The following is a 224,292-nucleotide window of genomic DNA, read 5'->3' as shown; positions in this document are numbered from 1 at the left end:
ACGATCGCCCCGTCTGCCTCGGCTGTCTCGGCTGTGGTCACCTCGATCACTCTCCCATCATCCTGAGCGAGCTGGTCAGCTCCCTGCGCGCGGATCCTTCGGCGGCGAGGAGCGCCCCGGCGACGGTGACGAGCAGAGCGCCCACCGCGACGAGGGCCAACCAGAGCACCGGGAACGTCGTCGGCGGCCGCGCGTCGCCGCCGGTGAAAGGGTGCAGGTCGATGGCGCCCAGGAGGAGCAGCGGCAGCACGACGCCCACTACCGCACCGACCGCTCCTGCGACGACGACGAGCAGACCGACCTCCCACAGGGGAAGCACCCGGGCGCGTCGCGCGGCGAGGCCGAGCGCGCGCACCACCGCGAGGTCACGCGTGCGGGAGGCGGCACCGGCCACCAGGGCCATGACGACCGTCACGCCCACGAGCAGGGCTGCCATCGCGGCAGCTACCCCGGCGACCACGTCGACACCAGCGACGACCGGGTTCTCCGCGAGGACCGTCTCCTCCCTGGCGGGCGTCGTGACCGTGGCGTCGGGGAACAGCCTCGCGGCCCGACGCGCGAGCGCGGGCGGTGGCGCGCCGGTCGTCGAGGAGAGAACGGAGAGGACCGGATCGTACTCGGGGCGCTCGTCGCCCAGGGCATCACGGTCGGCGAGGACCCAGAGCTGGTCGGGGACACCGGCCAGGCGCGCGGGCCCGACGGCCACGACGCGGGACGGGACACGGTCGACGGTGACGTCTCGCTCTCCCTCGAGGCTGTCGGCGAGCGCCTGGGACACGACGACCGGCACGCGACCGTCGATCGGAGCCGCCAGTCGATCGACACCCGGGACGGCCCCGGGCACGTCGCGCTGGACGTCCTCGAGCGCGAGGGCGTCGGTGAGAACGCGCGTCGCGTAGGCAGTCGTGCTGCCCGACCGCACGCTCACATCCGACCCGCCCGTCAAGGTCACCGAGGCCCGCACGTCGGCGAGACGCGAGAGCTCTGCCACCCTCTCGGGGTCGAGCGAGGATCCGGAGACCCGGAGGTCTGCACCGGTAGCCTCGGCTGCGGTCGCCGAGCGTCCAGCGTCGAGGGTGGCGACGGCGCACCCGGCGAAGGTCGCCGCACCGAGCGCGGCGACGAGGCAGACAACTGCAGCCGGCGAGACCCGGTCGTCTCGGGTGCGCGCGGCACCGAGGAGCCCGACCAGTCCCGTACGCCGCCGCTGCACCGCGGCGACCCGCCGCGCGAGCATCGGGAGCAGGCGCCGCGCCAGCACCGCGCCGGCCAGGCAGACGAGGACTGGCGCGGCGATCAGGAGGGGGTCGACACCACCCGTCTGCGTCCCGAGTCCTCGCTGCGAGACGGCGACCAGGGAGGCCACGGCGAGGAGGATCACGACCAGCTCGACTGCTACCCGCGGCACTCGAGGACCGCGCTCGCCGGCCGGGGTCGCGGCCAGCGCAGCGGTGACTGCGGGGAGCAGACTGCAGAGGACAGCCGGCCACCAGGGGACGGCACCATGTACCGCAGCAGCGACGGCTGCGCCGAGCGCCGCCGCCGGCAGGCCGACGATCAGCCCAACGACGGCGCCTGCGGCGGCCAGCTGGGTCGCGGAGGCGCCGCGGGCCCGGGCGAGGGCGAGCAGTGTGCCGCTGCGTGAGCGGACCAGACCTGTCGAGAGCACCAGCACGCACAGCGCCGCAGCAACAGGGGCTGACGCGAGGAGTGCGGTCAACGAGGTCAACGACACCGCAGTGTCGTCGGCCTCACGGAGCACACCGGTGGTGTTCGTCGAGAACGCGGCCATTCCGGCCGGGACCCGCACGAACCCCTCGCCCGGAACCTCGACCTCGCTCTCCGGGACGAGCTCGACCGCCGTCCGGGTGAAGGCGGAGAGCTCGTCGACCAGCGCCGCGCCCTCGGCGGCGGTGAGGCGCTCTGGGGTCGCGGGGTACCAGAGCTTCAGTCGCGTCGGACTGCGCTCCGCAGAGGCGGGCCCGGTGCCGTCGAGGCTCTCCGCCGAGACCCACCCGGTGGCCGTCACCGTCCAACGGTCGCCAGTGGTGGTGACCACCGGGGCGATCCCACCGGAGGTCTGGCGCCAGAACGGACCCTGTGGCGCGACCGCTTCGTAGGTGCCGCTGAGCCGGTAGCGCCGGTCCGGAAGGCCACCGCCGGTCAGCACCCGTACGTCGCCGACCGTCCAGCGCGCCTCCTCGGCGGCCGCACGCGTGAGGACGAGGTCGGCCGTGGCCCGTTCACCGGCCGGCGGTCGAGGCAAGGTTCCCTCGACGATCGTCACGTGCCTCGGCAGATCGGGCGAGAGAGACAAGTTGACGTAGCAGTCCGGCAGCAGCGGACCGCCTGGCTTCGCTGCCACCGCCTGCCGCGTCGCCGCCGTCAGGGTGAATGCCGCGGGCTCGGTGACCGACCGCAGGAGCGGCGGCAGCTCGCCTCGGATCTTTTCCAAGCGATCGCGCAGAACACGCCAGTCGTCGGCGACCAGCTCCGGCGGTGGCGTGAACTGCTTCTGGTCGTCGCCAACGCTCAGGCCGTCCTCGCCGACAGCGAACCCTACAAGGTCGCGCGAGGCCGGCGGCACCTCCACGAGCGCGTGGCGCTGGGCGTCGGTCAGGAGGTTCGCGAGCGCCACCGGCGCCGCGGACGCGAAGAACGCGAGCACCACGACCACGGTCGCGGTCAGGGCGAGCACTCCGCGGAGAGCGACCACGTAGCGGAGGAGGAGCCGCGCGACACCCGATCGTCTGTTCACACGTCCTCCTTGCGCAGGAGGTCGTCGGCGTCACCGCGCGCCACGACCACGCCCGCGAGGGTGATGACGATCGCCGCGGCGGCGAGCAGCACGAGCGACGCTGCCAGGACGGGCCCGTCAAGCGCGACGACACGCCCGAGGTCCGGCGCCGTCTCCGGGACGAGGGCGCGGGAGAGGACGGGCACCAGGACGGCCACCAGGAGCACCGCGCCGGCCACGCCCGCGACCAGGCCCGCTGCCATCGCCACCGCGCTCTCACCGAGCCGTGCGCGGCCCCGCACGGCTCGGGTCGCCCCGAGCGCACCGAGGACGGCCGACTCGGCGCGACTCCCACGCACACTGCCGAGCACGACCGCCGCGAGCCCGATCGCCCCCAGGAGCGCGACCCCCACAGCAGCCCAGCGCCATGCCGTCTGCGCCGCTCCGGGCGACAGCTCGCCCTGGCCGGAGCGAGCCCGCACCACGGTCACCGGGCGGTCGGCCACCGACGGCACGGCCCGGGCGGTCGCCAGCGGATCGCCGCTCGACAGGAGCAGGGTGTTGACGGTGAGGAGGGCCTCGGGCTTCGACAACGACGTCTGGACCGCCGTCCTGCTGGCCACCATCCCCTCCCCGGTGGGAAGACCGGACAAGGACCGCGCGATCCGGCGTACGACCGCTGGGAACGTCGCGGCCACGTCCGGGACGAGCACCTCCAGGCGGTCACCGACCACGACGTCGAGATCCGACGCGAGCCCGCCGGTGATCGCGATCGGGACGGCGCCGGCCACGACGCCGTCACCATCCTCACCACCGTCGACCGCCAACAGCGTGGTCTTGAGATCGGCCACCCCCACTGGCGTCTCGACGGCGCCGCGGACGCGGTCGACGGCGGGCAGCCCGGCGTACGGACCAAGGTCGACCTGAGGACTCTGCCGGCCATCGACGACCCGCTCGGCTCCGACGGAGACCCGGACGTCGTCACCGGTCTGCATCTCACGAGTCCGATCCACGACGGCACCTGCCGACGCGGAGGCGACCGCGGACGCGGCCGCCGTACCGACGACCAGAGCCACGAGCGTCAAGGTCGCGGCAGTCGCGCGCGACCGACCTCCGGCCCTACGGAGCGCGAGCACGAGCGCCAGACCGTTGCTCGCGCGGGCAGCGACCCGTGCGGCGGCTCCGAGGAGCGGCCGGGTCAGCAGGACGGTGACGACGGCTGCGGCAACCAGCACCAGTGCCGGCGCGAGAACCGTCAGCCCGTCGACACGAACGGCGCCCGACGACGACTCGAGCACGACGTCCCCGAGCCAGGCGGCGCGCGCCGTCAGGAGGATGCCGGCACCGGCGAGGAGGATCGCGACGACCAGAGCCACCGGGGCGGTGCCCGAGCGCCCGACGACTGCCGGAGGCCAGGCGCGTGCGATGGCGAGTGCCGTCGGGACGACGACCGCGACCGCCACGACGTACGGCGATGGTGGGCCGAGCGCCGCCGAGCACGCCACGAGCCCGAGCGCCGAGCCCAACGCCCCGATGATCGCGACGTCACCGCCGTGCCACGCGATCACCTGGCCCGGGGACGCGCCCCTGGCCATGACCAGCATGGCCTCCGTGCTCCGAGCCGCGCGCACCGCGCCGGCGACGTGCCACATCACGAGGGTCCCGACGACGCCGACGAGCACCAGCGCGACCCGTCTCACCGCGTTGACGGAGGACTCGGCGCGCGCGATCTCGCGGACCCGGTCGGCGAGGCTGCCGTCGAGGGCCGCCCCAGCATCGTCGGCCTCCTCCACGAAGGCACGCAGTGCTGACGTCAACCGGTCGAGGTCGCTGCCCCCGACCGACGACGGGACCGTGAGCGTCCACGTGGACGTACGGTAGTCAGGGAGCCGCACCAGCGTCGCCGCCGAGAGGACGACCGGCCCGACCGCCCCGGCGTCGGAGCCGGAGGCGACTCCCGGATCGCCGAACCACCGCGGATCCGTCGGGTCGTCGGCCGCCCAGGTCCCCACGACGAGGACGCTCACGGGCCCGAGGTCCAGCGTGTCACCGGGCGAGACGCGCAGTCGCTCGGCGGCGGCCGTCGTCAGCGTCGCCTCGCTGTCCGACACCGCCCAGCGCCCGGAGGTCAACGACGCGAGGCCGGCCAGCTCGCGACGTTCTTCGACCAGGAACGACCGTGGGCCGACGACGATGTCGTCGGCGCGGGTGCTCGCTGTGACGACGAGCCCGGACGCCTCCGCGCGGCGGGCGAGGCGCTCGGCGGCACGGACCTCCTCGTCCATCCGCGTCGTGGCGGTGACCCGCAGGGCAGCGCTCCGAGGAGGGAGGTCTGCGAGGGCACGCGCGACGTCGTGGTCGAGCTGGTCTGCCGTGCTGGTCGCCAGTCCTGCCACGAGGGCGGCGAACACGGCGCTGGTCACGGCGAAGGCAACGAGAATCCCGGCATGGGCGCGAGAACGGCGCCACGTCAGGCCAGGATTCACCACGACTTCCCTCCGGTCGGGCGACAGCGTAGGGCACGGCGGGGTCTTCGATGTCGGCCTCGGCGATCACATCCCGGCCATCCGCAGGTCGTGCTCGATCTGCCGCGTCGCCTCCAGGAGCTCCGGCAGGAGCCTCTCCACGTCGTCCTCGGCGTCGCGCTGACCGGCGCTCACCGAGACGTTCGCCGCCGCGATGGTGCGTCCGCGGGGGTCGCGCACGGGCGCCGCCATGGAGCGGAGCCCGAGCTCGAGCTCCTGGTCGACCAGTGCCCAGCCCTGCTCGCGAACGACGTCGAGCTCGGCGCGCAGCTGTGCCGCCGAGGAAACGGTGCGCGGCGTGAGCCGTTCGAACGTCATCTCGGCGAGCACCCCGTCAAGCTCGCTGGGCTCGAGACCGGCGAGGAGCACCCGCCCCATCGAGGTCGCGTACGCCGGGAAACGGGTGCCGACGCTGATGGCGACGGCCATGATCCGGCGGGTAGGGACGCGGCCGACGTAGACGATGTCAGCCCCGTCCAGGACCGACACCGACGACGACTCGTGGACGCGGTCGGTGAACGCCTTGAGGTGAGGCGTGGCGATGTCGGGCAGCGTGCTGCTGGAGAGGTAGGCGTAGCCGAGATCGAGGACGCGCGGACGCAGCCAGAACTCGCGTCCGTCGGTGGCGGTGTATCCGAGCGAGACCAGCGTGTGCAGGAACCTGCGGGCCGTCGCGCGGGTCAGGCCGGTCTGTCGGGCCACCTCGGCGAGGGTCATGCGCGGGTGGTCGGCGTCGAAGGCCCGGATGACCGCGAGCCCTCGTTGCAAGGACTGGACCGACTCCACCGGTCGGCCGTCGTCAGTCGTCACGGTTGGCACCCTATTCCGTCGTCGAGACCCCCACACGCGCTGCGGCGGTCGGCGACCTCTTCCGTTGACCTGTGATGAGCGTCATAGTAGGTTCGTATGCTGGACAAGCGTTCGCTTAGCGAACGCGCCGGACAGCGACTGACCTTAGCACCGAGAGGACGAGGCTTTGCTGGACACATCGGTCTGGAGCGGACGGATCTCCCTCGGGGGAGACTGGGTGGAGGCATCGGGGGGCGCGACCTACACGTTGGTCGAGCCCGCGACGGGCGAGAGTCTCGGTCAGGTCGGCAAGGCGAGCCCCGACGACGTACGCCGGGCTGCACAGCACGCCACCGAGGCGCAGCGCAGCTGGGCGGCGACCCCTCACTCCGAGCGGGCCGCCGTGCTCCGCAGGGCGGGCGACCTGTGGCACGCCCACGCCGAGGAGGTGATGGGCTGGAACGTCCGCGAGGTCGGCGCCGTCCCCGGCATGGCCGGGTTCTCCCTCGACGTGGCAGCAGCGGAGTGCTTCGAGGCGGCCGCGCTCCCGTCGTACGCCGCCGGCAAGGTACTCGCCACCGACCAGCCGCGTCTCTCGATCTCCCAGCGGGTCCCGGCGGGCGTCGTCGGCGTGATCTCCCCGTTCAACGTCCCCCTCATCCTCAGCATCCGGGCCGTCGCCCCGGCGCTCGCGCTCGGCAACGCCGTCATCCTCAAGCCCGACCCGCGCTCGGCGGTGACCGGCGGTGTGACGATCGTGCGGATCTTCGAGGAGGCTGGCCTCCCCGCCGGTGTCCTCCAGCTGCTGCCCGGCGGCGCCGAGGTGGGCGAGGCGCTCACCACCGACCCCGACGTCCGGGTCATCGCGTTCACCGGGTCGACACCCGCCGGCCGCAAGGTGGGCGAGGCCGCGGGGCGTCACCTCAAGCGCGCCCACCTCGAGCTCGGTGGCAACTCCGCCTTCCTGGTCCTCGAAGACGCCGACGTCGACCAGGCGGTGAACCTCGCCGCCTGGGGAGCCTTCTTCCACCAGGGCCAGATCTGCATGACGGTCGGGCGGCACCTCGTCCACGACAGCCTGTACGACACGTACGTCGAGAAGCTCGCCGCGAAGGCCGACCAGCTGCCCGTCGGCAACCCGGCCACCGACGACGTGGCGCTCGGGCCGATCATCGACGAGGCGCAGCGCGACAAGATCCACGCCCTCGTCACAGGGAGCCAGCAGGCGGGAGCACGCCTGGTCGCCGGCGGGACGTACGACGGGCTGTTCTACCGCCCCACCGTGCTCGCCGACTCGCCGGTCGACGCGCCTGCGTACGCCGAGGAGGTCTTCGGGCCCGTCGCGTCGGTGGTCAGGTTCTCCGACCTCGACGAAGCGGTGAAGCTGGCCACGGCCGGCGACTACGGGCTCTCGCTCGGGATCGTCACCCGCGACGCCATGCGCGGTCTGGAGCTCGCGGCCCGCATCCCGTCGGGCATCGTCCACGTCAACGACCAGACGGTGAACGACGAGGCCAACGCACCGTTCGGCGGACTGGGGGTCTCCGGCACCGGCTCGAGGCACGGCGGCGCCGAGGCCAACATCGACGCGTTTACCGAGACCCGCTGGATCACGCTCCGCAGCGAACCCCCGACGTTCCCCTTCTGACCTTCAGCCCCACCCCCGAGAGGAATCACATGCGCCCCACGACCAAGGCCGCCGCGGTCTTAGCGTCGCTCGTCCTGCTGACCGCCTGCGGAGGCGACGACGACGCCGGTGCCGACGGCCCGGACGAGGTCACGGTCGGGGTCATCCCGATCGTCGACACCGCGCCGATCTGGCTCGGCAAGGAGAAGGGCTTCTTCGAGGACGAGGGCATCGACCTCGAGATCGAGACCACGACCGGCGGCGCCGCGGCCGTGCCCGGGGTCGTCAGCGGTGACTTCGACTTCGCCTTCGGCAACGTGGTGTCGCTGATGGTGGGAGCCGACCAGGGACTCCCGCTGACCTTCGTCACCAACGGCACGTCGTCGGCCGGCGTGGAGCCCGACTTCGGCGCGGTGCTGGTGCCCGGCGACTCGCCGGTCAAGACGCCGAAGGACCTCGCGGGCAAGACCGTCTCGGTCAACAACCTCAAGAACATCGGCGACACCACCATCCGTGCCGCGATCGAGACCGACGGCGGCGACCCCGAGGACGTCAAGTTCGTCGAAGTGCCCTTCCCCGAAGCCCCTGCAGCGCTCGCCAACGATCAGGTCGACGCGATCTGGGTGCTCGAGCCGTTCATGTCCGCCGCGCTGGCCGACGGGGCGCGGGCGGTCACCTACAACTACCTCGACATGTCGCCCGAGCTCGACATCGCCGGCTACTTCACCACCACCGAGTACGCCGGAAAGAACAAGGATCTGGTCGAGCGCTTCAGCCGCGCCATGAACAAGTCGCTGGACTACGCCGGCGACAACGACCAGGAGGTGCGCGACATCGTCGGCACCTACACCGAGATCGACGAGCCGACTCGCGCCAAGATGGTCCTGCCTGTCTTCCGCTCGGAGTTCGACGAGGCGTCGATGGAGAAGCTCGGCACCGCCGCCGTGAAGTACGGGACTCTCAAGAACGAGCCTGACCTGGACGCCCTGCTTCCATGACGTCGGTCACCGCGTCCCCGTCCGCCGACACGTCCGCGCCCCCGCGTCGCGCCGGCGGACGGGGCGCCCCACTCTCCTCGGCAGCGCTCGGGCTGCTCGGCATTGTCGGGTTCCTCGTGACCTGGGAGCTCGTGGTGCGCTCCGGGCTGGTCGAGGAGCGCTTCCTCCCGACCGCGTCGACCGTCCTCGGCGAGCTGCGCAGCCTCGCGGGCACCAGCGACTTCTGGGCGTCGGTCCGAGAGACCGTGACGACCTGGGCGATCGGTCTGGCCATCTCGGCGGCCGCCGGCGTGGCGCTCGGCCTGGTCATCGGCCAGAGCCGGTTCCTACGCCGCGCCACGAACTCGACGATCGAGTTCCTGCGTCCCATCCCGTCGGTGGCGCTGATCCCGCTCGCCTCTCTTCTGTACGGCACCTCGATGCAGTCCACCCTGCTGCTGGTCCTCTACGCGTCCTTCTGGCAGGTGCTCATCCAGGTCCTCTACGGCGTCGGCGACGTGGATCCCGTGGCCTCGGACACCGCACGCAGCTACGGCCTCGGATGGGCCGCGCGCGTCCGCTACCTCGTCTGGCCGTCGGCTCTGCCGTACGTGATGACGGGCCTGCGTCTCGGTGCGGCCGTCGCCCTCATCCTCACGATCACCGGTGAGCTCATCATCGGAGGGGGTGGGCTCGGCACCGCGATCGCGCTCGCGAACTCCGGCGGCGCCACGGCCCAGATGTACGCCCTCATCCTCATGACCGGGTTCATCGGTGTCGCCATCAACCTCGTCGCACGCCTCGTCGAGCGGCGCGCCCTTCGCTGGCACGTCTCGGTCCGACGGGAGGAGGTCGCATGAGGATCCTCACCCGCGTCGCCTACGTGCTCGGGCTCCCGGTCGTGCTCGTCCTGCTGTGGTGGGTGCTGACCATCGACTCAACCAACTTCTTCGTCCCCGAGCCGGGCGAGCTGGCCGCCACGTTCGTCGACACCTGGATCGGCCCTCGGTTCCGCGAGGACGTCCTCCCGAGCGTGGCCCGCTTCACCGTCGGGACGCTGCTCGCGATCGTGCTCGGCGTCGCCGCGGGCCTGCTGATCGGCTCGGTGCGGTGGTTGCGGTCGCTGCTCGAGCCGATGCTCGAGTTCTTCCGCGCCCTCCCGCCGCCGGTCCTCGTTCCGGTCCTGATGCTGCTCATCGGCGTCGACAACCGTATGAAGGTGCTGGTCATCGTCTTCGGCGCGATCTGGCCCGTCCTGCTCAACACTGTCGAAGGCGTACGCGCCGTCGACCCGGTCCTCGTCGACACCGCCCGGACGTACGGGCTCACCCGGCTCACGCGCCTGCGGACGCTCGTGCTCCCCAGCGCTGCGCCGCAGATCGCGGCCGGGGTGCGGCAGGCGCTCTCTATCGGCCTGATCCTCATGGTGATCTCCGAGATGTTCGCCTCGTCGTCAGGGCTCGGCTTCACGATCGTGGTGTTCCAGCGGTCGTTCGCGGTCGTCGAGATGTGGAGCGGCATCGTTCTGCTCGGCCTGATCGGGGTGGCGGTCTCGATCGTCTTCCAGGCGTGCGAGCGCCGGGTCCTCCATTGGTACTACGGCCAGAAAGAGGTGCAGCATGGAAGGTGACAGCGTCACGGTCCAGAACGCGTCGCGCGACGGTGTCGACGCCCCCGTCGTGCTGTCGGTCCAGGGTCTCCAGAAGATCTACACGGCCGACTCCGGCGACGTGGAGGCGGTGCGCGACCTGACCTTCGAGCTGCGACAGGGCGAGCTGGTCTGCCTGGTCGGACCGTCCGGATGCGGCAAGACGACGCTCCTGCGCTGCATCGCGGGGCTGCTGGAGCCGACCGCGGGCACGGTGCTCCTCGACGGCGCGGTCGTCACCGCCCCTCCGAAGAAGATGGCGGTCGTGTTCCAGGAGTACGGGCGCAGCCTGTTCGCCTGGATGACGGTCCGCCAGAACGTCGAGCTGCCGCTGAAGAACGCGGGCATGCCCAAGGCCGAGCGGCGGAAGGTCGTCTCGACGGCCCTGCACGCGGTCGGCCTGGAGCACGCCGAGACGTCCTACCCGTGGCAGCTCTCGGGCGGGATGCAGCAGCGGGTGGCGATCGCGCGGGCGGTCGCGTACGAGCCTGAGGTCCTGCTGATGGACGAGCCGTTCGCCGCGGTCGACGCCCAGACACGCGCGGACCTGGAGGACCTGATCCGTCGCGTCTGGAAGGACCTCGGCATCACCGTCCTCTTCGTCACCCACGACATCGACGAGTCGGTCTATCTCGGTGAGCGGGTGCTGATCCTCTCCAACTCGCCGACCGTGGTGCAGGAGGACCTGACCATCGACCTCCCGGCCGAGCGTGACCAGCTCGCCACCCGGTCTATGCCGAGGTTCACCGAGCTCCGCACGCACGTCTATGCCGAGATCCAGAAGGCGAAACGGGGCTCGGGAGCGGACGCATGACGGCGGACGTCCGCACCGCCACGTTCGACGTCCTGCGGCGTCATGCCATGACGACCATCTTCTCCAACCCGGGGTCGACGGAGGTCCCGTTCCTCGTCGACCTGCCCGACGACCTCCGGTTCGTGCTCGCACTCCACGAGGGGTCGGTCGTCGGGATCGCGTCGGGGTGGGCGATCGCCACGCGCGAACCGGCCCTCGTGCTGCTGCACACCACGGCCGGGCTGGGCAACAGTGTCGGGGCGATCGCCACCGCGAGGGTGAACCACGCGCCGCTCGTGGTCGTCGTCGGACAGCAGGACCGGCGCCACCTGGCACTCGAACCGTTCCTGGCCGGGAGGCTGGACAGCCTCGCCGGCGACTACCCGCTCGACATGCTGAATCCGGTGCGTCCGCAGGACGTCCCGTCGGCGATCGACCGTGCGGCACACCGTGCACGCCGTGACCAGGGACCGGTCGTGGTGGTTGTGCCGATGGACGACTGGAGCACCCCGTACGACCCTCAGGACCTGTCCGCTGCGCGGGTGGTCCGTACGCCCGCGCCGGAGGGCGTCGACGTCGGTGACCTGGCGCGGCTGGTCGGCCGTGCCGAGCGACCGGCGGTGGTCGCCGGGTCCGGCAACGACAGCCGGACCGGCTGGGACGCGTTGACGGCGCTCGCGGAGCGGCTCGAGGCACCGGTCTGGCAGGAGCCGTTCGGGGCACGGGCCGGGTTCCCGCAGGACCACCGTCTCTTCGCCGGTCACCTTCCCGCCGACCGGCCCCGGGTCCGCGCGGCCCTCGGCAACGCCGACGTGGTGCTGATCGTGGGCTGCGCTGCGCTCCGCCAGTACCCGTGGGCGGAGGGCCCGCTCGTCCCTCCGGGCGCCACGGTCGTGGTCGTGACAGCCGATCCCGAAGAGGCATACCGGTCACCGGTCGAGCTCGCCGTGGTTGCCGACCCCACCGTGGTCGTCCGCGCGCTCCTCGAGGCACTCGGCCCTCGTCCTGCCGAGCTCTCCGAGCGGTCGTGTCGTCCTGACCCGCCGAAGCCCGAGCGGCCGACGGGCCTGGTCGAGAGCGGACGGCTCCGGTCCGCGGACGTCTTCGAGGTCCTCGCCGACGTTCTCCCGCGCGACACGGTCCTCCTCGAGGAGTCACCGTCGTCGCGTCCGTTGCTGCAGGCGATGGTCCCCGCTCGGGAGCCGCTCGGGTTCGTGTCGGCGGCGATGGGTGGGCTCGGGTTCGCCATGCCGGCCGCCATCGGCGTCAAGATGGCGGTTCCGCAGCGGCCGGTCGTGGCGGTGGTGGGTGACGGGTCAGCGATGTACGCGGTGCAGTCGCTGTGGACGGCTTCGCACCTCGACGTCGGCGTGCTGTGGATCGTGATGGCCAACGGCGGCTACGCGGTGATGGACCGGCTCGCCGAGCGCGCTTCCGGCAAGCCGCCGTGGCCGTCGTTCCTCGAGGTGTCGGTCGGTCGGATCGCCGAGGCGCTGGGCTGCGACGTCGTCCATGTCGACGACATCGAGACGCTCACGCACATCCTGACCGATGCCGCCTCGCGCCTCACCGAGCCCGGACGGCCCCTTCTCGTGGAGGTCGCCGTCGCCCCCGACACGAGCTTCGCGCCCTAGCCGCGCGACACCGACCGAGCGTGCCCGCTTCGCGCCCGTCCCCCGGGGAGGCGAGCGGGCACGCTCGCCCCGTGCGTTCCCAGAGGTCCCGGTGTCAGTCCTCCAGCCGGCGGATCGTCACCGGCAGCCTGTCGCGGAGACCGTCGACGGAGATCCCGTAGGTCGCCCGCACGGTGACGCCGTCGGGTCCCACGTCGACGATGCCGTACTCGGTGTAGACGCGGCTGACGCACGCGAGGCCGGTGACCGGATAGGTCAAGGACTCGACGAGCTTGCTCGACCCGTCCTTGGCGAAGAGCGTCATCATCACGAACACCCGCTTGGCTCCGACGGCCAGGTCCATCGCGCCGCCCACCGCGGGGATCGCGTCCTCCACGCCGGTGTGCCAGTTGGCGAGGTCGCCGCGCTGCGACACCTGGAACGCCCCGAGGACGCACACGTCGAGGTGCCCGCCCCGCATCATCGCGAACGAGTCGGCGTGGTGGAAGTAGGAGGCGCCGGGAAGCTCTGTCACCGGCACCTTGCCCGCGTTGACGAGGTCGGGATCGACGTCCTCGTCCTGCGCCACCGGGCCCATCCCGAGCATCCCGTTCTCCGTGTGGAGGACGATGCCGGAGTCGGGCGTGAGGTGGTCGGCGACATGGGTGGGCCGACCGATGCCGAGGTTGACGTACGACCCGGGAGGGATGTCACCGGCCACCACCCGCGCCAGCTCGTCGCGCGACAGAGGTGCCCGGTCGGGGTGCTCGACGGTCACGTCGGTGCGCTCGCCGACGTCGGGCGCTCTCATGCCACGGCGCCTTCGCGTGCGGCGATCCGCTGCTCGGCGCCGACCGCGACCACCCGGTCGACGAAGATTCCCGGCGTCACCACCGCCTCGGGGTCGATCTCACCGGCCTCGACCACCTCGTCCACCTCGGCCACGGTCGTGGTCGCGGCGGTCGCCATCACCGGGCCGAAGTTGCGGGCCGTCCTGTGGAACACGAGGTTGCCCGCCGTGTCGGCCCGCCGTGCGGAGATGAGGGCGACGTCGCCGCCCAACGGGTACTCGAGGACGTAGTCGCGTCCGCCGATCGAGCGCGTCTCCTTGCCCTCGGCCAGCACCGTGCCGTACGCCGTGGGCGTGAAGAACGCGCCGATCCCGGCGCCCGCGGCGCGCATCCGCTCGGCGAGGTTGCCCTGCGGGACGACCTCGAGCTCGATCCTGCCGGTGCGGTAGAGAGCGTCGAAGACGTGCGAGTCGGGCTGGCGCGGGTAGGAGCAGATCATCTTGCGGACCCGCCCGGTGGCGAGCAGCGCCGCAAGTCCCGTCTCGCCGTTGCCGGCGTTGTTGCTCACCACCGTGAGGTCACCCGCGGCCTGGCGGACCAGGGCGTCGATCAGCGAGAACGGCATCCCCGCCGTGCCGAAGCCTCCGATCAGGACCGTCGCGCCGTCCTGGACGTCGGCGACCGCGGCGTCCGCGTCCAGCACCTCCATCAGGAGGCTGCCTGCTCGTTCTCGAGGACGACGGCGAGGCCCTGCCCGACGCCGATGCAGATCGCGGCCACGCCCCAGCGGCGTCCGTTCTCGCGCAGGACGGCGGCGAGCGTGCCGAGGATCCGGCCGCCGGAGGCGCCGAGCGGGTGGCCCAGCGCGACGGCGCCGCCCCACTGGTTGACGAGGTCGGGATCGAGCCCCCACGCGTCGACGCAGGCGAGGCTCTGGACCGCGAAGGCCTCGTTGAGCTCGACGGCGCCGACCTGGTCCCACCCGATGCCGGCGCGGGCGAGAGCGCGGTTGGCCGCCTCCACAGGGGCGTACCCGAAGGCCTGCGGCTCCAGCGCCATCGCCCCGCGGCCCGCGATCCGGGCGAGCGGCTCACGGCCGGTCAGCTCCGCACCACGCTCGGAGCCGAGGAGGACCGCCGAGGCGCCGTCGCTGAGGGGTGAGGCGTTGCCGGCCGTGATCGTGCCGTCGGGGCGGAAGGACGGCTTGAGCCGCGCCAGCGCCTCGACCGACGAGTCGGGACGTACGCCCTCGTCGCGGGCCAGGTCGGCACCGTCGACGCCGACCACCAGGTCGTCGTAGCGGCCCGCCTCCCACGCGGCGTGCGCGCGCTGGTGCGAGGCTGCGGCGAAGGCGTCCTGACGCTCGCGGGAGATGCCGAACCGCTCCTGCAGCTGCTCGTTGGACTCGCCGAGCGAGACGGTCCACTCCTGGGGCATGCGCGGGTTCACCAGCCGCCAGCCGAGGGTGGTCGAGACCATCTCGGCACTGCCGGCAGGGAATCCGCGGGTCGGCTTGGGCACCACCCAGGGCGCTCTGCTCATCGACTCCACGCCGCCGGTGAGGATCACGTCGGCGTCGCCGCACTCGATCGCGCGCGATGCCGAGATGGCGGCGTCCAGGCTGGAGCCGCACAGCCGGTTGACCGTGACACCTGGGACGCTGACCGGCAGGCCGGCGAGCAGGGCCGCCATCCGGCCGACGTTGCGGTTGTCCTCGCCGGCGCCGTTGGCGTTGCCCCACACGACGTCCTCGATGCGCTCGGGGTCGAGGGCGGGCGACCGCTTCAGCGTCGCCGCCACGACCGTGGCCGCGAGGTCGTCGGGGCGTACGCCGGACAACCCGCCGCCGTAGCGGCCGAACGGCGTCCGGACGGCATCCAGCACGTACGCAGGCATCGCACTCCTCAGCAGGACAGGCGTTGTTGTTCGCTTTGCGAACGGAGGTACGTCAGGTGAACAGTTTATCACGCCTCGTCGTCATCGATCTCCGCGAAGACCTGCTGCATCACGCCGAGCGCGGCGTTCGTGACCGGGACACCGGAATAGACACCGGTGTGCAGCAGCACCTCGGCGATCTCCTCGCGCGACAACCCGTTGCGCAGGCCCGCACGCACGTGCATCGCCAGCTCCTCGCGATGCCCCAGCGTCGCCAGCAGTGCGAGCGTGATCATCGAGCGGCTGCGGCGGTCGATGACGTCGCGACCCCACACCTCGCCCCACGCGTAGCGGGTGATGAGCTCTTGGAAGGGACGCGTGAGCGCGTCGGTCTTCGCGGTCGCGCGGTCGACGTGCGCGTCGCCCAGCACCGCCCGCCGTACCTCCATGCCGCGGGTCGCCACCTCGTCCCCGATGTGTGCAGGTGATCCAGGAAATGACCCGGTGATTCGGTGGCCAAGTGCACGAATCGCGGACGAGACCTCCGCTGGCGCCTCCGCGGGGGCCAGGTGGGCCACGCCCTCAAGAACGATCAGCTCGCCGTCGCGCACCCCGTCGGCGATCTCCCTGAGCTTGTCGGGGGGCGTCGCGACGTCGTGCTCGCCCGCGAGCGCGACCACCGGAGAATCGATCTGGTCGAGCCGGTCGCGCACGTCGAACGCCGCGAGCGCCTCGCAGACCTGCGCGTAGCCCTCGGCGTCGGTCGCCTGCAGCACGTGCAGCAGCGCGGAGCCGACACCTGGCTCGCGCTCGAGGAAGCCGGGCGCGAACCACCGGTCCGCCGACGTGGTCACCATCACCGGCGTCCCGGAGGCGCGTACGGTCGCAGCGCGGTCGTGCCACATCTGGGCGTCACCGATCTGCGCACCCGTGCAGATCAGCACCGCGCCGGTCACCGCCTCCGGCGCGTCGAGCAGGAGCTGCAGCCCGACCGCACCGCCCACGGAGTCGCCGGCGTAGAGGAACCGCACCGCCTCGTCACCCCGGGCCTCGGCCGCACCGGCGGCGAATCCGAGCACTCCCTCGGCCAGCTCGGCGATCGTGAACGGCGACCGCACCGGCCCGTCGACGTGACCGGGGAGGTTCCACCCGACCACGTGGAAGTCGCTCCCGAGCTCCTTGGCCGCCGCCGACCACAACGCCGAGGCGGAGGTGCCGAGCGACGGGCCGACGACGAGGAGGGGGAGCGCGCCGTGACCGGCCAGCTCCTCTCCGGTGATCCGAGGAACCGTCATGCGGAGGCCTCCAGGAACGTACGGGTGCGGTCGAGGGTGGCGTCGACGAACAGCTCGGTGGCACCGAGGTAGGAGGATGCACGCGTCCCCACCGGTTCTGTCCCGGTGGCATCCGGGCCTGATCCCGCGCCGGCGCCGGTCGACCGCCGGACGCCGTCACGCTCGGCGAAGATCCCCTCGCCGGCCGCCTCGAGGGTGGCGCGCATCCGGGCCGCATCGACCCGCAGCCCGGCAAGGAGCTCGCTGGCCTGCTCCGACGCGACCACGGCGCGGCGCGCGAGCGTACGGAGCGTCTCCCACTCGGCGTGCCAGGAACCGTCCGGTCGCTGGTCGCCGGCGAGCGCCGCCGCGGTGTGCAGCGTCGAGGCGAGCGGGGGCGCGGCGAGCGCCGCACGACGCAGCAGGACCGAGAGCACCGGATTCTGCTTGTGGGGCATCGTCGAGGAGCCGCCGCGGCCGTCCTTCGTCGGCTCGGCGAGCTCGGCGATCTCCGGGCGGGCGAGCGTCAGCACGTCGGTCGCGACGTGTCCCCACGCGTCGGTCGCCGTGACGAGGGCATCGCCGGCACGAACGACAGGGGTACGGCGGACGTGCCAAGGCGTCGTCCACACCAGCCCGAGCGTCGTCGCGGCGGAGCGCGCGAGCGACACGGCCACGGCGGCCGGGTCCGGACGCCCGCGCAGCCGGGCGAGCTCGGTGGTGGCCGCCAGCGTGCCCACCGCCCCGCCGAGCTGCGCCGGTAGGCCGCCCCGCACCCGGTCGATGTCGTGCGCGGCGTCGAGCAACCCCTCGAGCCACCCCGCCGCGACCAGCCCGAACGTCGTCGGGACGGCGTGCTGGGTCAGCGTCCGGCCGACCATCACCGTCCTCCGGTGCGCCTCGACGTGCCCGACGAGTGCGATCGCCTGCTCTCGGAGCTGCGCGGCGATGTGGTCCAGGGCATCGCGGAGCACCAGGACGACCGCCGTGTCCACGACGTCCTGGCTGGTCAGACCCTGGTGGATCCAGGTGGCGTCCGACTCCGCGGCGCCGGGGGGCGCCGCGCGCCGGCGCAGCAGCGAGACCAGACCGATGACGGGGGTGCCGCCGTCCTCGGCACCCGCCGCGAGCTCCGGCAGGTCGTCGGGGCCCACCAGCCCGACGAGGTCCAGGGCCTTCGGAGCGAGGCCGGCGTCGACGAGCGCGTCGAGCCACGCCTGCTCTATCTGCACCGTCGCCGCGAGGACGTGGGCGTCGCCGAGCAGGTCCCCGGCCCGCTCGTCACCGGGCCAGAGCAGATCCGTCATGGGTCTCAGTGTCCCGGAAACTGGAGGAACACGGTCTCATCGTCACCCTGGAGCCGGATGTCGAAGCGAAGCCCCTGCTCGTCCTCGACCGCCAGCAGCGTGGCGCGCCGGTCGTCCTCGACCGACGCCAGCAGCCGGTCGGCGGCGAGGACGGAGGTGTCACCGGGGACGTAGGCCCGCGTGAAGAGCCGGTTCGTGAGTCCGCGCGCGAGGACGGTCACCGCGAAGAAGGCTGCGGCGCCCTCCTCGGTAGGCCCGGGCACGAGGGTCCAGAAGCTGTAGGTCCCGTCGCGCCGCGTGGGTGCCCGACCGAACCCGGTGAACGTGGCCCCGTCCCGGCACAACGAGCCCGCCCTCGCCACCACGGCACCGTCCGGCGCGGCCTGCCAGATCTCGACCAGCGCGTCCGAGATCGGCGCGCCCGCACCGTCGTACACGGTCCCGTGCAGCTGCACCGCCCCCGGCGTGCCCGGCGAGACGAGCTCGCGGTCACCGGCGTACGGGAGGGCGAAGTGGAAGAACGGCCCGACGGTCTGTCCGGGGGTGGGCGTCAGGGTGCTCATGCGTCACCTCGATCGCTCGCGTCGTCCTCGGGCTCCATGTAGGTGCGGCTGCTGCCGGTGAGCACGATGTCCCAGCGGTAGCCGAGCGCCCACTCGTGACTCGTCAGGCCGTGGTCGTACGTGGCGACGAGCCGCTCGCGCGCTTTGGCGTCGGTGACGCTCTGGTAGATCGGGTCGAGCGCGAACAGCGGGTCGCCCGGGAAGTACATCTGCGTCACCATCCGCTGGGTGAAGTCGGTGCCGAAGAGCGAGAAGTGGATGTGCGCCGGCCGCCACGCGTTGTGGTGGTTGCGCCACGGGTACGGGCCCGGCTTGATCGTCTGGAAGCGGTAGACGCCGTCGCTGTCGGTCAGGCACCGCCCGACACCGGTGAAGTTGGGGTCCAGGGGCGCCGGGTGCTGGTCGCGCTTGTGGATGTAGCGACCGCCGGCGTTCGCCTGCCAGATCTCCACGAGCTGGTGCCGGACCGGCCGTCCTTCGCCGTCGACCACACGACCGGTGACGACCGTACGCTCGCCGATCGGCTCGCCGGTGCTCTGGATCGTCAGGTCGGCCTCGAGCGGGTCGACGTCGCGGGTGCCGAAGCAGGGCGCCCACCGCTCGATCGTCTCGGGGTCGGCGTGGTGCAGGTCCTTGGTGGGGTGGCGCAGCGCGGTGCTGCGGTAGGGCGGGTAGTCGCGGCGAGGCTGCGTCTCCTCGACCCCGGAGCGCTGGTAGGCGGCCTCGATCTCCTCGATCTCGGCCGTGATGTCGGCCTGCGTGGTGGACGTGCGGTCGTCGGAGGGCACGGCTGAGGTCATCCCCGCACGCTAGGTGACCGCGGTCACACGATGAAGACTACGATTCCGTCCAGCGGAAGGAGCGGGCATGGCCGGCAACACCTCGGCACCCGGCGTGACGGTGGCTGCGCGAGTCATGGCGCTGCTCGCCGCGTTCGACGCCGGCCACCGCCGCCTGACGTTGAGCGAGCTGGCGCGGCGCTCCGGCCTGCCCCTGGCGACCGCGCACCGCCTGGTGGGCGAGCTGGTCTCCGCCGGGGCGCTGTCGCGGCGTCCGGACGGCCGGTACGTCGTGGGCCGGCTGATCTGGGACATCGGGCTGCTCGCGCCGGTGGAGGCCGGACTGCGTCAGGTGGCCGAGCCGTTCCTCCACGACATCTACGCCGCCACGCTGGCGACGGTCCACCTCGCGGTGCGCGACGGCGACGAGGCGCTCTACCTCGAGCGGATGCGCGGGCGTACGTCCGTCCCGGTCGTGAGCAGCATCGGCTCGACGCTGCCCCTGCACGCGACCGGGGTGGGCAAGGTCCTGCTGGCGCACGCTCCGGACGACGTCCGCCGCCGGGTCCTCGGCTCGCTCACCCGCGTGACGCCCTACACCGTCACCCAGCCGGGCATCCTCGAGGACGAGCTCGTGCGGGTCCGGCGCGACGGCTACGCGACGACGTACGAGGAGATGTCGCTGGGCGCCTGCTCGGTCGCGGTCCCCGTCCGTCGCAGCGGGTCGGTCGTCGCCGCGATCGGCGTGGTGGTGCCGCACCTCAAGCGCGACCGGTCGCGACTGGTGGCCGCGCTGCAGGTCGCCGCCCAGGGGATCGAGCGGCAGCTCGGGGCCGACCCCGCAGGCATTCCGCCCAGCAGAAGCGGCACATCGACCGACGACCCGCGGCACGCTCCAATGTCCCCATGAGCCCCGTCACCTCGCGGACCCAGGTCGCCATCGTCGGCGCCGGGCCCGCCGGTCTCCTCCTCGCCCACCTGCTCGCGGCGGAGGGTGTCGAGTCGGTCGTGCTGGAGACCCGCAGTCAGGAGTACGTGGCGGCACGGATCCGTGCGGGGATCCTCGAGCAGAGCAGCGTCGACCTCCTGAGCGAGGCCGGTCTGGGCGCGCGGCTCGCGCACGAGGGTGACCGGCACCGCGGGATCTATCTCCAGTTTCCCCACGAGCGCCACCACCTCGACTTCGTCGAGCTGGTGGGCCGCAGCGTCTACGTCTACGGGCAGACGGAGGTGCAGAAGGACCTCGTCGACGCCCGTGCCGCCGGTGGTCAGGAGTGGGTGTACGAGATCACGGACACCGCGCTGCACGAGGTCGACAGCGACCGGCCGTCGGTCACCTACCGCGCCGCCGACGGCACGGAGCACCGCCTCGAGGCTGACGCGATCGCCGGCTGCGACGGGTCGTTCGGGCCGAGCCGATCCGCGATCCCCGGCGGCACGACGTGGGAGCGCACCTATCCGTACGCGTGGTTCGGCATCCTCGCCGACGTCGCTCCGTCGACCGACGAGCTCGTCTACGCCTGGCACCCCCACGGTTTTGCGCTGCACTCGATGCGGTCGGACACGGTGAGCCGGCTCTACCTGCAGGTCGAGCCCGGCACCGACCCCGACTCCTGGTCCGACGACCGGATCTGGGACGAGCTGGCGACCCGGCTGGGCCACGGCCAGGACGGGTGGGAGCTGAAGCCGGGCCCGATCACCGACAAGAGCGTGCTGCCGATGCGGTCCTACGTCCACGCCCCGATGAGTCACGGGCGCCTCTTCCTCGCCGGCGACGCGGCGCACATCGTGCCGCCGACCGGGGCCAAGGGACTCAACCTCGCGATCGCCGACGTGGCCCTCCTGGCACCGGCCCTGGCAGCGCTGGTCCGGTCGGGAGACCGCCGCCTCGCCGACGCGTACTCGCAGAGCGCGCTGCGGCGGGTCTGGCGCTGCACGCACTTCTCGTGGTGGATGACGACGATGCTCCATCAGGACGGCGACCCGTTCAGCGCGCAGCTCCAGCTCTCGCAGCTGCGCTGGGTCACGTCCTCGCAGGCGGGCGCGACCGGTCTGGCGGAGAACTACGCGGGGCTCCCGTTCGAGGTGTGAGCCTCACGCCTGCATGGCGTCGGCGGGCTTGTCACCCTCGAGGTAGCGGGGCCCGGGCCCGAGCCGTGCGGCTCGGTCGCCGGGGTTGTTGAGCGCGCACGTCTTGAGCGACAGGCACCCGCACCCGATGCAGGAGTCGAGGCTGTCGCGCAGTCTCTCCAGCTCGGCGATGCGGGCATCGAGGCGCGGTCGCCAGGACCGTGAGAGCCGGGTCCAGTCCTTCTTGGTCGGCGTGCGCCCCTCGGGGAGGGTGGCGAGGGCGTCGCGGATCTCGTCCAGCGACAGGCCGATCCGCGACGCAGTCCGGATGAAGGCGACGCGGCGCAGCGCGCTGCGCCCGTAGCGACGCTGGTTGCCGGCCGTCCGCTCGGACTCGATCAGCCCCAGCGACTCGTAGTAGCGCAGGCCTGACGGCGCCACCCCGCTGCGCTCCGAGACCTCGCCGATCGTCAGGTCGGGCTCGCTGATCACCGTGGCTCCTTGCACGCTTGACCTCATGTCGACTTGAAGTCGCACGATACCCGCATGGCCACGACGACCGTCCCTCCACCGATCCACGACCTCCTCGCTCGCATCACCGGTGACGAGAAGCACGACCCGAGCGCGCACTCGACGCTCGACGTCGTCTGGGTGCTCTACGACCAGGTCCTGGACGTCGCCCCAGACCGTCTGGACGACCCGACGCGCGACCGGTTCCTCCTGTCGAAGGGGCACGGGCCCGCCTCGACCTACGCCGTCCTCGCTGCCAAGGGATTCATCCCCGTGTCGTGGCTCGACGACGTCGCCTCGTGGGAGTCGCGGTTGGGGCACCACCCGGACCGCACGCTCGTTCCCGGCGTCGAGATCGGCAGCGGCTCGCTCGGTCACGGGCTCCCTCTCGCCGTCGGTCTGGCGCTCGGTCTGCGCGCCCAGCGCAACCCCGCCCGGGTCGTGGTGCTCGTGGGAGACGGCGAGCTGGACGAGGGTTCCAACGCGGAGGCGATCGCGGTCGCGGGGCGCCTGCGGCTCGGTGGACTGACCTGCGTCGTCCTCGACAACCACAGCGACAAGTTCGGCTGGCCGGGCGGGATCGCCGCGCGCTTCGCGCTGGAGGAGTGGGAGACGGCCGACGTGGACGGGCGCGACCACGCCGCTCTTCGTACGGCGCTGCGACACATCGACCCCGGACGTCCCACCGCAATCGTGGCCCGCACGACCGACGAGTTCTTGGCCCCGGACCGGTCAGAAAACCAGCAAGGCATGGACACCAGGACGAAGGACAGCGCCGCATGACCACCCGTACGCCGATGCGCGAACGCTTCTACTCCGAGCTCGGGCCCCTCCTCGACAGCGATCCACGGGTCGCTGTCGTCCTCGCCGTGATCGGCTCCAGCGGCCTCACCGACGTGAGCGCGCGCCATCCGGACCGCGTGATCGACGTCGGGATCCGGGAGCAGACGATGGTCGGGGTCGCCGGCGGCCTCGCGCTCGCAGGGCTGCGGCCGATCGTCCACACCTACGCCCCGTTCCTGGTGGAACGCGCCTACGAGCAGCTCAAGCTCGACCTGGGACACCAGGACGTCGGAGCGCTCCTGGTCAGCACCGGCGCCTCGTACGACGCCAGCACCGCCGGCCGTACCCACCAGGCGCCCGCCGACGTCGCGCTGATCTCGGCGTTGCCGGGGTGGACCGTGCACGTGCCGGGTCACGCCGAGGAGCTCGCCCGCATGGTCCGCCGTGAGTCGGCCACCGATCAGCGGGTCTACGTGCGGATGTCGTCCGCGCAGAACGCCCGTCCCCACCCGGTCGACGGTCGGCTCCACGTCGTGCGCGGGGGCCGGCACACCCTTCCGCTGGTGGTCGTGGTCGGCCCGCTGCTCGACACCGTCCTCGAGTCCACCCAAGATCTTGCCGTCCGTGTCGCCTACACGTCGACGCCGCATCCCCTCGACGCCCACGGCCTCCGGACGCTCGCCGGGCCGACGCCGGTCGTCGCCATGGTCGAGCCGTACCTCGAGGGCACGAGCGCTGCCGCCGTCGCGGCCGCGCTGGTGGATCGTCCGAGCCGGGTGCTCCACGTCGGTGTCCCGCGCGACTCCGAGCTACGGCGGTACGGGTCACCGAAGGATCACGCTGCCGCGCACGGTCTCGACGCGCCCGGGATCCGTGCCCAGATCAAGGAGCTGGTCGGATGAGCGCCGTCGCCAGGGCCGCCCTCGATGCGCCTGACGTCCCCTGCCGAGTGGCCGGCGCCGACCTCTGGTTCGCCGAGCACGCCGACGAGATCGAGCGCGCCAAGGCGCTCTGTCGCGCGTGTCCGATCCGCGACGCCTGTCTCGCCGCCGCCCTCACCCGCCGGGAGCCGTGGGGCGTCTGGGGCGGCGAGGTCTTCGTCAAGGGCCAGCCGGTCGCGCACAAGCGGGGTCGCGGCCGACCGCCCGCACGGTGCGGACCGAGAGCGGAGCGGAGCCCCCGGCGCCACGACATCCTCTAGTTGTCGCTGCGCTCGGCCTCGGTGCGCTCAGCGTCGGTGGCGAAGTCGTCGCTGCGCTCGCGCTCCGACCTCGCCAGCAGCTCCTCGAAGATCGTGATCTGGAGGCCTGCGGGAGCCTCCAGCCGCGCGTTCAGCGAGCGCCACGGCGTCTCCCGGGGTGAGGCGATCAGCTCGGCTCCCGCCTCGACGAGCCGGGCCGTACGCTCCTCGCCGTCGGCCACCTCGAACGCGACCCGCAGCCGAGGGGTCGTGGGGTGGCCGACCTCGACGTCGTCGATCATGCGTCGTTGGGCAGGGTTCGCGATCTCGAGCGTCGCCCGGCCTGCCTCGAGGATCGTGACCCGGGCGTCCCCGTCACCCTCGTACGCGACCTGCTCGGGGAGGTCGAGAACGTCACGGTAGAACCGGACGGCCTCGTCGTAGTCGTCGGCCTCGACGACGAGCCGCAGCTGCTTCACCGGGTTGTCGGTAGGACGTGCCTCCATGCTGACACCGTAGGCGTTGACACTGATGTGAAGGTCAAGACGCTGCCGGCGCGAACCCTGCCTCGGTCATCGCACGGTTCATCGCGTCTCGCAGCGCGTGCAGGGCCGACTGCGGCCGCACCATCACGGTGAGCTCGGCGACCTTGCCGTCCTCGTCGAGCTGGAGCATGTCGATCCCGTGCAGCGCCTTCCCGTCTACGCTCGCCCGGAAGACGAGGATCTCGGACGGCACTGGCGCGCCCTCGTCGGCGCGCGACCCGGCGCCCTGGAGCTCCCCGACGTATCGGAAGTCCTCGAAGACCGCCATCACCAGGGCGAGCACCTGCTTGACGACCTCCCTGCCCTCGAACGGCGCGAACTTCACAGGGCTGTGGAAGGTGACGTCGGCGGCGAAGACGTCGTCGAACGCGTCCAGGTCGCGAGCCTCGACGGCGGTACGGAAGCGTTGTGCGGCATCGGTCACGGGGGGACTCCTCAGTCCTCGGTGTTGAAGAACGAACGGTGGGTCCCGAGCAGGTCGACCTCAGGACGGCTAGCGACGAACCGCTCGAGCTTGTCGAGCACGGCGATCACGTGCGAGTTGTCGCCGGCGACGACCGCGACCCCGATCGAGGCACGACGATAGAGGTCCTGGTCGTCGGTCTCGGCGACCGACACGTCGAAGGTACGGCGCAGGTCCGAGACCAGCGGGCGCACGAACGCGCGCTTCTCCTTGAGCGTATGGACGTCACCGAGGAGAAGGGAGAACTCGATCGTGCCGACCCACATCTCTCAGGCGTCGTCGGAGAAGCTCGAGTCGAGGACGTTGCGGGCGTCCGGCGACTCGTCACCACCCGAGGGGTTGATGACGACCACGGTGGCCTTCGCGTGACGGACCACCTGCTCGCTCACCGACCCGAGCAGGAGTCCCTTGAAGCCGCCGAGCCCGCGACGCCCGACGACGACCGTCGAGGCCTTTTCCGAGGCCTCGATGATGCGCGTCGCGGGCTTGCCGTGGACGGCGCACGTGCGCACGTCGACCTCAGGGTATTTGGCGCGGAGTGGCGCGAGGTCGTCGTCGAGCACCTCGACGACCGCCGCGGCGAAGTCCTCCAGGGGCGGCATGTAGCCGGGCTCCCACGTCTTGGGGCGGGGTGCCGTGGTGAGCACCCAGGCACGGGTCACTGTCACCGGCTGACCGGTGAGCCTGCCGTACTCCAGAGCCCACTCGACCGCCTGGTCGGAGAAGTCGGAGCCGTCGTGGCCGACGAGGATCCCACCGTCGAAGTCGATCTCCTTCGTGGTCATGCCTCACGGTATCGCGAGGCGCTCCAGGTCGGTGAGGCGAACTCCCGGGGCGACCTCGCGCTCGGCGACGGGGACGAAGCCGTGGCGGGCGTAGAAGGCCAGGCCTGGAGCGTTCCGACTGCCGGTCGAGACGATCGTGCGGTGGGTCGGTTCGAGCGCGGACAGCACCTCCAGCAGCGACGACGCGACGCCGCGACGATGGGCCGGCGGGTCGACGACGAGCCGGAAGATGTCGATCGTGCCGTCGTCGAGGCGTTCCCACGAGACGGCTCCCACCAGCACGCCCTCGGCGTACGCGCCGAGGAACAGCTCGGAGCTCTCCTGCAGCTCCTCGAGCGTCTCGTGCAGCATCGGCAGCTCCGGGAAGTCGATCAGCGCGGCCTCCACCTCGTACGCCCGTCGTTGGACGGCCAGCAGCTCTGCGGCCGTCTCGGCGTCGGTGACGTCGAGCGGCGCGATGTCGAGGCTCTCCACCTGCCACACCGTAGGGGCTAGGGGTTCACCTCTCGGCGCGTGCCTGGGCGGCCGCCGCCAGCTCCATGAGGACGCGGCGGTCGTGGACGCTGCCTGCCAGTCGCGCGGCCGCCTCGAACTCCACCGCCGCCTCCCCGTCGCGGCCCAGCCGCACCAGGAGGTCGCCCCGCACGCTCGGGAGAAGATGGTAGGACGCCATCCGAGGATCGCGCCGGAGCGGCTCCAAGGCGCGCAGGGCATCGGCCGGGCCGAACGCCCGGCTCACCGCGACGGCACGGTTCAGCGCGATCACCGGCGACGGGTTGAGCGCCGCCAGCCCGTCGTAGAGCGCGACGATCCGCTCCCAGTCGGTGTCCTCAGGGCGCGCGGCCCGGGCGTGACAGGCGGCGATGGCGGCCTGCAGTGTGTACGGCCCGAGCGGGCGTCGCAGCGAGACGGAGCGGTCGATCGCGTCCAGGCCGTGGCGGATCAGCGTACGGTCCCACCTCGAGCGGTCCTGGTCGTCGAGGAGCACCGGGGCGCCGTGCCGGTCGGTCCGGGCGGCGAAGCGTGACGCCTGGAGCTCCATCAGCGCGACCAGTCCGTAGGGTTCGGGCTCCTGCGGCAGGAGCGCAGCGAGCACGCGCCCGAGCCGCATGGCCTCGCGGCACAGGTCCTCTCGGACGACCCGGTCGCCCGAGCTCGCCGAGTAGCCCTCGTTGAAGATCAGGTAGACGACCTCGAGGACCGCCGCCAGTCGACCGGGAAGCTCCTCGGCGGAAGGGATCTCGAAGGGGACCTGCGCCTCGGAGAGGGTGCGCTTGGCGCGCGAGATGCGCTGTCCGACCGTCGCCGCCGGGGTCAGGAAGGCGTGGGCGATCTCGTCCGTCGACAGCCCGCCGAGCATCCGCAGGGTGAGGGCGACCTGGGCGTCGCGGGTCAGCACAGGGTGGCAGGCCACGAAGACGAGCCGCAGGACGTCGTCACCGACCGGGTCGCCGACGACGTCCTCGGGCATCGGAAGCGCGGCGCGCCGCTGTTCCTCGAGGTCTGGCGCCAGCACCGCGTACTTGCGGGTGAGGTTCTGGTCGCGGCGGACCCGGTCGACCGCGAGGTTGCGGGCGACCTTGGTCAGCCACGCCCCGGGGTTGTCGGGGACGCCGTCGCGCGGCCACTTCTCGAGCGCGACCACGAGCGCGTCCTGCGCGAGGTCCTCGGCGTAGCCGACGTCGTTGACGATGCGGACCAGCCCGGCGACCACGCGCGCCGACTCGATCCTCCAGATCGCGTCGATCGTCCGACCGACGTCGCCGGGCATCCGCTGCGCTCCTACCGCTCCGCGCTCCTGCCGCTCGTCCTCAGGAGCCGTGCTGGTGCTGGACCTGCTCGCGGAGCTTCTCTTCCTGCTGCCTGAGCTCGGGGGTGTACTCCGCGCCGAAGTCCTCGGCCTCGAAGATCGGCCGGAGCTCGACCTGGCCGGGCTCGCTGGGATCGTTCGGGATCCGCTTCGCCCACTCGACGGCCTCCTCGAAGGACTTGACCTCCCAGATCCAGTAGCCGGCGAGCAGCTCCTTGCTCTCGGTGAACGGCCCGTCGACGACCCGCGTCTCCCCGTCGCCGAAGACGACCCGAGCGCCCTCGGCGCTGTTCTTCAGGCCGTCGCCGTCCAGCATGATGCCGGCGTTGACGAGCTCCTCGTTGTAGGCACCCATCGCCGCCAGCATCTCGGTGGAGGGCATCTGACCCTGCGCTTCCCACGCCGGCGTGGACTGCACCATGACCATGACTCGCATGTCGTTCTCCTTGTCGATCGAGTCCGTTCCGACCCTAGTGCCGGAGCGGTGCCTCACCCCTACGCCGAACCAGCCGCCGGGTTTTCGACACGGGTCACGAACTTTTTCGTACGGCTCGTCCGAGCGGGTCGGGACGACGAGCGCCTCGAGCTGGTCGACGAGCTCCTCGGGACGGCTGAGCGCGACCAGGTGGCCCCCGGGCACCTCGTACGGGGTGAGTCCGAGCCGCTCCTGCGACACACGCCGCTGGAACGCGATGGGGAAGATCCGGTCGTCCGTCCCGGCAACGACGGCGGTCGGCACGTCGGGCCACGCTCGCGCCGGCCACGGCTCGGCGAACGACCGCTCGGAGGGCTCCCGGTCGCCGACCACCACTCGCCCTGCGGTCTCGCCGGGCGCAGGGATCATCGGGTTGAGGAGCACGAGCTGGGAGACGGGGATGCGCTCGCACACCAGAGGGCCGATGAACGCCCCCATGGACTGTGCGACCACGACCGGCGGGTCGTCGTGCGGCGCCACGCGCTCCGCGCTCCGCGACCGCCGCGAGCACGATCTCGACATGGTCCTCGATGCCCGTCGACTCGTCGTGCTGAGGCACGTCGACGGGGACCGCGGTGTGTCCGCGGCGTTCGAGGGCGGGGACGAGACGGGACCAGTAGCCGGGGTGGCCGCCGGCTCCGGGGATGAGGACGAAGGTGCTCATGCAGCCTCGACTCGGCGCGCCTGCCGAACTCATCGGACGAGTCAGGGTCTCGACGTCACCGGATCGAGAGCTCTGCCTGGTTGCCCCCGCGACCGCACTTCCTGCCGTTGGGATAGGTCGCCTGGGGGGTCACCCGCGCCACGTCACGACGGAGCTCGGTGCCGTCGCGCCGTTGCACGACGGTCGTCACCTCGACCCGCTCGAGAGGCAGCTCGGGGACCTCGACGAAGCTCACCATCGTCCCGTCCGATCTCATGACGGCGCCGCAGGAGGAGTCGGGACCGTCACCGTCACAGCCCTGGTCGACGGCCACCCGGCCCGGCGTCAGCGCTGACTGGTCGTCCACGCAGACGCCGTCCCAGCAGACGCTGGTCCGGACCGTCACCGCCTGTGTCGCCAGCGGCGGCTCGACCGAGACCCCGATCCCGGCGGACGAGCCGATCATCGTGCACACCCGAGAAGGGTCGTCCGCACCGCCACCGCACGCCATCAGCAGGGCGAGCGGCGCCGCCGCCCAGGCCGTACGGAGTCGGTGCATGGCGGCACAGTAACGGTCGGGCGGCACGGGTACGGGGTCGGCGGGTGTGCCGCCGACCCCGTCCGATGTCAGCGCAGCAGCTCGACGATGCCGCGGCCGTCGATGCCCTCGGCGACGCGTCCGAGGTGGTAGGCCTCCGTGCCGAGCGTGCGCTCGAGCACGGTCAGCCGTGCGGCGTAGTGGCCGATCGAGTACTCCGCCGTCACGCCGATGCCGCCGTGGAGCTGGATCGACTCCTGGCTGACGTGCCGGGCGGTGCGACCGATCTCGGCCTGCAGGCGCGAGGCGACCAGGGGGTCGGGCCCGTGCTCGGCCAGCGACATCGTCGCCCACAGCGAGACCGAGCGGGCCAGCTCGAGCGACGTGTACATGTCGGCCGCCCGGAACGTCAGCGCCTGGAACTTCGACAGCGTGACCCCGAACTGCTTGCGCGTCTTGAGATAGCCGACGGTCGTCTCGACCGAGATCTCCATCGCGCCGATCGCCTCGGCGCCGTACGCCGTCTGCAGGCGGGCGAACGCCCGTGCGAGAGCATCCTCGCCGGCCTCACCGAGCGGGGTCGCGACGGCCCCGGTCAGGACGACGCGGGCGGCGTAGGAGTCGTCGGGCGTCGCGTACGTCGTGCGGGTGACACCGTCGGCGTGGGCGTCGACGACGAACAGCCGTGTCGTCTCACCGTCCTTCGCGCTCACGACGAGGACGTCGGCGACGCCGCCGTGACGGACCGGCTCCTTGACGCCGTCGAGCGTCCAGCCGTCCGCCGACGGGGTGGCGGTCACGCCGTAGGCGACCGTCCCGTGCGGCGCACGCGGCTCCTGGTGGGCGATCACGGCGACCAGGTCGCCGGCAGCGATCTTGGGAAGGAGCTCCTGCTTCTGCTCCTCGGTGCCCGCGTCGGCGATCAGCTCACCGGCACCGACGACCACGTCGATGAACGGCTCCGGCGCGAGCACGCGCCCGATCTCCTGGGCGACGATCCCGACCTCGACGGCCCCGGCGCCGGCGCCGTCGTACGCCTCGTCGAAGGGCAGCCCCAGCAGCCCCATCTCGGCGAGACGGCCCCAGACGTCACGGTCCCAGCCGGGCTCGGTGGCGACGACCTTCTCCCGGTTGGCGGCGGATCCGCCGAGGATGCCGCGGACGGCGTCCCGAAGAGCAACCTGCTCGGTGTCCAGCGTGAAATCCATGTCAGTCCCTCACAGTCCCAGGATCGTGCCGGCGATGATCGTGCGCTGGACCTCGTTGGAGCCACCGTAGATCGACACCTTGCGGAGGTTCAGATACGTCGGTACGGAGCGGCCCGCCCATGCCGGCACGTCCGAGTCGTCTCCGGCTCCGGCGGCCAGCACGTCGCTCCCGGCGACGTCGACGGCCAGCTCGGAGACGTCCTGCTGCAGCTGCGAGCCACGGAGCTTGAGGATCGACGAGACCGGGTTGGGCTTGCCGTCCTTCGAGCCGCCGGCGACCCGGAGCGCGGTGAGCTCGAGCGCGAGCAGCTGGTTCTCCAGAGACGCGAAGCGGGCGGCGATCGCCGGCTGGTCGATGAGTCGGCTGCCGTCGGCCAGCGGGACCGAGGCGTGCTCCTTGACGATCTGGAGACGCAGCTTGGTGCTGCCGGTGGCGCCGATGCCGTCGCGCTCGTTGCCGAGCAGGAACTTCGCGTAGTCCCAGCCGTGGTTCTCCTCGCCGACGAGCTGGTCGGCGGGGACGCGCACGTTGTCGAAGAAGACCTCGTTGACCTCGTACGACCCGTCGATCAGCTTGATCGGTCGCACCGTGACGCCGGGGGTCGACATCTCGAAGAGGACGAACGAGATGCCCTGCTGCTTCTTGGGCGCGTCGGGGTTGGTGCGTACGAGGCAGAAGATCCAGTCGGCGTACTGCCCGAGCGTCGTCCAGGTCTTCTGGCCGTTGACGACCCACTCGTCACCGTCGCGGACGGCGGTGGTGCGCAGCGAGGCCAGGTCCGACCCGGCGTCGGGCTCGGAGAAGCCCTGGCACCACCAGATGTCGAGGTTCGCCGTGGCCGGCAGGAACCGCGCCTTCTGCTCCTCGGAGCCGAACGTGGCGATCACGGGACCGACCATGCTCGTGTTGAACGGGAGCGGCGAGGGCACGCCGGCGGTCTGCATCTCGTCGAGCCAGATGTGGCGCTGCAGCGGCGTCCATCCCTTGCCGCCCCACTCCACGGGCCAGTTCGGGACGGCATAGCCGCCTGCGTTGAGGGCGCGCTGCGCCTCGACGATCTGCTCCTTGGAGAGCTCTCCACCGCTGCGGACGGTGTCGCGGATCTCCTGCGGGACCTTGGTGGTGAAGAACTCGCGGAGCTCCTGCTGGAGCTGCGCGTCCTCCGGTGTCAGCGCGAGCCTCATGTTCGCTCTCCTGTGGGGCCGTACGACGTGGTCTGGGGCACACCCTAAGTAAGCGGGCGCTTAGCCGGCTACCCGGGGGTAGGTGTTCAGCCTAGGCCCCGGATGCTGCCCGCCGCGTCGCCGAGGCGCGCGCGAGCTCCTCGAGCAGGTCGGCGGTGACGTCCCAGCCGATGCAGGCGTCGGTCACGCTCTGCCCGTACGTCAGGTCTGCCGGCGCGGGCGCCTGCTTGCCGGGGACCAGGAAGCTCTCGAGCATCACGCCGCCGATCCCGCGGTCCCCACCGGCGACGTCACCGGCCAGCTCGCGGACGACGGCAGCCTGGCGGACGTGGTCCTTGCCGGAGTTGCCGTGGCTGGCGTCTACGACGAGGCGCGCCGGCATCCCGGCGCGCTCGAGCAGCCCGAGCGCGGACCGCCGAGACTCCACGCCGTAGTTGGGGCCGGCGTGCCCGCCGCGCAGGATCACGTGGCAGTCGGGGTTGCCGCTCGTGGAGACGGCGCACGCCCGACCGTCCGCGTCGATCCCGAAGAACGTCTGCTCCGCGCCCGCCGCCCGGCAGCCGTCGATCGCCGCCTGGACCGAGCCGTCCGTGGCGTTCTTGAAGCCGACAGGCATGGACAGGCCCGACACGAGCTGCCGGTGCACCTGGCTCTCCGGCGTGCGGGCGCCGATGGCACCCCAGGAGACGGCGTCGGCGAGGTACTGCGGGCTGGTCGGCTCGAGCAGCTCGGTGCCCGCAGGCAGGCCGGTCGCGAGCACGTCGAGCAGCACCGAGCGGGCGAGCCGCAGGCCACGGCGGACGTCGTACGACTCGTCCATCCCCGGATCGTTGATGAGGCCCTTCCACCCCACGGTCGTGCGGGGCTTCTCGAAGTAGACCCGCATGACGATCTCCAGGTCGCCGGCGTAGGCCTCCCGCAGGGGTGCGAGCCGGTGGGCGTAGTCGAGCGCCGCGCTCGGGTCGTGGATGGAGCACGGCCCGACGACGACGAGGAGACGGTCGTCCTCGCCGGACATGATGGCGGCCGCCGCGTCGCGCGACCGCGCGACCAGGTCGGCGGCGGCATCACCGAGCGGGCGGGCCGCGACGACGTCGCGGGGGCGCTCGAGAGGCTCGAGGGCACGCACGCGGAGGTCGCTCGTCGGCGTGCGGCCGGGGGTGGGGGTCGTACGGGCCGGGGCTGAGCTGGACATCGGCACTTCCTCTCGGCGGCACCGGTCCTGCGCCGGCACCGCCACGAATGACGAAAGGCACGGACCGTGTGGTCCGTGCCTGTGCTGGCTTGCTGAGCGGGTCGGTGGGTCAGGCGCCGACCGCTGGCTGCACCAGCACGTCGCGCCCATAAAATCGCCCGCTCAACATGGGGCCGAGAGTAGCACCTGGGGTGGTGCTGGCATGGGAAGACCCCAGCCGCTGCTGACGGGGGATACAGTAGCGACCGGGGTCTAAGGAAGACTGTAGGGCATCCTGAACGGGCGTTCAAGTCCTCCGTCCGATGACCTGGATCACCTGCTCGGAGAGCCTTCTCGACCGGGCATCAACGCACCGTGATCTGACGGTTCGCGAGCCCGTTGCGCGCCCCGCGCTGCTCGCTCGTCAGCGGCGAGGAGTCGGCCAGCGCCTCCTCGAGCCGCGACTCGAACGCTGCTGCAGGGCCCTCCAGGGCGACGGCCGGCGTGGGCTCGAGCATCTCCCACACAGGGACGAGCAGCCCGTGCGCGCGGAACGACCCGATGAGACGCACGTCGTCGGCGAGACGGTCGTCTCCGCTGACGTGCAGCCGCGCGAGAGCGGTCAGGAGCTTGTCCTCGTCGTGGGGCATCACCCAGCGGAGGAACTGTCGCTCGCCGAGCTGCGTCCAGTAGGCGGCGTCGACCTCCTCGAGCCGCTCGGTCGGCGTCACGACCTCGTTGGCCTGCTCGATCGCACCCGCCACGGCACCCGTGGGGTCGTCGACGCCGGCGGTCCAGAAGTCGAAGCCGTCCTGCACGTCGACGGGGAAGTCGGACTCCGGGTCGACGAGGTCCTGCAACCGCCGTCCCGCCCCCGGGTCGGCGATGACGATCTCGGTGCCCGGCTCGGTCTCGAGGCCCTGCTCCACCACGGCGGCCAGATCACGGCTGACGTCACCGAAGTTGTGCGTCACCTGGAGGCCGAGCCACAGCTCGCCGTCGGGGCGGACGAGACCGGCGGACGCGCCGGGCAGCAAGGTGCACACCCGTACGGTCGTGCTCTCCGCGACGTCGGGCCGCAGGGCGACCGTCGCCGTGGCGGACGGCACGAACTCGCGCAGCGCGACCCAGTCACACTCTCCCGGAAGCCCTTCGAAGGTCCTGGCGCGGAACGGAACCCGCTCGGCCTTCTCCGGCTTGACGCGGCGGCGCGATCGCTTGCCCATGGCGGCTTCTCCTGAGTGTCGGTGGGGTACGGCGTACGGCGTCGGCGTCGGGGTCCGGCGCGGCTCACTGGCCGCCGGTCGGCCCCTGCGGCGGGTACGGCGGCTGCTGGGGACCCTGCCCCGGCTGACCTGGCTGTCCGTACGGCGGCTGCTGCGGCTGACCGTACGGCGGTCGCTGGGGCTGGCCACCCGGCTGGCCGTACGGGGGTTGCTGGTGCTGACCATACGGCGGTCGCTGCGGCTGGCCGTACGGCGCCTGCTGCGGCTGACCACCACCCGGCTGGCCGTAAGGAGACTGCTGCTGCGGTGCCGCGTAGGGCGAGCCAGAGGAGCCGTCGCCGGTCGACGCGTCCCGCGACGACAGCAGCGCCAGGATCCCGAGCGCGAGCCCGATCGCCAGCACCGCCATGCCGGCACCCACGAGAAGATATCCGGTGACGGCGTCGTCGACCTCGCTCGCCGACTCCACGCCACTGGTCATCGCCCCACCACCGGCCGCGACGAGCCCACCGATCGCCGCGACGCCGAGTCCGATCCAGCCGAGCAGCGTGCGCCCGCGTCCGGCGGCGAGAGCCACGATCCACAGGAGCACCGCGAGCACCACGACGAGCACGGTCGCGGAGACGAGCAACGCGTTGAGCGAGTCGCTGTCCTCGGCGACGCTGCGGCTGACCGAGGACGGGTCGTCGGAGAGGTCGGCAAAGATGCCGCGGCGGGCGGTCAGCGCGAACGCGGCGTAACCGAGGGCGACGAGCGTCCCGAGGCCGAGGGCGACGACGGCGACCATGCCCCAAGGGGACGACTTCTCGACGTCACGGCCGCGGGCCGTCGGCGGGGCGTGCGGCGCGGACCACGACTGCCCCTGCGGGGCACCCGGCTGGGACGGCCCGGGCTGACCACCCCAGGACGAGCCCGAGGATTGACCGGGGCCGGAGCCGTACGGCCGTCCGTAGGGGTCCTGCGGGCCTTGCGACATGGCTCTCCTCCTCGCGCACGGGCGAGCACGCACGCGCCCGGCGGGCTCAGCCTAGCCAACCCAGCGGTCGCCGCGAGAGCACCGCCTTCACCGAGGGCGCGACTCGTGGAGCGTGTGGAGGCGGCTGAGAGGATGGAGACATGGACGAGAACACCATCCCGACCGTGGACGTCGCCGGCGTGCCCGATCCCCTTCCCGCAGGGCTGGTCGTCGTCGACGTCCGCGAGGACGACGAGTGGGCCAGCGGGCACGTCGACGGTGCGCTCCACATCCCGCTCAGTGATCTCGCTGCCCGGATCGACGAGGTGCCCGCGGAGGGTCAGGTGCTGGTCTACTGCCGTTCAGGCGGACGGTCGGCTCGCGCGACCGCCTTCCTCCAGCAGCGCGGTGTCGACGCCGTGAACCTCGCCGGGGGCGTCATCGCCTGGCACCAGGCGGGCCGACGGCTCGTCTGAGCGCTACCGCAGGAGCTTCGACATCCGCCGGTCCGCCAGCGGCTTGCCGCCGGTCTGACAGGTGGGGCAGTACTGCAGGGACGAGTCGGCGAATGACACCTCGCGGATCGTGTCGCCGCAGACCTCGCACGTCTCGCCGGTACGGCCGTGGACCCGCAGTCCTGACTTCTTCTCCTTCTTGAGCTCCGACGCCGCCAGCCCGTCCGCGCGCGCGATCGCCTCGCGGAGCGTGGTGCCGATCGCGGCGTACAACGTCGTCAGGTCCTCCTCGGACGCCACGATCGCGCTCGCCGACCTGAAGGGCGACATCTTGGCGACGTGGAGGATCTCGTCGGAGTAGGCGTTGCCGATCCCGGCGATCTGCCCCTGGTCGCGCAGCACGCCCTTGATCTGGGAGCGGCCGGCGGACTCGAGGATCTGGCGGAAGACGTCGATCGTGAACGTGCCGTCGAGCGGGTCCGGCCCGAGTCGGGCGACGCCGGGGACCTCGGCGGGGTCGCGGACGAGATAGACCGCGAGTCCCTTCTTGGTCCCCGCCTCGGTGAGATCGAACCCCGACCCGTCGTCGAGCACGATGCGGAACGCCAACGGGTTCTTGCCGCCACCGGGTCGCGGCGGGGTCGTGGGCTGCTCGTCCTTCCAGCGCAACCAGCCGGCACGGGCGAGGTGGATGATCAGGTGCAGTCCGCCGACGGAGATGTCGAGGAACTTCCCCCGTCGCGTCACGCCGTCGACGACGAGACCGGTCAGAGCGCTGACGGGCGGGTCGTAGGTCTTGAGCGCGCTGATCGCGGCCGGGTAGGCAGCGACGATCGCACGGGGCTCACCCTCGGTGACCCCCAGACGGCGGGACAGGTCGTCGACCAGCGCGTCGACCTCGGGCAGCTCGGGCACGTGACCAGTGTGCCGTCCCGGGGCCACGAACGCGAGGGACCCCGGGACGCTCACGCGTGCCCGGGGTCCCTTCGTGGAACGTCTTACTTGACGGCGGCCTTCAGCTTGCTGCCGGCGGTGACCTTCACGCCGTGGCCGGCGGGGATCTCGAGGGTCTCGCCCGTCGCGGGGTTGCGGCCGGTGCGCGCTGCGCGCTCGACACGCTCGACCGTGAGCAGGCCCGGGATCTGGACCTTCTCGCCCTTGCCGACGGCGTTGATCAGCGTGTCGCCGAAAGCGCTGAGGACCGCGTCGGCGTCGGCCTTGGTGGTGCCGGCCGTCTCGGCGACTGCGGCTACGAGTTCAGTACGGTTCACGGGTTCCTCCGACGTGGTGGGACTGGGTTGTCTCGGACGCACACCAGCATAGGGAGAAATGCCGAACTTCCCCGGATTTCCGGGGCCCCACGCCGGTGTGGTGCGCCTTGACACTAGCCCACGACGCCGGTGGTTTCAGCGCCACGGGGGCGGGAGCGGTGTGTCGACGACCCTTCGGAGGGTGTCCAGGTAGGTGTCGCGGGGCCATGCCTCGGCCCCGAGCGACGCCAGGTGCGGCGTGAGCCACTGGACGTCCACGAGCCGCTGGGCGGCGTACTCGTCGGACAGCAGCTCCACCAGACTCAGCAGGGCGACCTTGGACGCGTCGCGCTCGCGGTGAAACATGCTCTCACCTGCGAAGAGGCCGCCGACCGCAACGCCGTACAGCCCCCCGACCAAGGCGCCGTCCGTACCTCTCACCTCGACCGAGTGCGCCCATCCGAGATCATGCAGCCGCGAGTACGCCGCGGCGATCTGGCCGTCGATCCAGGCACCCTCCCGCGACGGGTCGGCACAGGCCTCCACGACGGCGTGAAAATCTGTGTCGACCGTCACGGTGAAGTGCTTGGCCGACTTGCGCAGCGAGCGGGTGACACGCAGCCGGTCGAGCTGCAGCACGCCGCGCTGCACGGGGGACCACCAGCCGATCGGGCCCTCCGGCTCGACGGGCATCGGGAACATCCCGGCCGCGTATGCCGCCACGAGGGTGCCGGGCTCGAGATCGGCGCCGATGCCGACGAAGTCGTCGTCCGGCCAGTGGGTACGGCCGAACTCCCAGTGGTTCGGCGGCAGCGGCTGCGGCGTCACAGGCCTGACTGTATCCAGGGGCCGCCGGCTACCTGCTGGCTCAGTGGGTACCTCCTACGATGGAGCGCAGACTACTCAGGAGGACGTGTGGGCATCGCCAGGACGACCGCGAAGATGGTGGGACCGCGCGTGGCCATGTCGGCCGGACCGAAGGTCACGTCCGGATACGTGCGTGTGCTGCTCGACCGGGCGATCGACGGCGTGGGTCCCTTCAAGCCGGTCCGGGTCGCGGCCGACGCCCGGCTCGCGCTCGCCGGCGGGAGGGTCGAGGACGCCATCGACGACACCGTCGCGATCCACGTCCGCTACGCCGGGGCCCAGGGCTTCCTGACCAACGTCGGTGGCATCGCGTCGATGATCGTGACGGTCCCCGCCAACGTGACCGGGCTGGCCGTCCTCCAGTGCCACATGGTGGCCGCCATCGCCTACCTCCGTGGCTACGACCTCGACGACCCGCGGGTCCGCAACGCCGTGATGGCGTGCCTCCTCGGCAAGGACGAGATCAAGAAGGCCGTCAAGGAGCGACGCATCCCGACGACGCCGATGGGCCTGGCGACCTCGCCGGTCCACGACCCGAGCCTCGACGACCGCGTCGCCCAAGAGGTGACCACCGCGCTCTTCGGCCGGGTCAGCGGCAAGCAGGGCGCCTCGATGATCGTCCGCAAGGTGCCGTTGCTCGGCGGAGGGGTCGGCCTGGTCGCCGACGCGAGGCACACCGCCAAGATCGCCTCGTACGCGCGCCAGGAGCTGCGCGACCGGCGGCTCGCACTGCCACGCTGACGGCCCGCACCCGCGGCCGTACGCACCAGCGCCCCGGCCTGACGGGCTGCACACCGGATCCGCGAGGAATCCGGTGGCGAACCCGTCAGGCCGGGGCGCGTGCTGGTGCTGGGCGGAGCGTCAGACCAGGTCGAACCGGTCGGCGTTCATGACCTTGACCCACGCCGCGGTGAAGTCACGGACGAACTTCTCCTTGGCGTCGTCGCTCGCATAGACCTCGGCGAGCGCACGGAGCTCCGAGTTGGACCCGAAGAGCAGGTCCACACGGCTGCCCGTCCAGGTGTGACCCGTCGCCGTCGTGCCGGTGAAGGTCTGCGCCGAGTCGTCGTTCGGCGTCCAGGTGGTGCCGAGCTCGAGCAGGTTGACGAAGAAGTCGTTCGTCAGCGTGCCCGGGGTGGCCGTAAGGACACCCAGCGACGAACCGTCGTAGTTCGCGCCGAGGGCGCGCATGCCACCGACGAGGACCGTCATCTCCGGCGCGCTGACGCCGAGGAGGTTGGCCTTGTCGACGAGGAGGTACTCGGCGGGCAGACGGGTGGCCTTGCCCACGTAGTTGCGGAATCCGTCGGCCTTCGGCTCCATGTAGGCGAAGGACTCCACATCGGTCTGCTCCTGCGACGCGTCGACGCGACCCGGCGCGAACGGCACCTCCAGGTCGTAGCCGGCCGCCTGCGCGGCCTGCTCGACGCCGACGTTGCCGGCGAGCACGATGACGTCGGCGAGCGAGACCTGCTTGCCGCCGGTCTGCGACGCGTTGAACGCCGCCTGGACACCCTCGAGCGCACGGAGCACGCCTGCGAGCTCGTCGGGGTTGTTGACCTCCCAGCCGGCCTGCGGCTGGAGGCGGATGCGCGCACCGTTGGCGCCACCGCGCTTGTCGCTGGACCGGAACGACGAGGCCGCGGCCCAGGCCGTGGTGACCAGCTGCGAGACCGTCAGGCCGGTGGCCTTGATCTGATCCTTGAGCGCGGCGACGTCAGCTGCGTCGATCGTCTCGTACGAGGCCTCGGGGAGCGGGTCCTGCCAGAGGAGCTGCTCGCTGGGGACCTCGGGGCCGAGGTAGCGCGCCAGCGGTCCCATGTCGCGGTGGGTGAGCTTGAACCACGCGCGGGCGAACGCGTCGGCGAACGCGGCCTGGTCGTCCTTGAAGCGACGCGAGATCTGCTCGTAGACGGGGTCGAAGCGCAGCGCGAGGTCGGACGTCAGCATCCGCGGCTCGCGGTGTTGCGAGGGATCGTGCGCGAGCGGGACCAGGTCCGAGCCGGCACCGTGCTTCGGACGCCACTGCTTCGCACCGGCGGGCGACTCCATGAGCTCCCAGTCGTACGCGAACAGGATGTGGAAGAACTCGTTGTCCCACCGGACCGGGTGGTAGGTCCAGGTGACCTCGAGGCCGGAGCTGATGACGTCGTCACCCTTGCCCGTCCCGTGGCCCTGCTTCCAACCGAAGCCCTGCCCCTCGAGCGGGGCAGCCTCGGGCTCGGGGCCGACGAGGTCGGCGGAGGCCGCACCGTGGGTCTTGCCGAACGTGTGGCCGCCGGCGATGAGCGCGACGGTCTCCTCGTCGTTCATCGCCATGCGGGCGAACGTCTCGCGGATGTCGCGGGCCGAGGCCAGCGGGTCCGGGTTGCCCTCGGGACCCTCGGGGTTGACGTAGATGAGACCCATCTGGACCGCCGCGAGGGGATCCTCGAGGTCACGGTCGCCGGTGTAGCGCTCGGCGCCGCCGGCGTCGCCGCCCAGCCACTCGGTCTCGGGGCCCCAGTAGACGTCCTCGTCCGGCTCCCACACGTCCTCGCGCCCACCGGCGAAGCCGAAGGTCTCGAAGCCCATGGTCTCCAGCGCGACGTTGCCGGCGAGGATCATCAGGTCGGCCCACGACAGGCTCTGGCCGTACTTCTTCTTGACCGGCCACAGCAGACGGCGGGCCTTGTCGAGGTTGACGTTGTCCGGCCAGCTGTTGAGCGGCGCGAAGCGCTGCTGGCCCGCACCGGCACCGCCGCGACCGTCGCTGACGCGGTAGGTGCCCGCGCTGTGCCACGCCATCCGGATGATGAACGGCCCGTAGTGGCCGAAGTCGGCCGGCCACCAGTCCTGCGACGTCGTCAGGACCTGAGAGATGTCCTGCTTCACGGCGTCGAGATCGAGCGCACCGAACGCCGCGGCGTAGTCGAAGTCCTCGCCGAGCGGGTTGGCGACCGCAGGGTTCTTGGCGAGGATCTTGAGGTTGAGCTGGTTGGGCCACCAGGCACGGTTGCCGCTGCCACCCTGCGTCGGGTGCGCGGTCTTGCCGTGCGCCACGGGGCATCCGCCCGCGGGCTGATCCTCGTTGACCTCGCCGATCACGGCGTCGTGGTTCTCGGACATGTGTTCCTTTCCAGGGCTTGCTGAACTACGGGGTACTGCTGGGGGTGAAGGCGGGAGGGACGAGACGGATCACACGTCCTGAGCAGTGGTTGCGCACGAGGCGCACGTGCCCCAGAAGACGACCTCGGCCTCGTCGATCACGAAGCCGCGGTCGTCGGAGGCGTGCAGGCAGGGAGCCTCGCCGACGGCGCAGTCCACGTCGGCGATCGCTCCGCACGAGCGGCAGACGACGTGGTGGTGGTTGTCTCCGACCCGCGCCTCGTACCGGGCGACCGAGCCGGAGGGCTGGATGCGCCGGACGAGGCCGTGATCGGCCAGCGTGCGGAGCGAGTCGTACACCGCCTGGTGCGACACCGTCGGCAGACGGCGGCGTACGGCGGCGATGATCGTCTCGGTGTCGGCGTGGGGCGCCTCGTGCACGGCGGTCAGCACCGCGACCCGGGGCCGAGTCACGCGCAGCGTCGCCGCGCGGATCAGCAGCTCGATCTCGGGTGCGGGGGGCATGGGCTCAGTGTGGCTGCTTTTCTTGAATGAGTCAAAAAAAGGGTCCCGCAGCACAGCACGGCGGGGCTGACCCTCCCTCGTGCTGCCATGGACGGACGTCAGCAACCGACATGACGAACGCGGAGGTTCACTCATGACGAGACGATGGATGCGCATCGGCGTAGCAGCGGCGGGCTCCGTCCTGGCCGTCGGCCTGATCCCAGGGACGGCGCACGCGGCGACGACCGACGTGAAGGACCCGCGCGGCGATGCCCCGCGAGTCGCCGACATCACCAAGCTCCGGGTCAAGAACGGCGAACACCGGGTCACGGGTGTGCTCACCGTGCCTCACCACAAGAAGCGGAAGTACGCCGGGATCGACCTCATGATCCGGACGAAGGACAGCGGCCGTTGGGCCTACATCGTCTCGATCGCCCCTGCCGGCAACGGCCAGGCCGCCAAGAAGGGGCTCTTCTATCAGCGCGGCGACGATCCGGCCACGTCCCGGCGGCTGCGGTGCACCGGCATCAAGACCGCGTGGAAGAGCAAGAAGATCACGATCTCGGTCCCCGTCCGCTGCCTGACGGAGACCAGTGCCCGTCGAGTGCGGGCGCGCGCCGGGATCATCACCCGGCTCGAGCCGGGACACGACTGGTACGACGACCTCACCCGCTTCAGCCGCTTCGTCCGACGCGGCTGACGACACGGGTTGGACAAGGAAAACGAACGAGGAGGTTCACTCATGACGAGACGATGGATGCGCATCGGCGCAGTAGCGGCAGGTTCCGTCCTGGCCGTCGGCATGGTGCCGACCGCAGCACAGGCGGCGACCACCGACGTGAAGGACCCGCGCGGCGATGCCCCGCGGGTCGCCGACATCACCAAGCTGCGGGTCAAGAACGGCGACCACCGCGTCAGCGGTGTGCTGACGATCCCGAACCGCAACAAGAAGAAGCTCGCGATCACCGAGCTCAACATCAAGACCCGTGACAGCGGCCGCTGGGCCTACATCGTCTCGGTCAAGCGCAACCGCCAGGGCGCGGTGACCGACAAGTCCCTCGGCTGGCAGCGCGGTGACGATCCGAGCAGTTACACACCGCTTCCCTGCAGCGGGATCAAGACGTCCTGGAACGGCAAGAAGACGACCATCTCGGTGCCCGTCCGCTGCCTGACCAAGACGACCCGCCCGCGCGTCAAGGTGCGTGCCGCGATCATCGCCCGCGTCGGCGAGGGTCACGACTGGTACGACGAGCGCACCCGCTACAGCCGCTACGTCAAGCGCGGCTGACCTCTCCTCCCCGATGTGTGCAGAACATCCAGGATCTCGGGCGTAAGACCTGGATGAACTGCACACATCGGGGACGGAACGGCCGGGCGGAAGACGGACGAGGAGGTTTCTCATGACGAGACGATGGATGCGGATCGGTGCGGTGATCGCAGGAACCGTGCTGGCCGTCGGCCTGGTGCCCGGTGCGGCTCAGGCGGCGACCAGCGACGTGAAGGACCGGCGTGGCGACGCTCCCAGAGCGGCCGACATCACGAAGCTGCGGGTCAAGAACGGCGCGACCAGGGTCACGGGCATCATCACGTTGCGCCGAGGCAACAAGAGGAAGATGAACGTGGCGGAGCTGAGGATCAAGACCCGCGACAGCGGCCGCTGGGCCTACCTCGTGAGCATCGTGCGCAACCGCCAGGGCAAGGTCACAGCGAGGCGCCTCGGATGGCGGCGCGGCAACGACCCGACCACGTACAGGTCGCTGCGCTGTGCCGGGATCACGACGGCGTGGAAGGGCAGGAGGACCTCCATCTCAGTCCCCGTCCGCTGCCTGTCGAGGACCAGCCGCACCCGCGTGAAGGTGAAGGCAGGAACGCTCGTCTACACCGGCTGGGACCACATCATCTTCGACGACCTCAGCCGCTACAGCCGCGACGTCAGGCGCGGTTGAGCGATCGCCTCAGGTCGGCGACCGCCTCCTCGATCTCGGGGGTGAGGGGGTGGTCGCCAAGCTCGTCCAGGGTGCGGGCCGCAGCCTCGGGGTCGTCGGCGCGGACCCAGAGCTCGGCGAGGTAGGCCAGCGCCTGCACCCGGTCCTCGATGGGACTCGCCTCGTCCTCACGACGGATCGCGCCGGCGAGCAAGGTCGCCGCCTCCGCCGGGTCACCGTTCGAGTCGGCGAGCACCACCGCGTACGCGTACGCCGTCGCGAGCCGGCTCTCCTCCATGACGGGCTCCGCGATGCCGCGCGTGAAGCGGACCGCGTTGCCGCCCGGGTCGATCAGGCTGAATCCCGAGAGGCCGCGGGCGTTCTCGCGCAGGCGCGGTCGCGTGATCCGGGGGACACCGGACATCGGGAGCGTGTCGTAGCGCTCAAGCAACCCGGCCGCGATCGCCTCGAACCACGGCTCGGTGTCGTCGACCAGGACGACGCACGTCCCGTACGAGCCGTCGGGATCGAACCCCTCCACGCCGAAGTAGTGGAGCTCCAGGCCGTCGCGCTCGACGGCGACGTACGGGTTGGGGCTGGACTGGCGAAAGGTCGTGGTGAACCCGAGGGCTTCGTAGAAGTCGGTGATGTCGTCGGTCGAAGGGCAGGGCAGCAGCGGGATCGCGCGGACAGACATACCAGCAGCGTAGAACCCCGGCCCGTCTGGCCGCTCAGCCGGCCGTCAGCGCACGCACCACCGCGGACGGGGACGGGCGCCCCAGCTGCTCTGCCATCCAGGCACTCGTCTGCGCCAGCGCGGACAGGTCGACCCCGTGCGCCACACCGAGCCCGTCGAGCATCCAGACCAGATCCTCGGTGGCGAGGTTGCCGGTCGCAGACTTCGCGTATGGACACCCGCCGAGCCCACCGGCGGAGGCGTCGAAGGTCGTGACGCCGCGGCGGAGTGCCGCGGACGTGTTGGCGAGCGCCTGCCCGTAGGTGTCGTGGAAGTGCAGGGCGATCCGGTCGAGTCCGACGCCCGCCTCCGCGAACGCGTCGAGCAGCACCTCGACGTGGTGTGCGGTGCCGACGCCGATGGTGTCGCCGAGCGACAGCTCGTACACGCCCATGTCGAGCAGCCGCCGACCGGCGGCGACGACGCGGTCGACCGCGACCTCGCCCTCCCACGGGTCGCCGAAGCACATCGAGAGGTACGCCCGCACCTTCACGCCGGCGTCGAGGGCACGCCGCACCACCGGCTCGAACATCGCGAACTGGGACTCGTACGTGCTGTTGAGGTTCTTCGCGGCGAACGTCTCCGTGGCGCTGGCGAAGACCGCGACGTGGGTGACGCCGGACTCGAGCGCGCGGTCGAGGCCGCGCTCGTTGGGGACGAGGACGGGGTACGGCACGGGGCCGTGCAGGTCGAGCCGCGCGACCAGGTCGGCGGCGTCAGCGAGCTGCGGGACCCATCGCGGGCGGACGAAGCTCGTCGCCTCGACGACCGGGAGTCCGGCGGCGGTCAGCCGCTCGACGAACGCGAGCTTGGTGTCGAGAGGGATCACGCCCGACTCGTTCTGCAGACCGTCGCGAGCACCGACCTCGTAGATCGTCACCCTCTCGGGCAGTGCCGGATCGCGGTGGACGGAGGGGAGACTCACGCCTGGTCCTCCACCCTGAACAGCAGCGCACCGAGCGCGACCTGGTCACCGGACGCGACCCCGACCCGGGTCACCACACCCGCGTACGGAGCCTTCAGCGCGATCTCCATCTTCATCGCCTCCACGACGCCGAGGACCTGGCCTTCGTCCACCGTCTCACCCTCGGCCGCCGAGACGGAGAGGACCGTGCCCGGCATCGGGGACACGATGTCGGCGTCGCCGGTCGCAGCGCCTGCGCGGTCACGCGCCGGGTCCGGGTGACGGAACGTCCAGGACTGGCCCTGGTGGGCGACGGTCACGCTGCGGGGATCGACGACCGACGGCGCGTCGACGGCCGTGACTGCTTCGTACGACCCGGGCGTCAGGCTGACCTCCACCGGGTTGGCGTCGGCGTCGACCAGCGACACCAGGACCGGAGCCGGGCTCGCCGCGGAGCGCCACCCGTCGGCGGCGCCGAACGGGTCGTCGGCCGGAGACACGTTCGCCCGGGCCCACGCGCGTGTCGCGGACTCACACGCCTGCGGCGGGACGTCGGGACGTGTCGTCAGGTCTGCCGCCTCGACCGAGTCGAGCCACGACGTGTGGACCGCCGCGGACCCGAAGGCATCGGACGCCACCAGCCGTCGAAGGAAGCCGGTGTTGGTGGTGACGCCCAGCACGGCCGTCCGGTCGAGCGCATCGACGAGCGCGGCGCGAGCGGTCTCGCGGTCCGGTCCGTGCGCGATCACCTTGCCCAGCATCGGGTCGTACGCGGTGGTGACCTCGGCGCCCGACTCGAGCGCCGCGTCGACGCGCACGTGCTCGGGCCAGACGACGCGGTCGGCACGGCCCGCCTGCGGGAGGAAGCCCGCGTAGGCGTCCTCGGCGTAGACCCGCGCCTCGATCGCGTGCCCGGTCGCGGCTACGTCGGCCTGGGCGATGCCGAGGGGGAGACCCTGCGCGACCCGCAGCTGGAGATCGACGAGGTCGAGCCGGGTGATCGCCTCGGTCACCGGGTGCTCGACCTGGAGGCGCGTGTTCATCTCGAGGAAGGCGATCCGCTCCGCGTCGCCCTGGCCGTGCACGAGGAACTCGACCGTGCCGGCGTTCACGTAGCCGACCTCCTGCGACAGCGCGACCGCGGCCTCCGTCAGCCGGGCGCGCGTGGCGTCGGAGATCGTCGGGGCCGGGGCCTCCTCGAGCACCTTCTGGTGGCGGCGCTGGGCCGAGCAGTCGCGCTCGAAGAGGTGGAGGACGGTGCCGTGCTCGTCGCCGATCACCTGCACCTCGACGTGGCGGCCACGCTCGACGTACTCCTCGACGATGAGCGTGTCGTCGCCGAAGGCCGACGCGGCCTCACGGCGGGCGGCCGCGATCGCCTCGGCGAGGTCGGCGGGGTCCCGCACGACACGCATGCCCTTGCCGCCTCCACCGGCCGCGGCCTTGACCAGGACGGGATAGGCGTCGGCGGGGACCACCGCCGGGTCATAGCGCTGGGTCACGGGCACACCTGCCCGCTCGGCCACGTCACGCGCCCGGTCCTTGCGCCCCATCAGGTCGATGACCTCGGCGCTCGGTCCGATCCACACCAGGCCGGCGTCGGTGACCGACCGAGCCGCGTCGGCCCGCTCGGACAGGAACCCGTAGCCAGGGTGCACGGCCTGCGCACCACTGCGTCGAGCGGCGTCCAGGATCGCGTCGACGGAGAGGTAGGAGTCGACCCGCTCGACATGGTCGGCGAGGCGGACGTGGGGCGCCAGGGCATCGGCGTCGGAGTGGACGGCGACCGCCCGCAGCCCGGCCGCCTGGAGGGCGCGGACGACGCGGACGGCGATCTCGCCGCGGTTGGCGACGAGCACGCTGGTGAATCGTGGGGTCATGGCACTCACATCCGGAAGACGCCGTAGTGGGGTTCGGGGATCGGCGCGTTGGACGACGCCTGGAGCGCCATGCCGAGGACGCGCCGGGTGTCGGCGGGGTCGATGATGCCGTCGTCCCAGAGCCGTGCGGTCGAGTAGTACGCAGAGCCCTGCGCCTCGTACTGGGCGCGGATCGGGGCCTTGAAGGCCTCCTCGTCGTCGGCCGACCACTCCTCGCCACGCGCCTCCACGCCGTCTCGCCGGACGGTCGCCAGCACCGAGGCGGCCTGCTCGCCGCCCATCACGGAGATCTTGGCGTTGGGCCACATCCAGAGGAAGCGAGGGTCGTACGCGCGTCCCGACATGCCGTAGTTGCCGGCGCCGTACGACCCGCCGATGACGACGGTGAACCGCGGAACGACCGAGGACGCGACGGCGGTCACGAGCTTGGCGCCGTCCTTGGCGATGCCGCCGTTCTCGTACTCGCGGCCGACCATGAAGCCGGTGATGTTCTGGAGGAACACCAACGGGACGCCGCGCTGGTTGGCGAGCTCGATGAAGTGCGCGCCCTTGAGGGACGACTCGGAGAACAAGATGCCGTTGTTGGCGACGATGGCGACCGGGTAGCCCCAGATGCGGGCGAACGCGCAGACCAGCGTCTCGCCGTACAGCGGCTTGAACTCGTGGAACGTCGAGCCGTCGACGAGGCGACGGATCACCTCGCGCACGTCGTACGGGGTGCGCGAGTCGGTCGGCACCACGTCGTACAGGGTCTCGGGGTCCTCGAGGGGCTCGACGACCTCCGTGCGCTCGAGGCTGGGAGGTGTCCGGCGCTCGAACGTCGCGACGATGCTGCGGACGATCGCCAAGGCGTGCGCGTCGTCGTCGGCGAGGTGGTCGACGACACCGGAGCGCCGGGCGTGGACCTCGCCGCCGCCCAGCTCCTCGGCAGTGACGACCTCTCCGGTCGCGGCCTTCACCAGCGGCGGGCCTCCCAGGAAGATCGTGCCCTGGTCCTTGACGATGACGGTCTCGTCGCTCATCGCCGGGACGTACGCGCCTCCCGCAGTGCACGAGCCCATCACCGCGGCGACCTGCGGGATGCCCTGCGCCGACATCTGCGCCTGGTTGTAGAAGATGCGCCCGAAGTGCTCCCGGTCCGGGAAGACCTCGTCCTGCATCGGCAGGAACGCGCCACCGGAGTCCACGAGATAGAGGCAGGGGAGCCGGTTCTCGGCAGCCACGGTCTGGGCGCGGAGGTGCTTCTTGACCGTGAGCGGGTAGTAGGTGCCGCCCTTGACGGTGGCGTCGTTGGCGACGATCACACACTCGCGGCCCGACACCCGGCCGATGCCGGCGACCACACCTGCGCTGGGCACCGCGTGCGCGTCCCCGTCGGCGCCGTACATCCCGTACGCGGCCAGCGGCGCGATCTCGAGGAACGGCGAGCCGGGGTCGAGGAGGCGGTCGACGCGGTCGCGGACGAAGAGCTTGCCGCGCTTCTCGTGCTTGTCGCGGGCGCGCTCCGATCCGCCGGTGCGCACGACGGCGAGGCGTTCGCGCAGCTCGGCGACGAGGTCGCGCATGCCGGTGGGGTGCATGCCGTCGATGTTAACGGTTGTTAACCTGAGAAACCACCGCCCCCGTGGGACTACGCACCCGCCTCGCCGGTCCGTACGCCTCAGCCGTCAGTGCGCGTCGAACTGCACGGACACCCAGTGGTCGGACGACGGCCAGGCCGGGACGACGAGGGTGTGCGGACGTGTCGTCCCGCGCGGCACCGCCCGCAGCCGGATCCCGGCGTGCCGGCGGGGCGCCCGGAGGTACTGGTCGACGCCGGTGATGAACGGGACCGACGCGAACTCGGCGATGGGCTGACCCAGGACGCTCACCTCGTCGGCGTGCTGGTCGCCCACCGCGATGCCGATCGCGCGCTTGGCTCGAGGAGCGATCCCGTCGAGAACCGAGACGCCGTCGATCGTCAGGGTGTCGTTGCGGCCGTCCTGGTCGCTCCACCACTCCTTGTTGCGGCTGATCGTGAGGTTGGCGTGCCGCGGCGACGCGGTCATCACGCTGCGCACGACCCCGCCGGGCTGGTCGGTCATCAGGCGGACGAACCGGTCGGAGCGCGTGAACGGCTCGGTGTAGAAGTGGTGCGTGATCTCGCCGCGGGTGAGCACGAACTCGTACCGGGCGTGCCGCGAGGCGCGGAACGGGCCGAACGCTCCGTCGGTCACGTCGAAGGTGGCGACCGGTCGTCCGAGGCGTGCCCCAGTGAGCCGACCGACGCGATAGACCCGCAGCGTGCCGTCGACCACCGGCAGGTTGCTCACGAAGAAGTTCACCCGCCCGGATACCGTCGGACGCCCACGCTCCGCACGGACCTCGGTCGTGGCGGGCCGGCGCCCGTTGAAGAAGCGGAACATCTCGCGGAAGCTCTTTTCCGAGGTGACCGCCTCGGTGTGCCCCTGCTCGCCGAGGTCGACGTTGGTGGCACCGACGACCGTGCGGGTGACGCCTGGATAGCGCCACGGCTCCGCCCACAGCGCCAGGGTCGGGACGCCGCCGGGGAGCGCCGTCGCCGTCAGACCGTCGATGTTGACGTAGTGGGCGACACGGCCGGCGCGCGCCGGGGAGCTGTTCAAGTACTGCTGGGAGACATACGTGCCGAGGGAGTGGCCGACGAGGTCGACCTTGTCGGCTCCTGTACGTCGGAGCACCGCCGCGACCGCGGCGTCGATCCGCTCGTGCACCTGAGCGAGCGTGTTGGTCTGGAACTGCGTGTCGTACTCGACCGCCTCGATGTCCTCCGCGCGGTAGCCGTTGCTCGCGAACCGCAGCGCGGGTGTCTGGAACTGGCTCGCCGAGCCCGCCGAGCCGTGCACGAACACGATGGGTCGCGGCTTGACGTGTCCCGGACCCGTCCCGCTCGCCGGAGCAGGCGCTGCCAGGGCGAACGAGGCGAGAACGAGCGAGAGAGTGGCGACGATCGAGCCGAGCACACGCTTCACGGGACCTCCTGGGCCGAGATGTGATCTCCGACACTAAGCAGGCGCTTAGCGGGGGTCAACAGCAGGACGTGAGACCGCGTCTCAGGCGCGCAACAGGGTCTTGCCGATCGCGCTGCGGTCCTCCAGCCCACGGTGGGCGTCGGCGGCCCGTTCCAACGGATAGCGCTGCTTGATGACCGGCGCCCACTCGCCAGCGCGTCGCCGCTGCACCGCCTCTGCCGTCAGGCGCCGGATGCCGTCCGGTGCGAGCTGTGCCCCCGTGATGCCCTGCACCTCCAGGCGACGCCTGCGCACCTCCTCCGGGTCCGGTTCGAGGAAGCCTCCGGCCGCGCCGTACGCAACGAGCCTGCCCCCGTCGCCGAGCACCGCGAACGCCTCCTGCCCGGGCGTGCCGCCGGCGCCGTCGAGCAGCACGGTCGGAGCCAACCCTCCGAGCGCGGCTACTGCCTTGTCGGTCCAGCCGGGCACGCTGTAGTCGACCGCCTCGGCACCGAGCTCGCGCACGAGCGCCAGCTTGCGCTCGCCGCGGGCGGCCCCGACCACGGCCGCACCCCGAGCGAGGAGCAGCTGCACGATCAGCGCCCCCGCGCCTCCGGTCGCGGCGTTGACGATCACCCGGTCGCCCCGCTCGACACGCGTCACCTCGACGAGGCGCAGCGCCGTCACCCCGTCACGCGAGAGCGCGGCGGCATCCTCGTCGGCGACGTCGTCGGGGAGGGCGTACGCGGTCTCGACCGGAACGGCGACCCGCTCGGCGTACCCGCCCTGCGTCCCCGATCGCGCCACCACCCGCCGCCCGATCCAGGAGCCGTCGACGCCGGGTCCCACGCTGCGCACCGTGCCGGCGACCGCGCCGCCCGCGACGTACGGCAGAGACATCCCCCACTCCACGGCCCCGCCCTGACGGAGCATCGTGTCGAGGTAGATCACGTCGGCGACGGAGACGTCGACCAGGAGCTGGTCCGGCTCTGGTTCGGGATCGGGGAGCTCCTCGACCTCCAGCACGTCCGGTCCGCCGTACTCCCGCACCACCACTGCACGCATCGGGTCCTCCTCGTCGGTCGACTGGAATCCCGAGTGTTCATGCTCAAGTCGACATGAGGTCAAGAGCCAACCGCGCTGGCTTCGCCGCTAGAGCCAACCGCGCTGCTTCGCCGCGACCCCGAGCTGGAGCCGCGTCTCCACCTCAGCCCGCTCCATCAGCCGACTCATGCGGCGCTGCACCGTCCGGGCCGAGAGGCTGAGCTGGTTCGCCACCTTGTGGTCGGTGAGGCCGGCGTTGAGGAGGCGGAGGATCCGTGCGTCGGTGTCGTCGAGCCCGGCGGCCCTCGCGTCACCGGACTGGCTCTCGAGCAGCGGCGAAGCGCCGGCCCACATCCCTTCGAACAAAGCGATCAGGCTGTCGAGAAGTCCGCTCCGGTGCACGATCAGCGCTCCGCCGGACAGGTCGTCCGGCGAGGCCATCACCGGCACCATCGCGATCTCGGAGTCGACCACCAGCAGCCGCGACGGGAGCGCAGACGCGAGCCGGACGTCCATGCCCTCGCCGTCGTGGAAGTCCGAGAGCGAGTTGGGACGGTCGAGGACCGCACGCTCGGCGAGGATCCGGAACCGTACGCCGCGCTCGACGGCGCGCCGCTCCTCGACGAAGCCGTACTCCGACGACGTCAGCTTCGTCGTACGCACCGACAGGCGGACTTCTCGCCGTGCGGCGCGGACGAGCTGCTTCACGCGCTGCAACCCCGCGTCCCGGCCCGGCACCAGGTCGACCAGGTCGGAGGCGGTGCGATCGTCGGCGGCCTTTCGATAGAGGTCGTTGAGGCGCTCGAGCTCGATCTCGGCACGGCGCAGCCACCGCTGGCGCTCGACGATCAACGAGCCGAGGGCGACCGTCGGCGGAGACGCGGTGAAGTGCTCCTCGCTGCCGTCCACGTGACGGCCGACCAGCCCGCGCTGCTCGAGGGACGAGAGGTAGGCGCTCACGTCGGCGACCGGCATCCCCACCACGTCGCCGAGGTCGCCCGGAGTCGCGCTCGCGACCTCCACCAGCGTGCGATAGAGGTCGTACTCGTCGGGGCTCAGCCCTAGGACTTCCAGCACGCGACCTCCCTCACTGCGGTTCGATGCGTGATCGTCCCACGTGATCTTGCCGATATCCGGCGGATTTGTGGGAAAACTGGTGCCGGTTCACACGATCTCGACCTTGCGAGCCCTCGTTCGGAACGAGATCCGTGTCGTTTTCATGCCACGGCTTGATTATGCCATTCCCATGCCGGTGAATTCGTGGCAGATTTCTTCCTGTAGCACCCCGACTCCTCCGCGCGGCCCCCGTGACGCGGAGGGGACATGTTCGTGAGCGGACCCGAGACCGCTCACGGACAACGGCGGCCGGCGGATCTCCGCCGGCCGCTTTCTTTTCCCCTGCGAACCGGTGGAGACCTAGCATGACGGCGTGGTCACCACGCGCCAGGAGCAAATCCTCACCACCGCCGCCACCCTCTTCGCCGAGCGGGGCTTCCATGGCGTCTCCGTGCACGACATCGGCGCGGCCTGCGGGATCTCCGGCCCCGCCCTCTACCGCCACTTCGCCGGCAAGGACGCGGTCCTCTCCGAGATGCTCGTCGGGATCAGCCGGACGCTTCGCAGCGGCGGCCGCACCCGTGTCGCGGAAGCGAGCGACCCCAAGGACGCGCTCGACGCGCTGGTGGCCTTCCACATCGACTTCGCACTCACCAACCCTGCGCTGATCGTCGTGCAGGAGCGCGAGTGGACCAACCTCGACGACGCCAGCAGGGCAGAGGTGCGCGCGCTCCAGCTCGACTACGTCGACACCTGGGTCGAGGTGCTCCGGACGCTGCGACCCGAGCTCGACCAGCGGACAGCGCGCGCCGCCGTGCAGGCGACGTTCGGCCTGCTCAACTCGACGCCGCACAGCGCCCGGATCTCGGCGGACGCGATGGCGGAGCTGCTGACCCAGATGGCCCGCCGCGCCCTCCTCGGCTGAGGCCGTACCCGACCCTCGCCCGGGCGCGGCACCACCCGTGGCACGATCGGCACCATGACCGACGCACCCCTGCTCCGCACCATCGCCGGCACCAGCCCCAGCCTCGATCCCACCTCGTACGTCGCGCCCACCGCGGTCCTGACCGGCAGCGTGACGCTCGGCCCGCAGGCCAGCGTCTGGTACGGCGCCGTGCTGCGGGGCGACAACGCGCCGATCACGATCGGCGAGCGCAGCAACGTCCAGGACGGGTGCGTCTTCCACGTCGACACGGACAAGCCTGTCACCCTCGGCGCCGGCGTCTCGGTCGGGCACCGCGCCGTGCTGCACGGCTGCACGGTGGAGGACGACTCGCTGATCGGGATGGGTGCCGTGGTGCTCAACGGGGCACGGATCGGGGCGGGCTCCATGGTCGCCGCCGGCGCCGTCGTCCTCCAGGACACCGACGTCCCGCCGGGGTCGCTCGTCGCCGGGGTCCCCGGCAAGGTGCGCCGCCCGCTGAGCGACGAGGAGCGCGAAGGCCTCAAGGTCAACGCCAGCAACTACCTCGCACTGACCGAGCTCCACCGCGACGCGGGCCCGTCCCCGTTGTGAAGGGTTGCGGTCGGTTTCTGCTGCTGAAACCGACCTGAAGTCTTCACAACGGGGACGGGGCGGAGCGACGCGCTACTGCAGGAGGCGACCGCTGGAGGAGAAGGCCGGCTGCAGCTTGCGCAGCTGGGTCTTGTTCACCTCCGCAGCGGGGCCGCCGTACACCGCGTTGTAGAGCAGGTTGAACGACGAGCGCGGGAGCGACCGGAAGGTGATCTCGCTGCCGTACGTCACGACCTTGCCCTTGCCGACGTCGAACGACACGACGTTCGCCGCGCCCTCGATGTAGTCCTCACCCTTGAGATATCCGCTCGCAAGGACGTCGGACTGCGGGTAGGTCGACACGACGTCGGCCTTCTTGCCCGTCGGCTTCCACGCCTGCGTGTTGTAGAGCCACACCGGCCACTTCTCCGGCATCCCCCACGCGACCATGTCGGACGTGTCGAACTCGTGGTTGAGGAGGCTGCCGCCGGTGGCGAAGACGTCCTGGTCGGTCGGCAGAGCCGGCTCGATCGGCAGGTCCAGCAGCTCCTTCGCCGTCGCGACCGAGCTGCCGATCGCGAGCAGCGTGCCGCCCTGGCGGACGAACTGCCGCAGCTTCTTCCAGCCCGCCTCACCGACGCCGTACGCCCACGCGAACTCCTCGTCGTAGCGCTCCTGGTCGAGCCCGTCGACGATGCGCGCCTTGGAGATGCCCTGCGGCAGGACGATCGTGTCGTAGACGTCGATCAGCCGACCGGTCTGGAAGTCCTGGGCGCCCACGACCTCGTAGTTGATCTTGTACTGGTCCATGAGCCACATGTCCCAGCCGCCCGGCATGTTGTTCGCCCCACGCAGCAGGCCGACCCGCGTGCGCGGCTTGAGCTGGATGCCCTTGACGTTCGGCGCGGTCGCGACCGCCGTCACCGGGACACCGACCTTCTTGGTCGACGTCGCGAGGACCGAGCGCGCCTGCGGCGTCGCCGGGACCACGTACGTGCCCGCCGGGTACGTCGTGCCGGCGGCGGCGAACTCCTTGCCGGCCCGGAAGGTCGTGATGTTCGCCTTCTGCAGCGCCGACACGACCTGGATCGTGCCGTACGACTCCGGTCGTACGAGGTACGCGCCCGAGGCGCCCGGCGCTGCCGGCATCGTCACGGTCGGGACCTCGACGGACGTCACGCGCTCGAGCTGCGCGTCGACGGCACCCTTGACCTCGTCCACCGCGACGCCCAGCTGCAGCGGCAGGCTCGTCGTCGCCTCGGCGTACGGAAGGTCGTCGGTCGGATAGGTGTCCTTGCCGAGCACCTGGTCGACCCAGTTGCCGCGCGGCTGCCTGGTCTTGATCACGTACGACCCGGCGGCGTACTCCTTGCCGCCCGCAGTGAACGGGGCGGTCGCCCGATGGATCTCGACCTGCGTCCAGTCGAGGCGCTCGAGCATCTCGTACGTCGCGAACGGGTCGCGCTGCTCGGCATCGACGACGTAGGCCTCGACACCGGACTTCACGCCGTTCTCCATGTACTCCTGCGGGACGGCGAAGAGGTTGTCGTAGAGCAGCTTCTCGCCGTTCTGCGCGACGTACTCCATGCCCGCGTAGGTGGCGGTGCTGGCGTACTCGACGATGTCCTTGAGCGTCCAGGTGTCCTTCTCGTACGGCTCGATCAGCGCCTGCGTCGGCACCTGCGGGCCCAACGGCTTGCCGTCGTTCGACTTCTGCGGGTAGGCGAGGTCGGTGGCGGACGCGATCTCGGTGAGGTATGCGCCGGTCCCGGTGAACGGGAAGAACCCGACGGGCTGCTCCAGGGTCCAGAAGATGTGGTAGTCGAGCGACCCGACACCGGACTTGCCCTCGGCGGCGAGCTGGCGAGCCGCGTGCTGCCCGACGACCGCGCTCGAGGCGTTCATGTTGGGCGGCACGTTGGCGCTCGTCACGCCCCCGTACGGCGGGACGAAGATGCGCTCCCCACCGTTGCCCTGCTGGTGCATGATGTGCGTCATCACCGGGCGGTACTTCTTCTCCAGCTCGAGCCGGTACTGCGCCTCGACCTGGGTGAACATCGTCCAGTCACGGTTGTCGTCGTGCCCGGTGTACTTGTGGTAAAGATCCGGGTACGTCCGCGCGAGGTCGGTGCCTGCGGTCCGGTTGAAGTGGTCGACCACCAGGTGCTGGCCGTCAGGGTTCTGCGACGGGACCAGCATGATCACCGAGTTGTTGAGCACCTCCTCGGTGAAGTCGGAGTCCTCGGTCGCGAGCCGGTGCACGATGTCGTTGATCGCCTGGCCGTTGCCGACCTCGGTCGAGTGGATCGTCGCCTCGAGGTGATAGATCGGGACGCTCTCCCGGGCCAGCGCCTTGGCCTCGGCCTCCGAGGTGGAGCGCGGGTCGGAGAGCTTCTGGCTGGCCGCGACGATCTCGTCGAGCCGCTCGAGGTTCTTGGGTGCGCTGATGAAGACGGTGGCGTACTCGTTGCCCATCGTCGTCTCGCCGACCGTCTCGTAGTCGACCCGGTCGGACTGCTTGGCGATGGTCTTCATGTAGTCGAGGACGTCGGGGTACGCCGCGAGCTTCCCCTCCGTCCCCATCTCGAACCCGAAGAACTCCTCGGGCGTCTCGATGCCGTCCGCGGCGGCCGGCAGGGTGATCCGGTACGGCGCCTCCGCGGTGGCGGAGGACGCGACCAGGCTGGTTCCGAGCAAGGAGACCGACGCCGTCACGACGGCGGCGGAGAGCAATCGTCTGTGTCTCATGTGCTGCCCTTCCCACGTAACCCGCCGCGGGTCCGCGGCGAGGGTGGCCCCACGTTAAGGAGCATTCACGTCGGCGAGCGCCGCTCGATTGTTCGGGATTGTGCCGACTTAGCAACAACACGCGGTCCGCGTGCGGACACCGGTGGCGCGCGGCTGCCACGCACGCTAAGAATTCGTCATGGGAGGAAGGCATCGTCGACCGGTCACCTCGATGCCTGCCGCGGAGATCGCCGCAGGCGTCACCGAACCGTCCGCCCGCGGCATCGCCGACCACGTCGCCGGACTCATCCGGCAGGGCGTGATCGCCGACGGCTCACGGCTGCCCACCGTCCGTGCAACGGCTGCCGCGCTGCAGGTCGGTGCGACCACGGTCGCCACCGCCTGGACCCTCCTGCGCCACGAGCGCCTCGTACGCTCCGACGGGCGCAACGGCACCTTCGTCCGTGACCTCAGCCTTCCGGTCCCCGAGCCCGGGCTCCCTCCCGAGCTCCCGGTGAGGATCGACCTCGTCGCCTCGGCGTACGACGTGGACCTCCTCCCGGATCCCGCGCCTCACCTCCTCGCGGCCGCCGAAGGTCTTGCCTGGCACCAGTTCGAGAGGAGCGAGGTCGACGGCGACCTCGCTCGGATGGCGGTCGGCAGCTGGCCGTTCGTGCCCGACGGCCTCGCGGTCGCCTGGGGATTCGCCGACGCACTCGCCCAGCTCGCGGCTCTCGTCGTCCGTCCGGGCGACCGGGTCGTCGTGGAGTCGGCGTGCTCGCCGGAGACCCAGGCGGTCCTGACGGCGGTCCGCGCGCAGATCGTCCGTGTGCCGTGCGACGCCGCGGGCATGCTGCCCGACGCGCTCGCACGTGCTCTCGCGACGCGCCCGAGCATGGTGGTCACCCAGCCGCGGATGGCCGACCCCCTCGCGCACCACGTCACCGACGAACGCGCTCGTGACCTTGCCGCGGTCCTTGCCGAGCGGGAGGTGCTGGTCGTCGAGGAGGACACCGCGGCGTGTCTCGCCGCCGGGCCTGCGGGGTCGGTCGGCAGCTGGTTGCCGGACCAGACCGTGCTCGTCCGGGGCTACCAGCGCTCGCACGGGCCGACCGTACGGATGGCGGTCGTCGGGGGAGCCTCCGCCGTCGTCGACCGGCTCCGCGCACGCCAGGACATCACCGGGTCGTTCCCACCGCTGGTCGCCCAACGGACCCTGGCGCTGATGCTCGGTGACCTGGGCGTCCAGGAGATGGTCGCGCGGGCGCGCTGGCGGTACGCGCGACGGTGGCACGCCCTGGCGCGGGCGCTGCGGCACCGGGGTCTCGCGGTGCCCGGCGTCGACGGTCTCGCCCTGTGGGTACGGGTGCCGGACGGCCCGGCGGCCCTGCGGCGCCTGGCGCGGTCGGGGATCCGCGCTCGGCTGGGAACCGAGGCCGCCGGCCCTGCTGAAGGGTCGCGCCACCTCCGCCTGGCGACGGTCGGCCTGCGCTTCGAGCACGACGCCGTCGCCGAGCTGGTCGCGTCCTGCGGGCGTGATCACCGCAGCGCGAGCTGACTCTCGCTCCCGTCCCCGTTGTGAAGGGTTGCGGTCGGTTTCTGCTGCTGAAACCGACCTGAAGTCTTCACCACGGGGACGGGGCGGACGGGGCGCGGCCGGTGAGCGCCCGCACCTCCTCGGACACCGCCTCCCAGCGCCGCTGGCGGATCGAGGCGAACAGCGACGCGTACGCGTAGGTCCACCACGGGTCCTCCCCGCTCGCGGCGAGCTCGGCACCGAACGTCGTCGGGGGGACGTCGACGTACGAGACCGGCGTGCCCCAGGCCCGCTCCGCAACCTCGGCCACCTCCGCCATGCCGAGCGCCACCGGCCCGGTCACGTCGTGGGAGCGCCCCGTCGGCGTCGTCGCCAACGCGGCCAGGCAACGCGCCACGTCCTCTCGCGAGACCAGGGACACCTGCGCGTCGCCAGCGGGAAGCCGCAGCTCGCCGGACGGTCTCGCTCGCGCGACGAGACCGGCGAAGAACTCGGTGAAGATCGACGCACGCACGACCGACAGCCCACAGCCCGTACGGGCGAGCAGCTCCTCCGTCGTGCCGTTGGTGTAGGCGTAGCAGAACGGCGAGGAGAGGTCGACGTCCAGACCGGAGAGATACACGACGTGCGCGACGTCCGACGCCACGATCGCCTCGACCACGTTGCGGTGGTGCGTCATCATCCGCGCCGCCTCGCCGTCGCTCGAGACGAAGACGAGCGTGTCGACGCCGACCAGCGCCGTCCGCAGGGAGTCGGGATCGTCGTAGTCAGTGTGGACGGACTGGACCTTCCCACCCCCGTCGTACGCCGGGGTGCGGGCGAGGGCGACCACCTCGTGCTCGGCGCTGCCCGCCAAGGCGCGCACCACCTGCCCACCGAGACGGCCGGTGGAACCCGTCACCGCGATCCGCGAGCGGGTCGCGGTGACGGGCGGCGACATCAGCGCCGCGCCTCCTGACGAGCGACCTGACCGCGCCCGGTGAGGAGGTAGCCCACGAAGCCGATCGCCAGCGCGGCGACGACACCGAGGTTCGCGAGCGCCCACTCGCCCTTCTTGCCGCCGAGCTGCAGCGGCTCCAGCAGGTAGCCCTGCCAGCCCAGCCAGTCGGCGTAGGTGTTCGTGACCATGCCCCAGCCGACGACGACCGCGAGCAGGAACCACGCCACGGTCGGCACGTTCCACGCGCCGTACCGTCCGCGCGGGTCGTAGAGGTCGCGGTCGGCGTAGTCGCGGCGGCGCAGCACGATGTCGGCGACGAAGATGCCTGCCCAGGCAGCGATCGGCACGGCGAGCGTGATGAGGAAGCCCTGGAACGGGCCGAAGAAGTCGTCGGCGATCCACAGGAAGTAGATCGTCCCGACCACCATGATCGCGCCGTCGATCGCCGCCGCGACCCATCGCGGCGTCTTCAGGCCGAGCGTGAGCAGCGCGAGGCCCGAGGAGTAGATGTCGAGCACCGCACCGCCGACCAGCCCGGCCAGCGCGACGAGGAAGAACGGCACGAGGTACCAGGTCGGCAGCAGCGTCACGAGCGTGCCGATCGGGTCGGCGCCGAGCGCCGCGAACAGCGCGGGATCGGACCCGGCGAGCAGCAGGCCGTAGAGGACCAGGAAGACCGGCGCGATCGCCCCGCCGAGGGTCGTCCAGAGGACCACGCCGCCGGCCGAGGCCGTACGGGGCAGGTAGCGGGAGTAGTCGGCGCCGGAGTTCACCCAGCTGATCCCGAAGCCCGCGGTCGCGAAGATCGCCAGTCCGATCACCGCGGCGGCACCGCCCGACGGCAGCGAGGTCACGGCATCCCAGTCGATGTCGCCGAACGTGAGTGCGACGTAGCCGACGGTCAGCACCGCGGTCGCGATGGTGATCCACACCTGCAGCTTCATGATCGTGTCGAACCCGAGGATGCCCGCGCCGATGACCACGGCGGCGGTGAGGACGAAGCCGAGGATCCGGGCTCCGTCGCCGCCGCCCCACCCGAGCTCCTCGATGACCGAGGCGCTCGCCAACGCTGCGAGCGACACCAGCACCGTCTCCCAGCCGACGAGCAGCACGTACGAGACGGCGCTCGGCAGCGTGTTGCCGCGCACGCCGAACGCAGCGCGTGACAGCACCATCGTCGGGGCCGATCCGCGCTTGCCCGCGATCGAGACGACCCCGACCAGCAGGAACGAGAGCACCGTCCCGATCAGCCCGGCGAAGAGCGCCTGCCAGAACGAGACCCCGAAATCGAGGAAGTAGGCGCCGTACGCAACACCGAAGACCGAGATGTTGGCCGCGCACCACGGCCAGAACAGGGACCGTGGCGTGCCCTTGCGCTCGGACTCGTCGATGACGTTGATCCCGTTGGCCTCGATTGCGCTGGTCGGCGCACTGACCGGGGCGGCGGCCGGGAGGGGCTCGTGGCTTCTCGAGGGGGGTTCCATGGACATCAGTGCTCCTTCAGGAGTGTTGCGGCGAGGACTCGGCGGATCGTGGTGCCCAGACCGGTCGCCGCCTGCGCGGCGGCAGCCACCACGGCGTCGGGATCGGTGAGGACAGGGTGGTCACCGTGCTCGTCGAGCTCGGTGGTGGTGACGACGGAGATCCCGAGCAGCTCCATCCCGGCGGCGCGTGCGGCGATCGCCTCGAGGACGGTCGACATCCCGACGACGTCGGCGCCGACCGTGCGCAGGCCACGGAGCTCGGCGACGGTCTGGAACTCCGGGCCGCGGAGCATCGCGTACGTTCCCTCGACCAGGCGAGGGTCGACGTCACGGGCGACCGCACGCAGCTGCGGCGACCAGCAGTCGGTGAGGTCGACGAAGTCGGCGCCGACGAGCGGCGAGACTGCGGCCAGATCGAGGTGGTCCGCGATCAGCACACCCGTCCCGGTCGGCCACTCGGGCCGGAGGGAGCCGTTGGCATTGGTGAGGACGCAGACCCGGGCACCGCAGGCCGCCGCCGTCCGTACGCCGTGCGCGACCGCCGCGGGCCCATGGCCCTCGTAGAGGTGGGTGCGCCCGCTCAGGACGAGCACGTGCGCGACGTCCCCGGACCCGGCGGTCAACGGGATCGAGGCGACCTGACCCGCGTGCCCGGGTGCCGCCGGCGGGAAGAATCCTGGGAGGTCGGCTGCCGGCACCTGCCAGCTCGGGGTGCCGATGACGTCGACCGCACCGGTCCATCCCGACCCGAGGACGACGGCGGCGTCGTGCCGCTCCACCCCGCTCGCCGAGATGATCCGGCTCGCCGCCGACAGAGCGGCCTCGTCACGCATGGACGAATCTTGGCACGCGCGCGCCTCGCGCGGGGAACAGCGGGCGACGACGCAGGTGCCCCATAAATCCTCGCCTAAACGCACGAAAAATAGGAGCACTTCCGGTCTAGACGTGCGTGCCCGCCAATGCCTAAGTTGGGCCGCGGTGCGTCTCGTTCCCCCCCACAACCATCTGTGGGACAGGGCGACGCGTTCACCCCGGGCCAGTCCGGCCCGTCCCACCGTTGCATGAAGGGGAGAAGTCTTTGAGACGTCTCAGCACTGCACTCGTCACCCTCGGCGTCGCGGCCTCGTTCGGCGCCGTCTACGCCGCACCAGGATCCGCCGAACCCGCTCCGCCGGTCACCGCTGCGGACCGCACCGGCAAGGCCCACGAGCTGCCCAACCCGCTCGAGGACAAGCGACGGGCTCTCCGCGAGGAGGCCATCACGTCGGTCGTCAACGGCGAGGCGAAGCCCGTCACCAAGAACGGCTCCAAGGTCGTCAAGGTCGGCAAGTCGTACGCGCCCGCCGACGCCGCCGCCCAGAAGACCAAGAAGGGCCGCAAGGCCCTCGCAGCGGCCAAGGGCCCCAAGGCCCAGAAGCAGGACCAGTACGTCGAGCTCTCCCAGGAGCGGGCCGACAAGGTCTTCGTCATCCTCGCCGAGTTCGGCGACCAGCGTCACCCGGACTACCCCGACGACGGCTGGGACGACTTCGACCCCGACGTCGCCGAGCCGCAGCGCTTCGACGGCCCGCTGGTCAACCAGATCCCCGAGCCCGACCGGACCAAGGACAACTCCACGGTCTGGCAGCCGAACTACGACCGCCAGCACTACCAGGACATCTACTTCGGCGACGGCAAGGGCGACGAGTCGGTGAAGACGTACTACGAGGCGCAGTCCTCGGGTCGCTACACCGTCGACGGCACCGTGTCGGACTGGGTGAAGGTCCCGTACAACGAGGCGCGCTACGGCCGTACGACCGCTGACGAGAACGGCGATCCCGACGAGTCCAACGCGTGGGAGCTGATCCGCGACGCCGTCACGGCGTGGGTCGCGGACCAGGAGGCCCAGGGCCGCACGGACGCCCAGATCAAGGCCGACCTGGCGTCGTACGACGAGTACGACCGCTACGACTTCGACGGCGACGGCAACTTCAACGAGCCCGACGGCTACATCGACCACTTCCAGATCGTGCACGCCGGTGGCGACGAGGCGGACGGCGACCCGATCTACGGCGGGGACGCCCTGTGGTCGCACCGCTGGTACGCCTTCGGCACCGATGCCGGACTCACCGGACCCGAGCAGAACCCGCTCGGCGGCGCCGAGATCGGCGACACCGGCTTCTGGGTCGGTGACTACACGCTCCAGCCGGAGAACGGCGGACTGTCGGTCTTCGTCCACGAGTACGGCCACGACCTCGGTCTTCCGGATGCGTACGACACCTCCGGCAAGGGCGACAACTCCAACGAGTACTGGACGCTGATGGCGCAGAGCCGCCTCAACGACGCCGGCGAGCCGCTCGGCACGCGCCCGGGCGACCTCGGCGCGTGGGAGAAGCTCCAGCTCGGCTGGCTCGACTACGAGGCGGTCGGCTACAAGCAGTCCAAGAAGCTCGACCTCGGCCCGCAGGAGTGGAACTCCGACAAGGCCCAGGGTGCGGTCGTCGTGCTGCCCAAGAAGCGGGTCGAGCTCAACAACGGCGCTCCGGCGTCGGGTCAGAACCAGTTCTTCTCCGGCTCCGGTGACGACCTGGCGAACTCGATGACGACGGAGATCGACCTCACCGGCAAGGCGTCGGCCGCCTTCACGGCCAAGGCCCGGTTCTCGATCGAGGCAGGCTACGACTACGCGTACTTCCAGGCGTCCACCGACGGCGGGAAGACGTGGAAGGCGCTCGCCGGCACGATCGACGGGGCTGCGTACGGAACCGACTCGTCGGGCACCCCGGCGCTGTCGGGCGAGCACCCCGCCTGGGGCAACGTCTCCGTCCCGCTCGACGCCTACGCCGGCCAGAAGATCCTCTTCCGGTCGTACTACAAGACCGACGGCGGTCTCGCCAAGGCCGGTCTGTTCCTCGACGACATCGTGGTGACTGCCGACGGAGCCACGATCCTCTCCGACGGCGCCGAGAGCGGTGCCGGCCCGTGGACGTTCGTGGGCTACAGCATCGTCGCCGCGACGACGTCGCGGGACTACGACAACTACTACGTGATGGGCCACCGGTCCTACGTCGGGTACGACACGTACCTGCAGACCGGCCCGTACAACTTCGGCTTCATGAACACGAAGCCGGACTGGGTCGAGCACTACCGCTACGGCCAGGGCCTCCTCATCTCGTACTGGGACACGTCGGTGCGTGACAACAACACGACCGACCACCCCGGCCAGGGTCGCAACCTGCCGATCGACGCCCACCCGGAGCCGATCATCAACATCGCGACCGGCGCTCCTTGGCGTGCGCGCATCCAGGTCTACGACGCCCCGTTCGGGCTCAAGAAGGCCGACTCGATGACGCTGCACACCAACGGCAAGCCCAGCTACATCCGGGCACAGCCGGCGCAGCCGACCTTCAACGACACCAAGAAGTACTGGTACGCCGAGCTCCCGAGCCACGGCGTCAAGCTGCCTGCGGTGGGCGTGAAGATCAAGGTGCAGAAGCAGGAAGGCACCTCGATGAGGATCAAGATCAACTGATCTCCTCGTCATGAGCACGGAGAGGGCCCCGGGGGTGATCCCCCGGGGCCCTCTCCGTCCCCTCTCCGTCCCCGCTCCGAGCCTTGTCCCGTGTGGCCGGAGCACGTGATCGCTCCTAGGTTGGGTGGCAGAGCGGGCGTCGTCTCCCCGGGTGATCACCCATCACGTCGCGGGGACCGCGCGGGCTCGCCGGACCGATCGGTCCGGCTCCGTTGCACGAAGGGGAGAGAAGTCTTGAGACGTCTCAGCACGGCACTCATCACCCTCGGCATGGCGGCCTCTTTCGGGGCCGCCTTCGCGTCACCGGGAACGGCGTCCTCGGCGCCCCCGGTCAACGCGGCCGCCACGACCAGCAAGGACCACGAGCTCCCCAACCCGCTCGAGGACAAGCGACGGGCTCTCCGCGAGGAGGCGATCACCTCGGTCGTCAACGGCGAGGCGAAGCCCGTCACCAAGAACGGCTCCGAGGTCGTCAAGGTCGGGACGTCGTTGTCGCCGGCCGACGCCGCCGCCCAGACCACCGTGCGTGGTCGTGAGGCACTCGCCGACGACGGGGACCACGACCAGTACGTCGAGCTGTCGCAGGAGCGGGCCGACAAGGTCTTCGTGATCCTCGCCGAGTTCGGCGACCAGCGTCACCCGGACTTCCCCGACGACGACTGGTCGCGCTACGGCACGGTCAAGCCGCAACGGTTCGACGGGCCGCAGGTCAACCAGATCCCCGAGCCGGACCGCACCCAGGACAACTCCACGAACTGGCAGCCGGACTACGACCGTCAGCACTACCAGGACATCTACTTCGGTGAGGACCAGGAGTCGGTGAAGACGTACTACGAGGCGCAGTCCTCGGGTCGCTACACCGTCGACGGCACCGTGTCGGACTGGGTGAAGGTCCCCTACAACCAGGCCCGCTACGGTCGCGTCACCGCCAACACGTGGGACCTCATCCGTGACGCGCTCACCGCCTGGGTCGCCGACCAGCAGGCCAAGGGGCGCACCGACGCGCAGATCAAGGCCGACCTGGCGTCGTACGACGTCTACGACCGCTACGACTTCGACGGCGACGGCGACTTCAACGAGCCCGACGGCTACATCGACCACTTCCAGATCGTGCACGCCGGTGGCGACGAGGCCGACGGCGACCCGCTCTATGCGGGAGACGCGATCTGGTCGCACCGCTGGTACGCGTTCCGGACCGACGTCGGCAGCACCGGCCCTCCGCAGAACCGGCTCGGGGGCACCCAGATCGGCTCGACCGGCATCTGGGTCGGCGACTACACGATCCAGCCCGAGAACGGTGGTCTGTCGGTCTTCGTCCACGAGTACGGCCACGACCTGGGTCTGCCCGACGCCTACGACACGACCAGCAAGGGCGACAACTCCAACGAGTACTGGACGTTGATGGCGCAGAGCCGACTCAACGGCGCCGGCGAGCCGCTCGGCACCCGTCCGGGCGACCTCGGCGCGTGGGAGAAGCTCCAGCTCGGCTGGCTCGACTACGAAGCCGTCGCCTCCACGCAGACCAAGCGGCTCGACCTCGGCCCGCAGGAGTGGAACTCCGACAAGGCCCAGGGTGCGGTCGTCGTCCTGCCCAAGAAGCCCGTCGAGGAGAGCAACGGTCCGGCGCCCACCGGCACCAAGCAGTTCTGGTCCGGGTCGGGCAACAACCTGGAGAACGCGATGACCACCGCGATCGACCTGACCGGCAAGACGTCGGCGAGGTTCGATGCGAGGGTGCGCTTCTCCATCGAGAAGGGCTACGACTTCGCGCACTTCCAGGCGTCCACCGACGGCGGGAAGACCTGGACGTCGCTGCCTGGCACGCTCGACGCCAAGCCGTACGGGACGGACACCGACGGCAACCCGGCGCTCGACGGCAACCACCCTGCGTGGGGGCCGGTCACGGTGCCGCTCGATGCGTACGCGGGCCAGAAGATCCTCTTCCGGTCCTCCTACACGACCGACGCCGCGACCGTGGGCTCCGGTCTGTTCCTCGACGAGATCGCGGTGACCGCGGACGGGGCGACCGTCCTGTCCGACGGGGCCGAGAACGGTGCCGGGCCGTGGACGTTCAGGGGCTACAGCATCGTCGGCGCGACCACGACGAGGGAGTACGACAACTACTACGTGATGGGCCACCGGTCCTACGTCGGCTATGACACGTACCTGCAGACCGGCCCGTACAACTTCGGCTTCATGAACACCAAGCCGGACTGGGTCGAGCACTACCGCTACGGCCAGGGGCTGCTCATCTCGTACTGGGACACGTCGATCGCCAACAACAACACGACCGACCACCCCGGCCAGGGCCGCAACCTGCCGATCGACGCCCACCCGGAGCCGATCATCAACATCACCACCGGGGCTCCGTGGCGGGCTCGCATCCAGGTCTACGACGCACCGTTCGGTCTGATCAAGGCCGATTCGATGACGCTGCACACCAACGGCAAGCCCAGCTACATCCGCGCACAACCGGCTCAACCGGTCTTCGACGACACCAAGAAGTACTGGTACGAGGAGCTGCCGAACCACGGCGTCAAGCTCCCCGCCGTCGGCGTCAGGGCGAAGGTCCTCCAGCAGGAGGGGACCTCGATGAGGATCAAGATCAACTGATCCGAGATGACAGCGGCGGGCCCAGGAGGATCTGGGCCCGCCGTTGTCGCATTTCATGGTTCAATGCGCCATGGTTCTAGGTCTGTGGTTCCTTGCTGCGGGGGTCCTTGTCGCTCCCCTCATCGTCCTGTGGCTCCTAGCGCTGATCGACGCGTTACGGACGCCGACGGCACAGTGGGAGCAGTCTGGTCAGAGCCAGGTCACCTACATCGTCCTGATGGTGCTGCTCGGCCCCATCGGGTCTCTTCTTTATCTCGGCATCGCCCGGCCGCGCCTGCGCCGCGCCGAATCCGCGTCGGTCGTCGGCGCTCTCAGCGCTCCGCATCGCGCAGGGTGAACCACGAGACGGCAGCGGCACCGAGCGCGATCACGACGGCCACGGCGCTCGTGGTCTGGACGGCGTGGTCGAACGCCAGGTGCGCCGACTCGACGAGCCAGCCCCCGACCTGCGGCGGGATGGCGTCGGCCAGGTCCATCGCTCCGCCGAGGGTCTGTCCCGCTGCCTCACGCTGAGTCTCGGTGCCGGCCAGCGGCGGGAGCGAGACCTCCGCGCGGTAGGTCGCGGTGAGGATGCCGCCGAGGACGGCCGTGCCGAGCACCGCGCCGATCTCGTACGCCGTCTCCGAGAGCGCCGATGCAGCGCCCGACTTCTCTGCCGGCACGCTGGACACGACGACGTCGTTGGTGAGCGTCTCGGCGAACCCGATGCCGACACCGAGAACGAGGAACGCGACCGCGATCGACGTCGCGGACGGCAGGGAGCCGGCGAACGCCGCGATCGCGTAGCCCACCGCCGACAGGCCGAAGCTCGCCGACACCACAGCGCGCACACCGAACACCGGCACGAGGCGCACGACGAGCAGACCGGCCAGGATGGTCGCCACCAGTCCCGGGACCAGGACCAACGCCGCCTCCATCGGGTCGAGCCCGACGACGAGCTGCAGGAACTGCGCCGCGAAGAACAGGAAGCCGGTGAGTCCCATCAGGCTCAGGAGGTTGGCGCCGAGCGCTCCGGAGAACACGCGGTTGCGGAACATCGTGACGTCGACCAGCGGGTGCTCGCGGGCCAGCTGGCGCCGTACGAACGCGACCGCGCTCAGCACGCTGACGGCCACGGTCCAGCCGACGGCGGCGGTGAGGCCGTGCTCGGCGAAGGTCTTGATCGCGTAGACGACCGGCAGCATCGTCGTCATCGACAGCACGATGCTCACCAGGTCGAACGGCCCGGGGTTCGGGTTGCGCGACTCCGGCAGCAGCCACACCGCCAGCGGCACCAGAACCACGACGACGGGGAGGTTGATGAGGAACACCGCGTGCCAGGTGAAGTGCTCGAGGAGCCACCCACCGATGACGGGGCCGAGCGCGGCGCCAGCCGAGAAGCCGGCTGCCCACACCGCGATCGCGAGCCGCCGCTGCTGGCGGTCCAAGAAGATGTTGCGCAGCAACGACAGCGTCGACGGCATGAGCGTCGCACCGAAGACGCCGAGCAGGGCGCGGGCGACGATGAGCCCGTTGATGTCGTCGACCTGGGCCGCGTAGAACGAGACCGCTCCGAAGCCGATCGCACCGACGAGGAGGAGGCGGCGGCGCCCGATGCGGTCGCCGAGCGATCCCATCGCCACCAGGAGACCGGCGAGCATCAGGGCGTAGATGTCGACGACCCAGAGCAGCGCGGTGCCGGACGGGTGCAGCGAGGAGCTGATGTCGGGGAGCGCGAAGCTCAAGACGGTGTTGTCCATGCTCACCATCAGCACCGGGAGCATGAGGACGGCGAGCGCCGCCCACTGGCGCAGGCCGGCACGCGCCGGCACGGGTGCCGTACGGCGTGGTGCGGTGGTGGTGCTCATGTCTCCCCCTGTCGAGGCCTCGGTCCTGTCTGACTTAACCGTCCAGCCGGTACAGTCATTCCCGTCCAGACGGTACAGTTTCGAGACCGCGCGACTCAAGCCGAGGGGTGGTGTTCTTCGCCACCAGCCCTGGGGAGCGGTGACTCAGGCCAGGAAGTGGTCGGCCGTCAACGGGAGGTCGCGGACCCGGATCCCGGTCGCGCGGAACGTCGCGTTGGCGATCGCGGCGGCCGTACCGACGATCCCGATCTCGCCGATCCCGCGCGAGCCCATCGGGGTGAACGACTCGTCGGACTCCTCGAGCCACTCGGCCTCGATGCCGAGGACGTCGGCGTGCGAGGCGACGTGGTAGGTCGCCAGGTCCTGCGTGACGACGTGACCGAAGCGCGGGTCACGGTACGACTCCTCGAACAACGCCGCCGAGAGCCCCATCACGAGGCCACCGAGCAGCTGCGACCGCGCCGTGGTCGGATTGACGATCCGGCCCACCGAGTAGACGCCGAGCAGCCTCGGCACCCTCACCTCGCCGGTCCACCGGTGCACACGTGCCTCGGCAAAGACCGCACCGAAGGAGTGGAACGCATACTCCTCGGTCGCCGGGTTGGCCGCCGCCGAGGCCGTCGTCTCCACGCCGGCGTCGGGCGCCTCTCCGTGGTCATCGCGGAACTGCTGCGCCGCGGCGACGATCGCCGTGCCCCAGGAGCTGGTGCCCGACGATCCTCCGGCCACGCTCGCCGGCGGGAGCGACGAGTCGGCGATCGCCAGCTCGATGGCGTCCGTACCGACCCCGAGCGCGTCGGCGGCGATCTGCGTCAGGACCGTCCGGGCACCGGTCCCGATGTCCACGGCGCCGATCGCGACGGCGTAGCGCCCGTCGCCGAGCGAGCGGACACGGGCAGCGTTGCCCGGGGACCTCATCGCGGGGTACGTCGCCGAGGCCACGCCGGTGCCGATCCACCAGTCACCGTCGACGGTCGCGCGCGGCGCGGGCGGGCGCGTGTCCCACCCGAACCGGTCCGCCCCTCGCTGCAGGCACTCCACCAACCTCCGCTCGTTGAACGGCTTGCCCGTCTCCGGATCGACCTCCGGCTCGTTGCGCTCGCGCAGCTCGATCGGGTCGACCCCGACCGCGACCGCGAGCTCGTCCATGGCGGTCTCCTGGGCGTACATCCCGGGCATCTCGCCCGGCGCACGCATCCACGACGGGACCGCCACGTCGAGCCGCGCCAGACGGTGGCTGGTACGGCGGTTCGGCGCGGCGTACATCATCCGGGTCGGCGCCGCCGTCTGCTCGGCGAACTCCCGGATGACCGAGGTCTGCTCCTGCACGGCATGCTCGACCGCGGTCAGGGTCCCGTCCAGGCGGGCACCCAGCCGGAGGTGGGAGAAGGTCGCCGTGCGGTAGCCGGTCAGGGAGAACATCTGCTGCCGGGTCACGGCGAGCCTGACCGGCCGTCCGCCGGTCGTCCGCGCCGCCATCGCCGTGGCGACGACGTGGGCGTGCGCCTCGCCCTTGCTGCCGAACCCGCCGCCGACGTACGGCGCTCGGACCCGCACCTGATCCGGCTCCAGGCCGAGCATCGGCGCGATCGCCTGCACGACACCGTGGACGCCCTGGGTCGAGTCGAACATCGTCAGCGTCGGCTGGCCACCGTCCTCGCTCCACCAGGCCACCGTCGCGTGGGGCTCGAGCGGGTTGTTGTGCTCGTACGGCGTCTTGTAGGTCTCCGCCACGACGACCTCTGCCTCGGACAGCGCCGCGTCGACGTCACCCTCGGAGGTGTCGGTGTCCATCGAGGGGTTGACGACCTCGGGCTTGTCGTCGGCGTTGTCCTCGCGCAGCTCGGCCTCGTGCGGCTCGGCGCGATAGCGGACGTGGACGAGCGCCGCACCCTCCCGCGCAGCCTCGGACGACTCGGCGAGCACGAGCGCGACGATCTGGCCGCGGAAGCCGACCGCGTCGTCCTGGAGGATCGCGAGCTCGCCGTTGCTGGTGTCGTCCAGCCGCGGCGCGTTCGTGTGGTCGAGCACCGCCACCACACCGGGGTGCGACGTGGCGGCGCCACCGTCGACGTCGACGACCCGGCCCTTGGCGATCGTGGACGTCACGAGCCACAGGTGCAGGGGATCGGTGACGCCGTCCGGCTCGCCGTGCTCCACCGCGTACGCCGCCCGGCCGGTGACCTTCTCCACACCGTCGACCCGGCGCAGGTCGGACCCGACCGCGTGGGCGTCGATCGGCCTCGTCGGGTGCTCGATCATCGCGTCCGCCCCTCCGCCAGGGCGAGGAGCGTCCACGCCGTCGTCCGTCGGAGCATGGCCGGCTTGAAGGCCGTCTCGTCGTCGGTCTGCGCGTCGGCGAGCTCGTCCTCGACGGCGGCGACGACCGCCTCCTCGGTCAGCTCCTGTCCACGCAGCAGCGCCTCCGCCCGTTCGGCCCGCCACGGCTTGTGAGCGACGCCTCCCCACGCGATCCGGACGTCGTCCACGAGCCCGTCTTCGATCGTGAGCACGGCAGCCACCGACACCAGCGCGAAGGCGTACGAGGCCCGGTCGCGGACCTTGCGGTACGTCGAGCGGTGCCCGGCCGCCGACCACGGGACCTCGACGGCCGTCACGAGGTCGGCGGGGTCGAGCACGGTGTCACGCTCGGGATGGTGGCCGGGCAGCCGGTGGAGGTCGCGGAGCGGCACCCGCCGTTCACCCTCGACGCCGAGCACGATCACCGTCGCGTCGAGAGCCGCGAGCGCCACGGCGAGGTCGCTGGGGTGGGTCGTCACGCACGCCTCGCTGGCGCCGAGGATCGCGTTGTACCTGCCGTACCCGCCGATGGCCGAGCAGCCACTGCCAGGGTCGCGCTTGTTGCAGGGGGTGGTCACGTCCTGGAAGTAGACGCACCGGGTCCGCTGCAGCAGGTTGCCGCCGGTCGTCGCCTGGTGGCGGAGCTGGCCGGAGGCGCCGGCCAGGAGGGCGCGCGCCATCACCTCGAACCGCGACCTCACCGACGGGTGCGCGGCGAGGTCGCTGTTGCGGACGTTCGTGCCGATCCGCAGACCGGCGCCGTGCTCGTCGTCGTACTCCTCGATGCGGTCCAGCGGCAACCGGCTCACGTCCACCAGGACCTCGGGCTCGGCGACGCCCAGCTTGAGGTGGTCGACGAGGTTGGTGCCCCCGGCGAGGAACCGTGCCCGCGGATTGCCCGCCACCGCCCGGACGGCCTCCTGCGCATCGGTCGGCCGGACGTAGTCGAAGGCCCTCATGCCTGTGCCGCCTCACGCACCGCGGCGAGAATGCCGGGGTACGCTCCGCAGCGGCACAGGTTGCCGCTCATCCGCTCGCGGATCTCGTCGTCGTCGAGCTCGACGTCGCCCTCGAGGTCATCGGTGACGTGGCTGGGGTGTCCCTGCTTCGCCTCCTCGATCACCCCGACCGCGGAGCAGACCTGGCCCGGGGTGCAGTAGCCGCACTGGTAGCCGTCGTGCTCGAGGAACGCCTCGTGGACCGGATGCAGGCCGTCCGCGGCGAGCCCGTCCGAGGTGACGATCTCCGCGCCGTCGAAGGAGACGGCGAGCGCGAGGCAGGTCAGGTGGCGACGTCCGTCCAGGAGCACCGTGCACGATCCGCACTGGCCGTGGTCGCACCCCTTCTTAGGAGAGACGATGCCGAGCCGTTCTCGCAAGGCGTCCAGCAGGGTCGTGCGCGTGTCGACCGTGAGGGTCCGCGACCGACCGTCGACCAACAGCGTGATGTCGGCATCCATGCGGGAGTGGTACCCGATCGGGCGGGCGTCCATGCCGAGAACGCCTCGCTAGAGTGCTCGCATGTCCGCCCGATCCGACGGTGCCTCCACCCGTGACCGCATCCTCGACGCCTTCGAGATGCTCCTCGTCGAGGGCGGCGGCAGGATCGCCACGCTGGACGCCGTCGCAGCCCGCGCCGAGGTGTCGAAGGGCGGCCTGCTCTACCACTTCCCGAGCAAGGACGCGATGGTCGACGCCATGCTCGACCGGCTCCGAGAGCAGGGCCGCGCCGACGTCCTGAAGATGAAGGACGCCCCGCAGGGACCGGTCCGCTACTACCTGGAGACGTCCGTCGACACCGGGTCGGCGTTCGACCGCGGGCTGATCGCCGCCTCCCGCGTCGCGCAGGACGACGTCCGAGCGCGCGAGACGTTGGCGGAGCTCCGCAACGGGTGGTTCGCCGTCCTGGCCGAGCACTACGGCGACGACGCGCTCGCCCGTACGGTCCAGCTCATCGGTGACGGGCTCTACTTCGACGACACCACGGGTCTCGCGCACAAGCGGTCGCTGGAGCACGTCCGCGACGTCCTCGGCCGCCTCGACGCCCTCTGACGAGACGGGTCAGCGCCGCCCGACGAGGAAGTAGGCGAGCGGCCCGACGGGCTGCACGAAGCATCCGGCGATCCACGCCGCCTTCGGTCCGCGGAGGCGCGTCGAGGGCGTACGGGCGAGGCTCGTCAACGCCGCGGTGGTGAGCACGACCTCGGTAGCTCCCACGAGGACCACGGCACGCCTCTGGCGCGTGGTGAGGTCGGACCATCGTGTCGTCATGCCGTTCACCGTACTCGCGCCCGGCCCGCCGGCGGGTCACTGGCCGGGCGTCACGGCACCCAGAGCGTGCCACCCGCCGCAACCCCGCCGGAGCCGTGGGTGATCGCCGCGACCAGCTCCGCGATCGACGCCACCGCACCCGGGTGTGCGGCGGCGGTGAGGACGACGTCACCCGCGCCGTAGTCGACGCCGAGGATCGCGACCCCGCGGGCACGCAGCTCGTTCTCGACCTTGCCGACCTCCCCGTGCGAGACCGTGACCTCGACGCGCGTGCGCAGCTCGCGGCGCACGACACCGGCCGCGTCCAGGGCGGCGGCCGTCGTCTCGGAGTAGGCGCGGACCAGCCCACCGGCACCGAGCAGGGTCCCACCGAACCAGCGGGTGACCACCGCGACGACGTCGCGGACCTCGCGCCGTACGAGGACCTCCAGCATCGGCGCTCCCGCCGTACCGCTCGGCTCGCCGTCGTCGTTGCTGCGCTGGAGTGCCCCGTCCGCGCCGATCACGAAGGCCGAGCAGTGGTGGCGTGCGTCCCAGAACCGGCGTCGGGCCTCAGCAACGTACGCGCGCGCCTCGTCCTCGGAGTCGACCCGTCGCACCCACCCGAGGAAGCGCGATCCCTTGACCTCGATCGCGGCCTCCGCCGCGCCAGCGGGGACGAGATAGTGGTCGCGCGCCACAGGACCTCCCGCCGATGTGCCAGGATCGCCAACAGTTGCCATCCGATCGTGGCCGAACCGTCACAGTTTGCGGAAGCGCTGGACACCCCCGCTCGCTTATGGTCAGCGGGATCACGTCTCTCGAGGAGCCCCTGATGCGACCCACTCACCGTACTCTGCTGCGTCGGAGCACCGTCTTCGCCGCAACCGCCGCCCTCGTGGCAGCCCCGTTGTCCTTCGCCCCGTCGGCGTCGGCGGCGCCCGCGGACGAGGTGAAGCTCACCTTCCTCGGCATCAACGACTTCCATGGCAGGATCGACAGCAACACCGTGAAGTTCGCCGGCACGGTCGAGCAGCTGCGCGCTGCCGCGGGCGAGGACAGCACGGTCTTCGTCGCCGCCGGTGACAACTTCGGTGCCTCTCTCTTCGCGTCGGCCATCGACCAGGACAACCCGACGATCGACGTCCTCAAGGCCCTCCAGCTCGACAACTCCGCCGTCGGCAACCACGAGTTCGACCAGGGCTTCGCCGACCTCACCGACCGTGTGGTCCCACGGATGGGCGACAACCGCTTCGGCACACCGGTCTTCCTCGGCGCCAACGTGTACGAGAAGGGCACCGACGACCCGGCCCTTCCCGAGTACGCGCAGTACACGGTGAAGGGCGTCGACGTCGCGATCGTCGGCGTCGTGACCGAGGAGACCAAGTCCCTGGTGCGGCCCGCAGGCATCGCCGACCTCGAGTTCGGAGACCCCGTCGAGGCGGTCAACCGCGTCGCCGGCGAGCTCAAGGACGGCAACGACGCCAACGGCGAGGCAGACGTGGTGATCGCCAGCTACCACGAGGGCGCGCCGCTCTCCGAGCCCGCCGCGACGCTGCCGCAGCAGGTGGCCGCGAGCCCCGTCTTCGCGCACCTGGTCAACGACACGGTCGCCGCGGTCGACGCGATCTTCACCGGCCACACCCACCAGCGCTACGCCTACGACGCGCCCATCCCAGGCAGCACGGGCACACGCCCGTTGGTGCAGTCCGGCAACTACGGCGAGGGGGTCGCCAAGGTCGAGCTCACCGTCGACACCGCGACCGACGACGTGACCGCGTACACCCGCGCGGTCGTCGCCCGCACCACCACCGCCGACGCCGACCTGGTCGCGCAGTACCCGCGGGTCGCTGCGGTCAAGACGATCGTCGACGCCGCGCTCGCCCGCGCTGCCGAGGTCGGCAACGTTCGCAAGGCCACGATCACCGACGACATCACCACCGCGCTCACCGGCGGCACCTACCAGGACGGCCGCTACTTCCACCCGACACCGACCGCCAGCGGTGTCCGCGACGACCGCGGCTCGGAATCGACCCTGGGCGGCCTCGTCGCCAACGCACTGCGTGAGCGCCTCGGCGACGACCTGGGCGGCAACGCCGAGATCGGCGTCGTGAACCCGGGCGGTCTGCGCTCCGACCTCATGTACGCCCCCGACACCACCGTGCCGACCGACGCCGACGGTGTGGTGACGTACGCGCAGGCCAACGCCGTGCTCCCGTTCGCCAACAACCTGTGGTCGGTGACGCTGACCGGTGAGCAGTTCGTCACGATGCTCGAGCAGCAGTGGCAGCGCGACGCAGACGGCAACGTGCCCAGCCGCTCGTACCTTCAGCTCGGCCTCTCCGACAACGTCTCCTACACGTTCCACGAGGTCGACGACCCGGCGAACCCCGGCGCCAAGAAGGGCGTCATCGACTCGGTGACGATCGACGGAGCGCCGCTCGACCCCACCAAGAACTACCGGATCGGCACCTTCAGCTTCCTCGCGACCGGCGGTGACAACTTCCGCGTCTTCACCGAGGGCGAGGCGCCCAAGGACTCCGGTCTCGTCGACCGAGACGCGTGGATCGCCTACCTCGAGGAGAGCTCGCCGCTCAGCCCGTCGTTCGCCCGCCGCTCGGTCCGGCTCGACGCAGCACCGGCAAGGCTCCTGCCCGGCGCCACCGGCAGCGTCACGTTCCAGAAGCTCGACCTGACCTCGCTCGACAGCCCTCAGAACACGACGCTGACTGCCAAGCTCGGGAGCACCCCGCTCGGCGACGTGCCGGTCGTGAACGGCGCAGCAACGGTCGAGTTCACGGCACCTCAGGCCCCGGGCACGTACGACCTGACCGTCACCGCGCAGCCGTCAGGCACCGTCGCACGTGTCCCGGTGATCGTCGTCAAGGCGTCCTCCTCGATCAAGGCCGTCGTCCGTGGCAGCACCTACGGCAAGGGCGGCGCCGTCCAGGTGACCGTCACCCCGCCGAGCGCCACCGGCACCGTGACCGTCAAGGCGGGCACGAAGATCCTCGGCACCGGCTCCGTCAAGAACGGCAAGGTCACGGTCCCGATCAAGAAGAAGGCGCTGCGACCCGGCCGTCACACCCTGACGGTCAGCTACTCCGGTGACAGCAGGACCAGTGCGTCCAGCACCACGGTCTCGATCTCGGTCGCCAAGGCGGCGTCGGCCACCAAGGCGAAGAAGAAGACCCGCACGATCCGGGCGAAGAGGACGAAGGCGAAGGTCTCCGTCGTCGTCCGCACCACGACCGGGGTGCCGGCCAACGGGAAGGTCGTCGTGACCTTCAAGGGCAACAAGGTCGGCACGGCAACCGTCCGCAACGGCCGGGCGACGATCACTCTCAAGAAGTTCAGGAGCAAGGGCACGAAGAAGCTCCGGATCACCTACCGAGGCTCCTCCACCGTGAAGGCCAGCAGCGACACGCTGACCGTCACCGTCAAGAAGCGCCGCTGACCGCACGGATCCAGGAGGATCACCAGTGTCTTCATCTCTTCGACGCGCCGTCCGGACGACGTCGCTCCTCGCCGCGGGCGCGCTCGCGGCGGGGACGCTCGCCGCGGTCGCCGCTCCCGCCAGCGCCGCACCGGCCGACCATCTCGTCATCAACGAGGCCTACCTCAACGGCGGGAGCGCCGGCGCGACGTACCTCAACAAGTTCGTCGAGCTCCACAACCCGACCAGCGAGCCGGTGACGGTGGACGGATGGACGGTGCAGTACCGCTCCTACTCGTCGACCTCGGCGTTCACCGGCAAGATCGCCCTGTCGGGGACGATCCCGGCCGGGGGTCACTACCTGCTGAGCGGCAACGCCAATGCGGCCAACGGTGCTCCGCTGCCGACGCCCGACGTGACGTCCACGATCGCCTTCTCGGGCAACGCCAACGGCGGCACGCTGGCGCTGACGAAGACGGCCGACACGCTCACCGGTGACGGTGCCGCCGTGCTCGCCGATCCTGATGTGGTCGACCTCCTCGGGTACGGCGTGTCCACCACCGCGGAGACCGCCCCGAAGGCTGACGGCTACTCGGTGACGTCGTCGCTCAACCGCACCGGTGGAGCAGACACGGACGACAACAGCGCCGACTTCACGGCCGGTGCGCCGACACCGACCGCGTGCGGACAGGCGTGCGTCCCAGGCCCGAACCCCGTCGTCGAGCGGACCGTCGCCGCCATCCAGGGCACCGGCGACGCCAGCCCGTACGTCGGTGACACCGTCATCACGCAGGGCGTGGTCACGGCCGCGTACAAGACCGGCGGCTTCAACGGGTTCTACCTCCAGACCGCGGGCAGCGGCGGCGAGGACGACGCGACTCCGGACGCCTCCGACGGCATCTTCGTCTTCGGCGGTGCCGCGGTCGCCCTGGTCGAGAAGGACGACCACGTCAAGGTGACGGGTCCGGTCAGCGAGTTCGGCGGGATGACCCAGCTCACCCCGGCCGCAGCCGACGTCGTCGTGCTCGACGAGCCGGCGGACGCGGTCAAGCCGACCCCGCTCGCACTGCCCCTCGGCGACGCGGGTCGCGAGCGGCTCGAGGGCATGCTCGTCGCCCCGGCGGGTCCGTTGACCGTGACGAACAACTACACCACCAACACGTTCGCCGAGATCGGCCTCGCGGCCGGTGACTCTCCCCTGTACGTCCCGACAGAGGTCGCGGCTCCGGGCGCCGCCTCGCAGGCCGTGAAGGCGGAGAACGCGACCCGTCGCATCACCCTCGACGACGGCTCCTCGACCAACTACACCGGTGCCGGCAAGAACACGCCTCAACCGTGGATCGACGACGACACGACGATCCGGGTCGGGGCGACGGCGACGTTCACCAAGGACGTGGTCCTCGACTACCGCAACAGCACCTGGAAGCTCCAGCCCACCGCGCAGCTCACCGCCGACGACGCCAACGGGGTCCTCCCGGCGACGTTCAGCGGGGCGGAGCGTCCTGCCTCGCCGCCGGCCGTCGGGGGCGACTTCAGCCTCGCCGCGTTCAACGTCCTCAACTACTTCGTCACCACCGGTGAGGAGTACGAGGCCACCACCGGCATCTCGTGCACGTACTTCGTCGACCGCGAGGGTGTCCCGACGACGGTCGACGAGTGCGTCGGCCAGGCGGGTCCCCGTGGCGCCGCGACCACCGTCCAGCTCGAGCGCCAGGAGAAGAAGATCGTGGCCGCGATCAACGCTCTCGACGCCGACGTGGTCTCGCTCGAGGAGATCGAGAACTCCGTGAAGTTCGGCAAGGACCGCGACGCGGCCCTCGCCGCGCTCACCCAGGCGCTCAACGAGGCTGCCGGCGCCGGCACGTGGGCGTACGTCCCGTCGCCCGACGCCGCGGCGCTGCCTCTGGTCGCCGACCAGGACTTCATCCGTACGGCGTTCATCTACAAGCCGGCGGTCCTGGCGCCGGTCGGTGCGTCGACGGTGCTCGTCGGCGAACCCGCGTTCGACGACGCCCGCGAGCCGCTCGCCCAGGCGTTCCAGCCGGTCGCCGGCACCGAGGACGACCGCTTCGTCGCGATCGTCAACCACTTCAAGTCGAAGCGGTCCGGCACGCCCGACGCCGACCAGGGGGCGGGCACGGTGGAGCGGGTGGCCCAGGCCCGCGCGCTGGTCGCGTTCGCCGACACCGTCAAGGAGACGGCGGGCACCGACAAGGTCTATCTGTCGGGCGACTTCAACGCCTACTCCCAGGAGGACCCGATCACCGTCCTGCGGGAGGCCGGCTACGTCGATCTCGAGGAGACCTACGACACCGCCGAGACCTACCAGTTCGACGGCGAGATCGGGTCTCTCGACCACGTGCTCGCGTCGCCCGCCGCGGCGGCGGACATCACGGGCATGGGCGTCTGGTCCATCAACGCCATGGAGTCGATCGCCTACGAGTACAGCCGCTACAACGGCAACGCGACCAACTTCTACGACGCAGGCCCGTTCCGCTCGAGCGACCACGACCCGGCGCTCGTCGGGATCGCCCTCGAGGAGCAGCTGACCCCGACGACGGTGCGCGCCGTGGCGACGCCCGGTCTCTCCCCGCTGTTCGGTCCGATCGTCGCGGCCCAGGTGAAGCCTCGCGCCACGGGGACGGTCCAGGTCCTCAAGGGCGACACCGTCCTCGCCAGCCAGCGGCTCGTCGCAGGCGTGACGCTCGTGGCGGTCCCGGCCAGGGCACTCAAGCCGGGGACCCACCAGCTCACGGTCCGCTACACCGGTGACGCGACGCACGCGCCGTCGGAGACCACGGTGACCGCGCGGGTGCTCGGGTTCTGACGGTCACGGCGGGGTCGTCCTGGTGGCGACCCCGCCGTGCACGGTCGAGGCCTCCGTGGCTGACATGAAGGGCTCCCGTACGAGGACTTCGTCCGCCGCTACCGCGACGAGCTTTCGACCGAGGAGGAGCGCGCGGCGCTGGACGCCCTCAGGGATATCCCTGAGATCCGGGATATGAGGCAAGGATCGGACCCGTGCGACGCTAACCTGGTCGGACTATGCGGAACATGACGACCGATCTCCTGACGTGGGCCGCGCAGCGGACGGTCCTGAGGTCGCAGAGGGACGGGATCGACCTCTCCAAGCTCACCTTCGTCCCCAACCGGTGGCTGATGCCGCTGCGCCGGGACGGCCTCGACCCCATCCCGGCGCTCGGCAAGGTCCGGGCCGAGGCCCCGGTGAAGCGGCTCGCGAGCCTGTTCGGGATGAACATCTGGCTGGTGACCGGTCACACCGAGTCGCTGGCGGTGCTCGCCGACCGCACCTCGTACAGCAACGACATCCGGCCGTTCGTCGGCACCGTCGGCGCGGCCGACGGTGACATCGGCGGCCTCGGCTTCACCGATCCGCCCGAGCACACACGGCTTCGCAAGCTGCTCACCCCCGAGTTCACGATGCGTCGCCTGGCGCGGCTGACGCCCAAGATCACCGAGATCATCGAGCACCAGCTCGACGTCATGGAGCAGAAGGGCCCCGACGTCGACCTGATGGAGGACTTCGCCTTCGCCGTGCCGTTCCTGGTGATCTGCGAGCTTCTCGGGCTCCCCGACGAGTCCCGTGAGGAGTTCTTCGCGCTGGGATCGGCGCGCTTCGACGTCTCGGGGGGCGGCGCCGGCAGCTTCGGCGCCATCTCGGAGTCACGGACGTTCCTCATGAACGCCACCAAGGCGCAGCGCGACAACCCAGGCGACGGACTCATCGGCAAGATCATCGAGGAGGTCGGTGACGCGATCTCCGACTACGACCTCGGCGGTCTCGCCGACGGCGTCTTCACCGGCGGGCACGAGACCACCGCCAGCACGATCGCGCTGGGCGCGCTGGTGCTGATGGGTGATCCTGCCGCCCGCACGCAGCTCATCGAGGACGACACGTTCGCCAACAGCGTCGTGGAGGAGATGCTGCGCTATCTCACCGTCGTGCAGCTGGCGTTCCCGCGCTTCGCCAAGGCCGAGCACGACCTCTTCGGCGAGCGCATCGCCAAGGGCGACGTGGTCGTGTGCTCGTTGTCCGGCGCCAACCGCGACCACCGCACCGGCGGCCCCGACCTCGAGAACTTCAACCCTCATCGCGACTGGCCCGTGTCGCACGTCGCGTTCGGTCACGGGTTCCACCGCTGCGTCGGTGCGGAGCTCGCGCGCATGGAGCTGCGCTCGGCCTACCCCCGCCTCTTCCGCCGCTTCCCCGACATGACGCTCGCGTGCGACCCGCGCGAGCTCAGGTTCCGGCAGCGCTCGATCGTCTACGGCGTGGAGTCAATGCCGGTCCGTCTGTACGGCTGACGACGTCGCGTCGCGACCCGTCCAGCACAACGCCCCACGGCCCTGGTCGCAGCGTGGGGCGTTGGCGTCCAGGGGCCTACGCGAGCGCCTTCAGGTCCTTGCGGATCATGAAGGCCGTGATCAGCCAGACCACGCCGAGCGCCAGGGCGTAGATGCCGATCAGGGTGATGAGCGTCGCGAAGCCGAGATCGGGCCAGACGAAGAGCAGGATGCCGAAGACGATCGAGACGACACCGGAGGCGAGCAGCCAACCCCACCCGCTGCCGGGGACCTGACGGACCTGGAGGGATCCCGAGATCTCGAGCACGCCGATCATGATCGACCAGAAGGCGATCAGGAGGACGAGCGCGAGAGCCACCGTCACCGGCGCGCGGAAGGCGATGATGCCGGCAGCGATGCCGAGGACGCCCTCGAGCAGCAGCCACCCCCACGACCGGCCGCCCCCGGTGATGATGCTGACGAGGGCGATGATGCCGTCAACCAGCGCCCAGACGCCGAACAGCACGATGATCACGCGGGCGGTCGGTCCGGGCCAGACCAGCGCGACGATGCCGAGGACGACGGCGAGGAGTCCTCGGACGACGACGATCCACCACGCGGTTCTCGCCGCCGAGGTGATGGCTCCTGCAAGATCCGTCATGTCTCGCACACTAGGGGGGCCGAGGGTGGTGAGCACGGGGACACGCGGGCGTACGGGCGTGAGACGCTGGGACCATGGCGACCGGGTCGACGCAGGGCAGCCCCCGCCGCGGGCGCCCCGGCTACGACCAGGAGACGGTGCTGCGGCGGGCGATCGACGTCTTCATCCGGCAGGGGTACGACGCCACCAGCGTGGGTGACCTCGCCCGCGAGCTCGGTCTGACCAAGTCCGCGATCTACCACCACGTGCCCAGCAAGGAGCACCTTCTCGCCCTCGCGCTCGACGAGGCGCTCGACAGTCTCGAGGCCGTGATCGACGAGGCGTCCCGGCCGCAGGACGGCTCGGCGTACGAGCGCCTGCGCACGGCGGTGCGGGAGAGCGTGGCGGTGCTGGTGGCTCACCTGCCGTCGGTGACCCTGCTGTTGCGCGTACACGGCAACAGCGAGGTCGAGCTCCGTGCGCTCGCCCGCCGACGTCAGATCGACGAGCGGTTGGCGGCGCTCGTCCAGGAGGCCGTCGACGACGGGTCGCTGCGCAGCGACATCGCACCGGACCTGATCAGCAGGCTCATCTTCGGCACGGTGAACTCGCTCGTCGAGTGGTACCGGCCGGATGGTCCGGTCGACGCGCAGGTTCTGGCCGACGCGGTCGCGACGCTGGCCTTCGACGGGCTCGCCGTACGCCCGTGACCCGCGCGTCGCGGTGACGTGCCCGGCTCAGCGCCCGGGCGTGGGGCCGAGGGTGCGGCTGCGCCCGCGGAACTCCGCGACCACCGTCGCGTCGGACCGGCGGCGTACCGTCACGTCGTAGACCCCCGACCGTCCTCGCTGTGACCGTTGCGACGCCTCGGCGACGAGCGTGTCGCCGTGGCGGGCGGGCTCGAGAAACGTGATGTCGAATCCCGCGGCGACGGTGGGCGTGCCGTCGCCGTTGCAGGCGAGCGCGAAGGCGCTGTCGGCGAGCGTCGCGACGAGGCCACCGTGGCACAGGTCGTGCCCGTTGACCATGTCCTCACGCACCTCCATCGACACCCGGGCGCTGCCGGGCTGCAGCTCCTCAAGCCTCATCCCGAGCGCTCGGCTCGCCTCGTCGGCCTCCCACATCGCCTCGCTCACGCGTCGAAGTCCACGGTCACGCTGTCGGCGACCGGCCGGGACTGGCAGGTCAGCACGAACCCCCGCTCGAGCTCCTCGGGAGTGAGGGCGTAGTTGCGCCGCATCTCCACCTCGCCGTCGCACAGCATCGCCCGGCAGGTCCCGCACACCCCGCCCTTGCACGCGAACGGCAGGTCCGCGCGCACCTGCTGGACCCCCTCGAGCACGGTGGTCGCCCGCGGCACGGTGGTCGTCGTGCGCCGTCCGTCGAGGACGACGGTCACCTCGCTGGTCGCGCCGTCGACGACGGCATCGACGCGCTGCACCTCCGGAGGCGGCTCGTCGACGTAGAAGAGCTCGGCGTGGACCCGCTCGGGCGGCACGCCGAGCTCGGTGAGGACGGCCCGGGCGTCGAGGAGCATCGGGTGCGGTCCGCACACCCACGCGTGGTCGACGTCGCTCACCGGCACGAGAAGGGTGAGGAGCTGTCGGAGTCGGGCGGCGTCCAGCCGGCCGGAGAAGAGCTCGACGTCACGGGGCTCTCGCGACAGCACGTGCACCAGCTCGAGCCGAGCGCCGTACCGGTCCTTGAGGTCCGCGAGCTCCTCGGCGAACATCACCGTGGTCGTGGTGCGGTTGCCGTACAGGAGGGTGACCGACGCGTCCGGGTGGGTGAGGACGGTGCTCGCGATGGACAACATCGGCGTGATGCCCGACCCAGCGGCGATGCACAGGTGCCGGCCGCCTCGGTCCGGGTCGGCGCGGAAGCTCCCGGTCGGGGTCTGCACGTCGATGACCGTGTCCGGTCCGACCTCTCGGGACAGCCAGCGCGAGAACAGTCCGTCCGGGATCTCGCGCACACCGATCCGGAGGGCGGCGCCGACAGGGGCACAGATCGAGTACGACCGGCGCTCCTCACGGCCCTCGACGACGCGGCGCAGGGTGACCGACTGACCGGCGGCGAACGCGAACTGGTCGGCGAGGTCCGCAGGCACCGCGAATGTCACCGCCACCGCGTCGTCGGTCAGCCGCTCCACGTCCGCGACGGGCAGCGGGTGGAAGCGGGCGGTACGGCGCTGGGGGGGTGCCGGTGTTGTCACCGTCATCAGATCTCCTTGACGTGCTCGAACGGCTCCCAGCACGTCTGGCACCGATAGAGCGCGGTGCACGGCGTCGGGCCGAACTCCGACGAGACCTCCGTCGACGCCGATCCGCAGCGCGGGCAGGTGACGGCCCGCCGTACCGGCGCGAGGGTGAGGGGGACGGGGCCGTCGTGGCGGAGCGCGGATCCGGGCACGGACAGTCCGTGCTCGGCGAGAGCCTCGCGTCCTCGCGCGGTGATCCAGTCGCTCGACCAGGCGGGGGAGAGCACCAGCTCGACGTGGACGTCGGCGAACCCTGCCTCGTGGAGGCTCCGGACCAGGTCGTCGCGCATCGTGGCGACGGCCGGGCAGCCCGAGTAGGTCGGAGTGAGGCGTACGACGACCCGGCCGTCGCCGCCGATCTCGACGCCCCGCAGGACTCCCAGGTCGTCGAGGGTGAGCATGGGCATCTCGGGATCGGTGACGCGCCGGACGACCTCGTACGCGGCGTGCCCCGACGTCGGGCCAGCGGCGCGGGTCGACACCATGATCACCACCGCCCTCTCGGGTGGGCCCGCGCCACGACCTGCATCTCGGCGAGCATCCGGCCGAACGCCTCGGTGTGCAACCCGTCGCGGCCGGTCCGCCTTTGCACGCCGGCCAGTCCCGCTGCGTCGGGACGTGCGACGTCGGCGGCGGCGAACACCTGCCCGAGGACGTCGTCGACCTCGTCGCCGACCGTCGTCGGGTCGACGCCGACGCCGCACTGCGCGAGGCGGCTCTCCACCGCGTGCCCCTCGGTGAGCTCTGGCCGCATCGGCCACAGCCGGTCCAGAGCGGCGAGGAGACGGGCACGCGACCCCTCCGTGCCCTGGGCCAGCGTCACGAACCAGCGTCCGGCGTAGTCCCGGTGGTAGGTCATCTCCTTGACGCCCTTCGAGGCGACCGCGGCGAGGACGGGGTCGCTGCTGTCGCGCAGCCGTGACAGCAGCGCCAGCCGCCAGGTCGCGAAGAGCAGGAGCCGCACCACCGCCTCGGCGAAGTCGGTGTCCTCGCCTTCGACGAGCCGCACGTTGAGGAAGTCCTGGTCGCCGCGGAAGTAGGCGAGCGCGTCCTCGGCCGGCACCGGTGACCCCTCCGGGAGTGTCGGGACGACGGCCGGGTCGGCGGCGGACGCGCGGGTCAGCAGCAGACGGGCCTGGCCGAGCAGGTCCAGCGCGATGTTCGCGAGGGCGACGTCGTCCTCGAGGTCGGGAGCGTTGCTGCACCACTGCGAGAGCCGGTGCGACATCACGAGCGCGTCGTCGGCGAGCATCAGCGAGTAGGTTGCGAGGTCGCGCGGCGAGACGCCCTCCGGCACGGCCGCCGCCGCGCCCGCCCCGAGGCCGGCGAGCGGGTCCTCGAACCCGGTGCCGAAGGCCCAGTGCGCGGCGTCGCCACCGCCGTAGAGGTCCTCGTACGGGCTGGTCTGCGTCGAGGTCTCGGGATCGTGGGACATGCTCACCTCCTCACAGGTGCGGGACGTCCTCGGGGATGTCGTAGAACGTGGGGTGCCGATAGACCTTGTCACCGCTCGGGGCGAACAGCGGGTCCTTCTCGTCGGGACTCGACGCGGTGATCGCGTCGGCACGGACGACCCAGATGCTTACGCCCTCGTTGCGCCGGGTGTAGACGTCGCGCGCGTGCCGCACCGCCATCTCGTCATCGGCGGCGTGCAGGGAGCCGACGTGGACGTGGTTGAGGCCTCGCTTGCCGCGGACGAACACCTCGTACAACGGCCACTCGCTCTTGACCCCGCTCACGCGTCCTCCTGCTTCGCCGCGAAGGCCATCGCGGCCTCACGGACCCACGCGCCCTCGTCGTGGGCACGTCGGCGATGCGCGATCCGCTGGGCGTTGCACGGTCCGTTGCCACCGACCACCTGCGCGAACTCCTCCCAGTCGGGAGAGCCGAAGTCGTAGTGCCCACGATCGGCGTTCCAGGCGAGCTCGGGGTCGGGAAGGGTGACTTCGAGCGCCTCGGCCTGCGGCACGGTCATGTCGACGAACTTCTGGCGCAGGTCGTCGTTGGTGTCGCGCTTGATGCCCCACGCCATCGACTGCGCCGTGTTGGGCGACTGGTCGTCGGGCGGACCGAACATCATCAGCGACGGCCACCAGAAGCGGTCGACCGACTCCTGGACCATCGCGCGCTGCTCGTCGGTGCCGCGCATCATCGTCATCAGGAGCTCGTAGCCCTGCCGCTGGTGGAACGACTCCTCCTTGCAGATCCGGATCATCGCCCGCCCGTACGGGCCGTAGGACGTCCGGCACAGCGGCACCTGGTTGCAGATGGCGGCGCCGTCGACCAGCCAGCCGATCGTGCCGACGTCGGCGTACGAGAGCGTCGGGTAGTTGAAGATCGAGGAGTACTTCTGGCGCCCCTCCAGGAGCATCTGGGTGAGCTCGTCGCGGGAGACCCCGAGCGTCTCCGTCGCTGAGTAGAGGTACAGCCCGTGACCGGCCTCGTCCTGCACCTTCGCGAGCAGGATCGCCTTGCGACGCAGAGACGGAGCCCGCGTGATCCAGTTGCCCTCCGGCTGCATCCCGATGATCTCGGAGTGCGCGTGCTGCGCGATCTGCCGTACGAGCGTCTTGCGGTAGCGCTCGGGCATCCAGTCGCGCGGCTCGATGCGGTCGTGCTGGGCCACGGTGTGCTCGAAGTCCTCGAGGAGCTGCGCCTCGTCGACCGTCGTCGTCATGGTGCCTCCGGTTCGCACATTACTGACCGATCGGTCTGTAAATCGTGACACACCGTCGCCGTGAAGGCAATCCCCGCCGGGAGGCGGCGCCCGTTCTGGGCCTGTCGGTCAGTCGGCGAGAACGTTGCGGACGACCGTCTCGTCCTTCAGGAGCGCTCTCGCGACAGGTCCCGACAGCTTCCAGTACGCCACGCCGGCGACAACGAGGACACCCGCCCCGATGACACGGACCACATCGCTCAGCGAGTTGGGCGCCGGCGACGTCACGTCGAGCACGACGAAGAGGAGGAATCCGAGGAAGAAAAGGGCATACACGCCCTTGGACAGCACCGAGTGCATCCGAACGTGACCGGCAAGAAGCGCCCAGACCGAGCCAACCTGCAGCATCGGCGCGAGTGCCGCCACCACCAGCACGGCGGGCCACGGTCGACCGAGCACCACCGTGACGACAAGCAGCGACATGAAGAGGAGACCAAACTCGTCGACAAGGACGCTCTGCGCCTCCCGAGCCTCGTCCTCGCTGATCGTGACCTCGCCTGACATCCGCTCTCCGATCGTCCCACTGCCACCTCGCGTCCCGGGAAGGTAGCACTGCCAGCGCGCGCGCGGGCCTGATGCAAGAACGACAGACATTTACTGACCGATCGTTCTGCAATAGCGTGGACCGAAGACCGCGCCGACGACGTCGAGGGGGACACGTGAGCACGCTGCTGGAGAGCTACACCGCAGGCCGTTGGTACGCCGCACCGGACGAGGGCCGCCCACTCCTCGACGCCTCGACCGGTGAGGTCGTCGCGACGATCTCGAGCACCGGTCTCGACCTCGGCGCCATGGTCGCGTACGCCCGCGAGGTCGGCGGTCCCGCGCTCCGCAGCCTCACGTTCCACGAGCGGGCCGGGATCCTCAAGGCTCTGGCGAAGCACCTGGGCGCCGGCAAGGACGAGCTCTACCGGCTGTCGGCGTGCGCCGGCGCCACCGAGCGTGACGCGATGGTCGACGTCGACGGCGGCATCGGCACCCCCTTCTCCTACGCGAGCAAGGGCACGCGCGAGCTGCCCAACGACACGATCGTCCTCGACGGTCGGCCGGAACCCCTCGGGAAGGGCGGGACCTTCGTCGGACAACACGTCTTCACGTCGCGTCCCGGCGTCGCGGTCCAGATCAACGCCTTCAACTTCCCGGCGTGGGGGATGCTCGAGAAGCTCGCCCCCGCCTTCCTCGCGGGGCTCCCCACGATCGTGAAGCCGGCCAGCCCCACCGCGTACGTCGCCGAGGCCCTCGTGCGCCGGGTCATCGAGTCCGGCCTCCTGCCCGACGGCACCCTCCAGCTCGTCGCCGGCAGCGCAGGGACGCTCCTCGACGAGCTCGGCCCGCAGGACTCGGTCGCCTTCACCGGCTCCGCGCACACGGCGAACGTGCTGCGAGCCCACCCGTCGGTCGCCACCGGCGGCGTACGGCTCGGCGTCGAGGCCGACTCCCTGAACTGCTCCATCCTGGGCCCCGACGTCACCGCCGACGACCCCGAGCTCGACCTCTTCGTGAAGGGCGTCGTCACCGAGATGACGGTCAAGGCGGGCCAGAAGTGCACCGCGATCCGCCGCGTCCTCGTCCCGGCAGGCATGGCCGACACGGTGGTCGACGCGATCGCCGCACGCCTCGCGCGGGTCACGGTCGGCGACCCTCGCGATGCCGGTGTCCGCATGGGCCCGCTCGCGAGCCTCGCCCAGCGCGACGAGGTCCGCAAGGCCGTCGAGGCGCTGCGCAGCTCCGCGGAGATCGTCTACGGCGACCCGGACCGCGTGGAGGGCGTCGACGGCGACGCTGAGCGCGGCGCCTTCATGGCGCCGGTGCTGCTGCGGGCGCGAGATGGCGCGACCGAGCCGCACGACGTCGAGCCGTTCGGTCCGGTGAGCACGGTGCTCACCTACGACGGCCTCGACGACGCGATCGCGCTGGCGGCCCGCGGTCGCGGGAGCCTGGTGGGCTCGCTCGTGACCCACGACCCCGCCGTGGCGCGCACGCTCACCCTCGGGCTCACGCCGTGGCACGGCCGCATCCTCGTCCTCGACCGCGACGACGCCGCCGAGTCGACCGGTCACGGCTCACCGCTCCCGGTCCTCGTCCACGGCGGGCCCGGCCGGGCCGGTGGGGGCGAGGAGCTGGGTGGCATCCGCAGCGTCCTCCACCACATGCAGCGCACGGCCGTCCAGGCCTCGCCGGACATGCTCACCGCGATCACCGGCCGCTGGACGCCGGGGTCCGACCGCCGGGAGGCCTCGGTCCACCCGTTCCGCAAGAGCCTGGCCGACCTGCGCGTCGGCGACACGATCGCCTCGGAGCCACGGACGGTGACGCGGGAGGACATCGACGCGTTCGCGGCACTCACCGGCGACACGTTCTATGCCCACACCGACGAGGAGGCCGCGGCGGCGAACCCGCTCTTCGGCGGCATCGTGGCGCACGGCTATCTCCTGGTGTCGCTCGCCGCCGGTCTCTTCGTCGACCCTGACCCAGGGCCGGTGCTGGCCAACTTCGGCGTCGACAACCTGCGTTTCCTCACCCCGGTCAAGGCCGACGACGCGATCGCGGTGACGCTCACCGTCAAGGAGATCACCCCGCGCACGACGGCCGACTACGGCGAGGTTCGGTGGGACGCACAGGTGACGAACCGCCACAGCGAGCCGGTCGCGACGTACGACGTCCTGACGCTGGTCGCGAAGACCTGGGACGCCTGACAGCACCTGCTCCTTCTCGATCTTCCGTGACAACGGGTCTCGACGGGGCGCGCCTCTGTGTGCGACAGTTCACGGCAGATCGAAACGGTGTTCCATTAATGGGAACAGCGATCACCGAGGAGCAGCGCCCATGCGTACCCCCGCACGTACGACCGCGACCGCCGTAGCGCTGGTGACGACGTCCGTCGCCGTGGTGGCGGCCAGTCTCTCGCCGGCGATGGCCGAGCCGCCCGAGTTCACCCGCACCCTCGTCACCGAGGACGCCGTCGGCCCGGCCTTCACCGCCGTCGGCGACGTGGTCGGTGACCCGCGCCCGGAGCTGGTGTCGACCACCTATGGGGCTCTCACCATGCAAGGACCGGCCGCACTCCCCGAGCCGGGCAGCGTCACGCTCTACACGAACGCCGGCCGCCGGCGCGGCGGAGGCGTCGACACCTGGAAGACCACTCCGGTGATCGAGCCGTCCGACGGGATCATCTTCCCGAGCGAGCCGACGCTCGCCGACGTCGACGGAGACGGTGACGTCGACGTCATCCAGCCCGCGGGCTACTTCTGGGACAGCGGCATGGGATTCAGCCGCGGCTCGCTGACCTGGTGGGAGAACCGCGACACCCCGCGCAGCGTCCGTGAGGTCCTCGCGCTCGCGAAGTGCGTCGTCGCCTCCCGTGGCGCCTCGCAGCTCAAGGAGTGCCGCGCCCGGCTGCGCGACTGGAAGCGTCACGACATCCTCACCGACAGCCCGTTCGCCTATCACGACCTCCAGCACGTGGACTTCGACGGCGACGGACGCAAGGATCTCGTCACGGTCGGCGAACAGGGCTTCAACGCCTCCGACACGACCGACGACGTCGTCGCGCTGCAGTTCTTCAAGGGCGACGGCAAGGGCAGGTTCGCCGCTCCCGTCACCCTGGCCGACCGCGGCGGAAGCAGCCCGGTGGTCACCGACGTCGACGGAGACGGTGACCTCGACGTCGCGTCGGCGCAGTACTTCGGGGTGAGCCCTGCGGTGCTCGGGCCGCCCACCGGCGAGGCGTCGTTCGTCTGGTTCGAGCGGGTCGGCGACGCCGCCGACGGCCTCACCGCGTCCGACTTCGTGATGCACGAGATCAGCCGCGGGCAGGGACCGTCGTTCAGCATCCACCGCGTCGAGAACCTGTTCGGCGACGGGACCGATCGCTGGGTCGGCGTGAACCACACGAACACGACGCCCGGCAACCCCGGGCCCCCGGTGTTCCTCCGCGCCAAGCCCGACGTCTTCCTCATGACCCCGGGAGCCGACCCCCGCACCCCCTGGACGGTTGCTCCGCTGGCCGCCGGCGTCGACCCGGGCGCCGACTTCACGGCGAGCCCACGCCCGGGGCAGGCGGCGCCCGGCAAGACGGGATTCGGCGACATCGACGGCGACGGCGACCTCGACCTCGCGGTGTCCGGCGACGGGGCGTTCCGCCTCTACTGGCTCGAGCAGACGGCCCCGGGCACCTTCCAGCAGCACGTGCTGCCCGAGTCGGAAGGCTGGGGGCAGGCCGGCGGCGCCAAGATCGCCGACCTCGACCGCGACGGCACCAACGACATCACGTTCTCGAGCTTCGAGAACAACAAGATCGGGATCTGGAGCCCGACGTCCTGATCCACGTCTGACTCCGTGATCCCGCCGTGGCGGGCCGTCGATCCTGACGGCCCGCCCTTCGGCGTCCGGCCGTGGGGTGTCGGCGCCGATGAGTTCGGCGTCCCGAGCCGGTCGGTGCTGCGACCGTCCGAGAAGGGAACCCCGTGGACCTCCAGACCCGCATCACCGAAGCCGTCCGTCCTCACGTCGAACGCGAGGACCCGCCCGGGCTCGCGTGGCTGGTCGCCCGCGGCGAGGAGGTCGCGCTCGGTGCACACGGGTCGTACGGACCGGACGACCCGACCCCCGTCCGTACCGACACCGTCTTTCGGATCTCCTCGGTCACCAAGCCCGTCGTGGCGGTGGCCGCGCTCACGCTGATCGACGACGGCACCCTCGACCTCGACGCCCCCGTCGAGCGCTGGCTCCCAGAGCTGGCCGACCGCCAGGTGCTGCGCGACCCGGCCGGGCCGCTCGACGACACCGTGCCCGCGCGGCGCTCGATCACGGTTCGCGACGTGCTCGAGCTGCGGCTCGGGATCGGTCTCGACTTCACCGGACCGTTCCCTGGGCCTGTCCTGTCCGCGCTCGGAGCACTCGGGCTCCAGTCCGGACCGCCTGCCCCACAGGCGAACCCCGATCCGGACACGTGGATGCGGGCCGTCGGCTCCGTCCCGCTGTCGTACCAGCCGGGCGAGCGGTGGCTCTACCACTCGGGGAGCGAGGTGCTGGGGGTTCTCGTCGCGCGCGCCGCGAGGGCGCCGTTGCCCGACGTCCTCGGCGCACGGGTTCTCGAGCCGTGCGGGATGACGCGCACCGGCTTCGACGTCGGTCCCGGGGAGATCGGGACGCTGGGGCCGCTCTGGCTCCCGTCCCAAGCAGGTGCGCCGGCGGTGCCGTACGACGGGAGCGACGGTCAGTGGTCGCGACCGCCGGCCTTCCCCAACGCCGGTGACGGGCTGGTCTCGACCGTGACGGACCTGTACGCGCTTGCGCGGATGCTCCGCGCCGGCGGAGTGGCCGACGACGGGAGCCGCGTGGTGTCCACCGAGGTGCTGACCGAGGCGGTCCGCCCGCGCGTCGGCAGGATCGAAGCCGACGACACCTCGGGGTGGGGGCTCGGCTTCGGGGTGAAGACGACCGACCTCCACGACGGCCGCCGTGCGGGGGCGTACGGCTGGGACGGCGGGCTGGGGTCGACGTTCTGGGTCGACCCTGCCGCCGACGTCGTGGGCATCCTGCTCGTCAACCAGATGTGGTCCTCGCCCGAGCCGACCGCGGTGTTCGAGGACTTCTGGAGGGCGGCGTGGCACGCCCGGTGATCCTCAGCGGTCGCGGCGCCGGTCCACGACTCGACGCATCTTGCCCACCGAGCGCTCGATCGTGTCGGGAGCCACGACCCTCATCTCGACGGTCACGCCGATGGTGTCCTTCACCTGAGAACGGACGCGTTCACCGGCACCGTGCGCCGCGTCGCTCGCCACCCCGTGGCGGTGCTCGACGACGACTGTCATCACATCCATGCGCCCGTCGCGTCCAAGGACGCACTGGAAGTGCGGCGACAGCTCGGCCGTCCGAAGGAGAAGCTCCTCGATCTGCGTCGGGAAGACGTTCACCCCGCGGAGGATGATCATGTCGTCGCTGCGCCCCGTGATCTTCTCGATCCGCCGCATGGTCCGAGCCGTCCCCGGGAGGAGCCGCGTCAGGTCACGGGTGCGGTAGCGCAGGACCGGCATCGCCTCTCGGGTCAGGGAGGTCAGCACGAGCTCTCCCTCCTCGCCGTCGGGAAGGACCTCGTCGGTGAACGGGTCGACGATCTCGGGATAGAAGTGGTCCTCCCACACGTGGAGCCCGTCCTGGGTCTCGGCACACTCCATCGCCACCCCGGGACCGATCACCTCGGACAGCCCGTAGATGTCGACGGCCGTCAGGCCGAGGATCTCCTCGAGCTCGCGGCGCATCTCGTCGGTCCACGGCTCGGCACCGAAGATGCCGACCTCCAAAGACGTCGCCCGGGGATCGACGCCCTGACGGACCATCTCGTCCACGATCGCGAGCATGTACGAGGGAGTCACCATGATGATCGTGGGCCGGAAGTCTTCGATCAGGCGGACCTGCCGCTCGGTCATCCCGCCGGAGACGGGGACGACGGTGCAACCGAGCCTCTCCGCCCCCGCGTGCGCGCCGAGCCCGCCGGTGAACAACCCGTAGCCGTACGCGTTGTGGAGGACGTTGCCGGGCCGGCCACCCGCGGCGTAGATGCTGCGTGCGACGACCGTGGCCCACACGTCGAGGTCACCGCGCGTGTAGCCCACGACGGTCGGTCGGCCCGTCGTCCCCGAGGAGGCGTGGATGCGGACGACATCCTCGCGGGGCACGGCGAACATCCCGAACGGGTAGTTGTCGCGCAGGTCGGCCTTCGTCGTGAACGGGACCCGGGCGAGGTCGTCCAGCGTGCGGATGTCGTCGGGATGAACGGCGGCCTCGGTGAGAGACGCGTGGTAGTGCGGCACGTGGTCGTAGCAGCGACGGATCGAGGTCTTCAGCCGCTCGAGCTGGAGGGCACGGAGCTCGTCGACGGACGCGGTCTCGATCGCCTCGAGGCCGCCACCTCGCGAGGTCGGAGTCATGTCGACAGCACAGCAGAGAGCGGAGGGGATGCCTACCCCTGTGGCCAAACCCGTTCGACCGTGAACAGCGACGACACTACGGTCCTCGTATGTCTTGCCGCATCTCGCACACGAGCATCGACGCCCACGACGCCTACGCCCAGTCCGAGTGGTGGAAGCAGGTGCTGACCGGCTACACCGACGTGCCGGGCGATCCCAACGAGCCGGGCCACGACGAGTGCATGATCGTGCCGCCCAGCGACGGCAGCGCGGGAGCCGGACCGCTGCTCTTCATCGAGGTCCCCGAGGGCAAGGAAGTCAAGAACCGCATCCACCTGGACCTCCGACCGACCGACCGCACGCGCGACGAGGAGATCGAGCGCGTGCTGGCGCTCGGCGCGACCGCGCTCGACGACCTGCGCAAGCCCGACGGTGGAGGGTGGCTGGTCCTCGCCGACCCGGAGGGCAACGAGTTCTGCATCCTGCGCAGCGACGCCGAGATCGCGGCCGTGAACAGCTGACCGAGGGCCGGGTCAGGCGCGCGCGGGCCACTCCGCGGTCGCTTGGAGCACGGCCTCCTCGAGCGCGTCCGTACGCCACTGCGTGACCTTCTGGTAGTCCTCGTCGGCGACCATGCGGCTGAACTCCTCGCGCGAGGGATAGCGCACGAGCGCGACCGCGTCCCAGGCCTGCCCGTCCTCGGCGACCAGGGGAGTCGCCCCGTCGCCGGCGTACAGGACCTCACCGCCGTAGCGGGGGAGGAACGTCTCCTCGAGCGCCGCGGCGTACCTGGCGTACAGCTCGCGCCCACCCTCCCGGAAGCGCAGGAGGTTGAGCATGGTCACCGGACCCCCGGGGTCGTCGGCGAGGTAGCGCTTGAGGTCGGCACCGCGGGGATCGACAGCCATGCGCGCATCGTGGCACAGCCGCACCTGCCCGCGGGCTCAGCGTGGCGCGCGGAACCCCGCGGCCTGCGCGTCGGCCGCTGTGGCGAAGCACGCCTCGGGGACGGTGACCGCGTACGAGCGGCTGCCCGGCTCGTGGAAGATGCGTGCGCCGCCGCCGTCGGGGACGTTGCCCTTGATCGGCGCCTTCGCCGGGCACGACTTCCCCGTCGGCGCCACGCTCGGCCCCTTGGCCGCCGGTGGTGCGGCGCTCGTCGGGGCGCCCGCGTCTCCAGCGGTGCCTCCGGCGAACTTCGCGGCGTACGCCCACGTCGACGTCGGCAGCGGCTTCAGGTCGGCGGGCGTGCCGTCGACGCGTGTGCAGCCGTCGAGGATGCGGCTGATCGCGTCCTTCATCGGTTGCGTGACCCGCATCTCGTAGGCGGCGGCGACCCGGGTGAAACGCACGACGTAGGTGCAGCGGTAGGCCTTGTTGGGAGGGAGCCACGCGTCGGGGCCGGAGTCGGACTTGCTGGAGTTCGTCGGACCGTCGACCGCCATCAGGTTGATCGGGTCGTTGGCGAAGGTCACGCGCTTGCCCACCGGCCACTGCTGCGCACCGAGCTGCCAGCCGAGCGAGAGCGGCACGACGTGGTCGATCTGCACGGCGCTCGCGTCTTCTTTGCGGAACGTGATGGTGGTGCCGGTGTAGGGGTCCGCCAGGCGTCCACCGACGACGACGCACTTGTTGCGCTTGCTCACGTCCTGGAGGTCGCGGCTCAGGATGTTGTCGCGGGTGCCGCACCCGCTCCGGGTGACGTCGGCCCAGGCCTGACCGAAGCGTCCGACGCGGTCGTAGCCCGTCTTCGGAGCGCGACCGGCGACCTGGAGGCGGCCGAGCATCGCCCGCGCCTTGGTGACCTGGTCGGCAACCTGCTCCGCCGGCTTCCCGGCAGGGGGAGCCGCCGTGGTCGTCACCGCCTGGGCCGCCTGCTCGGTGCCGGTCTCCACCTCCACAGGGCCGCAGGCGGGAAGGACGAGGAGGGCCGCTGCAGCGGCCAGGAGGCGTCGCGCCGTACGTGAGGTCACAGAGGTGTTCTACACGTCGGCCCCGACCTCGGGCGAGGCGGTCACCCCGGCGCTAACGTCGACCTCATGGACAGTGACTGGCAGGACCCGGCCGCGATCTCGCTGATGCTCGACGAGCTCAAGACGTGGGCCGTGGTCGGGCTCTCCGGCGACCCCTCCCGTACCGCCTTCCAGGTGGCGAAGGTCATGCAGACGCGTGGCAAGCGCATCGTCCCCATCCACCCCGACGCACCCACGGTGCTGGGCGAGCAGGGCTACGCGACGCTGTCCGACGTGCCGTTCCCGATCGACGTCGTAGACGTCTTCCGGCGCTCGGAGGCAGCAGGACCCTTCGCGGACCAGGCGGTGGCCACCGGGGCGCGGGCCGTGTGGTTCCAGCTGGGTGTGATCGACGTGGCCGCGTTCGAGCGGACCCGGGCCGCGGGTCTCGCGATGGTGATGGACACCTGCCCGTTGATCGAGTGGGGAAGGCGGTCGGCGTGACCCCAGGGGTGGGCGGCCCTCTCGTCGTACCCCCGGGTCCCGGCATCCCCGGGGGGCTCGTGGTGCCCGAGCGCGAGATCGAGGAGCGGTTCTCGCGGTCGCCCGGGCCTGGCGGACAGTCGGTCAACACGACCGACAGCCGCGTCGAGGTCGTGTTCGACGCCGCGACGTCGGAGGTGCTGTCACCGCAGCAGCGCGACCGCCTGGTGTCGGTGATCGGGTCGAGCCGCATCAGCGTGACCGCGTCGGAGCACCGCTCGCAGCTGCGCAACCGCGTCGCCGCACGCGAACGCCTCGCCGCACGCCTGCGTACGGCCCTGGCGCCACCTCCGCGCCCGCGCGTCGCGACGAAGCCGACCCGCGGGTCGAAGCGCCGCCGGATCGAGGCCAAACGCCGCCGTGCACAGACGAAGTCGAACCGCGGGCGGGTCAGCGACGCCGACTGACGCTCGGTGCCGCGGGGCTCCCGCGGAGCACGAGCCGCGCTGGCCGAAACCACCCGGCGATACCATCCGAGCATGACCGACGAGCAGCCCGAGAACCCTGGCCAGGACCGCTGGACCGACGAGGCGAAGGACGAGTTCGTCCGCGCCGCCGAAGCCCTCAGCTCCGCCCTGCGCACCCATGCCGTCGCGGTCGCCGCGGCGGGATCCGATGCCGACGTCCCCACCATCACCGCCGCCAAGGAGGCGCTCGCCGCGGCGCTCGAGGCGTACGACGAGGCGCAGTACGACTACAGCGGGACGTTCCCGCCCTTCGCGATCATCGAGGAGGACGGTGACGAGGAGGCCACGCACGACCACGACCACGACGGCAGCCCGCTCACCGGGCAGCGGGTGACGGGCGTGACGGTGCTCCAGCGCATGGACTACCGCATCACCGACCCGCAGGCGGTCGTCGCTGCCGGCAGCGTGGCGCAGAAGGCCTCGCCCGACGAGATCGACGGCCCGGTGACGGACCTCGGCGAGGCCCTCTATGCACTCGCGCACAGCAACGGCCTCGGCGGCTGGAGCGCGCTCGGCGAGACGGCCGGCATCGTGCCCGTCGCCCAGGTGACGCTCGCCGTCGCCAACGAGGGCCTCCTGCCGACCGACCCCGACGAGTGGCCCGAGGACTCGCTGTCGGTCGAGGAAGGCGAGCTGATCTTCCAGGAGGGCACGACCTGGGTCGAGTGACCCGGCAGATCACGTGTGCTGCGTGCCTGACGCTGTGCCGAGGAGCGGCGCCAGGGCACCGCGGAGATCGTCGATCTTCTGGTAGCGCAGGGCAGTCATCCCGACCTCGTGGGCTGCGGTGACGTTGGCGGTGGTGTCGTCGATGAACAAGCAGCGGTGGACCGGGGTGCCCACCCGTTCGGCGGCCAGGAAGTAGACGCGGGGGTCAGGCTTGATGTGGCCGACGCGAGAGGTGTTCACCACGGTGTCGGCGAGGTCGTCGAGCCCTTGCTGGACAAGGTCCCGCTCCAGCCGGGTGGTCGCGTTGGATACCAGGGCGACGGTCGCGACCGAGCGTGCCTGGCGGAGGAGGGACGCAACCTCGTGGTCGACGACGGGAACCAGGCCGGACCAGTCGTCGACCACGGCATGGGCGCGTTCGGTCGATCCGCAGATCTCCGCGAGGTCTGCGGTCACGAGTGAGCGCCAGTGCTCGTCGGTGATCGCTCCGGTGGTCGCAGGGTGCAGGCGTGACGGGGCGAAGGCCACCTTCGCGAGTGTGCCCGCGGGAAGCCCGTGACTGGTGTCGATGTCGTCGGCAGCAGGCCAGTGTCGAAGCACGCCGTCGATGTCGCAGAGCACCGCGTCGTACGGGCGAACAGTCATGTGAGGACTCCTGGTGTGGTGGTTGCGGGCTGTCGTCGGCCTTGAAAGTTAAGGACATTAGCCGTACGGTGAAGAGCATGAGCCAATTACCGTCTGAGACCCTTCATCACCTTGCCCTCCCCGAGGGTCGGATCACCTACACCGACTCCGGACACGGGCCGCTCGTCGTCCTCGTCCCTGGCATGGGTGACGTCAGAGCGACGTACGCGCTCCTCGTGCCCGTCCTCGTCGAGGCCGGCTACCGCGTCGTCGTCACCGACCTGCGCGGCCACGGCGACTCCGACACCGGCTTCCGCTCGTACGGCGACGCGGTCACCGCCTCCGACCTCGTCGCGCTCGTCGAGCACCTCGCGGCCGGCCCCGCGGTCCTGGTCGGCAGCTCGATGGGCGGGTCGGCCGCCGTCATCGCCGCGGCCGACCGGCCTGACCTGGTCAACGGTGTGGTCACTCTCGCCGGCTTCTACCGCGAGGCGGCGTCCCCGGCGGTGGCCGCCCTGCTGCGGCTCGTCTATCGCGCCGTCTTCGCGTGGCCGTGGGGCGGCGCCTTCTGGACGTGGTACGTCCGGTCGGCGCTGAGCAAGGGTCGCCCGACGCCAGGTCTCGACGAGCGGCTCGCGACGCTCCGCGCGACGTACCGCGACCGTGCGCGGCTGCGCTCGCTGCGTCGCCTCGCGGTCGCTCTCGACCACCGTCAGGCGGAGCGGCGCCTCTCCGACGTCCACACTCCCGTGCTCGCCGTTTTCGGCTCCGCCGACCCCGACTTCTCCGACGCCGCGGCCGAGCTCGCGTACGCCCGCGAGACGGTCGACGCCGACGGAGTCGTGCTCGAAGAGGTCGGTCACTATCCGCAGCTGCAGGCCGCCGACGAGGTCCTCGCGGTCCTGCTGCCGTTCCTCGCCTCCACCACCAGCGGCACCGATGCCTAGGGCCGGCCTCAACCACGACCGGGTCGTCGCCATCGCGCTCGACGTGGTCGACGCCGGCGGCCGTACGGGGTTCGCCGACCTCACCCTCGCGTCCGTCGCGTCGGCCGCGGGCGTCTCGACGCCCAGCCTCTACAAGCACGTCGCGTCTCTCGCCGACCTGCGTCGGGAGGTAGGGGTGCACGCGGTGGGCGACCTCGTACGCCTCACGAGCCAGGCGACCGTCGGCCGCTCCGGGCCCGAGGCGATCCGGTCGCTCGGTCACGCCATGCGCGACTACGCCCGCGAGCACCCCGGCCGGTACGCCGCGGTGCAGGTCCCCGCGGACCCTGACGACCCGGCGGACGCCGCGCTCGCCCGCGCGGGCGGGGATGCGGTGGCGATCCTCGCGGCCGTCGTCCGCGGCGCCGACGTCGCGGACGACCACCTCGTCGACGCCGTGCGCATCCTCCGGTCCGCCGTGCACGGATTCGTGAGCCTGGAGCTCGACCGGGGCTTCCGTCTCCCCGCCGACCTCGACGCGAGCTTCGACGCGCTGCTCGACGTGGTCGTCACCGGACTCTCCACCCTGGGCACGACCCCCTAGCGGAACGCTGTTCCTATCATATACGTTTCAACTCATGGCGACCGCGGTGATCACGGGCAGCAGCAAAGGGATCGGCTTCGGCCTGGCTCGGGAGCTGCGGTCACGCGGCTACGACGTCGTGGTCACCGGCCGACGGGAAGACTCGGTCACCGAGGCGGTGAAGCGGCTCGAGGAGGCCGATGCCCCCGGTCGGGTGCTCGGCATCGGGTGCGACGTCTCGGACCCGGCCGCCGTCCAGGCCCTGTGGGATGCAGCGGCCGCCCAGCTCGACACCATCGACCTCTGGATCAACAACGCCGGCGTCGCGCGTACGGTCCACCCGGTCGTCGACCTGCGCCCCGACTGGATCGTCGAGATGGTCACCTCCAACATGGTCGGCACGATCCTCGGCAGCCGTGTCGCCGTACGCGGCATGACCGCCCAGGGGCACGGCCAGCTGGTCAACATCCTCGGTGGCGGGTCGGACGGCAAGATCCGGCCCGGCATGACCGTGTACGGCTCGACCAAGCGCGGCCTGCGGGCGTTCACCGATGCTCTGGTGCGCGAGACCGCGGGCGGCCCCGTCCGCATCGCGTCGGTCAGCCCGGGAGTCGTCGTCACAGACGGCATGATCCGAGAGGCCCGCGAGCTGGGGCCGGAGGGCTTTGCCAGGGTGCGCAAGGCGATGAACATCCTCGCCGACCCGGTGGACGACGCCGCGCCGGCGATCGTCGACATGATCCTGTCCAACCCCAAGCACGGTGCGACGCTCAAGCGCGTCGGCAGCCTCGAGCTCGGCATGCGCTTCGCCAAGGGCGGCAAGGGCCGTGACGTCTTCGCCGGCGCAGGACTCTAAGAGCGGAGCACAGTCCGCTCCAGGAACGCGTTGCGGAAGCACCGGTCGGGGTCCCGGCTGTCGGCCAGGGCCTGGAAGTCGGGAAGGCGCGGATAGAGCTCGGCGATCCGGTCCGCGCCGAGGCTGAACCACTTGCCCCAGTGCGGCCGAGCCCCGAACGGCGCCAGCGCCTCCTCGATCTCCGGCAGGAGCCGCCGCACGGCGTCGGGCTCGCGGACGAGGGTGAAGTGGATCGCGACGGTGTCGCGGCCGTACGCCGGGCTCAGCCACAGGTCGTCTCCGGGAACCGTGCGGATCTCGCTCACCTGCAGGAGCGGGTCGATCCGCGGACCGAGTGCACGCAGCGCCTCGAAGGCCGCCGTGGCACGGCCGCGCGGCAGGAGGTACTCGCTCTGGATCTCCGCACCGACGCTCGGTGTGAACCCCGCACGGAAGTGCGGGAGCCGCTCGAACCACGGCCCGCCCACTCCCAGCTGCGCCGTGGCGTGGATCGCGTCGATGCCGAGGATCGGGTGCTGCCCGACGGTCGCCGGCACCCCCCACCGGACGGTCGGCCCGGTCGGCCGACGGCTCTTCATCCAGACCTGGTCGACCACGTCGCCTCCCCACCGGGTGAAGAGGCTCACACTGTCGGCCGACGAGGAGACCGCGTCGAAGTCCGTGAGGACCGTCTCCCACGGCACCGCGTTGCGCACGTCCTGACGGACGTCGTACGTCGGCTCGACGCGCAACGTCACCCGGGTGACGATCCCCAGGGCTCCGAGGCTCACGACCGCGCCGCGGAGGTCCGGGTCGGCCTCGGTCGTCCACGCCAGGTCGCCGTCGGGTCCGACCGTCTCCAGGGCGGTGACCGCACCGGCGAGCGTCGGGGCGGCGTCCCCCGACCCGTGCGTCGCTGTGGCGACGGCACCCGCGACGGAGATGTGCGGCAACGACGCCATGGCGCCGAGCGCCCAGCCGGCACGGTGCAGCACCGGCGCGATCTCGGCATACGAGGCCGCGGCACCGACCGTGGCCGTGCCGGCGTCGGCGTCCACGACCACCGTGCGCGGGATCGCGTCGAGACTCACCAGCAGCCCGGCCGAGTCCGCGAGGTCGTGGAAGGAGTGACGGCTGCCCAGCGCACGCACGCGTGGAGAGTCCGCCACAACCCTGCGGAGCTCGTCCACGCTCGACGGACGGCGCAGGGCGGCTGCCGCGTACGTGTGGGTCTCGGCCCAGTTGCGACCCGGGGTCGTCACGAGTCCACCGTCCCACGGCCGAGGCTCGGGTGGCAGGTCCCGGACGCACGAGATCCCGGCCAGGAGACCTGACCGGGATCGTGTCGTGTGCGCGAGGGGGGACTTGAACCCCCACGTCCTTGCGGACACTGGCACCTGAAGCCAGCGCGTCTGCCATTCCGCCACTCGCGCGAGTGCTTGGTGAGTCTAACAGCCGTCACCGAGGCCCGATCTGTGGGTGGCCGTCCACCGTAGGGCGTGTGACGGCGACACCCGCTCATGTCGGCCCGATACGATCAAGTGGACGTGCGGGGGTCATCTCCGCGAGAGTACGCGTGTCCGCTCGACGACGGCACCAGACGACAGGAGGAGGTCGCGGCGATGGGAGTGCTCCAGCGCTTCGAGCAGCGGCTCGAGGATGCCGTCTCCGGCGCCTTCGCGCGGGTGTTCCAGAGTGCGGTCCAACCGGTCGAGATCGCGGCTGCCCTGCAGCGTGAGCTCGACAACGGTGCTCAGATCCTCTCGCGCGACCGGGTCCTGGTCCCCAACGACTTCACCGTCGAGCTCTCGCAGATCGACTACGAGCGGCTCGCCCCGTACGGCGGCACGCTCTCGGGCGAGCTCTCCGAGCTCGTGCACGAGCACGTGGCCGAGCAGCACTACACGCTCGCGGGGCCGCTCAAGCTCGAGTTCGTCCACCAGCCCGACCTGACGACCGGGCGCTTCCGGATCCGCTCGCGCGCCTCCGCCGCCGTGACCCCCGCCGCGGGTGTCCGCATGACCGACACCGCCGTCGCCAAGGCACCGGTGGTCCTCGAGGTCAACGGCGTGCGCCACCCCGTCGAGCCGCCCGGTGTCGTGATCGGCCGCGGCACCGACGCGCAGCTGCGCATCAACGACCCCGGCGTCTCCCGCAAGCACGCTCAGTTCCGCGTCTTCCTCGAGGGCAGCAGCGTCCGCGTCGCGATCGAGGACCTCGGCTCGACCAACGGCATCGTGGTCGACGGGCGTCGCGTCACCCACGCCGTCCTCACCGACGGCTCACGCGTTCAGCTGGGCAACACGCTGGTCGTGGTCCGCAACCCGCACGCGCGCCCCGGACCCCCGGTCGGGCCGACCGGCCCGGTGGCCCCACCCGGCCCCGCGCCGGCCGCACCCGGATCTCCGCCGCCGTACGCCGGGCCCTCGCAGCCGCCGCCGCAGGCCGGGCCACAAGGCGGTCGCTGGTGACCGAGCTGACCCTCACCCTCATCAAGCTCGGATTCCTCGCGGTGCTGTGGCTCTTCGTACTCTCCGCGGTCTCCGTGATCCGCTCCGACATCTTCGGTGCCAAGGTCGACACGACGCGCGCGCCGCAGCCCCAGCCGCCGCGGCAAAAGAAGTCCAAGCAGCCCCGCGCACCCAAGGGCCGCAAGCCCAAGCGCGGGATGCCGTCGACGCTCGTGGTCACCGACGGGCCCAACGCCGGCCAGCTGGTGCCGGTCACGGGCGCCGACATCCTGCTGGGCCGCGGCACCGACGCCGCCATCAGGCTCGACGACGACTACGTCTCGACCCGCCACGCGCGCTTCTCGACCAACGGCGAGCAGTGGTACGTCGAGGACCTCGGCTCGACCAACGGCACCTACCTCGGCAGCCAACGTGTGACGTCCCCCGTCCCGGTCGACCTCGGCATGCCCGTGCGCCTGGGCAAAACCGTGGTCGAGCTCCGGAAGTAGGACGCCCCTTGCCCGCTCACCAGACACGCCTCGGCTACACCTACGTCGCCCTCTCGGACGTCGGACGCAGGCGGAACTCCAACCAGGACTCCGGCTACGCCAGCCCGCACCTGCTCGTGATCGCCGACGGCATGGGAGGCGCGGCCGCCGGAGACCTCGCCTCCTCCGAGGTCATGCACGTCGTACGCCGCCTCGACCGGCCGCCGAACGGCGACGTGATCGAGGCGCTCGCCGGCGCCGTGCACCGGGCCAACGACCGCCTCGCCGAGGTGATCGAGGACGACCCGAGCGTCGAGGGGATGGGCACGACGCTCACCGCCCTGCTGTGGAACGGCACGACGTTCGGCCTTGCCCACATCGGCGACTCCCGCGCCTACCTGATGCGCGACGGCCACCTGCACCAGATCACCAAGGACCACACGCTCGTCCAGAGCCTGGTCGACGAGGGCCGCCTGACCCCCGAGGGGGCGCGGTCCCACCCCAACCGCTCCTTGATCCTCCGCGTCCTGCTCGGTCGCGACGACGCGGAGCCCGACCTCACGCTGATCGAGCCGCGTCTGGGAGACCGCTACCTGCTGTGCAGCGACGGTCTGTCCGACATGGTCGACGACGACTCCATCGCCCACGTCCTGGCGAACGCCCCCACGGTGGACGTGGCGGCCGTGGAGCTGGTCCAGCGGGCGCTGGCAGGCGGCGGTGCCGACAACGTCACCGTCATCCTGGGCGAGATCATCGACCTCGACGCCCCACCCGACCCGACCCTCGCCTCCGCCGACGGGCAGCCGATGCTCGTCGGAGCCGCCTCCGAGCAGGCGCGACCGGGCTCCGGGCCCACCACCGCGACCAACCTCGACGCCGTGCCGGCGAGCGACGACGACCTCGAGGGCGACACCGGTGCGGCCGGCGTCAACGGCGACGGCACCGCCGACCCCGAGGCGCTCCGCTACGCCCCCCGGCCGCCTCAGCGCTACGTGTGGCTGCGGCGACTGGTCGTGATCGCGGTCGTCGTCGGCCTCCTGGCCCTCGCCGCCAAGCTGACCTACGACTGGACCCAGCGCCAGTACTACGTCGGCACGTCCGACGGCAACGTGGCCATCTTCCGCGGCATCCAGGCCGACCTGCCGCTCCTCGAGCTCGACAGCGTCGAGGAGGTCACCGACATCACGCTGGCGTCGCTGCCGACGTTCCGCGCGAACCAGGTCGAGAAGGGCATCACGTCGACCTCCCTTGCCGATGCCCGCGACACGATCGACCAGCTCCGTGACATTGCGGCCCGCTGCGCCGACCCGGCCCAGGCCAACGCGCCCGGCACGGAGTGCGGAGGCGTCGAGTGAGCACCCCCGCGACCAGCCCCGCCGTCGTCCACCGCAAGCGCCGAGGTGCCGAGGCGTTCCTCGTGGCGCTCGCTCTCGTGATCGTCATCTTCGCGTTCTGCGCCGTCGGGCTCGGCGCCCGCGGCAAGGTCCCGGGCTTCGTCGCCGGTCTCGCCGTCCTCCTCGTGGTGATCGCCGTCGCGACGCACCTCGTCGTCCGGTTCGTGGCGCCGTACGCAGACCCGGTGCTGGTGCCGCTGGTCGTCGCCCTCAACGGGCTGGGCGTCGCCATGATCTACCGGCTCGACCTGGCACGCCTCGACCGCCTCGGCGACGAGGCCAAGCAGTTCGCCGGACGCCAGGTGATGTGGACCGCGATCGGCCTGGCCCTGTTCGTGGCCGTCCTGCTCATCGTGCGTGACCACCGCAAGCTCCAGGCCTACACCTACACGTTCGGGCTCACCGCGCTCGTGCTGCTGATCCTCCCGCTGCTGCCCGTCATCGGGACGCAGATCAACGGCGCCCGCATCTGGATCCGGGTCGGCGGCCTGAGTCTCCAGCCGGGCGAGTTCGCCAAGATCTGCCTGGCGATCTTCTTCGCCGGCTACCTCGTCGTGAAGCGCGACGCCCTCGCGCTGGCAGGCCGGCGGTTCATGGGCATCGACTTCCCCCGCGGCCGCGACCTCGGCCCCATCCTCGCCGCGTGGCTCGTGAGCCTCGGCGTCCTCATCTTCCAGCGCGACCTCGGTTCTTCGCTGCTGTTCTTCGGCCTCTTCGTCGTCATGCTCTACGTCGCCACCGAGCGGCCGGGGTGGCTCGTGGTGGGCACCCTTCTCTTCGTCGGGGGCGCGACCTTCGCCGCGACGACCTTCAGCCACGTCCAGAGCCGTGTCGACGCCTGGCTCAGCCCCTTCCCGGTGACCGAGGGCACGTTCCAGCTGACCCAGGGCATGTTCGGCATGGCGTGGGGTGGCCTCCTCGGACGCGGGCTCGGTGAGGGCAACCCCTTCCTCACCCCGTTCGCCTACTCCGACTTCATCTTCGCCTCCTTCGCCGAGGAGCTCGGGCTCGCCGGCGCGATGGCGATCCTGCTGATGTACGGCCTGATCGTGGAGCGAGGGCTGCGGATCGCGCTGCTGTGCCGGGACGCGTTCGGCAAGCTTCTCGCGACAGGTCTCGCCGTGTCCTTCGCGCTCCAGGTGTTCGTCGTCGTCGGCGGCGTCACCCGCATCATCCCGCTCACCGGCCTCACCACCCCGTTCATGTCGTACGGCGGGTCCTCGATCCTCGCCAACTGGGCGATCGTCGCGCTGCTGCTGCGGATCAGCGACCAGAGCCGGCGTCCGCCCCCGGAGGCGGCGCCGCTGGAGATGGACGACTCGACCCAGGTGGTGAAGCTGTGAACCGGCCGATCCGCGTGATGTCGATCGTGTGCCTGATGCTCTTCGTCGCGCTGCTCCTCGGGGTCAACTACATCCAGTTCGTCGACGCCGACACGCTCAACGCCAAGAACGGCAACCGACGTGTCATCGACGAGCAGTTCGCCCGTGAGCGCGGCCCGATCCTCGTCGGCGACCGACCGATCGCCGAGAGCGTCCCGGTCGACGACGTCTGGAAGTTCCAGCGCCGCTACCCCGAGGGCAAGCTCTACAGCGACATCACCGGCTACTTCAGCTACACCTACGGGCGCAGCGGCCTCGAGCAGTCCCAGAACTCGATCCTCTCCGGCAGCGACAACCGGCTCTTCGTCAACCGTGTCGTCGACCTGATCGGCTCCAACCAGCCTCGTGGTGGCAGCGTGTCGGTGACGATCAACCGCAAGGCCCAGCGAGCCGCCGCCGAGGGCCTCGACGGTCTCCCCGGTGACGCCAAGGGCGCTGCGGTCGCGATCGACCCGAGCACCGGCGCCATCCTCGCGATGACCGGCACCCCGACCTACAACCCCAACGTCCTCGCGAGCCACAAACTCATCGCCGTCACCGAGGCCTGGGACCGGCTCAACGCCGACGAGGACCAGCCGATGCTCAACCGCTCGACCCAGCAGACACTGCCGCCGGGGTCGACGTTCAAGATCGTCACCGCTGCCGCCGCCATGGAGAACCTCGACCTCACCCCCTCCAGCAAGGTCAAGGGCGGGAGCGCCCTGTCCGCACCCGGCTTCGGGTCATACCAGCTGGTCAACCAGGGCGGGGGCAACTGCGGCGGCAAGAACATCACCCTGACCCAGGCGCTCGAGGTCTCCTGCAACGTCACCTTCGGCGACCTCTCGATGAAGGTCGGTCAAGCCGCCATGCAGGCGCAGGCCGATGCCTTCGGGTTCGGGACCCGCCCGATCGAGCAGGTCGCCAGCAACCCCAGCCAGTTCACCGGCGACCCCGACGCCGAGCTCGACCCGCCCCAGCTCGCGCAGAGCGGCATCGGGCAGTTCGAGGTGTCGGCGACCCCGCTGCAGATGGCGATGGCGACCGGCGCGATCGCCAACGGCGGAGCGCTCATGAAGCCCTACCTCGTGTCGACGGTGCGTTCGCCCGACCTCAAGACGATCGAGACCGCCAAGCCGGAGAAGATCCGCGACGCGATCTCGGGCGGCACCGCGGCCGGGCTGAGCCAGATGATGGTCGACGTCGTCGACAACGGCACCGGTTCGTCGGCCGCGATCTCGGGGGTCGAGGTCGGCGGCAAGACCGGCACCGCGCAGTCCACGTCGGACCGTCCGCCCTACGCCTGGTTCGTCTCGTTCGCCCCCGCCGACGACCCCAAGGTCGCGGTCGCGGTGGTGGTCGAGTCCTCAAGCACCGGACGCGACGACATCTCGGGCGGCCGGCTGGCAGGACCCATCGCCAGATCGGTCATGGAGGCGGTGATCGGTCGATGACACGCCCTCTGCACGGGATTCTCACCGCCCGACCGGTATTTTTGAGCAGTTGCCTTGAAGGAAGCAGGAAACGATGACCGAAACGCCCACCGGCCCGGGTCGGGGCTACGCAGGGCCCCCGGGTGCGTACGGCCGCCTCGGCGACCGCTACGAGATCGGCGGCGTGCTGGGCAGTGGCGGCATGGCCGAGGTCCGCATCGGACGCGACCTGCGGCTCGGCCGCACCGTGGCGATTAAGCGCCTCCGCATCGACCTGGCCAGCGACCCCACGTTCCTCGCGCGCTTCCGGCGCGAGGCGCAGTCCGCGGCCGCTCTCAACCACCCCTCGATCGTCGCGGTCTACGACACCGGCGAGGCGACCGGGCCTGACGGGCACACGGTGCCGTTCATCGTCATGGAGTACGTCGAGGGCAAGACGCTGCGCGACCTCCTGCGCGAGATGGAGCGCGAGGGTCGCAAGATCCTCCCCGAGCGCACGCTCGAGATCACCGCCGACATCCTCGCCGCGCTCGACTACAGCCACCGTGCGGGCATCATCCACCGTGACATCAAGCCGGCCAACGTGATGCTCACGCCGTCCGGCCAGGTCAAGGTCATGGACTTCGGCATCGCCCGCGCGATCGCCGACACCTCCTCGGCGATGACGCAGACGGCCGCCGTGGTGGGCACCGCCCAGTACCTCTCGCCGGAGCAGGCGCGCGGCGAGACCGTCGACGCCCGCAGCGACATCTACTCGACCGGCTGCCTCCTCTACGAGCTGCTCACCGGGCGGCCCCCGTTCCAGGGCGACAGCCCGCTCTCGGTCGCGCTCCAGCACGTGCGCGAGGAGGCTCCGCCGCCGTCGACGTTCAACCCCGAGGTCACGCCGGTGGTCGACCGCGTCGTCGCGAAGGCCCTGGCCAAGCGCACCGACGAGCGCTACCAGAGTGCCGCCGAGATGCGCGCCGACATCGAGCGTGTCCTCGCGGGTCAGCCCACCGCTGCCTCTGCGGCCCCGACGGCCCAGTACGCAGCTGTCCCGGCCGCCCCCGCGACCGAGGCGCTGCCGCCGGCCAACCTGCCCCCGGCCGCAGGTGACGAGGAGGACGGCAAGAGCAGGCGATGGGTCTGGGTCCTCTCCGCGATCGCGGCGCTGCTGGTCGTCGGACTGGCAGCATGGGGCATTCCCGAGCTCATGGGCAAGGACGACACCACAGAGACCCCCAAGGTCGCGATGCCTGACGTCGTCGGCATGGGCCAGGCCGCCGCCGAGCGCAAGCTGACCGGACCCGAGTTCGGCTTCACGATGGGCGAGATCAAAAAGACTGCGAGCGCCGACGTCGACGCCGGCAAGGTCATCTCGACCGACCCCGCCCCGGGAATCGACACGCCGAAGGGCGACAAGACGACCGTCACCATGGTCGTCTCGACCGGGCCGGAGCGGGTGGAGGTCCCCTACCTCGTCGGCCTCAAGCTCAAGGCCGCCAGAGAGCAGCTGAAGGCGGCGGGTCTGACGTACGAGGTGGTGGTCCAGGAGAGTGACGCGCCCAAGAACGAGGTTCTCAAGACCGACCCGGTCCCCGGGGAACCGGTCGATCCCGGCACGTCGGTCACGTTGACCGTCTCCGCCGGCAAGTCGAAGGTCCCGAACGTGGTCGGCAAGATGCGTGACGAGGCCGAGGCGATCCTCGAGGACGCCGGCTTCAAGGTCCGGGTCTTCGAGCAGCCGTCGGACCAGCCGGCAGGCACCGTCACCGAGCAGATCCCCAACGCCGGTGCCGAGGCCGATCCCGACGCACAGATCATCCTGACGGTCTCGAGCGGTTCTGAGACGACCGACCCGACCGACCCGACCGACCCGGGTCAGCCACCCGGTCCCGAGGAGCCGACCTTCCCTGACGGAGAGGGCTGACCGACCAGCGCCAACTGGCGTGGGAAGCAGTCTGAGCAGAGCCCCGGCACCCTCGTGATGCCGGGGCTCTGTGCTGTCCAAAAACTGTGGACAACGTCTCATCCTGCTGTCCGCCGTACGCGCGATGACCATCCAGCGCCCGGGCAGCCCGTCCCTTTCCAGATAGTTTCGACCCGCTTTTCCCCCTCCCGAACGCGGCAAGGGCCCCGAACTCTGAGGAGTTCGGAGCCCTCGGCCATCCACAGGGTTATCCCCAGTGTGGAGAACTACACCGTTGTAAGTACGGGGTGGTCGTCATTCCCACCGCGTCATTCCCGCGTTTGTCATTCCCACTTCATCGCGAACCCGAAGGCCGCGACGATGAAGCCCATCCCGATCACGAGGTTCCAGCTCTCCAGATCCTTCATGACGGGGATGTCGTTGCCGGCGGTGTAGAACGCGACGATCCACACCAGCCCGATCACGGCGCACGCGATCATCAAGGGAGCGGCCCAGCGGTTGCCCAGCTTGACCGGCTTCACGGGCTTGCGGCGCACCTCCGAGGCCTCCGCCGCAGCCTCACGCTTCGCGGGGTTGCCCGAACGTGCTGGGGACTTGTTGGACTCGGCTTCAGACACTCAGCACACCTCGACAGGACGGGCACGGCCCCGGCAGGGGACGGCATCGGCAATTGGTTGTGTCGGCTAGCGTAGTCGGCGCACCTCGGGGTCGAGAAGGAGAGCACCCGTGACGGTCCAGGACGACGACGCGCAGACGCCGCGACGACGGCGTGATCCATGGCGGATCGCGGTCCCTGTGACGACCGCGCTCGCCGGGGCGCTCTTCGTGACCAGCGCCATCAGCTCCGAGGGTGGTGACCTCCGCAAGGAGGGCACGGATCTCCCGGCCCTCGTCGAGCAGCGCCGCGAGAGCGTCGCCGCGCAGCAGCAGGTCGTCGACGACCTGAGCACGCAGATCGAGACCCTCGCCGAGGACGTCGAGAACCGCGAGGTGACGACCGCTCGGCAGGAGGTGAAGGCCCTGCGTGGCCCTGCCGGCTTCACGGAGGTGAGCGGCCCCGGCCTCCGGGTCTCGTTGGAGGACGCGCCGCGTGAGGTCGACGAGCCAGGGCTCGACCCGAACCTCCTCGTCGTGCACCAGCAGGACATCCAGGCGTTCGTCAACGCCTTGTGGGAGGGCGGGGCGAGCGCCGTCACGCTGCAGGGCCAGCGCCTCATCTCCACCACGGGCATCAAGTGCGTCGGCAACACCGTCATCCTCAACGGCGTCCCCTACTCACCGCCATACGTCATCGAGGCCGTCGGCGACGTCGGCGACCTGTACGCAGGGCTCGACCTCTCGGGCGCGGTGGAGGTCTACCGCGACTACGCCGACCGCTACCAGCTCGGTCTGTCGATCACCACCAAGGCCGAGATCGTCGCGCCCGCCTACGCCGGCACCGTCGACCTCCAGCACGCCACGCCCGTCGGTTAGCCCAGCTGCAGGGTGCGCCACGCCGTGACGACGACGATCGCCGCCCAGACCGCGCCGAAGGCGGCGTACTGGACGAGCGTCCGTCGAGCGCGGGGGGCGTATGCGAACGCCGCACCGAGGAGCAGACCGGTCACGAAACCGCCGAGGTGACCCTGCCAGCTGATGTTGGGCACCGCGAACGTGATCACCACGTTGATCCCGACGAGCACGAGCAGTCCACGGACGTCCTGGCCCTGCTTGTACATGATCACCAGCGCCATCCCGAACAGCGCGAAGATCGCTCCGGACGCGCCCAGTGTCGGCTGGTTGGGCGGGCTCAGCACGTAGACGAACACCGAGGCTGCCACGGCTGACGTGAGGTACGCGATGAGATAGCGCACCGTGCCGAGATAGCGCTCCAGGACGGGTCCGAACAGATACAACGCGTACATGTTGAACGCGATGTGCAGGATTCCTGCGTGCAGGAACGCCGAGGTCAGGAGCCGCCAGTAGGCACCGTCGTCGACTCCGCGCAACGTCTCGATCGAGCCGTCGGAGAGCTGGTAGACGGCCGAGTCGCCGAGCATGACGCCCCAGGACCACAACGGGCTGTCACCCAGGCCACCGGTCGCCACCATCGCGACGTAGGCGAGGACGTTGATCCCGATCAGGGTCAGAGAGACCGTGCCCGGCTTGCCGGGGACCAGGCCACCGCCGGCCGTGCGCGCCTGACGCACCTGTGCCTGCCCCTCCCGCACGCAGCTGGGGCACTGGTAGCCGACCGAGGCGGGGCGCATGCAGTCCGGACAGATCGGCCGCCCGCAGCGCTGGCAGGAGATGTAGGTCTCGCGGTCGGGGTGCAGGTAGCACCGGGGCGGCACCTCGTGAGGTGCCGCCCCCGCGTCGTACGGGGATTCAGACATCGCGGTCTCGCCCCGGTGGAGGCGCTCAGCCCTCGCTGACGACGACCGACTCGATCACGACCGGCTCGACGGGACGGTCCATGCGACCGGTCTTCGTCGTGCCGATGGCGTCGACGACCGCCTTGCTCTCCTCGTCGGCGACCTCGCCGAAGATGGTGTGGCGACGGTTGAGGTGCGGGGTCGGCCCCGTGGTGATGAAGAACTGCGAGCCGTTGGTGCCCGGCCCGGCGTTGGCCATCGCCAACAGATAGGGACGGTCGAACTGGAGCTCGGGGTGGAACTCGTCCTCGAACTGGTAGCCCGGTCCGCCCGTGCCGGTGCCGAGGGGGTCACCGCCCTGGATCATGAAGCCGTCGATCACACGGTGGAAGATCGTCCCGTCGTAGAACGGGTCGTTGCGCTCAGCGCCCGTCTCGGGGTCCCGCCACGTCTTCGTGCCGGTCGCGAGACCGACGAAGTTGTCCACGGTCTTGGGAGCGTGGTGGGGGAAGAGCCGGATGGTGATGTCACCACGGTTGGTCTTCAGCGTCACGGTCGACTGGTCAGCCACGATTGCCTCTCGTTCGGTGTTCGTGCACTGCCCATCCTCCCATGCGCCTCCCAACGCTCAGCCATCAGCGAGGTCACCGCGACCTCGGTACCGTGGTGCGCAAACAGACCGCTTTCCATGGAAGGCAGACAATGTTGCTGCGCAAGAAGAAGTCCAAGGGCGAGGTGCTCACCGAGAAGGTCGGCGACCTCTGGGAGAGTGCCTCCCAGACGGTCTCCGGCAAGGCGGACTCCCTCGCCAGCACCGTCGGGCCGAAGTTCGACGACGCTCGCCAGGCGGCGGCGCCCGTGGTCGCGAAGAAGGTCGCCGACACGCAGGATCGTGCTCGGGATGCCGCGGAGCTGTCCAAGCGCCAGGCCAGGAGGGCGAGGAAGCGCGCTGCGGAGCTCGCTGCGCTCGGGGCGGCGGCCGCTGCGGCCAAGGCCAAGTCTCAGGCCGACGCTGATGCCGACGCCGAGGCCGAGGCGGCGAAGCCCAAGAAGAAGCACCGCATCCGCAGGTTCGTCTTCGTCGCCGCCGTCGGCGGGGCGATCGCGTTCGCGGTCAAGAAGCTGACCTCGGCGCCGTCGGGTGGCAGCTACACGCCGCCGCCCCCGCCCCCGGAGCCGATCCGTCCGAACCACCAGACGGCGACTCCGCCCAGCCCGTCGGCGGCCCAGCCGCCCGAGGGACTGGACGACGACGCCCTCGGCTACCCGGGCGCCGGTCCGGGTGCCGGTCAGGGACCGACGTCCGACAAGATCTGAGAGTGCCTCTCACTCTCACGCGTGAACCGAGCGGCGCCGCGATCCTCACGATCGCGGCGCCGCCGCTCAATCTGTACTCGCTCGACCTCCACCGGGAGTTTGAGGAAGCCCTCGACGACCTGGCGGTCCGTCCTCCCCGTGCCCTCCTGATCCGTGCCGAGGGCACGGTCGTCTCGGGCGGTGTCGACGTCTCGCTCTTCGACGCGCAGACCTCCGCCGCCGACGGCAAGATCCTCTTCGACCGGATGCTCGAGCTGCCGCTGCGTGTCGCCGCGCTCGACTACCCGGTCGTCTTCGCCGCGCACGCGCTGTGCCTGACCTGGGCCTTCGAGCTCGCCCTCGCGTGCGACCTCATCGTCGCCTCCGAACGCGCGAGGTTCGGTCTCGTCGAGAAGGTCGTCGGCCTCACCCCGACGATGGGTGGGACACAGCGCCTTGCGGCGCGTGCCGGCATCGGCCGCGCCAAGGAGCTGGTGATGACCGGTGACCTGTACGACGCAGCGACCCTGGAACGCTGGGGTGTGGTGAACCGTGTCCACCCCGCCGACGAGCTCGACGATGCGGTGACGGAACTCGTCACGACGCTCGCTGCGGGGCCGACCCGCGCCCACGCGGCCACGAAGGCCGTGCTCCGCGCCGTCGAGCGCGGTGGTGTCGCCGCTGCGGACGACGAGATCACGGCGATCGCCGCAGCGCTCTACGACACCGAGGACATGCGTGCGGCGATCCGGTCGTTCCTGGAGGACGGGCCGGGTAAGGCGACGTACGTCGGGCGCTGATCCTGCGCGGACGAGGCCTCGCTACTGCGCGGCGGCCGCCTCGGCCTCGGCCTCGTACGACGCCCACAGCTCCTTGGTGTGCCGCGTCGCCCGGTGCTCGGCCCAGAAGGACACGAACGGGATCGTGGCCAGCACCATCGTCGTCACGGTGAACCCGACGCTCCATCCCGCCTGCCGGGAGAGCACGGCCGTGATCACGAGCAGCACCATGTAGAAGACGCCGTGGATCGGCGAGATCGACGCGGTGAACTCACCGATGTCGTGCCACGTGCTGCCCTCCGCGGAGACCATCTTGATGATCCAGCCGCCGACGACGGCGATCACGAAGAAGCTGACGACGAGCGCGAGGACGCGGTAGGCGGCGAGTGTCTTGGGCACGCTCTCGAGCCTACCTGCGGCGCTCAACGCAGCGCCGACGACCTCTCGTCGTCGCGGGCGCGGGCCCGCGCCCGTGCGGCCTCCTGCGCGGCCCGCTTCGCCGCCGGGACCCGGGCCTGGACCACACCGCCCTCGCGCCGCAGGTCCAGACACATCCGCCACCACATGAAGAGGGCGAAGGCGCCGAAGATCCACCACTCGATCGCGTACAGCAGGTTGCGCAGACCGGCCGTTCCGTCCTGGGTCTGCTCGGGGACCTCCGCGGGTGCGAGCCCTGCGCCGTCGGCCGGCGTCTGCGCCGTGACGATGCCGTAGCCGCCGTAGAGGTCGTACGGCACGACGTTGACCAGCCGGGGGATGCGGACGCCGTCGATGACGCGGGTCTCCTCGTCGAAGCCGGTGCCACGCGCGTCACCCGGCTGGAGCACCACCTCGAGCGCGACGTCACCCTCCGGCACGGGCGGCAGAGCACCGGCATCGGGCGACCATCCACGGACCACGAGCAGCGCCGCCGGACGGTCCGACGCCCCAGCGACCTCGTCGACCAGGATGGGCGCCAGCAGCCAGTAGCCGTCTCGACCGCTCTGCTCCCGACCCGACACCCACACCTGCCGCTCGGCCGGGGCGAACGTGCCGGTCAGCGCGACCGTGCGGGAAGCCGCCGTGGTCGTGAACGGCTCGTCCGGGCCGAGCACGTCCTGGAGCGGCACCACGGACGCGGTCGTCTGGTCCGCCTCGGCCTCCGCGCGCCGGTCGTCGTACACGCCCATCTGCCACAACCCCATGAAGACCGTGAAGGTGACGGCCACCACGACGAGGGCGTGAAGCCCCCACAGCCGCGGCGACAGCCAGCCCACGCGGGCGCGGGTGGTCGGGGCAGACGGGGTGCTCACGACAGTCGTGACAGCGACGGGTAGAGCGGGAAGCGGTCGGTCAGCACGGCGACCCGCTTGCGCAGCGCCTCGGCATCGGTCAGCTGGGGCTGCAGCGCGTCGGCGATGATGTCGGCCACCTCGCGGAACTCCTCGGCCCCGAAGCCGCGGGTGGCCAGCGCCGGCGTGCCGATCCGCAGCCCCGAGGTCACCATCGGCGGACGCGGGTCGTTGGGGACGGCGTTGCGGTTGACGGTGATGCCCGCCTCGTGGAGCCGGTCTTCGGCCTGCTGGCCGTCGAGGGTCGAGTCGCGCAGATCGACGAGGACCAGGTGGACGTCGGTGCCGCCGGTGAGGACACTGACCCCGGCGCTCTTCATGTCGTCGGCGGTGAGCCGCGCGGCCAGGATGCGAGCACCCTCGATGGTGCGCTCCTGGCGCTCCTTGAACTCCGGCTGCGCGGCCATCTTGAACGCGACCGCCTTCGCGGCGATCACGTGCTCGAGAGGGCCGCCCTGCTGACCGGGGAAGACGGCCGACCGGATCTTTTTGCCGATCTCGGGATCGTTGCTGAGGATCACGCCACCGCGAGGTCCGCCCAGGGTCTTGTGCGTCGTGGACGTGACGACGTGAGCGTGCGGCAGAGGGCTGGGGTGGAGACCGGCGGCGACGAGACCGGCGAAGTGCGCCATGTCGACCATGAGCATCGCGTCGACCTCGTCGGCGATCGCACGGAACTCGGCGAAGTCGAGCTGCCGCGGGTAGGCCGACCAGCCGGCGATGATGAGCCGCGGGCGGTGCTCGTGGGCCAGCCGGCGGACCTCCTCCATGTCGACACGGTGGTCCTCGTCGCGGACGTGGTAGGCGACGACGTCGTAGAGCCGGCCGGAGAAGTTGATCTTCATGCCGTGCGTCAGGTGGCCGCCGTGCGCGAGGTCGAGTCCGAGGATCGTGTCGCCAGGCTTGATGAGCGCGTGCATCGCTGCAGCGTTGGCCTGCGCGCCCGAGTGCGGCTGAACGTTGGCGTACGAGGCGTCGAACAGCGCCTTGAGCCGGTCGATCGCGAGGTTCTCGGTGATGTCGACGAACTCGCAGCCGCCGTAGTAGCGCTTGCCGGGATATCCCTCGGCGTACTTGTTGGTCATCACGCTGCCCTGCGCCTGCAGCACGCCGAGCGGGGCGAAGTTCTCGGAGGCGATCATCTCGAGGGTTCCCTGCTGGCGCCCGAGCTCCGCGTCGATCGCGGCGGCGACCTCAGGATCGAACTCGGCGAGGGTCTGGTTCAGCGCGGACGGCTGGTTGATGGTCATCGAGCAGACTCCTGGAGCGCGGCGGCGGGCGGCGGGCGGACGAATCGCCCCTCCCAGCGTAGCCGGACCCACGCCACCCTGGCCCTCCGCGTCGAGACGCCTTCGCGGGCCCACGCCGTATAACAGTCGCGTGAAGGTTGCGGCCGCCTCCTAGGTCGAGGCCTCGGGCAGGAGTAGCGTGCCGACCGGCTGTCCGCCATGCGGACAGCCTTACCCGACGAGGTGCGGCCGACCGCAAGATTCTTCGGCCGTGCGCCTCCGACACGAGGAGAACTACGTGAAAAAGCTGAGAGCAGCAGTCGCCGTCGCCGGCGCGACCGCCTTGGCCCTGGGCGCTTCGGCGTGCGGCGCCGGCAACAACGAGGACGAGTCGGGCTCCGGTGGCGACAGCATGGTCGTCGGCACCACCGACAAGGTTGTCTCGATCGACCCCGCCGCCGCGTACGACAACGGCTCGCTCATGGTCCAGACGCAGGTCTACCAGTACCTGCTGAACTTCCCCGAGGGTGAGACCGAGCCTCAGCCCGACGCCGCCGAGAAGTGCGACTTCGACACGCCGACGACGTACACCTGCACGATCAAGGACGGCTTGAAGTTCGCCAACGGCAACCCGTTGACGGCGAAGTCGGTGGCCCACTCCTTCCAGCGCATCGTCACCATCAACGACCCGAACGGCCCTGCGTCGCTCCTGGTCAACATGGCCAAGGTGGAGGCCAAGGACGACAAGACTGTCGTCTTCACGCTCAAGTCGCCCAACGACCAGACCTTCCCGCAGGTCCTCGTGACCTCGGCCGGCCCGATCGTCGACGAGCAGACCTACCCGGCCGACAAGGCGCTGAGCGACGAGGAAGCCGTCAAGGTGGAGGGCTTCTCCGGTCCGTTCACGATCGGCCAGTACCAGAAGGGCCAGCTGGCGCAGTTCAAGAAGAACGCCGACTACGACGGCGCGTACAACGACGCCAAGACCGACACGATCACGCTGAAGACCTACACCGACAGCAACAACCTCAAGCTCGACATCGAGAAGAAGAACATCGACGTCGCCTGGCGGTCGCTGACGCCGACCGACATCGAGAGCCTCGAGGGCACCGACGGTGTCACCGTCCACAAGGGTGCGGGCGGCGAGCTCCGCTACATCGTCTTCAACCTGAAGACGATGCCCGGTGCCGACGACGCCCAGAAGCTCGCGATCCGCAAGGCCGTCGCCTCCTCGGTCGACCGTGACGCGATCTCCGAGCAGGTCTACAAGGGCACGTACACCCCGGCGTACTCGCCGATCCCCGAGGGTCTGCCGGGTGCGACCGAGGCGTTCAAGGAGGCGTACGGCGAGAAGCCGGACGCCGCCGCGGCCAAGAAGTTCCTCGACGACGCCGGGGTCAAGACGCCGGTGACGATCAACCTCCAGTACAACCCCGACCACTACGGCGGCAGCTCCGACCAGGAGTACAACGAGGTCAAGCGTCAGCTCGAGGACACCGGTCTCTTCAGGGTCGACCTGCAGTCGGCCGAGTGGACCACGTACAACGAGGAGCGCGTCAAGGACACCTACCCCGTCTACCAGCTCGGCTGGTTCCCGGACTTCCCGGACGCCGACAACTACGTGACGCCGTTCTTCGACAAGGACAACTTCATCGGGAACCACTACGAGAACCCGAAGATGACTGCCCTGCTCGCCGCGGAGCGCACCGAGCCCGACAAGGCGAAGCGCGAAGACCTCCTCGGCCAGGTCCAGCAGCTCGCGGCGGAGGACATCTCCACGCTGCCGCTGCTGACCGGCGCCCAGGTCGCCGTGGCGACCGACGACGTGAAGGGTGTGGAGAACACGCTCGACGCGGCGTTCAAGTTCCGCCTGACCTCGCTGTCCAAGTGACGGCAACCGAGGTTTGAGCACCACCTGAGAGGGGCGGGCCCCGGCTCCGGCCGGGGCTCGCCCCTGCTTCGTCCGCCCCCTGAAAGCAGGTTGTCCCATGGCGACGACAGAGCTCCTGACCGGGCCCGAGCCCGAGGTTCCCAGCGGCCCTCGGCGCTCCGGTGGCCTGAGCCCGTTGACCCGCTACCTTCTCGTCCGCGTGGCGCTGGTGATCCCGATGATGTGGGTCCTGGTCACGTTCGTGTTCTTCTTGATGCGGGTGATCGGCGACCCGATCAGCGCCGCTCAGGGGGGCCGCCTCACCCCGGAGCAGATCGCCGAGCGCAAGGCCGCGGCCGGGCTCGACGCCCCGATCCTCCAGCAGTACTGGGACTACATGACGGGCATTCTCCGCGGTGACTTCGGCACGGCACTCACCGACGGCCGCGCCATCTCCGACGTGCTGGTCGTGAACGGCGCCGCGACCCTCGAGCTGGCCTTCTGGGCGCTGCTGGTGGCCTTCGGCCTCGGCGTCCCGCTCGGGCGCCTGGCGGCCCGCCACCGCGACACCTGGCCCGACGCGGTCCTCCGGGTCTTCTCGATCCTCGTGTACGCGGCGCCGGTGTTCTTCGTCGGCCTGCTCCTCAAGCTCGCGTTCGTGCCGCTCGGACTCCCGGTCGCCGGCCGTGCGAGCACCGAGGTGGAGCTGACGCTGCAGGGGGTCGAGCCGCAGACGCACGTGATGATCATCGACGCGATCCTCTGGGGTGACCCCGCCTACGTGTGGGACGTCCTCAAGCACGCGATCCTTCCGGCGATCGCCCTCGGCCTGCTGACCGGAGGCGTCTTCCTGCGGCTGGTCCGGGTCAACCTGATCCAGACACTGCGGACCGACTACGTCACCGCGACCCGGGCACGTGGCATCCCCGAGCGCCGCGTCGTGCGCAAGCACGCCTACCGCAACGCGCTCGTCCCGGTCGTCACCGTGATGGGACTCCAGGTGGCGCTGCTGCTCGCCGGCGCGGTCCTCACCGAGACCACCTTCGAGTGGCAGGGGATCGGCTACACGCTGGCCGACTACCTCGTGAAGCGCGACTTCGTCGCCGTCCAGGGCATCGTGACCGTGATCGCCCTCGTCGTCGCGGTCTCGAGCCTGCTGATCGACGTCATCGTCGCGTTCGTCGACCCCCGCGTGCGGTTCTGAGGAGACACCGATGATCTCTCTGCTCAAGTCCACCCACGGCCTCCAGCGCGGCATGCTCGTCGCCGGCCTCGCCCTCGTGACGGTCTTCCTCCTTCTCGCCGTCTTCGCGCCCTGGCTGGCGCCTTACGGCTTCAACGAGACCCGCGTCGACGGCGTGCCGTTCGGCACGCAGCAGCCGCCCTCGGCCGAGCACTGGTGGGGCACCAACGTCGGCGGCCAGGACGTCCTCTCGCGGGTGATCTACGGGGCCCGCACCGCGGTCGTCGTGATCGTCCTCGCGGTCGTGTTCTCGCTCGTCATCGGTGTCCCGCTGGGCCTCCTGTCGGGCTTCCTCTCCGGGCCGGTCGACCGAGTGCTGGTGCTCGTGATGGACGCGCTCTACGCGTTCCCGTCGCTGCTGCTGGCCATCGTCGTCGCGATCGTGGTCGGCGGTGGCTCCTCCGGGGTCGTCGGCGGCGTGCTCGCCGCGGCGATCGCACTCACCGTCGTGTTCATCCCGCAGTACTTCCGGGTGGTGCGCAACGCGACGCTCGCGGTCAAGGTCGAGCCGTACGTCGACGCCGCCCGCGTCGTCGGCACCAGCACCCCCCGCATCCTGTTCCGCCACATCCTGGCCAACGTCCGCCAGTCGGTGCCGGTGATCGCGACCCTCAACGCGTCGGAGGCCATCCTCACGCTCGCCGCCCTCGGATTCCTCGGCTTCGGCATCGAGCCGTCGTCGGCCGCCGAGTGGGGCTACGACCTCAACAAGGCGATGTCGGACGCGACGAACGGCATCTGGTGGACCGGCATCTTCCCGGGCATGGCGATCGTCTTGATGGTGCTCGGCGTGACTCTCGTGGGGGAGAGCCTCAACGACGTCCTCAACCCGCTCCTCAAGGCCCGCGGTGGTGACACCACCACCTCCGACGAGGAGGAGATCAGCGCCGAGTACGAGGAGGCGGTCGCGGAGTCCGGCCTCGACGAGGAGGTCGCCCAGGAAGCCGCTGCGGTCGACGCCGACGTGCGCCGGGTCTCGACGCTGAGCCTGACCGACCTGGCCGTCACCTTCCACACCGGCGCCGCTCCGGTGAAAGCGGTCAAGGGCGTCAGCTTCGATGTCGCACCGGGGGAGGTCGTCGCGGTCGTCGGCGAGTCCGGCTCCGGCAAGTCCGTCACGTCCCGCGCCGTCCTGGGCCTGCTGCCAGCCACCGCGGAGGTGTCCGGCTCGGCGCTCCTGCGGACCGGTGACAGCGACTCGCGCGAGCTCAACGGGATGTCGGAGCGTCGGCTCCGGGCCGTCCGGGGCAACCAGGTGTCGATGATCTTCCAGGAGCCGGGTACGGCCCTGGACCCCGTCTACACGGTGGGCTGGCAGATCGTCGAGATGATCCGCGCCCACCGCGACATCTCCAAGAAGGCGGCGCGGGCGCGCGCCGTCGAGCTGCTGGAGATGGTCGGGCTCCCCGACCCCGAGCACCGCGTCGACTACTACCCCCACCAGCTGTCCGGCGGGCAGAAGCAGCGCGTCATGATCGCGATGGCGATCGCGCTCGAGCCGGACGTCATCATCGCCGACGAGCCCACGACGGCCCTCGACGTGACGGTCCAGGCCGCGATCATCCAGCTGCTGCTGGACCTCCGTGACCGGCTCGGCACGGCGATCGTCCTCATCACGCACAACATGGGCGTCGTCGCGGACGTGGCCGACCGTGCCGTGGTGATGTATCGCGGCGAGATCGTCGAGCAGGCCCCGGTGGACCGGCTGTTCACCGCACCCCGTCACCCGTACACCCGTCGGTTGCTGGACGCCGTCCCTCACCTCGGGCAGGGCGCGGGTGCCCCCGTGGTGCCCGACACAGCGCCGCCGGTGCTGTCGCTGCAGGGCGTGACCGTCGAGTTCGCGGGGCGTCTGGGCCAGCCGGCGTTCCGTGCGGTCGACGGCGTCGATCTCGTGGTGCGTCGTGGGGAGGTGCTCGGCCTGGTCGGCGAGTCGGGCAGCGGCAAGTCCACCCTCGGCCGGGTGGCCGTGGGACTCCAGAAGGTGACCGAGGGTGCCGTGCTCATCGGCGAGGAGGACATCACCACGCTGTCCGACCGTCGGCTGCGCCCGCACCGAGCGCGCTTCGGGTTCGTCTTCCAAGACCCTGCCGCCTCGCTCAACCCTCAGATGACGATCAGCGAGTGCGTCGCCGAGCCTCTCAAGGTGCAGAGCGACCTCTCCGCCGCCGATCAGCGGGCCAAGGTCGCGGCGCTCCTCGACCGGGTCCAGCTCTCGGCGTCGTACGCCGGTCGCTACCCGCACGAGCTCTCGGGCGGGCAGCGTCAGCGCGTCAGCCTCGCGCGCGCCCTGGCCCTCGACCCGGACCTGCTGATCGCCGACGAGCCGACGTCGGCGCTCGACGTGTCGGTGCAGGCCAAGGTGCTCGACCTGTTCTCCGAGCTCCAGCGCGAGCTGCAGTTCGCCTGCCTCTTCATCAGCCACGACCTGGCGGTCGTCGACGCACTGTCGAACCGGGTCGCGGTGATGCGGCAGGGACGCATCGTCGAGGAAGGGCTGCGGCAGGACGTCCTCCAGTCGCCGAAGGAGGACTACACGAGAAAGCTCATCGCCGCCGTGCCGGTGCCGGACCCGGCCGAGCAGCGTCGTCGTCGTGAGGCGCGGGGAAGTCTGCTCAGCGACGTGGAGTGACGCCGGGGGTCGGCGTGGTTGCTGAGAGGGAGGGACGCTGCGATCCTCGCTCCATGACTGCGCCGACCACCACCTCGTACGAAGGACACCTCGCGCCGCTGGTGGTCCATCGCTGGGCCCCGGAGGCACCTCGGTGGATCGCCGTCCTCGTCCACGGGTACGCCGAGCACCTCGGCCGCTATCAGCACGTGGCGCAGCGCCTGGTCGACGACGGCGCGCTGGTCGTCGGCCCGGACCACCTCGGGCACGGCGCGTCGGACGGGGAGAGGGTCCTGATCCCGGACTTCGGTCCGGTGATCGCCGATCTCCACGGAGTCGTGGAGCAGGCACGCACGGAACACCCGGGACTGCCCGTCGTGATGATCGGACACTCGATGGGCGGCATGATCGCCGCACGCTACGGCCAGCGGTTCGGTGACGAGCTGGCTGCGCTGATCCTGTCGGGCCCCGTCCTCGGCTCGTGGAGAGTGTTGAAGCTGGCCGAGCGTGCCGAGATCCCCGACCTCCCGATCGATCCGTCGACGCTCTCGCGTGATCCTGGCGTCGGGGAGGCGTACGCCGCCGACCCGCTGGTCTGGCACGGACGGTTCCGACGCGAGACGCTCATCGCTGTGCGTCTCGAGCTGGCGCGTATCGGCGAGGGTCCTCGGCTGGGGTCTCTCCCGACGCTGTGGATGCACGGCGAGGACGACGCGATCGTCCCGATCGGCCCCACGCGTGAGGGCATCGAGCGCATCAAGGGCGACGACTTCACCGACGTGACCTATCCCGGCGCGCGGCACGAGATCTTCAACGAGACGAACCAGGACGAGGTGCTCGCCACGACGACGGCGTTCGCCCTCGCTCATGTCTAGAAGCGGCGTTGCCTAGGCTTGACGCATGACGACCTATCGGCGCTTCGTCGCGCTCGGCGACAGCACTACCGAAGGCATCGGCGACGAGCCGTACGCCGACGGCACCCCGCGCGGCTGGGCCGACCGCTTCGCCGCGCTCCTCGCCGACGCCGAGCCGGGCGTGGCCTACGCCAACCTCGCCGTCCGCGGCAAGGGCGCGCGCGAGGTCCACCACGAGCAGCTTGCGCCCGCGCTGACGCTGGCGCCGGATCTGGCGAGCGTCCTGGTCGGCATGAACGACCTGATCCGCCCGCGGTTCTCGGCCGAGGTGGTGGTCGGGCACGTCGACGCGATGACCGCCGCGCTGCGTCGTGGCGGTGCCACCGTGCTCCTCATGACCTTCCCCGACCTCGCGGCCGTATCCCCGGTGGGACGAGCGGTCCGGGGCCGCGTCGTGGCGCTCAACCGTGGCCTACGGACGGTCGCGGCGCGGCGCGGCGCCACGCTGCTCGACATCACCACCGTGCCGGCCGCCGGCGATCCACGGATCTGGGCCGAGGACAGGCTCCACCTCAATCCCGACGGCCATGTGCTGCTGGCGCGTGCGATGGCCGCCGCTGCCGACCTGCCCGACGCCGACCCGTCGTGGCGCGAACCCCTGCCGCCGCCGGAGCCCCGGACCCCACGGCAACGGCTCGGCACCGAGGTGGCCTGGTACGGGACCCACGTACGCCCGTGGCTCGGCCGGCGGCTGACGGGCCGCTCGTCCGGCGACGGGCGCACGGCCAAGCGCCCCGACCTGGCGCCGGTACCCTCGACCACGTGAGACCGTTCCTGCTCCTCAGCATCCGCGCCGACGACGATGCCGCCGACGAGGAGTACGCCGCGTTCCTCCGGTTCGGAGGGCTCACCGAGGAGACCCTGCACCGCGTCCGGATGGAGACGACGTCACTCGACGGCATGGCGATCGACGACTACGCCGGCTTCATCCTCGGCGGCGGCCCGTTCAACGCCAGCGACCCTCCGGAGACCAAGTCGAGCGTCCAGCGCAGGGTCGAGGCGGAGCTGGCTGAGCTTCTCGACGACGTCGTCGACAAGGACGTGCCGTTCCTCGGCGCGTGCTACGGGATCGGGGTCCTCGGCACCCACCAGGGCGCGACCGTCGACCGACGGTTCGGGGAGCCGATCAGCAGCGTCCCGGTGACCCTGACCGAGGCGGGTCGCGACGATCCGGTCTTCGGTGCGCTGCCCGAGACCTTCACGGCGTTCGTCGGTCACAAGGAGGCCATCAGCACCCTGCCTCCGACGGCCGTCGTGCTGGCGTCGTCACCGCAGTGCCCGGTCCAGGCGTTCCGGGTGGGTCGGCACGTCTACGCCACGCAGTTCCACCCCGAGCTCGACGTCGAAGGACTGTGCACCCGCATCACGACGTACCAGCACCACGGCTACTACGACCCTCCGGAGCACGACGCCCTCCAGGACATGGCACGAGCGAGCGTCGTGGTCGACCCGCCGACCGTCGTACGCCGCTTCGTGGCCGTGGCCCAGGAGCGCGAGCAGAGCCGGACCCCGGCCGGGGCACGGCGGCACTGACAGACGCGTACGGCCCGACCGAAGCCTCGGTCGGGCCGTACGTGTGTTCATGCGTGGAGCTGAGGGGACTCGAACCCCTAACCCCCTGCTTGCAAAGCAGGTGCGCTACCAATTGCGCCACAGCCCCGGTGGCGCGGACGCGTCGCGTCCGGCAGCCGGTCAGACCTTGTCGGTGGCCTCGGCCCAGAGCTGCTGCTCGTTGCGGCCGGCCTTCTTCTTCCGGTTCACCACTGCGAAGAGACCTGCAGCGGCGACGGCGGCGATCACGAGCTTCTTCATCAGACACTCCTCTGGGTGGGGGTCGAGTGGGCCTAACAGGACTTGAACCTGTGACCTCTTCCTTATCAGGGAAGCGCTCTAACCAAGCTGAGCTATAGGCCCTCGGTCTCCGAAGCGGTGAACCGTCGGAGACTTTACCTGGTGGTCGGTCGCCGGCCAAAACCGGGGTCCGTCCCGACCAGGCGTGCGATCAGTCGTCCTCGGCGAGCGTCACCTCGAACCCGCCGAGCAGCTGCGCGGCGAGGTTGTAGAGGAACGCGCCGACGGTCGCGAGCGCGGTGATGAGAACGACGTCGATGGCCGCGATGAGGATCGTCAGACCGATGATGCGGCCGAACCCGACGTACTCACCGATGTCGAACGCGTCGGCGTTGTCGTTGAGCACGGTCGCGACGCTCGAGTTGATGGCGTCCCAGACACCTGCGGCGCCGAGCACGGCCCAGACCAGGGTGACGGCGACGACCGTGACGATGCCCAGCGCGATGGCCAGCGCGAAGGACATCTTCATCACCGACCACGGGTCCACCCGGTGCACCCGCAGGCGTGCCTTGCGGGTCGGTCCGGTCGGCGCCTTCTTCGGCTCGCGCGGAGACTCCTCGTACGGCTTGGGACGACGCTGCTTGCCCGCGGCGTCCGTGCTCGCGGGGACCCCGGAGACGGCGGTCTGCCGCGCGGTCGGTGCCTCGACGGTCGTGGTCTCGGACTCGGCGATCGATCCGGCAGTCGGCACGGGCGCCTTGGTCGCTGCCTGCTTCGCTGACGGGGACGGCGTCGTCGGCCTCGTGACGCCGTCGGGCGTCGGCTTCGGCGCAGACGGCTGGGTGGTCGGGCCGGTCACGGTGGGTCCGCCCTGGGGGGCGGACTGCTGCGGACGCGGCTCAGGGCGTGACGTAGCTGTCGGTGCCTGCTGGGTCGGTGAAGGCTGAGCCGGTGCCTGCTGGGCCGGCGCGGGCTGCGGCCGTCGTCCTGCCAGTGGCGGGCGCTGCGGCTGCATGCCCTGCCCCTGCCCCTGCCCGTTGCGGCTGGGCGCACCGGCCCCGTCGGGTGTGGTGGATGCCGGAGCAGCGGGCTTCGACGGAGAGGGAGGGGCGGGGGGAGGTGGACTGGACGCCGCCGGCGGCGTGCTGGCGGGCCGTGGCGCCTGGCTTCCCCCGTTCAGGCTTCCCGGCGTGGGCTGAGCGGGGCGCCGCGGACCGCCGTTGGCGGTGCCGCTCTCGGGCGCGCTCGGCCGCGGCCGCTGGGGAGCCGAAGGGTTCGGCTCGCGGTCCGTCATGCTTCCTCCTGGGCGTCGGGGGTGCTGGTCACAGGCTCCGTTGCCTCGACCGGCTCCTCGGCGTCGGACTCCTCGACAGTATCCAACAGTGCGGTGTTCTCCTCGTTGCGAGTGAGGGCCACCACCTCGTCGTCGCCCCTCACCCCGACGAACTTCACGCCCATCGTGTCACGTCCTGTCCTCGTGACGTCAGCCACACGGGACCGGGTGACCTGTCCGCTGGCCTTGATGGCGATGATCTCGTCGTCGTCATCGACCACCAGAGCGCCCACGAGGGAGCCGCGCTCGTCCTGGAGCTTCATGGCCTTGATGCCGAGCCCGCCCCGACCCTGGAGGCGGTACTGCTCGACCGGGGTCTTCTTGGCGTAGCCCCCGTTGGTCGCCGTGAACACGAACTGCGCGCCCTCGTCGGTGCCCGAGCGGATGACCGACATCGACAACAGCTCGTCGCTGTCGCGGAACTTCATGCCGGTGACACCCGACGTCGCGCGGCCCATCGGCCGCAGGGCTTCGTCGTCGGCGGTGAACCGGATGGACTGCGCCCGCCGCGAGAAGAGCACCAGGTCGTCGTCGGGGCTCACCAGCTCGGCGCCGACGAGCTCGTCGTCGGGGTCACGGAAGTTGATGGCGATGACGCCGGCCTGCCGCGGGCTGTTGTAGTCGGCGAGCCGCGTCTTCTTGACCAGGCCGTGCTTGGTCGCGAGGACGAGGTACGGGGACTGGTCGTAGTCGCGGATCGCCAGCACCTGCGCGATCTGCTCGTCGGGCTGGAACTGGAGGAGCCCGGCGACGTGCCCGCCCTTGGCGTCCCGTCCGGCCTCCGGGAGCTGGTAGGCCTTGGCCCGGTAGACGCGACCCGCGGTGGTGAAGAACAGGATCCACTGGTGGGTCGTGGTCGAGAAGAGGTGGTCGACGACATCGTCGCCGCGGAGCGTCGCGCCGCGGACACCCTTGCCGCCGCGCTTCTGGACGCGGTAGAGGTCGGTCTTGGTCCGCTTCACGTAGCCGCCGCGCGTGATCGTGACGACGACGTCCTCGTCAGGGATCAGGTCTTCGACCGACAGGTCGCCGTCGGCGGGGATGATGCGGCTACGGCGCTCGTCGCCGTACTTGTCGACGATGGCCGTGAGCTCCTCGGCCACGATGGAACGCTGACGAAGGACGTTGGCGAGGATGTCCTTGTAGTCGGCGATCTCGGCCTCGATCTCGGCGAGCTCGTCGATGATCTTCTGGCGCTCGAGGGCCGCCAGCCGGCGGAGCTGCATGTCGAGGATGGCGCGAGCCTGGATGTCGTCGATGTCGAGCAGGCCGATCAGGCCGGCGCTGGCGTCCTCGGTGGTCTGGCTGGCACGGATCAGCGCGATGACCTCGTCGAGCATGTCGAGCGCCTTGCCCAGGCCACGAAGGACGTGGGCACGCTCCTCGGCCTTGCGGAGGAGGTACTCGGTGCGCCGCCGGATGACCTCGACCTGGTGGTCGATCCAGTTGCTGATGAACTGGTCGAGGGTCAGCGTGCGCGGCACCTCGTCGACCAGCGCGAGCATGTTGGCGGAGAAGTTGCTCTGCAGCTCCGTGTGCTTGTAGAGGTTGTTGAGCACCACCCGGGCGACCGCGTCACGACGGAGCTCGATGACCAGTCGGCGCCCGACCCGCGAGCTCGACTCGTCACGGACGTCGGAGATGCCTTGCACACGGCCCGAGTTCACGAGCTCGGCGATCTTGGTGAGCAGGTTGTCGGGGTTGACCTGGTAGGGGAGCTCCTTGACGACCAGGGAGATCTTGCCCTTGGAGTCCTCTTCGATGTCGACCACAGCCCGCATCGGGACCGACCCGCGACCGGTGCGATAGACGTCCTCGATGCCCTTGGTGCCGACGATCATCGCGTGCGTGGGGAAGTCGGGGCCCTTGATGCGCTCCATCAGCGCCTCGAGGAGCTCCTCGCGCGTCGCGTCCGGGTGCTCGAGGGCCCAGATCGCACCCGCCGCCACCTCGCGCAGGTTGTGCGGTGGGATGTTGGTCGCCATGCCGACCGCGATCCCGGCCGACCCGTTGACGAGCAGGTTGGGGATCCGCGCCGGAAGGACCGTCGGCTCGAGCGAGCGCCCGTCGTAGTTGGGCGTGAAGTCGACGGTCTCCTTCTCGATGTCGCGCACCATCTCCATCGCGATCGGCGCCAGCCGGCACTCGGTGTAGCGCATCGCCGCAGCGTCGTCGTTGCCCGGCGACCCGAAGTTGCCCTGGCCGCCGACCATCGGATAGCGCAGCACCCACGGCTGGGCCAGGCGTACGAGGGTGTCGTAGATCGCGGTGTCACCGTGCGGGTGGTACTGACCCATGACGTCGCCGACGATGCGCGAGCACTTGCTGAAGCCCCGGTCGGGACGGTATCCGCCGTCGTACATCGCGTAGAGCACGCGCCGGTGCACCGGCTTGAGGCCGTCCCGGACGTCGGGCAGCGCACGAGCGACGATGACGCTCATGGCGTAGTCGATGTAGGACCGCTGCATCTCGGTCTGCAGCTCGACGCGCTCGATCCGCTCCGGCGGCGGCGTGGGTGTCTCTGTCACGAAAGCGTTCCTTCGTACGGGTCAGTCTGTGGATTCACGTGAAACGGTGGCGGCGGCGCCGCTCAGATGTCGAGGAACCGGACGTCCTTGGCGTTGCGCTGGATGAACGCACGCCGCTGCTCGACGTCCTCGCCCATCAGCACGGTGAAGATCTCGTCGGCGTTGGCGGCGTCGTCGAGCGTCACCTGGCGCAGGATCCGCTGAGACGGGTCCATCGTGGTCTCCCACAGCTCGTGGTCGTTCATCTCGCCCAGACCCTTGTAGCGCTGGACCGGCGCCTCCTTGGGGAGACGCTTGCCCGCCTGCTTGCCGGCCTCGAGCAGCGCGTCGCGCTCGCGGTCGGAGTAGGCCAGCTCGGCGGGCGAGTTGGACCACTTGATCTTGAACAGGGGCGGCTGCGCGAGATAGACGTAGCCACCGTCGATCAAGGGCTTCATGAAGCGGAACAGCAGCGTGAGCAGCAGCGTCGAGATGTGCTGGCCGTCCACGTCGGCGTCCGCCATCAGCACGATCTTGTGGTATCGGAGCTTGTCGATGTCGAAGTCGTCGGTGACACCGGTGCCGAGGGCGGAGATGATCGCCTGGACCTCGGCGTTCTGGAGGATCTTGTCGATCCGCGCCTTCTCGACGTTGAGGATCTTGCCGCGCAGCGGCAGGATCGCCTGGATCCGCGGGTCACGGCCACCCTTGGCCGAGCCGCCGGCGGAGTTGCCCTCCACCACGAACAGCTCGCACTCCTCGGGGTTGCGCGAGGAGCAGTCGGCCAGCTTGCCCGGCAGTCCGGCTCCGCCGAGGAGGCTCTTGCGGTTGCGGGCCAGGTCTCGGGCGCGCCGTGCCGCCATCCGTGCCGTCGCCGCGTCGATGCTCTTGCGGACGATCACCTTGCCCTCGGCGGGATTCTGCTCGAACCACGCGCCGAGGCGGTCGTTGGTCACCGTCTGGACGTACGAGCGGGCCTCGGTGTTGCCCAGCTTGGTCTTGGTCTGACCCTCGAACTGCGGCTCGGAGAGCTTCACCGAGATGATCGCCGTGAGGCCCTCGCGGATGTCGTCACCGGAGAGGCGGTCCTCCCGCTTCTTGATGAGGCCCTGGTCCTCGGCGAACTTGTTGACCGTGTAGGTCAACGCCGACCGGAAGCCCTCCTCGTGGGTGCCGCCCTCATGGGTGTTGATCGCGTTGGCGAAGGTGTGGACCGACTCCGAGAAGCTGACGTTCCACTGCATCGCGATCTCGAGGCTGAGACCAACGTCGGGGTTCTCCGACTCGAAGGCGATGACCTCGCGGTTGAGCGGGCTCCGGTTGCCGGTGTTGATGTGGCGGACGTAGTCGATGAGGCCGTCGTCGTAGCGGAAGCGGCGCTCCATGAGGCCCTCGGAGCTCCCGCCCGTCGCGCTGTCCTCGGGCGCGATCTCGCCACCTGCCTCGGCGCTCTGCAGCGCGTCGGCGACGTCACCGGCCGCCGCTCGCTCGTCGCGGACGCGGATCTCCAGACCCTTGTTGAGGAACGCCATCTCCCGGAAGCGGGTCGCGATCGTCTCGAACGAGTAGTCGGTGGTCTCGAAGATCTTGTCGCTGGCGTAGAACGTGATCGTCGTCCCGGTCTCGTCGGTCTCCTCGCCACGCTCGAGCGGCTGGTCCGGCACCCCGTAGCTGAAGGACTGCCTCCAGACGTAGCCCTCACGCTTGACCTCGGCGAACAGCTTGGTCGAGAGGGCGTTGACCACGGAGACACCGACGCCGTGCAGACCCCCGGACACCTTGTATCCGCCGCCACCGAACTTGCCGCCGGCGTGCAGGGAGGTCAGGACCAGCGTCAAGGTGGGGATCTTCTCCACCGGGTGGTCCTTCACCGGGATGCCACGACCGTTGTCGACGACCTTCACGCCGCCGTCGGCGAGCAGCGTGACGTCGATCGTGTCGCAGTAGCCGGCCATGGCCTCGTCGACGGAGTTGTCGACGACCTCTTGGACGAGGTGGTGCAGACCGCGCTCACCGGTGGAGCCGATGTACATGCCCGGGCGCTTGCGGACGGCATCGAGGCCCTCGAGGACCTGGATGTCCGCGGCGTCGTAGGAGGATCCCGTAGGTGCAGGGCCGGTCTCGGGGGTACGGATCGACTCGCTCACAGGCGGGTGGCCTCCTTGTTGTCGTGGACTCGCAGACGTCCCGGCACTCACGGCTCGCCTCTCGCGCGAGAGGCAGGAACGCAACCTCTCTAGTGTAGCCGGTACAAGGCGTCGTACGAGCATCCTCGGTGCGGGATCGGGGTCAGCCCGTCCGCCCGATGTGCCCTGAGAGGCCGCAGACGGCGGGTGTGGCCGATCAACACCCCACGAACGATGGCCCCCATCCGCCCCGGCCCTCCTCGCGCACGCTCAGAGCCGCTCACGGCATCCGAAGGAGGGTGACGGGTGTCGTCCCCGGTTGACCGATGAGGCAAGGTTGGTCTCATGGCATCGCCGACGATCTCGCGTGCCCCTTCTGCAGGGCGCGCACCAGGGCGCGCGAAGACGGTCGCCGCCGCTCTCTGCCTGCTCACGCTCTCGTTCGGCGCCCTCGTCGTCACCGTGTCCTATCTCCTCGACGCCCGCGAGGGCCAGCGCGTCGACCAGGCGGCGATGGACGCCGTCTACGCCCGTCGCGACGCCCTCGACCAGCTCCTCTCCGTGCTGGGATACCTGTCGATCGGCACGATGGCGACGGCCATCGTGGTGCTCGTCTCGATGGCCGCGCTGAGGCAGCGGTTCGCCGCGGCCGTGGGGGCCGTCGCCGTCGTGGCAGCTGCCAACATCACGACCCAGGTGCTCAAGCGGGTCGTTCTCGACCGCCCGGACCACGGCTACGGATGGCACGTGAACAGCCTGCCGAGCGGCCACACCACAGCCGCGGTCTCGCTGGTGGTGGCCGCTCTGCTCGTCGCACCGCTGGCCCTCCGTGGGCTCGTCGTGCTCGTCGGCACCGGAGCGATCGTCCTCACCGGGGTCTCCACCGTGGTCGCCGGCTGGCACCGGCCCTCCGACGTGCTCGCGGCGCTGGCTGTCGGTCTGTTCTGGGGGGCGGCGGTCGTTCTCGTGCTGGCGCTGCGCAGGGCCGGGCCGTCGTCGGGGACGACCGTTGGCTCGCTGTTCTTCGCGCTGGTCGGGGCGGCCGTGGCGGGCGCCGTCCTCCTCGGCCTCGGCGTGCGCCCGTACGGCGGCTGGTCGGGCGTCGCTCCGGCCGCGCTCGTGATGGCGCTGATCGGCGTCGCGACGGCCTTGTCGATCGCCGTCTTCGCCAGGATCTCCTCGGTCTTCGCCCGCTGAGGCCTCACCCGTACGTGTCGCGCGGGCCGCGCCCGCGGACCCGCAGCGCGCCCTTGCCCCAGCTCGGTCCCTGCGGACCGCGGACGTTGATGCGGACGACGGTGCCGTGCCCGAGGCGCTCGTTGAGCCTGCCCACGACGTTCGGGGCGAGCAGCCGCAGCTGTGTCGCCCACGCCGTCGAGTCGGCCTGGACCCAGAGCTGGCCGTCCTCGTACCGGTCGGGGCGACAGTGCTCGGCGATCTCCGCACCGACGATCTCCGCCCACCGTCCGAACAGCCCGTGGACAGCGACCTCGGTGTCCCACCCGTGCTCGCTGACCAACCGGTCGAGGGTCGACTCGAGCAGCTGAGGGTCCCGGTCGTCGGGGTGCGCACCCGACGCGCTCGGCGGGCGACGCGGCCGGCGGCGTGGACCTCCGCGGCCGCCTCGCGGTGCTGCGGGGCCGACGGAACGGTAGGCGCGCGCGATGCTCCGGGCCAGCTCGATGCCGTCGGCCTGGTGCTCCTCGCCGCCCGGCGTCTCGGCACCGCCACCCGTGGCGGTGCGCTCCGCCTCGTCGTCGTCAGCCATCCGTCGTCCCCTCCACCGGAACCACCTTGCCCGACGCCACCTCGTAGCGATGCCCACGCAGGCCCACCGGCACGTCGTCGGCGACGGCCGCCGTCACCAGCACCTGCTCGGCACCGGTGACCCGTGCCGCGAGATGAGAGCGCCGGTCGCGGTCGAGCTCGGCGAACACGTCGTCGAGGATCAGGATCGGATCGTCGCCGTCGGCGCGCAACAGGTCGTACGACGCGAGGCGCAGCGCGAGGGCGTACGACCACGACTCCCCGTGGCTGGCGTATCCCTTCGCCGGCAGGTCGCCCAGCGACAGCACGACGTCGTCGCGGTGGGGTCCGACCAGGCTCACACCGCGCTCGATCTCGTCGCGTCGCCGCTCGCGCATCTGCTCCGACATGGCGACCCGCAGCACCTCACGGTCGCGGGTGTCCGGCAGCTCGAAGGACGGCTTGTACGCGGCGGCCGCGGTCGTACGCTCGGCCGCGGCCGACGCGGCGACGTCGCGGTAGGCCTCTCCCAGGTATGGAGCCAGCTCGTCGAGCAGGGCGAGGCGAGCGGCGAGGAGCTCACCGCCGTACGTCGCGAGCTGGTCGTCCCAGACGTCGAGCGTCTCGAGACCGCGGCCGTGTCCGGAACGGCGCGCGCTCTTGAGCAGGGAGTTGCGCTGGCGCAGCGCGCGGTCGTAGTCGGCCCGCACCCCGGCGAAGCGCGGCGATCGGAGCACGAGGAGCGCGTCGAGGAACTGCCGCCGGTCGCTCGGGTCTCCTTTGACCAGGCGGAGGTCCTCAGGGGAGAAGACCACCGAGCGGAGCCAGCCGAGGAGGTCGCGTGGGCGAGGGAGGGGACCGCGGTTGACCCGAGCCCGGTTGGAGCGGCCCGGGGTGATCTCGATCTCGAGGAGAGCCGACCGGTCGTCCCGGACGACCGACGCTCGCACGACCGCGCGCTCGGCGCCGACACGGACCAACGGAGCGTCGGCGGCGACGCGGTGAGAGCCGAGCGTCGCCAGATAGTCGATGGCCTCGACCAGGTTGGTCTTGCCCTGTCCGTTGGCGCCGATGAACGCGCTGGCACCGGGTTCGAGAGGGAGCTCGAGCTCGGGGTAGGAGCGGAAGTCGTGGAGCGAGAGGTGGGTGACGTGCACAGTGTGGCCGGCTACTCCGACTTCACCGCGTGTCCGCCGAACTGGTTGCGCATCGCGGCGACCGCCTTCATCGAAGGGGAGTCGTCCTGTCGCGAGACGAACCGTGCGAACAACGAGGCGGCGATCGCCGGCGTCGGCACCGCGTTGTCGATGGCGGCCTCGACGGTCCAGCGTCCCTCGCCGGAGTCCTCGGCGTAGCCACGGATGTTGGTGAGACCGGGGTCGTCCTCCAACGCCTTGACGAGCAGGTCGAGCAGCCACGAGCGGACCACCGTCCCCTCGCGCCACGACGCGAACACCTCGGTGACGTCCTCGACGAGGTCGACCTTGTCGAGCAGCTCGTAGCCCTCGGCGTAGGCCTGCATCATCGCGTACTCGATGCCGTTGTGGACCATCTTGGCGAAGTGACCGGCGCCCACACCGCCGGCGCGGACGTAGCCCGTGGTGGGGCTCGGCCGCAGCGCCTCGAAGGCCGGTGCCACCTTGGCGATGTCGTCGGGAGAGCCGCCGACCATGAGGGCGTACCCCTCCTCGAGACCCCACACCCCGCCGCTCACGCCACAGTCGACGAAGCCGATCCCCTTCTCGGCCAGCTCCGCAGCGTGGCGGAGGTCGTCGGTCCAGCGGGAGTTGCCACCGTCGACGACCACGTCGCCCTCGCCGAGCAGGTCGCGGAGCTGAGCGACCGTCTCGTGCGTCGGGTCGCCCGCGGGGACCATGACCCAGACCACCCGCGGCGACGCCAGGGCGTCGACGAGCGCGCCCAGCGAGGCGACGTCACCGAGCTGCGGGTTGCGGTCGTACCCGACGACCTCGATCCCAGACCGGCGCATGCGCTCACGCATGTTGCCACCCATCTTGCCGAGACCGACCAGTCCGATGTCCATGGCACTCCTTGGAGTCGTGTCGAGCGGGATCCTGCGGAGAAGGGGTCCGTGGAGGCGATCAGCCAGGCAGGCGCATCGGCATGATGAGGTACCTGAAGGACATGTTGGGCTCCCCGCCCAGCTCCTGCACGCCGGCGAGCGTCGCGGGGCGGCTGGCCTGGGTGAAGGCCAGGTGGACGGCGGGCTCGGTCATCACCAGGAGTCCCTCGAGCAGGAACGTCGGGTTGAAGCCGACCACGATGTCGTCGCCCTCCACCCGCGCCTCGAGCGTCTCCTGTGCCTGAGCGTCGTCGCCGCTGCCCGACTCGAGCAGGACCTGGTTGTCGGAGAACGTCAACCGGACCGGCGTGTTGCGCTCGGCGACCAGCGACACGCGGCGGACGGCGTCGATGAGCTCCTGGCGGTCGACGAAGGCGACCGTCTGAGCATTGGCAGCGAACAGCTGGCGGACCTTGGGGAACTCGCCCTCGAGCATCCGGGTGGTGGTGCGTCGTGTGCCGGAGATCGTCGAGCCCTCGAACCCGATGAGGCCGGGGCCCTGCTCTCCGGTCGCGACCGCCATCGTCAGCTCGCCGCCGGAGGTGAACGACTTCGCGATGTCGGAGAGCGAGCGGGCCGGCACCACCGCGGTCGCGGAGGTGTCGGGGTTCTCCGGGAACCATGAGAGCTCGCGGAGGCTGGCTCGGAAGCGGTCGGTCGCGAGCAGCGAGATCGACGAGCCCTCGAGCTCGATCCGGACGCCGGTGAGGAGCTGGAGGACGTCGTCGCGGCCGGCCGCGGCGACGGCCTGTGCGACGGCGGTCGCGAAGTCGTCCGAGCTGACCGTGCCCGACGACGTCGGCATCGCAGGAAGCTGCGGGTAGTCCTCCACCGGCATCGTCTGGAGGCTGAAACGGCTGCTGCCGCACACGACCGAGACCTTCGTGCCATCGACCGCCACGTCGACGGGACGCGACGGCAGGGACTTGCAGATGTCGGCGAGGAGCCGACCGGAGACCAAGGCGCGTCCGTCGTCGGCGACGTCCGCGTCGACGGTCGAGCGGGCCGAGGTCTCGTAGTCGAATCCCGACAGCGCGATGCCGCCGTCGGTGCTCTCGACCATGATCCCGGCGAGCACCGGGACGGTCGGACGAGTCGGCAGGCTCCGTGCCGTCCAGGCCACTGCGTCGGCCAAGGCGTCGCGGTCGATGCGGAACTTCACAGCGATGTGCCTCCGGACGGGTGGGTCGGCCGCGACTGCGGCCGGGGAATGACATGTTTCCTGGAATCCTGCCACGGCTCCGGCTCGGGCGACTACTCAGGGATCTTGTGATTCGTCATCCCCAGGTCTGGGCTGTGGATGACTTCGAACGAACGAGGGGAGATTGTTCTTCTCGTGTTAGTCGTAGGGGGTGTGCACAACGTGGACAACTGTCATCCCTGCAGGTCAGCAGCGAGGTTGGCCTGCGCGGACGTTGTGGACGACGGCCGTACGAGCTGTGCGGGCCCGTGGACGATGGTTGAGGGATCCCCAGGTCGCACACCGCTCACGTGCCGCCTGTGGACAGAACAACGGGTTTATCCCCAGGGGTATCCCCAGATGTGGGTACTGGAAATAACCCAAAAAAGGGCCGGTACGAGGTGTCGTACCGGCCCTTGTCCGCAAGATGCGAGCGTCCTCGAGGCACTCAGCCAGCCTGGCGAGCCTGCTGCTTGATGCGGTTGGTGAGCTCCGTGACGTGGTTGAAGACGGTGCGGCGCTCCGCCATCAGCGTGCGGATCTTGCGGTCGGCGTGCATGACGGTCGTGTGGTCGCGCCCACCGAAGTGCTGGCCGATCTTGGGGAGCGAGAGCTCGGTCAGCTCTCGGCAGAGGTACATCGCGATCTGTCGCGCCTGGACGAGGCCGCGGGACCGACTGGCCCCGCAGAGCTCCTCGATCGAGTACTCGAGGTAGGCCGAGGTCTGAGCGATGATCAGGCCCGCCGTGATCTCCGGCTCACCCCCGTCGGGGATGAGGTCCTTGAGCACGATCTCCGCGAGCGTCAGGTCGACGGCCTGGTGGTTGAGGCTGGCGAACGCCGTGGCGCGGATCAGGGCACCCTCGAGCTCACGGATGTTGGTCTGGATCCGGCTCGCGATGAACTCCAGGACCTCGGGCGGGACGGTGAGCTTCTCGATCTCTGCCTTCTTGCTCAGGATCGCGATGCGCGTCTCGAGGTCCGGAGGCTGGACGTCCGTCGTCAGACCCCACTCGAACCGGCTGCGGAGGCGGTCCTCGAGGGACTCGAGACCACGCGGAGGACGGTCGGAGGTGATGACGATCTGCTTGTTGGACCCGTGGAGCGTGTTGAAGGTGTGGAAGAACTCTTCCTGGGTCTGGATCTTGCCCTCGAGGAACTGGATGTCGTCGATGAGAAGGACGTCGGTGTCTCGGTAGCGACGCTGCAACGCGGGCATCCGGTCGTCACGGATGGCGTTGATGAAGTCGTTGGTGAACTCCTCGGTGCTGACGTAGCGCACCCGGGCGTTGGCATAGAGGCTGCGCACGTAGTGGCCGATGGCGTGCAGGAGGTGAGTCTTGCCCAGGCCGGACTCGCCATAGATCATCAGCGGGTTGTAGGCGCGTCCCGGCGCCTCGGCGACAGCGACGGCGGCCGCGTGCGCGAACCGGTTGGAGGAGCCGATCACGAAGTTCTCGAAGTGGTAGCGCGGGTTGAGGCGGGTCTCTGCTGCGCGGACGTGCTGCGGCGGGCGGGCACGGCTCGTCGTCGGGACGAAGGCCGGCGTCGCGCCGCGGGTCGGGTCGTCGTCGGCCGGGGCAGGCTCTCGGTGGGGAGGTTCACGTCGTTGCGGCTCGTCACGAGCCAGGTCTCGGTCGCGAGCCAGGTCTCGGTCATAGGACTGGTCGCGGTACGGGGGCGCTGAGGAGCGTGGACCGCCGTGAGTGCTGTGGCCGCCGAACTGGCCGTCCCCGGTGACCCTGTCGGCCGACCCCACCCTGTCGGACTCCGGATCGCCTTCTCGACTTGTCGACAAATCGATGTCGGGCTCCGAGTCGTTCTCGTCGAACCGGTTGCCTGCAGGGAGGACGTTCGGGTCGACCGTCACGGCGATCCGGATCGGCCGGCCGAACGAGTCGGACAGCGCCTGCTCGAGCTGGGGGCGCAGACGGGCCTCCATCTGCGTGCGGGTGAAGTCGTTGGGTACGCCGACGAGCAGGGTGTTCTCGTGGAGCGTGATGGGCACCGAGCTGGTCACCCACGCCCGCGTCGTGACCGGGAGCACCTCGGTGATCGCGTTCCACCGTTGGTGCAGAGTGGCGCCGTCGAGCCGATCAGTGCTGCCGGGCTGTTGCTCATCGTCCATGTTGGCCCCAATCTCCGGCTCCGTGACGGAACAGGCGTCCACATAGTTATCCACAATGTGTGGACTTACTGGTCCCAGCGCTGAGATCCCCGTCATCACAGCGCTTTCTGGGTATCCGTGGGTCGCGACGTACCCTGTGGATACCGGTGGTCCCCGGGACGCTAACAGCCCGAGAGAGTCACCGACACCCGATTGTCCACAGGGTCCAGGACATCCCGCAACCCGGGGTTCCGGCGTGGCCCCTGGACGTGGGGGTGGTCACGGGTGTAGGCCGGTTTGACCCGCTGTGGAGGGACCGCGTACCGTGGTGAGGTCGACCGTATCGACACCTGCCGCATGCCTACGTACGGACAGTCACTGTCCACCTACGTGGGCGGGCGGTGGCCGTCGAACCGGCACATCTCTGACGCCCAGTACCCGATGACCGCGAGCGTTGCGGTCCGAGACACGATGGGGAGCACTCCCGTGACCAAGCGCACCTTCCAGCCGAACAACCGCCGCCGCGCGCGCAAGCATGGCTTCCGCCTGCGTATGCGCACCCGCGCCGGCCGCGCGATCCTGGCGGACCGTCGCCGCAAGGGCCGCGAGCGTCTGTCGGCCTGAGCCGTGCTGGTAGTCCGGTGCTGAGCTCGCGGCACCGACTCCGTACGAGCGACGACATCCGAACAACGATGAGGCGAGGACGTCGTGCGGGATCCCGCACGGTCCTCGCCCACGTTCGTTTCGGGGCTCGTTCTCCTCAGGAGCCGGTGCGCGTGGCATTCGTGGTCGGCAAGCAGGTCGGCGACGCAGTGACCCGCAACACGGTCAAGCGGCGCCTGCGGGGAGTCGTCGCTGCTCGTCTCGCCGACATCCCCGGAGGCACCGACCTCGTCCTCCGGGCACTGCCGGCCTCTGCCCGGAAGTCGAGCGCCGAGCTCGGTTCGGACGTCGACAAGGCTTTCGGCAGGCTGTCGGGCGCTTCCGCCTCCTCGACGCCGGTGGCCCCGTCATGAAGCCCGTACTCGTTGCCCTCCTGAAGGCCTACCGCTTCGCGATCAGTCCGATGTACGGGCAGGTCTGTCGGTACTATCCTTCCTGCTCGGCCTACGCACTCACCGCGGTCGAGGAGCACGGCGCACTTCGAGGCAGCTGGATGGCTGCCCGACGTGTCGCCCGTTGCCATCCTTGGGCGGCCGGTGGCTACGATCCCGTTCCCCCACGATCCGCATCCGCCGGATCATCCGCGACTCCATCCCGAGGGGTTTGATGTTCTCCGCCATCGGCGACTTCTTCGACGCCATCATGCAGGTGCTCTACTACCCGGTCTCCGCGATCATGGTGGGTTGGCACTGGTTGTTCACCAAGATCGGCATGGACACGGACTCGGGGTGGACCTGGGCGCTGTCCATCATCGGGCTCACCGTGACGATCCGGATGCTCTTGATCCCGCTGTTCGTCAAGCAGATCAAGGCCAGCCGCAACATGCAGATCTTGCAGCCCAAGATCCGCGAGCTCCAGAAGAAGTACGGGCACGACCGGGAGCGCATGGCCCAGGAGCAGATGAAGCTGTTCCGCGAGGCCAAGACGAACCCGTTCGCGTCGTGCCTGCCGCTGATCCTGCAGATGCCGATCTTCTTCGCGTTGTTCCGGGTGATCAACGGCGCGGCCGGCGGCAAGACGTACGGCGTTCTGAGTCAGGATCAGGCCGACTCCATCCGCGAGGCGACCTTCCTGGGCGTCCAGATCGCGAGCCGTTTCACCGACGACAGCGTGCACGTCAAGATCGTCTGCGCGGTGCTCGTCGTGCTGATGACCGCATCGACGTTCCTCACTCAGCGTCAGCTGATGTCCAAGAACATGCCTGCGGATGCGCTCACCGGCCCGTACGCCCAGCAGCAGAAGCTCCTCCTCTACGTCCTTCCCTTTGTCTTCGCGATCAGCGGTGTCGCGTTCCCCGTCGGCGTTCTCATCTACTGGACGACCTCGAACGCGTGGACGATGGGCCAGCAGTTCTATGTGATCCGCAACAACCCGGCTCCGGGCACCCCGGCCTTCGAGGCCAAGCAGCAGCGCGACACCAAGCGCGGCAAGGTGGTCGAGGTCGAGCCCGAGGCTCCCGTCGCCGAGGAGAAGCCGGGTCCGCGGCGCCAGCAGCCGAAGAAGCAGTCGCGCGAGCAGCGCAAGAAGGGAAGCGGTCCCCGCGGCGAGAGCCGTCCGGGCGACGCTTCGCGGGGTGACGAGAGTGCGCCGGGCGAAGAGTCCGGGCAGGGAGGTGTGACGTCGTGACAGACACGTCGCGAGAGACCGAAGCAGTGGACATGGCGACCGACCCGACGGGTGACGAGCCGTCGCGAAGCAAGCGGCTCGAGCGTCTCGAGAACGAGGGCGACATCGCAGCCGACTTCCTTGAGGAGCTCCTCGACATCGCCGATCTCGACGGCGACCTGGACATGGACGTTGAAGGCAATCGGGCTTCCGTCTCCATCGTCGGGGGAGACCTGGGGATGCTCGTCGGACGGGATGGAGAGGTCCTCGAGGCCCTCCAGGAGCTGGTTCGGCTGGCCGTGCTGCGTGAGACTGGCGAGCGCAGCCGTCTGATGCTCGACGTCGAGGGATTCCGCGCGAAGCGCCGCGAGGAGCTGCAGCAGATTGCGGAGTCGGCGATCGCTTCGGTGCGGGAGTCTGGCGAGCCGGCACGGCTCGCGCCGATGTCGCCGTTCGAGCGCAAGGTCGTGCACGACGCCGTGGCGGCCGCAGGGCTCGTGAGCGAGTCCGAGGGCGAGGAGCCCGAGCGACGCGTCGTCATCCTGGCTGACTGACGGTGCAGATGGATGTTTCACGTGGAACATCGCCCCCCGACGCGGCCCGGATCATCTTCGGTGACCGCGTCGAGGTGGTGTCTGCCTATGTCGACATGCTCTCTGACGCCGGTGTCGTCCGCGGTCTGATCGGCCCACGGGAGGTTCCGCGTCTTTGGGAGCGCCACATCCTCAACTGCGGTGTGGTCGCGCCCGCTCTCCCCGCCGGCGCCAGCGTGGCCGACATCGGGAGCGGGGCAGGGCTGCCGGGCATGGTCTGGGCGATCGCCCGGCCCGACGTCGCGATGACGCTCATCGAGCCGCTCCTTCGCCGGACGAGCTTCCTCGAGGAGGTCGCCTCCGACCTCGGTGTGGACAACGTGACAGTTCTTCGTTCTCGCGCTGAGGACGTCCGTACGCAGTACGACATCGTGACGTCTCGCGCGGTGGCGGCTCTCGACAAGCTGGCCAGGTGGTCGCTGCCACTGGTCCGACCGGGCGGCCAGATGTGGGCGATCAAGGGATCGTCGGCTGCTGAGGAGATCCGTGAGGCACAGTCCACAGTCCGCGCGGCGAAGGGGACAAATGCGCGAGTCACCACGTACGGTGAGGGAGTCGTCGACACTCCCACGACGATGGTGATGATCGACAAGGTGGGCTGAATGCAGGACAAGATTGCGTCCGGGTTGGGCTATCCGTGGATCAGCTCCAAGGTCAACCCGCTCCCGGCAGACCTCACGCGCGGCCCGGTTGGCTGGCAGCAACCCCCGGTTTCACGTGAAACCAAGACGAACCACGAGGAGTGGCCCGCGTGAACGACACTGACCGTCCCCCGGCGTTCCCACGCGCGTCCGACCTCGCGCACGGCGGTGACATCGCCGCCGACACGCCGCTCGCTCAGGAAGTCGCCGCATCACTGATGCGCCAGCAGCTGGCGGAGAAGCACGACCCGATGCCGCGTCCTACGGCGACGCGCGTGATCGTCGTCGCGAACCAGAAGGGCGGCGTCGGCAAGACCACCACCACGGTCAATGTGGCGGCTGCGATGGCGACACACGGTCAACGCGTCCTCGTGATCGACCTGGACCCCCAGGGCAACGCTTCCACGGCGCTTCGGGTCGAGCACGACGCGGAGACCGCTGGTGTCTATGAGGTCCTCGTCGACGGACAAAGCATCGAGTCCCTGATCCAGCCGTGTCCCGACGTCAACAATCTTGACGTCCTCCCCGCCTCGATCGCGCTGGCGGGCGCGGAGATCGAGCTCGTCCCGATGGTGGCACGCGAGAACCGACTGCGACGAGCACTCGAGGCGTTCTTGGCTTCCGATGCGGAGAAGAGCCGGCCGTACGACTACGTCTATGTGGACTGCCCGCCGTCGCTGGGTCTCCTGACCGTGAACGCGTTGGTCGCAGCCCGCGAGGTCATGATCCCGATCCAGTGCGAGTACTACGCACTGGAGGGCCTCAGTCAGCTGGTGAAGACGGTGGACATGGTCCAGGAGCAGCTCAACCCGGCGCTCAACCTGAGCACGATCCTCCTCACGATGTATGACGCCCGTACGCGACTGAGCGCGGGTGTCGCCGACGAAGTCCGTGCCTACTTCAGCGATCGGGTGCTCAAGACGGCCATTCCGCGCTCGGTCAGGATCTCGGAAGCACCCAGCTATCAGCAGACTGTCATCACGTACGACCCGAGCTCGCCGGGTTCCCTGGCCTACCTGGAGGCGGCCCGAGAGATCGCCGACGCCGGAGCGCGTGCAGGCGCCGACCAAGGAGCACACGAATGAGCCAGCAACGCCGCGGACTCGGGCGAGGCCTCGGTGCCTTGATCCCCACGGCGCCCTCTGTTTCACGTGAAACGGCGGCTTCCCCGACAGCAACGTCCACACTGACCACCGATCCGACCACGGAGCCCGACGCGGATACCCGGGCAGCCTCAAGCTCTGACGCCGGTGGACGGCACCAGGACGCGCACGTCACCGACGGGCTCGACGCGGGTCTGGACGCCAGACAGGATGCCGGTGCGGATTCCGGTGCCGAGCAGGGCCTCACAGCCGTCGCTGGCGCCTACTTCGCTGAGATCCCGGTCGACAAGGTCGCCCCGAACCCGCGTCAGCCCCGCGAGGTCTTCGACGAAGACGCGATGGCCGAGCTCGTCCACTCGATCCAAGAGGTCGGGCTTCTTCAGCCGGTCGTCGTCCGGTCGGTCGGCGACGAGACGTTCGAGCTCGTCATGGGCGAGCGCCGCTGGCGAGCGACGAAGGCCGCCGGGCTCGAGGTCATCCCCGCCATCGTGCGGGACACCTCCGACCAGGACCTCCTGCGCGACGCGTTGCTGGAGAACCTGCACCGGTCGGAGCTGAACCCCCTCGAAGAGGCCGCGGCCTACCGGCAGCTCCTGGATGACTTCGGATGCACGCACGACGAGCTGGCGACACGCATCGGCCGATCCCGACCGCAGATCAGCAACACCCTGCGGCTCCTGCGGTTGAGCCCGGCGGTCCAGCGTCGAGTTGCCGCCAGCGTGATCAGCGCGGGCCACGCGCGTGCCCTCGTCGCCGTCACCGATCCCGCCCGCCAGGACCGGCTCGCGCAGAGGGTGGTGGCCGAAGGTCTCTCGGTCCGCGCGTTGGAGGAGCTCGTCGCGCTCGGTGAAGGAGATGAGCCCGACGCTGAACCCCGCCAGCGGCCTCGCCGGCCGGTCGCTCCGAAGCTGGTCGATCTGGCCGACCGCCTCGCGGACCGCTTCGACACGCGGGTGAAGGTCGATCTGGGCAAGACCAAGGGCAAGATCACGGTCGAGTTCGCCTCGATCGACGACCTCGAGCGCATCGTCACCCTGATGGATCCCGCAGACATCGCAGCGGGCTCGCCGGACGCACCCTCCGGCGACTGAGCCTGAGGACGCCGGGTCGCGCACCACATCGACTTAGAGATTTGTCGACAAATCAACGTCGACACATCAACGTCGCCGGGACCGTGAGCGCACGGGCGGAGCACAGAAGGGCCCCGGCATCAATGATGCCGGGGCCCTCTCAGTTGCGCTGCGGTCGGCGGGCGGTCACGCCCGAGGACGTCAGCCGACGAACGCGTCGAGCTCCTTGAGCAGCAGGCTCTTGGGCTTGGCGCCGATGATCGACTGCACGATCTCGCCGTTCTGGTAGACGTTGAGCGTCGGGATCGAGGTCACGCGGTACGAGGCGGGCGTCTGAGGGTTCTCGTCGACGTTCATCTTGACGATGGTGATCTTGTCACCGTGCTCTGCGGCGATCTCCTCGAGGATCGGGGAGACCTGGCGGCACGGCCCGCACCACTCAGCCCAGAAGTCGACGAGCACGGGCTTGTCGGAGCCCAGGACGGTGGTCTGGAACTCGGCGTCGGTGACGGCCTGGATGTTGCCCACAGTGGCTACCCCTTCGGTTGGCGGTACGGCGTCCATCAATGTGTCTTCTGCAACACCCGGGGGTGTCGCGGGATTCCGAGCACCTGATCGGGCGATCAGCTGGTCACGAGATCGGCGTGCTCGAGGTCTGCGATGTAGCGCTCGGCGTCGAGGGCGGCCGAGCAGCCGGTGCCGGCAGCGGTGATCGCCTGCCGATAGGTGTGGTCGACGAGGTCACCCGAGGCGAAGACTCCGGGGACGTTGGTGCGGGTCGACCCGGGCTGCACGAGGACGTACCCCTCGGCGTCGAGGTCGACCTGACCCTTGAGGAGCTCCGACCGCGGGTCGTGACCGACCGCGATGAACAGGCCGGTCGCCGGAAGGAAGCGCTCCTCGCCCGTCACGGTGTCCTCGAGGACGACGCCCTCGAGCGACAGCTCCCCTCGGATCTCCTTGACCCGCGAGTTCCAGGCGAACTCGATCTTGTCGTTCTTGAACGCCCGCTCCTGCATGATCTTGCTTGCGCGCAGCTCCTCGCGGCGGTGGACGAGGGTGACCTTGTCGGCGAAGCGGGTCAGGAAGGTGGCCTCCTCGACAGCGGAGTCACCGCCGCCCACGACCACGATCTCCTGCTTGCGGAAGAAGAAGCCGTCACAGGTCGCACACCAGCTGACGCCGCGGCCGGACAGCCGGTCCTCCCCGTCGACGCCCAGCTTGCGGTAGCCGGAGCCCATGGCGAGGATGACCGCCCGGGCATGGTGCTCGCTGGTCGCGGTACGGACGATCTTGACCGCGCCCGTCAGGTCGACCTCGACGACGTCGTCGGCCACCAGCTCGGCGCCGAAACGCTCAGACTGCTGGCGGAGGTTGTCCATCAACGCCGGACCCTCGATGCCCTCGGGGAAGCCCGGGAAGTTCTCGACGTCGGTCGTGTTCATGAGGGCACCACCGGCCGTGACGGACCCTTCGAAGACCAACGGCGCGAGGTTCGCGCGTGCGGTGTAGATCGCTGCCGTGTAACCGGCAGGACCCGAGCCGATGATGATCACGTTGCGTACGTCAGTGGACATGCTCCGCCTTCGGTGTCAAGAACAGTACGGTTTGGGGCCGTACCCTCACAACGCATCCTAGGTCCGGACCATTCCTGGACGACGACGCGGCCGTCCGGGGCGCCGCGGCTACTCCAGCCCTCGGACGGTGAGCTCCGAGACGGCACCCTCGTAGATGTCCGACTCGCGTTCGGGGAGCCGTGTGAGCCAGATCAGGAGGTAGCGGGTCGAGACCGCCTGCGAGAGGGACACGGATGCGCCGCTGGGCGCGTCGGAGTAGCCACCGATGCGCTCCATCTGCCCGGTCCCGGTGGGAGGACGCTTGCGGCCAGGTGCGGCATAGACACGGAACGAGGTGGGCGACGCGCCGAAGTCGACCTGGATCGCCGTGACGTCACGGAAGCGGCCGAGGTCGACGAGCAGCCCGACACCGTCCTTGAGCCCACCGAGGTCGTTGCGCCGGTAGTACTCACGGGTGGTCCACGCGGTCGAGGAATCGCCGTCGACCGCGAGCTCCGCCTGGCCGGGGTTCTCGTCGCCGTCGCCGTCGGGCGGCGGATCGAACGAGACCACGTCCTTCACGCCGAAGTCCACGATCGAGCGGCTGACCTCGGGGACCTCCCCGCTGCCGCTCGGAGACTGCGCGGACGGCGCCGAGACACGACCCAGGATGAACGTCACCGCAGCGGCCAGGACCACCATGACGACCAGCGCGAGCCAGATGAGCTTGCGCTCGCCCTTCGCCGAGCGTCGAACCTTCGAGAACCCGCGTTCCATCGGCGTCGGCGGGGTGGGTGCGAAAGCAGCCGGACGAGGCTTCGGCGGGTTGACCGCCGGCGGGGGCTCGGAGAGCGCGGAGCGTACGGGGTCGTGACGGTACAGATCCGGCGAGGAGGCGCCGGTCGCCTCGGGATCGGCCGGATCGTCGTCGCCGGTCATGGCCAGCTCGAGCGCGACGTCACGAGCGGTCCGCAGCGGTGGTCGGTGGTGGCGAGGAGGCCGACCGAGGATCCTGTCGCACACGGTGTCGACGTCGTGCGACACGCCGGCACGGACCTGCCGCGGCCGCAGGAGCCGACCGTGCTCGCGTGGTGCGGGAGCGAGCAGCTCGTCCTCACCCGGGTAGCGACCGGTGAGGCAGGCGTAGAGGATCTTGCCCAGCGCCTCGACGTCGAGCTGCTCGGCGTAGCCGACGTCGGCGTCGTCGACGTCGTGGTGGGCCGACCGGAGTGCGTGGTCGGTCGAGAGACCGATGATGCGGATGCCGCCGTTGTCCTTCAGCAGCACCGTCGCTGGGCGGAGGTGACGGTGGTAGACGCCGGCCTCGTGGGCGTCGGCGAAGGCGTCGGCGAGCTCAAGAACCACGTGGGTCGAACGCGCGTTGGTGAGCGTGGAGGGCCCGAGGACGTGGTCGAGAGAGACGGCGCGCGCCCACTCGCGGATCAGGTAGGTATGGCCGTGGTCACCCTCGACGATGTCCAGCACCCGCAGGAAGCGCGGGTCGGAGACTGCGGTCGAGCGCCCTGCGGCGATGACGAAGGCCGTGGCGCGCCGGTCGTCGGCCCGGACCGCCTGGATGCCGACGGCGCGGTCGAGGACAGTGTCGTAGGCCTTCCACGTCACCGCACCCCCCGACTCCTTGATGAGGTCGTCGAGGCGGTAGCGCCCAGACAGCAGGAGGCCCGAGCTGAGTGCCGCGGTCTGGTCCACACCTCATGTTATCCGGGGAGCAGCCGGTCGTCCGTCAGCGGCGCAGAACCGTTCGGACGACCGCCGTGACCTCACGGATCCGCAGCAGCCACGCCAGCGCGAGATAGACGCCGGCCCCGATCCCGCCGACGCCGACCAGCGCCAGGAGCGCGTCGATCTTGCCCACGCTGTCCAGGCCGAGCGGCTCCAGGAGGAAGGCGGACAGCATCAGCATGACCGCCATCGTCACGACGCAGGCGGCCACGAGCCGCAGGAGGTAGACGAGCGAGGGTACGTCGAGGACGGGCCCGATGCGCGTCGACAAGACGGTGATGGACAGCAGTGAACCCACCAGGTACGCCCCCCCGTACGCCACCGCGAGCGTGGGCGCGATCGCGCTGGGCTCCACCTGGGACGCGAGCGTGACCGCGAGCCCGATGTTGACCGTCGCCAGCACGATCTGGATGAAGAACGGCGTGCGAGTGTCCTCGAGCGCATAGAAGCCGCGAAGGCTCATGTAGTGCAGCGAGAAGAAGATGATCGCCGGGGCGAACGCGGCGATCGTGGTGCTGATCGTCTCGGTGTTGCCCTCCATCGAGCCCCAGGAGCCGACAACGGTGCCGAGCGGTCCGGAGAGCGCGAAGACGGCGACGGCGATCGGCGCGAGGAGTGCCAGCACCGATCGGATGTTGTTCTGGACCTCGTTCCTCATCTGGCGCAGGTCGCCCTCGGCGGCGAGCCGTGAGATGAGCGGCATGGTCGCGGTGACGAGCGAGACGGTGATCACCCCGTGCGGGACCTGGGTGATGAGGAAGGCGCTCGCGTAGACCGTCGTCCCCGCGGGATCAGGGTTGCCGTCGGTGATCGCGAGGAGGCCGGCGCTGGTGCCGATGCGGGTGATGACCACGAACATCACCTGGTTGACCAGGATGAAGCCGAGCGTCCACGCGCCGAGCTTGAGCGTGTGGCCCAGCCCGACCCCACGGAAGTCGAACCGCGGACGGTAGTGGAAGCCGGCGGCTCGCAGGTAGGGGAGCAGCACGAGGGCCTGGGCCGCGATCCCGACCGTCGAGCCGACGCCGAGCAGCAGCTCCTGCGGTCCGGTGAAACCGCCCGAGCCGTTGCTCTCGCCGTACAGCACGATGTAGGTGACGAGGATGGCGCAGGAGATCAGGTTGTTGACGATCGGCGCCCACATCATCGGCCCGAAGCGGCCCCGGGAGTTGAGGATCTGGCCGACGAGGACGAAGGCGCCGTAGAAGAAGATCTGCGGGAGGCAGTAGCGCATCAACGCGTACGCCGACGACAGCGCGTCCTCGTTGCCGGGGTCGAACAGGCGGCTGTCGAAGACGACCCTCACGAGCAGAGGCGCCGCGATGACGAGCACGACGGTCGAGATGCCGAGGACGAGCAGGCCGAGCGTGATGATCCGCTGGGCGTACGCCTCGCCGCCATCGCTGTCGTTCTTCATCGCCCGCACCAGCTGCGGGACCAGGACGACGTTGAACACGCCCCCCGCGAGCAGGACGTAGAGCGCGTTGGGGATCGTGTTGGCGCCGGTGAAGATGTCGGCGTTCAGGCTCGCGCCGATCGCGGCGAAGATCAGCGCAGACCGGACGAATCCCGACAGCCGGGAGACGAGGGTGCCCGCGGCCATCAGGACGCTGGCCGACAGCAGACCGGTCGACGTACGGCGCACGGCCTCCGCGACGGCGTCGCTCGTCTCGTCGACCTCCTCGGTCGCCTCGACCGCCTCGGCGGCCAGGGGGGCCTCGCGAGCGGTGACGAGGGCGACGGGGGTGACGCGGCGCTTCTCGCGACGGGCGCGGCGGTGCTTGCTCATGCGTCCGGCTCCCGCGCCGGGCGTGTCGGAACGGTGGCAGTCTCGGACGGCGTCTCAGGAGTCCCGTCACCTGGCTCGTCGTCGAGCGTCTCGACCTTGCGGCCCGTCACCACGCGACGAACGACCGCGAGGACGACCAGAAGCGTCGCAAGGCCGAGGAAGACCCAGATGACACGACCCACCACGCTCGAACGGACGGTGAAACGCACCTCGTCCCCGACGGTCGATCCGTCGGTGGTCACGAGCGACACGCCGAAGGTCGTGGTGGTCGCCTGGCCGACGTCGGCGGTGACCGTCATCGTGACGCTCTGCCCTGCCCCGACCTCCTGCGGAAGGATGTCGTCGATGCGCGCGGCACTGTCGTCGGAGGTGAATCTCGCTCCGACCGTCACCGGCGATCCCAACTGGTTGGTGATGGTGATCGGGAACCGCCCCGACGATCCCGAGAGCGTGACGAACGACGACGCGGAGACGCTCACGCGTTCGAGGATCCTCTCGACCGCCTCGGCCTGCGACTCGGCGTGCTGCAGGCCTCGTGTGCGTGCCGACCGCCAGTCCTGGGAGGCGGCGAGCGCCGCGCTCTGGTCGTAGAAGATGTTGCGCCGCTCGTCGTCGCCGAGAAGCTGGCTCACGACGCGCCCGTTGGTGACGATCCGCGCGGCGGCCTGGACCTGATCCTGCGAGATGGCGCGTTGGTTGGCCTTGGGGGGAAGGCGTACGCGCCCTCTCCATGCCTGCGAGTCCGCCCCGACCTGGGCGTCGGCGCCGACGGGCCGGACCCATCGGGGCTCGAAGAGGTCGTGGAACTGCGCCCGAGACCACTCGCTCCCGGGGTCGAAGGAGACGCCGGGTACGACGACCACGTGCCGCGACCCGAATCCGAGGGACCCCAGGGCTGCCCGCGCGGCCACGCGCTGGCGCAGGCCCAGGGTGGAGCTGGTCGAGCCCTCGTCCTGCGCCAGCGTCGGGTCGAGCACGACGAGGCTCATCGGTTCGCCGCCGATGGTCGCGCTCAGTGCGGTGCTGTCGGCGGGCGACCACCCGGAGAGCACCTCGGGCGAGACCAGCGACGCGGTGGAACCGAGCCGGCGTGACCCGTTGATCCGGTTGCCGTTGGTGATCCCGCTGGGCGGCCACGTGACGATGCGCGCGGTCAGGCCGAACTGGGCGAGCGTCGCCTCGGTCGCGCGCCGAGCGGCCTGCACGACCGTCGTACCGGGGTCGCCGGCGGCACGACGGGTGATCGCGAACACGTCCGGACGACCGTAGGGCACCGCCCAGACGGAGTGCCGCCCGGCGTACGCGACGAGCTCGTCGAGGAAGAGGCGCGCCCGCTGCGCCGCGCTGGTGGCTTCGGCGGGGACGTCACCGGCGGCGTACGGCGCGGCGCCACCGGGCCCGTTGGGCCGGACCGGCCCATAGGAGTCGTTGGCGATGTCGCGCAGGGCGTCGAGGAGCGCGGGATCGATCAGGACCGTGCTCGGGGAGGAGTCTTCGGACCGCGCAAGGTCCAGGAGCCGCCGGAGGCGACCACCGGGGGAGACGGCGTCCACGAGCGCGGACGTGTCGACGTAGCGGCTGCGTTCGTCACGCTGCACGGGCGCGACGAACGGCCACACGACCGAGACCTGTGTCGGAGCCGTGCGCTCCTCACCGACGTACGGCACGACGGTGTAGGCACGTCCCACAGCGTCGCTCGAACGCTCGGCGTCCTCACCGGTCGCCAGCACGTGCACGCCGACGGGAAAGACGCCTGCGGTGGTGAGCGGGAGCTCGGAGGCAGAGACCTGGAGCCGGAAGGTCGTCGTGTCGCCGGGGGCCAGGTCGCCGGCCGACACGACGGCCGACGGGGACGTCAAGCGCGTGCCCGTGACCAGCGGTGTGGGCGAGGCGAGCGCGTTGTCAACGGCGGTCTGGTCGGTGAGCGGGACGGGCGGCATCACGAGGTGCACGCGCAGACGGCTCCACGATCCCGAGGACGGGTTGGTGATGCGACCGCTGAGCGTCAGCGTCCCGCCGGGACCCAGCACGGTCGGCGAGAGTGCGTCGATGGTGACCGAGAGCCGGTCGGAGTCCGCCGCCTGGGCCGGCGCGGCAGCGACGGCGGGGAGGAGGCCCACGAGCAGGGCAGCAAGCACGGTCGCGACCGCCGCCCACGCCGTACGTCGGCGCGCGGGTCGGGAGGAGCAGTCATCGACGCGTGTCATCGGGGCCAATGCTAGAGCGAGCGGTCACGGCGCCTGCGTCGCCCACGTAGAGTGGTGGGTCATGGCCACCGCCTCTTCTTCCCCTGCGCTGCGCGATCCCGCCGCCGCCGTGACCGATCTCCTCGAGACCACTCCGGCCGTCGGAGAGCTCGCCCGACGCTTCGCCGACGCGGGTCACACCCTCGCTCTCGTGGGCGGTCCCGTGCGCGACGCGGTCCTGGGGCGGCCCTCGCAGGACTGGGACCTGACGACCTCGGCGCGACCCGACGATGTCGAGGCCCTGCTTGAGGGATGGGCGGACACCACGTGGGACGTCGGCCGCGAGTACGGCACCCTCGCGGCGCGCAAGGGCGACGTTCACGTGGAGATCACCACCTACCGCAGCGAGAAGTACGACCCTGCCTCACGCAAGCCGCAGGTCGACTACGGCGACTCGCTCGAGGGCGACCTCTCCCGGCGCGACTTCACCGTCAACGCGATGGCGTACCTGCTCGGCACCCGCACCTTCGTCGACCCGTTCGGAGGGCTCGCCGATCTCGAGGCGCAGCTGCTCCGGACGCCCGTCGCGGCGACCCAGTCCTTCGACGACGACCCGTTGCGGATGATGCGGGCCGCACGGTTCGTCTCGCAGCTCGGGTTCACGCCCGTCGACGAGGTCGTCGAGGCGATGACGGTGATGGCCGAGCGCATCACGATCGTCTCCGCGGAGCGCGTCCGCGACGAGCTCAGCAAGCTGCTGCTCGGCGAGCACCCCCGTCCCGGTCTGACGCTGCTGGTCGACACCGGCATCGCCGCCTACGTGCTCCCGGAGCTGCCCGCGCTGAGGCTGGAGCGCGACGAGCACCACCGTCACAAGGACGTGTACGACCACTCGCTGACCGTCCTGGAGCAGGCGATCGCGCTGGAGGTGCGGCTCCCCGGCGGTGGACCGGACCTCGTGACCCGGCTTGCGGCGCTGCTGCACGACGTCGGCAAGCCCCGTACGCGCCGCTTCCTCGAGGACGGCACCGTGACGTTCCACCACCACGACGTCGTCGGTGCCAAGCTCGCGCGCAAGCGGCTGCGCGCACTGCGCTTCTCGAACGAGATCGTGGACGACGTCGCCCTGCTCGTCGAGCTGCACCTGCGCTTCCACGGCTACGGCACCGGCGAGTGGACCGACTCGGCCGTCCGTCGCTACGTCCGCGACGCCGGCGACCAGCTCGCGCGGCTCCACATCCTGACCCGTGCCGACTCGACGACCCGCAACCGCCGCAAGGCCGAGCGGCTCCAGCGGACCTATGGTGACCTCGAGGACCGGATCGACCAGCTCGCCCAGGCCGAGGAGCTGGACAAGATCCGCCCGGACCTCGACGGAAACCAGATCATGGAGATCCTCGGCGTGGGACCGGGCCGTGTGGTGGGCGACGCGTACCGCTTCCTGCTCGACCTGCGCCTCGACCGCGGGCCGCTGAGCGAGGACGACGCCCGCGAGGCGCTGGTCGCCTGGTGGGCGGGGCGCGACGGCGCCTAACGGACGGCCGACGTCACGCTTGCCCGGTACGCCAGCTCCGGGTAGTCGACCACGATGCCGTCGACGTCCACAGTGAGGTCGCCGACGAAGTCGCGGCTCGCGCTGGCGTAGCGCACGACGGCGTGCCCGTCGGCGTCGTCGTACGGCGTGAGTGCGCGATAGATCTGATCGCTCCTGATCACGGTCAGCGACGGCACGTCCACCCATGCCATGACGTGGGGGATCTCCGGTCCCGGACCGTTCGAGACGAGCCCGTGGCGCAGGACCGGCATCGTGTTCGTCACGGGGCAGAGCGCGATGTCGCAGTCGAGCGCCTCGGCGACCGAGTCGGGGTCGGCCAGCCCAGGTGGGCTCTGCGGGCCTCCGGACCCGTGCGCCGCCCCCGTCCCGGTCCATCCGGCATCGTCGCGGACGAGGGCGAGCGTCCTGGACCACCCGTCACCGTGGACCGACAGGTCGAGGCGCCGTGTCACCCAGGCGTCGCCCGTGGTGAGCGACCAGGCCACGGCGTACGAGGAGGCCCGAGAGGTGCCCCGTGCCGTCAGCCGGCTGTCGGCGAGCGACAGGGTCGCCGACTCCAGGCGGGCGGGATCGTCCTCGGCGCCGGTCCAGGTCACGAAGCGGGTCGTCGGTCTCGTCATCCGACCGACCCTCTCGCTGCCTCGCCGTCTGGGCAAGCACCTCGCGCGGCGAGGCAGAAAGGTGTCAATCCGTGGCCTTCGGGGATGTCGCGTCGCTAGGGTGACGTGCGCGGGGAGGGACGAGGGGATCACCGGTGGGCGGACGGCACTCTGCTCCGCCCACGGCGGCGGAGCCGTCACCCGTGTCGCCGACTGCGGCATCGAGCACCGCCCCGAGCGATCGCCGTACCGATTCGCGCCGTACCGAGCGACCTCGCACCGATCGACGCCGCACCACGACGCCTGCCGGCGGCCGCCGTGCCGATCGACCCAGGCGGTCTCGACGACCGCCGTACCGGACGGTTGCGGTGATCCTCGTCCTGGTCGCGGCCGTCGCCGCCGCGATCCCCGTGGTCGACCACGTGCAGCAGCAGCGTGCAGACGCCGCAGCGGCCGCGGCCCACCTGAGCGCCGTCCGGGCCGAGGACGCGCGCCGGTCGTCGCACGAGGAGGACCGGTTGCGTGTCACCGGTGACCTGAGCGCCGCGGGGCGCGCCGTGGCCGAGCGGTTGACGATCATCGCCGACTGCGCCTCCGGGGGTGCCCAGCCGTCCGGACCGAACGGCCGCCTCCCGGCGTCCGCGCTGTGCGCGGTGCCCGGCTCGGGCGTCCAGCTTCGGGCGGACGCCGCGGAGGCGTGGGCGAGGCTCCAGGAGGACTTCACGAAGGCGTTCGGCCGCTATCCCTGCGTCAACAACGGCTACCGCAGCTATGCGCAGCAGGCCACGATGCACGCGGGCAATCCCGGCATGGTCGCGCCTCCTGGCACCAGCAACCACGGCCTGGGGCTGGCCCTCGACCTCTGCACGGCCGGAGACGGTGCGGCGGGCACGAGCGCGTGGAGCTGGATGAACGCGAACGCGCCGTCGTACGGCTGGGCCCTGCCGTCGTGGGCCCGGCCAGGGGGGTCACGGCCGGAGCCGTGGCACTGGGAGTACGTGGCCTCGGGTGACCGGGTCTCCTGACCTGAGGGTGAGCGCCGACATCGGGGGGAGACGCCGAACGGCGCGGCCCCGACCAGGGGGACCGCGCCGTTCGTGGGAGGTGGTGTCCTGCGCGGGCGGCCTCGTACCTCGGCCGACCGCTGCGCTCGCTAGCGCTCTTCGTCTCCGGCGATGAAGGCCTCGAGCATCTTGCGTCCCAGGTCATCGGGGCGCTGGACCGGCGGCGACTTCATCAGGTAGGACGACGCCGAGATCAGCGCGCCACCGATGCCACGGTCCTTGGCGATCTTGGCGGCACGGATCGCGTCGATGATGATGCCGGCGGAGTTGGGCGAGTCCCAGACCTCGAGCTTGTACTCGAGGCTGAGGGGCACGTCGCCGAACGCACGACCCTCGAGGCGGACGTAGGCCCACTTGCGGTCGTCGAGCCACTGGACGTAGTCCGACGGGCCGATGTGGACGTTCTTGTCGTCGACCTTGCCGGCCAGCGGGCCGGTGAGGTTCGAGGTGACGGCCTGGGTCTTGGAGACCTTCTTGGACTCCAGGCGATCGCGCTCGAGCATGTTCTTGAAGTCCATGTTGCCGCCGACGTTCAGCTGGTACGTCCGGTCCAGCGTGACCCCGCGGTCCTCGAACAGCTTGGCCATCACGCGGTGGGTGATGGTGGCGCCGACCTGGCTCTTGATGTCGTCGCCGATGATCGGGACGCCGGCGTCCTCGAACTTCTTGGCCCACTCGGGGTCGGAGGCGATGAACACGGGCAGCGCGTTGACGAACGCCACGCCCGCGTCGATCGCGCACTGCGCGTAGAACTTGTCCGCCTGCTCCGAGCCCACCGGCAGGTAGGACACCAGGACGTCGGCGCCGGTGTCCTTGAGGACCTGCACGACGTCGACGGGATCGGCGTCGGACTGGTCGATGGTCTCGAGGTAGTACTTGCCGAGGCCGTCGAGCGTCGGGCCACGCTGCACGGTCACGCCCAGGGGCGGCACGTCGCAGATCTTGATCGTGTTGTTCTCGCTGGCCTGCGTGGCCTCGGCGAGATCGAACCCGACCTTCTTGGCATCGACGTCGAAGGCGGCGACGAACTCGACGTCCTTGACGTGGTAGTCACCGAACTGGACGTGCATGAGACCGGGGACGGCCCCCTCGGGGTCCGCGTCCTTGTAGTACTCCACGCCCTGGATGAGCGACGTGGCGCAGTTGCCGACGCCCACGATCGCTACGCGTACCGAACCCATGGGGTTCCTCCTCCTCGGGGTCTCGCGACCCCGTCTCTCGTCCTATCCGCCGTGGTGGGGCGGGATGGTGGTGTTGGTCGGGCCCTCCGGCTCGTCGCCCGGCGGCCTGCCGGACCGCTCCGCGTCGATCAGTCCCGTCAGCCAGCGCACCTCGCGCTCGACCGACTCCAGCCCGTGACGCTGCAGCTCGAGCGTGTAGGCGTCGAGGCGCTCGCGGCGCTTCTGTGCCGCGGTCCGGACGCGTTCGAGCCGCTCCTCGAGACGACTCCGTCGTCCCTCGAGGATGCGCACACGGGTCCGGGAGTCCGTGCGCGCGAAGAAAGCGAAGTGGATGCCGAAGGTCTCGTCCTCCCATGACGAGGGGCCCGGCGCCGCCAGCAGGTCGGCGAAGTGCTCCTTGCCCTCAGCGGTGAGGCGGTAGACGATCTTGCCCCGTCGTCCCCGGTTCGCTGCCGTGTCGGCAGGCTCGTCGGCGACGATGTAGCCCTTCTTGCCGAGTGCCTTGAGGCAGGGGTAGAGCGTGCCGTACGACAGCACCCTCGACCACCCCAGAAGGGCATTGAGCTCCTTGCGGAGCTCGTAACCGTGCATCGGCGTGTCGTGGAGCAGCCCCAGAACGGCGAACTCGAGTGCAGCTCCGCGCCTGGCCACGACAACTCCTCTCCACGCTCACGTCGAGGCAGTGAGGCGACGACGAGATATATCGTGCCGATACATCGAACTGATGTCAACCTGCGCTGGGACGGCGGTGGGGTTTTGGATCGACCCACCCATTGGGCACACTTGGCCGGTGGGTCGCGTCTCGTACGTGGTCCTGACGGCCTTGCCTGCACTCAGGGCAGGTCCCTCCCCCGGAAGCAACACTTGAGGAGTACGACGCGTGGCGGACCAGTCGCACGGCCGACCCGTGACCCCACGCTCGCGGAGGGCCGAGCCCTCTTCGAGTGGTTCCCGCGCCCGTCGCGCCGACCCGGCTGGTGAGGGCGACAAGGCGACGAAGCCGCTGTGGCGCCGCATCGTGAAGTGGGCGCTGATCACCGGCGTGATCTTGTTCGTCCTGGCGATCGCGGGTCTCTACTTCGCCTATCGGTCGGTGGCGATCCCGAGCGCCAACGCGGAGTTCCTCACGCAGACCACGAAGGTCTACTACTCCGACGGCAAGCACAAGATCGGCGACTTCCAGACCCAGAACCGGACCTCGATCGACTTCGAGGACATGCCGGAGACGATCAAGTCGGCCGTCATCGCCGCCGAGGATCGCAGCTTCTACTCCAACCAGGGTCTCGACTTCAAGGGCATCGCGCGCGCACTGCGTAACAACGCGACGTCGGAGACGACCTCCGGCGGATCGACGATCACCCAGCAGTACGTCAAGGTCCTCTACCTGACGCAGGAACGCACCATGGCCCGCAAGGTCAAGGAGGCGTTCCTCTCGATCAAGGTGCACAACCAGATGTCGAAGGAGGAGATCCTCGAGGGCTACCTCAACACGATCTACTTCGGCAACGGCGCGTACGGCGTCGAGGCGGCGTCGCAGACCTACTTCGGCCACAAGGCAGCAAAGCTGACCGCACCCCAGGCCGCCCTCCTCTCCTCGGTCATCAACAACCCGAGCGCCTTCGACCCCTACGACGAGGACGACCGCGATCGTCTGATGTCGCGCTACACGTACGTGCTCGGCGGGATGGAGAAGACCGGGGCGATCACCTCCGACGAGTTCGCCTCGTACTCGGCCGAGCTCCCCAAGGTGAAGAAGAAGGCGGAGTCGAACCGCTTCGGCGGCACCAAGGGCTTCCTCCTGCGGCTGACCGAGCAGCAGCTCAAGCAGGAGGGCCTCAGCGACGCCCAGATCACCGGCGGTGGTCTCAAGGTCGTCACGACGTTCGACTACAAGGCGCAGAAGGCGGCCGTCGAGACGGTCAAGGAGATGAAGCCGGACGGCCTCAAGCAGCTCAACGTCGCGCTGTCCTCCGTCGATCCCGCGACCGGTGCGCTGCGCGCGATGTACGGCGGCTCCAACTACCTCAAGAGCCAGCTCAACTGGGCGATGCTCGGGTCGCAGCCGGGATCGTCGTTCAAGCCGTTCGCGGTGGCGGCAGCGCTCAGCGACGGCTACAGCCTCAAGACGCAGCTCAACGGCTCGTCGCCGCTGCGCCTCGAGAACGGCGCCGAGATCGAGAACCAGGGCGACTCGGGCGGCAAGTCCTTCGGGCCTGTCTCCCTCGAGGCCGCGACCAAGGACTCGGTCAACACCGCCTTCGTCGACCTCACCTACGACGTGATGGACGACGGAGGCCAGAAGACGATCGACGCGGCGCGCAAGGCCGGCATCTCCGACACCGCCGCGAAGCGGTACGACCCCAGCGTGGCGGTCGTCTCGCTCGGATACGCGCCCGTTCCCAACGTCGAGATGGCCGCCGCCTACGCCACCTTCGCCAACAACGGCAAGCAGAACGACTGGTACGTCATCGAGCGCGTGACCGACCGCAGCGGCGAGGACGTCGTCCGACACCAGGTCGCCCCGAAGCGGGCCTTCTCCGCGGCGGTCTCCGCCGACGTGACGAAGGCGCTCCAGGAGGTCGTGGGCGAGGGCAGCGGCACGAACGGCCGCACCATGTGCCCGACCGCCGGCAAGACCGGCACAGCGACGTTCCAGAAGACCGAGAAGGGCAAAGAGGTCGGCGACGCCCACGTCTCCAGCTCGTGGTTCGTCGGCTACACACCCAAGCTCGCCACCGCGGTGATGTACGTCCGCGGCAAGAACGGCAACGAGGCCCTCAACGGCTACATGCCGACGTTCTACGGCGGCCAGTACCCCGCCAAGACCTTCGCCAGCTTCATGGACAAGGTGCTCGACGGCGACGAGTGCGGCGAGTTCCCCGAGCCGGCCAACATCAAGTCGACCAAGGGCAAGACGTACGTCCCGCAGCCCACGGCGACGCCGGAGACGGAGAAGCCGCGCCCCGAGCGGCCGACCCGCCCGCCGCGTCCGAACCGCCCGCCGCGCCCGACGGAGCCCGAGCCGACGCTCCCCACCGAGCCCACCATGCCCACCGAGCCCACCATGCCGACCATGCCGACCATGCCGACGGAGCCCCCTGAGGAGACCGGCGGTCCCGGTGGCGGTGGCGGTCCCGGTGGCGGCGGATTCGGCGACTGACCATGGCGGAGCCGGCGGGGGGCCGGGTCCGACCGAACCGCTGGTGGACCCCGCTCCGGATCCTGCTGGCGACCGCCGTCCTCGTCGGGACGCTCGGCCTCGTCACCAAGACGCCCTGCGCGGTCGCGGACGGTGAGCGCTGGTTCTCCACGAGCCCGGTCCCGGCGGGGGCGTCGTACGCGCGGCTGTGCGCGAGCGAGCTTCCCGGAGAGTACGTGACCACGGGCCTCGCCGAGGGCGTCCTCCCGTGGTCCGACGACGGCGGGCGGTGGCCGGTCAACGCGGTGACGGTGCCCGTCGGCATCCTGCAGTACGGTGCAGCCTCGCTGGTCCAGGCCGTGACCGGTGCCGACCGTGCCGACCGCGGCGGCCGGGACCCGGACACGGTCCGGCAGGAGCCCGAGGTCCGCCGGGAGGCCGTCGCGTATACCGGCGTGGTCGCGCTCGGTTCGCTGCTCGCGCTGCTCCTCGCGCTCGTGGCGCTCGCCCGAGCCGCGCGCCGATCGCGCGTGCACGACGCCCTGCGCCCCTGGCCGACGTGGTCCGACCCCACGCTCTCGCTGATGCCGTTGGCGGCCTCGCCGGTGGTCGCGCTCTTGCTGGGGGTGGGCTGGGACCTCGTCGGGGTCGCCCTCGTCGCCTTCGGGCTCGCGGTCTGGACGTCGGGGCGGGCGCGTACGGCGGGTGTCATCCTCGCGGTCGCGACGCTCACCGCGTGGTGGCCGATCGTGGTGCTGGTCGCCCTGGCGGCCACGGCGCTCGTCCGGCACGCGCCTGCGGCCGGCCGGCTTATCGGGGTCGCGGCCGTGACCCTCGCGGTCGGCGGGCTGGCGTCGTACGTCGCCTCGTCGGGCGACGCCCTGACCGAGGTGGTCCGGCGGTGGCTCTATCGCGACGACGGAGTGGGATCGATCTGGGCGGTGCTGCGTGAGCTGGGTGCCGAACCCTCGACCGTCGCCGTCGCGGCGGTGGTGATCGGCGTCTCCGCCTTCGCGACCTCGCTCATGTTCCTCTACGCAGCCCGATCCGGTGACGTCGACCAGACCGCCCGCTACGCCTTCGGTCTCCTGGCGGCGCTGCTGCTGGTCGGCACGACGTACGCTCCGGGCTACGCCCTGTGGCTGCTCCCGCTCGCCGTGCTGGCGCACCCCGTGTGGCGCGACCTCCTGTGGTGGCAGGCGGCGGAGGTCTTCCTGGTCGTGGCGACCTGGTGGCACCTGGGCGACTCGACGAAGGCCGTCGACGGCTCACCCGACCTGGTGTACGTCGCGGCGATCGTGCTGCACGTCGTCGCGACGGTCTGGCTCGTCGCCCGGATGCAGATCACCGCTGCCGGCGGCGGCGTAGCGGCGGCCCAGGAGCCTGACGTGCTCGACCAGCTCGGGCGGTGAGTCGACCGAGAAGTCGAGCCCGAGCATCCCGACGTACACGGCGAGGATCTCGATGCTGTCGGCGCCGGTGACGAGGACGCACGTCTGCTCGTCGATGGCCTCCACGACCCCGACCGCGTCGTTGATGCGGGCACGGACCTCCTCGGCCGCTGCGGCGACGGTGACGCGGGCGTGCACCGACCAGCCTGCGGCAGCGACCTCCCTCACCACGAACGCGGTGTAGTCCCGTTCGTCCATCGGACGCGGGCCGAACCGTGGTTGCGGCATCGTGCTGATCTCCGCCCAGTCGATCCGCAGCGCCCGCCACGCACCGCCAGGGACCTCTCGGGCGACGAGGTACCACCGCCGCTGCCAGGTGACGACGCGGTACGGCTCCACGTCGAGCCGTTCGCCCTCGTACACGAGGCGGAGCTGCTCCTGGTCCCTGATCGCATCGGTGAGGCGTGAGAGGACCGCGGGGTCGATCTCGGGGTCCTCCACGTTGCTGTCGGTGTTGACGGGTCCGGCGCTGAGCGCGCTGGTCACCGTCGCGACCCGGCGGCGGAGACGGTCGGGCAGGACCTGCTCGAGCTTCGCGAGGGCGCTCGCGCTGCTCTCCTCGATGCCGGCCACGCCGCTGGCGGTCCGTAGGCCGATCGCGACGGCGACCGCCTCGGCGTCATCAAGGAGCAGCGGGGGGAGCTTCGCTCCAGGGCCGAGCCGGTAGCCGCCCGCCGGACCGCGGGCACCCTCGACGGGATATCCCAGCTCCCGCAGGCGGTCCATGTCGTGGCGGATCGTGCGAGGGGTGACCTGGAGGCGCTCCGCGAGCTCGGGGCCGGACCACGCGGGTCGCGACTGGAGGAGGCCGAGAAGGGCGAGCAGCCGGGCTGACGTCTCCAACATTCTCCGCATCCTCCCAGATTGAGGAATCTGACCGTCCTGAATGCGTCCTACCGTCCTTTCATGAGCACCGACGTGAGCGCGAGCGACGCCATCCGAACCTTCCGCATCGACGTCCCGCAGGCGGACCTCGACGACCTCGCCGCGCGCCTCGAGCGCACGCGGCTCCCGCAGCCAGCCCCTGGCGACGACTGGCACTACGGCGTCCCCAACGCCTATCTCCGCGAGGTCGTCGAGCAGTGGCGCCACGCCTTCGACTGGCGCGAGGTGGAGAGCCGGATCAACACCTACGACCAGTTCCTGACCGAGATCGACGGTCAGACGATCCATTTCCTGCACGTCCGGTCGGCCGAGAAGGACGCGACGCCGCTCCTGCTCGCGCACACCTACCCGGGCTCCGTGATCGACTTCCTCGACATGATCGACCCGCTGGTCGACCCCGTCTCGCACGGCGGTCGGGCGGAGGACGCCTTCGACGTCGTCGTGCCCTCGATGCCCGGCTTCGGCTACAGCCTGCCGGTCGTCGACCGGGGGTGGACGATGGCGCGGGTCGCGGCGGCGTACGACGTGCTCATGCGCCGACTCGGGTACGAGGCGTACGGGGTGCACGGGAGCGACGGTGGCGCGATGGTGTCGCGCGAGCTCGGCCTGATGCAGCCCGCCGGCTTCCTCGGGCTCCACGTCCTCCAGCTCTTCTCGTTCCCGTCGGGTGACCCGGCCGAGATGGAGGGCTTCGGGCCGAAGGAGTTCGCGGCGCTGGAGCACATGCAGTGGTTCCAGTCGATGGGCGGCTACAACGCCATGAACGGCTCCCGGCCGCAGACGGTGGCGGTGGGGGTCTCCGACTCACCGGTCGGGCAGCTCGCCTGGAACGAGCTGTTCATGTCGTTCGGCAACGGGACCAGCCTCGTGACGACCGAGCAGATCCTCGCCGAGGTCACCTTCGAGTGGTTGACCAACACGTCGGCGTCGGTCGGGCGCTACCACTTCGAGGAGGCGCGCCGCGACGCCGAGCCGCAGGTGAACCATGCCCGGACGGGAGTGTCGGTGTTCGCCGACGACTTCCAGACGCTCCGCGCCTTCGCCGACCGCGACAACAGCAACATCGTGCAGTTCACCGAGCACCCCGAAGGCGGGCACTACGCGATGCTCGAGCGGCCCCAGGTGGTGGTCGACGACCTGCGGACCTTCTTCGCGACGGCCTGAGCCGTACGACCGGGCCGATCCTCACGGGTCGGCCCGGTGCCGGCTAGGGGGCGTCGACGGCGTCGAACGTCGTGGTCGTCATGCGGACGTCGACCTCGACCTCCTCGCCGACCGCCGGCACCGCGACGCCGGCAGGGACGAGGATCATGCTCGCCTGCATGTGCGGCGGCTCGACGAACCAGCGCTGCTTGCCGGCGACGGTGAACGGCGACAGCGCGAGACCGGCGGCTCCGAGCCCACCCTTCGCCACCGAGGTCGCCCGCTGTTTCATCGTGCTGGCCGAGGTGGGCGCCTCGAGCCCGATGCCGTGCGAGGTCCCGCCGGAAACGATCAGGACGGTGCCACCGACCGGCATCGGACGTTGGCGGTAGCCGATCCGCTCGCCGCGCTCGACGACGTGGGAGTCGATCACGAGGCCGGTGACGCGGAAGGCGCCACGGTCTCCGAGCCAGAGCGCGGTGCCGACGCGGGGGCGCACGACGAGTCCGGGGCGACGCTCGGCGAGGGTACGGACCTCACGGTCGGTCAGGTGGGAGACGGTGAAGACAGGCGTGCCGGAGACGGCGGGTGCGAGCTTCGACGCCTCGAAGGCAGCAGCCCAGCTGTCGGCCTCGGCCAGGTTGTCCTCCGAGAGCGGCAGGTGGATCGAGAACCCGATCAGCCGCAGCCGGCCCAGGTTGTCGGCGACCGACGTCAGCGCGTGCCGGTCGACGCCGTGGCGCGCCATCGAGGTCTCGCCCTCGACGACGATCCGGGTGCCTTCCGGCGCCTCGGTGCGCAGCAGGTCCAGGTCCTCGACCCGACTGACGGTGTGCACCACGCGCGGGTCGTACATCCGCTCCGTGCGCACCGTGTCGGCCCAGAACGGGCGCCAGGGGGTCATCACGTGGATGTCGCCGCCGAAGCGGGGGAGGACGTCGACGAGCTCGGCGTACGTCCCCACCGCGACCGTGTCCGTGCCGAGCCAGTCGGCCCGCCGTGCCAGCGCGCGGTTGCCGAACCCGTACCCGTTGCCCTTGATGACCGGGATGATGCCGTCGTACAGCTCGGCGGTGCCGCGCAGGTGCGCGCGCCAGCGTTCGCCGTCGACGTGGAGAGTGAGCGTCATGGTCAGCCTTCCTCAGCGGCGCTTCATGTACTGCTGGAATGCGAGGTACAGCAGCCGGTTGATCGGCAGGTCCCACTCGCCGGCGTACTCGACGGCCTCTCCGCCGGTGCCGACCTTGAACTGGATCAGACCGACGTGGCTGTCCTCCGGGTCGAGCGTGTCGGTGATGCCGCGCATGTCGTAGACGGTGCAGCCGGCAGCGAGCGCATCGCGGATCATCCGCCACTGGATCGCGTTGGAGCCGCGGACCTCGCGCTTGGCGGTCGTGGAGGCTCCGTAGGAGTACCACGCGTGCTGGCCGACGCGCACCATCGTCGTCGCCGCGACGAGATCACCCTCGTGCCGTGCGAGATAGAGCCGCATCCGGTCGGGGTCCTCGGCGTTGAGTGCGTCCCACATCGTCTGGAAGTACGCGAGGGGTCGCGGCGTGAAGTGGTCGCGCTCCGCGGTCTCGGCATAGATCGTGTGGAAGGCGGCGATGTCGTCCGCGCCGCCCAGCGTGACCTCGACGCCGGCCTTGTCGGCCTTCTTGATGTTGCGCCGCCACAGCTGGTTCATCCCGCGCAGCACGGCCTCCTCGGAGCGAGGGGCGCCGTCGGCGTCGACGAGCGGCAGCCAGAAGTTGTACTTCGGCTGACCGGCCGTGAAGCCGCCCTCGCCGACCTGCTCCCGCCAGCCGAGGCGGTGCAGCTCCGACGTGACCGCGATCGCGCGGGGGTCGGTCGCCGCGGCCGGAGCGTCGCCGAGGGTGCGCAGCGCCGGATCGGCGACCGCCTTCTTGACCGTCGCCGCGTCCCACCGGCGCAGCACGACCGGGGGCCCCATCCGGACGCCGAACGCGCCGCGGCCCGTGAGGTGCTTCACCATCGGGTCGAGCCACGCAGCCAGGCCGCCGGGGCCAGCGGCTGCGGAGGCGAAGTCGATGCTCGGCCCCTCGGGGAGGTACGCGAGGTACTTCGCGACCTTCGGGAGCTTGCGGTAGAGCACCAGACCGGCGCCCACGATGTCCCCGCCGTCGAACCACCCGATCGACTCACCCCTCCACTCCGACTTCACCGCGGCCCACGCCGGGGTCTGGAGGAAGCTCGCCGAGGGGAGGGAGGTCAGGAACGCCAGGTGGTCGGCGGTGCTGATCGTACGGACGCTGAGAGACACGGCCCCGAGGCTACCGGAGGCCCGCTGACGTCCACCGGGCTACGTCAGCGGGGACCGGCGGGGCGCGGCCGGCGTGACGATCAGCGTCATCCCCGCCTCCGCCGGAGTCCGGTCGCCCTTGCGGTGGTTGCACCGCAGGCACGCGGCGACCGCGTTCTCCCACGTCAGCAGCCCACCGCGGGACCGGGGAAGGATGTGGTCCACGGTCTCCGCCGGCCCGCCGCAGTAGCCGCAGTGCCGGTCGCGCGCCTTGACCGCGCCCTTGGTGCACAGCGGCGTGCGGGCGTGCACCCAGCGCATCACGACGTAGCGGACCAGGCGCAGCACCTTGGGTACGGGGAACGGACCGAACCGGGCCTCGGGGTGGGCCTCCTCGACGACCGCCACCTCCCGCACGAGCATCCGGATGGCGTGTCGCAGGGACACCCGCTGGAGCGGCTCGTAGCTGGCGTTCAGGACCAGCACGGTCCGTTGACGGCGCGTGCCTGTGGCGTGGTGGCTCACCACCACGGGCTCGGCGACAGCTGTCATGGTCACCCGCCTCTCTGGCCCACGTCCGTCCAGCCTGCGTGCGATCAGCGTAGCCCGTCCTGCCGGGCGAGAGCGCGTGCTCAGGACTCAGCGCGGCGGCTGTTTGCGGGGCGCGAGGCGGACGTGGGGCAGTGCGGGGGCGGGAAGCGCGGCTCCGTCCCACGCGGCGGGGAACGGTCCGTACGCGTCAGGGTCGCCGCTGCCGTCCACCTGAGCCGTCCACGCCTGCCGGAACCGCACGATCTCGTCGTGGTCACGGCCGACGAAGTTCCACCACATGACGATCTCCTCGTCGAGCGGCACGCCACCGATGAGGACGACCCGGCCGTCCGTCTCGCCGGTGCGCAGCACCAGCGTCGTACGCCCGACCGGCCGGTACGCGAGAGCGGCCGGTTCCACGTGCGTGCCGTCGACGTCGACCGGCCCGAGATCGACGAGAACGCCGTGCTCGTACGCCGGGTCGAGGTCGAAGCGGACCTCGGCACGCGCCGGCAGGGCGATCTCAGCCGCGACCAGGGGCGTGAACGTGGTGACCGGCGAGGAGGCGCCGGCGAAGTCACCGACGAACGTCCGCACGGTGGCAGCACCGAGGCGCACCGGCAGGGTGGCGAAGTGCTCGAACGCACGGTCGCCGAAGCGGTCGGGGGCCGGGAGCGCCGTCCACAGCTGGACTCCCCGCAGCGTCGTGGTGTCGGCGGTCGAGTACTCCGAGTGCGCGATCCCCCGACCGGAGGTCATCAGGTTGACCTCGCCGGGCCGGATGCGCGTGACCGACCCGACCGTGTCCCGGTGCTCGACCTCGCCGTCGAACAGCCAGGTCACCGTCTGGAGACCGGTGTGGGGGTGGCCGGGCACCGCCATCCCGCCGGACTCGCTGACATCGTCCGGTCCGTAGTGGTCGGCGAAGCACCAGGCCCCGATCAGCGAGCGCAGGCGCTGGGGGAGCGTACGGCGCACCGTCATCGCCCGTGGTCCACCCAGGGGGACGAGCCGAGGCTCGAGCAGCTCCATCTCGGCCTCGTCCGACGAGGGCGGCACGGTGATCTCCTGAGGGTCGCGCTCGGTGTTGCTCATGCGACCAGTGTCAGGGACGTCGGGCACGGCACGCACGTGTTCGCCAGCGGCAAAACCCGTGCCGTCGCGCCCCCACCTTCCCCTACCGTGGGATTTCAAACCCGCCTCGTCAGGAGTTGTGTCATGTCCGACGGCCCCACCCCAGCTCGCACGATCGCCGCCCGGGCGGTGGACCTGCGCAAGACCTACGGCAAGCAGGAGGCGGAGGTCCGAGCCCTCGACGGGGTGAGCATCGACGTCTACGAGGGCGAGTTCACCGCCGTGATGGGCCCGTCCGGCTCCGGGAAGTCGACCCTGATGCACCTGCTCGCCGCGCTCGACAACGCGACCAGCGGCTCGGTCTTCATCGGCGACACGGAGCTCTCGGGGCTCAACGACAAGCAGCTGACGCGCCTGCGGCGCGACGACGTCGGATTCGTCTTCCAGGCCTTCAACCTCGTGCCGACGCTCACAGCCGAGGAGAACATCCTGCTTCCTCTGTCGATCGCCGGCCGCAAGCCCGACCCGGCCTGGTACGACGAGGTGATCGACACCGTCGGGCTGCGCGACCGCCTGCGGCACCGTCCCAACGAGATGTCGGGCGGCCAGCAGCAGCGCGTCGCCGCGGCGCGTGCTCTGGTCGGCCGACCCACGATCGTCTTCGCCGACGAGCCCACGGGCAACCTCGACTCGACCTCGGGTGCCGAGGTCCTGAGCTTCCTCCAGCACAGCGTCCGCGAGCTCGGGCAGACCGTCGTGATGGTGACCCATGACCCGGTCGCCGCGTCCTACACCGACCGGGTCGTCTTCCTCGCCGACGGCAAGGTCGTCGACGAGATGCGGGCGCCGACCCCGGAGACCGTGCTCGAGCGGATGGCCAAGATCCAGATGCGCGCGCTCGAGACGGCTGCTGCGGCCGAGGGCGGTGCCGCCTGATGCTGCGGGTGACGCTGCGCAACCTGCTGGCGCGCAAGGTGCGCCTGCTGATGAGCGCGTTCGCGATCGTCCTCGGCGTCGCGTTCGTCGCCGGCACCCTCATCTTCACCGACACGATGAGCAAGTCCTTCGACGGCATCATCGAGGGATCCACTGCCGACGTGACCGTCCGTGCCGAGGGCACCGGGAGCTGGGAGCAGGCGCCGAGCGCCGACACCCGCACCATCCCGGCGTCCGTCGTCGACGAGCTGCGTGAGCTCCCCGGCGTCGCCCGTGCCGACGGCACGGTGCAGAGCCAGTCGCTGACGCTCGTCGGATCCGACGGCAAGCTGGTCGCGGGCTTCGGACCCCCGACGCTGTCGTTCAACTACGACGAGGCGCCCGCCATGACGGGCGAGCAGATGGTCGTCGTCTCCGAGGGCCGGCCACCGTCCGCCGACGGCGAGGTGGCGATCGACGCCACGAGCGCCGAGAAGGGCGGGTACGAGGTCGGCGACACCGTGACGTTGGTGTCCGCCGGTGACCAGCCCACGCTCGAGGCCACGCTGGTCGGCCTCGCGCAGTTCGGCGGAGGATCGATGGCCGGTGCATCGCTGGTGCTCTTCGACGTCGGCTACGCCCAGGACCTCTTCCTCGACGGCAAGGACGTCTACAACGCGGTCTCCCTCACCGCTGACGACGGTGCGACGCCGCAGGAGGTGGCGTACGAGGCGGAGAAGGTGCTGCCCGACGGGTTCGAGGCCGCCACCGGCGACGCCGTCGCTGCGGAGAGCGAGGACGCGATCGGTGAGATCCTCGGGTTCCTGACGACGATTCTGCTCGTGTTCGCGGGCATCGCGATCGTGGTCGGCACCTTCCTCATCATCAACACGTTCTCCATCCTGGTCGCACAGCGCAGCCGCGAGCTGGCGCTGCTGCGGGCACTCGGTGCCTCGCGGCGGCAGGTGAGCCGGTCCGTGCTGATCGAGGCGCTCGTGGTGGGTCTCATCGGATCGACCGTCGGCGTGCTGCTCGGGATCGGGCTCGCCCACGGTCTGACGGCGCTCTTCAAGAGCTTCGGCCTCGACGTGAGTGACACGCCGTTGGTGATCTCGCCCCGCACGTGGGTCGTCGGCTACGTGGTGGGTCTGCTGGTGACGCTTGTCGCCGCCTACCTGCCGGCCCGCCGGGCGTCGCGGGTCGCGCCGGTCGCGGCCATGCGTGACGACGTCGCGCTGCCGGAGTCGTCGATGCGTCTGCGGATGCTCGTCGGCGCGGTTCTCGTCGTCATCGGCGCGGGCCTGGTGTGGCTCGGGCTCTCCGGGGTCGACAACGGCGCGTGGTACGTCGGGGGCGGCGTCCTCGCGATCCTCATCGGCGTCTCGCTGATGAGCCCGCTGCTCAGCCATCCCGTCCTCGTCGCGCTCGGCGGCCTGTTCCGCCCGTTCGGTCTCGTGGGACGCATGGCGACCCAGAACGCGCTGCGCAACCCGCGCCGTACGGCCGCGACGGCCTCGGCGCTGATGATCGGGCTGACCCTCGTGACGACGATGAGCATCCTGGGCTCGTCGGTCAACAAGTCGGTCGACGTCGGTGTCACCAAGGAGTTCACGAGCGACTTCCTCCTCACCAACCCGGTCGGGGCTCCGTTCTCGACGTCGATCGCGGAGGAGATCCGCGGCATCGACGGTGTCGGAGACGTGGTGGAGGCGCAGTTCGTGCCTGCCTCCGTCGAGGGCTCCTTCGCCGGCCTGACCGCGACCGATCCGGCCGAGCTCTTCTCGATGTTCGAGCTCGACGCCACGGCGGACACGCTGGCCGCCGACGAGGTCGCGGTCCGGGAGGACACCGCTGAGGAGCGAGGCCTCGAGGTGGGGGACACGATCGAGGTCACCACGCAGTCCGGTGACTACCCGATGACGGTGGCCGGCACGTTCCCCGAGTCCAACGTCGTCTCCAACTACGTCACGTCGTTCGGGTTCGTGGACCGCGTCAAGCTCAGCCGCGAGGACTCCTTCGTGGCGGTCACCGCCGCGCCGGGGAGGTCGGGAGCCGACATCGAGGACCCCGTGCGCGACGTCGTGGCCGACATCCCGACCGTGGTCGTCCAGACCCAGGACGAGTTCATCGAGTCCCAGCGCGACCAGATCAACACGATCCTGATGCTGATCAACGCGCTCCTCGGGCTGGCGATCGTGATCGCGGCCCTGGGCATCGTCAACACCCTCGCGCTGAGCGTGATCGAGCGGACGCGCGAGGTCGGGCTCCTCCGGGCGGTCGGGATGAGCCGACGGCAGCTGCGTCGGATGGTGCGGCTGGAGGCGGTGGCGATCGCGGTCCTGGGTGCGGTGCTCGGCATCGCGATGGGCCTGGTGTTCGGCGTGGTCCTGCAACGGGCACTCGAGGACGAGGGGATCACCGAGCTCTCGATCCCGTACACGACCCTGGTCGTCTATGTCCTCATCGCGGCGGTGGTGGGCGTGCTCGCGGCGGTGTTCCCGGCACTGCGGGCCTCGCGCCTCAACGTGCTGCGGGCCATCGCGACCGAGTAGGCCACGTGCGGCGGGGCTGGGCCGCGCGTGATCACGTCACCGCGGAGAGCCCCGCCCCCAGGGCGAACCCGATCACCGCGGCCAGCCCGGCCCTGTCCTGCACCTTCGCCCGGGCCTCCGGCACCATCGCACCGACCAGCATCACCAGCAGGGCGCCGGCGGCGAACCCGTCCACCACCCCTTCGAACCGGTCCGCGGTGACGCGCGAGGCGGCATACCCCAGGCCGCTCGCCGGCGGCACGCATGTCCGTCGCCGAACCCATCGCCTCCGGAAGGTTGGACACGAAGACCGCGACGAGGAGCACCGTGCTGACCTCACCCCGCCGATCCGCTGGACCCAGCGGTCGGCCACGAAGTACGCGACGGCTCCGAGCGTCAGCCCTGCGGTCAGCGCGACCGCCACCTCCGAACTCCAGTGCCTGTGGGAACAGCTCGTACGAGATGCTGGCGAGGAGCTCCTCGCCATGCTGCCGGTCGGCGATTTGGGACCCGCGCGGGTGCCCGGATAGACTGAGACGGTTGCCCGGCCACCACCCGGTGTGCTCGGGCAGCTCGATGCAACCCTCCTGTCACGGAAAGACCGTGACCGTACAGACCGAAGGAGGTGGAGTTGCCTTGCGTCACTACGAAGTCATGGTGATCCTCGATCCCGACCTCGACGAGCGCACGGTCGCCCCGAGCCTGGACACGTACCTCAACGTGGTGCGTCAGGACGGCGGTACCGTCGACAACGTCGACATCTGGGGCAAGCGTCGTTTTGCCTACGAGATCAACAAGCGGTCCGAGGGCATCTACGCCGTGGTCGACCTGACCGCGACGCCCGAGACCGTCAAGGAGCTCGACCGTCAGCTCACGCTGAACGAGTCCGTCATGCGTACGAAGGTCATCCGGCCCGAGAAGTGACGGACGCCCGACAGGTCGTCCCCAGCAGGTCCGTCCCGGTGGTTTCCACCGGGGGCGTGCAGGGGGTCGCCTCTGTCGGAGTCTTGATGTTGACTGCTAGCCAGCAGACATCCCGCGAACGTTGGAGTGAGACATGGCAGGCGAGACCGTCATCACCGTCGTCGGCAACCTTGTGGACGAGCCCGAGCTGCGGTTCACGCCGTCCGGCGCAGCGGTTGCCAACTTCCGCATCGCCTCGACGCCGCGCACCTTCGACCGTCAGAGCGGCGAGTGGCGCGACGGCGACACGCTCTTCCTGGGCTGTGCCGTGTGGCGCCAGGCCGCGGAGAACGTGGCCGAGTCGCTGCAGAAGGGCATGCGTGTGATCGTGCAGGGACGCCTCAAGTCCCGGCAGTACGAGACCCGCGAGGGCGAGAAGCGCACCGTGTTCGAGATCGACGTCGACGAGGTCGGCCCGAGCCTGCGCAGTGCCACCGCCAAGGTCACCAAGGCCTCTCGCTCCGGTGGAGGTGGAGGCGGCGGCTACCAGCAAGGTGGCGGCGGCCAGGGCGGGTTCAGCGGCGGAGGCCAGTCGGCCCCGGCCAACGACCCGTGGTCCTCTCCCGCCCCGCAAGGCGGCAACGCTGGCAACGATCCGTGGGCGAGCACGCCCTCCGGCTCGAACGACGAACCCCCGTTCTGAGTCGTCGGATCTGAAGAACACTCAAGGCGGTCTTTCGACCGTCACGTCATTCCGACCCGTCCTGCGGGTCGGGCTCACCGGAAGGGAGCACCACAATGGCTGCCAAGCCCCCCATTCGTAAGCCGAAGAAGAAGAGCAACCCGCTCAAGGCTGCGAAGATCACCTACATCGACTACAAGGACGCCACCCTCCTGCGGAAGTTCATCTCCGACCGCGGCAAGATCCGCGCTCGCCGCGTCACGGGTGTCTCCGTCCAGGAGCAGCGCAAGATCGCCACGGCGATCAAGAACGCCCGCGAGATGGCGCTGCTGCCTTACACCTCCACCGGTCGCTGATCGTCGGGGAAGGGACAACACCATGAAGCTCATCCTCACGCACGAGGTCACCGGCCTCGGTGCCCCCGGCGACATCGTCGAGGTCAAGGGCGGCTACGGCCGCAACTACCTCCTGCCCCGCAACTTCGCCATCCGTTGGACGAAGGGCGCGGAGAAGCAGGTCGAGTCGATCAAGAAGGCTCGTGACTCGCGTGCGATCCACGACCTGGACGGCGCGACGGCGCTCAAGCAGAAGCTCGAGTCCAACGCTGTCAGCGTCCCGGCTCGCGCCGGTGCCGAGGGCCGCCTGTTCGGTGCCATCACGGTGTCGGACGTCGCCACCGCGCTCGAGGGCGCCGGCGCCAACGTCGACAAGCGTCGGATCGAGATCGGCAACCCGATCAAGACGGTCGGCACGTACGACGTGCAGGTGCGCGTGCACCCCGAGGTCACCGCAAAGGTGACCATCAACGTGGTCGCCGCCTGACCCGCTGCTCACACAGACGAAGGGCCCGTCACCCTCGGGTGGCGGGTCCTTCGTCGTCTGGCGTGACTCGAACGCTGACGGCAGCCCTGGTTACCCCCCATGATGGGGATTGCCCGATTCCACTCCCCCGGAAGGACATCATGAACAAGACCATCGGCCGACCGTCTCGAGGAGGCGGCGTCCTCGCCGCTCGAGACCAGAACCAGGCGGTCAACACGAACGTCTTCGCCCAGGCACTCGCGGCGATGCGGATCGCTTTCGGGCTCACGTTCCTGTGGGCCTTCCTCGACAAGCTGTTCGGCCTCGGATTCTCGACGCCCAGCGAGGGAGCGGTGATCAACGGCGGGAGCCCGACCGACGGCTACCTCTCCAACGTGCCCGACGGCCCGTTCGAGGACCTCTACCACTCGCTCGCCGGCGTGTGGCTGGTCGACGTCCTGTTCATGCTGGGACTGCTCGTCGTCGGCATCACGCTGACCCTCGGCATCGCGATCCGGATCGGCGCGCTCGTCGGTGTCCTGCTCTACGTGATGATGTGGACCGTCGTGCTTCCGCCGGAGAACCACCCGATCCTCGACGAGCACATCCTCGGCGCCCTCGGCGTCGCGGTCGTCGGTCTCGGTCTCGCCGGGGACACGTGGGGTCTCGGTCGCTGGTGGGGCGCGCAGAAGGCAGTGCGGAAGAACCCCGTCCTCAGGTGACGTGAACGTGTCATGACATGGGCCACCCGGTCGTCTGACCGGGTGGCCCTGTCGCGTTCAGGAGTCCGGGTCGGTGCGCGCCGCGAGGTCGGTGACCACGGCCCGGAGATCCCCGGTGCTGCCGACGCGGCGTTGGTGGTCGGCGCCGTTGCCGTCGCGCAGGATCCGGTCGATCCCTGCACAGACCAGGTCGGTGTCACCCGTGGCCGCCAGCGCGTCGGCGACGTGCTCGACGAGACCTCCCAGCACCTCTGCAGCGGGGCGCTGCTGTCGCGAGCGAGGATCGAGCAGGTTGTCGGACAATCCATACCGTGCCGCCTGCCAGCGAGCACCGCGCAGGAGCTCGACGCGCCAGGGGTCGAGCGGCTTCCCGTCGGCCCAGGCACGCGCCTCGGTCTCGACCAGCGCGCGGCACAGCCCGGCGAGCAGCACACCGTCGCGGACGTCGGTGCACACGTCGGTGACGCGGAGCTCGACCGTCGGGTACGAGCGGGCGCGACGAACGTCGAAGTAGACCATGCCCTCGTCCAGAGCGGCGCCCGAGGTGATGAGCTCCTCCACGGCGATGTCGTACGTCGCGGCGTCGCCGAACGGCTCGACCGGTCCTGCCGTCGGCCACTCCGTCCACCGGCGCGAGCGCCAGCTGGCGTGAGCGGTGTCGCGGCCGTCGTCGTACGGCGAGTTGGCGCTGAGCGCGAGCAGCACCGGCAGCCACGGGCGTACGCGGTCGATGACGCCGACGGCCTCCTCGTCGTCGTGGATGTCGACGTGCACGTGCATCCCGCAGACGGCGGCGCTCTCGCCGATCGCCCCGAACTCGTCGAGCATCCGCTCGTACCGTGCCTTCGGGGTGACCTCGGACTCGCCGCTCGGCAACGGGGCCGTGCCGGAGGCGATGGCCGCGGCTCCCGCGGCTCGTGCGGCCGCAACCGTCTGACGGCGTACGTCGTGAAGGTCGGTCGCCAGGTCGGTGAGCCGCGCGTGCGGTGAGGTCATGGTCTCGAGCTGTTCGAGGAACAGCTCGTGCTCCAGATCCGCGTCACCGTCGTGGCGCCGTAGCGCGCGTTGAGAGACCGTCTTCGTGAGGCCCGTGGCCGGGTCGACGAGGAGCAGCTCTTCCTCGATTCCCATCTTTCGCATCGCCAAAGTGTCGCGGCTCGGGGCCGCGTGCGCAGACTCAGCGGAGCAAGGGAGCGATCGGTGAGGAGTCGATCATCGCGTGCAGCACCGCGACGTCCTCGTACACCTCGACCGCGCCGGCGCCACGCAGCTCGCCCGGGCCACTCCCTCCGCTGCGGACGGCGAGGAACGGGACTCCGACCCGTTGCGCGGCGATGCCGTCCCACACGGCGTCGCCGACCATGACGGCGCGGCCGGCCTCCACGCCGACGGCGGCGAGCGCGACCTGGACGATGTCGGGCTCTGGCTTGGCCTCCGCGACGTCGTCGGCGTTGGTGACCGCGTCCACCAGGTCGTCGCAGTCCAGTGCCTCACGCAGTCGCTCGAGCTCGTGGGGTGGGGCGGACGTCGCGAGGACGATCAGGGCGCCGCGGTCGCGGATCTCCCGCAGCAGCGGTCGCACCCCGTCGAATCGACGCAGCTCGCCGGCCAGCTCGGCGTACTGGGAGGCGTGCAGATCCTTCGCCGCCGCCCGGGCCGCGTCGTCCGCGTCACCGGCGAGGTCGTCGAGGAGGCGGCTGTTGTCCATGCCGATCGCGCGGTGGATCCGCCAGGTGTCGACGGTGATCCCTGCCTGGCGGAACGCCGTCGTCCAGGCCCGCACGTGAAGGTAGTTCGAGTCCATGAGGGTCCCGTCGATGTCGAAGAGGACCGCGGTGCGTGCTCCGTCAGTGGTCATGGTTCAAGAATCGAGCGGGACTAGGCTTTGCGCACACGATGACCGATGACTCGGCGCCATCGGGCCGGTCTCCCGATTGACAGCATGGACGTCGGCCGGTTCGCTGGGCCTACGAGAGAGGTGGAGCGATGCGCGCGATGTGGAAGGGCACGATCTCGTTCGGCCTGGTCACGATCCCGGTCAAGATGTACGGCGCGACGTCCACGCACGACATCTCCTTCCGTCAGGTCCGACGGAGCGACGGGTCGCGCGTGAAGTACAAGCGTGTCGCCGAGGCGGACGGCGAGGTCGTCGACTACGGCGAGATCGCCAAGGGCTACGAGCTCCCCGACGGACGGATGGTCGTCCTGACCGACGACGACATGGAGGAGCTGCCGCTGCCCACCAAGAAGGTGGTCGACGTCCTCGAGTTCGTCCCGCTGGAACAGATCGACCCGATCTTCCACAACAAGAGCTATTACCTCGAGCCCGACACGAACGCCGGTCTCAAGCCGTACCTCCTGCTCCGTGAGGCGCTCGAGGCCTCCGACATGGTCGCGGTCGTGAAGGTGACGATCGGCACACGCGAGCAGCTGGCGACCATCAGGGTGCGCGAGGACGTCCTCACGCTGAGCACGTTGATGTGGGCCGACGAGATCCGCAAGCCCGAGTTCTCCTTCCTCGGAGAGGACGTGCAGCTGCGACCCCAGGAGATCAAGATGGCGCAGTCCCTGGTGGCCAGCATGGAGGCCGACTTCGACCCCGAGCAGTACCACGACGAGTACGAGGTCGCCCTCGACGAGCTGGTCGCGGCGAAGCTCGAGGGCAACGAGGTCGTGCAGCCGGCCGTCGGCGAGGGCGCGGAGCAGCCTGACAACGTCGTGGACCTGATGTCCGCTCTCCAGGCGTCGATCGACCGGGCGAAGAAGGGCGAGGGCGAGGCCGTCGCCGGGGTGGACGCCGACGAGAAGGACGAGGCCGACGGGGCCGACGAGAAGCCCGCCAAGAAGGCCGCGGCGAAGAAGGGCTCTACCAAGAAGGCCCCGGCGAAGAAGACGACCGAGAAGAAGACGGCGGCCAAGAAGACGACCGCCAAGAAGACCCCGGCGAAGAAGCCCGCAGCCAAGAAGACGGCCGCCAAGAAGGCTTCCTGACGCGCTCAGGATGACACGCCGGGGCCGGCCGCTCGTTGATCGTGTCAGTGCCGAGAGGGACACTCGAAGCGTGGGGGATACCCCGTCCCGTACGAGAGGTGAGCATGCATGATGTCCGAGATGGTCGCGATCTGCACCGACTGCGCTGCCGAGTTCGGCGTGGCGGACGGGTGGCTCGACCGGTGCGCAGAGTGCTGCGCTGTGCGCGACGACCACCTTTCCGGTCTCCACACGGCGTACGCGAAGGGCTGCACCGACTGCGATCGTGCCGACGACGCGCCTCGCGCGGGAGTGCACGCCGCCTGACCGCCGAGTGCGCCTAGACCGCGCCGACCCCCATCCAGCGGTCGGTCCGTTCACGTAGCACCAGCGTCACCATCCGCGCGAGCATGAAGCCCGCGTACGCCACCCAGAGCCACGTCAGCCCTGCGTCGAGCATCCACACGGCGACGGCGAGCGGGGCGTACGCGATCAGGGTCACGACTCCGGCCCACGCGAGATAGGCCCCGTCGCCGGCTCCGATCAGCACGCCGTCGAGGACGAAGACCACTCCGGACACCGGCTGCGTGAGCGCGATCACGACGAGCGCTCCGACGATCAGGTGCTGGACGTCGGGGTCGGAGGTGAAGAGCTTCGGCAGCCAGGGAACCGACGCCAGCAGCAGCACCGTGGCGACGACACCCGAGGCGACACCCCAGCCGATCATCCGGCGCGTGGTCGCTCGGGTCCCCGTGACGTCGCCCGCCCCCAGCGAGCGGCCCGTCAGCGTCTGTCCGGCGATCGCGATCGCGTCCAGCGCGAACGCCAGGATCGAGACGATGGTCACCGCGACCTGGTGGGCGGCCAGCGCCGCCGAGCCCATCGTCGCCGCGACCGCCGTCGCGATCAGGAGGGCGGCGCGCAGGGTGAGCGTCCGGACCACCAGCGCCACCCCTGCACGCGCGGCCTCATGGATGCCCGCGCGGTGGGGCCGGACTGGTGCGCGCTGGGCCCGGACCGCACGGACCACGACATACCCGAGGAACAGTCCCGACCCGAGCTGGGCCACGGTGGTGCCGATCGCCGCCCCTCGGATCCCCATGTCGAGCCCGTAGACGAGGACGAGGTTGAGGATCACGTTGACCACGTTGGCCACGATCACGGTGTAGAGGGGCGTCTTGAGGTCTTGGAGGCCACGAAGCACCCCGGTCGCCGCGAGGACCACGAGCATGGCCGGGATGCCGGGAGCAGCCCACACCAGATAGGTGACGGCCTGGTCCGCGACCACGTCCGACGGTCCGAACGCGCCGACGATGAGGGAGGCGCCTGCTCCGGCCAGCAGCGCGGCCAGGGCGCCGATGAGGACGGCGAGCCACAGACCGCTCATGCCCGACGCCATCGCCCCCCGCAGGTCGCCCGCGCCGATGTGGCGTCCGACCGAGGCGGTGGTGCCGTACGCGAGGAACACGCAGAGTCCGACGAAGGTCTGCAGGACCGTCGACGCGATCGCGAGCCCGGCGAGCGGGTCGGTCCCGAGGTGGCCGATGATCGCGGTGTCCGCGGCCAGCATGAGGGGCTCGGAGACGAGCGCTGCGAACGCGGGGACGGCGATCCGGAAGATCTCGCGGTCGCGTGCGTCCAGGTGCAGCCTCACGCCGACCAGTCTGGCTCAATCGCGGCCGCGGTCGGCTCGGGGGACTCCCCGGTGCCCACCTCAGTTCTGGACGTCACGCCGGCGGAACCCGACGCAGCCCGCCGTCGTCAGCGCGGCCGCCACCAGGGTGAGACACAGGATCGGCGCCCACGCCACGTCGTCGAGCGGGACGAGCGCGAGGTGGGAGAAGGGGGACAGATCCGTGATCCAGTCGGGAAACTTCAGCAGCGGTCCGAAGAACATCACGACAGCAGCGAAGCCGATGCCGAGCCAGCCCAGCGAGGCCAGACGCGGGACGAAGCCGACGAGGAGCACCGTGAGGCCGATCATCACCCAGATCGCGGGGGCATAGGTGAGGGCCGACCACGCGAGCTGGCCGACCCTGTCGTACGACCCCGAGACGACCCCGTACATCCATCCGGTCGCCGCCCCCGCGAACACGACGCCCACCGTGGAGGCGATGACCGCGACCGCGACGTGGCTCGCGAGGTAGGTCCGGCGGTGCAGAGCCGTCGCCAGCACAGGCTCGGTCCGTCCGGCGGTCTCCTCGGCGCGGGCACGGAGCATCAGCGCGACCCCGAACGCGGCGGTGATGATGGCGAGCATCAGCGTCGCGCTTCCGTAGAAGCCGTCGATCAGGGCCCTGCCGCTCGTCTCCCCACCCGTCAGCGACCCCGACAGGTCGCTGTCGCCGACGAGGTCGCCGACGTCGTCGCCGATGGTGCCGTACGCGGCGCCGCCGAAGGACAGCCCGACCAGCCAACCGATGACGGCCGGGCGTTGGAGCCGCCACGCGAGCTCGTACGCCCCGCCTCGCCAGCCCTTCGACGCTGGACCGCGGCGGGGGGCGACGAGCCCCGCACCGAAGTCGCGGCGGTCGTGGAGGACATGAGCGACGGCGATCGACACGAACGTCGCCCCGAGCAGCAGGAGAGCCGGCCACCACCGTTCGTCGGCGAAGGCGCGCATCTGCTGGCCCCAGCCGATCGGTGAGAGCCACGTCGCCGCGTTGTCGCCGACGTCGCCGACGGCACGCAGTGCGTACGCCACGCCGATCGCGGCGCCGCTCAGCCCCCACGCGCCGCGACTCGTGCTGCTGACCTGGGCGAAGATCAACGCCAGTCCCATGAACACCATCCCGGTGAGGCCGCAGGCGCATCCCAGCGCCCACGACCCCTCGGCGGGGAGCCCGCAGGCGATGAGCAGGAGCGCGATCGCGGCGATGAGCGTGAGGTTCGCGGCCGTGGCGACGGTGACCGCTGCGGCGCTGGGGGCCGCGCGACCGACGGCGCCGGCACGGACGAGCTCGTCAGCGCCGTTCTCCTCGCCGGCGCGCGTCTGGCGCACGATCAAGAACGTGCTCATCAGGCCGGCGAGGACCGCGCCGAACGCCGAGGTCTGCCAGGCGGTCTGCCCACCGATCGTGTCGAGGGCGTACTCGGGGCCGGCGATGGCGATGATCGCGGCGTTGCCCGAGAGGCTGGCGGCGAGCTGGTCGAGGTCCGCCTGCGTGGGGTAGGTGGCCTCGAGCGTGAGCGCCTGGACGGGGTAGAGCGAGGTGATGCCGAGGATCCACCACACGAGCGCCATCCGTGACCGGCGCAGCGCGAACCGCACGAGGACTGTGGTCCCGGCGAGGGCGTCGCTCACGATGACAGCTCTGTCGACGGCTCGGCGTCCTCCGACGGGTCGTCGCCGTAGTGGCGGAGAAACATCTCCTCGAGGGTCGGCGGGGAGCTGGAGAGTGCGGTGATGCCAAACGCGCCCAGCCGTGCGAGCACGTCACCGATCCGAGGGGTGTCGACGTCGAAGCGCGCTCGGGTCCCGTCGGCCTCGGTCACGAGATCGTGGATGCCGCTGAGCTGGGTGATCCCGTCGATCGGTCGCTCCGTGGAGACGTCGATCGACGTGCGCGTCAGGTGGCGCATCTGGACGAGCGTCCCGGACTCGACCGTGCGGCCCTCCCGGATGATCGTGACGCGGTCGCACAGCGCCTCGACCTCGCTGAGGATGTGGCTGGAGAGCAGGACGGTGCGTCCCTCCTCGCGGACCTCCTGGATGCACTCCCGGAAGACCTCCTCCATCACCGGGTCGAGTCCGGAGGTGGGCTCGTCGAGCAGCAGGAGCTCGGCGTCCGAGGCGAGACCGGCGACGAGCGCGACCTTCTGCCGGTTGCCCTTGGAGTAGGTGCGGCCGCGTTTGGTCGGGTCGAGCTGGAAGCGCTCGAGCAGCTCGTCGCGCCGTCCGCGGTCGACGCCGCCGCGCAGCCGCCCGAGGAGGTCGATGACCTCGCCGCCCGAGAGGTTGGGCCACAAGGTCACGTCTCCCGGCACGTAGGCGAGGCGCCGGTGCAGGGTCGTGGCCTCGGACCACGGGTCTCCGCCGAGGAGCAGAGCGGTGCCGGAGTCCTTGCGCAGGAGACCGAGGAGGATGCGGATGGCGGTGGACTTGCCTGCGCCGTTGGGGCCGAGGAAGCCGTGGACCTCGCCGGTGGCCACCGTGAGGTCGAGCCCGTCGAGGGCGTGCGTGGTGCCGAAGCTCTTGTGGAGCCCTGCGATCTCGATCGCCTGAGTCACCTCACGGACGTTACAGATGATTCAGAAATCTGTGAAGATAAATACAGCGAACCTCGGAATCTCGAGTCGTACGAGCGGAGGTGGGATGCGATGGCCAACGACACCTTGACGGACTTCGTCGACCAGTTCTCGACGATCTTGCGGGACTCCGGGGTGCCGCCGATGCCGGCGCGGACCTTCGCGTACGTCCTCGGGCTCGGGCGCCCCAGCTACACGGCCGCCGACCTCGCGGAAACGACCGGCGCGAGCCCCGCGGCGATCTCGGGTGCCGTCACCTACCTGATCGGGGTCGGCATGCTCGAGCGCCATGGCGGCGCCGACCGGCGCCACCACTACCGCCTGCCGCCCGGCGACCTCTGGGCCTCGATGATCAGGCGACGCGAGGCGATCCTCGTCCGCCGGTACGAGGCGCTCGCGCAGGCTGCGACGGACCTCGGTGGGCGGCACGACGAGCACGGTGCACCGCTAGAGCTGGGCGCGATGCTCTTCTCGTTCATGGCCGAGGACGTTCCCGCGATGCTCGCCCGGTGGGAGGCGTATCGCGACGCGAGGCTCGACGAGCTGAACCACCCGCCGGCGCGGTGACGGGAGAGGTTAGAAGGCTTCCCGCCTGTGTGCAAGCTGGCGAGACACGCCCGTACGCGAGTTTCGATCCACACGTGTGGGACATCATTTCCCCAGGTCAACCCACAGATGTGGACAGCGCGACAGGGCAATCCACACAGATACCCACAACCTGTGCACATGCATGAGCACCTTTATCCACACCAATGGATGAGTCGTCCACAGAGCCTGTGATGTGTGACTTCGCCGAGAGCCGTCCACGCGCGTAGGTTGCATCTCGTTCGGTGGTTCTCGAGAAGTCGTCGTCGTCCGGGAGGTCGACGCGGGTTCTTCGAAGGTCCGTCGGTGGTCCCCCGTACGCTCGAGGTGAATGACATCCGTGTCATTCCTTGCGGCGTCCGTGGGTCCGCGGTGTCCGTGACGGGGTTCGAGCGTATGAGGAGTGGACTCGCGTTGAGCGTTGCCGAGCTGGGAGCGGTGCCTGAGCCGCCGGACGACGACTACGGCTACGGAGGCAGCCAGGTCGACCGCACCCCGCCTCAGGACAACAACGCCGAGCAGTCGGTCCTCGGCGCGATGATGCTCTCCAAGGACGCGATCGCCGACGTCCTCGAGTCGGTCAAGGCGATCGACTTCTACCGGCCGGCGCACGAGGAGATCTTCGACGCGATCCTCGATCTCTACGGTCGTGGCGAGCCCGCCGACGCGGTGACGGTCGCGGACGCGCTGCAGAAGCGCGGCGATCTCGCGAAGGTCGGCGGCGCTCCCTACCTGCACACGCTCGTCGCCAACGTGCCGATCGCCGCCAACGCGGGCTACTACGCCGACATCGTGCGCGAGAAGGCGATCCTGCGGCGGCTCATCTCGGCCGGCACCAAGATCGCGCAGATGGGCTACGCCGGAGAGGGCGAGATCGACGACATCGTCGACACGGCTCAGTCAGAGGTCTTCGGGGTCACCGAGCAGCGTACGAGCGAGGACTACTCGGTCCTGAACGACCTCATGGAGGCCACGTTCGACGAGCTCGAGGCGATCGCCGCCCGCGACGGCCAGATGGCGGGAGTCCCCACCGGGTTCACCGACCTCGACCGGCTCACCAACGGCTTCCACCCCGGCCAGATGATCGTCGTCGCCGCACGCCCCGGTGTCGGCAAGTCGACGCTGGGCCTCGACGTCTGCCGCTCGGCGGCGATCAAGCACGGGCTGACCACCGCCATCTTCTCGCTGGAGATGAGCCGCATCGAGATCACGATGCGCCTGCTGTCCGCCGAGGCCCGGGTCGGCCTTCACGAGATGCGGTCCGGCTCGTTGAGCGACGACCAGTGGGCCAAGCTCGCGCGTCGGATGGGTGAGGTCTCGACCGCGCCGATGTTCATCGACGACTCGCCCAACATGACGATGATGGAGATCCGGGCCAAGGCGCGGCGCCTCAAGCAGCGCCACGACCTCAAGATGATCGTCATCGACTACCTCCAGCTGATGACGTCGGGCAAGAAGGTCGAGAGCCGTCAGGTCGAGGTCTCGGAGTTCTCACGTCAGATCAAGCTGCTCGCCAAGGAGCTCGAGGTCCCGATCATCGCGATCAGCCAGCTCAACCGAGGCTCCGAGCAGCGCACCGACAAGCGCCCGATGCTGTCGGACCTGCGTGAGTCCGGCTCGATCGAGCAGGACGCCGACATCGTGGTGCTGCTTCACCGTCCCGACATGTACGAGCAGGAGTCGGAGCGCCTCGGCGAGGCCGACTTCATCGTCGCCAAGAACCGCTCCGGCCAGCCGGGTACGGCCACGGTGACGTTCCAGGGTCACTACTCTCGCTTCATCGACATGCCGAAGGAGTTCGGCTGAGCACTGGCGTGGCGTAGCGCGGCCTCCGGCGACGTGGGCGTGGGACGGATAAGCGCGCCTGCGGATGAAGCGCAGCAGCGGATGTCCCCGGGAGGAGGTCCAGTGGCCAAGCAGACCACTGACGACATGAACACCGGACTGACAAGCCCGACCGCCGTCCCGCCTGCGAAGGAGCCGACGTGGCTTCGGCGTCGCTGGCGGCGACTGGTCCCGATCGGCATGCTCGCCGCCGCCGCAGCAGTTGCAGCTGCAGAGCCGACGCTCGGTGGCAGCTCAGCCTTCGCGTCATGGACGGTGAAGCCGGAACCCCTCACCGGTCCGGACACCGCCGCAGTCGCGGACACCTGCCGTACCAGGCTCGGGATGCCCGACGGTGACAACCAGACCCTGCTGGCCGAGCGACGCGGTGGCTGGACGTACGTCTTCATCTCCGCACCCGTCGGTGAGGCAACCTGCCTGATGCGCAACGCGGCAGCCGGCCAGGACCCTGAGGGCCACGAGATCTTCGCCGACCTCGCCGAACCCACCCCGACGGCAACGGTGGACCCTCGCCAGATCGTCGAGACCGGAAGCACCGGCGTCAGCACCGACGAGGGCTGGTTCCGCAGAGGATGGCTGACCTGGACCTACGGGTACGCAGGCAACGACGTCACCAGCGTGACGGTCCGAACTCCTCTCGGGACCGACGTCGAAGCGACGGTCAGGAACGGACGCTTCGCCGCATGGTGGCCCTCAGAACGGCCGAGCAGCAAGCACCCCGAAGTCATGGGCGCGTGGCACTACACCGTTACCCTGAGCGACGGCAGCACGCAAGGTCGGGGTCCGCACTAGTGCGAGCGGCGACGTGGCGAGGTCAGGTGCTCGAGCGCGACGACGGCGAGCGCCACGACCGCTGCGAAGGACAGCAGCGCTGCGAACGCGAATGTCCAGAGAAGGTAGTCGACGAAGACCTCGGCGTAGCGGTCAAGGGCGGGGCCCCGGCTCCACCCGTTGAGGCCGGGTACGAGCCACGCGGCGACGGCGCCGATCGCGGCGGCTCCCATCGCGATGGTCGCGCCGGCGAACACCCAGCGGACGACGACGTGGAGACTCGTGTACGCGGCCGCCGCGACCCCGAGCGGGATGCTCACCATGACGGCGACGGGCAACACCCCGAAAAAGAGGTATCCACTCTCCGTCATCGCGCGAGTCTGCCAGACCGGCGACACCGAGCCCGCGGGCGCCTACCGCATCGCCACCGCTCCGTGTCCTGGCCGACCACTAGGTTGTGTGAGCATGAACGCCAACGAGCTGCTGACGCGGCTGTGCCAGGCCATCGACGCGCACGCGTGGGACGAGTTGGCCCCGCTGCTCCACGAGGACTTCGTCTGCCGATATGTGCACACGGGTGAGACCTTCGACCGAGACTCGTGGGTACGCCTCAACGCCGACTACCCAGGGTTCGAGCACCTCGTCATCGACGACCTCGTGGCGTCCGGAGACAGGGCTGTGGCCCGCTGCCACGTGACCGCCCGGGCTGACGGCGAGCTCGTGCACTTCGAGGTCGCGACGTTCATCACCGCAACCGACAGCCAGATTTCGTCGATGACCGAGGTGTGGACGGACGTCGACGCAGTGCCGCCGACGGCGACGCGCCCGGTGTCGAGCCTCCCGTCGCCACTCAGGTAGGTGCGCCGAACCCGAACCCGAACGCGTTGCGCACGTTCGCGTCGAGAGACGAGAACGACTCCTCGTACCTCTCGATCTCGCGGCCGGTCGCGCCGTTGCTCTCGGCGACCTCCCGCCACCGACGGACCACCTCGGCGACCTCGGCGACGACGCGTCGCGCCTGCGCTGGGTCGAGGCCGCAGTATGGCGCGAACGCCATCAGACCCCGTCCGGTGTCCCTCGGCTGGTACGACCCCGCGATGCTCGTCGCGCGGGAGGCGCCCGCGTCCGGATTCGGGTTGAGGTCGAAGGCGGGAGCGAGCCGCCACCCGGCGCCTTCACGGAGGAAGCCGTGGTTGCGCAGGTGGTTGTCGGTGTTGTGGATGAGGGCACCGACCGCGACGAGGCGATAGAGCACCACCAGGTCGTCACGAGGCGCGACGCCCTCGAAACGCAGGGCGTCGGCGACGTCCTCGTACTCGGCGGTGCCGCCGTCGCCGTGCTCCTGCGCGAGGGTCCGCGCGCTGATGTAGGGGACTCGATCCTCACCGCGCCGGTCGAAGCGTTCGACCAGGAGGACGCCTCGTCCCGCGACGGTCACGATCCGCCGCCGCGGCGTCGGCACGCCGGCGGCCTCGGCAAGGTCGAGCGCCGTCTTCTCCCAGACAGCGCGGTCGACGCGGTCACCCAGCATCGGGAACTTCGCAAGGCACAGCCGGCCGTCGTCGACGACCGCCGCCTTGGGGAGCGCGCCGCCGAGCGCGCCGGTCCCAGCATCGAGCATCGTCTTGACCGCTTCGCGCCAACCCGTCCGGGACTCCTCGACGATCACGTCTGCGGCGTGCAGGAGCACGTCGAGCTCGAGCATCTTCGGGACGCCGACCGACTCCTGCAGAAACGGCCCGTCGCCGACACGGAACCGGAGCGCTCCCTGACGGGTGACATCACTGACACCCAGGAGGAAGTCGAGGGCGTTCAGCTCCGACGGGAGATCGGCGCCGGCCAGGTTGTCGGCCCGCCGCTGCATCGTCAGGAGGTTCTTGCCCCAGTGGTCCGGCGAGGAGTCCTGCAGCGAGAGGGGGAGCCCGTCCCGTACGAGGTGCGCCGCGTCGTCGAGCGGCATGGCCGGCTCGAGCGCGTAGGCATCGGTGCGGGAGAGGTAGTCGAAGGAGTAGCGGAAGGTCGAGGACAGCACGCGACCCTCGGTGACGGTGAGTGTCCCGACCTCGACGTCCTCGCCACCCAGTCGCGTGACCACGTCGACCTGTCGGTTCATCGGCGGACTCGCTGAGGGAGCTGCTGATCGGCTCGTGCACGGCCCAGGTCGGTTCGCATCGGATCGAGCGCCTCGATCACATCATCGGCGAGCCGTGTCACCGTCAGGACTCGCATCAGCACATCGAGCGTGACCCCGGGGTCGCCCTTCTCCAGACGTGCGTACGCGCCGCGCGAGACGCCGGCCCGCTGAGCGAGCTGATCCTGGGTCAGCCCCATGAGCTTGCGCCAGGTTGAGATCCGATCGGCGAGGTCGCGCCGATTGCGGTCTGCTCGCGCATTGGGAGGTCGTACGTCCCGCTTCGCCATCATGCCATCATAATGCGCTGTGTACGATACGCAAAGCAAGATAAAACCTTATGTACGGAACACTATGGATCACCCTGGCCCGTGAGGGTGGATCAGGTCGTAGGCGCGCGACACCTTCTGAGGGACGACCATGCGCCACGCGTCGACGACGAGCTCGCGAGCCTCTCGAGGGTCCAGCGCCGCGAGATCGGCATGGACCCAGTTGAAGCGCATGTCCGATTCCGAGGGCAGGTGGAACGTGTTCGGCGCGCTCGCGACGAGTCCGGCCCGCTCCTCCTTGGGGAAGCCGAAGCCCATCACGCGCTCGTCGAGCGAGAACGCCACATAGACGATCTGCTTGACACGGAACTTCAGCCTTCCGCGCACGTACACCTCGTACGAGCGCTCCAGCTCGGAGCCCAGGGACCGGACGTCGTCGATCACCGCCATGCTGAGCCGACTGCGTCGCCGAGCCGGACTCATCGGTGCCGCCGGCCGGACTCCTCCTCGTCGGGGTGGTGCCCCTGCATCCGGGTGGGCCAGGATCGTTTCCATGACGAGCAGAACCGCGCCGCCAGTTTCGTCGAGGGGCAGCGAGACGTGCGAGCGAGTGTGAGGATGCTGTTCGGCACGATTCTTCTGGCGGTTGGGAGCATCGCGGTGTCTGCGTGCACGTGTGCGTTTGATGAGTGCGTCACGGGACCCACGGGCCCCTTTGTTGCGTCGTACACCGCACCTCTCGGCGACCGGAAGCCGTCTACCCTCAGAGGGCGCCTCGAGCTCGACGGAGATTGCGTCTACCTGATCGAGAGCCGGTCGGAGGGTCCAGCACGGAAATGGGTCATCGCGTTTCCCGAGGGCGAGACGAGAACCGATGAGGACACGGTCTCGCATGATGGCATCGCCTATAGGTACGGGACACTGCTCGAGGTCACCGGGACGCCCGCCAGGTTCGACCTCGACGGACTCTCTGCGCCCGCAGGGTGCAAGGGCCCCCGCGTGTGGCTCGGCACGAGTGCCACGGCCGCCTAGGGTGGCGGACATGAGCGAGGAGCGAAGGGCCCTGGAGCGGTGGTCGCCGGATCGCTGGGAGGGGATCCCGACACCGTTCCTCGCCGTCGACCGTCCCACGCTGGAACGCAACATCACCCGCACCCAGGCGTTCTGCGACGACGCAGGGCTACGGCTCCGCCCGCACGTGAAGACTCACAAGATGCCGGAGGTGGCGCGGCTCCAGGTCGACGCGGGAGCCCGGGGACTGACCCTGGCGACCGTCGGTGAGGCCGAGTGCTTCGCGGACGCGGGCTTCGACGACCTGCTGATCGCGTACCCGGTCCGGACGACGGCTGCCGTCGCCGAGCGCCTGCGACGGTTGCTCGACAAGGCGACCGTCGTCCTCGGGATCGACTCGCGGGAGGGCGTCGACGCCCTCGTACGTCACGGTCTGGCCGCTCACCCACGCCTCTCGCTCCTCGTCGAGGTCGAGTGCGGCCTGCGTCGTACGGGGGTTGTCCCCGAGGACGCCGGCGCCCTCGCCGCGTACGCGGTCGGTGAAGGCATCACGGTCGACGGCGCCTTCACATTCCCGGGACATGGTTATGCCGTCGGCGCGTCGACCGCTGCGGCGGCGGCCGAGGCACGTGCGCTCACCAGCGCCGTGGAGTCCTTCGCCGCCGCGGGTCTGCGCTGTGACGTGGTCAGCGGTGGGGCCACTCCCACGTACGAGGCGACCGACACGACGATCGTCACCGAGACGCGCCCGGGCGTGTACGCGTTCGGGGACGCGCAGCAGGTCGCGCTCGGTACGGCGGGCGTCGACGACGTGGCTCTCGCGGTGGTCGCCACGGTCGTGAGCGCCCCCGCTCGCGACCGGATCGTCCTCGACGCGGGCAGCAAGACGCTCGCCGCGGACCGGCCGCCGTACGTCGACGGACACGGGCTCCTCGTCGGGGTGCCGAGCGCGCGCATCGACCGGATCTGGGAGCACCACGGCGTGGTCGACGTGAGCGCTGCCGACCCAGCGGTGGTCCCGCGGGTCGGAGACCGCGTCGCCGTGCTGCCGAACCACGTCTGCACCGCCATCAACCTCGCCGACCGCGTCCACGTCCACGACGGAGGCGAGAGGGAGATGTGGTCGGTGGCGGCCCGCGGTCTGAACGCGTGATCGGTCACGATCGGAGAAGCGCGGTGGGAGATGGTGCGGGCATCGTGGTGAGCGACAACCAGCGGTGACCGATGAGGAGGGCCCGATGCCCAGAAGCAAGAAGACCGCCGACGAGACCACCGATCAGGCCGACGCGGCAGGAGGCTTCAGCGACGTCGAGCGCGCCGCGATGAAGGAGCGTGCCGCGGAGCTGAGGTCGAGCGGGCGCGGCGGCAAGAAGAAGGCCGACGATCTCGCCAACGTGCTCGCGAAGATCGCCGAGATGCCGCAGCCGGACCGTGGGATGGCCGAGCGGATCCACACGATCGTCACCGCCGTCGCGCCGCACCTCGATCCCAAGACCTGGTACGGGATGCCCGCGTACGCCGACGAGAACGGCAAGGTCGTCTGCTTCTTCAAGGGCGCGGACAAGTACGACTCGCGCTACGCCACGCTCGGTTTCGAGGAGGCGGCCCGGCTCGACGACGGCAGCATGTGGTCCACCTCGTACGCGCTGACCGACCTGACGGACGCCGACGCGACGAAGATCGAGGCCCTCGTCGCGCGGGCCGTGAGCTGAGGTCACGTGGGAAGACCTCGAACCACGACCCGTCGCCCTCAGCTCGACCCGCTCGCAGTGGAGGGCTTCGACGAGGGCGTCGCCGACGACCTCGTTCCGTCCGCCGACCTCGAGGGTGCGGCTTTCCGCGACCTGACTGCCGACTCGCTCAGCCTTGCGGGCGCACGGCTGCGTGAGGCACTGCTCGATCGCGTCAACGTCGCTGTCCTGCGAGCGCCGCGGGTGAGGCTGCGCGACGTCCGCATCGAGGGCAGCAGGATCGGGTCGGCCGACCTCTACGACAGCGAGTGGGACTCTGTGCTCGTCTCCGGCTGCAAGCTGTCCTTCGTCAATCTGCGTGGGACGAGGTTGCGCGACGTCGTCTTCTCCGACTGCGTCATCGACGAGCTCGACCTCGTCGAGGCGACCGTCCTCCGGGTCAGCTTCGTCAGGTGCACGATTGCCCGGCTCGACCTGCAGCACGCGTCGGCGTCGCATCTGGACCTGCGAGGAGCCGAGCTCCGCGAGATCGTCGGGGTGACGGCACTGCGTGGCGTGACGATCAGTCCGCTCCAGCTCTCGCTCCTCGCGCCGATCATCGCGGACAGCCTCGGCATCGTGGTCGAGGACGAGCCGACCGGTCCCGACTGGTCAGGAGTCGAGAAGCCTCGGCGGCCGCCCGGACCCTAGCGTCACGGCTGTCAGCCTGCGCTACCGGCAGCTCGTCACGGCCTACGACGCCGAGCGTGCCGCCGCGGTCCTACCGCCGCTGTCGTCGCCGTCGCAGTCGCGCCCGCTGGGCCGACACCCGCGACCAGACCGACTGCTGGAGAGCGAGGGTCGCCCAGCCCGCGAGCGCCATCCCGGCGATGTTGATCAGAAGCTGCAGCGAACTGCCGCGCACCTCGCTCCAGCTGCCGAAGGCGAGGCCGAGTGCGACGTTCCCGGCCGCGGGGATCGTGGTGACCGAGATGAAGACGCCCGAGAGCCCGCCGATCCGTGCGGAGGTGAGCGACAGGGCGCCTGCCGCTGCGGCGATGACCGCCACGATGAACGACCACTTGTCGGGGGAGTAGATGAACGCCGTGTCGGGACGTGGAGCGGCGAGGGTGTCTGGCGTGATCCACCCGAGCGCGCGGGCGAGCAGGACGAGGCAGGTCGTGATCAGGATCGCGGTGACGAATCCCAAGACGAGCGTGCGCGACGCGGCCAGCAGCAGGTGGGAGCGTCGGCGTACGAGCGCGACGCCGAGCGCGGCGACCGCGCCGAACTCCGGCCCCAGCACCATCGCGCCGATGACCAGGATCTGGGAGTCGACCACGATCGCGATCGCGGCCAACGTGGTCGCCAGGACCATGAACGACATGAACGTCCAGTTGGCCTCGGAGTCCTCGTACGCCTGCTCCGTCACCGACGCCCAGACGACCGAGTCGGCACTGCTCCCTGGAGCGCGCGAGTCCGCGACGTAGCCGGCCTGGGAGAGCCACGTCCCGACGGGCTCGATCTGCACCGTGCCGCGACGGTGGACTCCGAGGTCGTGGAGACCGTCGATGATCTCGTTGGCCGCCTCGCGGGCGACGTCGGCGTCGATGACGTCACCCGCCGGCTTGACGGCGGCGCCGTGCACCACGGTGACGCTGCTCACCGCCTCGTCCGCAGTGAGCAGTCGCGTCACGTCGTCGGTCAGGTCCGACGGAGCCACGATGCGAAGGTGGAGCACGCTCGCAGTCTTGCGCATCCCCGCGCACCGACGTGGCGGAGTACCGTCCGAGCATGGGCGAAGGCGCGGGCCGACCTGTCGACGCAGGTGACGCAGTGGTCAGGGCGCTGGAGGCTGTGGCCGCGGAGCTCGACGCGACCCTCGGGCCGGCGCTGCTCGACCAGCCTGACGGTGTGCACCGCCACCGCAAGGCCGTACGGCGCCTTCGGAGCACGCTGTCGGCCTACCGGCCGTTCTTCGACGACGAGGCCGTCCGGCACCTGCACCGCGTCTACCGCGACTGGGGCAGAGAGCTGGGCGAGGTGCGTGACGCCGAGGTGCGGATCGCGGTCACCCGCCGGTTCCTCGACGTGGACGAAGGATCGTCGGCCGATCACCGCAGGCTCGCGGACCTGCAGCGTGACCACCGATCTGCCGAGCGGTGGGTTGCCAGACGCGGGACGAGCCTCGTGGCGGTGCGGAGGCGATCGGATCTGGCGGACTTCCTCGCCGCGCCACCGCGTACGGAGAAGGCACGCCGTCCCGCCGCGCGCAGCCTGCGCCGCAGGCTCGTCAAGGAAGGCGAGCGGGTGCTGCGGCGGGCCGAGACGGCGGCTGCCGAGCCCGCCTCGCTCCCGGCGTTGCACGAGCTGCGCAAGGCGGCTCGGCGGTTGCGCTATGCGACCGAGGCGGTCACGCGGCCCCCGGTGGGCTTGTTCGGCGCGAAGGCACCGGCTCTGGCGGACTCGGCCGAGCGCATCCACGACCTGCTGGGCGACCACCGGGACGCGATCGCCTTCGCGGAGTCGTACGCGTCCGTCGACCGTCCCGCCGACTCCCCTGCGGTGCGCGCACGAGCTGTCGCCGCGGCTCGGCTGAGCGCCCTTCCGCGCGCGGTCGAGGAGCTGCGGGACGCACTCGCACGCTTCCGTTGAGACATGCTCAGCTGCCGGCCGACCTGCCTGGCGCGTCGACGTCGAGCGCGCGCGGCTCCGGTGGTGAAGGGAGCGGCGGCCGCACTCTGACCAGTCGTTGCGCGGCCAACGCTGCCGCGAGAGCCGCTCCCACGACCACTGTCGCCGTCACGGCGTCACGCCACCACGGCGGCCCCGGTTGGTCGGCGTTGCCGACGCAGTCGTGCATCGGGTGGGGCGCGTCGGTGCCGAACAACGTGGTGCGGCTCGCCGACACGTACGCGGTGACCGCGCTCGGATCCCAGCCGGCGGGGTTGAGGAGCCGGTACCAAGCGCCGTTGCGGCGGCTGATGCGGCACGTGACGTTGGTGGCTGCGGAGTGGAAGTGGTCGTCCGGCCCGAGATGGGCGATCACCCGCCTGCCGTCATAGATCGGAACGCTGTCGGCGGGGTTGCTCACCCGCGCGGCAGGATAGGCGGCATCGAGTCCCATCGAGACACCGTACGAAGCCAGTCGTTCGCCCGGGTCCCGTTTGCCTCCCGGGCTGGGACGCGGTCTCACGTTGGTCGGTGCTCCTGGCGGCACCGTGGGCTCCTGACTAGCGTCCGGAGAGCGGCTCCGTGAGGACCGCGTCGCCGACCCTCGGGAGGTTCTCGTGCCTGTCACGCGTCCCCATCACGTCCTCGTCCGTCCCGTCGTGCGGGTTGCCGTCTCGGCGCTCGCGATCGCGGGACTGGCGGCCGCCGCCCTGGTCGCCCCAGCGGAGGCGAAGCCGCCGGGCCACCGGGACGACACCGTCGTACGGGTCGCGGACGGCGCGGTGCGAGGCACGGCCGCGGAGGGTTATCGGACGTTCCAGGGCATCCCGTACGCCGCGCCTCCGGTCGGTGACCTCCGCTTCCGGGCGCCCAAGCCCGTGAGCCGGTGGCGCGGCGTCCTGGACGCGACCGCGCCGCGACCACAGTGCGCCCAGCTCTCCAACGGGACGGGCAACCCCCAGACGTACGGGGAGGACTGCCTCTATCTGAACGTGACCACGCCCGCCGGGCGGTCTGCGCGGCCGGCCGGACTGCCGGTGATGGTGTGGATCCACGGCGGCTCGTTCCTGACCGGCAGCGGAGCCGACTACGACGCCTCCAAGCTCGCCACGCAGGGTGACGTGGTCGTGGTGACCATCAACTACCGGCTGGGGCCGTTCGGATTCCTCGCGCACCCGAGCCTCCGCTCGAGCAATGCAGCGCTCCTGGACCAGCAGGCAGCGTTGCGCTGGGTCCAGCGCAACGCACGCGCTTTCGGCGGCAACCCCCGCAACGTCACCGTCTTCGGCGAGTCCGCGGGGAGCGCGTCGGTGTGCGCCAACGTCGCCTCACCCCGAGCGCGAGGACTCTTCCGTCGCGCGATCGCGCAGAGCTATTCGTGCACCTCCGACTTCGCGACGCTCGCGAGTGCGCAGGCGGCGGGGGAGGCGTACGCCGAGGCGGTCGGCTGCGGGGCCGCGGCCGACGTGCCCGCGTGCCTGCGCCAGCGCGACCCCGAGACGCTGCTGCGTGCGTGGACGGGCGGTGCGTTCGCCGTCGGTGGCACCGCGCTGCCCCGACAGCCCGGGGACGCCCTCGCCACGGGGACCGCCAACCGTGTCGACCTGATGCACGGGAACACCCTCGACGAGAACCGGCTCTTCGTCCCGCTCCAGTACGGCACCACCCTCACCGCGGCGCAGTACACCGCGGCGATCCGTGCCCGGTTCGGCGCGGCGGCCGACGCCGTGCTCGCGAGATATCCCGTCGAGTCGTACGGCTCGCCGATCATCGCGCTGTCGACCGTGTTCAGCGACTACGGCACCGCGCTCTCGACCTGCTCGCACGTCGACGCGTACGAGGTGGCGTCCGAGCAGCGTGGCGCGCGGGTCTACGCCTACCAGTTCCAGGACCGAACCGCGGACCCGCTGGTCCCGATCCTCGGGACGCAGAACGGCGCCTCCCACGCGACAGAGCTGCCGTTCCTCTTCCCGGGCCTCTTCGGTGACGGTCTCAGCGCCGAGCAGGAGACGCTGTCCGACGCGATGGTGGCGTACTGGACGAGCTTCGCGGCCCGCGGTCGTCCGTCCGGCCGCGGCCTGCCCCGGTGGCCGGAGTACGACCGACCGGGTGACGTGATGGCGCTGGACCTCCCAGCGGCCGGAGGGATCGGTGTCGAGGACGTCGCCGCGGCGGCCCAGTGCGGCTTCTGGTCGCAGCTGGGGTGACCGATCAGCCGGGTCCGGCCTCGAGCAGCGCGCGCTGGAGCGTGACGGCGAGCTCGAGGTCGGGCTCGCGGTCCGCGAGCAGGTCGGCGTAGATCACCGACTCCCCGATCCGGACCCACATGTAGGCCACCCGACCGGGGTCGGCGCGCAGCCGGAGCTCGCCGGCGGCCGCGGCCTCAGCAAGGACCCGGCGCCACCCCTCGACCGCCCGGGCATGGACGCGGGCCGCCGGCATGAAGAGGACGCGGAAGGCCGTCTCCGGCTCGGCGGTCGCGAACGTGCGGAGCGGGCCGAAGCCGACGATGGCCTGGTTCATCAGGGTGGCTGCCCCGACGATACGCTCCACACCCGGCGCAAGCCCCGCCCTCACCGCGGTGGCGACCGATGCGGCGAGCGTCGCCTGACCGAGCGAGTCGACGACGTCTCCGAGCAGCCGGTCCCTGCTGCCGACGACCCGATAGAGCGTCGCCCGACCGACCGCCAGCACGGTGGCGAGCTCACGCATGTCGACGGCACGTCCCTCCAGGAACCAGGAGCGCGCGACGGCGACGGCGTCGTGCGGCTCGATCACCCGGGTCGGCATGGCGGTCATCGGACCATGCCGACCCGGACGTCGGCAAGGCTCGGCGCGTTGTCTGTGCGCTCGGCCGTACGTCGCTAGCGTGGAGAGCGATGACCACTTCGACGAAGACGAACGCCACGACCACGCCGTCCCGTGCTCTCGCATGGGCGGCCCTCGCCGCCGCCGCGGTCCAGATCCTGGTCCCCGCCGTCCAGTCGCTGGGCGGTCTCGGCGCACCGCCGAGCAGCCAGGGCGAGGACCTGCTGATCACCCCGGCCGGCTACACGTTCTCGATCTGGAGCCTGATCTACCTGCTGACGGTGGTCTTCGCCGTCGTGGTCCTCGTGAAGCGGTCGACCGGGACGCGGCAACCGGACCGTCTGCTGCGCGACCTCGTGCTCCTGTACGCGGGTGCGGCGTTGTGGATCGTCGTCTCGGCGCTGGAGTGGACGTGGGTGACCGCCGCCGTTCTCGTCGCGATGGTCGTCGTCGCGGTCGACGCCGCGACGGTCGCGAAGAGGCGTGTGTCCTCCGACGTCGGTGCGCCGACCTGGCTGACCCTTCTGGCGCGGGTGACGACGGGCGTGTACGCCGGGTGGGTCACCGCGGCCGGCATCGTCAACGTCTGCGCGGCCATGGTGGAGTCGGGATGGCTCGACGGGGACGAGGTCGCCTGGCAGCTGGGTGCCCTGGTCGTGCTCGCCCTCGTCGCGCTGGCCATCAGCGTGCTCCTCGGCGGCTCCTGGGCGTACGCCGCCACGCTGGTGTGGGCGCTGATCGGCGTGATGGTCGCGGTCCGCGACACCTCGGACGCGCTCGTCCTCACCGCAGCCGCCGCTGCGGTGGTGATCGTGACCGTCAACGCAGTGCTGATCCTTCGCCGTCGCTCGAGCTCGTCCAGGGTCGTGAGCGCCACCTAGACTCGCGTCATGACCGCGACCACCGACGGACGTCGAGCGCGCGGTGACGCGTCTCGTCAGAAGGTCGCCCGCTGCGCCGCGGACGTGGCGACGCTGCACGGGCTCGACTCTGTCTCCGTCGGTCGGCTCGCGACCGCGACCGGGGTCAGCAAGAGCGGCATCCTGACCGTCTTCGAGAACCGGGAGGCGATCCAGCTCGCGGCGATCGCCGAGGCCCGCCGCGTTTTCATCTCCGAGGTGATCGCGCCCGTGTGGTCGGCCGGGTCGGGATCGCGCCGGTTGACGGCGCTCGTCGAGAGCTGGGCCGCCTACGTCCGCCGCCGTGTCTTCCCCGGTGGGTGCTTCCTGGTGACGACCTCGGCAGAGTACGGCGCGCAGCACGGCGCGGTCGCCGACGCGGTGCGTCGTCTCGAGCGAGAGTGGCTCGACCTCTTGGCAGCCGACGCGGAGGCTGCGGGCGGGGACGGACGCATGGTCGCCTTCCAGCTCGACGCGTTCCTTTCCGCGGGCAGTGTCCGCTACGCCCTGTTCGAGGACGACGAGGAGCTCGGGCTGGCCGTCGGCTGTGCCCTCGACGTGATCGGTGCGCTCGGCTAGCAGCTAGGTGGTGCGCCGGACGTCGCCGCGGAGCAGTGGCGCCGCGTACTCCCACTGCTCGTCGGTCAACGGCGTCGGCCGCAACGTCGCCGGGTCGAGGTTGATGAGCCGCCGCGTGCCCTCGGCGTGCAGGGTCTCGTGATCGCTGGACAGGATCCGGAAGTGGTAGTTGACGCTTGTCCTGCCGACCTCCTCGACCCACAGGTGCACGGCCACGTCGCCGACGGCGGTCACGGGCTGGTGGAACGTCAGGTGGAGGTCGCGGATGACCTGGACCGACGTCGACGGGTCGAGGACCCAGCCGGCCCCGGTCCAGAAGTCGATGACCGCGTGGTCGAAGAGCCGTGCGTACTCGACGTGGTTGAGCATCCCGAAGCCGTCGAGGTCGTCGAGGTAGACCCGGACCGGGACCACCACCCCGTACGGTGGCTCGTCCGTGGTCGTCCTGCCGTCAGTGAGCGTCATGCGACCAAACATTACGACCGATCGGTCGTGATGTCACGGGGTTTGCGGCGCGTCGACCTGTGCGCCAGGCCGCCCTGACGCCAGCATGGGTCCATGAGCATCGAAACCTTGACCGGGCAGAGGGTCGCCGACGAGAAGCTGGACGGCTGGGTCTACCTCCTCGGTGGGCTCCAGACGCGGATACGCGTCCCCGACTTCGCCGCAGCGCTCCGTGTCGCGAACGCGATCGGCGCGGCCGCGGGGTCGACCCACCACGACCCCGACCTCGACCTGCGACCCACCCACGTCGACGTCCGTCTGACGCACCACGCGGCGGGAGGCGTCACCCGCGTCGACGTCGACCTCGCGCGCCGGATCAGCGCCGTCGTTGCGGATGCGGACGACGACGTCTCTCTCGAGCCGGCGACCGTCTCCCGGATCGAGCTCGCTCTGGACAGTCCGGCGTACGGCGAGGTGCTGCCGTTCTGGCGAGCCGCCCTGGCGATGGAGGAGTCACCCGTGCCGGAGGTCGACGACGAGATCCGCGACCAGCATCGTGCCCTGCCGACCGTCTGGTTCCAGCCGTCCGGCAGCGAGGAGCCACGCCAGCGGTGGCACCTCGACGTGTGGGTGCCGCCCGACCAGGTCCAGTCGCGGATCGACGCCGCCCTCGCCGCGGGGGGCACCGTCGCCAGCGACGACGAGGCGCCCAGCTTCTGGGTGCTCGCAGATCCCGAGGGCAACAAGGTCTGCCTCTGCACCTGGCAGGACCGCGACTGACTAACCCTCGTCGTCGAAGAGGGCGGCGATGGCCCGAGACGCGTTGCGCCGATAGAGGTCCCGGTCGGTCTCGATGCCGTAGGCGAGGTCCTCGAGCGCGCGGATCCGGGCGTGGAAGATCGCCCGAGTCCGAAGGTCGTCGACCTCGGGCTCGCCGTCGTCCGCGTCGAGTGCACGGTCGAACGCGCCGACGCCGAGGTCTCGCAGCACCAGTCCCAGGTCCAGCGCGGGATCGGTCAGCGCGGCGTCCGACCAGTCGATGACCCCGGTGATGACCTGGGCGTCCTCGTCGACGAAGACGTGCTCCGCGCCCAGGTCATTGTGGGAGAGCACCCGTCGCGCGGACGGCCGCGGTGCGGGCGACTCGAGGAAGCGTTCGACGGCGCGGTGACGGCCCACGGGGATCGCGCCGGCACACGCCCCGAGGAGCTCGACTCCCTCGGCGAGCAGATCGGCCGGTGCGGTGTCGTCGACGGGGACGAGCCCGGAGACGGAGGCCACGGGGATGCCGTGCAGCGCGGAGAGGAAGGCGCCCAGGTCGGCGCCGAGTCGATCTCGCGTCGGCTGGTCCAGCTCGGCGAGCCTGGTGAGCAGCGGACCGCCCGGGACGAGAGCCATCTCCATCACGTCGTCGTCCCGTCTGACATCGAGCACCTGGGGGACGGGCAAGGGCGAGACCGCCGCGACGAGCCGAAGCAGGGCCGCCTCGTCCCACGAGGTCAGGCAGTCGGCGCCTGGGAGGCGGCGCCGTACGAGCGTGCCGCGCTCGCTGCGCCGAACCTCGTGGTCGTGGCCGTCGGACAGCGGCATCACGTGTCGGTGACGGGCGCCGTACGGGACGTCGTGCCGGCATGCTCGAGGGACCACTCGAGCGCGTGGTCGGCGACGGCCTCCCAGCCCGGAGCGGCACACGTCCAGTGGTCGCGCCCCTCGAACTCGTGGTAGTCGGTGAGTGCGGCGGACTTCTTGTAGTGCTTGGCGTTCGCCCTGTTGACCGACGGCGGCATGATGTGGTCCTCGCCGCCCGCGATGAACAGCAACGGCGCCCGGTCGTCGTTGTCGTAGTCGACCCACGTCTCCTGGTGGCCCGGCTTGATGTTTGCGAGCAGCCCGTACTCCCAGACCCAGCTGCCCGGCGCGGGGACCTGGTAGCGCTCCCACGCCTGGTCGGACTCCGCCCTGGACAGGGTGTTGGCGAACGAGTAGTGGAACTCCTCCGGAGTGAATCCGACCGCCTTGGTCCGGGTGGCCGGGTTCTTGAGGATGGGAAAGAGCGATCTCACCTGTGACGGCGGGGTGACGTGGACCCCCTCGGTCGGTGCCGAGTCGATCACGACACCCGCAGCGCCGAGGCCGCGTGCAAGGAGAAGCTGGGTGAGCGTGCCGCCGAAGGAGTGGCCCATGATGACCGGCGGCGAGTCGAGACCCTCGATGACAGAAGCGAGGTGGCCGACGGTGTCAGGGACGGTGAGGCGGGCGATCACGTCGGTGTTCTCGCGCAGCGCCTCCACTTCGATCTCGAAGCCGGGGTAGCCGGGCGTCAGGACGCTGAATCCCTTGGCGCCGTAGTAGTCCACCCAGCCTTCCCAGCTGCGGGGGGTCATCCAGAGTCCGTGCACGAGCACGATCGTGTCGGGGCGGGTGTCGGTCATGTCGCGTCCTGTCGCTCAGCGGTCACCTGGTCGCCAGTGCGGGGACGCGTGAGGGGCCCGGTGCCGCCCCCGCCGGCCCGAGCCCCTTCATCCGCCTGGTACGAGACCGAACGGATATGAATAGATAAACAGACATCTTGACGGTTGACAAGATTTTTCGTATACATCTGTCAAGATTCTTTTTTTGCACGAGGGAGTCGGTGACTTTCGACCGGCGTATCGTGGGGCCCGTGAGTACCGCGGGGGGACGCGCCACGCGCCGGCAGGCGCGAGCCGGTCGTGCCTCGGACGACAAGTTCGAGCAACGGCGAGCCGAGCTGGCCAGCTCGGCTCTCTCCACCCTGGCCGATCGGGGCTTCGCCAACACGAGCCTGCGTGACATCGCCCAGAACTCTCCGTACTCGCACGGTGTCGTCCACTACTACTTCAGCGACAAGCTCGACCTGATGCAGCACTGCGTGCGGCAGTACAAGCGAGACTGCGTCAAGCACTACGACTCCATCATCGAGTCCGCGACCACGGCGAGGGAGCTCCGGGACGGTTACTCCGACGCCATGGTCGCCACGCTCCGTGACGAGACCGACCTGCACCGCATGTGGTACGACCTGCGCAACCAGAGCATGTACACGCCCGAGCTCGAGGGCGTCATCGAGGAGATCGACCTCCTCCTCGAGCAGATGGTGTGGCGTGTCGTCTGCCGCTACGCCGACCTCGCCGACAGCCCTCCCCGGGTCTCGTCACCCGTCGCATACGCCCTCTACGACGGGCTCTTCCTCCGAGCGCTGATCGACCTGCTGGCCGGGCGTACCGATGCCGCCGACACGCTGCGGCGCGAGTGTGCGGCACTCCTGCAGATGCTCTGCCCATAGCCTGAGGTCCATGCCCGACACCTCACCGCCACCGCTCTCGACGCCCCGTACGATCGGACGGTGGGCGCTCGGCGCCTTCCTCCTCTTCGCCGGCATCAGCCACCTCACCTTCGCGCGCCGCGAGTTCCTCGCCCAGGTCCCGGACTGGGTCCCGGTCGGCGCCGACACGGTGGTCATCGCGTCCGGCTTCGTGGAGGTTGGGCTCGGCGGCGCCCTGATCGGCCTTCCCGGCAGGCGCGTCCCGGTCGGATGGCTCACGGCGGCGTTCTTCGTGGCGATCTTCCCCGGCAACATCTCGCAGTACGTCACGCACACCGACGCGTTCGGTCTCAACGACGACAGGGCTCGGGCCGTCCGGCTGCTGTTCCAGCCGTTGCTCGTCCTGTGGGCGCTGTGGGCCACCGGAGCCTGGCGCGACCGTCGCCGCGGCTGACCGGTCGACCGGGGCACGGTGGTCTGCGCCCTCTTGCGCGGGAGTGTGACGTGGACGACAGTGAGGAACCGACGGTTCGTCTCCGGAGGTCGCCATGCGCCGCACGTTCCCTGCCCTCGTCTCGGTCTTCTCCGCCCTCGCTCTCGGTGCCGCCCTGCTCGGCGGGCCAGCGAGCGCTCATGATCGGCCCCACTTCACTCCCGGGGCCGCGGGCATCGGCGACCCGTACTTCCCGACCGACGGCAACGGCGGCTACGACGCGATCCACTACACGCTCGACGTCCGGTACGACCCGGCCACGGACCGGCTGGCCGGACAGGCCCGCATGCGTGCCCGTGCCACCCAGAACCTGTCTCGGTTCAACCTCGACCTCGAGGGACTGACCGTCCGTTCCGTGCGGGTGAACGGGCGCCGTGCGACCTGGCGGCACACCGGCGGTGAGCTGACGATCACCCCGCCACGCGGCCTCCGCAAGCGCACCACCTTCGTCACCGACATCCGGTACGACGGGGTCCCGCAGACTCTCGAGGACGGCTCGGGCTTCATCCACACCGACGACGGGGCGCTCGTCGTCGGTCAGCCCCACGTCGCCGACACCTGGTATCCGGTCAACGACCACCCGAGCGACAAGGCGTCGTACTCGTTCAAGATCACCGCGCCGAAGGGCCTGCGGGCCGTCGCCAACGGGGTCCCGCGTGGTCAGTCGACCTCGCGAGGGTGGACCACCTGGCTGTGGGAGGCACGCGAGCCGATGGCGTCGTACCTCACGACCGCGACCATCAGCGACTTCCGGGTGAAGGACTACCGCTATGACGGGATCCGGATGATCGAGGCGATCGACCCCAAGCTGTACGCGCGGGTGCCGGCGCGCACCGGCGACCAGTACGCCATCTCGCAGGCCGCCAGCCTGTCCTACAAGCGGCTGACCCGCACGGTCGAGGTCCCGGCGGCCGGTGGGCAGCTGAGCTTCTGGGTGGACCGGTCGACCGAGGAGGACTGGGACTACTTCTTCGTGGAGGCGCGGACGCCGGGCGGTGACGACTGGACGACGCTGCCCGACCTCGGCGGAGCGACCAGCACCGAGGTCGGCAACTCCTGCCCGTACTGGCTGTCGCTGCACCCGTTCCTCGAGCACTACCAGACGGCGCAGGGCGACGACACGTGCGCAGCGACGGGCTCGAGCGGGTCCTGGAACGCCGCCACCGGCCAGTCCGACGGTTACGAGCAGTGGCGCGTCGACCTGGGTGCCTGGACGGGCCGGTCGGTGGAGCTGTCCCTGACGTACGCGAGCGACGACGTGGTCCAGGCCGGCGGCGTCTTCGTCGACGACATCACCACCCCGACCGGAGCAGGCAGCACGTCGTTCGAGGCCGACGGCGACGAGCTGGACGGCTGGACCGTCAGCGGCGCTCCCGCAGGGAGCGAGCCCAACCCCAACGACTGGATCGCCGGCACGCCGGACGAAGGCCCCGCGACCGTCGGCGACAAGGCGGAGGCGGCGTTCGCCAAGCACCCGCGGATCCTCGACTTCTTGCAGGACACCTTCGGGCGCTACCCGTTCTCCTCGTCCGGTGGCATCGTCGATGCGTACCCCAACCTCGGGTTCGCCCTGGAGAACCAGACGCGGCCGATCTACTCGCAGGAGCAGATCGGTGGAAGCGAACAGGCCGCCGAGGCCGTGGTCGTGCACGAGCTCGCCCATCAGTGGTACGGGGACAGTCTCGCGGTCGAGCGGTGGAGCGACATCTGGCTCAACGAAGGCTTCGCGTCGTACGCCGAGTGGCTCTGGTGGGAGGACAAGGGCGAGGCCACGGCCCAGGAGATCTTCGACGACACCTACGCGGCCTACCCGGCCGAGGACCCGTTCTGGGACCTCACGATCGGCGACCCGGGACCGGACGGCCTGTTCGCGAACGCGGTGTACGACCGCGGTGCGATGACGTTGCACCAGCTGCGGCTCGCCGTCGGAGACGACGACTTCTTCGCGATCCTGCGCGGCTGGGCACGGCGCAACGCGGGCGGCAACGTCACGACCCCGCAGTTCATCGCCTACGCCGAGCGTGTCTCGGGGCAACAGCTCGACGACCTCTTCGACACGTGGCTCTACACGGCCAGCCGTCCGGAGGTCACCGGCACCTTCCTCCGGAGGTCGCCGGTGACGGGTCTGCCGCCGTTTGCGAGGGAGTGGCGCGCTCGGCGCTGACTCGAGGTCGTCGTCACAGCCCTTCCCACGGATAGCCGTGGCGTTGGAACGCGGCGGCGACTGCCTTGCGACTCGCCTCCACCTCCTGCTCGAAGAGGCGACGACCGTCGTGGCCGTCGATGACGACCTTCTTGCCGTCGCGATAGACCGCCACGACCTGCGTACGGTCGATGCGGCGGCGGTCGTCGCCGTGGTGCACCACCACGGCGTCGTCGTCGACCTCCAACCGGTAGGCGCCCCAGATCTCGGAGGCAGCGAGGGCGAGGCCGAGGAGCAGACCGACGGTAGGACGCGCCACCCACGCCCACGGCTGGTCGAACGACGCCACCCACTCCAGCGGGCCCTTGAACGGGACGACAGGGACGTCGGCCAACCATGCCGCCAGGACGGGGGCGAGCAGGAAGAGGAGGAGCCCGCCGACACCGAAGACGACGGCGGTGCCGATCGCGTCCGAGCGCGTGTAGCCGAGCGTCGTGGTGGGAGGTTCGACGGTCATGGCCCGACCGTACGAACGGTGCGGGCCACCCGGCATCGTCCGAAGGACTAGCCCGGCCTCGACCAAAGGCGATCCGCCCGTCCCGATCCGCAGACGAGAGGGACGCCGCCGCCCTCATTCTCGGCTCGGCTCCTCCGACCGCCGGGGGTAGACCGTCTTGCGGCCCAGGAAGACGGCGAGGAAGCCGATCGCGACCCCGGCCACGTCGTCGGCGACGTAGTGCCAGCCAAGGTAGAACGTCGCCACGATCGTGGCGAGGACGAAGACGCCGAGGACGTGGCTCAGGCGCCGGAGCCCGTAGTAGCGCGCCATCAACCAGACCAGCGTGGTGAACGCGACGTGCAGGCTCGCGAACGCGGAGATCTGCGCGAACGCGTCCGGCGCCTCCGGATGGGCCAGCAGCTGCTCGCGACCAGCGATGTCCTTCTCCCACATGTCCTGGATGACCGTGCGGGGAAGATCGGCGTAGTCCTCCGGCAGCCGCCAGAACGGTCCCAGGGATGGGATCAGGTAGTACGAGCCGACCCCGAGGATCCATCCCCACATGCCCGCCACGAGCATCACGAACCCGTGCCGGATGCGCGCCGTGAACACCAACGAGCCGAGCAGCATCGCCGTCACGACGGGCGTGAAAGCGGTGTAGACGACCGAGAGGATCGACATCGCGACCCCCTCGCCCAGCAGGTCGTGCAGCGCCTCGCCCGGAGTGCTGCCGAAGAACAGCCACCGGTCCCAGCTCAGGAGCAGGTCGTCGCGGGGGTCGAGCAGGACGTCCCAGCTCTTGAGGTTGTGGTAGCAGAGATAGACGAGGTAGTAGGCGACGAGCCCGCTCACCGCGGCGGCGGTCCTGCGTGCCGTCCACCTCGCGCGGAGAGCGCCCAGGGTCGTACGCACCGTCCGTGGGTGGGCTCGCCAGCAGGCGTCGACGACGGCGAGCACCAGCAGTCCGGGCAGCGCGATCGCCAGCCGTGAGAGGAAGAAGGCGTTGCCCGGGTCGCGGATCGGGATGCCGGCGACAGATGCGCCGACCAGCGTGACGACGGCGAACGCACCGACCACGAGCCACGTACGCCAGTACCAGCCCTGCCCCGAGCGGATCCGCCACCGGGCGCTCGACCCGGTGACACCGTCGGAGCGGGTGGTTGGCCCCACGGTCGCAGCGTACGCCGGGGCGAGTGCCTCGTTCGTTCGGCGGCGCCGACAACATCGGGTTCTAGACTCGGAAGGATGCAGCGCCGCCGCGTACGCACCTCGCTCCCTGCTCTCGGGATCGCGCTGGCCGTCGTGCTCGCGGGCTGCAAGGGTGACCCGGACGCGCAGCCGACGACCGGCTCCGAGAGCACCCCGGCATCGGCGTCGCCGAGCGCGAGCCCACCGACGACCGCGCCCTCCGCGACGACACCACCCGCGGCCACGCCGACGCCCTCGTCGAGGCCCGCCCCGGGCACGGTGCCTCCGGCGTGGTTGGGCAGGCGGGTGCTCCCCGTCACCACGGACGGCTTCGGTGAGGTCCGCCCGACCCCTCCGGCACTGCGGAACCGTCGGTTCACCCTCCCGGACCAGCTGCCGGCGTTGCCCGGGTCGGGTTTCGCCAGCCGGATCGTGTCGCCACCGCCGGACAGCGTCATCGACCGCTCCACCTGGCGGGCCGGCTGCCCGGTCGCGCGGTCCGACCTCGCCTGGATCCGCCTGACGTTCTGGGGCTTCGACGACGCCCGCCACACCGGCGAGCTCCTGGTCAACAAGACGGTCGCCCGCAAGGTCGTCCGCGCCTTCCGGGCGATGTACGCCGCCCGCTTCCCGATCGAGGAGATGCGCATCACCCGCGCTGCGGAGCTGTCGGCACCGCCGACCGGTGACGGCAACAACACCGGTGCCTTCAACTGCCGGCCCACCCGCGGCACGACCACGTTCTCCCAGCACGCCTATGGTCTGGCGGTCGACATCAACCCGTTCCAGAACCCGTACGTCAAGGGCGACCTGGTCCTGCCCGAGCTGGCGACCGCCTATGTCGACCGCAACCGCGTCCGGCCCGGGATGATCCTCGCCGGCGGACCGGTCGTCCGGGCGTTCGAGACGATCGGCTGGGGATGGGGCGGGGCGTGGAGGACGCTCAAGGACTACCAGCACTTCAGCCGCGACGACCGCTGAGCCGGCCGCCGAGCAGCCCCGTCGCGCGACTGGACCCGACCCCCGGGGGAACCGCTAGTCTCCACGGGTGACGACACGAGACCGAAGGGTGGCCGCGCCCGTCGTGGTCCTGGCGCTGACGTTCCTCCTCGTGCTGGTCGGGGGCGCCCCCGCCCTCGCTGGGTCCGACGCCGACACCATCGGTGCACGCGCGAACGCTGCCCGCGCGGCGCAGGGCCTCGCACCGCTGACCCGCAACGCCAACCTCGACGCGGTCGCGCTCGCCTGGGCACACCGGATGGCCGATGCCCGGCGCATGTCGCACAACCCCGACGTCGCCGACCAGATCCCGAGCGGGTGGCGTCGGGTGGGTGAGAACGTCGCGATGGGCTATCCGAGCGGTGCCGCCATGCACGGCGGCTGGATGGACTCCTCGGGACACCGTGCGAACATCCTCGGCGACTACACCGACATCGGGATCGCCTTCATCAGGGCGGGCGGCAGCACCTGGGGCGTGCAGGTGTTCGCGAACTATCCCGGCTCCGGCTCGCGACCGGCTCCCGCGGCCCCCACGACTCCCTCGGCCACCCCGACACCGAAGCCGAGCGCGGCACCCGCGAAGCCGAAGGCCGCGCGGACGTCACCGCGACCGACAACCGCTCCGACCCAGGCGCCGAAGCCTCCTCGGACGACACCGACGCCGAGCGTGACGCCCAGCCCGAGCACGGCCCCGACCCCGACGACGGCGGAGACCTCCGCGCCCGTCGCCGGCGCACTCGCGGAGCCGGGTGGTCCGTCGGACCGCGCCCGCCCTGTCGCCTCCGATCCGCTCGACGGAGTCGGTCGTACGACCTCGGCTGCCGTGGTCGCGGGAGTCGGCGCGGTCTCGCTGGCCGCGCTGGCTCTGGGCCTTCGCCGGCGTACGGCTGACTCCGGCCGCCACCGCGGCTGACGACCCTCGCGGGGCGCCGACCGATCCGGGCGCGGGCACGACGAAGGCAGGAAGCCATGCTCCCTGCCCTCCTCAACGTATAGCGCACCCCTGGGCTTGCGGCAAGCCCCCGTCGCTGCCCCAGACTGCTCGGTGCCGAGCGAACAGGAGGGCTGAGATGAACGACGTGGTCGTCGTAGGAAGCGGGCCAACGGGGCTGATGCTCGCGGGAGAGCTGGCCTTGGCAGGAGTGGAGGTCACGGTCGTCGAGCGGCGACCGACACCGGAGCTCGCGGGCTCCCGGGCGGGTGGGTTCCACGCGCGCACGATCGAGGTGCTCGACCAGCGGGGGATCGCCGACAGGTTCCTGGCCGAGGGGCAGACGGTCCAGGTGGTCAGCTTCGGCAGCACGATGCTGGACCAGAGCAACTTCCCCACCCGGCACCCGTACTCGCTGGGGTTGTGGCAGAACCACATCGAGCGCATCCTGCTCGGCTGGGTGGAGGAGCTGGGGGTGCCCATCCGTCGCGGCCTCGAGGTGACGGGTGTCGCCCAGGACGAGACCGGGGTCGTCCTCCGTCTTGCGGACGGGTCACCGCTCCGGGCGCCGTACGTCGTCGGTGCCGACGGCGGACGCAGCATCGTCCGCAAGGAGGCCGGCATCGCGTTCGAGGGCTCGGACGCGACGCGCAGCCACCTGATCGCCGAGGTGCAGGTGAGGGAAGACATCCCGGACGGGATCCGTCTCGACGCGACGGGCATCCACGGGTTGGGCGTCATGGACGACGGGCGCACCGTCCGGGTCGTGGTGACCGAGCAGCGGCTCGGCCCCGCCACGGATCCCACGCTCGAGGACCTCGGTGAGGCGTTGAAGGACGTGTACGGCACGGACTTCGGCGTCCACGACCCGACGTGGGTCTCACGGTTCACCGACGCGACCCGGCAGGCCGCCGCCTATCGGGCAGGACGGGTGCTCGTCGCCGGCGACGCCGCCCACGTCCATCACCCGGCGGGTGGGCAGGGGATCGGTCTCGGCGTGCAGGACGCGGTGAACCTGGGCTGGAAGCTGGCGCAGGTGGTCAAGGGCACCTCGCCCGTCGAGCTCCTGGACACCTACCAGGCGGAGCGGCACCCGGCCACCGCCCGCGTGCTCGAGTACACGATGGCGCAGTCGATGCTCCAGCGAGGTGATGCCCGGACCGCGGCGCTGAGCCGCACGATCGCCCAGATGGTGGGGTTCGACGGCCCTCGCACCCTGATGGCGGGTCTCGCCTCGGGGCTGGACACCGCCTACGACCTCGGCGAGGGCCATGCCCTGCTCGGTCGTCGCATGCCCGACCTCGACCTGGTCGCGCCCGACGGCGACCGTCGTGTCTACTCCCTGCTGCACGGTGCCCGCCCCGTCCTCCTCGACCTCGGGACGACCGAGCATCTCGGCGCCGAGCCGTGGGCGGACCGCGTCCAGCACGTACGGGCGCAGGTCGCAGGAGCGTGGGAGCTGCCCGTGCTGGGCGAGGTCGCCGCTCCGAGCGCCGTGCTCGTCCGGCCCGACGGTCATGTCGCCTGGGTGGGGGACGGAACGCCGGCGGGACTCAGGGAGGCCCTCACGACGTGGTTCGGGCCGGCTCGGTCCTAGCGCTGCCGACCGACCACCTCGCGTGCCGCGCGGTCCGCCGTCCCGAAGAAGTCCGAGAGCGCGAGGGCCAGGGCCTCCTGGTCAACGCCGTGCCACCCGCCCGGCAGACTCCGGTGGCTGCCGTAGGGAAGGGCGCGGGACGCCGCGGAGGCCCAGCCCGTGAGGTCGTCGGTGCTGCCGCTGCTGTCGAGGACGAGCGCAGGGACGTCGACGCGCTCCAGGAGACGGTGCGACGACTCGTCCGAGAGTCGCGCGTCATAGGCCAGGGTCGGCGCGACCGAGACCATCGCCTCCCACGCTGGGGTGTCACGCATGCCGTCGGTGATCTCGTCGGGGACCCCGATCGACCGGTGGAAGTACGCGGTCGCCTCGTCGTGACGGCCCGCCGCGAGCAGCGACTCCAGCGTGACTGTGAATGCGCTGTCACCCTCTGCCGGCTCGGCCTGGAGCGGGGGTTCGAGAAGGGCGAGCGCGCGCAGGCCGACGCCGGCGGCAGCGGCGTGCAGGGCCACGAGTGCCCCGCTGGAGAAGCCGTACGCGAAGGCGGGAGCCCCGGCGGCGGCGACGACCGCGGCCAGGTCCTCGACCTCGCGGCTCACGGCGTACGGCGGGGTGTCCGCGCTCAACCCGCGCCCGCGCCGGTCGTACTGGTAGACGCGGAAGTCAGAGGCGAGGCGCTCGGCGAGTCCGTCGAAGGCGCTGAAGCCGCGGAAGTGGGCTGCCGGCTCGACGAGCACGAGCGGTGGCCCGGCCCCCCGGCGGTCGTAGGCGATCACCGTGCCGTCCGCGGACGTCGTGGTGTGGTCGTGGATGGACAGCATGGTTCCTCCTGCATGGTTCTTGGGGCAGACCGCCGGTGTCGGCACAACTCATCGCCGACGGGGCACCGGGTCTTGACAATAGGTAACGCCTCAGTTACCAATGAGCGATGGAGGTTTTCGAGGCGGTGGCGGACCCGGTACGCCGCGATCTGCTGACCCGACTGCTCGACGGGCCGAGCCGGGTTGTCGACCTCGCGGCTGCGCACCCCATCAGCAGGCCTGCGATCAGCAGACACCTCAAGGTGCTCGCTGACGTCGGGCTCGTCGAGGCGGAGACCGTCGGGCGCGAACGCCGCTACCGGGTGCGGCTCGAGGGCCTCGAGCCCTTGCGCGTCTGGCTCGACGAGATGCGCCCTCCGACGTCCCGCTTCAGCGAGCGTGCTCTCGACGGCCTCGACCTCGAGGTCCGCCGTACGGTCCGGGAGCGGGCAGCAGGGCGACCCGCGACCGAGCAGGACCACCCCCACCACGAGGAGACCGCATGACCATCGCACCGACCGGACGCCGCGAGAGCCGCAACGGCACCGAGTACGTCGTCTTCCACCGCCGGTTCGCCGCTCCGGTCGAGGACGTGTGGGCGGCCGTCACCGAGCCTGAGCGGCTCGAGCGCTGGATCGGCACGTGGACCGGTGACCCCGCGACGGGGGAGGTCATCTTCACGATGACGGCCGAGGGTCCGGACACGCCCGAGGAGCGCTACGTGGTCGAGGAGTGCGCGCCGCCGCGGCGCCTCGTCGTCCGGTTCGCGGATCCGTCCGAAGGCTCGGGACCGGACTGGGTGCTCGAGCTCGACCTGGACGACTCCGAAGGTTTCACGACGCTGGCGTTCGCGCAGGCGATGCCCGACGCCGAGACCGCCTCGAGCGTCGGCCCCGGCTGGGACTACTACCTCGACCGGCTGGTCGTCGCCGAGCGGGGGGACGACCCGGGCGAGCTCGACTACGAGCAGTACGCCGCGGACCAGTCCGAGTACTACCGCTCGGCGTTCTCCTGAGCGCAGCGGTCAGCGTCCGTCACGCGGGCCGAAGGCCTGCACGGCCGCCGCGTCGCTGTGGCGTGCGCGCACATACTCGTCGGCCCACTCCGCACGGCGCCCGTACGCCGATCGCCGGACGACCTCCGCGACCACGGCGTCGACGTCGATCGAGGTGTGACGCAGGCTGACCTGACCGTCTCGCAGCAGCGCCCACGAGCCTCCCGGTCGTCCGTACGGCATGCCGATGCTGCCGGAGTTGACCACCAGACGCCGGTCGACGAGCCGTACGAACGGCATGTGGGTGTGGCCGCAGACCACGGTGCGGACCTCGTCGCCGAGGTCGGCGAACACCTCGGCCCACCGCTCGAGCCGGGTGTCGACGAGCACGACCTCGCCGTCGTCGCGGGGTGTCCCGTGGCAGAAGACCACCGGACCGAACCCGTCGACGTCGAGGCGCACCGGGTGCGGGAGCGCGTCGAGGAGCGCGACCTGGTCAGGCCGCAGCTGCCGTCCCGCCCACAGCGACTCGGGGTGCTCCGACGTCCCCCCTCGAGCCACCACCACGAGCTCGCGGTCGGCGTTGCCGCGGACGAGGACCGCGCGGTCGCCCAGCGACACGAGGCGGTCGAGCACCTCCACGGGCATCGGGCCCGCAGCATGGTCACCGGTGACGACGATCCGGTCGGCGCGGGCGACGTCGGGCTCGGCGAGGACCGCGTCGAGCACGGGGAGCACACCGTGGACGTCGGAGAGGACGGCGATCGAGGAGACCACGGGCCGAACGTAGCGCGGAAGCGAGAATCCGGGTGCGCTCGGCCACGGTGTCGTCGTACGGTCACCGGCATGCGCATCGACCAGCACGGGGACCTCCGCGTCCTCTCGCTCGACCCCGACGGGCCGCCGATCGCCACCCCGGCCGACGGCGCCCAGCTCGTCGGCGACGCCTGGGCGCACGACGCGCAGATGGTCGTGGTGCCCGCTTCCCGGCTCGATCCGGAGTTCTTCCGGCTCCGCTCGGGGTTGGCGGGGGAGATCCTCCAGAAGCTGGTGAACTACCGCATCCGGCTCGCCGTGCTGGGCGACATCACGGCGTACGTCGAGGCGAGCGACGCGCTGCGTGATCTCGTACGCGAGTCCAACAAGGGGAGCCAGGCGTGGTTCGTCCCGGACGAGGATGCCCTCGCCGCCCGCCTCTCCTCCGCGATTCGGTGAGGAGATCGAGCCTGCTCCGCCGGGTGCACCCGATTTCCTCACCGAATCGCGCGCTGACGTGGCCCGAATTCGGGTGACGTCCTCCGCCGTGCATGGTTGTGTCGGCGCTATGCGAGCGATGACCTACTACATCGGCCTCACCCTCGACGGCTTCATCGCCGGACCGGACGACGAGGTCGACTTCTTCCCGATGTCCGACGACTTCATGGGCTTCATGGCGACCGAGTGCGCTGATGCCCTCCCGGTCCAGGCACGCGAGGCGCTCGGCGTTGCTGACACGCCGTTGACCACGTACGACACGGTCGTGATGGGACGGCGCACGTACGACCCGGGCCTGGCGCTCGGGCTCACCAACCCGTACGCCCATCTCCGCACGGTGGTCTTCAGCCGCTCGCTCGCAGAGTCGCCCGACCCCAAGGTCGAGGTCACCACCGCCGACCCGGTGACACGGGTGCGCCAGCTCAAGGCGGAGGGGTCGCCGCTGGGGATCTATCTCGCCGGCGGTGGTGTGCTCGCCGGTCAGCTGCTCAACGAGATCGACCGGATGGTTGTCAAGAAGTACCCGGTCGTCGCCGGCACGGGCGTCCCCGCATTCACGGCGGCGTTCCGGCCCACAGCGTTCGCGCTCGACGACGTGGCGACGTTCGACAACGGCTGCGCCGTCCTCACCTACCACCGCGCGATTCGGTGACGAAATCGGGCGAGTCCGAGCCGGGACCCCCGATCTCCTCACCGAATCGCGGGGGTGATCGCGGGGGTGAGGGCGGGGGCGGGGGCGGGAGCGGGGGTGTGCCGCGGTGGGTCACGGCGTTCATCGACCAGCCCGCCGACTCGGCCAGCAGCGCACTGGCGTTCTGGGAGGGGGTCACCGGCACGCAGGCGTCGCCGCCTCGGGGGGAGAACGACGAGTTCCGCACGTTGCTGCCGCCGCACGGCGATGCCTACCTCCGCCTCCAGGTCGTCCCGGACGGTCTTCCACGGGTCCACCTGGACCTGCACGTGGACGACCTGGCGGCGGGGCGGGAAGCCGCGGTGCGCGAGGGTGCCACGATCACGGCCGAGCCCGGCACCCACGTCGTGCTCAGCTCACCGGGTGGCATGCCGTTCTGCCTCGTGCCGTACGAGGGTGAGCACGAGGTGCCCGCACCGATCGCGTGGGAGAGCGGTGCGCGAAGCGTCCTCGACCAGGTGTGCCTCGACATCCCGCCGGCGTCGTACGCCGACGAGTGCCGGTTCTGGGCCGGGCTCACCGGGTGGACGTTCCGTGACGAGGACACTCCGGAGTTCGCACGGCTCGTGCGGCCGGAGGGGATGCCGTTGGGCATCCTGCTCCAACGCCTGGAGGACCCGCCTGCGCACGGCGCGGTGACCGCTCACCTCGACCTCGCCGGTGGCCGGGACGGAGCCGATGCGGTGGCTGACCGCCACAAGGCCCTCGGTGCCGACGAGCGGTGGAGGTCGCAGGGGTGGATCACCCTGCGCGACCCGTCTGGCCGCAACTACTGCGTCACCCGGCGAGAGCCTCCGCGATGAGTTCGCGGTCGGGTCGCGGTCTGTCGAGAGACCGACACCAACCAACGAGGAGCTCGCCATGGATCGTGCCCTGCCGCAACCGCTCGACCACACGTTCACCGCGCCGATCGAGAAGGACGGCGCCTTCGCCACCTATCTCACCGTTCCCGGTTCTGCTGAGCTGCTGGGGACGCGCCGCGCGGTGAAGGTCACTGGGACCATGGACGGACACACGTTCGCGGCCACGCTGATGCCGTCCGGACAGGGACCCCACTGGCTTCCCGTCCGTAGGGACCTCTGTCGAGCGATCGGCAAGGACGCCGCGGGCGAGCCGGTCGACGTCCGCCTCGAGCAGCGGCTGAGCTGACCTACGCGCCGTCGCCGGCGACAGGTGCCGAGAGTCGCGCGCGACCGGACTGGTTGATCTCGGCCCAGACGACGTCCAGGGAGAGGTCGAGAGCATCGGCGAGCGCGGCGATGGTCGTGAAGGCCGGGGTCGCGACGCGGCCCGCCTCGATCTTGCGGAGGGTCTCCGGCGAGACGCGGGCGTCGAGCGCGATGTCGAGCATCGAGCGGTCACCCCTCGCGCGACGCAGCAGGGTGCCGAGGCGCCGTCCTCGCTCCACCTCGGCCGCCGTGTGCGGCAACCTGACCATGCGGCGATTCTAGACCGGGATAACCTGACCGGGATAGTTATTGGTACGAGGAAGGCGTCGCATGATCGAGATCCTGACCCCCGCCCGGCTGTCCCGAGCGAGGGAGACCGGAGCACTGGTCGCCGACATCCTGCACACGCTCAAGGGTCGCGCCGCGGTCGGGACGAACCTCCTCGACATCGACCGGTGGGCCCAGACGATGATCGTCGAGGCGGGGGCGCAGTCCTGCTACGTGGACTATGCGCCGGCCTTCGGTCGCGGGCCGTTCGGGCACTACATCTGCACGTCCGTCAACGATGCCGTCCTCCACGGCCTGCCCCACGACTACACGCTCGTCGACGGTGACCTGGTGTCGCTCGACCTGGCCGTCTCCCTGGGTGGTGTGGTCGCCGACTCGGCCATCAGCTTCGTGGTGGGCGACTCGCCGGCCCCGGAGGACGTCGCGCTGATCGACGTGACCGAGCGCGCCCTGGCGGCCGGGATCGCCGTCGCCGGGCCGGACGCTCGCGTCGGTGACGTCGCCCATGCCATCGGGACGGTGCTCAGCGAGGCGGGATATCCGATCAACACCGAGTTCGGCGGCCACGGTGTCGGGTCGACGATGCACCAGGACCCGCACATCCCCAACACCGGGCGGCCCGGCCGTGGTTATCGGTTGCGGCCCGGGCTGCTGCTGGCGCTGGAGCCCTGGGTCATGGCCGACACCGATCGGCTCGTCACCGATGCCGACGGGTGGACGCTGCGCAGCGCGACCGGCTCCCGTACGGCGCACAGCGAGCACACGGTCGCCATCACTGCCGACGGGGCCGAGATCCTGACCCTGCCCAGGCCGGCGCGCGGACAGGCCGGCGCCGACCCGTCGAGCTAGGCCGTACGCAGCTGCGCGGCCAGCGGGCAGTCGAACGGGTCGCGCGCTCGCAGGCCGACGTTGTTGAGGTAGTCGACGACGATCCGGTACGACCGGAGCAGCCCGACCTCGGTGTACGGGACGGCGTGCCGCTCGCAGAACCGGCGGACGATCGGCTGCGCCCGGCGCAGGTTGACGCGCGGCATGCTGGGGAAGAGGTGGTGCTCGATCTGATAGTTCAGGCCGCCCATCATCAGGTCGGTGAACGGACCGCCGCGAACGTTGCGCGAGACGAGGACCTGACGCCGCAGGAAGTCGAGGCGCATCGCCTCCGGCACGATCGGCATGCCCTTGTGGTTGGGTGCGAACGACATGCCCAGGAGCACGCCGAACACCGCCATCTGCACCGCGAAGAACGCCACGGCCATGCCGAGCGGGAGCGCGACCAGGAGGATCACCACGAACGCGAGGAGGCGGAGCGACACGACGGTCAGCTCGAGTCGCCGCCACGGAAGGCCCGAGGAGCGGTCCATCGTCGTCCGGACGCTCGCATAGTGCAGGTTGAGGCCCTCGAGGGTGAGCAGGGGGAAGAAGAACCAGCCCTGGTTGGCGGCGAACCAACGGCCGAACGCCGTCCGGCGCTGCTGCACGATCTCGGGGGTGAAGGCGAGAGCACCGGGGGCGATGTCGGGGTCGACGACCTCCTGGTTGGGGCCCTTGTGGTGCTTGTTGTGCTTGGCGCGCCACCAGCCGTAGCTGAGACCGGCGAACCCGCAGGCGAGGACGCGGGCGGCCCATGCGTTGGCCGCTCCCGAGCGGAAGATCTGCCGGTGCGCGGCGTCGTGGCCGAGGAAGCCGAACTGTGTCATGACGAAGCCGAGCGCTGCTGCGACCGCCAGCTGCCACCACGAGTCGCCGATCAGGAAGAAGGCCACCCAGAGTGCGAAGAACGCACCGATGGTCGCGGTGATGCGCACGGCGTACCAGCCGTGCCGGCGCTCGAGCAGACCGTGGTCGCGGACCTCGTTGAGCAGCTCGGAGAAGCGTGCCGTCGTCGGATGGGCGGACGGGCGGGTGGGTTCGGCCTGGAGGGTCATGGGACCTCGAATCGTTCGTCGGCGAGCGCGCGTTCCGCGCTCGTGTCTCGACGCTAGGATTCGGGATCCGCTCTCGCAAGGGGCCCACGGCCAGGTCGTCGGTGGTGCTAGTACCACCTAGCCTACGGGCTCGCGGCGGCGGGTGGTTGTGGCGAGGATGCCGGTGGCGAGTCGTCGCCGATCCGACGTTGCATCCAGGCCACGTCCTGCCACGCTCCGTGCTTCCAGCCGATCTCCCGCAGCGTCCCCACCGGCGAGAACCCGAGCGCGGCGTGGAGCCCGATGCTCGCAGGGTTCGGCAGGGCGATGCCGGCGACGAGGGTCCTGAACCCGCGCTCGTCGAGCCGCGTGAACAGCGCGTCGTAGAGAGCTCGGCCCGCGCCGCTGCGTCGCGGTGCGGTCTCACCCAGATACACGCTGACCTCGCACGACCAGGCGTACGCCGGTCGCGTCTTGAACGGTGCTCCGTACGCGTAGCCGCACACCCGGTCGCCGTCGACGAGCACGACCCAGGCGTGGGACTCGTGCGCCGCGGCGATCCGCTGCGCCATCTCGTCCGGCGTCGGAGGCACCGACTCGAAGGTGACTGCGGTCCGCTCGACGTACGGCGTGTAGATCGCCGCGCACGCCGAAGCGTCCTCGGTGGTCGCGTCGCGTGTCGCGAAGGTCATGCACAGACGGTACTCACCCCGGGTCCCTCGCCGCGTGACCCAGGACGACTGCAAGGATTCACCTGTGAACACTTCCGAGGACGGACTCGTCGCGCGTCTGCGCGCGTCCGGGTCCGTCTTCGCCGAGGACGAGGCGCGGGTTCTCCGCGAGTCGGCGACCTCCTCCGACGAGCTCGAGGCGATGACGGCACGCCGTCTCGCCGGCGAGCCGTTGGAGCACGTGGTCGGGTGGGCCGACTTCGGTCACCTCCGGGTGCACGTCGCGCCGGGCGTCTTCGTCCCGCGCCGGAGGACGGAGCTGCTCGCCCGGGCGGCGGTCGACGCTGCGCCCCACGACGGGACGGTGGTCGACCTCTGCTGCGGCTCGGGCGCCGTGGGTGCCTTCGTGGAGGACGAGCGCCCCGACGTCCACGTGATCGCCGCCGACATCGACCCGCTCGCGGTCCGGTGCGCGACGCAGAACCTCGTCCACGGGACGGTGTACGAGGGAGACCTCTTCGACGCACTCCCCGAAGGGCTGCTGGGAGAGGTGGACGTCGTCGCTGTCAACGCGCCGTACGTCCCGACCGACGCCATCGCCCTCATGCCGCCCGAGGCGCGGGACCACGAGCCGCGGGCCGCGCTCGACGGCGGGCCCGACGGTGTCGACGTGCACCGCCGTGTGGCCGCGGACGTGGCCTCCTGGCTCGCTCCGCACGGCCAGGTCCTGATCGAGACGAGCCGTATGCAGGTGCCGTGGACGGCGTTGGCGCTCGCGCAGCGCGGTCTTCGCGCCCGCCTGGCCAGCTGGGACGCCGAGATCGGCACCGCGGTCGTCTGCGGGAGACCGGTCGAGCCCGACCTCGCCGTCGAGGAGCTGCCGCCGCTCGAGTTCGCGTTCGCCGGTCCGGTGCGCGACCGGCTCGTGGGCCTCGTGCTGGACGGTGTGAAGACGACCACCTCGTCGCTGGTGCGGGAGCTCCTGGTCACCGGCGGGGAGGACGACGAGGGCATGCCGGCCGTGGGTGAGCGGTGGCGGATCGTGGACTCCACCGGGTCAGAGGTCTGCGTCGTGGAGACGGTGGAGGTCCGGGTGTCCCGGGTCGCCGACGTCGACCTTCAGCACGTCCTCGACGAGGGCGAGGGTGACCGTACCGTGGCGCAGTGGCGCGAGAACCGCACGCGGTTCTGGGAGGGAGACGAGATGCGGACGTTCCTGGGTGCGCCGGCGTTCACCGTCGACGACGACACCAATGTCGTCCTGCAGCGGTTGAGGGTCGTCAAGAGCCTCTAGGCCATCGAGCGAGCGCGGTCACTTCTCGTAGAAGTAGGCATCGCGCGCGACCAGCGACCCCATCCCCATGCCGCCGGTGACGCGGACGAGCACGCCGTCGGGTCCCGGGGTGCCGCTGCGTCGGTTCTTGACCGCACCCCAGCCCGTACGGAGGCCGTCGACGTCGACGGCCCATCCCTCGGGAAGGATCAGCACGAGGTTGCCGGCGCCGCCGTTGACGTCGATCTCGACGAGCCGGTGGGGGCAGTCGGCGCGACGGAAGTCGAGCTTCACGTTGCCCATGGAGGGCCAGACGCGCAGGCGTGCGGGGACGGCCCACGTGCCGCTGCGCCGGACGTCGCTGATGCCTGCCCTCAGCTCGAGCGTCTCGGTGCGGTCCACGGGGGCGAGCGGGGCGAGCGGCGCTCTGGTCGCCGGGTCGTCGGGGAGGTCGGCGACGACGGCCTGGAGGTCGCGGTACGTCTTGGCGGCGTAGGCGCGTCCGAGCCGGTCGTCGAGCTCGTCCAGGTCGATGCGACCGTCACCGGCGGCGCGGCGCAGCACCTCGGCGGTGCGCTCCCGATCGGGATCACCGGCACGCATGTCGAGCGGGTCGAGGCGGTCCATGGCGTCACCGTACCGGCCGTCTGCACCTAGGCTCGGCACGTGCCCATCCCTCCGTACGTCTCCGCCCTCCGACGCAAGATCGGGACCGATCTGCTCTGGTTGCCGGGGGTGACGGCGCTCGTCCTCGACGACTCCGGACGGCGGGTGCTGCTCGGTCGACGTGTCGACTCGGGCCAGTGGGCGCTGATCAGCGGCATCCTCGATCCTGGCGAGGAGCCGGCGGTCGGCATCGTGCGCGAGGTACGGGAGGAGACCGGGGTCGTCGTTGCCGTGGAGGCTCTCGCGGCGGTCAGCGTCACCGAGCCGGTCCACTACCCGAACGGTGACGTCTCGCAGTACCTCGACCTCTGCTTCGTCTGCCGACCCGTGGACGCTGCTGCGGCCGAGCATCCGTACGCCGCGGACGACGAGTCGCTCGAGGTGGGCTGGTTCGCGCGAGACGACCTCCCTGACGACCTGGCGAGCACGAGCATCGCCGCCCTGCGCCGTAGCGATGACTTCCTCCTCAGGCCGGAGGCAGGCCCCTCGTTCGTGACCGGTACGCGGTCGGACTGACCCCGCGCTCGCGTGAGAACGCCGCGCTCAGCGCGAACGGGCTCGCGTAGCCGACCTCGTGCGCGATCGACGTGAGGGTGCGGTCGGTGCGCTCGAGGAGGTCGGCGGCCAGGGCGAGCCGGAGGCTGGTGAGGTAGGCCATCGGCGGCTCTCCCACGACGGAGGCGAACCGGCGCGCGAGGACGGCGCGTGACACCTGGACCTCCGCGGCGAGCGTCCCGACCGTCCACGGGTCGGCGACCCGCAGGTGGAGCGCCTGCAGCGCCGGGCCGACGACCGGATCGGTCGCCGCGCGGTACCACCCCGGCGCGGCGTCCTCCTGGTCGTTGAGCCACGTGCGCACGGCCGAGAGGACGACGAGGTCGAGCAGACGGTCGAGGAACACCTCCTGACCAGGCACGTCGCGCTGCATCTCGGTGCACAGCAGCGTGACGAGGTCGGAGCTCCACGCGTCACCGTGGAGCACGACCGTCTCCGGCAGCGCTCGCAGCAGGCGCTCGCTCACCGCGGACGCGCGCTCGTACGTGCCGGTGACCATCGTGGTCGCGCCGTCGGTCGCATTGCCCCAGGTGCGCAGGCCGAGCATCATCTCCGCCGAGAGCGAGCGCCCGCTCGCGTCGGTGCAGACCTGGCCGGGCTCGACGAAGACCTGCGGGGGCGTCTGTGGATCGTCGGCCACCGTGTACGGGTCGGGGCCGCGGACGAGGACGAGGTCGCCCCGGTCGAGACGGACCGGGTCGCCTTCTGTCGGGACGACCCACGCCCTGCCGCGTGCGATCACGACCACCGAGAGCGGTGCGCGGTCGCGGATCCGCAAGGACCACGGCGGCTCGAACACCGAGCGCAGCAGGAACGCCCCGTCGGCCCGGGGTCCGTCGAGGAGCCCGCTGAGGATGTCCATGCCACCACAGCCTAGCGAGTGCGAGACGGATGCGTATGGGATCGGCGCTATCAGCCATGGATCGTCTCGCCATGCTCGGGTGGGATGGAGTCCTCGTCCCGCAACACCCACAGGAGGAACCATGTCCATCTCGTACGACGCTCCCGTCCTCGTCGTCGGCGGAGCCGGCAAGACGGCCCGTCGCGTCACCGCACGCCTCGAAGCCCTCGGTCTGCCGGTCCGGCCGGCGTCCCGCACCACGGCCGTGCCATTCGACTGGTCGCACGCGTCGACGTGGGACGCGGCGCTCGACGGCGTCTCTGGGGCCTACCTCTCGTACGCGCCCGATCTCGCCTTCCCCGGCGCCTCCGACCAGGTGGCGGCGCTCGCGGGTCGACTCGCCGAGCGAGGCGTCGAGCGTGTCGTCCTCCTGTCGGGCCGCGGGGAGGCCGGCGCGCGGGACTCGGAGCTCGCACTGCTGGACGCCGTCCCGACCGCGAGCGTCGTGCGCTGCTCGTTCTTCGCCCAGAACTTCACCGAGGGGATGTTCGCCGACGGCGTCCGCGCCGGTGAGCTGGCGATCCCGGTCCCGCCGGACGTGCCGGAGCCGTTCGTCGACCTCGACGACGTGGCCGATGTGGCGGTCGCGGCACTGCGCGACGACGCCTACGCCGGCTCGGTGCTCGAGCTGACGGGGCCGCAGGCGCTCACCTTCGGCGAGGCCGTCGCGGCGATCGGTGACGCCCTCGGGAGCCCGGTCTCGTTCCGATCGGCCTCGGTCGAGGAGTTCGTCACCGCCGTGGTCGCAGCCGGGGAGCCGGCCGAGCTCGCGTACGGGTTGGTCGAGCTCTTCGCCGAGGTCATGGACGGTCGCAACGTCGCGACGACCGACACGATCGAGCGCGTGCTCGCCCGGCCGGCGACGTCGCTGGCCGACGTCGTCCGTCCGGTGGCCGGGCACACGAACGGGCGGTGAGCCTGCCGTCACCGGAGGTGATCCGGTGACGGCCGACCCACCGCCCGTCAGTCGTGCTGCTGTGTGTGGCTAGTCGTCGAGCAGCGTGTCCAACGACCGCGACAGGAGGTCCTGGCGCTTCGCCGCGTCGAGGCCCTCCAACCCGAAGCCGAACAGCACCGAGTCGGGCGTCATGACCGCGGCGCCCTCGTCGACGGACTGCTGGCCGCGCTCCCAGTCGTTGGGGTTGACCCCTGAGCCGGCGGGCGCACCGGGCACCGTCCAGGCGCCGAGATCGGCCTCGAACGACGTCTCGGTCGCCGTCGCCCCGCCGACCGTGGTCTTCGCGTCGTCGATCCACACGCCCAGGCCCGTGGTGCCCCAGTCGGTGGCATAGACGATCGCGACCTCGACCTGCTGACCGGCGTACGCCGACAGGTCTGCACTCCAGTCCTGCCAGCCTCCGGAGTTGCCGCTGAAGGCGTTCCACTCGCCCGTGGTGCCCGTGGGCTGGCAGGTCGCGTCGACGTAGTGGGTCAGCTGCGGATGGAGGGTGATCGCCCATCCTGACGTGCAGCTTTCTCCGGTGGCCTGCGTCGTGTTGCCGTTGGCGTCGGGGAGGGTCGTCCAGTCGTCGGTGCCGACCGGCCTCGCCTCCACGAACACCGCATCCCAGCCGGCCTCGACGTCGGCGCTGAACTTGAAGTCCAGCGATCCCGACGTCGCCCCTGTCAGGTCCACGGTCGTCGCGAGCCGCTTGTAGGCCTGGTCGGCCGAGCCCGAGGTCATGAACCAGTCGCCGGTGAACGGCGCGTAGGGGTCCCCGGAGCCGCGCAGCCACGACAGCGGGGCACTCGACTCGAACTGCGGGAACTCCTCGACCGGCAGGAACGACGACGTCGACACGAACGCGCCGGTGTGGTCCTGCGAGCCGTCGAGCTGTGCCGCGAAGCCCTCGAACGGACCGTCCTCGTCACCCTGGAGCGGGAAGGTCGTGCCGTCCTCACGGGTGCCGCCGTCGTCGACGTACTGGTACGACCCCAGCCAGTACTGGAGGAAGTCGTTGCCCAGCGGCAGGCACGGGTAGGCCCCCGGAGTCGTGCAGGACCCGGCCGTCTCCTCGTCGGGATGGTAGTAGTAGCTGCCGTCAGCCGCCTGCGCGTAGAGCGCGTACTTGCCGGCGACCAGCACCTTGCCGCCCTCGTTGAGGTAGTCGCGGACGCGCAGCTCGGTGTCGTACGCCCACTTGGCCGCCGTGCCTCCGATCTGCCCGGTGTTCCTCGGGATGAGGTCGTCGCCGGTCTCCCAGACGACGGCGTCGTAGTGCGACAGGACTCCGAGGTCGTGCGGAGCCGTGCGGCCGGCGGCGTCGACGTCGTACACGTCGGTGCTGTAGCCGGCAGCGTTGAGCGCGTCGGCGTAGGCCGAGACGTACTTCGGCGAGCTGACAGCTTGTGCCGGTGACAGCCCGGTGTAGTCCTCGGCCGCGAGGATCAGCACGTCACCGCCGATGTCGTCGGCGACGGTGTACGAGAACGACTCGCGTGAGCCGCGCAACGGCTTCACGTTGAGCCCTGTGAAGGTCACCGTCACCCTGTCGCCAGGCTTCTGGCCCTTCACCTCAGCGCGGTACTCGTCGTAGTACTTGTCGTTCTCGTTGCCGTACTTCTCACCGCCTCGCCACTCCCTCATCCGCGTGATGCCGCGGACGCGACCGTTGATCCGGGTGGTCATCAGCAGGCCCTTGAGCTTGCGCTTCGCGGTCACCGCGACGGTCTGCTTGCGGCCGTAGGAGGTGGTGAAGACGTCAGGACGGATGTCCTTCACCGTGATGCCGACCGACGACTTGGGGTCGTCCGGGTCGTGCGCGGACTCCGCGAGGGAGAGCGCGAACGGGATGTTCTTCTCGAACTCGGCCTGGACGAGCTCCTCGTCGTCGGGGAACGAGAAGATGCTCACGCATGCCGCCGGGTCCCACTCGTCGTCGGGGTCGGAGGCGCTGGCCGTCTCGCAGGTCGCCATCTCCGGCGTGTACGCGAGCGTGCCCTGCTCCTCGTGGACGTGCCCGTTCGTGTCGCCGTTGGTGGTGTAGAGCTCCGCCGAGAGGTCGGGGTCGTAGCCGGGGACCGCCGAGTTGGCGTCGTTGCCGGCGAGTGCGGCGTAGATCTCGTCGTCGGGTGTCGGCGTCTCGACCTGCCAGCCGGTGCCGTAGAGAAGCAGCTCGGCAGCGGAGTGGTAGTTGACGAAGAACTCGAACCCGACCTTGTCGACCAGACCGATCGTGGCGCGGGTCTCCGGCTCCGAGGCCGGCGCGGGTCCGCGGTAGGTCTCGCTGAAGGGCTGCGGCGAGCTGCCCTCGTTGTCGTACCCCCACTTGAAGGGGAAGTTCCGGTTCATGTCGACGCCGTCCCCGGCGGTGACCTGCCCGTCGCCGTTGTTGTCGCGCACGGTCTTGCGCCACAGACGGTTGCCCTCGGTGAACGTGAAGTCGTAACCGTCCGGGTTCTGCACCGGCAGGAACCACAGCTCCGTCGTGTCGAGGATCTTGGTGATGCGACGGTCCTTGCCGTAACGGTCGAGCATGTAGTGCATCAGGCGCTGGACCATCTCGGGCGTGATCCACTCGCGCGCGTGCTGGGTGCCCCCGTACAGGACGGCGGGCTTGCTGCCGTCCCGGGACTTGCTGGCGTTCTTGCCGACCTTCACGGCGAGGATGTCCTGCCCGGTGCCCGACTTGCCGGCCTTCACGAGCTTGGTGAGCCTCGGGTAGCGCTTGGTCGCCGCCACCATGTCGTCCCGGATGCCGCCGGCCTCGCTGTAGGAGGTGAAGACGTCGTAGCCGGCCGCCGACTGGCGTGCGGAGAGCGTGCTCGCCTTGACGCCGTCGATCTTCTTGACCTTGAGGTCCACGCCTTCCTCACGGAGCTTGCGCGCCTGGCTCGGTGGCAGCACCACCTCCACCTCGGCCTTGCCCCCCTTGGAGCTGACGACGTCGTGGCTCCGGTCGACGCCGGCCTCGGCGAGGAGGTCGAGTCCCTTCGCGTCGACGGTGGCGCTGTAGATCTCGAGGTCGACAGGTGGTGAGTCGGTCGGGGCCTTGGGGGGTGCCGCGGTCGCCGGGAGCACTCCGAGGAGTCCTCCGACGAGGGCGGTGGTGAACACGATCGCAGCAGGTCGTCGCATGCTGGTCCTCCGCAGGATGAGGTCGTGCCATCGAAGACACGTAATGCCGGAAATCTTCCAGCGTCCGTCGCTTGTGTCAACGGTTGTTCAAGGCAACCGTCCGTGCGGGACCAGGCCGGACTCGTACGCGATCACGACCGCCTGCGTCCGGTCCCGCGCACCGAGCTTGGCGAGCACGTTCGCCACGTGGGTGCGGACCGTCTCCACTCCGAGGACGAGCTCGCCGGCGATCTCCGGATTGGACATCCCGCGCGCCGCCAGCGCCAGCACCTCCGACTCCCTCGGAGTCAGGGCGGGACCGGCGTATGTTGGCTGCGCCGGCGCGTGCCGTACCGCGAGCCGGCGCACCGACTCAGGAAAGAGAAGGCTCTCGCCGGCCGCGACCGCACGCACCGCCGTCACCACCTGGTCGGCGTCGGCCCGCTTGAGCAGGAAGCCCGAGGCGCCGGCGCGCAGGGCCTCGAAGACGTACTCGTCGCTCTCGAACGTCGTCACGACCAGCACCCGCGGCGCCGGGTCCAGCGCGAGGAGCAGCTCCGTGGCGCGGATGCCGTCGACGCCCGGCATCCGCACGTCCATGCACACGACGTCGGGCGAGAGCGACCGCGTCGACGTCAGCGCCGCCGCGCCGTCGGCCGCCTCCCCGACGACCTCGATCCCCGGGTCGCTCTCCAGGATCGCGCGCAGGCCGCGCCGTACGAGCGGCTCGTCGTCGACGAGGAGCACACGGATGGGGGCGCTCATCGCGCTGCTTCCCGCCGGTCGGCCGGAGGTAGCGGCAGCCGGGCGACGAGGTGCCACGTCCCGTCGGCCTGCCGTACGTCCAGGTCACCACCGAGCAGGGCGACCCGCTCCCGCAGGCCGTCGAGGCCACGCCCGGAGGTCCGCGCGGCGCGACCACCGGCACCGGAGCGAGGGACACCGTTGCGTACGGCGACGACCACCGCCTCGCCGACCTGCGTCTCGAGGTGGATCGCCGTGCCGTCACCGTGCTCGTAGGCGTTGGTGAGCCCTTCCTGCACGATCCGGAACGCCTCCCGCGACACGAGGTCCGGGATCCCGACGGGATCGGCGAGGTCTGCCCGGACGTCGGCGCCGCCGGCGACGTAGGAGGCGACGAGGACCGAGATGTCGTCCAGGCCGTGCGCCGGCGCGCGATCGGCCGGGCCGGGCTCGTCCCGCAGGAGGCCGAGGGCGTGGTCCAGCTCGTCGAGGGCCCGTCTCGCGGTGTCGGCGATGATGCCGAGCGACTCCTCGGCATGGTCGACGTCACGACGCACCAGCTGCCGGCCGGCGGCCGCCTGCAACGAGATCACGCTGAGGGCGTGCCCGATTCCGTCGTGGAGGTCACGGGCGAGAGCGCGTTGTGCCTGCTCCCGGCCGATGCGCTGCTGCGCCACGGCGAGCCGGTCGGCGTCGGTCGGCCCGAGGCAGACGACGGAGAGCCAGGCGAGACCGGCACCGAGGGCGACGACCAGAGCGAGGATCGCGCCGGTAGCGCTCACCGCGACCCACCACGGCAGCTCGGAGAACGCGAAGGGGATCCCGATCACGAGCGTGACGCCCGCGGCGCCTCCGGCCAGCACGTGGGCGAGCACGAACCAGGTGGTCCGCCACCGGTGGTGGCGGCGGTCCACCGGCTCGTCGACGAGCTCACCCGGAGGATCGAGCAGGATGCGGGCGCCGGCGACCTCCATGTCTCGCACCGCCGGGAACAGCGAGACCGCGACGAGCAGCGCTGCCACCAGGACCGCCCCGGTCACCGCCACTCCGGTGTTGGCAGTCTCGCGTCCGGTCGCCGCGACACTGAGGCCGAGCAGGCCGAAGGCCAGGAACAGCGCCGTCCCGATGAGGACGAACACCGTGCGCAGGAGCGCCGTACGCAGAAGCGCCGTCCTCGCCTCGGCTCGTGCGCTCATGCCGCCATCTTGCCCGTCTCGCGGGTCGGTCGCGTCGTCTGCGCGCCCGCCGCCCGCCGGCTCCGGACGTAGCCCCACACGGCGACGGCCAGTGCCGGGCCCCACGCCCAGAAGGGCAGGACGCCCAGCATCCACAGGGCCGCGGTGTCGCCGTCGGCCGCCTGCTCGATCGACAGGAGCACGATCGACGGCGCCGTCGCGGTGAGGACGAAGGCGACCGCATAACCGGGGACCGCGGCCGCCGCGACAGGGACGGTGCGACCACCGAGGGAGGGCATCCATGCGGGGAAGACCCGGCCCCACGGGCGGAGCAGCCCGACGGTGAGGATCGATCCGCCGAGTGCCGCGGCACCGAGCAGGAGACCCCACAGCCGCATGGCGGGGTCGAGGTCGGCCGGGGTGAGCGGCCCGGTGAACAGCGCGTCCGGGAACAGCCACGTCGATCGCAGGAGCACGTACGGGAGGGGGCAGACGGCGGCGACCACGGTGGCGATGGTCGTGATCCGGTCGAGCCTGGTCGACGGCTGCTGCAGGCGCGCGGTGTACGGCGCGGCCCACGCCAGCGACGCCGACATCCACTGGACGGTCAGCGCGGCGAGCCCGAGGAGCATCCACGGGCGGAAACCGACCCGTGCGTACCCCTCACCGAGGGTGCGGACCAGCTCGCCGATCGTGTCGGGAGCGAAGGAGCCCGAGCCGATGCCCCACCAGGTGACGAGCCCGGTCGCCACGAGGGCAGTCGCACGCGCGGCCATCGAGCGGCGGAGCGCCGCCACCAGGAGCACCACCGCGATCACCGGGATCGTCATCGCGCAGAAGTAGCCGATGAACGCGATCAGCTGCGAGTCCATGCAGAAGACCGACAGTACGAGGGCGACCGTGGCCGCGGCGGCGATGAGGCCTCGGCGGCCGACCGGTGATCGTGAGGCGGTCGCCAGCGCGACCGAGGTCGCGAGGCCCAGGACCCCGCCGAGGAGCACGAGGACCGGCGCCACGACGTCGGGAAGCAGGGAGAGCAGGGACACCGCTCCGTCCGTGTCCTCGTACGGACTGCTGCTGGGCTCCAGGAGCCACAGCGCTCCCAGCGCGAGGGCGAGCACCGAGGTGGCCCCGAGCGCGAGCGGAGTGCGGGCGCGGAGGGCGAGATCGTGGACCATGAGTTCTCCTTCGTGAGGAAGTGGACTCCTCCACATTCGTCACCTGCACTGCCGCGCGGTTCCCCCGTACGGGGGAGCTCCGGCGGCCGCCGGGGGAGGTCCGTACGGTCGCCCGGTCGCCGCGCTCAGGCCACCGTCCGTGCCACCCTGCGGGACGTCGCGGCGCCGGCGAGGACCAGACCCGAGGCCACGACGACGCACAGCAGGTACTGGGCGATGACCGAGGGCTGGGCCACCGGTTGAAGGCCGACGACCGGCACCAGCACCATCAGCGCGGTCGCCGTGGCGACGCCGACACTGGCCACGAGCGGGATGATCGTCTCCCTCGTCCGAGCGCGGTCGAGCGTGCGGTGGTCGGTCCCGGCCAGGACGAGCGCCCGGTGCTCCTCGCGCTGCTCGATCACCCGACCTGCCTGCATCACTCCGGTGGAGACGGCCGCCAGCGCCCCGGCGATCGCCAGCGTCAAGAAGCCGCCGGTCTTGAGGTCGGCGATGAACGCCGCCTCGTCCGGACGGCCGACGGTGTTGGGATCGAGCAGCGAGAACGTCGCCGTGAGACCGGCGATGAAGGTCGCGAGCGCGACACCGCCCACGGAGCGCCATGCCGTCCTGGGCGAGTCGACGATCCGTCGTCCGGCGAGGAGGGTCGGCACCGAGCGCGCCGCCGCAGCCGTGACGCGACCGACGACCCCGATCACGAAGGGGCCGACGAGGTTGAGCGTCGCGAACGTGAGCACGAGCAGGGTCACGAGGACGGCGAGGGCGACGCCCACCGATCCGCCGAGGACCTGGGGTGCGACGACGAGCGCGAGGCAGCCACCCACGGTCGCGAGCAGCCGAACTCTCCGCAGGCCCGGAGGAGTGACTCTGTTGGCGACGCCCAGCGGGGTGATCGCGACCCGCCGAAGGCTCGCCGC

General features: G+C 70.5%; 220 protein-coding genes and 3 tRNA genes (2 of these 223 only partly in view). 102 read left to right on the top strand and 121 right to left on the bottom strand.

Annotated elements, in window-relative coordinates:
• From KV100_RS10340 to KV100_RS10325, 4 genes are all read right to left on the bottom strand, one after another.
• A protein-coding gene (locus tag KV100_RS10340; RefSeq protein WP_220342944.1) for an ABC transporter ATP-binding protein crosses the window boundary here: on the bottom strand, window positions 1–41 show its beginning. 910 nt of this gene lie to the left of the window's left edge; the window shows 41 of its 951 coding nt (coding positions 1–41); it begins with the start codon at window positions 39–41; the stop codon falls past the left edge of the window.
• Between the two features lie 5 nt (window positions 42–46).
• Window positions 47–2,758 (bottom strand): FtsX-like permease family protein, encoded by a 2,712-nt coding sequence (locus tag KV100_RS10335; protein WP_220342942.1) that lies wholly within the window; start codon window positions 2,756–2,758, stop codon window positions 47–49.
• The gene (locus tag KV100_RS10330; RefSeq protein ID WP_220342940.1) at window positions 2,755–5,160 is read right to left on the bottom strand and encodes a hypothetical protein; all 2,406 of its coding nucleotides are present in this window, start codon (window positions 5,158–5,160) and stop codon (window positions 2,755–2,757) included. The genes KV100_RS10335 and KV100_RS10330 overlap by 4 nt, the downstream gene beginning before the upstream one ends.
• A 129-nt stretch (window positions 5,161–5,289) precedes the next feature.
• The gene (locus KV100_RS10325; protein WP_220342938.1) at window positions 5,290–6,072 is read right to left on the bottom strand and encodes an IclR family transcriptional regulator C-terminal domain-containing protein; all 783 of its coding nucleotides are present in this window, start codon (window positions 6,070–6,072) and stop codon (window positions 5,290–5,292) included.
• 166 nt (window positions 6,073–6,238) lie between these two features.
• Here KV100_RS10325 and KV100_RS10320 point away from each other — a divergent pair, with 166 nt between their 5' ends.
• From KV100_RS10320 to KV100_RS10295, 6 genes are read left to right on the top strand one after another with little or no spacing between them, the layout of a single operon-like run.
• Window positions 6,239–7,699: a benzaldehyde dehydrogenase gene (locus tag KV100_RS10320; RefSeq protein ID WP_220342936.1), complete on the top strand. Its 1,461-nt coding sequence runs from the start codon at window positions 6,239–6,241 to the stop codon at window positions 7,697–7,699.
• A gap of 29 nt (window positions 7,700–7,728) precedes the next feature.
• Window positions 7,729–8,676: an ABC transporter substrate-binding protein gene (locus tag KV100_RS10315; RefSeq protein ID WP_220342934.1), complete on the top strand. Its 948-nt coding sequence runs from the start codon at window positions 7,729–7,731 to the stop codon at window positions 8,674–8,676.
• Window positions 8,673–9,515, top strand: coding sequence for an ABC transporter permease (locus KV100_RS10310; protein ID WP_220342933.1), 843 nt, complete (start codon window positions 8,673–8,675; stop codon window positions 9,513–9,515). The genes KV100_RS10315 and KV100_RS10310 overlap by 4 nt, the downstream gene beginning before the upstream one ends.
• Window positions 9,512–10,285, top strand: a complete 774-nt coding sequence (locus tag KV100_RS10305) for an ABC transporter permease (RefSeq protein WP_220342932.1) — start codon at window positions 9,512–9,514, stop codon at window positions 10,283–10,285. Before KV100_RS10310 ends, KV100_RS10305 begins: the two co-directional genes overlap by 4 nt.
• Window positions 10,275–11,117, top strand: coding sequence for an ABC transporter ATP-binding protein (locus tag KV100_RS10300; RefSeq protein ID WP_220342931.1), 843 nt, complete (start codon window positions 10,275–10,277; stop codon window positions 11,115–11,117). Before KV100_RS10305 ends, KV100_RS10300 begins: the two co-directional genes overlap by 11 nt.
• A complete protein-coding gene (locus tag KV100_RS10295; protein ID WP_220342927.1) occupies window positions 11,114–12,730 on the top strand; it encodes a thiamine pyrophosphate-dependent enzyme in 1,617 nt (538 codons plus the stop codon). Before KV100_RS10300 ends, KV100_RS10295 begins: the two co-directional genes overlap by 4 nt.
• A gap of 94 nt (window positions 12,731–12,824) precedes the next feature.
• On the opposite strand, the gene KV100_RS10290 is transcribed toward KV100_RS10295, so the two are convergent.
• From KV100_RS10290 to pcaH, 7 genes are all read right to left on the bottom strand, one after another.
• Window positions 12,825–13,520, bottom strand: a complete 696-nt coding sequence (locus KV100_RS10290; RefSeq protein WP_220342925.1) for a 3-oxoacid CoA-transferase subunit B — start codon at window positions 13,518–13,520, stop codon at window positions 12,825–12,827.
• Window positions 13,517–14,209, bottom strand: coding sequence for a 3-oxoacid CoA-transferase subunit A (locus tag KV100_RS10285; protein ID WP_220342923.1), 693 nt, complete (start codon window positions 14,207–14,209; stop codon window positions 13,517–13,519). Before KV100_RS10285 ends, KV100_RS10290 begins: the two co-directional genes overlap by 4 nt.
• Window positions 14,209–15,396 carry a thiolase family protein gene (locus KV100_RS10280; protein ID WP_220342920.1) on the bottom strand — a complete coding sequence of 396 codons (1,188 nt, stop codon included), beginning with the start codon at window positions 15,394–15,396 and terminating at the stop codon, window positions 14,209–14,211. Before KV100_RS10280 ends, KV100_RS10285 begins: the two co-directional genes overlap by 1 nt.
• Window positions 15,397–15,464: 68 nt before the next feature.
• Window positions 15,465–16,670 (bottom strand): 4-carboxymuconolactone decarboxylase, encoded by a 1,206-nt coding sequence (pcaC, locus tag KV100_RS10275; protein WP_220342918.1) that lies wholly within the window; start codon window positions 16,668–16,670, stop codon window positions 15,465–15,467.
• On the bottom strand, window positions 16,667–17,956 hold the full coding sequence (locus KV100_RS10270) for a lyase family protein (protein WP_220342915.1): 1,290 nt from the start codon (window positions 17,954–17,956) through the stop codon (window positions 16,667–16,669). The genes pcaC and KV100_RS10270 overlap by 4 nt, the downstream gene beginning before the upstream one ends.
• Before the next feature lie 5 nt (window positions 17,957–17,961).
• Window positions 17,962–18,519: a protocatechuate 3,4-dioxygenase subunit alpha gene (gene pcaG, locus KV100_RS10265; protein ID WP_220342914.1), complete on the bottom strand. Its 558-nt coding sequence runs from the start codon at window positions 18,517–18,519 to the stop codon at window positions 17,962–17,964.
• Window positions 18,516–19,319, bottom strand: a complete 804-nt coding sequence (pcaH, locus tag KV100_RS10260) for a protocatechuate 3,4-dioxygenase subunit beta (protein ID WP_220342913.1) — start codon at window positions 19,317–19,319, stop codon at window positions 18,516–18,518. Before pcaH ends, pcaG begins: the two co-directional genes overlap by 4 nt.
• 67 nt (window positions 19,320–19,386) lie before the next feature.
• Here pcaH and KV100_RS10255 point away from each other — a divergent pair, with 67 nt between their 5' ends.
• Window positions 19,387–20,208: an IclR family transcriptional regulator gene (locus KV100_RS10255; RefSeq protein ID WP_220342912.1), complete on the top strand. Its 822-nt coding sequence runs from the start codon at window positions 19,387–19,389 to the stop codon at window positions 20,206–20,208.
• Entirely contained in the window at window positions 20,205–21,389 is a 1,185-nt protein-coding gene (locus KV100_RS10250; protein ID WP_220342910.1) for a 4-hydroxybenzoate 3-monooxygenase, read from the top strand. Before KV100_RS10255 ends, KV100_RS10250 begins: the two co-directional genes overlap by 4 nt.
• A 3-nt stretch (window positions 21,390–21,392) precedes the next feature.
• On the opposite strand, the gene soxR is transcribed toward KV100_RS10250, so the two are convergent.
• The gene (gene soxR, locus KV100_RS10245; RefSeq protein WP_308291408.1) at window positions 21,393–21,860 is read right to left on the bottom strand and encodes a redox-sensitive transcriptional activator SoxR; all 468 of its coding nucleotides are present in this window, start codon (window positions 21,858–21,860) and stop codon (window positions 21,393–21,395) included.
• 54 nt (window positions 21,861–21,914) lie between these two features.
• Between soxR and KV100_RS10240 the strand changes: the two genes are divergently transcribed.
• The 3 genes from KV100_RS10240 to KV100_RS10230 are packed head-to-tail and all read left to right on the top strand — an operon-like array spanning window position 21,915 to window position 23,862.
• A complete protein-coding gene (locus KV100_RS10240; protein WP_220342906.1) occupies window positions 21,915–22,661 on the top strand; it encodes a thiamine pyrophosphate-dependent enzyme in 747 nt (248 codons plus the stop codon).
• Window positions 22,658–23,563 (top strand): transketolase family protein, encoded by a 906-nt coding sequence (locus KV100_RS10235; RefSeq protein ID WP_220342904.1) that lies wholly within the window; start codon window positions 22,658–22,660, stop codon window positions 23,561–23,563. The genes KV100_RS10240 and KV100_RS10235 overlap by 4 nt, the downstream gene beginning before the upstream one ends.
• Window positions 23,560–23,862, top strand: coding sequence for a WhiB family transcriptional regulator (locus KV100_RS10230; protein ID WP_220342902.1), 303 nt, complete (start codon window positions 23,560–23,562; stop codon window positions 23,860–23,862). Before KV100_RS10235 ends, KV100_RS10230 begins: the two co-directional genes overlap by 4 nt.
• Here the strand turns inward: KV100_RS10230 and KV100_RS10225 are convergent.
• From KV100_RS10225 to KV100_RS10165, 13 genes are all read right to left on the bottom strand, one after another.
• Window positions 23,859–24,347, bottom strand: a complete 489-nt coding sequence (locus KV100_RS10225; protein WP_220342900.1) for a VOC family protein — start codon at window positions 24,345–24,347, stop codon at window positions 23,859–23,861. The genes KV100_RS10230 and KV100_RS10225 overlap by 4 nt on opposite strands.
• A gap of 34 nt (window positions 24,348–24,381) precedes the next feature.
• Window positions 24,382–24,810 (bottom strand): nuclear transport factor 2 family protein, encoded by a 429-nt coding sequence (locus tag KV100_RS10220; protein WP_220342898.1) that lies wholly within the window; start codon window positions 24,808–24,810, stop codon window positions 24,382–24,384.
• A gap of 11 nt (window positions 24,811–24,821) precedes the next feature.
• Window positions 24,822–25,115: a DUF503 domain-containing protein gene (locus KV100_RS10215; protein WP_220342896.1), complete on the bottom strand. Its 294-nt coding sequence runs from the start codon at window positions 25,113–25,115 to the stop codon at window positions 24,822–24,824.
• Between the two features lie 3 nt (window positions 25,116–25,118).
• Window positions 25,119–25,634, bottom strand: a complete 516-nt coding sequence (locus tag KV100_RS10210) for a universal stress protein (RefSeq protein WP_220342894.1) — start codon at window positions 25,632–25,634, stop codon at window positions 25,119–25,121.
• Between the two features lie 3 nt (window positions 25,635–25,637).
• Complete coding sequence (locus KV100_RS10205; RefSeq protein WP_220342892.1) at window positions 25,638–26,108, bottom strand: GNAT family N-acetyltransferase; 471 nt, start codon at window positions 26,106–26,108, stop codon at window positions 25,638–25,640.
• Between the two features lie 25 nt (window positions 26,109–26,133).
• On the bottom strand, window positions 26,134–27,405 hold the full coding sequence (locus tag KV100_RS10200; RefSeq protein WP_220342890.1) for an RNA polymerase sigma factor: 1,272 nt from the start codon (window positions 27,403–27,405) through the stop codon (window positions 26,134–26,136).
• A 40-nt stretch (window positions 27,406–27,445) separates the two neighbouring features.
• Window positions 27,446–28,399, bottom strand: coding sequence for an alpha/beta fold hydrolase (locus tag KV100_RS20165; RefSeq protein ID WP_308291407.1), 954 nt, complete (start codon window positions 28,397–28,399; stop codon window positions 27,446–27,448).
• A gap of 239 nt (window positions 28,400–28,638) precedes the next feature.
• Entirely contained in the window at window positions 28,639–29,121 is a 483-nt protein-coding gene (locus KV100_RS10190; RefSeq protein ID WP_220342888.1) for a hypothetical protein, read from the bottom strand.
• A gap of 68 nt (window positions 29,122–29,189) precedes the next feature.
• Entirely contained in the window at window positions 29,190–30,308 is a 1,119-nt protein-coding gene (locus tag KV100_RS10185; RefSeq protein WP_220342887.1) for an acyl-CoA dehydrogenase family protein, read from the bottom strand.
• 9 nt (window positions 30,309–30,317) lie between these two features.
• Window positions 30,318–31,493 (bottom strand): acyl-CoA dehydrogenase family protein, encoded by a 1,176-nt coding sequence (locus tag KV100_RS10180; protein ID WP_220342886.1) that lies wholly within the window; start codon window positions 31,491–31,493, stop codon window positions 30,318–30,320.
• A 91-nt stretch (window positions 31,494–31,584) separates the two neighbouring features.
• Window positions 31,585–32,688: a 3-deoxy-7-phosphoheptulonate synthase gene (locus KV100_RS10175; protein WP_220342885.1), complete on the bottom strand. Its 1,104-nt coding sequence runs from the start codon at window positions 32,686–32,688 to the stop codon at window positions 31,585–31,587.
• A gap of 344 nt (window positions 32,689–33,032) precedes the next feature.
• Entirely contained in the window at window positions 33,033–33,893 is an 861-nt protein-coding gene (locus tag KV100_RS10170; RefSeq protein WP_220342884.1) for a DUF5926 family protein, read from the bottom strand.
• A 64-nt stretch (window positions 33,894–33,957) separates the two neighbouring features.
• Window positions 33,958–34,869, bottom strand: a complete 912-nt coding sequence (locus KV100_RS10165) for a hypothetical protein (protein ID WP_220342881.1) — start codon at window positions 34,867–34,869, stop codon at window positions 33,958–33,960.
• 140 nt (window positions 34,870–35,009) lie between these two features.
• Here KV100_RS10165 and KV100_RS10160 point away from each other — a divergent pair, with 140 nt between their 5' ends.
• Complete coding sequence (locus tag KV100_RS10160; RefSeq protein WP_220342879.1) at window positions 35,010–35,324, top strand: rhodanese-like domain-containing protein; 315 nt, start codon at window positions 35,010–35,012, stop codon at window positions 35,322–35,324.
• 3 nt (window positions 35,325–35,327) lie between these two features.
• Here KV100_RS10160 and KV100_RS10155 read toward each other — a convergent pair whose 3' ends face one another.
• The 3 genes from KV100_RS10155 to aat form a co-directional block, all read right to left on the bottom strand.
• Complete coding sequence (locus tag KV100_RS10155; protein ID WP_220342877.1) at window positions 35,328–36,218, bottom strand: Fpg/Nei family DNA glycosylase; 891 nt, start codon at window positions 36,216–36,218, stop codon at window positions 35,328–35,330.
• 83 nt (window positions 36,219–36,301) lie between these two features.
• On the bottom strand, window positions 36,302–36,574 hold the full coding sequence (locus KV100_RS10150) for an HU family DNA-binding protein (protein ID WP_220342875.1): 273 nt from the start codon (window positions 36,572–36,574) through the stop codon (window positions 36,302–36,304).
• 135 nt (window positions 36,575–36,709) lie between these two features.
• A complete protein-coding gene (aat, locus tag KV100_RS10145) occupies window positions 36,710–37,381 on the bottom strand; it encodes a leucyl/phenylalanyl-tRNA--protein transferase (RefSeq protein WP_308289472.1) in 672 nt (223 codons plus the stop codon).
• 87 nt (window positions 37,382–37,468) lie between these two features.
• Here aat and KV100_RS10140 point away from each other — a divergent pair, with 87 nt between their 5' ends.
• A complete protein-coding gene (locus tag KV100_RS10140) occupies window positions 37,469–38,161 on the top strand; it encodes an EcsC family protein (protein WP_301022959.1) in 693 nt (230 codons plus the stop codon).
• A gap of 120 nt (window positions 38,162–38,281) precedes the next feature.
• Here KV100_RS10140 and katG read toward each other — a convergent pair whose 3' ends face one another.
• Window positions 38,282–40,528 carry a catalase/peroxidase HPI gene (katG, locus tag KV100_RS10135; protein WP_220342873.1) on the bottom strand — a complete coding sequence of 749 codons (2,247 nt, stop codon included), beginning with the start codon at window positions 40,526–40,528 and terminating at the stop codon, window positions 38,282–38,284.
• 69 nt (window positions 40,529–40,597) lie between these two features.
• A complete protein-coding gene (locus tag KV100_RS10130; protein WP_220342871.1) occupies window positions 40,598–41,032 on the bottom strand; it encodes a Fur family transcriptional regulator in 435 nt (144 codons plus the stop codon).
• A gap of 133 nt (window positions 41,033–41,165) precedes the next feature.
• Here KV100_RS10130 and KV100_RS10125 point away from each other — a divergent pair, with 133 nt between their 5' ends.
• The 3 genes from KV100_RS10125 (at window position 41,166) to KV100_RS10115 (ending at window position 42,957) form a co-directional block, all read left to right on the top strand.
• Window positions 41,166–41,711: a hypothetical protein gene (locus KV100_RS10125; RefSeq protein ID WP_220342869.1), complete on the top strand. Its 546-nt coding sequence runs from the start codon at window positions 41,166–41,168 to the stop codon at window positions 41,709–41,711.
• Window positions 41,712–41,753: 42 nt separating this feature from the next.
• Window positions 41,754–42,299, top strand: a complete 546-nt coding sequence (locus KV100_RS10120) for a hypothetical protein (RefSeq protein ID WP_220342868.1) — start codon at window positions 41,754–41,756, stop codon at window positions 42,297–42,299.
• A gap of 112 nt (window positions 42,300–42,411) precedes the next feature.
• Window positions 42,412–42,957, top strand: coding sequence for a hypothetical protein (locus KV100_RS10115; protein WP_220342866.1), 546 nt, complete (start codon window positions 42,412–42,414; stop codon window positions 42,955–42,957).
• On the opposite strand, the gene KV100_RS10110 is transcribed toward KV100_RS10115, so the two are convergent.
• From KV100_RS10110 to KV100_RS10080, 7 genes are all read right to left on the bottom strand, one after another.
• A complete protein-coding gene (locus KV100_RS10110) occupies window positions 42,944–43,633 on the bottom strand; it encodes a VOC family protein (protein WP_220342865.1) in 690 nt (229 codons plus the stop codon). The genes KV100_RS10115 and KV100_RS10110 overlap by 14 nt on opposite strands.
• A gap of 34 nt (window positions 43,634–43,667) precedes the next feature.
• Window positions 43,668–44,597 (bottom strand): hydroxymethylglutaryl-CoA lyase, encoded by a 930-nt coding sequence (locus KV100_RS10105; RefSeq protein ID WP_220342863.1) that lies wholly within the window; start codon window positions 44,595–44,597, stop codon window positions 43,668–43,670.
• Window positions 44,594–46,456, bottom strand: a complete 1,863-nt coding sequence (locus KV100_RS10100) for a biotin carboxylase N-terminal domain-containing protein (protein ID WP_220342862.1) — start codon at window positions 46,454–46,456, stop codon at window positions 44,594–44,596. Before KV100_RS10100 ends, KV100_RS10105 begins: the two co-directional genes overlap by 4 nt.
• Before the next feature lie 5 nt (window positions 46,457–46,461).
• Complete coding sequence (locus KV100_RS10095) at window positions 46,462–48,036, bottom strand: carboxyl transferase domain-containing protein (RefSeq protein WP_255566113.1); 1,575 nt, start codon at window positions 48,034–48,036, stop codon at window positions 46,462–46,464.
• Between the two features lie 87 nt (window positions 48,037–48,123).
• Window positions 48,124–49,446 carry an alpha/beta fold hydrolase gene (locus KV100_RS10090; protein WP_220342861.1) on the bottom strand — a complete coding sequence of 441 codons (1,323 nt, stop codon included), beginning with the start codon at window positions 49,444–49,446 and terminating at the stop codon, window positions 48,124–48,126.
• A gap of 81 nt (window positions 49,447–49,527) precedes the next feature.
• On the bottom strand, window positions 49,528–50,490 hold the full coding sequence (locus KV100_RS10085; protein WP_220342860.1) for a zinc-binding dehydrogenase: 963 nt from the start codon (window positions 50,488–50,490) through the stop codon (window positions 49,528–49,530).
• 87 nt (window positions 50,491–50,577) lie between these two features.
• Entirely contained in the window at window positions 50,578–51,546 is a 969-nt protein-coding gene (locus KV100_RS10080) for a LuxR family transcriptional regulator (RefSeq protein ID WP_220342859.1), read from the bottom strand.
• A 352-nt stretch (window positions 51,547–51,898) separates the two neighbouring features.
• Between KV100_RS10080 and KV100_RS10075 the strand changes: the two genes are divergently transcribed.
• Entirely contained in the window at window positions 51,899–52,450 is a 552-nt protein-coding gene (locus KV100_RS10075; RefSeq protein WP_220342858.1) for a TetR/AcrR family transcriptional regulator, read from the top strand.
• A gap of 54 nt (window positions 52,451–52,504) precedes the next feature.
• Window positions 52,505–53,041 carry a gamma carbonic anhydrase family protein gene (locus KV100_RS10070; RefSeq protein ID WP_220342857.1) on the top strand — a complete coding sequence of 179 codons (537 nt, stop codon included), beginning with the start codon at window positions 52,505–52,507 and terminating at the stop codon, window positions 53,039–53,041.
• Between the two features lie 72 nt (window positions 53,042–53,113).
• On the opposite strand, the gene KV100_RS10065 is transcribed toward KV100_RS10070, so the two are convergent.
• The gene (locus KV100_RS10065) at window positions 53,114–55,768 is read right to left on the bottom strand and encodes a M14 family zinc carboxypeptidase (RefSeq protein ID WP_220342855.1); all 2,655 of its coding nucleotides are present in this window, start codon (window positions 55,766–55,768) and stop codon (window positions 53,114–53,116) included.
• A 178-nt stretch (window positions 55,769–55,946) separates the two neighbouring features.
• On the opposite strand from KV100_RS10065, the gene KV100_RS10060 reads away from it, so the two are divergent.
• Entirely contained in the window at window positions 55,947–57,305 is a 1,359-nt protein-coding gene (locus tag KV100_RS10060) for an aminotransferase class I/II-fold pyridoxal phosphate-dependent enzyme (RefSeq protein ID WP_220342853.1), read from the top strand.
• Between the two features lie 67 nt (window positions 57,306–57,372).
• On the opposite strand, the gene KV100_RS10055 is transcribed toward KV100_RS10060, so the two are convergent.
• Genes KV100_RS10055 through KV100_RS10045 form a run of 3 tightly spaced genes read right to left on the bottom strand, consistent with a single transcriptional unit; the run spans window position 57,373 to window position 60,541 of the window.
• On the bottom strand, window positions 57,373–58,224 hold the full coding sequence (locus KV100_RS10055) for an NAD(P)H-binding protein (protein WP_220342850.1): 852 nt from the start codon (window positions 58,222–58,224) through the stop codon (window positions 57,373–57,375).
• Window positions 58,224–59,714: a cytosine permease gene (locus KV100_RS10050; protein ID WP_255566112.1), complete on the bottom strand. Its 1,491-nt coding sequence runs from the start codon at window positions 59,712–59,714 to the stop codon at window positions 58,224–58,226. The genes KV100_RS10055 and KV100_RS10050 overlap by 1 nt, the downstream gene beginning before the upstream one ends.
• Window positions 59,714–60,541, bottom strand: coding sequence for a purine-nucleoside phosphorylase (locus KV100_RS10045; RefSeq protein WP_220342848.1), 828 nt, complete (start codon window positions 60,539–60,541; stop codon window positions 59,714–59,716). The genes KV100_RS10050 and KV100_RS10045 overlap by 1 nt, the downstream gene beginning before the upstream one ends.
• A gap of 245 nt (window positions 60,542–60,786) precedes the next feature.
• Here KV100_RS10045 and KV100_RS10040 point away from each other — a divergent pair, with 245 nt between their 5' ends.
• The 3 genes from KV100_RS10040 to KV100_RS10030 all read left to right on the top strand — a co-directional run bounded on the left by KV100_RS10040 (window position 60,787) and on the right by KV100_RS10030 (window position 66,169).
• Complete coding sequence (locus KV100_RS10040) at window positions 60,787–63,219, top strand: immune inhibitor A domain-containing protein (RefSeq protein WP_220342846.1); 2,433 nt, start codon at window positions 60,787–60,789, stop codon at window positions 63,217–63,219.
• A gap of 234 nt (window positions 63,220–63,453) precedes the next feature.
• Window positions 63,454–65,832 (top strand): immune inhibitor A domain-containing protein, encoded by a 2,379-nt coding sequence (locus KV100_RS10035; RefSeq protein ID WP_255566111.1) that lies wholly within the window; start codon window positions 63,454–63,456, stop codon window positions 65,830–65,832.
• A 70-nt stretch (window positions 65,833–65,902) separates the two neighbouring features.
• Window positions 65,903–66,169: a hypothetical protein gene (locus KV100_RS10030; protein WP_220342844.1), complete on the top strand. Its 267-nt coding sequence runs from the start codon at window positions 65,903–65,905 to the stop codon at window positions 66,167–66,169.
• On the opposite strand, the gene KV100_RS10025 is transcribed toward KV100_RS10030, so the two are convergent.
• From KV100_RS10025 to KV100_RS10010, 4 genes are all read right to left on the bottom strand, one after another.
• Window positions 66,144–67,679 carry an MFS transporter gene (locus tag KV100_RS10025; protein WP_220342843.1) on the bottom strand — a complete coding sequence of 512 codons (1,536 nt, stop codon included), beginning with the start codon at window positions 67,677–67,679 and terminating at the stop codon, window positions 66,144–66,146. The two genes, KV100_RS10030 and KV100_RS10025, sit on opposite strands and share 26 nt — an antisense overlap.
• Before the next feature lie 144 nt (window positions 67,680–67,823).
• Window positions 67,824–69,941 carry a xanthine dehydrogenase family protein molybdopterin-binding subunit gene (locus KV100_RS10020; protein ID WP_220342841.1) on the bottom strand — a complete coding sequence of 706 codons (2,118 nt, stop codon included), beginning with the start codon at window positions 69,939–69,941 and terminating at the stop codon, window positions 67,824–67,826.
• Complete coding sequence (locus KV100_RS10015) at window positions 69,938–70,939, bottom strand: xanthine dehydrogenase family protein subunit M (protein ID WP_220342839.1); 1,002 nt, start codon at window positions 70,937–70,939, stop codon at window positions 69,938–69,940. Before KV100_RS10015 ends, KV100_RS10020 begins: the two co-directional genes overlap by 4 nt.
• A complete protein-coding gene (locus tag KV100_RS10010) occupies window positions 70,936–71,472 on the bottom strand; it encodes a 2Fe-2S iron-sulfur cluster-binding protein (protein WP_255566110.1) in 537 nt (178 codons plus the stop codon). The genes KV100_RS10015 and KV100_RS10010 overlap by 4 nt, the downstream gene beginning before the upstream one ends.
• 28 nt (window positions 71,473–71,500) lie before the next feature.
• Here KV100_RS10010 and KV100_RS10005 point away from each other — a divergent pair, with 28 nt between their 5' ends.
• Entirely contained in the window at window positions 71,501–72,031 is a 531-nt protein-coding gene (locus KV100_RS10005; RefSeq protein ID WP_220342837.1) for a TetR/AcrR family transcriptional regulator, read from the top strand.
• A gap of 9 nt (window positions 72,032–72,040) precedes the next feature.
• Here the strand turns inward: KV100_RS10005 and KV100_RS10000 are convergent, their stop codons facing one another.
• Window positions 72,041–72,250: a PLD nuclease N-terminal domain-containing protein gene (locus KV100_RS10000; protein ID WP_220342835.1), complete on the bottom strand. Its 210-nt coding sequence runs from the start codon at window positions 72,248–72,250 to the stop codon at window positions 72,041–72,043.
• Between the two features lie 50 nt (window positions 72,251–72,300).
• On the bottom strand, window positions 72,301–72,930 hold the full coding sequence (locus KV100_RS09995) for a YigZ family protein (RefSeq protein ID WP_308290253.1): 630 nt from the start codon (window positions 72,928–72,930) through the stop codon (window positions 72,301–72,303).
• 134 nt (window positions 72,931–73,064) lie between these two features.
• Between KV100_RS09995 and KV100_RS09990 the strand changes: the two genes are divergently transcribed.
• The 3 genes from KV100_RS09990 to KV100_RS09980 all read left to right on the top strand — a co-directional run bounded on the left by KV100_RS09990 (window position 73,065) and on the right by KV100_RS09980 (window position 79,991).
• Window positions 73,065–75,686: a 5'-nucleotidase C-terminal domain-containing protein gene (locus tag KV100_RS09990; protein WP_220342832.1), complete on the top strand. Its 2,622-nt coding sequence runs from the start codon at window positions 73,065–73,067 to the stop codon at window positions 75,684–75,686.
• A 25-nt stretch (window positions 75,687–75,711) separates the two neighbouring features.
• Entirely contained in the window at window positions 75,712–78,492 is a 2,781-nt protein-coding gene (locus KV100_RS09985; protein WP_220342831.1) for an ExeM/NucH family extracellular endonuclease, read from the top strand.
• Window positions 78,493–78,719: 227 nt separating this feature from the next.
• Window positions 78,720–79,991, top strand: a complete 1,272-nt coding sequence (locus tag KV100_RS09980; protein ID WP_255566109.1) for a cytochrome P450 — start codon at window positions 78,720–78,722, stop codon at window positions 79,989–79,991.
• A 76-nt stretch (window positions 79,992–80,067) separates the two neighbouring features.
• Here KV100_RS09980 and KV100_RS09975 read toward each other — a convergent pair whose 3' ends face one another.
• On the bottom strand, window positions 80,068–80,631 hold the full coding sequence (locus tag KV100_RS09975; protein ID WP_220342829.1) for an HdeD family acid-resistance protein: 564 nt from the start codon (window positions 80,629–80,631) through the stop codon (window positions 80,068–80,070).
• A 74-nt stretch (window positions 80,632–80,705) separates the two neighbouring features.
• Here KV100_RS09975 and KV100_RS09970 point away from each other — a divergent pair, with 74 nt between their 5' ends.
• Window positions 80,706–81,320, top strand: coding sequence for a TetR/AcrR family transcriptional regulator (locus tag KV100_RS09970; protein ID WP_220342828.1), 615 nt, complete (start codon window positions 80,706–80,708; stop codon window positions 81,318–81,320).
• Between the two features lie 27 nt (window positions 81,321–81,347).
• Here the strand turns inward: KV100_RS09970 and paaI are convergent, their stop codons facing one another.
• From paaI to KV100_RS09935, 7 genes are all read right to left on the bottom strand, one after another.
• A complete protein-coding gene (gene paaI / locus KV100_RS09965; protein ID WP_301021671.1) occupies window positions 81,348–81,746 on the bottom strand; it encodes a hydroxyphenylacetyl-CoA thioesterase PaaI in 399 nt (132 codons plus the stop codon).
• Window positions 81,743–82,831 (bottom strand): 1,2-phenylacetyl-CoA epoxidase subunit PaaE, encoded by a 1,089-nt coding sequence (paaE, locus tag KV100_RS09960; RefSeq protein ID WP_220342827.1) that lies wholly within the window; start codon window positions 82,829–82,831, stop codon window positions 81,743–81,745. Before paaE ends, paaI begins: the two co-directional genes overlap by 4 nt.
• A complete protein-coding gene (paaD, locus tag KV100_RS09955; RefSeq protein WP_220342826.1) occupies window positions 82,831–83,355 on the bottom strand; it encodes a 1,2-phenylacetyl-CoA epoxidase subunit PaaD in 525 nt (174 codons plus the stop codon). The genes paaE and paaD overlap by 1 nt, the downstream gene beginning before the upstream one ends.
• 2 nt (window positions 83,356–83,357) lie before the next feature.
• Window positions 83,358–84,305 (bottom strand): 1,2-phenylacetyl-CoA epoxidase subunit PaaC, encoded by a 948-nt coding sequence (gene paaC, locus KV100_RS09950; RefSeq protein WP_220342825.1) that lies wholly within the window; start codon window positions 84,303–84,305, stop codon window positions 83,358–83,360.
• Between the two features lie 10 nt (window positions 84,306–84,315).
• Window positions 84,316–84,609 carry a 1,2-phenylacetyl-CoA epoxidase subunit PaaB gene (paaB, locus tag KV100_RS09945; protein ID WP_220342823.1) on the bottom strand — a complete coding sequence of 98 codons (294 nt, stop codon included), beginning with the start codon at window positions 84,607–84,609 and terminating at the stop codon, window positions 84,316–84,318.
• Window positions 84,606–85,547, bottom strand: coding sequence for a 1,2-phenylacetyl-CoA epoxidase subunit PaaA (paaA, locus tag KV100_RS09940; RefSeq protein WP_220342821.1), 942 nt, complete (start codon window positions 85,545–85,547; stop codon window positions 84,606–84,608). Before paaA ends, paaB begins: the two co-directional genes overlap by 4 nt.
• A 108-nt stretch (window positions 85,548–85,655) precedes the next feature.
• The gene (locus KV100_RS09935; RefSeq protein ID WP_220342819.1) at window positions 85,656–86,090 is read right to left on the bottom strand and encodes a hypothetical protein; all 435 of its coding nucleotides are present in this window, start codon (window positions 86,088–86,090) and stop codon (window positions 85,656–85,658) included.
• Between the two features lie 155 nt (window positions 86,091–86,245).
• On the opposite strand from KV100_RS09935, the gene paaZ reads away from it, so the two are divergent.
• The 3 genes from paaZ to KV100_RS09920 all read left to right on the top strand — a co-directional run bounded on the left by paaZ (window position 86,246) and on the right by KV100_RS09920 (window position 91,210).
• Window positions 86,246–88,282, top strand: a complete 2,037-nt coding sequence (paaZ, locus tag KV100_RS09930; protein ID WP_220342817.1) for a phenylacetic acid degradation bifunctional protein PaaZ — start codon at window positions 86,246–86,248, stop codon at window positions 88,280–88,282.
• Between the two features lie 130 nt (window positions 88,283–88,412).
• Window positions 88,413–89,909, top strand: a complete 1,497-nt coding sequence (locus KV100_RS09925; protein WP_220342814.1) for a VCBS repeat-containing protein — start codon at window positions 88,413–88,415, stop codon at window positions 89,907–89,909.
• 143 nt (window positions 89,910–90,052) lie between these two features.
• Window positions 90,053–91,210: a serine hydrolase gene (locus tag KV100_RS09920; protein ID WP_220342812.1), complete on the top strand. Its 1,158-nt coding sequence runs from the start codon at window positions 90,053–90,055 to the stop codon at window positions 91,208–91,210.
• Window positions 91,211–91,213: 3 nt separating this feature from the next.
• Here KV100_RS09920 and paaK read toward each other — a convergent pair whose 3' ends face one another.
• Entirely contained in the window at window positions 91,214–92,518 is a 1,305-nt protein-coding gene (paaK, locus tag KV100_RS09915) for a phenylacetate--CoA ligase PaaK (protein ID WP_220342811.1), read from the bottom strand.
• Between the two features lie 89 nt (window positions 92,519–92,607).
• Here paaK and KV100_RS09910 point away from each other — a divergent pair, with 89 nt between their 5' ends.
• Window positions 92,608–93,018 carry a VOC family protein gene (locus tag KV100_RS09910; RefSeq protein WP_220342809.1) on the top strand — a complete coding sequence of 137 codons (411 nt, stop codon included), beginning with the start codon at window positions 92,608–92,610 and terminating at the stop codon, window positions 93,016–93,018.
• 12 nt (window positions 93,019–93,030) lie between these two features.
• Here KV100_RS09910 and KV100_RS09905 read toward each other — a convergent pair whose 3' ends face one another.
• Both KV100_RS09905 and KV100_RS09900 read right to left on the bottom strand, forming a co-directional pair.
• Window positions 93,031–93,405 (bottom strand): DUF1330 domain-containing protein, encoded by a 375-nt coding sequence (locus tag KV100_RS09905; protein WP_220342807.1) that lies wholly within the window; start codon window positions 93,403–93,405, stop codon window positions 93,031–93,033.
• A gap of 36 nt (window positions 93,406–93,441) precedes the next feature.
• Window positions 93,442–94,470: an HNH endonuclease family protein gene (locus tag KV100_RS09900; protein ID WP_220342805.1), complete on the bottom strand. Its 1,029-nt coding sequence runs from the start codon at window positions 94,468–94,470 to the stop codon at window positions 93,442–93,444.
• Window positions 94,471–94,536: 66 nt separating this feature from the next.
• Here KV100_RS09900 and KV100_RS09895 point away from each other — a divergent pair, with 66 nt between their 5' ends.
• From KV100_RS09895 to KV100_RS09885, 3 genes are all read left to right on the top strand, one after another.
• Window positions 94,537–94,953, top strand: a complete 417-nt coding sequence (locus KV100_RS09895; protein WP_220342803.1) for a CoA-binding protein — start codon at window positions 94,537–94,539, stop codon at window positions 94,951–94,953.
• Between the two features lie 44 nt (window positions 94,954–94,997).
• Window positions 94,998–95,399: an alternative ribosome rescue aminoacyl-tRNA hydrolase ArfB gene (gene arfB / locus KV100_RS09890; RefSeq protein ID WP_374226666.1), complete on the top strand. Its 402-nt coding sequence runs from the start codon at window positions 94,998–95,000 to the stop codon at window positions 95,397–95,399.
• 72 nt (window positions 95,400–95,471) lie between these two features.
• Window positions 95,472–96,128 carry a hypothetical protein gene (locus tag KV100_RS09885; protein WP_220342799.1) on the top strand — a complete coding sequence of 219 codons (657 nt, stop codon included), beginning with the start codon at window positions 95,472–95,474 and terminating at the stop codon, window positions 96,126–96,128.
• Between the two features lie 9 nt (window positions 96,129–96,137).
• Here the strand turns inward: KV100_RS09885 and KV100_RS09880 are convergent, their stop codons facing one another.
• Entirely contained in the window at window positions 96,138–96,773 is a 636-nt protein-coding gene (locus KV100_RS09880) for an HAD-IA family hydrolase (RefSeq protein WP_220342797.1), read from the bottom strand.
• A 77-nt stretch (window positions 96,774–96,850) separates the two neighbouring features.
• Between KV100_RS09880 and KV100_RS09875 the strand changes: the two genes are divergently transcribed.
• Genes KV100_RS09875 through KV100_RS09865 form a run of 3 tightly spaced genes read left to right on the top strand, consistent with a single transcriptional unit; the run spans window position 96,851 to window position 99,117 of the window.
• Window positions 96,851–97,699: an alpha/beta fold hydrolase gene (locus tag KV100_RS09875; RefSeq protein WP_220342796.1), complete on the top strand. Its 849-nt coding sequence runs from the start codon at window positions 96,851–96,853 to the stop codon at window positions 97,697–97,699.
• Complete coding sequence (locus KV100_RS09870; RefSeq protein WP_220342795.1) at window positions 97,692–98,282, top strand: TetR/AcrR family transcriptional regulator; 591 nt, start codon at window positions 97,692–97,694, stop codon at window positions 98,280–98,282. Before KV100_RS09875 ends, KV100_RS09870 begins: the two co-directional genes overlap by 8 nt.
• Window positions 98,283–98,316: 34 nt before the next feature.
• On the top strand, window positions 98,317–99,117 hold the full coding sequence (locus KV100_RS09865; protein ID WP_220342794.1) for an SDR family oxidoreductase: 801 nt from the start codon (window positions 98,317–98,319) through the stop codon (window positions 99,115–99,117).
• On the opposite strand, the gene KV100_RS09860 is transcribed toward KV100_RS09865, so the two are convergent.
• The gene (locus KV100_RS09860; RefSeq protein ID WP_220342793.1) at window positions 99,114–100,358 is read right to left on the bottom strand and encodes a D-arabinono-1,4-lactone oxidase; all 1,245 of its coding nucleotides are present in this window, start codon (window positions 100,356–100,358) and stop codon (window positions 99,114–99,116) included. The genes KV100_RS09865 and KV100_RS09860 overlap by 4 nt on opposite strands.
• A gap of 88 nt (window positions 100,359–100,446) precedes the next feature.
• Window positions 100,447–100,529 (bottom strand) — tRNA-Leu (locus KV100_RS09855).
• 189 nt (window positions 100,530–100,718) lie between these two features.
• Between KV100_RS09855 and KV100_RS09850 the strand changes: the two genes are divergently transcribed.
• The 6 genes from KV100_RS09850 (at window position 100,719) to pknB (ending at window position 108,134) form a co-directional block, all read left to right on the top strand.
• Window positions 100,719–101,567, top strand: coding sequence for a DUF3662 and FHA domain-containing protein (locus KV100_RS09850; protein WP_220342792.1), 849 nt, complete (start codon window positions 100,719–100,721; stop codon window positions 101,565–101,567).
• The gene (locus tag KV100_RS09845) at window positions 101,564–102,055 is read left to right on the top strand and encodes an FHA domain-containing protein (RefSeq protein WP_220342791.1); all 492 of its coding nucleotides are present in this window, start codon (window positions 101,564–101,566) and stop codon (window positions 102,053–102,055) included. The genes KV100_RS09850 and KV100_RS09845 overlap by 4 nt, the downstream gene beginning before the upstream one ends.
• An 8-nt stretch (window positions 102,056–102,063) precedes the next feature.
• Window positions 102,064–103,389, top strand: coding sequence for a PP2C family serine/threonine-protein phosphatase (locus tag KV100_RS09840; protein ID WP_220342790.1), 1,326 nt, complete (start codon window positions 102,064–102,066; stop codon window positions 103,387–103,389).
• Window positions 103,386–104,771 (top strand): FtsW/RodA/SpoVE family cell cycle protein, encoded by a 1,386-nt coding sequence (locus KV100_RS09835; RefSeq protein WP_220342789.1) that lies wholly within the window; start codon window positions 103,386–103,388, stop codon window positions 104,769–104,771. Before KV100_RS09840 ends, KV100_RS09835 begins: the two co-directional genes overlap by 4 nt.
• Entirely contained in the window at window positions 104,768–106,243 is a 1,476-nt protein-coding gene (locus KV100_RS09830; RefSeq protein ID WP_220342788.1) for a penicillin-binding protein 2, read from the top strand. The genes KV100_RS09835 and KV100_RS09830 overlap by 4 nt, the downstream gene beginning before the upstream one ends.
• 73 nt (window positions 106,244–106,316) lie before the next feature.
• Window positions 106,317–108,134, top strand: a complete 1,818-nt coding sequence (gene pknB, locus KV100_RS09825; RefSeq protein WP_220342785.1) for a Stk1 family PASTA domain-containing Ser/Thr kinase — start codon at window positions 106,317–106,319, stop codon at window positions 108,132–108,134.
• Window positions 108,135–108,457: 323 nt separating this feature from the next.
• On the opposite strand, the gene KV100_RS09820 is transcribed toward pknB, so the two are convergent.
• Entirely contained in the window at window positions 108,458–108,751 is a 294-nt protein-coding gene (locus tag KV100_RS09820) for a cell division protein CrgA (protein WP_220342783.1), read from the bottom strand.
• 109 nt (window positions 108,752–108,860) lie between these two features.
• Here KV100_RS09820 and KV100_RS20160 point away from each other — a divergent pair, with 109 nt between their 5' ends.
• The gene (locus KV100_RS20160) at window positions 108,861–109,607 is read left to right on the top strand and encodes a DUF881 domain-containing protein (RefSeq protein ID WP_308291405.1); all 747 of its coding nucleotides are present in this window, start codon (window positions 108,861–108,863) and stop codon (window positions 109,605–109,607) included.
• On the opposite strand, the gene KV100_RS09810 is transcribed toward KV100_RS20160, so the two are convergent.
• The gene (locus KV100_RS09810; protein WP_220342780.1) at window positions 109,604–110,509 is read right to left on the bottom strand and encodes a rhomboid family intramembrane serine protease; all 906 of its coding nucleotides are present in this window, start codon (window positions 110,507–110,509) and stop codon (window positions 109,604–109,606) included. The genes KV100_RS20160 and KV100_RS09810 overlap by 4 nt on opposite strands.
• 25 nt (window positions 110,510–110,534) lie before the next feature.
• On the bottom strand, window positions 110,535–111,059 hold the full coding sequence (locus KV100_RS09805; protein ID WP_220342779.1) for a peptidylprolyl isomerase: 525 nt from the start codon (window positions 111,057–111,059) through the stop codon (window positions 110,535–110,537).
• A gap of 131 nt (window positions 111,060–111,190) precedes the next feature.
• On the opposite strand from KV100_RS09805, the gene KV100_RS09800 reads away from it, so the two are divergent.
• Window positions 111,191–111,805: a hypothetical protein gene (locus KV100_RS09800; protein WP_220342777.1), complete on the top strand. Its 615-nt coding sequence runs from the start codon at window positions 111,191–111,193 to the stop codon at window positions 111,803–111,805.
• A 2-nt stretch (window positions 111,806–111,807) separates the two neighbouring features.
• The gene (locus tag KV100_RS09795) at window positions 111,808–112,584 is read left to right on the top strand and encodes an enoyl-CoA hydratase/isomerase family protein (protein WP_308291404.1); all 777 of its coding nucleotides are present in this window, start codon (window positions 111,808–111,810) and stop codon (window positions 112,582–112,584) included.
• A 21-nt stretch (window positions 112,585–112,605) separates the two neighbouring features.
• On the opposite strand, the gene KV100_RS09790 is transcribed toward KV100_RS09795, so the two are convergent.
• From KV100_RS09790 to glyA, 3 genes are read right to left on the bottom strand one after another with little or no spacing between them, the layout of a single operon-like run.
• Window positions 112,606–112,962, bottom strand: a complete 357-nt coding sequence (locus tag KV100_RS09790) for a DUF3817 domain-containing protein (protein WP_220342775.1) — start codon at window positions 112,960–112,962, stop codon at window positions 112,606–112,608.
• 23 nt (window positions 112,963–112,985) lie between these two features.
• Entirely contained in the window at window positions 112,986–113,855 is an 870-nt protein-coding gene (locus tag KV100_RS09785) for an SURF1 family protein (protein ID WP_220342774.1), read from the bottom strand.
• On the bottom strand, window positions 113,852–115,144 hold the full coding sequence (gene glyA, locus KV100_RS09780; RefSeq protein ID WP_220342772.1) for a serine hydroxymethyltransferase: 1,293 nt from the start codon (window positions 115,142–115,144) through the stop codon (window positions 113,852–113,854). Before glyA ends, KV100_RS09785 begins: the two co-directional genes overlap by 4 nt.
• A 277-nt stretch (window positions 115,145–115,421) precedes the next feature.
• Between glyA and KV100_RS09775 the strand changes: the two genes are divergently transcribed.
• The 6 genes from KV100_RS09775 (at window position 115,422) to KV100_RS09750 (ending at window position 123,294) form a co-directional block, all read left to right on the top strand.
• Window positions 115,422–117,014: an ABC transporter substrate-binding protein gene (locus KV100_RS09775; protein WP_301021625.1), complete on the top strand. Its 1,593-nt coding sequence runs from the start codon at window positions 115,422–115,424 to the stop codon at window positions 117,012–117,014.
• Window positions 117,015–117,111: 97 nt separating this feature from the next.
• Window positions 117,112–118,197: an ABC transporter permease gene (locus KV100_RS09770; RefSeq protein WP_220342770.1), complete on the top strand. Its 1,086-nt coding sequence runs from the start codon at window positions 117,112–117,114 to the stop codon at window positions 118,195–118,197.
• Between the two features lie 10 nt (window positions 118,198–118,207).
• Window positions 118,208–120,868, top strand: coding sequence for a dipeptide ABC transporter ATP-binding protein (locus KV100_RS09765; protein WP_255566108.1), 2,661 nt, complete (start codon window positions 118,208–118,210; stop codon window positions 120,866–120,868).
• Between the two features lie 53 nt (window positions 120,869–120,921).
• Complete coding sequence (locus tag KV100_RS09760) at window positions 120,922–121,722, top strand: alpha/beta hydrolase (RefSeq protein WP_220342769.1); 801 nt, start codon at window positions 120,922–120,924, stop codon at window positions 121,720–121,722.
• A 25-nt stretch (window positions 121,723–121,747) separates the two neighbouring features.
• Window positions 121,748–122,527 carry an SGNH/GDSL hydrolase family protein gene (locus KV100_RS09755; RefSeq protein WP_220342767.1) on the top strand — a complete coding sequence of 260 codons (780 nt, stop codon included), beginning with the start codon at window positions 121,748–121,750 and terminating at the stop codon, window positions 122,525–122,527.
• On the top strand, window positions 122,524–123,294 hold the full coding sequence (locus KV100_RS09750) for a glutamine amidotransferase (protein WP_220342766.1): 771 nt from the start codon (window positions 122,524–122,526) through the stop codon (window positions 123,292–123,294). Before KV100_RS09755 ends, KV100_RS09750 begins: the two co-directional genes overlap by 4 nt.
• A 54-nt stretch (window positions 123,295–123,348) precedes the next feature.
• On the opposite strand, the gene KV100_RS09745 is transcribed toward KV100_RS09750, so the two are convergent.
• From KV100_RS09745 to gyrB, 6 genes are all read right to left on the bottom strand, one after another.
• A tRNA-Ala gene (locus KV100_RS09745) sits at window positions 123,349–123,421 on the bottom strand.
• Window positions 123,422–123,453: 32 nt separating this feature from the next.
• Entirely contained in the window at window positions 123,454–123,573 is a 120-nt protein-coding gene (locus KV100_RS09740) for a DLW-39 family protein (protein WP_220342765.1), read from the bottom strand.
• Window positions 123,574–123,600: 27 nt separating this feature from the next.
• Window positions 123,601–123,675: transfer RNA gene (locus KV100_RS09735), tRNA-Ile, on the bottom strand.
• An 88-nt stretch (window positions 123,676–123,763) separates the two neighbouring features.
• Window positions 123,764–124,411: a DUF3566 domain-containing protein gene (locus KV100_RS09730; RefSeq protein WP_301021622.1), complete on the bottom strand. Its 648-nt coding sequence runs from the start codon at window positions 124,409–124,411 to the stop codon at window positions 123,764–123,766.
• A gap of 431 nt (window positions 124,412–124,842) precedes the next feature.
• The gene (gene gyrA, locus KV100_RS09725; RefSeq protein WP_374226665.1) at window positions 124,843–127,353 is read right to left on the bottom strand and encodes a DNA gyrase subunit A; all 2,511 of its coding nucleotides are present in this window, start codon (window positions 127,351–127,353) and stop codon (window positions 124,843–124,845) included.
• A gap of 122 nt (window positions 127,354–127,475) precedes the next feature.
• Complete coding sequence (gene gyrB, locus KV100_RS09720) at window positions 127,476–129,539, bottom strand: DNA topoisomerase (ATP-hydrolyzing) subunit B (RefSeq protein WP_301021621.1); 2,064 nt, start codon at window positions 129,537–129,539, stop codon at window positions 127,476–127,478.
• Between the two features lie 324 nt (window positions 129,540–129,863).
• Here gyrB and KV100_RS09715 point away from each other — a divergent pair, with 324 nt between their 5' ends.
• Window positions 129,864–130,715: a phosphatase PAP2 family protein gene (locus KV100_RS09715; RefSeq protein WP_220342761.1), complete on the top strand. Its 852-nt coding sequence runs from the start codon at window positions 129,864–129,866 to the stop codon at window positions 130,713–130,715.
• A 4-nt stretch (window positions 130,716–130,719) separates the two neighbouring features.
• On the opposite strand, the gene KV100_RS09710 is transcribed toward KV100_RS09715, so the two are convergent.
• The 5 genes from KV100_RS09710 to dnaA form a co-directional block, all read right to left on the bottom strand.
• Window positions 130,720–131,286 (bottom strand): DUF721 domain-containing protein, encoded by a 567-nt coding sequence (locus KV100_RS09710; RefSeq protein ID WP_220342760.1) that lies wholly within the window; start codon window positions 131,284–131,286, stop codon window positions 130,720–130,722.
• Window positions 131,279–132,421, bottom strand: a complete 1,143-nt coding sequence (gene recF, locus KV100_RS09705) for a DNA replication/repair protein RecF (RefSeq protein ID WP_220342759.1) — start codon at window positions 132,419–132,421, stop codon at window positions 131,279–131,281. The genes KV100_RS09710 and recF overlap by 8 nt, the downstream gene beginning before the upstream one ends.
• An 11-nt stretch (window positions 132,422–132,432) precedes the next feature.
• Window positions 132,433–133,308 (bottom strand): phosphogluconate dehydrogenase (NAD(+)-dependent, decarboxylating), encoded by an 876-nt coding sequence (gnd, locus tag KV100_RS09700; RefSeq protein ID WP_220342758.1) that lies wholly within the window; start codon window positions 133,306–133,308, stop codon window positions 132,433–132,435.
• A gap of 58 nt (window positions 133,309–133,366) precedes the next feature.
• Window positions 133,367–134,509, bottom strand: a complete 1,143-nt coding sequence (gene dnaN, locus KV100_RS09695; protein WP_220342757.1) for a DNA polymerase III subunit beta — start codon at window positions 134,507–134,509, stop codon at window positions 133,367–133,369.
• A gap of 466 nt (window positions 134,510–134,975) precedes the next feature.
• Window positions 134,976–136,655: a chromosomal replication initiator protein DnaA gene (gene dnaA / locus KV100_RS09690; protein ID WP_220342756.1), complete on the bottom strand. Its 1,680-nt coding sequence runs from the start codon at window positions 136,653–136,655 to the stop codon at window positions 134,976–134,978.
• Window positions 136,656–137,120: 465 nt separating this feature from the next.
• Here dnaA and rpmH point away from each other — a divergent pair, with 465 nt between their 5' ends.
• The 8 genes from rpmH (at window position 137,121) to KV100_RS09650 (ending at window position 142,330) form a co-directional block, all read left to right on the top strand.
• Entirely contained in the window at window positions 137,121–137,258 is a 138-nt protein-coding gene (gene rpmH, locus KV100_RS09685) for a 50S ribosomal protein L34 (protein WP_220342755.1), read from the top strand.
• Between the two features lie 17 nt (window positions 137,259–137,275).
• The gene (rnpA, locus tag KV100_RS09680; RefSeq protein ID WP_220342754.1) at window positions 137,276–137,650 is read left to right on the top strand and encodes a ribonuclease P protein component; all 375 of its coding nucleotides are present in this window, start codon (window positions 137,276–137,278) and stop codon (window positions 137,648–137,650) included.
• Window positions 137,647–137,904 (top strand): membrane protein insertion efficiency factor YidD, encoded by a 258-nt coding sequence (gene yidD, locus KV100_RS09675; protein WP_220342753.1) that lies wholly within the window; start codon window positions 137,647–137,649, stop codon window positions 137,902–137,904. The genes rnpA and yidD overlap by 4 nt, the downstream gene beginning before the upstream one ends.
• Window positions 137,904–138,923, top strand: a complete 1,020-nt coding sequence (gene yidC / locus KV100_RS09670) for a membrane protein insertase YidC (protein ID WP_220342752.1) — start codon at window positions 137,904–137,906, stop codon at window positions 138,921–138,923. The genes yidD and yidC overlap by 1 nt, the downstream gene beginning before the upstream one ends.
• A 32-nt stretch (window positions 138,924–138,955) precedes the next feature.
• Window positions 138,956–139,456 carry a R3H domain-containing nucleic acid-binding protein gene (locus KV100_RS09665; protein ID WP_220342751.1) on the top strand — a complete coding sequence of 167 codons (501 nt, stop codon included), beginning with the start codon at window positions 138,956–138,958 and terminating at the stop codon, window positions 139,454–139,456.
• An 8-nt stretch (window positions 139,457–139,464) separates the two neighbouring features.
• On the top strand, window positions 139,465–140,097 hold the full coding sequence (rsmG, locus tag KV100_RS09660; RefSeq protein ID WP_220342750.1) for a 16S rRNA (guanine(527)-N(7))-methyltransferase RsmG: 633 nt from the start codon (window positions 139,465–139,467) through the stop codon (window positions 140,095–140,097).
• 149 nt (window positions 140,098–140,246) lie between these two features.
• Entirely contained in the window at window positions 140,247–141,221 is a 975-nt protein-coding gene (locus KV100_RS09655) for a ParA family protein (RefSeq protein ID WP_374107000.1), read from the top strand.
• On the top strand, window positions 141,218–142,330 hold the full coding sequence (locus KV100_RS09650; RefSeq protein ID WP_220342749.1) for a ParB/RepB/Spo0J family partition protein: 1,113 nt from the start codon (window positions 141,218–141,220) through the stop codon (window positions 142,328–142,330). Before KV100_RS09655 ends, KV100_RS09650 begins: the two co-directional genes overlap by 4 nt.
• Before the next feature lie 180 nt (window positions 142,331–142,510).
• On the opposite strand, the gene trxA is transcribed toward KV100_RS09650, so the two are convergent.
• From trxA to KV100_RS09625, 5 genes are all read right to left on the bottom strand, one after another.
• Window positions 142,511–142,837 (bottom strand): thioredoxin, encoded by a 327-nt coding sequence (trxA, locus tag KV100_RS09645; RefSeq protein WP_374197344.1) that lies wholly within the window; start codon window positions 142,835–142,837, stop codon window positions 142,511–142,513.
• A gap of 95 nt (window positions 142,838–142,932) precedes the next feature.
• Window positions 142,933–143,886, bottom strand: a complete 954-nt coding sequence (gene trxB / locus KV100_RS09640) for a thioredoxin-disulfide reductase (RefSeq protein ID WP_220342747.1) — start codon at window positions 143,884–143,886, stop codon at window positions 142,933–142,935.
• 108 nt (window positions 143,887–143,994) lie between these two features.
• Window positions 143,995–145,575 carry a protein kinase family protein gene (locus KV100_RS09635; RefSeq protein ID WP_220342746.1) on the bottom strand — a complete coding sequence of 527 codons (1,581 nt, stop codon included), beginning with the start codon at window positions 145,573–145,575 and terminating at the stop codon, window positions 143,995–143,997.
• A gap of 34 nt (window positions 145,576–145,609) precedes the next feature.
• The gene (gene murJ, locus KV100_RS09630) at window positions 145,610–147,397 is read right to left on the bottom strand and encodes a murein biosynthesis integral membrane protein MurJ (RefSeq protein WP_220342745.1); all 1,788 of its coding nucleotides are present in this window, start codon (window positions 147,395–147,397) and stop codon (window positions 145,610–145,612) included.
• Window positions 147,394–149,604, bottom strand: coding sequence for a DUF6049 family protein (locus tag KV100_RS09625; RefSeq protein ID WP_220342744.1), 2,211 nt, complete (start codon window positions 149,602–149,604; stop codon window positions 147,394–147,396). The genes murJ and KV100_RS09625 overlap by 4 nt, the downstream gene beginning before the upstream one ends.
• Before the next feature lie 61 nt (window positions 149,605–149,665).
• Here KV100_RS09625 and KV100_RS09620 point away from each other — a divergent pair, with 61 nt between their 5' ends.
• A complete protein-coding gene (locus KV100_RS09620) occupies window positions 149,666–151,117 on the top strand; it encodes a CCA tRNA nucleotidyltransferase (protein WP_220342743.1) in 1,452 nt (483 codons plus the stop codon).
• On the opposite strand, the gene KV100_RS09615 is transcribed toward KV100_RS09620, so the two are convergent.
• Window positions 151,114–151,758 carry a putative glycolipid-binding domain-containing protein gene (locus tag KV100_RS09615; protein ID WP_220342742.1) on the bottom strand — a complete coding sequence of 215 codons (645 nt, stop codon included), beginning with the start codon at window positions 151,756–151,758 and terminating at the stop codon, window positions 151,114–151,116. The genes KV100_RS09620 and KV100_RS09615 overlap by 4 nt on opposite strands.
• A gap of 347 nt (window positions 151,759–152,105) precedes the next feature.
• On the opposite strand from KV100_RS09615, the gene KV100_RS09610 reads away from it, so the two are divergent.
• Entirely contained in the window at window positions 152,106–152,762 is a 657-nt protein-coding gene (locus KV100_RS09610) for a D-alanyl-D-alanine carboxypeptidase family protein (protein WP_220342741.1), read from the top strand.
• 128 nt (window positions 152,763–152,890) lie between these two features.
• On the opposite strand, the gene KV100_RS09605 is transcribed toward KV100_RS09610, so the two are convergent.
• Window positions 152,891–153,982: an inositol-3-phosphate synthase gene (locus KV100_RS09605; protein WP_220342740.1), complete on the bottom strand. Its 1,092-nt coding sequence runs from the start codon at window positions 153,980–153,982 to the stop codon at window positions 152,891–152,893.
• A gap of 42 nt (window positions 153,983–154,024) precedes the next feature.
• Window positions 154,025–154,633: a PadR family transcriptional regulator gene (locus KV100_RS09600; RefSeq protein WP_220342739.1), complete on the bottom strand. Its 609-nt coding sequence runs from the start codon at window positions 154,631–154,633 to the stop codon at window positions 154,025–154,027.
• Between the two features lie 229 nt (window positions 154,634–154,862).
• Here KV100_RS09600 and KV100_RS09595 point away from each other — a divergent pair, with 229 nt between their 5' ends.
• On the top strand, window positions 154,863–157,142 hold the full coding sequence (locus KV100_RS09595) for a transglycosylase domain-containing protein (RefSeq protein ID WP_220342738.1): 2,280 nt from the start codon (window positions 154,863–154,865) through the stop codon (window positions 157,140–157,142).
• Window positions 157,143–158,389: 1,247 nt separating this feature from the next.
• Here the strand turns inward: KV100_RS09595 and KV100_RS09590 are convergent.
• Window positions 158,390–159,418 carry a YafY family protein gene (locus tag KV100_RS09590; RefSeq protein ID WP_220342737.1) on the bottom strand — a complete coding sequence of 343 codons (1,029 nt, stop codon included), beginning with the start codon at window positions 159,416–159,418 and terminating at the stop codon, window positions 158,390–158,392.
• A 60-nt stretch (window positions 159,419–159,478) separates the two neighbouring features.
• Between KV100_RS09590 and KV100_RS09585 the strand changes: the two genes are divergently transcribed.
• Window positions 159,479–160,621 carry an epoxide hydrolase family protein gene (locus KV100_RS09585; RefSeq protein ID WP_220342736.1) on the top strand — a complete coding sequence of 381 codons (1,143 nt, stop codon included), beginning with the start codon at window positions 159,479–159,481 and terminating at the stop codon, window positions 160,619–160,621.
• A gap of 43 nt (window positions 160,622–160,664) precedes the next feature.
• Here the strand turns inward: KV100_RS09585 and KV100_RS09580 are convergent, their stop codons facing one another.
• From KV100_RS09580 to KV100_RS09565, 4 genes are all read right to left on the bottom strand, one after another.
• Window positions 160,665–161,729, bottom strand: coding sequence for an alanine racemase (locus KV100_RS09580; protein ID WP_220342735.1), 1,065 nt, complete (start codon window positions 161,727–161,729; stop codon window positions 160,665–160,667).
• A 12-nt stretch (window positions 161,730–161,741) separates the two neighbouring features.
• Window positions 161,742–162,884, bottom strand: a complete 1,143-nt coding sequence (locus KV100_RS09575; RefSeq protein ID WP_220342734.1) for a peptidoglycan bridge formation glycyltransferase FemA/FemB family protein — start codon at window positions 162,882–162,884, stop codon at window positions 161,742–161,744.
• Between the two features lie 39 nt (window positions 162,885–162,923).
• Entirely contained in the window at window positions 162,924–163,415 is a 492-nt protein-coding gene (locus KV100_RS09570; RefSeq protein WP_220342733.1) for an HNH endonuclease, read from the bottom strand.
• Between the two features lie 87 nt (window positions 163,416–163,502).
• Entirely contained in the window at window positions 163,503–164,489 is a 987-nt protein-coding gene (locus KV100_RS09565; protein ID WP_220342732.1) for a pirin family protein, read from the bottom strand.
• Between the two features lie 123 nt (window positions 164,490–164,612).
• Between KV100_RS09565 and KV100_RS09560 the strand changes: the two genes are divergently transcribed.
• Together KV100_RS09560 and KV100_RS09555 are read left to right on the top strand one after the other, a co-directional pair.
• Window positions 164,613–165,404: an ABC transporter ATP-binding protein gene (locus KV100_RS09560; RefSeq protein WP_220342731.1), complete on the top strand. Its 792-nt coding sequence runs from the start codon at window positions 164,613–164,615 to the stop codon at window positions 165,402–165,404.
• Window positions 165,404–167,935, top strand: coding sequence for an ABC transporter permease (locus KV100_RS09555; RefSeq protein WP_220342730.1), 2,532 nt, complete (start codon window positions 165,404–165,406; stop codon window positions 167,933–167,935). The genes KV100_RS09560 and KV100_RS09555 overlap by 1 nt, the downstream gene beginning before the upstream one ends.
• 31 nt (window positions 167,936–167,966) lie before the next feature.
• Here the strand turns inward: KV100_RS09555 and KV100_RS09550 are convergent, their stop codons facing one another.
• The gene (locus KV100_RS09550; RefSeq protein ID WP_220342729.1) at window positions 167,967–168,176 is read right to left on the bottom strand and encodes a hypothetical protein; all 210 of its coding nucleotides are present in this window, start codon (window positions 168,174–168,176) and stop codon (window positions 167,967–167,969) included.
• Window positions 168,177–168,550: 374 nt separating this feature from the next.
• Here KV100_RS09550 and rpsF point away from each other — a divergent pair, with 374 nt between their 5' ends.
• The 5 genes from rpsF (at window position 168,551) to KV100_RS09525 (ending at window position 171,022) form a co-directional block, all read left to right on the top strand.
• Window positions 168,551–168,838 carry a 30S ribosomal protein S6 gene (gene rpsF / locus KV100_RS09545; RefSeq protein ID WP_220342728.1) on the top strand — a complete coding sequence of 96 codons (288 nt, stop codon included), beginning with the start codon at window positions 168,551–168,553 and terminating at the stop codon, window positions 168,836–168,838.
• A gap of 133 nt (window positions 168,839–168,971) precedes the next feature.
• Window positions 168,972–169,520 (top strand): single-stranded DNA-binding protein, encoded by a 549-nt coding sequence (locus tag KV100_RS09540; protein WP_220342727.1) that lies wholly within the window; start codon window positions 168,972–168,974, stop codon window positions 169,518–169,520.
• 95 nt (window positions 169,521–169,615) lie between these two features.
• Window positions 169,616–169,855, top strand: coding sequence for a 30S ribosomal protein S18 (gene rpsR, locus KV100_RS09535; protein ID WP_220342726.1), 240 nt, complete (start codon window positions 169,616–169,618; stop codon window positions 169,853–169,855).
• A 22-nt stretch (window positions 169,856–169,877) separates the two neighbouring features.
• Window positions 169,878–170,321 (top strand): 50S ribosomal protein L9, encoded by a 444-nt coding sequence (gene rplI, locus KV100_RS09530; protein WP_220342725.1) that lies wholly within the window; start codon window positions 169,878–169,880, stop codon window positions 170,319–170,321.
• A 140-nt stretch (window positions 170,322–170,461) separates the two neighbouring features.
• Window positions 170,462–171,022, top strand: a complete 561-nt coding sequence (locus KV100_RS09525; protein WP_255566107.1) for a DoxX family membrane protein — start codon at window positions 170,462–170,464, stop codon at window positions 171,020–171,022.
• A 57-nt stretch (window positions 171,023–171,079) separates the two neighbouring features.
• Here KV100_RS09525 and KV100_RS09520 read toward each other — a convergent pair whose 3' ends face one another.
• Together KV100_RS09520 and KV100_RS09515 are read right to left on the bottom strand one after the other, a co-directional pair.
• Window positions 171,080–172,162, bottom strand: coding sequence for a glutamate--cysteine ligase (locus KV100_RS09520; protein ID WP_220342724.1), 1,083 nt, complete (start codon window positions 172,160–172,162; stop codon window positions 171,080–171,082).
• A gap of 37 nt (window positions 172,163–172,199) precedes the next feature.
• Window positions 172,200–172,880 (bottom strand): HAD family hydrolase, encoded by a 681-nt coding sequence (locus KV100_RS09515; RefSeq protein ID WP_220342723.1) that lies wholly within the window; start codon window positions 172,878–172,880, stop codon window positions 172,200–172,202.
• 128 nt (window positions 172,881–173,008) lie between these two features.
• Between KV100_RS09515 and KV100_RS09510 the strand changes: the two genes are divergently transcribed.
• On the top strand, window positions 173,009–174,013 hold the full coding sequence (locus tag KV100_RS09510) for a Ku protein (protein WP_220342722.1): 1,005 nt from the start codon (window positions 173,009–173,011) through the stop codon (window positions 174,011–174,013).
• A gap of 111 nt (window positions 174,014–174,124) precedes the next feature.
• Entirely contained in the window at window positions 174,125–174,319 is a 195-nt protein-coding gene (locus tag KV100_RS09505) for a hypothetical protein (protein ID WP_220342721.1), read from the top strand.
• A gap of 13 nt (window positions 174,320–174,332) precedes the next feature.
• Here the strand turns inward: KV100_RS09505 and KV100_RS09500 are convergent, their stop codons facing one another.
• The 3 genes from KV100_RS09500 to KV100_RS09490 are packed head-to-tail and all read right to left on the bottom strand — an operon-like array spanning window position 174,333 to window position 178,222.
• On the bottom strand, window positions 174,333–175,646 hold the full coding sequence (locus tag KV100_RS09500) for an MATE family efflux transporter (RefSeq protein ID WP_308291403.1): 1,314 nt from the start codon (window positions 175,644–175,646) through the stop codon (window positions 174,333–174,335).
• Window positions 175,647–175,706: 60 nt separating this feature from the next.
• A complete protein-coding gene (locus KV100_RS09495) occupies window positions 175,707–177,296 on the bottom strand; it encodes an ABC transporter permease (protein WP_220342720.1) in 1,590 nt (529 codons plus the stop codon).
• Window positions 177,293–178,222 (bottom strand): ABC transporter ATP-binding protein, encoded by a 930-nt coding sequence (locus KV100_RS09490; protein ID WP_220342719.1) that lies wholly within the window; start codon window positions 178,220–178,222, stop codon window positions 177,293–177,295. Before KV100_RS09490 ends, KV100_RS09495 begins: the two co-directional genes overlap by 4 nt.
• 90 nt (window positions 178,223–178,312) lie before the next feature.
• On the opposite strand from KV100_RS09490, the gene KV100_RS09485 reads away from it, so the two are divergent.
• The 3 genes from KV100_RS09485 to KV100_RS09475 all read left to right on the top strand — a co-directional run bounded on the left by KV100_RS09485 (window position 178,313) and on the right by KV100_RS09475 (window position 181,462).
• The gene (locus tag KV100_RS09485; RefSeq protein ID WP_220342718.1) at window positions 178,313–178,807 is read left to right on the top strand and encodes a GbsR/MarR family transcriptional regulator; all 495 of its coding nucleotides are present in this window, start codon (window positions 178,313–178,315) and stop codon (window positions 178,805–178,807) included.
• 432 nt (window positions 178,808–179,239) lie between these two features.
• Complete coding sequence (gene dnaB, locus KV100_RS09480) at window positions 179,240–180,631, top strand: replicative DNA helicase (protein ID WP_374226661.1); 1,392 nt, start codon at window positions 179,240–179,242, stop codon at window positions 180,629–180,631.
• Window positions 180,632–180,733: 102 nt separating this feature from the next.
• Window positions 180,734–181,462 carry a hypothetical protein gene (locus tag KV100_RS09475; RefSeq protein WP_220342716.1) on the top strand — a complete coding sequence of 243 codons (729 nt, stop codon included), beginning with the start codon at window positions 180,734–180,736 and terminating at the stop codon, window positions 181,460–181,462.
• Here KV100_RS09475 and KV100_RS09470 read toward each other — a convergent pair.
• Entirely contained in the window at window positions 181,459–181,812 is a 354-nt protein-coding gene (locus KV100_RS09470) for a hypothetical protein (RefSeq protein ID WP_220342715.1), read from the bottom strand. The two genes, KV100_RS09475 and KV100_RS09470, sit on opposite strands and share 4 nt — an antisense overlap.
• 94 nt (window positions 181,813–181,906) lie before the next feature.
• Between KV100_RS09470 and KV100_RS09465 the strand changes: the two genes are divergently transcribed.
• Window positions 181,907–182,299 carry a nuclear transport factor 2 family protein gene (locus KV100_RS09465; protein WP_220342714.1) on the top strand — a complete coding sequence of 131 codons (393 nt, stop codon included), beginning with the start codon at window positions 181,907–181,909 and terminating at the stop codon, window positions 182,297–182,299.
• On the opposite strand, the gene KV100_RS09460 is transcribed toward KV100_RS09465, so the two are convergent.
• The 3 genes from KV100_RS09460 to KV100_RS09450 all read right to left on the bottom strand — a co-directional run bounded on the left by KV100_RS09460 (window position 182,292) and on the right by KV100_RS09450 (window position 184,291).
• On the bottom strand, window positions 182,292–183,554 hold the full coding sequence (locus KV100_RS09460; protein WP_220342713.1) for a type II toxin-antitoxin system HipA family toxin: 1,263 nt from the start codon (window positions 183,552–183,554) through the stop codon (window positions 182,292–182,294). The two genes, KV100_RS09465 and KV100_RS09460, sit on opposite strands and share 8 nt — an antisense overlap.
• Window positions 183,551–183,862 carry a helix-turn-helix domain-containing protein gene (locus tag KV100_RS09455; RefSeq protein ID WP_220342712.1) on the bottom strand — a complete coding sequence of 104 codons (312 nt, stop codon included), beginning with the start codon at window positions 183,860–183,862 and terminating at the stop codon, window positions 183,551–183,553. Before KV100_RS09455 ends, KV100_RS09460 begins: the two co-directional genes overlap by 4 nt.
• Before the next feature lie 69 nt (window positions 183,863–183,931).
• Window positions 183,932–184,291: an MmcQ/YjbR family DNA-binding protein gene (locus KV100_RS09450; protein WP_220342711.1), complete on the bottom strand. Its 360-nt coding sequence runs from the start codon at window positions 184,289–184,291 to the stop codon at window positions 183,932–183,934.
• Between the two features lie 592 nt (window positions 184,292–184,883).
• Between KV100_RS09450 and KV100_RS09445 the strand changes: the two genes are divergently transcribed.
• The 3 genes from KV100_RS09445 to KV100_RS09435 all read left to right on the top strand — a co-directional run bounded on the left by KV100_RS09445 (window position 184,884) and on the right by KV100_RS09435 (window position 187,233).
• Complete coding sequence (locus KV100_RS09445; protein ID WP_220342710.1) at window positions 184,884–186,005, top strand: alanine racemase; 1,122 nt, start codon at window positions 184,884–184,886, stop codon at window positions 186,003–186,005.
• Window positions 186,006–186,090: 85 nt separating this feature from the next.
• Window positions 186,091–186,564: an iron chaperone gene (locus KV100_RS09440; protein ID WP_220342709.1), complete on the top strand. Its 474-nt coding sequence runs from the start codon at window positions 186,091–186,093 to the stop codon at window positions 186,562–186,564.
• A 6-nt stretch (window positions 186,565–186,570) separates the two neighbouring features.
• The gene (locus KV100_RS09435) at window positions 186,571–187,233 is read left to right on the top strand and encodes a pentapeptide repeat-containing protein (RefSeq protein WP_220342708.1); all 663 of its coding nucleotides are present in this window, start codon (window positions 186,571–186,573) and stop codon (window positions 187,231–187,233) included.
• Window positions 187,234–187,303: 70 nt separating this feature from the next.
• Here KV100_RS09435 and KV100_RS09430 read toward each other — a convergent pair whose 3' ends face one another.
• Window positions 187,304–188,263 carry a DUF389 domain-containing protein gene (locus KV100_RS09430; protein WP_220342707.1) on the bottom strand — a complete coding sequence of 320 codons (960 nt, stop codon included), beginning with the start codon at window positions 188,261–188,263 and terminating at the stop codon, window positions 187,304–187,306.
• A gap of 53 nt (window positions 188,264–188,316) precedes the next feature.
• Between KV100_RS09430 and KV100_RS09425 the strand changes: the two genes are divergently transcribed.
• Entirely contained in the window at window positions 188,317–189,177 is an 861-nt protein-coding gene (locus KV100_RS09425; RefSeq protein WP_220342706.1) for a CHAD domain-containing protein, read from the top strand.
• 7 nt (window positions 189,178–189,184) lie between these two features.
• Here the strand turns inward: KV100_RS09425 and KV100_RS09420 are convergent, their stop codons facing one another.
• The gene (locus KV100_RS09420; protein WP_220342705.1) at window positions 189,185–189,649 is read right to left on the bottom strand and encodes a hypothetical protein; all 465 of its coding nucleotides are present in this window, start codon (window positions 189,647–189,649) and stop codon (window positions 189,185–189,187) included.
• Between the two features lie 163 nt (window positions 189,650–189,812).
• Between KV100_RS09420 and KV100_RS09415 the strand changes: the two genes are divergently transcribed.
• The gene (locus KV100_RS09415) at window positions 189,813–191,402 is read left to right on the top strand and encodes a carboxylesterase/lipase family protein (protein ID WP_220342704.1); all 1,590 of its coding nucleotides are present in this window, start codon (window positions 189,813–189,815) and stop codon (window positions 191,400–191,402) included.
• Window positions 191,403–191,406: 4 nt separating this feature from the next.
• Here KV100_RS09415 and KV100_RS09410 read toward each other — a convergent pair whose 3' ends face one another.
• The gene (locus KV100_RS09410) at window positions 191,407–191,994 is read right to left on the bottom strand and encodes a QsdR family transcriptional regulator (RefSeq protein WP_220342703.1); all 588 of its coding nucleotides are present in this window, start codon (window positions 191,992–191,994) and stop codon (window positions 191,407–191,409) included.
• A gap of 80 nt (window positions 191,995–192,074) precedes the next feature.
• Here KV100_RS09410 and KV100_RS09405 point away from each other — a divergent pair, with 80 nt between their 5' ends.
• Both KV100_RS09405 and KV100_RS09400 read left to right on the top strand, forming a co-directional pair.
• On the top strand, window positions 192,075–192,884 hold the full coding sequence (locus KV100_RS09405; protein ID WP_220342702.1) for a hypothetical protein: 810 nt from the start codon (window positions 192,075–192,077) through the stop codon (window positions 192,882–192,884).
• A 9-nt stretch (window positions 192,885–192,893) separates the two neighbouring features.
• Entirely contained in the window at window positions 192,894–193,481 is a 588-nt protein-coding gene (locus KV100_RS09400) for a TetR/AcrR family transcriptional regulator (RefSeq protein WP_220342701.1), read from the top strand.
• 3 nt (window positions 193,482–193,484) lie between these two features.
• Here the strand turns inward: KV100_RS09400 and KV100_RS09395 are convergent, their stop codons facing one another.
• A complete protein-coding gene (locus KV100_RS09395) occupies window positions 193,485–193,946 on the bottom strand; it encodes a thioesterase family protein (protein ID WP_220342700.1) in 462 nt (153 codons plus the stop codon).
• Window positions 193,947–194,039: 93 nt separating this feature from the next.
• Here KV100_RS09395 and KV100_RS09390 point away from each other — a divergent pair, with 93 nt between their 5' ends.
• On the top strand, window positions 194,040–194,705 hold the full coding sequence (locus tag KV100_RS09390) for a VOC family protein (protein WP_220342699.1): 666 nt from the start codon (window positions 194,040–194,042) through the stop codon (window positions 194,703–194,705).
• Here the strand turns inward: KV100_RS09390 and KV100_RS09385 are convergent, their stop codons facing one another.
• Window positions 194,706–195,515, bottom strand: a complete 810-nt coding sequence (locus KV100_RS09385; RefSeq protein ID WP_220342698.1) for a phosphotransferase family protein — start codon at window positions 195,513–195,515, stop codon at window positions 194,706–194,708.
• Entirely contained in the window at window positions 195,515–196,357 is an 843-nt protein-coding gene (locus KV100_RS09380) for an alpha/beta hydrolase (protein ID WP_220342697.1), read from the bottom strand. The genes KV100_RS09385 and KV100_RS09380 overlap by 1 nt, the downstream gene beginning before the upstream one ends.
• 230 nt (window positions 196,358–196,587) lie before the next feature.
• On the opposite strand from KV100_RS09380, the gene KV100_RS09375 reads away from it, so the two are divergent.
• From KV100_RS09375 to KV100_RS09365, 3 genes are all read left to right on the top strand, one after another.
• Window positions 196,588–197,226, top strand: a complete 639-nt coding sequence (locus KV100_RS09375; RefSeq protein WP_220342696.1) for a TetR/AcrR family transcriptional regulator — start codon at window positions 196,588–196,590, stop codon at window positions 197,224–197,226.
• Window positions 197,227–197,236: 10 nt separating this feature from the next.
• Window positions 197,237–197,659 (top strand): hypothetical protein, encoded by a 423-nt coding sequence (locus KV100_RS09370; RefSeq protein WP_220342695.1) that lies wholly within the window; start codon window positions 197,237–197,239, stop codon window positions 197,657–197,659.
• Between the two features lie 94 nt (window positions 197,660–197,753).
• The gene (locus KV100_RS09365) at window positions 197,754–199,862 is read left to right on the top strand and encodes a M1 family metallopeptidase (RefSeq protein WP_220342694.1); all 2,109 of its coding nucleotides are present in this window, start codon (window positions 197,754–197,756) and stop codon (window positions 199,860–199,862) included.
• 13 nt (window positions 199,863–199,875) lie between these two features.
• On the opposite strand, the gene KV100_RS09360 is transcribed toward KV100_RS09365, so the two are convergent.
• Window positions 199,876–200,358: a hypothetical protein gene (locus tag KV100_RS09360; RefSeq protein ID WP_220342693.1), complete on the bottom strand. Its 483-nt coding sequence runs from the start codon at window positions 200,356–200,358 to the stop codon at window positions 199,876–199,878.
• 114 nt (window positions 200,359–200,472) lie between these two features.
• On the bottom strand, window positions 200,473–201,510 hold the full coding sequence (locus KV100_RS20155) for a phosphatase PAP2 family protein (protein WP_220342692.1): 1,038 nt from the start codon (window positions 201,508–201,510) through the stop codon (window positions 200,473–200,475).
• Window positions 201,511–201,585: 75 nt separating this feature from the next.
• Here KV100_RS20155 and KV100_RS09350 point away from each other — a divergent pair, with 75 nt between their 5' ends.
• From KV100_RS09350 to KV100_RS09340, 3 genes are all read left to right on the top strand, one after another.
• On the top strand, window positions 201,586–202,509 hold the full coding sequence (locus KV100_RS09350; RefSeq protein WP_220342691.1) for a M15 family metallopeptidase: 924 nt from the start codon (window positions 201,586–201,588) through the stop codon (window positions 202,507–202,509).
• A gap of 67 nt (window positions 202,510–202,576) precedes the next feature.
• A complete protein-coding gene (locus tag KV100_RS09345; RefSeq protein WP_220342690.1) occupies window positions 202,577–203,440 on the top strand; it encodes a CAP domain-containing protein in 864 nt (287 codons plus the stop codon).
• Window positions 203,346–205,055, top strand: a complete 1,710-nt coding sequence (locus tag KV100_RS09340; protein ID WP_308291447.1) for an FAD-dependent oxidoreductase — start codon at window positions 203,346–203,348, stop codon at window positions 205,053–205,055. Before KV100_RS09345 ends, KV100_RS09340 begins: the two co-directional genes overlap by 95 nt.
• On the opposite strand, the gene KV100_RS09335 is transcribed toward KV100_RS09340, so the two are convergent.
• Entirely contained in the window at window positions 205,052–205,876 is an 825-nt protein-coding gene (locus tag KV100_RS09335) for an alpha/beta fold hydrolase (protein ID WP_220342688.1), read from the bottom strand. The genes KV100_RS09340 and KV100_RS09335 overlap by 4 nt on opposite strands.
• A 107-nt stretch (window positions 205,877–205,983) precedes the next feature.
• Between KV100_RS09335 and KV100_RS09330 the strand changes: the two genes are divergently transcribed.
• Complete coding sequence (locus KV100_RS09330) at window positions 205,984–206,361, top strand: helix-turn-helix transcriptional regulator (RefSeq protein ID WP_220342687.1); 378 nt, start codon at window positions 205,984–205,986, stop codon at window positions 206,359–206,361.
• Entirely contained in the window at window positions 206,358–206,870 is a 513-nt protein-coding gene (locus KV100_RS09325) for an SRPBCC domain-containing protein (protein ID WP_220342686.1), read from the top strand. The genes KV100_RS09330 and KV100_RS09325 overlap by 4 nt, the downstream gene beginning before the upstream one ends.
• 9 nt (window positions 206,871–206,879) lie before the next feature.
• Here KV100_RS09325 and KV100_RS09320 read toward each other — a convergent pair whose 3' ends face one another.
• Complete coding sequence (locus tag KV100_RS09320; protein WP_220342685.1) at window positions 206,880–207,626, bottom strand: metallophosphoesterase; 747 nt, start codon at window positions 207,624–207,626, stop codon at window positions 206,880–206,882.
• Between the two features lie 69 nt (window positions 207,627–207,695).
• Between KV100_RS09320 and KV100_RS09315 the strand changes: the two genes are divergently transcribed.
• The 4 genes from KV100_RS09315 (at window position 207,696) to KV100_RS09300 (ending at window position 209,943) form a co-directional block, all read left to right on the top strand.
• Window positions 207,696–208,064 carry a DUF4180 domain-containing protein gene (locus KV100_RS09315; RefSeq protein ID WP_220342684.1) on the top strand — a complete coding sequence of 123 codons (369 nt, stop codon included), beginning with the start codon at window positions 207,696–207,698 and terminating at the stop codon, window positions 208,062–208,064.
• A 109-nt stretch (window positions 208,065–208,173) separates the two neighbouring features.
• Window positions 208,174–208,755 (top strand): dihydrofolate reductase family protein, encoded by a 582-nt coding sequence (locus KV100_RS09310; RefSeq protein ID WP_220342683.1) that lies wholly within the window; start codon window positions 208,174–208,176, stop codon window positions 208,753–208,755.
• Between the two features lie 98 nt (window positions 208,756–208,853).
• The gene (locus tag KV100_RS09305) at window positions 208,854–209,597 is read left to right on the top strand and encodes a VOC family protein (RefSeq protein ID WP_220342682.1); all 744 of its coding nucleotides are present in this window, start codon (window positions 208,854–208,856) and stop codon (window positions 209,595–209,597) included.
• A gap of 58 nt (window positions 209,598–209,655) precedes the next feature.
• Complete coding sequence (locus KV100_RS09300) at window positions 209,656–209,943, top strand: DUF1905 domain-containing protein (RefSeq protein WP_220342681.1); 288 nt, start codon at window positions 209,656–209,658, stop codon at window positions 209,941–209,943.
• Window position 209,944: 1 nt separating this feature from the next.
• Here KV100_RS09300 and KV100_RS09295 read toward each other — a convergent pair whose 3' ends face one another.
• Complete coding sequence (locus tag KV100_RS09295) at window positions 209,945–210,232, bottom strand: helix-turn-helix domain-containing protein (protein WP_220342680.1); 288 nt, start codon at window positions 210,230–210,232, stop codon at window positions 209,945–209,947.
• A gap of 61 nt (window positions 210,233–210,293) precedes the next feature.
• On the opposite strand from KV100_RS09295, the gene map reads away from it, so the two are divergent.
• Window positions 210,294–211,100 carry a type I methionyl aminopeptidase gene (gene map, locus KV100_RS09290; protein ID WP_220342679.1) on the top strand — a complete coding sequence of 269 codons (807 nt, stop codon included), beginning with the start codon at window positions 210,294–210,296 and terminating at the stop codon, window positions 211,098–211,100.
• Here map and KV100_RS09285 read toward each other — a convergent pair.
• Together KV100_RS09285 and KV100_RS09280 are read right to left on the bottom strand one after the other, a co-directional pair.
• The gene (locus KV100_RS09285) at window positions 211,097–212,176 is read right to left on the bottom strand and encodes an acyl-CoA desaturase (RefSeq protein ID WP_220342678.1); all 1,080 of its coding nucleotides are present in this window, start codon (window positions 212,174–212,176) and stop codon (window positions 211,097–211,099) included. The two genes, map and KV100_RS09285, sit on opposite strands and share 4 nt — an antisense overlap.
• A gap of 122 nt (window positions 212,177–212,298) precedes the next feature.
• Window positions 212,299–212,847, bottom strand: a complete 549-nt coding sequence (locus tag KV100_RS09280; protein WP_220342677.1) for a GNAT family N-acetyltransferase — start codon at window positions 212,845–212,847, stop codon at window positions 212,299–212,301.
• A gap of 64 nt (window positions 212,848–212,911) precedes the next feature.
• Here KV100_RS09280 and KV100_RS09275 point away from each other — a divergent pair, with 64 nt between their 5' ends.
• Entirely contained in the window at window positions 212,912–214,120 is a 1,209-nt protein-coding gene (locus KV100_RS09275) for a putative protein N(5)-glutamine methyltransferase (protein ID WP_308290245.1), read from the top strand.
• Between the two features lie 18 nt (window positions 214,121–214,138).
• On the opposite strand, the gene KV100_RS09270 is transcribed toward KV100_RS09275, so the two are convergent.
• Window positions 214,139–214,726 (bottom strand): DUF1707 domain-containing protein, encoded by a 588-nt coding sequence (locus KV100_RS09270; RefSeq protein ID WP_220342675.1) that lies wholly within the window; start codon window positions 214,724–214,726, stop codon window positions 214,139–214,141.
• A 39-nt stretch (window positions 214,727–214,765) separates the two neighbouring features.
• Here KV100_RS09270 and KV100_RS09265 point away from each other — a divergent pair, with 39 nt between their 5' ends.
• Window positions 214,766–215,281: an NUDIX domain-containing protein gene (locus KV100_RS09265; RefSeq protein WP_220342674.1), complete on the top strand. Its 516-nt coding sequence runs from the start codon at window positions 214,766–214,768 to the stop codon at window positions 215,279–215,281.
• Here KV100_RS09265 and KV100_RS09260 read toward each other — a convergent pair.
• A complete protein-coding gene (locus tag KV100_RS09260; protein ID WP_220342673.1) occupies window positions 215,232–216,182 on the bottom strand; it encodes an AraC family transcriptional regulator in 951 nt (316 codons plus the stop codon). The genes KV100_RS09265 and KV100_RS09260 overlap by 50 nt on opposite strands.
• Window positions 216,183–216,303: 121 nt before the next feature.
• On the opposite strand from KV100_RS09260, the gene KV100_RS09255 reads away from it, so the two are divergent.
• Entirely contained in the window at window positions 216,304–217,137 is an 834-nt protein-coding gene (locus KV100_RS09255) for an NmrA family transcriptional regulator (RefSeq protein ID WP_220342672.1), read from the top strand.
• Window positions 217,138–217,206: 69 nt separating this feature from the next.
• Here KV100_RS09255 and KV100_RS09250 read toward each other — a convergent pair whose 3' ends face one another.
• The 5 genes from KV100_RS09250 to KV100_RS09230 form a co-directional block, all read right to left on the bottom strand.
• On the bottom strand, window positions 217,207–220,299 hold the full coding sequence (locus tag KV100_RS09250) for a M14 family metallopeptidase (RefSeq protein ID WP_220342671.1): 3,093 nt from the start codon (window positions 220,297–220,299) through the stop codon (window positions 217,207–217,209).
• Window positions 220,300–220,386: 87 nt separating this feature from the next.
• Entirely contained in the window at window positions 220,387–221,043 is a 657-nt protein-coding gene (locus KV100_RS09245; protein WP_220342670.1) for a response regulator transcription factor, read from the bottom strand.
• Window positions 221,040–222,218 carry a sensor histidine kinase gene (locus KV100_RS09240; protein ID WP_220342669.1) on the bottom strand — a complete coding sequence of 393 codons (1,179 nt, stop codon included), beginning with the start codon at window positions 222,216–222,218 and terminating at the stop codon, window positions 221,040–221,042. Before KV100_RS09240 ends, KV100_RS09245 begins: the two co-directional genes overlap by 4 nt.
• Complete coding sequence (locus KV100_RS09235; RefSeq protein ID WP_220342668.1) at window positions 222,215–223,375, bottom strand: hypothetical protein; 1,161 nt, start codon at window positions 223,373–223,375, stop codon at window positions 222,215–222,217. Before KV100_RS09235 ends, KV100_RS09240 begins: the two co-directional genes overlap by 4 nt.
• A 125-nt stretch (window positions 223,376–223,500) precedes the next feature.
• On the bottom strand, window positions 223,501–224,292 hold the 3' portion of the coding sequence (locus KV100_RS09230) for an FtsX-like permease family protein (protein ID WP_220342667.1). It continues 567 nt past the right edge of the window; only the last 792 of its 1,359 coding nucleotides appear in the window; its start codon lies beyond the right edge, outside the window — the gene reads right to left on this strand; the stop codon is at window positions 223,501–223,503.

Source organism: Mumia sp. zg.B21, assembly GCF_019550855.1.
In the GTDB taxonomy this organism is placed as follows: domain Bacteria; phylum Actinomycetota; class Actinomycetes; order Propionibacteriales; family Nocardioidaceae; genus Mumia.
The sequence above is the reverse complement of the archived record's forward strand: the minus strand, read 5'-3'. Positions and strand labels throughout refer to the sequence as shown.

Excerpts from the sequence above, each read along its gene's own strand:
- KV100_RS10315 (WP_220342934.1), top strand. The coding sequence starts at position 7,729 with ATGCGCCCCACGACCAAGGCCGCCGCGGTCTTAGCGTCGCTCGTCCTG.
- KV100_RS10310 (WP_220342933.1), top strand. The coding sequence starts at position 8,673 with ATGACGTCGGTCACCGCGTCCCCGTCCGCCGACACGTCCGCGCCCCCG.
- KV100_RS10305 (WP_220342932.1), top strand. The coding sequence starts at position 9,512 with ATGAGGATCCTCACCCGCGTCGCCTACGTGCTCGGGCTCCCGGTCGTG.
- KV100_RS10300 (WP_220342931.1), top strand. The coding sequence starts at position 10,275 with ATGGAAGGTGACAGCGTCACGGTCCAGAACGCGTCGCGCGACGGTGTC.
- KV100_RS10295 (WP_220342927.1), top strand. The coding sequence starts at position 11,114 with ATGACGGCGGACGTCCGCACCGCCACGTTCGACGTCCTGCGGCGTCAT.
- KV100_RS10290 (WP_220342925.1), bottom strand. The coding sequence starts at position 13,520 with ATGAGAGCGCCCGACGTCGGCGAGCGCACCGACGTGACCGTCGAGCAC.
- KV100_RS10285 (WP_220342923.1), bottom strand. The coding sequence starts at position 14,209 with ATGGAGGTGCTGGACGCGGACGCCGCGGTCGCCGACGTCCAGGACGGC.
- KV100_RS10280 (WP_220342920.1), bottom strand. The coding sequence starts at position 15,396 with ATGCCTGCGTACGTGCTGGATGCCGTCCGGACGCCGTTCGGCCGCTAC.
- pcaC (WP_220342918.1), bottom strand. The coding sequence starts at position 16,670 with ATGACGGTTCCTCGGATCACCGGAGAGGAGCTGGCCGGTCACGGCGCG.
- KV100_RS10270 (WP_220342915.1), bottom strand. The coding sequence starts at position 17,956 with ATGACGGATCTGCTCTGGCCCGGTGACGAGCGGGCCGGGGACCTGCTC.
- pcaG (WP_220342914.1), bottom strand. The coding sequence starts at position 18,519 with ATGAGCACCCTGACGCCCACCCCCGGACAGACCGTCGGGCCGTTCTTC.
- pcaH (WP_220342913.1), bottom strand. The coding sequence starts at position 19,319 with ATGACCTCAGCCGTGCCCTCCGACGACCGCACGTCCACCACGCAGGCC.
- KV100_RS10255 (WP_220342912.1), top strand. The coding sequence starts at position 19,387 with ATGGCCGGCAACACCTCGGCACCCGGCGTGACGGTGGCTGCGCGAGTC.
- KV100_RS10250 (WP_220342910.1), top strand. The coding sequence starts at position 20,205 with ATGAGCCCCGTCACCTCGCGGACCCAGGTCGCCATCGTCGGCGCCGGG.
- KV100_RS10240 (WP_220342906.1), top strand. The coding sequence starts at position 21,915 with ATGGCCACGACGACCGTCCCTCCACCGATCCACGACCTCCTCGCTCGC.
- KV100_RS10235 (WP_220342904.1), top strand. The coding sequence starts at position 22,658 with ATGACCACCCGTACGCCGATGCGCGAACGCTTCTACTCCGAGCTCGGG.
- KV100_RS10230 (WP_220342902.1), top strand. The coding sequence starts at position 23,560 with ATGAGCGCCGTCGCCAGGGCCGCCCTCGATGCGCCTGACGTCCCCTGC.
- KV100_RS10225 (WP_220342900.1), bottom strand. The coding sequence starts at position 24,347 with ATGGAGGCACGTCCTACCGACAACCCGGTGAAGCAGCTGCGGCTCGTC.
- KV100_RS10215 (WP_220342896.1), bottom strand. The coding sequence starts at position 25,115 with ATGTGGGTCGGCACGATCGAGTTCTCCCTTCTCCTCGGTGACGTCCAT.
- KV100_RS10210 (WP_220342894.1), bottom strand. The coding sequence starts at position 25,634 with ATGACCACGAAGGAGATCGACTTCGACGGTGGGATCCTCGTCGGCCAC.
- KV100_RS10200 (WP_220342890.1), bottom strand. The coding sequence starts at position 27,405 with ATGCCCGGCGACGTCGGTCGGACGATCGACGCGATCTGGAGGATCGAG.
- KV100_RS10190 (WP_220342888.1), bottom strand. The coding sequence starts at position 29,121 with ATGCACCGACTCCGTACGGCCTGGGCGGCGGCGCCGCTCGCCCTGCTG.
- KV100_RS10185 (WP_220342887.1), bottom strand. The coding sequence starts at position 30,308 with ATGGATTTCACGCTGGACACCGAGCAGGTTGCTCTTCGGGACGCCGTC.
- KV100_RS10180 (WP_220342886.1), bottom strand. The coding sequence starts at position 31,493 with ATGAGGCTCGCGCTGACACCGGAGGACGCGCAGCTCCAGCAGGAGCTC.
- KV100_RS10175 (WP_220342885.1), bottom strand. The coding sequence starts at position 32,688 with ATGTCCAGCTCAGCCCCGGCCCGTACGACCCCCACCCCCGGCCGCACG.
- KV100_RS10170 (WP_220342884.1), bottom strand. The coding sequence starts at position 33,893 with ATGGGCAAGCGATCGCGCCGCCGCGTCAAGCCGGAGAAGGCCGAGCGG.
- KV100_RS10165 (WP_220342881.1), bottom strand. The coding sequence starts at position 34,869 with ATGTCGCAAGGCCCGCAGGACCCCTACGGACGGCCGTACGGCTCCGGC.
- KV100_RS10160 (WP_220342879.1), top strand. The coding sequence starts at position 35,010 with ATGGACGAGAACACCATCCCGACCGTGGACGTCGCCGGCGTGCCCGAT.
- katG (WP_220342873.1), bottom strand. The coding sequence starts at position 40,528 with ATGTCCGAGAACCACGACGCCGTGATCGGCGAGGTCAACGAGGATCAG.
- KV100_RS10130 (WP_220342871.1), bottom strand. The coding sequence starts at position 41,032 with ATGCCCCCCGCACCCGAGATCGAGCTGCTGATCCGCGCGGCGACGCTG.
- KV100_RS10125 (WP_220342869.1), top strand. The coding sequence starts at position 41,166 with ATGACGAGACGATGGATGCGCATCGGCGTAGCAGCGGCGGGCTCCGTC.
- KV100_RS10120 (WP_220342868.1), top strand. The coding sequence starts at position 41,754 with ATGACGAGACGATGGATGCGCATCGGCGCAGTAGCGGCAGGTTCCGTC.
- KV100_RS10115 (WP_220342866.1), top strand. The coding sequence starts at position 42,412 with ATGACGAGACGATGGATGCGGATCGGTGCGGTGATCGCAGGAACCGTG.
- KV100_RS10110 (WP_220342865.1), bottom strand. The coding sequence starts at position 43,633 with ATGTCTGTCCGCGCGATCCCGCTGCTGCCCTGCCCTTCGACCGACGAC.
- KV100_RS10100 (WP_220342862.1), bottom strand. The coding sequence starts at position 46,456 with ATGACCCCACGATTCACCAGCGTGCTCGTCGCCAACCGCGGCGAGATC.
- KV100_RS10095 (WP_255566113.1), bottom strand. The coding sequence starts at position 48,036 with ATGCACCCCACCGGCATGCGCGACCTCGTCGCCGAGCTGCGCGAACGC.
- KV100_RS10085 (WP_220342860.1), bottom strand. The coding sequence starts at position 50,490 with ATGCGTGCAGTGGTGGTGCGGGAGTACGGCGGACCGGACGTGCTGGAG.
- KV100_RS10070 (WP_220342857.1), top strand. The coding sequence starts at position 52,505 with ATGACCGACGCACCCCTGCTCCGCACCATCGCCGGCACCAGCCCCAGC.
- KV100_RS10065 (WP_220342855.1), bottom strand. The coding sequence starts at position 55,768 with ATGAGACACAGACGATTGCTCTCCGCCGCCGTCGTGACGGCGTCGGTC.
- KV100_RS10060 (WP_220342853.1), top strand. The coding sequence starts at position 55,947 with ATGGGAGGAAGGCATCGTCGACCGGTCACCTCGATGCCTGCCGCGGAG.
- KV100_RS10055 (WP_220342850.1), bottom strand. The coding sequence starts at position 58,224 with ATGTCGCCGCCCGTCACCGCGACCCGCTCGCGGATCGCGGTGACGGGT.
- KV100_RS10050 (WP_255566112.1), bottom strand. The coding sequence starts at position 59,714 with ATGTCCATGGAACCCCCCTCGAGAAGCCACGAGCCCCTCCCGGCCGCC.
- KV100_RS10045 (WP_220342848.1), bottom strand. The coding sequence starts at position 60,541 with ATGCGTGACGAGGCCGCTCTGTCGGCGGCGAGCCGGATCATCTCGGCG.
- KV100_RS10030 (WP_220342844.1), top strand. The coding sequence starts at position 65,903 with ATGGTTCTAGGTCTGTGGTTCCTTGCTGCGGGGGTCCTTGTCGCTCCC.
- KV100_RS10025 (WP_220342843.1), bottom strand. The coding sequence starts at position 67,679 with ATGAGCACCACCACCGCACCACGCCGTACGGCACCCGTGCCGGCGCGT.
- KV100_RS10020 (WP_220342841.1), bottom strand. The coding sequence starts at position 69,941 with ATGATCGAGCACCCGACGAGGCCGATCGACGCCCACGCGGTCGGGTCC.
- KV100_RS10015 (WP_220342839.1), bottom strand. The coding sequence starts at position 70,939 with ATGAGGGCCTTCGACTACGTCCGGCCGACCGATGCGCAGGAGGCCGTC.
- KV100_RS10010 (WP_255566110.1), bottom strand. The coding sequence starts at position 71,472 with ATGGACGCCCGCCCGATCGGGTACCACTCCCGCATGGATGCCGACATC.
- KV100_RS10005 (WP_220342837.1), top strand. The coding sequence starts at position 71,501 with ATGTCCGCCCGATCCGACGGTGCCTCCACCCGTGACCGCATCCTCGAC.
- KV100_RS10000 (WP_220342835.1), bottom strand. The coding sequence starts at position 72,250 with ATGACGACACGATGGTCCGACCTCACCACGCGCCAGAGGCGTGCCGTG.
- KV100_RS09990 (WP_220342832.1), top strand. The coding sequence starts at position 73,065 with ATGCGACCCACTCACCGTACTCTGCTGCGTCGGAGCACCGTCTTCGCC.
- KV100_RS09980 (WP_255566109.1), top strand. The coding sequence starts at position 78,720 with ATGACGACCGATCTCCTGACGTGGGCCGCGCAGCGGACGGTCCTGAGG.
- KV100_RS09975 (WP_220342829.1), bottom strand. The coding sequence starts at position 80,631 with ATGACGGATCTTGCAGGAGCCATCACCTCGGCGGCGAGAACCGCGTGG.
- KV100_RS09970 (WP_220342828.1), top strand. The coding sequence starts at position 80,706 with ATGGCGACCGGGTCGACGCAGGGCAGCCCCCGCCGCGGGCGCCCCGGC.
- paaE (WP_220342827.1), bottom strand. The coding sequence starts at position 82,831 with ATGACGGTGACAACACCGGCACCCCCCCAGCGCCGTACCGCCCGCTTC.
- paaD (WP_220342826.1), bottom strand. The coding sequence starts at position 83,355 with ATGGTGTCGACCCGCGCCGCTGGCCCGACGTCGGGGCACGCCGCGTAC.
- paaC (WP_220342825.1), bottom strand. The coding sequence starts at position 84,305 with ATGTCCCACGATCCCGAGACCTCGACGCAGACCAGCCCGTACGAGGAC.
- paaA (WP_220342821.1), bottom strand. The coding sequence starts at position 85,547 with ATGACGACGACGGTCGACGAGGCGCAGCTCCTCGAGGACTTCGAGCAC.
- KV100_RS09935 (WP_220342819.1), bottom strand. The coding sequence starts at position 86,090 with ATGTCAGGCGAGGTCACGATCAGCGAGGACGAGGCTCGGGAGGCGCAG.
- KV100_RS09925 (WP_220342814.1), top strand. The coding sequence starts at position 88,413 with ATGCGTACCCCCGCACGTACGACCGCGACCGCCGTAGCGCTGGTGACG.
- paaK (WP_220342811.1), bottom strand. The coding sequence starts at position 92,518 with ATGACTCCGACCTCGCGAGGTGGCGGCCTCGAGGCGATCGAGACCGCG.
- KV100_RS09910 (WP_220342809.1), top strand. The coding sequence starts at position 92,608 with ATGTCTTGCCGCATCTCGCACACGAGCATCGACGCCCACGACGCCTAC.
- KV100_RS09905 (WP_220342807.1), bottom strand. The coding sequence starts at position 93,405 with ATGGCTGTCGATCCCCGCGGTGCCGACCTCAAGCGCTACCTCGCCGAC.
- KV100_RS09895 (WP_220342803.1), top strand. The coding sequence starts at position 94,537 with ATGGACAGTGACTGGCAGGACCCGGCCGCGATCTCGCTGATGCTCGAC.
- KV100_RS09885 (WP_220342799.1), top strand. The coding sequence starts at position 95,472 with ATGACCGACGAGCAGCCCGAGAACCCTGGCCAGGACCGCTGGACCGAC.
- KV100_RS09880 (WP_220342797.1), bottom strand. The coding sequence starts at position 96,773 with ATGACTGTTCGCCCGTACGACGCGGTGCTCTGCGACATCGACGGCGTG.
- KV100_RS09875 (WP_220342796.1), top strand. The coding sequence starts at position 96,851 with ATGAGCCAATTACCGTCTGAGACCCTTCATCACCTTGCCCTCCCCGAG.
- KV100_RS09870 (WP_220342795.1), top strand. The coding sequence starts at position 97,692 with ATGCCTAGGGCCGGCCTCAACCACGACCGGGTCGTCGCCATCGCGCTC.
- KV100_RS09865 (WP_220342794.1), top strand. The coding sequence starts at position 98,317 with ATGGCGACCGCGGTGATCACGGGCAGCAGCAAAGGGATCGGCTTCGGC.
- KV100_RS09850 (WP_220342792.1), top strand. The coding sequence starts at position 100,719 with ATGGGAGTGCTCCAGCGCTTCGAGCAGCGGCTCGAGGATGCCGTCTCC.
- pknB (WP_220342785.1), top strand. The coding sequence starts at position 106,317 with ATGACCGAAACGCCCACCGGCCCGGGTCGGGGCTACGCAGGGCCCCCG.
- KV100_RS09810 (WP_220342780.1), bottom strand. The coding sequence starts at position 110,509 with ATGTCTGAATCCCCGTACGACGCGGGGGCGGCACCTCACGAGGTGCCG.
- KV100_RS09800 (WP_220342777.1), top strand. The coding sequence starts at position 111,191 with ATGTTGCTGCGCAAGAAGAAGTCCAAGGGCGAGGTGCTCACCGAGAAG.
- glyA (WP_220342772.1), bottom strand. The coding sequence starts at position 115,144 with ATGACCATCAACCAGCCGTCCGCGCTGAACCAGACCCTCGCCGAGTTC.
- KV100_RS09770 (WP_220342770.1), top strand. The coding sequence starts at position 117,112 with ATGGCGACGACAGAGCTCCTGACCGGGCCCGAGCCCGAGGTTCCCAGC.
- KV100_RS09765 (WP_255566108.1), top strand. The coding sequence starts at position 118,208 with ATGATCTCTCTGCTCAAGTCCACCCACGGCCTCCAGCGCGGCATGCTC.
- KV100_RS09760 (WP_220342769.1), top strand. The coding sequence starts at position 120,922 with ATGACTGCGCCGACCACCACCTCGTACGAAGGACACCTCGCGCCGCTG.
- KV100_RS09755 (WP_220342767.1), top strand. The coding sequence starts at position 121,748 with ATGACGACCTATCGGCGCTTCGTCGCGCTCGGCGACAGCACTACCGAA.
- KV100_RS09740 (WP_220342765.1), bottom strand. The coding sequence starts at position 123,573 with ATGAAGAAGCTCGTGATCGCCGCCGTCGCCGCTGCAGGTCTCTTCGCA.
- gyrA (WP_374226665.1), bottom strand. The coding sequence starts at position 127,353 with ATGCAGCGGTCCTACATCGACTACGCCATGAGCGTCATCGTCGCTCGT.
- KV100_RS09715 (WP_220342761.1), top strand. The coding sequence starts at position 129,864 with ATGGCATCGCCGACGATCTCGCGTGCCCCTTCTGCAGGGCGCGCACCA.
- KV100_RS09710 (WP_220342760.1), bottom strand. The coding sequence starts at position 131,286 with ATGGCTGACGACGACGAGGCGGAGCGCACCGCCACGGGTGGCGGTGCC.
- gnd (WP_220342758.1), bottom strand. The coding sequence starts at position 133,308 with ATGGACATCGGACTGGTCGGTCTCGGCAAGATGGGTGGCAACATGCGT.
- dnaA (WP_220342756.1), bottom strand. The coding sequence starts at position 136,655 with ATGGACGATGAGCAACAGCCCGGCAGCACTGATCGGCTCGACGGCGCC.
- yidD (WP_220342753.1), top strand. The coding sequence starts at position 137,647 with ATGAAGCCCGTACTCGTTGCCCTCCTGAAGGCCTACCGCTTCGCGATC.
- yidC (WP_220342752.1), top strand. The coding sequence starts at position 137,904 with ATGTTCTCCGCCATCGGCGACTTCTTCGACGCCATCATGCAGGTGCTC.
- KV100_RS09665 (WP_220342751.1), top strand. The coding sequence starts at position 138,956 with ATGGCGACCGACCCGACGGGTGACGAGCCGTCGCGAAGCAAGCGGCTC.
- rsmG (WP_220342750.1), top strand. The coding sequence starts at position 139,465 with ATGGATGTTTCACGTGGAACATCGCCCCCCGACGCGGCCCGGATCATC.
- KV100_RS09650 (WP_220342749.1), top strand. The coding sequence starts at position 141,218 with ATGAGCCAGCAACGCCGCGGACTCGGGCGAGGCCTCGGTGCCTTGATC.
- trxB (WP_220342747.1), bottom strand. The coding sequence starts at position 143,886 with ATGTCCACTGACGTACGCAACGTGATCATCATCGGCTCGGGTCCTGCC.
- murJ (WP_220342745.1), bottom strand. The coding sequence starts at position 147,397 with ATGAGCAAGCACCGCCGCGCCCGTCGCGAGAAGCGCCGCGTCACCCCC.
- KV100_RS09625 (WP_220342744.1), bottom strand. The coding sequence starts at position 149,604 with ATGACACGCGTCGATGACTGCTCCTCCCGACCCGCGCGCCGACGTACG.
- KV100_RS09620 (WP_220342743.1), top strand. The coding sequence starts at position 149,666 with ATGGCCACCGCCTCTTCTTCCCCTGCGCTGCGCGATCCCGCCGCCGCC.
- KV100_RS09615 (WP_220342742.1), bottom strand. The coding sequence starts at position 151,758 with ATGACGAGACCGACGACCCGCTTCGTGACCTGGACCGGCGCCGAGGAC.
- KV100_RS09605 (WP_220342740.1), bottom strand. The coding sequence starts at position 153,982 with ATGGGTTCGGTACGCGTAGCGATCGTGGGCGTCGGCAACTGCGCCACG.
- KV100_RS09590 (WP_220342737.1), bottom strand. The coding sequence starts at position 159,418 with ATGTTGGAGACGTCAGCCCGGCTGCTCGCCCTTCTCGGCCTCCTCCAG.
- KV100_RS09585 (WP_220342736.1), top strand. The coding sequence starts at position 159,479 with ATGAGCACCGACGTGAGCGCGAGCGACGCCATCCGAACCTTCCGCATC.
- KV100_RS09580 (WP_220342735.1), bottom strand. The coding sequence starts at position 161,729 with ATGACGCTCACTCTCCACGTCGACGGCGAACGCTGGCGCGCGCACCTG.
- KV100_RS09570 (WP_220342733.1), bottom strand. The coding sequence starts at position 163,415 with ATGACAGCTGTCGCCGAGCCCGTGGTGGTGAGCCACCACGCCACAGGC.
- KV100_RS09565 (WP_220342732.1), bottom strand. The coding sequence starts at position 164,489 with ATGAGCAACACCGAGCGCGACCCTCAGGAGATCACCGTGCCGCCCTCG.
- KV100_RS09560 (WP_220342731.1), top strand. The coding sequence starts at position 164,613 with ATGTCCGACGGCCCCACCCCAGCTCGCACGATCGCCGCCCGGGCGGTG.
- KV100_RS09555 (WP_220342730.1), top strand. The coding sequence starts at position 165,404 with ATGCTGCGGGTGACGCTGCGCAACCTGCTGGCGCGCAAGGTGCGCCTG.
- KV100_RS09540 (WP_220342727.1), top strand. The coding sequence starts at position 168,972 with ATGGCAGGCGAGACCGTCATCACCGTCGTCGGCAACCTTGTGGACGAG.
- rpsR (WP_220342726.1), top strand. The coding sequence starts at position 169,616 with ATGGCTGCCAAGCCCCCCATTCGTAAGCCGAAGAAGAAGAGCAACCCG.
- rplI (WP_220342725.1), top strand. The coding sequence starts at position 169,878 with ATGAAGCTCATCCTCACGCACGAGGTCACCGGCCTCGGTGCCCCCGGC.
- KV100_RS09525 (WP_255566107.1), top strand. The coding sequence starts at position 170,462 with ATGAACAAGACCATCGGCCGACCGTCTCGAGGAGGCGGCGTCCTCGCC.
- KV100_RS09520 (WP_220342724.1), bottom strand. The coding sequence starts at position 172,162 with ATGCGAAAGATGGGAATCGAGGAAGAGCTGCTCCTCGTCGACCCGGCC.
- KV100_RS09515 (WP_220342723.1), bottom strand. The coding sequence starts at position 172,880 with ATGACCACTGACGGAGCACGCACCGCGGTCCTCTTCGACATCGACGGG.
- KV100_RS09510 (WP_220342722.1), top strand. The coding sequence starts at position 173,009 with ATGCGCGCGATGTGGAAGGGCACGATCTCGTTCGGCCTGGTCACGATC.
- KV100_RS09505 (WP_220342721.1), top strand. The coding sequence starts at position 174,125 with ATGTCCGAGATGGTCGCGATCTGCACCGACTGCGCTGCCGAGTTCGGC.
- KV100_RS09485 (WP_220342718.1), top strand. The coding sequence starts at position 178,313 with ATGGCCAACGACACCTTGACGGACTTCGTCGACCAGTTCTCGACGATC.
- KV100_RS09470 (WP_220342715.1), bottom strand. The coding sequence starts at position 181,812 with ATGACGGAGAGTGGATACCTCTTTTTCGGGGTGTTGCCCGTCGCCGTC.
- KV100_RS09465 (WP_220342714.1), top strand. The coding sequence starts at position 181,907 with ATGAACGCCAACGAGCTGCTGACGCGGCTGTGCCAGGCCATCGACGCG.
- KV100_RS09460 (WP_220342713.1), bottom strand. The coding sequence starts at position 183,554 with ATGAACCGACAGGTCGACGTGGTCACGCGACTGGGTGGCGAGGACGTC.
- KV100_RS09455 (WP_220342712.1), bottom strand. The coding sequence starts at position 183,862 with ATGGCGAAGCGGGACGTACGACCTCCCAATGCGCGAGCAGACCGCAAT.
- KV100_RS09450 (WP_220342711.1), bottom strand. The coding sequence starts at position 184,291 with ATGGCGGTGATCGACGACGTCCGGTCCCTGGGCTCCGAGCTGGAGCGC.
- KV100_RS09445 (WP_220342710.1), top strand. The coding sequence starts at position 184,884 with ATGAGCGAGGAGCGAAGGGCCCTGGAGCGGTGGTCGCCGGATCGCTGG.
- KV100_RS09440 (WP_220342709.1), top strand. The coding sequence starts at position 186,091 with ATGCCCAGAAGCAAGAAGACCGCCGACGAGACCACCGATCAGGCCGAC.
- KV100_RS09425 (WP_220342706.1), top strand. The coding sequence starts at position 188,317 with ATGGGCGAAGGCGCGGGCCGACCTGTCGACGCAGGTGACGCAGTGGTC.
- KV100_RS09420 (WP_220342705.1), bottom strand. The coding sequence starts at position 189,649 with ATGGGACTCGATGCCGCCTATCCTGCCGCGCGGGTGAGCAACCCCGCC.
- KV100_RS09410 (WP_220342703.1), bottom strand. The coding sequence starts at position 191,994 with ATGACCGCCATGCCGACCCGGGTGATCGAGCCGCACGACGCCGTCGCC.
- KV100_RS09405 (WP_220342702.1), top strand. The coding sequence starts at position 192,075 with ATGACCACTTCGACGAAGACGAACGCCACGACCACGCCGTCCCGTGCT.
- KV100_RS09400 (WP_220342701.1), top strand. The coding sequence starts at position 192,894 with ATGACCGCGACCACCGACGGACGTCGAGCGCGCGGTGACGCGTCTCGT.
- KV100_RS09395 (WP_220342700.1), bottom strand. The coding sequence starts at position 193,946 with ATGACGCTCACTGACGGCAGGACGACCACGGACGAGCCACCGTACGGG.
- KV100_RS09390 (WP_220342699.1), top strand. The coding sequence starts at position 194,040 with ATGAGCATCGAAACCTTGACCGGGCAGAGGGTCGCCGACGAGAAGCTG.
- KV100_RS09385 (WP_220342698.1), bottom strand. The coding sequence starts at position 195,515 with ATGCCGCTGTCCGACGGCCACGACCACGAGGTTCGGCGCAGCGAGCGC.
- KV100_RS09380 (WP_220342697.1), bottom strand. The coding sequence starts at position 196,357 with ATGACCGACACCCGCCCCGACACGATCGTGCTCGTGCACGGACTCTGG.
- KV100_RS09370 (WP_220342695.1), top strand. The coding sequence starts at position 197,237 with ATGCCCGACACCTCACCGCCACCGCTCTCGACGCCCCGTACGATCGGA.
- KV100_RS09365 (WP_220342694.1), top strand. The coding sequence starts at position 197,754 with ATGCGCCGCACGTTCCCTGCCCTCGTCTCGGTCTTCTCCGCCCTCGCT.
- KV100_RS09360 (WP_220342693.1), bottom strand. The coding sequence starts at position 200,358 with ATGACCGTCGAACCTCCCACCACGACGCTCGGCTACACGCGCTCGGAC.
- KV100_RS09350 (WP_220342691.1), top strand. The coding sequence starts at position 201,586 with ATGCAGCGCCGCCGCGTACGCACCTCGCTCCCTGCTCTCGGGATCGCG.
- KV100_RS09335 (WP_220342688.1), bottom strand. The coding sequence starts at position 205,876 with ATGCTGTCCATCCACGACCACACCACGACGTCCGCGGACGGCACGGTG.
- KV100_RS09330 (WP_220342687.1), top strand. The coding sequence starts at position 205,984 with ATGGAGGTTTTCGAGGCGGTGGCGGACCCGGTACGCCGCGATCTGCTG.
- KV100_RS09325 (WP_220342686.1), top strand. The coding sequence starts at position 206,358 with ATGACCATCGCACCGACCGGACGCCGCGAGAGCCGCAACGGCACCGAG.
- KV100_RS09315 (WP_220342684.1), top strand. The coding sequence starts at position 207,696 with ATGCGCATCGACCAGCACGGGGACCTCCGCGTCCTCTCGCTCGACCCC.
- KV100_RS09310 (WP_220342683.1), top strand. The coding sequence starts at position 208,174 with ATGCGAGCGATGACCTACTACATCGGCCTCACCCTCGACGGCTTCATC.
- KV100_RS09300 (WP_220342681.1), top strand. The coding sequence starts at position 209,656 with ATGGATCGTGCCCTGCCGCAACCGCTCGACCACACGTTCACCGCGCCG.
- KV100_RS09295 (WP_220342680.1), bottom strand. The coding sequence starts at position 210,232 with ATGGTCAGGTTGCCGCACACGGCGGCCGAGGTGGAGCGAGGACGGCGC.
- map (WP_220342679.1), top strand. The coding sequence starts at position 210,294 with ATGATCGAGATCCTGACCCCCGCCCGGCTGTCCCGAGCGAGGGAGACC.
- KV100_RS09285 (WP_220342678.1), bottom strand. The coding sequence starts at position 212,176 with ATGACCCTCCAGGCCGAACCCACCCGCCCGTCCGCCCATCCGACGACG.
- KV100_RS09280 (WP_220342677.1), bottom strand. The coding sequence starts at position 212,847 with ATGACCTTCGCGACACGCGACGCGACCACCGAGGACGCTTCGGCGTGC.
- KV100_RS09270 (WP_220342675.1), bottom strand. The coding sequence starts at position 214,726 with ATGGACCGCCTCGACCCGCTCGACATGCGTGCCGGTGATCCCGATCGG.
- KV100_RS09260 (WP_220342673.1), bottom strand. The coding sequence starts at position 216,182 with ATGGACATCCTCAGCGGGCTCCTCGACGGACCCCGGGCCGACGGGGCG.
- KV100_RS09255 (WP_220342672.1), top strand. The coding sequence starts at position 216,304 with ATGTCCATCTCGTACGACGCTCCCGTCCTCGTCGTCGGCGGAGCCGGC.
- KV100_RS09250 (WP_220342671.1), bottom strand. The coding sequence starts at position 220,299 with ATGCGACGACCTGCTGCGATCGTGTTCACCACCGCCCTCGTCGGAGGA.
- KV100_RS09245 (WP_220342670.1), bottom strand. The coding sequence starts at position 221,043 with ATGAGCGCCCCCATCCGTGTGCTCCTCGTCGACGACGAGCCGCTCGTA.
- KV100_RS09240 (WP_220342669.1), bottom strand. The coding sequence starts at position 222,218 with ATGAGCGCACGAGCCGAGGCGAGGACGGCGCTTCTGCGTACGGCGCTC.
- KV100_RS09235 (WP_220342668.1), bottom strand. The coding sequence starts at position 223,375 with ATGGTCCACGATCTCGCCCTCCGCGCCCGCACTCCGCTCGCGCTCGGG.